196 protein-coding genes, 1 tRNA gene and 1 pseudogene (1 of these 198 cut by a window edge) are annotated in these 230,686 nt (G+C 66.6%); 74 read left to right on the top strand and 124 right to left on the bottom strand.

Going from position 1 to position 230,686, the window contains the following annotated elements:
* Positions 1–394: 394 nt before the first annotated feature.
* The 3 genes from AC5P8R_RS13770 to AC5P8R_RS13760 form a co-directional block, all read right to left on the bottom strand.
* Positions 395–1,177, bottom strand: coding sequence for a helix-turn-helix transcriptional regulator (locus tag AC5P8R_RS13770; RefSeq protein ID WP_021204557.1), 783 nt, complete (start codon positions 1,175–1,177; stop codon positions 395–397).
* 156 nt (positions 1,178–1,333) lie between these two features.
* A protein-coding gene (prfB, locus tag AC5P8R_RS13765) for a peptide chain release factor 2 (RefSeq protein WP_014037064.1) occupies positions 1,334–2,459 on the bottom strand; the annotation gives its coding sequence in 2 pieces (ribosomal slippage) (positions 1,334–2,383 and positions 2,385–2,459; 1,125 coding nt in all).
* 70 nt (positions 2,460–2,529) lie between these two features.
* On the bottom strand, positions 2,530–3,390 hold the full coding sequence (locus tag AC5P8R_RS13760; protein ID WP_046429953.1) for a LytTR family DNA-binding domain-containing protein: 861 nt from the start codon (positions 3,388–3,390) through the stop codon (positions 2,530–2,532).
* Positions 3,391–3,565: 175 nt separating this feature from the next.
* Here AC5P8R_RS13760 and AC5P8R_RS13755 point away from each other — a divergent pair, with 175 nt between their 5' ends.
* On the top strand, positions 3,566–4,765 hold the full coding sequence (locus AC5P8R_RS13755; RefSeq protein ID WP_495223545.1) for an acyltransferase family protein: 1,200 nt from the start codon (positions 3,566–3,568) through the stop codon (positions 4,763–4,765).
* 102 nt (positions 4,766–4,867) lie between these two features.
* On the opposite strand, the gene AC5P8R_RS13750 is transcribed toward AC5P8R_RS13755, so the two are convergent.
* Both AC5P8R_RS13750 and recJ read right to left on the bottom strand, forming a co-directional pair.
* Positions 4,868–7,780 (bottom strand): DUF2135 domain-containing protein, encoded by a 2,913-nt coding sequence (locus AC5P8R_RS13750; protein ID WP_495223544.1) that lies wholly within the window; start codon positions 7,778–7,780, stop codon positions 4,868–4,870.
* Positions 7,781–7,922: 142 nt separating this feature from the next.
* Positions 7,923–9,680, bottom strand: coding sequence for a single-stranded-DNA-specific exonuclease RecJ (gene recJ / locus AC5P8R_RS13745; RefSeq protein ID WP_495223543.1), 1,758 nt, complete (start codon positions 9,678–9,680; stop codon positions 7,923–7,925).
* Positions 9,681–9,826: 146 nt separating this feature from the next.
* On the opposite strand from recJ, the gene AC5P8R_RS13740 reads away from it, so the two are divergent.
* Entirely contained in the window at positions 9,827–10,867 is a 1,041-nt protein-coding gene (locus tag AC5P8R_RS13740) for a DUF1176 domain-containing protein (protein WP_495223542.1), read from the top strand.
* A gap of 310 nt (positions 10,868–11,177) precedes the next feature.
* On the opposite strand, the gene AC5P8R_RS13735 is transcribed toward AC5P8R_RS13740, so the two are convergent.
* The 5 genes from AC5P8R_RS13735 to dapB all read right to left on the bottom strand — a co-directional run bounded on the left by AC5P8R_RS13735 (position 11,178) and on the right by dapB (position 18,148).
* Entirely contained in the window at positions 11,178–12,095 is a 918-nt protein-coding gene (locus tag AC5P8R_RS13735) for a phosphoglycerate mutase (RefSeq protein WP_053494864.1), read from the bottom strand.
* A 4-nt stretch (positions 12,096–12,099) separates the two neighbouring features.
* On the bottom strand, positions 12,100–12,564 hold the full coding sequence (greA, locus tag AC5P8R_RS13730) for a transcription elongation factor GreA (RefSeq protein ID WP_026347191.1): 465 nt from the start codon (positions 12,562–12,564) through the stop codon (positions 12,100–12,102).
* An 8-nt stretch (positions 12,565–12,572) separates the two neighbouring features.
* On the bottom strand, positions 12,573–15,815 hold the full coding sequence (carB, locus tag AC5P8R_RS13725; protein ID WP_014646994.1) for a carbamoyl-phosphate synthase large subunit: 3,243 nt from the start codon (positions 15,813–15,815) through the stop codon (positions 12,573–12,575).
* 149 nt (positions 15,816–15,964) lie between these two features.
* Positions 15,965–17,092, bottom strand: coding sequence for a glutamine-hydrolyzing carbamoyl-phosphate synthase small subunit (carA, locus tag AC5P8R_RS13720; protein ID WP_495223541.1), 1,128 nt, complete (start codon positions 17,090–17,092; stop codon positions 15,965–15,967).
* A gap of 336 nt (positions 17,093–17,428) precedes the next feature.
* Positions 17,429–18,148: a 4-hydroxy-tetrahydrodipicolinate reductase gene (gene dapB, locus AC5P8R_RS13715; RefSeq protein WP_080052982.1), complete on the bottom strand. Its 720-nt coding sequence runs from the start codon at positions 18,146–18,148 to the stop codon at positions 17,429–17,431.
* 90 nt (positions 18,149–18,238) lie between these two features.
* On the opposite strand from dapB, the gene AC5P8R_RS13710 reads away from it, so the two are divergent.
* From AC5P8R_RS13710 to AC5P8R_RS13695, 4 genes are all read left to right on the top strand, one after another.
* Positions 18,239–19,000 carry a 3-oxoacyl-ACP reductase gene (locus AC5P8R_RS13710; RefSeq protein WP_495223540.1) on the top strand — a complete coding sequence of 254 codons (762 nt, stop codon included), beginning with the start codon at positions 18,239–18,241 and terminating at the stop codon, positions 18,998–19,000.
* A 4-nt stretch (positions 19,001–19,004) separates the two neighbouring features.
* Entirely contained in the window at positions 19,005–19,400 is a 396-nt protein-coding gene (locus AC5P8R_RS13705) for a MerR family transcriptional regulator (protein ID WP_014646990.1), read from the top strand.
* 55 nt (positions 19,401–19,455) lie between these two features.
* The gene (locus AC5P8R_RS13700) at positions 19,456–20,037 is read left to right on the top strand and encodes an NAD(P)H-dependent oxidoreductase (RefSeq protein ID WP_495223539.1); all 582 of its coding nucleotides are present in this window, start codon (positions 19,456–19,458) and stop codon (positions 20,035–20,037) included.
* A gap of 147 nt (positions 20,038–20,184) precedes the next feature.
* Positions 20,185–20,646: a DUF4304 domain-containing protein gene (locus AC5P8R_RS13695; protein ID WP_049408775.1), complete on the top strand. Its 462-nt coding sequence runs from the start codon at positions 20,185–20,187 to the stop codon at positions 20,644–20,646.
* A 127-nt stretch (positions 20,647–20,773) separates the two neighbouring features.
* On the opposite strand, the gene AC5P8R_RS13690 is transcribed toward AC5P8R_RS13695, so the two are convergent.
* Genes AC5P8R_RS13690 through AC5P8R_RS13680 form a run of 3 tightly spaced genes read right to left on the bottom strand, consistent with a single transcriptional unit; the run spans position 20,774 to position 23,135 of the window.
* Positions 20,774–21,019: a DUF6587 family protein gene (locus AC5P8R_RS13690; protein WP_180835322.1), complete on the bottom strand. Its 246-nt coding sequence runs from the start codon at positions 21,017–21,019 to the stop codon at positions 20,774–20,776.
* A complete protein-coding gene (gene feoB / locus AC5P8R_RS13685) occupies positions 21,019–22,884 on the bottom strand; it encodes a ferrous iron transporter B (protein WP_014646986.1) in 1,866 nt (621 codons plus the stop codon). The genes AC5P8R_RS13690 and feoB overlap by 1 nt, the downstream gene beginning before the upstream one ends.
* On the bottom strand, positions 22,881–23,135 hold the full coding sequence (locus AC5P8R_RS13680) for a FeoA family protein (RefSeq protein ID WP_005416370.1): 255 nt from the start codon (positions 23,133–23,135) through the stop codon (positions 22,881–22,883). Before AC5P8R_RS13680 ends, feoB begins: the two co-directional genes overlap by 4 nt.
* Before the next feature lie 119 nt (positions 23,136–23,254).
* On the opposite strand from AC5P8R_RS13680, the gene AC5P8R_RS13675 reads away from it, so the two are divergent.
* From AC5P8R_RS13675 to yeiP, 5 genes are all read left to right on the top strand, one after another.
* Entirely contained in the window at positions 23,255–24,043 is a 789-nt protein-coding gene (locus AC5P8R_RS13675) for an enoyl-CoA hydratase/isomerase family protein (RefSeq protein WP_100449967.1), read from the top strand.
* A 2-nt stretch (positions 24,044–24,045) separates the two neighbouring features.
* A complete protein-coding gene (locus AC5P8R_RS13670; protein WP_014646985.1) occupies positions 24,046–24,447 on the top strand; it encodes a VOC family protein in 402 nt (133 codons plus the stop codon).
* Entirely contained in the window at positions 24,444–25,340 is an 897-nt protein-coding gene (locus AC5P8R_RS13665; RefSeq protein ID WP_483286750.1) for a hydroxymethylglutaryl-CoA lyase, read from the top strand. Before AC5P8R_RS13670 ends, AC5P8R_RS13665 begins: the two co-directional genes overlap by 4 nt.
* Before the next feature lie 101 nt (positions 25,341–25,441).
* Positions 25,442–26,212 (top strand): SDR family oxidoreductase, encoded by a 771-nt coding sequence (locus AC5P8R_RS13660; protein ID WP_014646983.1) that lies wholly within the window; start codon positions 25,442–25,444, stop codon positions 26,210–26,212.
* 49 nt (positions 26,213–26,261) lie between these two features.
* Positions 26,262–26,828, top strand: coding sequence for an elongation factor P-like protein YeiP (gene yeiP, locus AC5P8R_RS13655; protein WP_005409468.1), 567 nt, complete (start codon positions 26,262–26,264; stop codon positions 26,826–26,828).
* Positions 26,829–26,947: 119 nt separating this feature from the next.
* On the opposite strand, the gene AC5P8R_RS13650 is transcribed toward yeiP, so the two are convergent.
* The 4 genes from AC5P8R_RS13650 to AC5P8R_RS13635 all read right to left on the bottom strand — a co-directional run bounded on the left by AC5P8R_RS13650 (position 26,948) and on the right by AC5P8R_RS13635 (position 32,440).
* A complete protein-coding gene (locus AC5P8R_RS13650; RefSeq protein ID WP_495223538.1) occupies positions 26,948–27,649 on the bottom strand; it encodes a COG3650 family protein in 702 nt (233 codons plus the stop codon).
* 83 nt (positions 27,650–27,732) lie between these two features.
* Positions 27,733–28,125: a nuclear transport factor 2 family protein gene (locus AC5P8R_RS13645; RefSeq protein WP_014646981.1), complete on the bottom strand. Its 393-nt coding sequence runs from the start codon at positions 28,123–28,125 to the stop codon at positions 27,733–27,735.
* The gene (locus AC5P8R_RS13640; RefSeq protein ID WP_495223537.1) at positions 28,106–31,255 is read right to left on the bottom strand and encodes a multidrug efflux RND transporter permease subunit; all 3,150 of its coding nucleotides are present in this window, start codon (positions 31,253–31,255) and stop codon (positions 28,106–28,108) included. The genes AC5P8R_RS13645 and AC5P8R_RS13640 overlap by 20 nt, the downstream gene beginning before the upstream one ends.
* A gap of 36 nt (positions 31,256–31,291) precedes the next feature.
* Positions 31,292–32,440, bottom strand: coding sequence for an efflux RND transporter periplasmic adaptor subunit (locus AC5P8R_RS13635; protein WP_495223536.1), 1,149 nt, complete (start codon positions 32,438–32,440; stop codon positions 31,292–31,294).
* A 128-nt stretch (positions 32,441–32,568) separates the two neighbouring features.
* Between AC5P8R_RS13635 and AC5P8R_RS13630 the strand changes: the two genes are divergently transcribed.
* Positions 32,569–33,285 carry a response regulator gene (locus tag AC5P8R_RS13630; protein ID WP_014646978.1) on the top strand — a complete coding sequence of 239 codons (717 nt, stop codon included), beginning with the start codon at positions 32,569–32,571 and terminating at the stop codon, positions 33,283–33,285.
* Positions 33,285–34,361, top strand: coding sequence for an ATP-binding protein (locus AC5P8R_RS13625; RefSeq protein WP_014646977.1), 1,077 nt, complete (start codon positions 33,285–33,287; stop codon positions 34,359–34,361). Before AC5P8R_RS13630 ends, AC5P8R_RS13625 begins: the two co-directional genes overlap by 1 nt.
* Here the strand turns inward: AC5P8R_RS13625 and AC5P8R_RS13620 are convergent.
* The 3 genes from AC5P8R_RS13620 to AC5P8R_RS13610 all read right to left on the bottom strand — a co-directional run bounded on the left by AC5P8R_RS13620 (position 34,339) and on the right by AC5P8R_RS13610 (position 37,995).
* Complete coding sequence (locus tag AC5P8R_RS13620) at positions 34,339–36,108, bottom strand: DUF7844 domain-containing protein (protein WP_169411787.1); 1,770 nt, start codon at positions 36,106–36,108, stop codon at positions 34,339–34,341. The two genes, AC5P8R_RS13625 and AC5P8R_RS13620, sit on opposite strands and share 23 nt — an antisense overlap.
* 136 nt (positions 36,109–36,244) lie before the next feature.
* Positions 36,245–36,544, bottom strand: a complete 300-nt coding sequence (locus AC5P8R_RS13615) for a DUF2388 domain-containing protein (protein WP_014646975.1) — start codon at positions 36,542–36,544, stop codon at positions 36,245–36,247.
* Between the two features lie 62 nt (positions 36,545–36,606).
* The gene (locus AC5P8R_RS13610) at positions 36,607–37,995 is read right to left on the bottom strand and encodes an FAD-linked oxidase C-terminal domain-containing protein (protein ID WP_197561294.1); all 1,389 of its coding nucleotides are present in this window, start codon (positions 37,993–37,995) and stop codon (positions 36,607–36,609) included.
* Between the two features lie 168 nt (positions 37,996–38,163).
* Here AC5P8R_RS13610 and serA point away from each other — a divergent pair, with 168 nt between their 5' ends.
* Positions 38,164–39,405 (top strand): phosphoglycerate dehydrogenase, encoded by a 1,242-nt coding sequence (gene serA, locus AC5P8R_RS13605; RefSeq protein ID WP_005416356.1) that lies wholly within the window; start codon positions 38,164–38,166, stop codon positions 39,403–39,405.
* A 94-nt stretch (positions 39,406–39,499) separates the two neighbouring features.
* On the opposite strand, the gene AC5P8R_RS13600 is transcribed toward serA, so the two are convergent.
* On the bottom strand, positions 39,500–40,114 hold the full coding sequence (locus AC5P8R_RS13600; protein WP_080469304.1) for an NUDIX hydrolase: 615 nt from the start codon (positions 40,112–40,114) through the stop codon (positions 39,500–39,502).
* Positions 40,115–40,245: 131 nt separating this feature from the next.
* Here AC5P8R_RS13600 and AC5P8R_RS13595 point away from each other — a divergent pair, with 131 nt between their 5' ends.
* The 5 genes from AC5P8R_RS13595 (at position 40,246) to mtnC (ending at position 45,776) form a co-directional block, all read left to right on the top strand.
* Positions 40,246–41,721: an amino acid permease gene (locus AC5P8R_RS13595; RefSeq protein ID WP_014646972.1), complete on the top strand. Its 1,476-nt coding sequence runs from the start codon at positions 40,246–40,248 to the stop codon at positions 41,719–41,721.
* Positions 41,722–41,802: 81 nt separating this feature from the next.
* The gene (locus tag AC5P8R_RS13590; RefSeq protein WP_014646971.1) at positions 41,803–43,230 is read left to right on the top strand and encodes an amino acid permease; all 1,428 of its coding nucleotides are present in this window, start codon (positions 41,803–41,805) and stop codon (positions 43,228–43,230) included.
* Positions 43,231–43,785: 555 nt separating this feature from the next.
* The gene (locus AC5P8R_RS13585; protein ID WP_041863375.1) at positions 43,786–44,427 is read left to right on the top strand and encodes a methylthioribulose 1-phosphate dehydratase; all 642 of its coding nucleotides are present in this window, start codon (positions 43,786–43,788) and stop codon (positions 44,425–44,427) included.
* A 92-nt stretch (positions 44,428–44,519) separates the two neighbouring features.
* Positions 44,520–45,077: a 1,2-dihydroxy-3-keto-5-methylthiopentene dioxygenase gene (locus AC5P8R_RS13580; RefSeq protein WP_005409451.1), complete on the top strand. Its 558-nt coding sequence runs from the start codon at positions 44,520–44,522 to the stop codon at positions 45,075–45,077.
* Between the two features lie 3 nt (positions 45,078–45,080).
* Entirely contained in the window at positions 45,081–45,776 is a 696-nt protein-coding gene (gene mtnC, locus AC5P8R_RS13575) for an acireductone synthase (protein WP_169412509.1), read from the top strand.
* Between the two features lie 86 nt (positions 45,777–45,862).
* Here the strand turns inward: mtnC and AC5P8R_RS13570 are convergent, their stop codons facing one another.
* From AC5P8R_RS13570 to AC5P8R_RS13545, 6 genes are all read right to left on the bottom strand, one after another.
* Positions 45,863–48,481: a beta-mannosidase gene (locus AC5P8R_RS13570; RefSeq protein WP_495223535.1), complete on the bottom strand. Its 2,619-nt coding sequence runs from the start codon at positions 48,479–48,481 to the stop codon at positions 45,863–45,865.
* Between the two features lie 77 nt (positions 48,482–48,558).
* Complete coding sequence (locus AC5P8R_RS13565) at positions 48,559–49,785, bottom strand: AGE family epimerase/isomerase (protein ID WP_169412505.1); 1,227 nt, start codon at positions 49,783–49,785, stop codon at positions 48,559–48,561.
* Positions 49,782–50,777, bottom strand: a complete 996-nt coding sequence (locus AC5P8R_RS13560) for a carbohydrate kinase family protein (RefSeq protein ID WP_329890185.1) — start codon at positions 50,775–50,777, stop codon at positions 49,782–49,784. Before AC5P8R_RS13560 ends, AC5P8R_RS13565 begins: the two co-directional genes overlap by 4 nt.
* Before the next feature lie 7 nt (positions 50,778–50,784).
* Positions 50,785–52,098, bottom strand: a complete 1,314-nt coding sequence (fucP, locus tag AC5P8R_RS13555; RefSeq protein WP_032957977.1) for an L-fucose:H+ symporter permease — start codon at positions 52,096–52,098, stop codon at positions 50,785–50,787.
* 60 nt (positions 52,099–52,158) lie between these two features.
* Positions 52,159–53,208: a LacI family DNA-binding transcriptional regulator gene (locus tag AC5P8R_RS13550; protein WP_014646964.1), complete on the bottom strand. Its 1,050-nt coding sequence runs from the start codon at positions 53,206–53,208 to the stop codon at positions 52,159–52,161.
* A 96-nt stretch (positions 53,209–53,304) separates the two neighbouring features.
* Entirely contained in the window at positions 53,305–55,770 is a 2,466-nt protein-coding gene (locus AC5P8R_RS13545) for a GH92 family glycosyl hydrolase (RefSeq protein ID WP_126412046.1), read from the bottom strand.
* Positions 55,771–56,840: 1,070 nt separating this feature from the next.
* On the opposite strand from AC5P8R_RS13545, the gene AC5P8R_RS13540 reads away from it, so the two are divergent.
* Both AC5P8R_RS13540 and AC5P8R_RS13535 read left to right on the top strand, forming a co-directional pair.
* Positions 56,841–59,915, top strand: a complete 3,075-nt coding sequence (locus AC5P8R_RS13540) for a TonB-dependent receptor (protein WP_142234656.1) — start codon at positions 56,841–56,843, stop codon at positions 59,913–59,915.
* Positions 59,916–60,118: 203 nt separating this feature from the next.
* Complete coding sequence (locus tag AC5P8R_RS13535; protein WP_008267227.1) at positions 60,119–60,313, top strand: heavy-metal-associated domain-containing protein; 195 nt, start codon at positions 60,119–60,121, stop codon at positions 60,311–60,313.
* A gap of 80 nt (positions 60,314–60,393) precedes the next feature.
* On the opposite strand, the gene cueR is transcribed toward AC5P8R_RS13535, so the two are convergent.
* From cueR to hisS, 19 genes are all read right to left on the bottom strand, one after another.
* Entirely contained in the window at positions 60,394–60,849 is a 456-nt protein-coding gene (cueR, locus tag AC5P8R_RS13530; protein ID WP_049404083.1) for a Cu(I)-responsive transcriptional regulator, read from the bottom strand.
* A 10-nt stretch (positions 60,850–60,859) separates the two neighbouring features.
* Positions 60,860–63,361, bottom strand: a complete 2,502-nt coding sequence (locus tag AC5P8R_RS13525) for a heavy metal translocating P-type ATPase (protein WP_495223534.1) — start codon at positions 63,359–63,361, stop codon at positions 60,860–60,862.
* 150 nt (positions 63,362–63,511) lie between these two features.
* Positions 63,512–66,469 carry a TonB-dependent receptor plug domain-containing protein gene (locus tag AC5P8R_RS13520; protein ID WP_495223533.1) on the bottom strand — a complete coding sequence of 986 codons (2,958 nt, stop codon included), beginning with the start codon at positions 66,467–66,469 and terminating at the stop codon, positions 63,512–63,514.
* A gap of 379 nt (positions 66,470–66,848) precedes the next feature.
* Positions 66,849–67,577 (bottom strand): copper homeostasis protein CutC, encoded by a 729-nt coding sequence (locus AC5P8R_RS13515; RefSeq protein WP_169412494.1) that lies wholly within the window; start codon positions 67,575–67,577, stop codon positions 66,849–66,851.
* Positions 67,574–68,572, bottom strand: a complete 999-nt coding sequence (locus AC5P8R_RS13510) for a glycosylasparaginase (RefSeq protein ID WP_197621598.1) — start codon at positions 68,570–68,572, stop codon at positions 67,574–67,576. Before AC5P8R_RS13510 ends, AC5P8R_RS13515 begins: the two co-directional genes overlap by 4 nt.
* 51 nt (positions 68,573–68,623) lie before the next feature.
* Positions 68,624–69,646, bottom strand: coding sequence for a glucokinase (locus AC5P8R_RS13505; RefSeq protein WP_032957988.1), 1,023 nt, complete (start codon positions 69,644–69,646; stop codon positions 68,624–68,626).
* A gap of 84 nt (positions 69,647–69,730) precedes the next feature.
* Positions 69,731–70,015 carry a hypothetical protein gene (locus tag AC5P8R_RS13500; protein ID WP_005409434.1) on the bottom strand — a complete coding sequence of 95 codons (285 nt, stop codon included), beginning with the start codon at positions 70,013–70,015 and terminating at the stop codon, positions 69,731–69,733.
* A gap of 36 nt (positions 70,016–70,051) precedes the next feature.
* A complete protein-coding gene (locus tag AC5P8R_RS13495) occupies positions 70,052–71,641 on the bottom strand; it encodes a calcineurin-like phosphoesterase C-terminal domain-containing protein (protein ID WP_032957989.1) in 1,590 nt (529 codons plus the stop codon).
* Between the two features lie 98 nt (positions 71,642–71,739).
* Positions 71,740–72,360 (bottom strand): bifunctional phosphoribosyl-AMP cyclohydrolase/phosphoribosyl-ATP diphosphatase HisIE, encoded by a 621-nt coding sequence (gene hisIE, locus AC5P8R_RS13490; RefSeq protein WP_014646954.1) that lies wholly within the window; start codon positions 72,358–72,360, stop codon positions 71,740–71,742.
* Entirely contained in the window at positions 72,350–73,126 is a 777-nt protein-coding gene (gene hisF, locus AC5P8R_RS13485) for an imidazole glycerol phosphate synthase subunit HisF (protein ID WP_014646953.1), read from the bottom strand. Before hisF ends, hisIE begins: the two co-directional genes overlap by 11 nt.
* Positions 73,120–73,854, bottom strand: coding sequence for a 1-(5-phosphoribosyl)-5-[(5-phosphoribosylamino)methylideneamino]imidazole-4-carboxamide isomerase (gene hisA, locus AC5P8R_RS13480; protein WP_014646952.1), 735 nt, complete (start codon positions 73,852–73,854; stop codon positions 73,120–73,122). The genes hisF and hisA overlap by 7 nt, the downstream gene beginning before the upstream one ends.
* On the bottom strand, positions 73,851–74,453 hold the full coding sequence (gene hisH / locus AC5P8R_RS13475) for an imidazole glycerol phosphate synthase subunit HisH (protein ID WP_032957991.1): 603 nt from the start codon (positions 74,451–74,453) through the stop codon (positions 73,851–73,853). The genes hisA and hisH overlap by 4 nt, the downstream gene beginning before the upstream one ends.
* Positions 74,450–75,523 carry a bifunctional histidinol-phosphatase/imidazoleglycerol-phosphate dehydratase HisB gene (gene hisB, locus AC5P8R_RS13470; protein WP_053494372.1) on the bottom strand — a complete coding sequence of 358 codons (1,074 nt, stop codon included), beginning with the start codon at positions 75,521–75,523 and terminating at the stop codon, positions 74,450–74,452. The genes hisH and hisB overlap by 4 nt, the downstream gene beginning before the upstream one ends.
* On the bottom strand, positions 75,520–76,614 hold the full coding sequence (hisC, locus tag AC5P8R_RS13465) for a histidinol-phosphate transaminase (protein WP_495223532.1): 1,095 nt from the start codon (positions 76,612–76,614) through the stop codon (positions 75,520–75,522). The genes hisB and hisC overlap by 4 nt, the downstream gene beginning before the upstream one ends.
* Positions 76,611–77,906, bottom strand: a complete 1,296-nt coding sequence (hisD, locus tag AC5P8R_RS13460) for a histidinol dehydrogenase (protein ID WP_046430361.1) — start codon at positions 77,904–77,906, stop codon at positions 76,611–76,613. Before hisD ends, hisC begins: the two co-directional genes overlap by 4 nt.
* Positions 77,903–78,814 (bottom strand): ATP phosphoribosyltransferase, encoded by a 912-nt coding sequence (hisG, locus tag AC5P8R_RS13455; RefSeq protein WP_014646947.1) that lies wholly within the window; start codon positions 78,812–78,814, stop codon positions 77,903–77,905. The genes hisD and hisG overlap by 4 nt, the downstream gene beginning before the upstream one ends.
* Before the next feature lie 34 nt (positions 78,815–78,848).
* The gene (locus AC5P8R_RS13450; protein WP_005416326.1) at positions 78,849–79,157 is read right to left on the bottom strand and encodes a YerC/YecD family TrpR-related protein; all 309 of its coding nucleotides are present in this window, start codon (positions 79,155–79,157) and stop codon (positions 78,849–78,851) included.
* Between the two features lie 199 nt (positions 79,158–79,356).
* A complete protein-coding gene (locus AC5P8R_RS13445) occupies positions 79,357–79,623 on the bottom strand; it encodes a hypothetical protein (RefSeq protein ID WP_229653757.1) in 267 nt (88 codons plus the stop codon).
* A gap of 26 nt (positions 79,624–79,649) precedes the next feature.
* Positions 79,650–81,047 (bottom strand): histidine--tRNA ligase, encoded by a 1,398-nt coding sequence (gene hisS, locus AC5P8R_RS13440; protein WP_014646945.1) that lies wholly within the window; start codon positions 81,045–81,047, stop codon positions 79,650–79,652.
* Positions 81,048–81,174: 127 nt separating this feature from the next.
* Here hisS and AC5P8R_RS13435 point away from each other — a divergent pair, with 127 nt between their 5' ends.
* Entirely contained in the window at positions 81,175–81,927 is a 753-nt protein-coding gene (locus AC5P8R_RS13435; RefSeq protein ID WP_495223531.1) for a Crp/Fnr family transcriptional regulator, read from the top strand.
* A gap of 102 nt (positions 81,928–82,029) precedes the next feature.
* Here AC5P8R_RS13435 and thrC read toward each other — a convergent pair whose 3' ends face one another.
* From thrC to thrA, 3 genes are read right to left on the bottom strand one after another with little or no spacing between them, the layout of a single operon-like run.
* A complete protein-coding gene (gene thrC / locus AC5P8R_RS13430) occupies positions 82,030–83,316 on the bottom strand; it encodes a threonine synthase (protein WP_495223530.1) in 1,287 nt (428 codons plus the stop codon).
* Between the two features lie 29 nt (positions 83,317–83,345).
* Positions 83,346–84,260 (bottom strand): homoserine kinase, encoded by a 915-nt coding sequence (locus AC5P8R_RS13425; protein WP_495223529.1) that lies wholly within the window; start codon positions 84,258–84,260, stop codon positions 83,346–83,348.
* Complete coding sequence (gene thrA / locus AC5P8R_RS13420) at positions 84,257–86,761, bottom strand: bifunctional aspartate kinase/homoserine dehydrogenase I (RefSeq protein WP_197620999.1); 2,505 nt, start codon at positions 86,759–86,761, stop codon at positions 84,257–84,259. Before thrA ends, AC5P8R_RS13425 begins: the two co-directional genes overlap by 4 nt.
* A 27-nt stretch (positions 86,762–86,788) precedes the next feature.
* Here thrA and AC5P8R_RS13415 point away from each other — a divergent pair, with 27 nt between their 5' ends.
* On the top strand, positions 86,789–87,109 hold the full coding sequence (locus tag AC5P8R_RS13415; RefSeq protein WP_495223528.1) for a hypothetical protein: 321 nt from the start codon (positions 86,789–86,791) through the stop codon (positions 87,107–87,109).
* A gap of 9 nt (positions 87,110–87,118) precedes the next feature.
* Here AC5P8R_RS13415 and AC5P8R_RS13410 read toward each other — a convergent pair whose 3' ends face one another.
* Together AC5P8R_RS13410 and AC5P8R_RS13405 are read right to left on the bottom strand one after the other, a co-directional pair.
* Positions 87,119–88,069: a DMT family transporter gene (locus AC5P8R_RS13410; protein WP_495223527.1), complete on the bottom strand. Its 951-nt coding sequence runs from the start codon at positions 88,067–88,069 to the stop codon at positions 87,119–87,121.
* A 168-nt stretch (positions 88,070–88,237) separates the two neighbouring features.
* Positions 88,238–88,933: a helix-turn-helix transcriptional regulator gene (locus AC5P8R_RS13405; protein ID WP_014646939.1), complete on the bottom strand. Its 696-nt coding sequence runs from the start codon at positions 88,931–88,933 to the stop codon at positions 88,238–88,240.
* Between the two features lie 103 nt (positions 88,934–89,036).
* Between AC5P8R_RS13405 and AC5P8R_RS13400 the strand changes: the two genes are divergently transcribed.
* Positions 89,037–89,843 carry a DUF6491 family protein gene (locus tag AC5P8R_RS13400; RefSeq protein ID WP_049406516.1) on the top strand — a complete coding sequence of 269 codons (807 nt, stop codon included), beginning with the start codon at positions 89,037–89,039 and terminating at the stop codon, positions 89,841–89,843.
* On the opposite strand, the gene AC5P8R_RS13395 is transcribed toward AC5P8R_RS13400, so the two are convergent.
* The 3 genes from AC5P8R_RS13395 to AC5P8R_RS13385 form a co-directional block, all read right to left on the bottom strand.
* Entirely contained in the window at positions 89,840–90,892 is a 1,053-nt protein-coding gene (locus AC5P8R_RS13395) for a linear amide C-N hydrolase (RefSeq protein WP_014646937.1), read from the bottom strand. The two genes, AC5P8R_RS13400 and AC5P8R_RS13395, sit on opposite strands and share 4 nt — an antisense overlap.
* A 67-nt stretch (positions 90,893–90,959) precedes the next feature.
* Positions 90,960–91,373: a DUF6691 family protein gene (locus AC5P8R_RS13390; RefSeq protein WP_014646936.1), complete on the bottom strand. Its 414-nt coding sequence runs from the start codon at positions 91,371–91,373 to the stop codon at positions 90,960–90,962.
* On the bottom strand, positions 91,370–91,807 hold the full coding sequence (locus AC5P8R_RS13385) for a YeeE/YedE family protein (protein WP_049440812.1): 438 nt from the start codon (positions 91,805–91,807) through the stop codon (positions 91,370–91,372). Before AC5P8R_RS13385 ends, AC5P8R_RS13390 begins: the two co-directional genes overlap by 4 nt.
* A gap of 86 nt (positions 91,808–91,893) precedes the next feature.
* On the opposite strand from AC5P8R_RS13385, the gene AC5P8R_RS13380 reads away from it, so the two are divergent.
* Positions 91,894–92,217: an ArsR/SmtB family transcription factor gene (locus AC5P8R_RS13380; protein WP_032957672.1), complete on the top strand. Its 324-nt coding sequence runs from the start codon at positions 91,894–91,896 to the stop codon at positions 92,215–92,217.
* Positions 92,218–92,220: 3 nt separating this feature from the next.
* Here the strand turns inward: AC5P8R_RS13380 and AC5P8R_RS13375 are convergent, their stop codons facing one another.
* The 5 genes from AC5P8R_RS13375 to AC5P8R_RS13355 form a co-directional block, all read right to left on the bottom strand.
* A complete protein-coding gene (locus tag AC5P8R_RS13375) occupies positions 92,221–92,649 on the bottom strand; it encodes a BLUF domain-containing protein (RefSeq protein ID WP_134966678.1) in 429 nt (142 codons plus the stop codon).
* An 83-nt stretch (positions 92,650–92,732) separates the two neighbouring features.
* A complete protein-coding gene (locus AC5P8R_RS13370; RefSeq protein ID WP_032957670.1) occupies positions 92,733–93,866 on the bottom strand; it encodes a hybrid sensor histidine kinase/response regulator in 1,134 nt (377 codons plus the stop codon).
* Positions 93,863–94,438 carry a chemotaxis protein CheB gene (locus tag AC5P8R_RS13365; RefSeq protein ID WP_046430340.1) on the bottom strand — a complete coding sequence of 192 codons (576 nt, stop codon included), beginning with the start codon at positions 94,436–94,438 and terminating at the stop codon, positions 93,863–93,865. The genes AC5P8R_RS13370 and AC5P8R_RS13365 overlap by 4 nt, the downstream gene beginning before the upstream one ends.
* On the bottom strand, positions 94,438–95,262 hold the full coding sequence (locus AC5P8R_RS13360; protein WP_075076806.1) for a CheR family methyltransferase: 825 nt from the start codon (positions 95,260–95,262) through the stop codon (positions 94,438–94,440). The genes AC5P8R_RS13365 and AC5P8R_RS13360 overlap by 1 nt, the downstream gene beginning before the upstream one ends.
* Positions 95,259–98,372 carry a response regulator gene (locus tag AC5P8R_RS13355; RefSeq protein WP_495223524.1) on the bottom strand — a complete coding sequence of 1,038 codons (3,114 nt, stop codon included), beginning with the start codon at positions 98,370–98,372 and terminating at the stop codon, positions 95,259–95,261. The genes AC5P8R_RS13360 and AC5P8R_RS13355 overlap by 4 nt, the downstream gene beginning before the upstream one ends.
* A 151-nt stretch (positions 98,373–98,523) precedes the next feature.
* Here AC5P8R_RS13355 and AC5P8R_RS13350 point away from each other — a divergent pair, with 151 nt between their 5' ends.
* Positions 98,524–99,687 (top strand): two-component system sensor histidine kinase NtrB, encoded by a 1,164-nt coding sequence (locus tag AC5P8R_RS13350; RefSeq protein WP_401730139.1) that lies wholly within the window; start codon positions 98,524–98,526, stop codon positions 99,685–99,687.
* Positions 99,677–100,036 carry a response regulator gene (locus AC5P8R_RS13345; RefSeq protein ID WP_014646927.1) on the top strand — a complete coding sequence of 120 codons (360 nt, stop codon included), beginning with the start codon at positions 99,677–99,679 and terminating at the stop codon, positions 100,034–100,036. Before AC5P8R_RS13350 ends, AC5P8R_RS13345 begins: the two co-directional genes overlap by 11 nt.
* An 85-nt stretch (positions 100,037–100,121) precedes the next feature.
* Here the strand turns inward: AC5P8R_RS13345 and AC5P8R_RS13340 are convergent, their stop codons facing one another.
* Entirely contained in the window at positions 100,122–101,015 is an 894-nt protein-coding gene (locus AC5P8R_RS13340) for a helix-turn-helix domain-containing protein (protein ID WP_014646926.1), read from the bottom strand.
* 146 nt (positions 101,016–101,161) lie between these two features.
* Here AC5P8R_RS13340 and AC5P8R_RS13335 point away from each other — a divergent pair, with 146 nt between their 5' ends.
* The gene (locus tag AC5P8R_RS13335) at positions 101,162–101,722 is read left to right on the top strand and encodes a GNAT family N-acetyltransferase (RefSeq protein WP_014646925.1); all 561 of its coding nucleotides are present in this window, start codon (positions 101,162–101,164) and stop codon (positions 101,720–101,722) included.
* A gap of 7 nt (positions 101,723–101,729) precedes the next feature.
* On the opposite strand, the gene AC5P8R_RS13330 is transcribed toward AC5P8R_RS13335, so the two are convergent.
* A complete protein-coding gene (locus AC5P8R_RS13330) occupies positions 101,730–102,194 on the bottom strand; it encodes a GNAT family N-acetyltransferase (RefSeq protein WP_041863362.1) in 465 nt (154 codons plus the stop codon).
* Positions 102,195–102,856: 662 nt separating this feature from the next.
* Here AC5P8R_RS13330 and AC5P8R_RS13325 point away from each other — a divergent pair.
* Complete coding sequence (locus tag AC5P8R_RS13325) at positions 102,857–103,756, top strand: hypothetical protein (RefSeq protein ID WP_495223523.1); 900 nt, start codon at positions 102,857–102,859, stop codon at positions 103,754–103,756.
* 550 nt (positions 103,757–104,306) lie between these two features.
* On the opposite strand, the gene AC5P8R_RS13320 is transcribed toward AC5P8R_RS13325, so the two are convergent.
* Positions 104,307–104,383: transfer RNA gene (locus tag AC5P8R_RS13320), tRNA-Arg, on the bottom strand.
* A 183-nt stretch (positions 104,384–104,566) separates the two neighbouring features.
* Between AC5P8R_RS13320 and amaB the strand changes: the two genes are divergently transcribed.
* The 7 genes from amaB (at position 104,567) to AC5P8R_RS13285 (ending at position 111,312) form a co-directional block, all read left to right on the top strand.
* On the top strand, positions 104,567–106,099 hold the full coding sequence (gene amaB, locus AC5P8R_RS13315; RefSeq protein ID WP_014646923.1) for an L-piperidine-6-carboxylate dehydrogenase: 1,533 nt from the start codon (positions 104,567–104,569) through the stop codon (positions 106,097–106,099).
* The gene (locus AC5P8R_RS13310; protein WP_495223521.1) at positions 106,099–106,938 is read left to right on the top strand and encodes an SDR family NAD(P)-dependent oxidoreductase; all 840 of its coding nucleotides are present in this window, start codon (positions 106,099–106,101) and stop codon (positions 106,936–106,938) included. Before amaB ends, AC5P8R_RS13310 begins: the two co-directional genes overlap by 1 nt.
* Before the next feature lie 260 nt (positions 106,939–107,198).
* Positions 107,199–107,483: a DUF4190 domain-containing protein gene (locus AC5P8R_RS13305; protein ID WP_014646921.1), complete on the top strand. Its 285-nt coding sequence runs from the start codon at positions 107,199–107,201 to the stop codon at positions 107,481–107,483.
* Between the two features lie 4 nt (positions 107,484–107,487).
* A complete protein-coding gene (locus AC5P8R_RS13300) occupies positions 107,488–108,258 on the top strand; it encodes a class I SAM-dependent methyltransferase (RefSeq protein WP_014646920.1) in 771 nt (256 codons plus the stop codon).
* An 8-nt stretch (positions 108,259–108,266) separates the two neighbouring features.
* Positions 108,267–109,322, top strand: a complete 1,056-nt coding sequence (locus tag AC5P8R_RS13295) for a quinone-dependent dihydroorotate dehydrogenase (RefSeq protein ID WP_032962331.1) — start codon at positions 108,267–108,269, stop codon at positions 109,320–109,322.
* A gap of 8 nt (positions 109,323–109,330) precedes the next feature.
* Positions 109,331–110,392, top strand: a complete 1,062-nt coding sequence (gene murB / locus AC5P8R_RS13290) for a UDP-N-acetylmuramate dehydrogenase (protein ID WP_014646918.1) — start codon at positions 109,331–109,333, stop codon at positions 110,390–110,392.
* 32 nt (positions 110,393–110,424) lie between these two features.
* Complete coding sequence (locus AC5P8R_RS13285; protein ID WP_049406338.1) at positions 110,425–111,312, top strand: DMT family transporter; 888 nt, start codon at positions 110,425–110,427, stop codon at positions 111,310–111,312.
* Positions 111,313–111,422: 110 nt separating this feature from the next.
* Here AC5P8R_RS13285 and AC5P8R_RS13280 read toward each other — a convergent pair whose 3' ends face one another.
* From AC5P8R_RS13280 to AC5P8R_RS13260, 5 genes are all read right to left on the bottom strand, one after another.
* Positions 111,423–112,427, bottom strand: a complete 1,005-nt coding sequence (locus tag AC5P8R_RS13280; RefSeq protein ID WP_032959991.1) for an aminoglycoside phosphotransferase family protein — start codon at positions 112,425–112,427, stop codon at positions 111,423–111,425.
* Between the two features lie 99 nt (positions 112,428–112,526).
* Complete coding sequence (locus AC5P8R_RS13275) at positions 112,527–113,561, bottom strand: DUF418 domain-containing protein (RefSeq protein WP_111206791.1); 1,035 nt, start codon at positions 113,559–113,561, stop codon at positions 112,527–112,529.
* A complete protein-coding gene (locus AC5P8R_RS13270; RefSeq protein ID WP_014646914.1) occupies positions 113,558–114,148 on the bottom strand; it encodes a TetR/AcrR family transcriptional regulator in 591 nt (196 codons plus the stop codon). Before AC5P8R_RS13270 ends, AC5P8R_RS13275 begins: the two co-directional genes overlap by 4 nt.
* Before the next feature lie 120 nt (positions 114,149–114,268).
* The gene (locus AC5P8R_RS13265; RefSeq protein ID WP_495223520.1) at positions 114,269–115,048 is read right to left on the bottom strand and encodes an APH(3')-II family aminoglycoside O-phosphotransferase; all 780 of its coding nucleotides are present in this window, start codon (positions 115,046–115,048) and stop codon (positions 114,269–114,271) included.
* A 41-nt stretch (positions 115,049–115,089) separates the two neighbouring features.
* Positions 115,090–115,596, bottom strand: coding sequence for a DUF2938 domain-containing protein (locus AC5P8R_RS13260; protein ID WP_049440782.1), 507 nt, complete (start codon positions 115,594–115,596; stop codon positions 115,090–115,092).
* Between the two features lie 55 nt (positions 115,597–115,651).
* Here AC5P8R_RS13260 and AC5P8R_RS13255 point away from each other — a divergent pair, with 55 nt between their 5' ends.
* The 4 genes from AC5P8R_RS13255 to AC5P8R_RS13240 all read left to right on the top strand — a co-directional run bounded on the left by AC5P8R_RS13255 (position 115,652) and on the right by AC5P8R_RS13240 (position 119,846).
* On the top strand, positions 115,652–116,317 hold the full coding sequence (locus tag AC5P8R_RS13255; protein ID WP_032959997.1) for an ArsR/SmtB family transcription factor: 666 nt from the start codon (positions 115,652–115,654) through the stop codon (positions 116,315–116,317).
* Positions 116,318–116,331: 14 nt separating this feature from the next.
* Positions 116,332–117,060 (top strand): GNAT family N-acetyltransferase, encoded by a 729-nt coding sequence (locus AC5P8R_RS13250; protein ID WP_046430294.1) that lies wholly within the window; start codon positions 116,332–116,334, stop codon positions 117,058–117,060.
* 28 nt (positions 117,061–117,088) lie between these two features.
* The gene (locus AC5P8R_RS13245) at positions 117,089–117,805 is read left to right on the top strand and encodes an SDR family NAD(P)-dependent oxidoreductase (protein WP_049406437.1); all 717 of its coding nucleotides are present in this window, start codon (positions 117,089–117,091) and stop codon (positions 117,803–117,805) included.
* A 94-nt stretch (positions 117,806–117,899) separates the two neighbouring features.
* A complete protein-coding gene (locus AC5P8R_RS13240; RefSeq protein WP_049440778.1) occupies positions 117,900–119,846 on the top strand; it encodes an EAL domain-containing protein in 1,947 nt (648 codons plus the stop codon).
* Here the strand turns inward: AC5P8R_RS13240 and AC5P8R_RS13235 are convergent.
* Positions 119,843–120,454 carry a TetR/AcrR family transcriptional regulator gene (locus AC5P8R_RS13235; protein WP_014646907.1) on the bottom strand — a complete coding sequence of 204 codons (612 nt, stop codon included), beginning with the start codon at positions 120,452–120,454 and terminating at the stop codon, positions 119,843–119,845. The genes AC5P8R_RS13240 and AC5P8R_RS13235 overlap by 4 nt on opposite strands.
* A 104-nt stretch (positions 120,455–120,558) precedes the next feature.
* On the opposite strand from AC5P8R_RS13235, the gene AC5P8R_RS13230 reads away from it, so the two are divergent.
* Positions 120,559–121,635: an MBL fold metallo-hydrolase gene (locus tag AC5P8R_RS13230; RefSeq protein WP_495223518.1), complete on the top strand. Its 1,077-nt coding sequence runs from the start codon at positions 120,559–120,561 to the stop codon at positions 121,633–121,635.
* A gap of 166 nt (positions 121,636–121,801) precedes the next feature.
* Entirely contained in the window at positions 121,802–124,921 is a 3,120-nt protein-coding gene (locus tag AC5P8R_RS13225) for a galactose-binding domain-containing protein (RefSeq protein ID WP_495223517.1), read from the top strand.
* Between the two features lie 59 nt (positions 124,922–124,980).
* Here the strand turns inward: AC5P8R_RS13225 and AC5P8R_RS13220 are convergent, their stop codons facing one another.
* From AC5P8R_RS13220 to AC5P8R_RS13180, 9 genes are all read right to left on the bottom strand, one after another.
* Positions 124,981–125,958 carry an ABC transporter substrate-binding protein gene (locus AC5P8R_RS13220; RefSeq protein WP_014646904.1) on the bottom strand — a complete coding sequence of 326 codons (978 nt, stop codon included), beginning with the start codon at positions 125,956–125,958 and terminating at the stop codon, positions 124,981–124,983.
* Between the two features lie 16 nt (positions 125,959–125,974).
* The gene (locus AC5P8R_RS13215; protein WP_481440546.1) at positions 125,975–127,720 is read right to left on the bottom strand and encodes an amino acid ABC transporter permease/ATP-binding protein; all 1,746 of its coding nucleotides are present in this window, start codon (positions 127,718–127,720) and stop codon (positions 125,975–125,977) included.
* The gene (locus AC5P8R_RS13210) at positions 127,717–128,268 is read right to left on the bottom strand and encodes a GNAT family N-acetyltransferase (RefSeq protein WP_014646902.1); all 552 of its coding nucleotides are present in this window, start codon (positions 128,266–128,268) and stop codon (positions 127,717–127,719) included. The genes AC5P8R_RS13215 and AC5P8R_RS13210 overlap by 4 nt, the downstream gene beginning before the upstream one ends.
* Positions 128,265–129,485 carry a M20 aminoacylase family protein gene (locus AC5P8R_RS13205; protein ID WP_495223516.1) on the bottom strand — a complete coding sequence of 407 codons (1,221 nt, stop codon included), beginning with the start codon at positions 129,483–129,485 and terminating at the stop codon, positions 128,265–128,267. The genes AC5P8R_RS13210 and AC5P8R_RS13205 overlap by 4 nt, the downstream gene beginning before the upstream one ends.
* A 4-nt stretch (positions 129,486–129,489) precedes the next feature.
* Complete coding sequence (locus AC5P8R_RS13200; RefSeq protein ID WP_014646900.1) at positions 129,490–130,833, bottom strand: LLM class flavin-dependent oxidoreductase; 1,344 nt, start codon at positions 130,831–130,833, stop codon at positions 129,490–129,492.
* An 18-nt stretch (positions 130,834–130,851) separates the two neighbouring features.
* Positions 130,852–131,829, bottom strand: a complete 978-nt coding sequence (locus tag AC5P8R_RS13195; protein WP_014646899.1) for an MsnO8 family LLM class oxidoreductase — start codon at positions 131,827–131,829, stop codon at positions 130,852–130,854.
* Positions 131,830–131,843: 14 nt separating this feature from the next.
* Positions 131,844–132,206 (bottom strand): DUF3088 family protein, encoded by a 363-nt coding sequence (locus AC5P8R_RS13190; RefSeq protein WP_197574368.1) that lies wholly within the window; start codon positions 132,204–132,206, stop codon positions 131,844–131,846.
* Between the two features lie 157 nt (positions 132,207–132,363).
* A complete protein-coding gene (gene msuE, locus AC5P8R_RS13185) occupies positions 132,364–132,945 on the bottom strand; it encodes an FMN reductase (RefSeq protein WP_014646897.1) in 582 nt (193 codons plus the stop codon).
* A 153-nt stretch (positions 132,946–133,098) separates the two neighbouring features.
* Complete coding sequence (locus tag AC5P8R_RS13180; protein WP_495223515.1) at positions 133,099–135,675, bottom strand: TonB-dependent receptor plug domain-containing protein; 2,577 nt, start codon at positions 135,673–135,675, stop codon at positions 133,099–133,101.
* Positions 135,676–136,003: 328 nt separating this feature from the next.
* Here AC5P8R_RS13180 and ftrA point away from each other — a divergent pair, with 328 nt between their 5' ends.
* The 3 genes from ftrA to AC5P8R_RS13165 all read left to right on the top strand — a co-directional run bounded on the left by ftrA (position 136,004) and on the right by AC5P8R_RS13165 (position 138,109).
* Positions 136,004–137,005, top strand: a complete 1,002-nt coding sequence (ftrA, locus tag AC5P8R_RS13175; protein ID WP_014646895.1) for a transcriptional regulator FtrA — start codon at positions 136,004–136,006, stop codon at positions 137,003–137,005.
* A gap of 94 nt (positions 137,006–137,099) precedes the next feature.
* Positions 137,100–137,534 carry a BLUF domain-containing protein gene (locus AC5P8R_RS13170; RefSeq protein ID WP_049440768.1) on the top strand — a complete coding sequence of 145 codons (435 nt, stop codon included), beginning with the start codon at positions 137,100–137,102 and terminating at the stop codon, positions 137,532–137,534.
* Between the two features lie 107 nt (positions 137,535–137,641).
* A complete protein-coding gene (locus AC5P8R_RS13165) occupies positions 137,642–138,109 on the top strand; it encodes a chemotaxis protein CheW (protein WP_481442703.1) in 468 nt (155 codons plus the stop codon).
* Between the two features lie 11 nt (positions 138,110–138,120).
* On the opposite strand, the gene AC5P8R_RS13160 is transcribed toward AC5P8R_RS13165, so the two are convergent.
* From AC5P8R_RS13160 to AC5P8R_RS13150, 3 genes are all read right to left on the bottom strand, one after another.
* On the bottom strand, positions 138,121–138,621 hold the full coding sequence (locus AC5P8R_RS13160; protein WP_057494058.1) for a hypothetical protein: 501 nt from the start codon (positions 138,619–138,621) through the stop codon (positions 138,121–138,123).
* 92 nt (positions 138,622–138,713) lie between these two features.
* Positions 138,714–139,301, bottom strand: coding sequence for a TetR/AcrR family transcriptional regulator (locus tag AC5P8R_RS13155; protein WP_401730907.1), 588 nt, complete (start codon positions 139,299–139,301; stop codon positions 138,714–138,716).
* Positions 139,302–139,424: 123 nt separating this feature from the next.
* Positions 139,425–140,369: an AraC family transcriptional regulator gene (locus AC5P8R_RS13150; RefSeq protein WP_495223513.1), complete on the bottom strand. Its 945-nt coding sequence runs from the start codon at positions 140,367–140,369 to the stop codon at positions 139,425–139,427.
* 108 nt (positions 140,370–140,477) lie between these two features.
* Between AC5P8R_RS13150 and AC5P8R_RS13145 the strand changes: the two genes are divergently transcribed.
* On the top strand, positions 140,478–141,317 hold the full coding sequence (locus tag AC5P8R_RS13145; RefSeq protein ID WP_134966714.1) for an oxidoreductase: 840 nt from the start codon (positions 140,478–140,480) through the stop codon (positions 141,315–141,317).
* Between the two features lie 47 nt (positions 141,318–141,364).
* On the opposite strand, the gene AC5P8R_RS13140 is transcribed toward AC5P8R_RS13145, so the two are convergent.
* From AC5P8R_RS13140 to AC5P8R_RS13130, 3 genes are all read right to left on the bottom strand, one after another.
* Complete coding sequence (locus AC5P8R_RS13140; protein ID WP_495223512.1) at positions 141,365–143,134, bottom strand: oleate hydratase; 1,770 nt, start codon at positions 143,132–143,134, stop codon at positions 141,365–141,367.
* Positions 143,135–143,275: 141 nt separating this feature from the next.
* Positions 143,276–143,800: a GNAT family N-acetyltransferase gene (locus AC5P8R_RS13135; RefSeq protein WP_495223511.1), complete on the bottom strand. Its 525-nt coding sequence runs from the start codon at positions 143,798–143,800 to the stop codon at positions 143,276–143,278.
* Positions 143,801–143,999: 199 nt separating this feature from the next.
* The gene (locus tag AC5P8R_RS13130; RefSeq protein WP_495223509.1) at positions 144,000–145,094 is read right to left on the bottom strand and encodes an FAD-dependent oxidoreductase; all 1,095 of its coding nucleotides are present in this window, start codon (positions 145,092–145,094) and stop codon (positions 144,000–144,002) included.
* A gap of 80 nt (positions 145,095–145,174) precedes the next feature.
* On the opposite strand from AC5P8R_RS13130, the gene AC5P8R_RS13125 reads away from it, so the two are divergent.
* The 8 genes from AC5P8R_RS13125 (at position 145,175) to AC5P8R_RS13090 (ending at position 149,722) form a co-directional block, all read left to right on the top strand.
* Positions 145,175–145,630, top strand: coding sequence for a MarR family winged helix-turn-helix transcriptional regulator (locus AC5P8R_RS13125; protein ID WP_014646885.1), 456 nt, complete (start codon positions 145,175–145,177; stop codon positions 145,628–145,630).
* Positions 145,631–145,813: 183 nt separating this feature from the next.
* Positions 145,814–146,269 carry an SRPBCC family protein gene (locus AC5P8R_RS13120; protein ID WP_046430242.1) on the top strand — a complete coding sequence of 152 codons (456 nt, stop codon included), beginning with the start codon at positions 145,814–145,816 and terminating at the stop codon, positions 146,267–146,269.
* Positions 146,270–146,279: 10 nt separating this feature from the next.
* Positions 146,280–146,612, top strand: coding sequence for an ArsR/SmtB family transcription factor (locus AC5P8R_RS13115; RefSeq protein ID WP_014646883.1), 333 nt, complete (start codon positions 146,280–146,282; stop codon positions 146,610–146,612).
* 2 nt (positions 146,613–146,614) lie between these two features.
* Positions 146,615–147,073: an SRPBCC family protein gene (locus AC5P8R_RS13110; protein WP_180835750.1), complete on the top strand. Its 459-nt coding sequence runs from the start codon at positions 146,615–146,617 to the stop codon at positions 147,071–147,073.
* Between the two features lie 134 nt (positions 147,074–147,207).
* Positions 147,208–147,627, top strand: coding sequence for a helix-turn-helix domain-containing protein (locus AC5P8R_RS13105; protein ID WP_014646881.1), 420 nt, complete (start codon positions 147,208–147,210; stop codon positions 147,625–147,627).
* On the top strand, positions 147,624–148,490 hold the full coding sequence (locus AC5P8R_RS13100; protein ID WP_495223508.1) for an alpha/beta fold hydrolase: 867 nt from the start codon (positions 147,624–147,626) through the stop codon (positions 148,488–148,490). The genes AC5P8R_RS13105 and AC5P8R_RS13100 overlap by 4 nt, the downstream gene beginning before the upstream one ends.
* The gene (locus AC5P8R_RS13095; protein ID WP_169412083.1) at positions 148,483–148,860 is read left to right on the top strand and encodes a DUF4180 domain-containing protein; all 378 of its coding nucleotides are present in this window, start codon (positions 148,483–148,485) and stop codon (positions 148,858–148,860) included. The genes AC5P8R_RS13100 and AC5P8R_RS13095 overlap by 8 nt, the downstream gene beginning before the upstream one ends.
* Positions 148,861–148,957: 97 nt before the next feature.
* Positions 148,958–149,722, top strand: a complete 765-nt coding sequence (locus AC5P8R_RS13090; protein WP_032958119.1) for a COG4705 family protein — start codon at positions 148,958–148,960, stop codon at positions 149,720–149,722.
* On the opposite strand, the gene AC5P8R_RS13085 is transcribed toward AC5P8R_RS13090, so the two are convergent.
* From AC5P8R_RS13085 to AC5P8R_RS13075, 3 genes and pseudogenes are all read right to left on the bottom strand, one after another.
* Positions 149,719–150,501: a 3-hydroxybutyrate dehydrogenase gene (locus AC5P8R_RS13085; RefSeq protein ID WP_075076776.1), complete on the bottom strand. Its 783-nt coding sequence runs from the start codon at positions 150,499–150,501 to the stop codon at positions 149,719–149,721. The two genes, AC5P8R_RS13090 and AC5P8R_RS13085, sit on opposite strands and share 4 nt — an antisense overlap.
* Before the next feature lie 83 nt (positions 150,502–150,584).
* Complete coding sequence (locus AC5P8R_RS13080; RefSeq protein WP_495223507.1) at positions 150,585–151,064, bottom strand: hypothetical protein; 480 nt, start codon at positions 151,062–151,064, stop codon at positions 150,585–150,587.
* A 74-nt stretch (positions 151,065–151,138) separates the two neighbouring features.
* Positions 151,139–151,856: pseudogene (locus AC5P8R_RS13075) on the bottom strand (hypothetical protein).
* Positions 151,857–152,556: 700 nt separating this feature from the next.
* On the opposite strand from AC5P8R_RS13075, the gene AC5P8R_RS13070 reads away from it, so the two are divergent.
* A complete protein-coding gene (locus AC5P8R_RS13070; RefSeq protein ID WP_495223506.1) occupies positions 152,557–153,132 on the top strand; it encodes a 5' nucleotidase, NT5C type in 576 nt (191 codons plus the stop codon).
* Positions 153,133–153,226: 94 nt separating this feature from the next.
* Here AC5P8R_RS13070 and AC5P8R_RS13065 read toward each other — a convergent pair whose 3' ends face one another.
* Positions 153,227–154,066, bottom strand: a complete 840-nt coding sequence (locus tag AC5P8R_RS13065; protein WP_495223505.1) for a type 1 glutamine amidotransferase domain-containing protein — start codon at positions 154,064–154,066, stop codon at positions 153,227–153,229.
* A 97-nt stretch (positions 154,067–154,163) separates the two neighbouring features.
* Here AC5P8R_RS13065 and AC5P8R_RS13060 point away from each other — a divergent pair, with 97 nt between their 5' ends.
* Both AC5P8R_RS13060 and AC5P8R_RS13055 read left to right on the top strand, forming a co-directional pair.
* The gene (locus tag AC5P8R_RS13060; RefSeq protein WP_495223504.1) at positions 154,164–155,081 is read left to right on the top strand and encodes a LysR family transcriptional regulator; all 918 of its coding nucleotides are present in this window, start codon (positions 154,164–154,166) and stop codon (positions 155,079–155,081) included.
* Between the two features lie 541 nt (positions 155,082–155,622).
* A complete protein-coding gene (locus AC5P8R_RS13055; RefSeq protein ID WP_164077644.1) occupies positions 155,623–155,979 on the top strand; it encodes a hypothetical protein in 357 nt (118 codons plus the stop codon).
* A 242-nt stretch (positions 155,980–156,221) separates the two neighbouring features.
* Here the strand turns inward: AC5P8R_RS13055 and AC5P8R_RS13050 are convergent, their stop codons facing one another.
* From AC5P8R_RS13050 to ndk, 19 genes are all read right to left on the bottom strand, one after another.
* Entirely contained in the window at positions 156,222–157,937 is a 1,716-nt protein-coding gene (locus tag AC5P8R_RS13050; protein ID WP_053494846.1) for a GmrSD restriction endonuclease domain-containing protein, read from the bottom strand.
* A gap of 13 nt (positions 157,938–157,950) precedes the next feature.
* Positions 157,951–158,718 carry an HNH endonuclease gene (locus tag AC5P8R_RS13045; RefSeq protein WP_164077645.1) on the bottom strand — a complete coding sequence of 256 codons (768 nt, stop codon included), beginning with the start codon at positions 158,716–158,718 and terminating at the stop codon, positions 157,951–157,953.
* A gap of 49 nt (positions 158,719–158,767) precedes the next feature.
* Positions 158,768–160,699 carry a chromosome segregation protein SMC gene (locus AC5P8R_RS13040; protein ID WP_239510520.1) on the bottom strand — a complete coding sequence of 644 codons (1,932 nt, stop codon included), beginning with the start codon at positions 160,697–160,699 and terminating at the stop codon, positions 158,768–158,770.
* A 1-nt stretch (position 160,700) separates the two neighbouring features.
* Entirely contained in the window at positions 160,701–165,689 is a 4,989-nt protein-coding gene (locus AC5P8R_RS13035; RefSeq protein WP_164077646.1) for an Eco57I restriction-modification methylase domain-containing protein, read from the bottom strand.
* A 24-nt stretch (positions 165,690–165,713) separates the two neighbouring features.
* Entirely contained in the window at positions 165,714–168,503 is a 2,790-nt protein-coding gene (locus AC5P8R_RS13030; protein WP_164077647.1) for a DUF8741 domain-containing protein, read from the bottom strand.
* A 6-nt stretch (positions 168,504–168,509) separates the two neighbouring features.
* Positions 168,510–173,780: a DEAD/DEAH box helicase gene (locus AC5P8R_RS13025; RefSeq protein ID WP_495223502.1), complete on the bottom strand. Its 5,271-nt coding sequence runs from the start codon at positions 173,778–173,780 to the stop codon at positions 168,510–168,512.
* A 403-nt stretch (positions 173,781–174,183) separates the two neighbouring features.
* On the bottom strand, positions 174,184–175,749 hold the full coding sequence (guaA, locus tag AC5P8R_RS13020) for a glutamine-hydrolyzing GMP synthase (RefSeq protein WP_164077649.1): 1,566 nt from the start codon (positions 175,747–175,749) through the stop codon (positions 174,184–174,186).
* Positions 175,746–176,225, bottom strand: coding sequence for a hypothetical protein (locus AC5P8R_RS13015; protein WP_164077652.1), 480 nt, complete (start codon positions 176,223–176,225; stop codon positions 175,746–175,748). The genes guaA and AC5P8R_RS13015 overlap by 4 nt, the downstream gene beginning before the upstream one ends.
* Before the next feature lie 107 nt (positions 176,226–176,332).
* A complete protein-coding gene (gene guaB, locus AC5P8R_RS13010) occupies positions 176,333–177,790 on the bottom strand; it encodes an IMP dehydrogenase (RefSeq protein ID WP_032958143.1) in 1,458 nt (485 codons plus the stop codon).
* Between the two features lie 292 nt (positions 177,791–178,082).
* Complete coding sequence (gene folD, locus AC5P8R_RS13005) at positions 178,083–178,961, bottom strand: bifunctional methylenetetrahydrofolate dehydrogenase/methenyltetrahydrofolate cyclohydrolase FolD (protein WP_005416247.1); 879 nt, start codon at positions 178,959–178,961, stop codon at positions 178,083–178,085.
* A 177-nt stretch (positions 178,962–179,138) separates the two neighbouring features.
* On the bottom strand, positions 179,139–180,971 hold the full coding sequence (locus AC5P8R_RS13000; protein ID WP_180835768.1) for a monovalent cation:proton antiporter-2 (CPA2) family protein: 1,833 nt from the start codon (positions 180,969–180,971) through the stop codon (positions 179,139–179,141).
* A gap of 343 nt (positions 180,972–181,314) precedes the next feature.
* Positions 181,315–182,451: a molybdopterin-synthase adenylyltransferase MoeB gene (gene moeB, locus AC5P8R_RS12995; protein WP_180835769.1), complete on the bottom strand. Its 1,137-nt coding sequence runs from the start codon at positions 182,449–182,451 to the stop codon at positions 181,315–181,317.
* 202 nt (positions 182,452–182,653) lie between these two features.
* Positions 182,654–184,051: a ribosome biogenesis GTPase Der gene (gene der, locus AC5P8R_RS12990; protein WP_495223501.1), complete on the bottom strand. Its 1,398-nt coding sequence runs from the start codon at positions 184,049–184,051 to the stop codon at positions 182,654–182,656.
* A gap of 17 nt (positions 184,052–184,068) precedes the next feature.
* Positions 184,069–185,277: an outer membrane protein assembly factor BamB gene (gene bamB, locus AC5P8R_RS12985; RefSeq protein ID WP_014036904.1), complete on the bottom strand. Its 1,209-nt coding sequence runs from the start codon at positions 185,275–185,277 to the stop codon at positions 184,069–184,071.
* The gene (locus AC5P8R_RS12980) at positions 185,277–185,915 is read right to left on the bottom strand and encodes a YfgM family protein (protein ID WP_032960761.1); all 639 of its coding nucleotides are present in this window, start codon (positions 185,913–185,915) and stop codon (positions 185,277–185,279) included. The genes bamB and AC5P8R_RS12980 overlap by 1 nt, the downstream gene beginning before the upstream one ends.
* 64 nt (positions 185,916–185,979) lie before the next feature.
* Entirely contained in the window at positions 185,980–186,852 is an 873-nt protein-coding gene (locus AC5P8R_RS12975; RefSeq protein WP_032960759.1) for a RodZ domain-containing protein, read from the bottom strand.
* Positions 186,853–186,870: 18 nt separating this feature from the next.
* The gene (gene pilW, locus AC5P8R_RS12970; RefSeq protein WP_495223500.1) at positions 186,871–187,656 is read right to left on the bottom strand and encodes a type IV pilus biogenesis/stability protein PilW; all 786 of its coding nucleotides are present in this window, start codon (positions 187,654–187,656) and stop codon (positions 186,871–186,873) included.
* Complete coding sequence (rlmN, locus tag AC5P8R_RS12965; RefSeq protein WP_005409296.1) at positions 187,643–188,848, bottom strand: dual-specificity RNA methyltransferase RlmN; 1,206 nt, start codon at positions 188,846–188,848, stop codon at positions 187,643–187,645. Before rlmN ends, pilW begins: the two co-directional genes overlap by 14 nt.
* Positions 188,849–188,858: 10 nt before the next feature.
* Positions 188,859–189,284, bottom strand: a complete 426-nt coding sequence (gene ndk / locus AC5P8R_RS12960; RefSeq protein ID WP_005409295.1) for a nucleoside-diphosphate kinase — start codon at positions 189,282–189,284, stop codon at positions 188,859–188,861.
* A gap of 364 nt (positions 189,285–189,648) precedes the next feature.
* Between ndk and AC5P8R_RS12955 the strand changes: the two genes are divergently transcribed.
* The 3 genes from AC5P8R_RS12955 to AC5P8R_RS12945 all read left to right on the top strand — a co-directional run bounded on the left by AC5P8R_RS12955 (position 189,649) and on the right by AC5P8R_RS12945 (position 193,997).
* Complete coding sequence (locus tag AC5P8R_RS12955; RefSeq protein ID WP_014646856.1) at positions 189,649–190,302, top strand: TetR/AcrR family transcriptional regulator; 654 nt, start codon at positions 189,649–189,651, stop codon at positions 190,300–190,302.
* 39 nt (positions 190,303–190,341) lie between these two features.
* A complete protein-coding gene (locus AC5P8R_RS12950) occupies positions 190,342–192,714 on the top strand; it encodes a 3-hydroxyacyl-CoA dehydrogenase/enoyl-CoA hydratase family protein (RefSeq protein ID WP_495223499.1) in 2,373 nt (790 codons plus the stop codon).
* A gap of 74 nt (positions 192,715–192,788) precedes the next feature.
* On the top strand, positions 192,789–193,997 hold the full coding sequence (locus tag AC5P8R_RS12945) for an acetyl-CoA C-acyltransferase (RefSeq protein ID WP_019661304.1): 1,209 nt from the start codon (positions 192,789–192,791) through the stop codon (positions 193,995–193,997).
* Positions 193,998–194,472: 475 nt separating this feature from the next.
* On the opposite strand, the gene galU is transcribed toward AC5P8R_RS12945, so the two are convergent.
* The 8 genes from galU to cmk all read right to left on the bottom strand — a co-directional run bounded on the left by galU (position 194,473) and on the right by cmk (position 202,759).
* On the bottom strand, positions 194,473–195,351 hold the full coding sequence (gene galU, locus AC5P8R_RS12940) for a UTP--glucose-1-phosphate uridylyltransferase GalU (protein WP_032960751.1): 879 nt from the start codon (positions 195,349–195,351) through the stop codon (positions 194,473–194,475).
* Positions 195,348–197,261: a polysaccharide biosynthesis protein gene (locus AC5P8R_RS12935; RefSeq protein ID WP_014646852.1), complete on the bottom strand. Its 1,914-nt coding sequence runs from the start codon at positions 197,259–197,261 to the stop codon at positions 195,348–195,350. The genes galU and AC5P8R_RS12935 overlap by 4 nt, the downstream gene beginning before the upstream one ends.
* 3 nt (positions 197,262–197,264) lie before the next feature.
* Positions 197,265–198,254 carry an MraY family glycosyltransferase gene (locus AC5P8R_RS12930; protein ID WP_134808768.1) on the bottom strand — a complete coding sequence of 330 codons (990 nt, stop codon included), beginning with the start codon at positions 198,252–198,254 and terminating at the stop codon, positions 197,265–197,267.
* Between the two features lie 3 nt (positions 198,255–198,257).
* Positions 198,258–199,436, bottom strand: coding sequence for a lipopolysaccharide assembly protein LapB (gene lapB / locus AC5P8R_RS12925; protein WP_014646850.1), 1,179 nt, complete (start codon positions 199,434–199,436; stop codon positions 198,258–198,260).
* A gap of 6 nt (positions 199,437–199,442) precedes the next feature.
* Positions 199,443–199,727, bottom strand: coding sequence for a LapA family protein (locus AC5P8R_RS12920; protein WP_014646849.1), 285 nt, complete (start codon positions 199,725–199,727; stop codon positions 199,443–199,445).
* Between the two features lie 77 nt (positions 199,728–199,804).
* Entirely contained in the window at positions 199,805–200,110 is a 306-nt protein-coding gene (locus tag AC5P8R_RS12915; RefSeq protein ID WP_005409286.1) for an integration host factor subunit beta, read from the bottom strand.
* Between the two features lie 87 nt (positions 200,111–200,197).
* On the bottom strand, positions 200,198–201,883 hold the full coding sequence (gene rpsA / locus AC5P8R_RS12910; RefSeq protein WP_005416230.1) for a 30S ribosomal protein S1: 1,686 nt from the start codon (positions 201,881–201,883) through the stop codon (positions 200,198–200,200).
* Positions 201,884–202,081: 198 nt separating this feature from the next.
* Positions 202,082–202,759, bottom strand: coding sequence for a (d)CMP kinase (gene cmk / locus AC5P8R_RS12905; protein WP_414605874.1), 678 nt, complete (start codon positions 202,757–202,759; stop codon positions 202,082–202,084).
* Between the two features lie 197 nt (positions 202,760–202,956).
* Here cmk and ykgO point away from each other — a divergent pair, with 197 nt between their 5' ends.
* The 6 genes from ykgO (at position 202,957) to AC5P8R_RS12875 (ending at position 207,452) form a co-directional block, all read left to right on the top strand.
* Positions 202,957–203,082: a type B 50S ribosomal protein L36 gene (gene ykgO, locus AC5P8R_RS12900; RefSeq protein WP_005409283.1), complete on the top strand. Its 126-nt coding sequence runs from the start codon at positions 202,957–202,959 to the stop codon at positions 203,080–203,082.
* A gap of 175 nt (positions 203,083–203,257) precedes the next feature.
* Positions 203,258–203,557: a hypothetical protein gene (locus tag AC5P8R_RS12895; RefSeq protein ID WP_227837998.1), complete on the top strand. Its 300-nt coding sequence runs from the start codon at positions 203,258–203,260 to the stop codon at positions 203,555–203,557.
* Positions 203,558–203,596: 39 nt separating this feature from the next.
* On the top strand, positions 203,597–204,634 hold the full coding sequence (locus AC5P8R_RS12890) for an agmatine deiminase family protein (protein ID WP_495223498.1): 1,038 nt from the start codon (positions 203,597–203,599) through the stop codon (positions 204,632–204,634).
* 160 nt (positions 204,635–204,794) lie between these two features.
* A complete protein-coding gene (locus AC5P8R_RS12885; protein WP_049419256.1) occupies positions 204,795–205,682 on the top strand; it encodes a carbon-nitrogen hydrolase in 888 nt (295 codons plus the stop codon).
* 14 nt (positions 205,683–205,696) lie between these two features.
* Complete coding sequence (locus AC5P8R_RS12880; RefSeq protein ID WP_014646846.1) at positions 205,697–206,227, top strand: GNAT family N-acetyltransferase; 531 nt, start codon at positions 205,697–205,699, stop codon at positions 206,225–206,227.
* A gap of 4 nt (positions 206,228–206,231) precedes the next feature.
* Complete coding sequence (locus AC5P8R_RS12875) at positions 206,232–207,452, top strand: TraB/GumN family protein (RefSeq protein ID WP_014646845.1); 1,221 nt, start codon at positions 206,232–206,234, stop codon at positions 207,450–207,452.
* Positions 207,453–207,588: 136 nt separating this feature from the next.
* Here the strand turns inward: AC5P8R_RS12875 and AC5P8R_RS12870 are convergent, their stop codons facing one another.
* The 3 genes from AC5P8R_RS12870 to AC5P8R_RS12860 are packed head-to-tail and all read right to left on the bottom strand — an operon-like array spanning position 207,589 to position 215,335.
* Complete coding sequence (locus tag AC5P8R_RS12870; RefSeq protein ID WP_495223497.1) at positions 207,589–210,675, bottom strand: efflux RND transporter permease subunit; 3,087 nt, start codon at positions 210,673–210,675, stop codon at positions 207,589–207,591.
* Entirely contained in the window at positions 210,672–214,193 is a 3,522-nt protein-coding gene (locus AC5P8R_RS12865) for an efflux RND transporter permease subunit (RefSeq protein ID WP_069117150.1), read from the bottom strand. The genes AC5P8R_RS12870 and AC5P8R_RS12865 overlap by 4 nt, the downstream gene beginning before the upstream one ends.
* Positions 214,190–215,335, bottom strand: coding sequence for an efflux RND transporter periplasmic adaptor subunit (locus AC5P8R_RS12860; RefSeq protein ID WP_014036886.1), 1,146 nt, complete (start codon positions 215,333–215,335; stop codon positions 214,190–214,192). The genes AC5P8R_RS12865 and AC5P8R_RS12860 overlap by 4 nt, the downstream gene beginning before the upstream one ends.
* 205 nt (positions 215,336–215,540) lie before the next feature.
* On the opposite strand from AC5P8R_RS12860, the gene AC5P8R_RS12855 reads away from it, so the two are divergent.
* Positions 215,541–215,930, top strand: coding sequence for a c-type cytochrome (locus AC5P8R_RS12855; protein WP_075076756.1), 390 nt, complete (start codon positions 215,541–215,543; stop codon positions 215,928–215,930).
* 9 nt (positions 215,931–215,939) lie between these two features.
* Complete coding sequence (locus tag AC5P8R_RS12850; RefSeq protein WP_005416218.1) at positions 215,940–216,401, top strand: c-type cytochrome; 462 nt, start codon at positions 215,940–215,942, stop codon at positions 216,399–216,401.
* 153 nt (positions 216,402–216,554) lie between these two features.
* Here AC5P8R_RS12850 and AC5P8R_RS12845 read toward each other — a convergent pair whose 3' ends face one another.
* Together AC5P8R_RS12845 and AC5P8R_RS12840 are read right to left on the bottom strand one after the other, a co-directional pair.
* Positions 216,555–218,438: an ATP-binding cassette domain-containing protein gene (locus tag AC5P8R_RS12845; protein ID WP_014646841.1), complete on the bottom strand. Its 1,884-nt coding sequence runs from the start codon at positions 218,436–218,438 to the stop codon at positions 216,555–216,557.
* Between the two features lie 356 nt (positions 218,439–218,794).
* The gene (locus AC5P8R_RS12840) at positions 218,795–219,670 is read right to left on the bottom strand and encodes a LysR substrate-binding domain-containing protein (RefSeq protein WP_014646840.1); all 876 of its coding nucleotides are present in this window, start codon (positions 219,668–219,670) and stop codon (positions 218,795–218,797) included.
* A gap of 101 nt (positions 219,671–219,771) precedes the next feature.
* On the opposite strand from AC5P8R_RS12840, the gene AC5P8R_RS12835 reads away from it, so the two are divergent.
* Together AC5P8R_RS12835 and dbpA are read left to right on the top strand one after the other, a co-directional pair.
* Positions 219,772–220,851 (top strand): YeiH family protein, encoded by a 1,080-nt coding sequence (locus AC5P8R_RS12835; RefSeq protein ID WP_495223496.1) that lies wholly within the window; start codon positions 219,772–219,774, stop codon positions 220,849–220,851.
* Positions 220,852–221,035: 184 nt separating this feature from the next.
* Positions 221,036–222,412: an ATP-dependent RNA helicase DbpA gene (gene dbpA / locus AC5P8R_RS12830; protein ID WP_014646838.1), complete on the top strand. Its 1,377-nt coding sequence runs from the start codon at positions 221,036–221,038 to the stop codon at positions 222,410–222,412.
* Positions 222,413–222,586: 174 nt separating this feature from the next.
* Here dbpA and AC5P8R_RS12825 read toward each other — a convergent pair whose 3' ends face one another.
* From AC5P8R_RS12825 to AC5P8R_RS12810, 4 genes are all read right to left on the bottom strand, one after another.
* A complete protein-coding gene (locus AC5P8R_RS12825) occupies positions 222,587–223,123 on the bottom strand; it encodes an adenine phosphoribosyltransferase (protein ID WP_014646837.1) in 537 nt (178 codons plus the stop codon).
* 590 nt (positions 223,124–223,713) lie between these two features.
* Positions 223,714–225,279, bottom strand: coding sequence for a protein adenylyltransferase SelO (locus AC5P8R_RS12820; RefSeq protein ID WP_014646836.1), 1,566 nt, complete (start codon positions 225,277–225,279; stop codon positions 223,714–223,716).
* 32 nt (positions 225,280–225,311) lie between these two features.
* Positions 225,312–226,001 carry a glutathione S-transferase family protein gene (locus AC5P8R_RS12815; protein ID WP_014646835.1) on the bottom strand — a complete coding sequence of 230 codons (690 nt, stop codon included), beginning with the start codon at positions 225,999–226,001 and terminating at the stop codon, positions 225,312–225,314.
* A 188-nt stretch (positions 226,002–226,189) separates the two neighbouring features.
* Entirely contained in the window at positions 226,190–226,399 is a 210-nt protein-coding gene (locus AC5P8R_RS12810) for a cold-shock protein (RefSeq protein WP_005416210.1), read from the bottom strand.
* 303 nt (positions 226,400–226,702) lie between these two features.
* On the opposite strand from AC5P8R_RS12810, the gene AC5P8R_RS12805 reads away from it, so the two are divergent.
* Positions 226,703–227,191 carry a YaiI/YqxD family protein gene (locus tag AC5P8R_RS12805; protein ID WP_014646834.1) on the top strand — a complete coding sequence of 163 codons (489 nt, stop codon included), beginning with the start codon at positions 226,703–226,705 and terminating at the stop codon, positions 227,189–227,191.
* Between the two features lie 13 nt (positions 227,192–227,204).
* Here AC5P8R_RS12805 and AC5P8R_RS12800 read toward each other — a convergent pair whose 3' ends face one another.
* Complete coding sequence (locus AC5P8R_RS12800; protein ID WP_169410866.1) at positions 227,205–228,074, bottom strand: pseudouridine synthase; 870 nt, start codon at positions 228,072–228,074, stop codon at positions 227,205–227,207.
* 124 nt (positions 228,075–228,198) lie between these two features.
* On the opposite strand from AC5P8R_RS12800, the gene AC5P8R_RS12795 reads away from it, so the two are divergent.
* The 3 genes from AC5P8R_RS12795 to AC5P8R_RS12785 all read left to right on the top strand — a co-directional run.
* The gene (locus tag AC5P8R_RS12795; RefSeq protein ID WP_014646832.1) at positions 228,199–228,747 is read left to right on the top strand and encodes a YaeQ family protein; all 549 of its coding nucleotides are present in this window, start codon (positions 228,199–228,201) and stop codon (positions 228,745–228,747) included.
* Positions 228,744–229,928, top strand: coding sequence for a BaiN/RdsA family NAD(P)/FAD-dependent oxidoreductase (locus AC5P8R_RS12790; protein WP_495223495.1), 1,185 nt, complete (start codon positions 228,744–228,746; stop codon positions 229,926–229,928). The genes AC5P8R_RS12795 and AC5P8R_RS12790 overlap by 4 nt, the downstream gene beginning before the upstream one ends.
* A 91-nt stretch (positions 229,929–230,019) precedes the next feature.
* Positions 230,020–230,686: the beginning of an EAL domain-containing response regulator gene (locus AC5P8R_RS12785; protein WP_495223494.1), read on the top strand. 1,403 nt of this gene lie beyond the right edge of the window; the window shows 667 of its 2,070 coding nt (coding positions 1–667); it begins with the start codon at positions 230,020–230,022; the stop codon falls past the right edge of the window.

The raw sequence follows: 230,686 nt of genomic DNA, 5'->3' as shown, positions 1-230,686 counted from the left end.
GGGCTTGGCCGCGGCATCCATGCCGCGGACACTCCCGCAACCGGACCCACCCCGCCTTCGACGGTTTTCCGCGATCTGTCGGAAATGCTCTTGGGGTCAGATCCGTTTTCCATAGGAAAACGGATCTGACCCCGGAATTTCTTTCGATATCTGACAGATGTGTCGACCAAGGTCGACACCTACCAACAGCCGCGTGAACCTTTCAAAGGTGGGGCGGTGTCGGAGTGCGGGGTGTCAGCCGCATGGATGCGGCTGCCAAGCCCCCAGGGACGGGTTTACGGCGTCCCCGCACTCCGACACCGCCCCGCCAACCCACGGAATCCAGCTCTAGCTCTAGCTCTGGCTTTGGCCGTTGCATTGAGCAGGTGCAGGGCTGCAAGCCCTGCCGACCAACCTACCTACGCGGCAGGTAAGTCACCAGGGAAAGGTCATGCCGGCTCTCCGGCACCAGCGCCACGTACTGCAGGTCCAGCAACCCGCGCGTGGGATGGTTCAGCTTCTTCGCCCCTTCATCGAACCGACGCACGTCGTGCTCCGGCCACCACTGGCGGAACTCCTCGCTATGCGCCGCGATGTCCTCCACCAGCGCCAGGAACGGCGCCTTGTCCGGCGCCTGCGCCATCGCCGCACGGAAGCCTGCCAGCAGGCCGCGGGTCATTTCTTCCCAGTTGAGGATCAGCGTGCGGTACGGCGGGTACAGGAACATCAGCCGCAGCGTGTTGCGCTCATGCGGCGCCAGTTGGCTGTAGTCCACGAACAGATCGGCGATGGCCGGGTTCCAGGCCAGGATGTCGAAGCGGGTGTTGCGCACATAGGCCGGGATCGGCTGCATCGCCTCCACCAGCTGGCGCAAGCCGTCGGTCACGCTCTCGTCCGGTGATTCCAGCGGCACGCCGTAGCCGGACAGCGCGAACGCGTAGGCGCGTTCGTCGTCGCTCATGCGCAGCACCTGCGCCAGGCGCTCCAGAACCTCGGGCGAGGCGCGCACTTCACGGCCCTGCTCGATCCAGGTGTACCAGCTGACGCTCACCCCGATCGCCAGCGCGACTTCCTCGCGCTTCAGGCCCGGGGTACGCCGGCGCCCGGCCGGCAGGCCGAGCGTGGCAGGATCGACACGGGCGCGGCAGGCCTTGAGAAAGCCGCCGAGTTCCTTGCGTTCACTTTCGCTGCGCATCATCGCTACCGCCGTACCCGTTGTAGCGTCGAGCCATGCTCGACGCATCTGCTACTGCGCCAACAGCAGCCGAGCATGGGCTCGGCCCCACATCGGAAGCGTGATCAGCCACCCTCGGCGTTGCGCACGAGGGTGACGATATCCGCGCAGGCGCGCCGATCAGGCATCGACGCGCTTGGAGCCCACGGCCAGGCCGGCCTTCAGGCTGGCCTCGACGAACTCGTCCAGGTCGCCGTCCAGCACCTTCTGCGTGTCCGACCGTTCGATGCCGGTGCGCAGGTCCTTGATGCGGCTCTGGTCCAGCACGTAGTTGCGGATCTGGCTGCCCCAGCCGATGTCGGACTTGGTGGCTTCCACCGCGTCCTTCTCGGCGTTGCGCTTCTGGATCTCCAGTTCATACAGCTTGGCGGCCAGCATCTTCATCGCGTTGTCGCGGTTCTGGTGCTGGCTGCGGCCGGTCTGGCAGGCCACGACGATGTTGGTCGGGATGTGGGTGATGCGCACCGCCGACTCGGTCTTGTTCACGTGCTGGCCACCGGCACCGGACGAACGGTACACGTCGGTACGCAGGTCGGCCGGGTTGATGGTGATGTCGATGTTGTCGTCGATTTCCGGCGACACGAACACCGAGGTGAAGCTGGTGTGGCGGCGGTTGTCCGAGTCGAACGGCGACTTGCGCACCAGGCGGTGCACGCCGGTCTCGGTCTTCAGCCAGCCATAGGCATAGTCGCCTTCCACGCGCAGCGTTGCCGACTTGATGCCGGCAACGTCGCCACCGGACACTTCCATCAGTTCGGTCTTCCAGCCGCGCGACTCGCACCAGCGCAGGTACATGCGCAGCAGGATCTCGGCCCAGTCCTGGGCTTCGGTGCCGCCGGCACCGGCCTGGATGTCGACGAACGCCGCCGCATTGTCCATCTCGCCGGAGAACATGCGCTGGAACTCCAGCTTCTCCACGTGGGCCTGGTGCTTGTCCAGGTCGGCGACCACGGCCAGGGCGGTGTCCTCGTCCTGCTCGGACTCGGCCAGCTCCAGCAGCTCGGTGGCGTCGTTCAGGCCATCGAGCACCGAGGCGATGCCGCCCACGGTCTTTTCCAGGCTGGAACGTTCGCGGCCCAGGTTCTGGGCGTACTCGGCGTTGTTCCAGACGTCGGGGCTTTCCAGCTCCCGCGTTACTTCTTCAAGACGCTCTTTCTTGGCGTCGTAGTCAAAGATACCCCCGAAGCGACAGCACGCGATCGGTCAGATCGGTGATGCGCTGGCGGACAGGATTCAGTTCGATCATGTCGGCGGTTATGCATTCAAAAGATGACTGGTAATGATACCGCAGGCTGCGGGTGCCCGGAATGAGGGCCTCACCCTGCCCCCAGCGCCTGCCGCAGCAGCGGCAGCTGGCGCCGGCTGCACGGCACTTTCGCCCCGTCGGCCATGTGCAGCAGGGCCTCGCCACCGTCCAGCGGCTCGATCGAGCGCAGCTGGCCCCGATGGATCAGCCAGCTGCGGTGCGGGCGCAGGAACTCGCCCGGGTCGAGCCGCTGCTCCAGCACCGCCATGGTGATCCGCAGCGGATAGTCGTGGCCGCGTACCCGCAGGTTCACATAGTTCCCCGCGGCCTGGGCATACTCCACGTCCGCCGTGGCGACCAGGAACTCCTTGCCCAGCTTGCGCACCAGGAAGTGCTGGGGGCGCTCGACCGGCTCCACCGGTGGGCCGACGTCCGGCTCGGCCAGCAGGCTCGCCTCGCCCTGCCTGCGCCGGCCGAACCAGCTGGCAAAGTGCTCCAGTGCCACGAACATCGCAAACGTGCGTACATCCTTCAGGTATTCGTAGGCAAAACGCTCCAGCCAGCCGGCATCATCCTGGTAGCGATGGCCCAGCGACCCGTAGGCCAGGTGCCGCAGCAGCACCATCCCCACCACGTGCAGCAGCGACCAGCCGACGCTGGCCAGCAGATACAGCGGCAATCGCCGCTTCCAGGTATCGGCATGCAGCGGCCAGCGCTCGCAGCCCCACCACAGCAGCGGCAGGGTCAACAGGACCAGGCCGAGGCTGCTGAACTCCCAGATCATCGGCTCCCACAGCCCGAGATCGGCGCCGCGGCGATTGGCGTCCATCACTTCCACCAGCGCATTGGTCACTGCCGAGGCCGACAGGATCGCCGCCCATACCAGCAGGCGGGTTGAAGTACGCCAGCGCGATGGTCGGCCCTGAGTCATTGCTGCATCCATGTCGTTGCGGTGCTCCAGCCTGCCTCAAGGGACAAAGGGTAGCGGCTCCATTGATCCCACCACCCCCGCCATTGGTCACTGCGTCGGTTCCAGCGGCCCCTTGCCAGTCGCCGCACGGACCGGGCGGCGTCACCTTGGCTCGACTCTCCGGCACACCACCACCATGACCCGACGCTACGACATCGACGCCCTGCGCGTGTTCGCCTTCGCCCTGCTGATCCTCTACCACACCGCCATGGCCTACGTGGACGACTGGGGCTTTCACCTCAAGAGCGTGCATACCGCCGAATGGCTGCAGTGGCCGATGCTGTTCGTCAACCGCTGGCGGATGTCGCTGCTGTTCCTGATCTCGGGTATCGCCATCGCGCTGATGCGGCCGGAAGGCAGGTTGCTGCGCTTCGCCGGCCTGCGCACCTGGCGGCTGCTGCTGCCGCTGCTGTTCGGCATGTTCGTGATCGTGCCGATCCAGCCCTATTGCGAAGGCGTGGCAAACGGCCACGTGGCACCCGGCTTCGGCCACTTCCTGCTGCGCTACTGGCAGGTGCGGCCGTGGCCGGAAGGCAGCTTCGCCGGCTGGCAGTACGGCATCACCTGGAACCACCTGTGGTACCTGGCCTATCTGTGGAACTACACGCTGGCCTTGGCCCTGTTGATGCCATTGCTGGGAACGGCGGTGGTTCGCCGCGCGATGGCGCTCTGCGCAGCATCGCCGATGCTGCTGATCGGCCTTCCGTCCGCCCTGCTGCTGGCCTGGGTGATCTGGCTGGAGCCGATCTACCCGTCCACCAATGCCCTGCTCGGCGACTGGTACCAGCACGCGAAGTACGCCACGGTGTTCCTGGCCGGCTACCTGCTGGGTCGTGAACCGGTGTTCTGGGAGCGCGTGGTCGCCCTGCGCCGCACCACGCTATGGCTGGCGCTGGCTGCCGTCGGCTGGTATCTGGGGTTGCGCATCCTCGGCCAGGTATTGCCCGCCGATTCCCCGCTGCGGCAATGGCCCGAACCGTTCTGGGACCTGCAGGGCCGGGCCAGCCAGTCGCTTTACGTATGGACCGCGCTGCTGGCCATCCTCGGCTGGGGAAAGGTCTTCCTCGATCGCCCGTTCCGCTGGCTGCCGTACTGCACCGAGGCGATCTATCCCTGGTACATGCTGCACCAGAGCCTGATCATCGTGCTGTTGTTCTGGCTCAAGCCACTTCAGTTGGGCCCGTGGATGGAACCGGCCCTGCTGCTGGCCGGTACTGTCGGCGGCTGCCTGCTGATCCATGAGTTGCTGATCCGTCGCGTGCGTTGGCTGCGGCCCCTGTTCGGCCTGCGTGCGAATCCGCCAGCGCCGCCAATGGCGCGCACCGCAGTAGTGTAGAGCCGAGCCCACGCTCGGCTGCTTCTGCCATGAGCCGAGCGCAGGCTCGGCTCTACATTGAGGCAGTCGAGCCAGCTCGACTCTACACGGGTGCCCGAGCGATCAACGCACCTCGAACTCGCCCACCAGCACGGTTTCGGCGCGATCCTTCAGCCGCATCGTCACCATCTGGTCCTTCTGCTGGGCCGTGCCCCAATGGGTGGTCAGGCGCAGCATCAGCGTCGTCGCACCGGTCACCAGCTGCTGGCGACTGCCGAAATAGTTCGCCTCGACCTTGTACTTGCCCGGCTTGGCGTTGCGCAGCGAGAACTGCTCGGGGCCATAGCCGCCGGTGAAGTCCTGCGACATCCGCCCGCCCTGGTAGGTCTGGCGGTTGCCGTAGTAGGCACGCTCGCCGTTCGGGTCGGTCACCCACAGGTCCATGTCGCTGTTGTCGGCATCCCAGGACAGCACCACGCGCAGGTCCAGCGGCATTGCCTGCAGCAGGCGCGGGTCGATGGCCGAGGTATCCAGCCGTGGCGTGCTGCGCGCCACCAGGTTGGTCAGCTCATCCAATGCGATCAGGGCGATGCCATCGAAGCGGCTGTCCCACGGCCGCACCACCACCTGGTACAGCGGCGCCAGCGCCTGCTGCGGCTTGCCGGCCGCTGCCAGCGCCAGGCCCAGGTCGCGGAAGCTCTGCGGTTCTTCCTGGCCCATCGCCAGCACCTGCTCGAACACCGGCACCGCCAGTGCCGGGGCATCAGCCTGCATCAGCCGGTAGCCGAGCACGCGCAGCAGATGCCGGTTGTCCAGATCCATCTCGGCCAGGTTCGACAGTACCCGCAGTGCCAGTTCGCGCTGGCCCTGCCCCCGCAGCAGGTCGGCCACATCGAGGAAGAACGCGCTGCTGTCGGCGTGGGCATCGCGCTCGGCCAGATAGCGGTCGTAGAGTTGCGACGGCGGGCCCTCGCGCAGGCGCCGGGCGATGGCCGAGTCCGGCTGCCAGGCCGCCAGCTGGATGCCGAGTTGGCCGTCGCTGGCAGCAGCGGGCGCAGCGACACGGCCACCAGTGACCGTGATTGAATCCAGGGCCTTGTTCGATGCAGGCGCTGAGCGACGCGCACGCGCGCTGCTGGCTTCCATGCGCTGCTCGGCGGCGGCGGCCATCGGTGCCGGGGCGGGTGGTGCCGCCGGGGCCGGCGCGGCGAGCATCGCCACCGGCGCTGATTCCATCGCGTAGTCCGCGGAGGCCACTTCGAGTGCCCCGCCCTTCGGCTGCGGCGGCACATCCTTCGGCCAGCTGCGGTTCCACCACTGCTGGCGCTCCTTCCAGCGAGCGGCCACTTCATCCAGGCGCTGGCGATCGGCTGCGGCGCGATCACTTACCTGCACTGCAAACCTGGCGTCGTACTCGGCGCGCAACGTGCCCGAAGGGCGGATCGCATAGCGCAGGTAGTCCTCCAGCGTCTCCAGCACGATCAACGAGGTATCCGGCCCGACCAGGCCGAACTGTTGTGACAGGCGCTGCATCGCCTCGCGGTTGCCACGGCGATCGGCGGCCAGCTGCTGCAGGCGCGCCTGCGCCCACAAGCCCGCCAGCAGTTCTCCGTCGTTGCTCTTCTGCGTGGCGGGCAGCGCCTGCCATTCGCCGCCACCCACGCGCACCCGCATCGGCACACCGTCGGCCGCCAGTCGTGCATTCAGCCACAACCAGCCCTGGGCTTCACTGCGACGATCGATCACCACGTCCTGCACGCCGCGCCCTGCATCGACCTGCACATCCATCGGCGACGACAGCAGCTCACGGGCGGCCAATTCGACATCCTTCCCCAGCGCTACGAAGCGACCACCATGCGCTTCGCTCCAGCCACGCAGTCGCACGGCATCGGTGCGCGCACCGGCGCTGCTGACCGCAAACAGGCGTTGGTCCGGCGCCATCGCCGGCAGCTGTTCCGGCCCATAGGTCAGCAGGCCATCGCTGACCAGCAGGTATTCCTTCACGCTCGATTGCGGCTGCCACTGCGCCAGTGCGCTGGCGCCGTCCGGACGCACGGCCTGCAGGGCTGCGCGCAGCTCGCTCCAGTTGCCGGCGCGGATACGGAATCGACGCACCGGCTCGGCGCGATCCCGCAGTACGGTCAACGCCACGCTGCCGTCACCCAGCGCAGCGAAATAGCGATCCAGCAGGGCGAACTCACGTGTGCGATCGCGCTGGCCCGCCGAGCCGGAACCGTCCCACAGCAGCCCGATCTCGCTGGGCAACGTGCGCGGCGTGCTGCTGGCCACCACCGGCAGCTGCGCCAACAGGTAATGGCCGTCCTGCCAGGGCGCCACCTGCACCTGTGCCTGTCGGGCTGCCGGCAGGCTCCACTGCAGCTGCTGCGGCAGCTGCGCGCCCCTGCCCTGCCACTGCAGCTGGCCCGCGCTGATGCGGAATGGCGCCGTACCCGCGGTGGCCGTGTCGGGGGCCTGCAGTTTCAGCTCAACCGAGGCTGCACCGGCGGCGAACTGCAGCGGCAGCGTCCACTGCCAGCCTTGGCCGGCGAAGGCCAACGGCTCGCGAATCACCAGCTCCACGCGCCGGCTACCGCCGGCCGGCAGCGGGTAGATGCGCAACCGGAACTGGTTGCCAGCGGTCTGTTCCAGCAGCCCCGGGTCGACGCCGCGGCGGGCGATCTCCTCGAACACCTGGCGGCCGCGATCCTTGGGCACCGGCACCGCGTCACGCATCTCGCCGTTGATATCCAGCGCGAAGCCGCTGACCTGCTGACCGTCGGCCAGCGGGAACTGCAGCTCGCCCTCCAGCACGCGCCGGTTCGGGTTGTGGAATTCCAGTGTGATCCGGGTCTGGGCGATGCCGGCCTGGACTTCGCCTTCGATGCGGGCGTGTCGTAATTGAACCGACTGCTCAGCCGCCGGCGCGATCAGCAGCGGCGTGGCGGCCTGCGGCCGGGAGATCGTCGGCGACTGTGCGCCAACGGGCCAGGCCGCAACGGCCAGCAGCAATACGGTGCAGCAACGGGCGAAGACCATGACCGGACTCCAGTGGGATCGTGAACCTTTGAACGCACCAGCAACCGTAATGGGGTTGGCGCCCCCAAAAAGGGGACGGAGGGGATTAAGTCGCAAGTGGCAAACGAGGCACAAGCGACTTAATCCCCTCCGTCCCCTTTTTCTATGCGGGCAGGCAGTGCTCCACGATCAGCTGGATGGCGCTGCCGCCGCGATAGTCGTCGCAGGCGAGGCGATAGGCGAGATGCACATGGCGACCGGGCGCGTTGCCGTGCCAGCCGCCGAAATGGATGGCGTTGATCGTACCGGGTACGCCGGGCAGGCGCAGTTCCAGCTTCAGGTGACGCTCCTTCAGCACGCGCCAGTTGGCCACTTCGAAGTGGCCGTCGAACAGTGGCTCGGGGAAACCCTGGCCCCACGGCCCGGCCAGGCGCAACGCATCGGCGTGGCGATGGTCCAGCTCGTCCGCCGCCAGTTCGCCATCACTGAGGACCTGCTGCTGCAGTGCCGCCGGGTCGAGCATTTCCAGCACCACGGCGACGAAGGCGGCCTTGAAGTCATCGACGTGGTCACGCCGCAGGCTGAGCCCGGCCGCCATGGCGTGGCCGCCGAAGCGTTCGATCAGGCCCGGATGGCGCGCGTCGACCAGCGCCAGGGCGTCACGGATGTGCAGGCCGGGAATCGAGCGCGCCGAGCCACGCAGGGTGTCGGCGCCCGGTTCGGCCGGGGCAAAGGCGATCACCGGGCGATGCAGGCGATCCTTCATCTTCGACGCGACCAGGCCGACCACGCCCGGATGCCAGTCGGCATCGAACAGGCAGGCCGCCACCGGTCGCTGACCGGCCATGTCCAGCACTACCCGGGTCAACGCCTGCTCGGCGTCATCGGTCATCGACTGCTGCACGGCGCGCCGTTCCGAATTGATCTGCTCCAGCGTCTGCGCGATCTCGCGCGCCTGGCGCGGGTCTTCGGTCAGCAGCAGCGCGATGCCCAGCGCCATGTCTTCCAGCCGGCCCGCGGCGTTCAGGCGCGGGCCGAGCGCGAAGCCGATGTCGGTGGCAGTGAGCCGCGCGGCATCACGGCCGCTGGCTTCGATCAGCGCACGCAGGCCGACACAGCCCTGCCCCGCGCGCAGACGGCGCAGGCCCGCGCTGACCAGTGCCCGGTTGTTCGGATCCAGCGCCACCAAGTCGGCGACGGTGCCGACCGCCACCAGGTCCAGCAGCGTGGTGAGGTCCGGCCCCTTGCCATCGGCGAAGACGCCGGCCTCGCGCATGTGCCGGCGCAGCGCCATCAGCACGTAGAAGATCACGCCGACGCCGGCCAGTGACTTGCTGGGGAAGGCATCACCGTCGAGATTGGGATCGACGATGACATCGGCCGGCGGAAGCTGCGGCCCGGGAAGGTGATGGTCGGTGACCAGCACCTGCCAGCCGCGCGCCTTGGCCGCGGTCACGCCCGCATGGCAGGCGATGCCGTGATCTACAGTCACCAGCAGGTCCGGCTGCAGCGCGGCCAGTTCCTCCACCAGCGACGGCGACAGGCCATAGCCATGCACCATGCGGTTCGGCACCGCGTGGAAGACGTGTTGCGCGCCGAGCATGCGCAGGCCGCGCACGCCGACCGCACAGGCGGTGGCGCCATCGCAATCGAAATCGCCGACCACCAGGATGCGCTTGTCATTGGCGATGGCCTCGATCAGCAGGCCCACCGCATCATCGATGCCGGTCAGCAACTCGGGGGCGTGCAGATTGCCCAGTTTCGGCTGCGCCAACTCCGGTGTACCCGCGCCCCGGTTGGCATAGAGACGCGCCAGCAGCGGCAGCGTGCCCTCTGGCCAGCTGCCGGGTACGACCGCATCGCGGCGGCGGATCATCGGCGTATCAGAGGACGGCTGCGCAGCATCGGCGGCAAGGGACATCGGCATCGCCGGGTTGCGGAAGACATCCCCATGATAGCGCGGGGTCGGATCTCTCTGCCCGCAGGAGGCTCCCCCCCTGATCGCGAGCATTTGGAATCTGCCAGCATATCTTCCATGCTTGTCGGCCCTGAAATGGACTTCAACGCATGCATCGCACGCTGCTTCCCGCGCTGCTGGGCCTCGCCCTGGCCCCGGCCGCCCACGCCGCCACACCCGAACCGAAGGCCGGCGTGCAGTTCCAGCACAACGACTGGTCGCTGGCCTGTGACAACACCCGCACCTGCCGCGCCGCCGGCTACAGCCCGGAAGAACCCGGCAATCTGCTCAGCCTGATGCTGGAACGCGCGGGCGGCCCGGGTACGAAGGTGCTCGCGCGGCTGCGCAATGGCGAGGATGGCGAAAGCCCGACGCCGACCGGGGCGCTGCGCCTGCGCCTGAACGGCAAGGACCTGGGCCCGGTGCACGACACCGGCGACGGGGACAACGTGTTGTTGCAGCAGGCACAGACCGATGCACTGGTCGCCGCACTGCCGCGCCAGGCACGCATCGAGATCATCGACGGCAAGGGCAAGGCGTGGCCGATCTCCGACAGCGGCGCAGCGGCCGTACTGCTGAAGATGGACGAGGCCCAGGGCCGGCTGGGCACGCCCGGTGCGCTGGTGCGGCGTGGCGACAAGCCCGAAGCGAGCGTGCCTGCGGCGTTGCCGGTGCCAGTGATCGTGCGCGGCACGCTGATGGCACCGCGCGCCTCGGACGCGGCGCTGGCCAAGGCACCGGGCCTGCGCAAGGCGCTGATCGCCAGCCTGCCGAAGCCGGATGAGTGCGGCCGCCTGAGCGATGGCGGGACAGATGAGATCGAGATCCAGCGACTGGACGCCCAGCATGTACTGGCAAGCACCAGTTGCTTCGTGGGTGCCTACAACTTCAGCAGCGGCTACTGGGTAGTACAGGACAAGGCGCCGTACCAGGCGAAGTTCGTGACCTCCAACGCGGAGGACTTTGATCGCGATGATGCGACGCTGCGCGGGCGCTTCCGTGGACGCGGCATCGGTGACTGCTTCTCCGGCCACGACTGGGCCTGGGATGGCGCGCGATTCGTGAAGAGCGGCGAGTTCACCACCGGGCAGTGCCGCGGCGTGGCGGGAGGGCATTGGCAGCTGCCGACCGTGGTCAGCACGGTGAGGTGATTGTTTGCAGGGCTGCGCCCTGCACCTGCCGAAGCAACATCCGAAGCAACAGCAACAGCGGGGAGTCCGTGGGTTGGCGGGGCGGTGTCGGATTGCGGGGACGCCGCAAGTACGTCCCTGTAGGCTTGGCAGCCGCATCCATGCGGCTGACACCCCGCAATCCGACACCGCCCCACCTTCGACAGGTTCACGCCGCTGCTGGTAGGTGTCGACCTTGGTCGACACATCTTTCAGATATCGATAGACAAAATGGGGTCAGAGCCGTTTTCCCTAGGAAAACGGATCCGACCCCGCACGGCAGAGGCCCCGATCAGTCGTGAAGCTGGCGCGGCTTCTTCCAGAACTGCCAGCGCTGGCCGCGGTCCAGCTGGAACTGCAGGCCGTCCTCGAAATCGAGCACCAGCCGCTGCAGCTCGCCACGCTTGAGCGCGGCCAGCAGCGGCCGGATTGCATCATTGCCGAGCTGCTGCAGCGAACGCAGCTGGCGCAGGTCGACCAGTGCATCCACCGCCTGGTCGCCATCCACGGCTACGCCAGCCGCCAGGGCCAGGCCCTGCAGCAGGGCATCGCGGCTGCGCACCTGTGCGTGCGGCGTGCTGACCGACACCGGCATCACGCCACCGCCCCAGAACCACAGCGAATTGATCGGCTGTTGTCCCTGAGCGGCGCGCTGCTGGTTCCAGGAATGGTTGTGCAGCAGTACCTGCGCTTCGGTCATCAGCGCCCGCCAGCGACGGCCGCCCTCGCCCTCCGGCAGATGCGAGAACAGGTCATCGCCCAGCACCTCGTCCGGACTATTGAAGTCCGGCAGCACCAGGTCGATTGGAAGCCGCAGGTACCAGCGCGACGGGTCCGGTGCGTCAAGCACGAACCCGGCATCGGCAAACAAGGGCTGCAGCACCGGCAGCAGGGCCAGGCTGTCGGCCAGCGTCGGCCGCAGCGTTTCGCCGTAGGCCATCATCCGCGCGCCATGCATGTCCGGCACCATGCAGGCCGGATCGGCACGCAGCCAGCTGGCGCCGGCGGCATCGCCGACGTCGCGCTGGCGGGTCAACGCGGCCACCGGCCAGTGCGGCGCGGCAACCGCAAAATGGCGCGTCAGCTGCGCGCGTTCGCCCGGCGCGACCTGCACGGTCGTGGCACGGCCGAGCGCACGTGCCACATCGTCCGGCAACGCAGCCGCGGCAAAGCGGCTGCGGGCCGGCAACAGCAGGGTCGCCGTTGCCACCGTGTCAGTCCACGTAGCTGACGCTGACGATCTCGTACTCGCGCTGGCCGGCCGGGGCGTCGATCACGATCGAATCGCCTTCCAGCTTGCCGATCATCGCGCGCGCCACCGGCGAGGAAATCGCGATCAGGCCCAGCTTGATGTCCGCTTCCAGGTCACCGACGATCTGGTACTTCTTCTCTTCGTCGGTTTCCACGTCGGCCAGCGTCACGCTGGCGCCGAACACCACCTTGGAGCCGGCATTGAGCTTGCTCACGTCGATGATCTCGGCGTGCGACAGCTCGCCTTCCAGCTGCTTGATGCGGCCTTCGATGAAGCCCTGTTCCTCGCGCGCGGCGTGGTACTCGGCGTTCTCCTTCAGGTCGCCATGCTCGCGCGCTTCGGCGATGGCGGCGATCACCTTCGGGCGCTTGACCGACTTCAGGTGATCCAGTTCGTCGCGCAGCTTCTGCGCGCCCTTCATGGTGATGGGGGCTCTCATGCATTCAACTCCTTGTGCAGCTCCTGCAGCGACCAGACGGGACCGGTGCCGCGGAATTCCAGTGAATCCACCAGCGCCTTGGCGCCGGCAATGGTGGTCGAGTAGGTGACGCGATGCTGCAGCGCCTCGCGACGGATCGAGAACGAGTCGTTGATCGCCGAACGACCTTCGGTCGTGTTGACGATGTAGACGATCTCGCCGTTCTTGATCGAGTCGACGATGTGCGGACGGCCTTCGACCACCTTGTTGATGATCTCGCAGTCCATGCCGTGCTGCTGCAGCCAGGCGGCGGTGCCACGGGTGGCGACCAGGCTGTAGCCACGCGCCAGCAGCGCCTTGGCCACCGGCAGCACGCGCTTCTTGTCCGGATCACGCACCGAGACGAAGGCCTTGCCAACCGGCGGGGCCTTGATGCCGCCGGCTTCCTGCGCCCGCGCGAAGGCGGCGTTGAAGGTGCGGCCCACGCCCATCACCTCACCGGTGGAGCGCATCTCCGGCCCGAGGATCGGGTCGACGCCCTGGAACTTGGCGAACGGGAAGATCGCTTCCTTCACCGAGTAGTAGTCCGGCACGATTTCCTTGGTCGCGCCCTGCTCGGCCAGCGTCTTGCCGGCCATGCAGCGGGCGGCGATCTTGGCCAGCGGCATGCCGGTGGCCTTGGACACGAACGGCACGGTGCGCGAGGCACGCGGGTTCACTTCCAGCAGGTAGATGGTGTCGGCACCCTCGTCGCTGGTCTGGATCGCGAACTGGGTGTTCATCAGGCCGACCACGTTCAGGGCCTTGGCCAGCTCCACCACCTGGCGGCGCAGCTCGGCCTGGGTTTCAGCCGACAGCGAGTACGGCGGCAGCGAGCACGAGGAATCGCCCGAGTGCACGCCGGCTTCTTCGATGTGCTCCATCACGCCACCGATCAGGACGTTGCCCTGGGCATCGGCGATGATGTCGACGTCGCACTCCACGGCGTTGTCGAGGAAGCGGTCCAGCAGCACCGGCGAATCGTTGGACACCTTCACCGCGTCGCGCACGTAGCGGGCCAGGTCGGCTTCGCCGTAGACGATTTCCATCGCACGGCCGCCCAGCACGTAGCTCGGGCGCACCACCAGCGGGTAGCCGATCTCGCGGGCCAGCAGCAGGGCTTCCTGGTCGTTGCGGGCGATGCGGTTCGGCGGCTGCTTCAGGCCCAGCGTGTCAACCAGCTGCTGGAAGCGCTCGCGGTCTTCGGCCAGGTCGATCGAGTCCGGGCTGGTGCCGATCACCGGCACGCCATTGGCTTCCAGCGCGCGCGCCAGCTTCAGCGGGGTCTGGCCGCCGTACTGCACGATCACGCCCTTCGGCTGTTCCAGTTCGACGATCTCCAGCACGTCTTCCAGGGTCAGCGGTTCGAAGTACAGGCGGTCGGAGGTGTCGTAGTCGGTCGACACGGTTTCCGGGTTGCAGTTGACCATGATGGTTTCATAGCCATCCTCGCGCAGCGCCAGTGCGGCGTGCACGCAGCAGTAGTCGAACTCGATGCCCTGGCCGATGCGGTTCGGGCCACCGCCCAGGATCATGATCTTGTCGCGGTTGCTCGGCGCGGCCTCGCACTCGTCCTCGTAGGTCGAGTACAGGTAGGCGGTGCCGGTGGAGAATTCACCGGCGCAGGAGTCCACGCGCTTGTAGACCGGGCGCACCTTGTGCGCACGACGCAGCGCGCGGATGGCGGCTTCATTGGTGCCGGTCAGCTGCGCCAGGCGCGCATCGGAGAAGCCAGCACGCTTCAGCTTGCGCAGGCGTGCGGCGTCCAGCGCGTCGATGCCACCGGCCGCGACTTCGCCTTCTGCAGCGATGATTTCCTCGATCTGGTCCAGGAACCAGTGGTCGATGAACGACAGTGCGTAGATCTCTTCCACGCTCATGCCGGCGCGGAACGCATCGGCGACGAAGAACAGGCGCTCCGGGCCCGGCGCCTTCAGCTCGCGACGCAGGGTCTGCAGGTCGTCTTCGTTGGCCAGGTCCAGGCCGGTCGGGTCGAAGCCGACCTTGCCGGTTTCCAGGCCACGCAGGGCCTTCTGCACCGACTCCTGGAAGGTGCGGCCCATCGCCATCACCTCACCCACCGACTTCATCTGGGTGGTCAGGCGGGCGTCGGCGGCCGGGAACTTCTCGAAGGCGAAGCGCGGGATCTTGGTGACGACGTAATCGATGGACGGCTCGAACGAGGCCGGGGTCAGGCCGCCGGTGATCTCGTTCTTCAGTTCGTCCAGGGTGTAACCCACGGCGAGCTTGGCGGCGACCTTGGCGATCGGGAAGCCGGTGGCCTTGGAGGCCAGCGCCGAGGAACGTGACACGCGCGGATTCATCTCGATGACGACCACGCGGCCGGTCTTCGGGTTGATGCCGAATTGCACGTTCGAGCCACCGGTATCGACGCCGATCTTGCGCAGCACGGCGATGGAGGCATCGCGCAGGCGCTGGTATTCCTTGTCGGTGAGGGTCTGTGCCGGCGCCACGGTGATCGAGTCACCGGTGTGCACGCCCATCGGGTCCAGGTTCTCGATCGAGCAGACGATGATGCAGTTGTCCGCGGTATCGCGGACCACTTCCATCTCGAATTCCTTCCAGCCCAGCACCGACTCCTCCACCAGCACCTCGGTGGTCGGCGACAGTTCCAGGCCGCGGCTGACGATCTCGACCAGCTCTTCGCGGTTGTAGGCGATGCCGCCACCGCTGCCGCCCAGAGTGAAGCTGGGGCGGATGATGGTCGGGTAGCCGACGCGGGTCTGGATCTCCAGCGCTTCGTCCAGGGTGTGGGCGACGGCGGCGGTCGGGCATTCCAGGCCGATCTCACCCATGGCCACGCGGAACAGCTCGCGGTCTTCGGCCATGCGGATCGCTTCGCGCTTGGCGCCGATCAGTTCGACGTTGTACTTCTCCAGCACGCCGTTGTCGGCCAGGTCCAGCGCGCAGTTCAGCGCGGTCTGGCCACCCATGGTCGGCAGCAGCGCATCGGGCTTTTCCTTGGCGATGATCTTCTCGACCGTCTGCCAGTTGATCGGCTCGATGTAGACGGCGTCGGCCATCTCCGGGTCGGTCATGATCGTGGCCGGGTTGCTGTTGACCAGCACCACGCGGTAACCCTCGTCACGCAGGGCCTTGCAGGCCTGGGCGCCGGAGTAGTCGAACTCGCAGGCCTGGCCGATGACGATCGGGCCAGCACCGATGATGAGGATGGTCTTGAGGTCAGTGCGCTTGGGCATTTTCTTCTCTAAGTCAGTACAGCGTGACAAGGGGGAGTGATCGCACGCTGTCGATCAGGAATCTTGATCCGCAGCGCCGCGCCGGGGGCAGCAGCGATGCGGGGTTTACGGTCCATCGCGACGCCACCGGGGGGCCGGCGGAGTACTGATCACGCCTTGGCCTGGTCCATCAGCACCACGAAGCGGTCGAACAGCGGACCGACATCGGTCGGGCCCGGCGACGCTTCCGGGTGGCCCTGGAACGAGAACGCCGGCACGTCGGTGCGGGCGACACCCTGGTTGGTGCCGTCGAACAGCGAGCGGTGGGTCACGCGCAGGGTCGGCGGCAGGGTCGCTTCATCGATCGCGAAGCCGTGGTTCTGCGAGGTGATCATCACCCGGCCGCTGTCCAGGTCCTGCACCGGGTGATTGGCACCGTGGTGGCCATGGCCCATCTTCATGGTCTGCGCGCCCGAGGCCAGGCCCAGCAGCTGGTGGCCCAGGCAGATGCCGAAGGTCGGGATCTTCACATCGATGAAGGTCTTGATCGCTTCGATGGCGTAGTCACACGGCTCCGGGTCACCCGGGCCGTTGGACAGGAACACGCCGTCCGGCTTCAGGGCCAGCACTTCGGCGGCCGGGGTCTGCGCCGGTACCACGGTCACTTCGCAGCCACGCTCGGCCAGCATGCGCAGGATGTTGGTCTTCACGCCGAAGTCGTAGGCCACGACCTTGAACCGGGCCGGCACGCTGACGAAAGCGTTGGCATCCAGGTCCAGCTGGCCCTCGGTCCAGGTGTAGGTCTTCTCGGTAGTGACGACCTTGGCCAGATCCATGCCCTTCAGCCCCGGGAACTTGCGGGCGGCTTCCAGTGCCTTTTCCACGTCGATGTCGCCGGCCATCAGCGCACCGTTCTGCGCGCCCTTCTCGCGCAGGATGCGGGTCAGCTTGCGGGTGTCGATGCCGGCGATGGCGACCACGCCACGCTGGATCAGCCAGTCCTGCAGCGACACCTGGCTGCGCCAGTTGCTGGGGCGGCGCGGAACGTCGCGCACGATCAGGCCGGCCGACCACACCTTGGACGCTTCGTTGTCCTGGTCGGTCATGCCGGTGTTACCGATATGCGGATAGGTCAGCGTGACCATCTGCCGGGCGTAGGACGGGTCGGTCAGCACTTCCTGATAGCCGGTCATGGCGGTGTTGAACACCACCTCACCGACGGACAGGCCGGGCGCGCCTACGGATTCGCCCTCGAATACGGTGCCGTCTTCGAGGACGAGGATTGCGGCTTGGGTCACGGGAATCTCACTTTGGCTACCGAGGGGGCTGCCGAAGTCACGCCTGCGCTTCACGGAAATCCGGTTGCAAAAAAGCGCGGACGTACGGTCTGGGACCGGTCCGGCTTTCGTGATTCGGCGAGTGCGAATTGTAGCGCTGCCGGGGCGCTCGCGCCAGCGGTTATCGCGCTTCATGAACAGGCGATTGCGCATTCATTTCAATCCGATGGCGTATGCGGGCCGGAGGCGGGGTCGGATCCATTTCCCGAATGGGAAAGGCTCTGACCCCAGGCGCCCTCGGATGGGGTCAGAGCCCTTTCCGCAGGAAAGGGATCCGACCCCAGGAATCAGCCCGCCCTACTGCAGCAGGTCCCGCACCCGGTAGCTGCCCGGCGCCCGCCCCTGCAGCTGGCGGGCGGCGAACAGGGCGCCGCGGGCGAAAATGTCGCGGTTGGTGGCCCGATGCACCAGCTCGATGCGCTCGCCCAGACCGGTGAACTGCACCAGGTGCTCGCCCACGATGTCACCGGCACGCAGGCTGGCGTAGTGCGGCTCCGCCCCGCCCCGTTGCGCGGCCGCGCCCAGGGTCAGCGCGGTGCCCGATGGCGCATCCTTCTTCTGGGTGTGGTGCGATTCGACGATGTCGCAGTCCCAGCCGGCCAGCGCCTGCGCCGCGCGCTCCACCAGCTCGTCCAGTACCGCCACGCCCAGGCTGAAGTTCGAGGCCCATACCAGCGGGATCTTCGCCGCCGCGGCCTCCAACGCTTGCCGCTGCGTGCTGGAGATACCGGTGGTGCCCGACACCAGCCCGGCACCCCGCTCCACGCACAGCGCCAGCATCGGGTCGAAGCCCTCCGGCAGGCTGAAGTCGATCGCCACATCGAACACCGGCGCGCCGGGCAGCTCACTGGCGCCGAAGAACGGCACGCCGTCGACCACGCGCTGTGCCGGCGCACGGCCGGTCACTGCGGCCACGATCTGCAGGGTTTCGGGATGTTCGGCGGCCAGCCGCAGCAGGGCTTGGCCCATGCGCCCGGAGGCACCGTGAATGAGCAATCGCAGAGGAGTCTGGTTCATGCCTGCAGGCTAGCGGCAGCACGCCCGCTCCGGCAAGCGCCATCGCTGCTACGCTGCATGCCCTTTCATGCAATGGATGGCAGCTCCCTCATGCAGATCAGCGAACAGCTGGTGCTGATCACCGGCGCCGGCCGCGGCCTTGGCCAGCACATCGCCCGCGCGTTCGCGGCGCAGGGTGCGCGCGTCATCGTCAACTACCACCGCAGCGAGGGCCCCGCACGGGCGCTGGCCGCCGAGCTGGGCGGACAGGCGATCGCGATGCCGGCCGACGTCACCGACCGCAGCCAGGTCGATGCAATGCTGCAGCACGCCCTGGCCCACTTCGGCCAGGGCGTCACCACCGTGGTCAACAATGCGCTCGCCGCGTTCTCGTTCAATGGTGATGCCCGCGACGGCGCCGCCGATATCGGCTGGCCGGCCTTCCAGGCGCAGTTCGAGGGCAGCGTGCGCGGCGCGCTGAACACCGTGCAGGCCGCCCTGCCCGGCATGCAGGCCCGACGCTTCGGCCGCATCATCAACATCGGCACCAACCTGTTCCAGAACCCGGTCGTGCCCTACCACGACTACACCGCCGCCAAGGCCGCGCTACTGTCCCTCACGCGCACGCTGGCCGGCGACCTCGGCCCGCATGGCATCACCGTGAACATGCTGTCCGGCGGCCTGCTGCGCACCACCGATGCCAGCGCTGCCACGCCGGAGGCAGTGTTCGACTACATCGCCGCCAACACGCCACTGCGCAGCGTTACCACGCCAGCAGAATTCGCCGATGCCGCGCTGTTCTTCGCCAGCCCCTGGTCGCGCGCGGTGACCGGGCAGAACCTGGTGGTCGATGGCGGGCTGGTGCGGGACTGAGCCAATGCGCATTTCCGAGGTCAGCCGCCTGACCGGCGCCAGCGCCAAGGCCATCCGCCTGTACGAGGCGCGCGGACTACTGCCGCCGGTGCCGCGGCTGAACCGCTATCGCGACTACAGCGAACAGGATGTGGCCTGGGTGCAGCTGATCCGCCAGGCGTTGGCGCTGGGCATCACCCTGGCCGCGATCTCCCGCCTGCAGGGCCGCGACGGACGGCTCGACTGGCCCGCGGTGCTGGCCCTGCTCGAGCAACAACGCAGCCGCATCGCCAGCGAGCGGGCACGGCTGGCGCAGGTCGAGCTCGACCTGCAGCAGGTCAGCGACGAACTGCGGCAGTGGCTGCACTCCGGCAGCGGTGACTGCATCCTGGAACCCAGCGGCTGCGCCGCTGGTGGTTGACTCTGCCCCAAGGGCATAGCCCAACCTCGCGCACTTTCCATTGCCCGAGGTTGCCGTGTCCCGTTCCATCCTGATCCTGCTCGGCCATCCCGACCGCGACAGCCTGTGCGGTGCCCTCGCCCAGCGCTACGCCACCGCCGCCGAGAATGCTGGCCATCGGGTGCGCCTGATCGCACTGGGCGAACTCGAGTTCGATCCGGTGCTGCGCCATGGCTACCGCCAGATCCAGCCGCTGGAAGCCGACCTGCAGGACACTGCGGATGCGATCGAGGCCTGCGACCATCTGGTGCTGGTCTATCCCACCTGGTGGGGCGCGATGCCGGCGCTGCTGAAGGGCTTCTTCGATCGCGTGCTGCTGCCGGGGTACGCCTTCCGCTACCGGCGCGATTCAGTCTGGTGGGACCGGCTGCTGGCCGGTCGCAGCGCACGGGTGATCACCACGCTGGATACGCCGCCCTGGTATTACCGCTGGATCTACCGCGACCCGGGCATCACCCAGATCCGCGCCACTATTCTGGAATTCTGCCGCATCCGCCCGGTGCGGGTCAGCCGACTCGGTGCGGTGCGCAGCAGCTCGCCGGAGCAACGCAACCGGTGGCTGGCGTTGGCAGCGGAGCTGGGCTCACGGGCCAACTAGCTGGAAGAGCGTGCGAACCAAGGTTCGCACCCACCTGGAGCGTTCGCACCCACCTGCGGCACTCGTTGCGGGTGTCGCGTTTGCCAATTGACCCTCAGGCACTGCGCCTCAAGGCTGTGGGCCCTTGTTACGGCCCAGGCAAAGCCCATGAAATCCTCGACTGTCTTCAGCAAGTGCGCCAGGAAGACCGGCTTTGCCGGGACGTCGACGACCCGCTACCGCTTGCTGGACGCCGCGCTGCTTGTCGTGAATCACCAGCGCGCCAGCGAAAGCCGGGGCTTCTATGTGAATGCTGGACTCTACTTTCCGGAGCTGCTCGCGTATCCCCTCGCGCCTGACGATCTTGAAACGGCTTTCCGGTACCGCTCCAGCATCCCCACGCCCCATGTCGACTGGCGGATCGAAGAAACGCCGGGCCTGCGCCGGACCTTCATCCAGCAGGATCTTGAAGATCTGCTGGAGGCCGGTAACCGCGACGCGTTGAAGGCCCTGCTGCTCGATGCCCTGGCCGACGTGGCAGGTTTCGCGGCAGCCCATGGGAACAGGGAATCGGTGCGGCGATTGAACCGGGACGGGAACTTCCGGGCGATCATCCGCAGAGAGGTCTGAATCCCGAGAGCGTGCGAACCAAGGTTCGCACCCACAGGGCGAAGGTTTGCACCCACAGGGCGAAGGCCCGCACCACCGGCCGAAGGTTCGCACCCACCGGCCGGCCGCCGTCGAGCATGGCTCGACGCTACTTCTTGGTCGGCCCGCAGCTGTCGCAACCGCCACAGGCACCACCACCGCCCGTTGCCGGCGGCGCGACCTTCCGCCCCAGCGCCTGCAGCCAGGCGGCGCGGCCCGGCTTCAACAGGGCCAACGCCAACGCACCGCGCAGCGTGCGCACGGTGCCCGGGAACTGCTTCTTCAGCACCACCCAGGCACTGACCAGCACAGCCACCGCGATGATCAGGTACTGGATCAGCAGGCCGGTATCCATCAGCCGCCTCCCAGCGCCCTGGTCACCTGGTAGGTGATCAGTGCGGCCACATAAGCCGCTGCGAACAGGTAGAACGCGGCAAAGCCCATCTGCTTCCACGAATTGGTCTCGCGCTTGATGGTGGCCAGCGTCGAGATGCACATCGGGGCGTAGATGTACCAGACCAGCAGCGACAGCGCGGTCGCCAGCGACCAGCCATCGCTGATCAGCGGGGTCAGCGCCTGGCTGGCGGCATCGTCATCGGCGGCCGACAGCGCATACACGGTGGCCAGCGAAGACACCGCCACCTCGCGCGCGGCCAGGCCCGGGATCAGCGCGATGCAGATCTGCCAGTTGAAGCCCAGCGGCGCGAAGAACACCGCCATCGCATGGCCGATCTGGCCGGCGTAGCTGTAGTCGATGGCTGGCATCGTGGCGTCGGCCGGTGCCGCCGGGAACGACAGCAGCACCCACAGCAGGATGGTCAGCGCCAGGATGATGCCGCCGACGCGCTTGAGGAAGATCGTGCCGCGCTCGTACAGCCCCACCGCCAGGTCGCGCACATGCGGCAGGCGGTACGACGGCAGCTCCAGCATCAGCGGGTGCTCGCTCTTGTCGCGACGCCACTTCTTCATGATCCACGACATCGCCAGCGCGCTGAGAATGCCCGCCGCATACAGGCCGAACAGCACCAGGCCCTGCTGGTTGAACACGCCCCACACCGTCTTCTGCGGAATGAACGCACCGATCAGCAGCGCGTACACCGGCAGGCGCGCCGAGCAGGTCATCAGCGGCGCCACCAGGATCGTGGCCAGGCGGTCACGCGGGTCCTGGATGCTGCGCGTGGACATGATGCCCGGCACCGCGCAGGCGAAGCTGGACAGCAGCGGGATGAACGAGCGGCCGGACAGGCCGGCGGCCGCCATCATGCGGTCGAGCAGGAACGCCGCACGCGGCAGGTAGCCGGACTCCTCCAGCACCAGGATGAAGAAGAACAGGATCAGGATCTGCGGCAGGAACACCACCACGCCGCCGACGCCTGCGATGATGCCGTCGGTCAGCAGGCTGGCCAGCGGGCCTTCCGGCAGCACGCTGCCAACAAAGGTGCCGAGCCAGGCGAAGCCAGCCTCGATGCCGTCCATCAGCGGCGTCGCCCAGGCGTACACCGCCTGGAAGATCAGGAACATCACCACCGCCAGGCTGACCAGGCCGAACACCGGGTGCAGCAGCCAGCGGTCCAGCGCGTCGTCGATCTTCGCGGTCCGTGCCGGCATCCGCACGGCGACCGACAGGATCCCGCGCACCTTGGCGTGGTAGTCGATGCCACCTTCCGGGCCCGGCACCGGTGCATCCAGGTGCGGCACCATCGCGTCCAGGCGCTCGACCAGGGCCTTGGCGCCCTGCTTGCGCACCGCCACAGTCTCCACCACCGGCACACCCAGCTCGCGCTCCAGCGCGGCCACATCCACCTGGATGCCGCGGCGCTGGGCCGCGTCGACCATGTTCAGGGCCACCACCATCGGCTTGCCCAGCTCGCGCAGTTCCAGCGCGAAGCGCAGGTGCAGGCGCAGGTTGGTGGCGTCGATCACGCACAGCAGCACGTCCGGCGCGGCCTCGCCCGGGTAGAAGCCCCGGCACAGGTCACGAGTGATCGCCTCGTCCAGGCTGGCCGGATGCAGGCTGTAGGCACCCGGCAGGTCAAGCACGGCGAATTCACGGCCGGACGGCGCACGCAGGCGGCCCTCCTTGCGCTCGACGGTGACGCCGGTGTAGTTGGCGACCTTCTGCCGGCTGCCGGTCAGCTGGTTGAACAGCGCGGTCTTGCCGCTGTTGGGGTTACCGACCAGCGCGATGCGCAGGGGGGCGGTGGCGGCGATTGCGGTCATGCACGTCGTTCCTGGCTGGCGGCGTCGACCACGACCCGCTTGGCTTCACTGATCCGCAGCGCGAACCGGGTGAACCCGACCTGCACCAGCAGCGGCTCGCCGCCCACCGGGCCCTTGGCCACCAGGCGCACTTCCTCGCCGTTCACGAAACCCAGCTCGCGCAGGCGCCGGGCAATGGCATCGTTGGCATGCAGGTCCTGCACGGACTCGACCACGGCCGAGGTGTGCAGCGGCAGTTCGGACAGCGTCATCTAGCGTGTTCTCTGCTGGATGTAAATGGTTCTCGATTCTAACATTCCCGCGTCGCGTCATGGCCCATGACCAATGGCCCGCTATGATCCATACAGGTATGGAGTGACCCTGGAATCCCATGAACGATGCTTTGCAGATCGAGCGCCGTGGCGCCGTCCTCACCCTCTGGCTGAACCGGCCGGAGCTGCACAACGCCTTTGACGCCAGCCTGATCGCCCGGCTGACCGCCGCGCTGGAAGCCGCCGGCCGCGATGATTCGGTCCGGGCCGTGGTGGTCGCCGGCCACGGCGCCTCCTTCTCGGCCGGTGCCGACATGCAGTGGATGCGCGGCATGGCGGCGGCCAGCGAGGCCGACAACCGCGAGGACTCGCTGGCACTGGCACGGCTGATGCGCACCCTGGACGAGCTGCCCAAACCGACCCTGGCCCGGGTCCACGGCGCGGCCTTCGGTGGCGGCGTCGGCCTGGTTGCCTGCTGCGACATTGCCATCGCCAGCACCTCGGCCCGCTTCGGCCTGACCGAAAGCCGCCTTGGCCTGCTGCCGGCGGTGATCTCGCCCTATGTGATCGAGGCCATCGGCCCGCGCCAGGCGCGGCGCTGGTTCGCCACCGGCGAGCACTTCGACGCCGATACCGCACTGCGCATCGGCCTGGTCCACCAGCTGGTCGAGCCCGAGCGCCTGGATGAGGCGCTGGAGCGCCAGCTGGCCCTGCTCGACAAGGCCGGCCCGATCGCCTCGTCCACCGCCAAGCAGCTGGTCCGGCAGGTCCGCGACAGCGATGACCGCGATGCGCTGGATCGGGATAATGCCGCCCTGATCGCGCGCCTGCGGGTGTCCGCCGAGGGCCAGGAAGGCCTGGGTGCCTTCCTCGACAAGCGCGCCCCCCATTGGGTCACGGAAGCCTGAACATGCTCGATCATCTTGGTTTGACCAGCGCCGACCTGGCGCGCAGCAAGACCTTCTTCCTGCAGGCGCTGGCGCCGCTGCAGATCGGCGTGGTGATGGAAGTGAGCGCCGAACAGACCGGCGACCACGACCACATCGGCTTCGGCAGCGACGGCAAGCCGTTCTTCTGGCTCGGCAATGGCGGCACCGCCAGCCACGGCGTGCACGTGGCCTTCGCCTGCGCCAGCCGCGCGCAGGTGGACGCCTTCCACGCCGCCGCCCTCGCCGCCGGTGGCCGCGACAACGGCGCGCCGGGCCTGCGCCCGTGGTACCACCCGGATTACTACGCCGCCTTCGTGCTCGACCCGGACGGCAACAACATCGAAGCGGTCTGCCATCGCCCCATCGGTGAGGTGGCTGCATGAGCGACTACGTCCGCATCGTCGAGGTCGGCCCGCGTGACGGCCTTCAGAACGAAAAGCAGTCGGTGTCCACCGCCGACAAGATCGAACTGATCAACCGCTTGTCGGCCACCGGCCTGCGCAGCATCGAGGCGACCAGTTTCGTCAGCCCGAAGTGGATTCCGCAGCTGGCCGATGCCGCCGAGGTCTACGCCGGCATCCAGCGCCGCCCCGGCATCCACTACCCGGTACTGGTGCCGAACGAACAGGGCTACGACCGCGCCCGTGCGGTGGGCGTGGAGGAAGTAGCGGTGTTCACCGCCGCGTCCGAGGCCTTCAACCGCACCAACACCAATGCCGGCATCGACGAATCGCTGGCCCGGTTCGAGCCGATCCTGCACCGCGCCGCCGCCGATGGCGTGCGCGTGCGCGGCTACGTCTCCACCGTGCTCGGCTGCCCCTACCAGGGCGAGGTGCCGCTGGCCGACGTGGTGCGGGTGGCGCGCGCGCTGCACCAGATGGGCTGTTACGAAATCTCGCTGGGCGACACCATCGGCGTCGGCACCCCACGCAAGGCACGGGCGATGCTGCAGGCGGTCGCTGCCGAGATCCCGATGGACGCCTTGGCCGTGCACTTCCACGACACCTACGGCCAGGCCATCGCCAACATCGCCACCTGCCTGGAAGCAGGCGTGCGCGTGGTCGACAGTGCAGTCTCGGGCGCCGGTGGCTGCCCGTACGCGAAGGGGGCCAGCGGCAACGTCGCCAGCGAGGACGTGGTCTACCTGCTGCAGGGCCTGGGCCTGGACAGCGGCGTGGACCTGCCGGCACTGGCCGAGACCGGCCGCTGGCTGGCCGGCCTGCTCGGCCGCGCCACCGCCAGCCGCACCGGCCAGGCGCTCGCAGCGGCCGGCTGAGCACCCCGCTGCGCCGCTCCCGCTCGGGCGGCGCAGCGCACAACGGCGACGGTCGCCGCTTCCGTTAGAATCGGCGGTTCTCGAACCTGCAGGACCGTGCAATGCAGCTGTCTTCCGTACGTGCCGTGATCACTGGCGGCGTCTCCGGCCTCGGCCTGGCCGTGGCCCAGCACCTCGTCGCCCAGGGCGGCAAGGTGGCTCTGTTCGACCTCAACGACGACAAGGGTGCAGCTGCCGTTGCCGGGCTGGGTGCCGACAAGGCCCGCTATTTCAATGTCAATGTCAGCGATGAGGCGGCCGTGGCTGCAGCCATCGACCAGGCCCACGATTTCCTCGGCGGCCTGAACGTGGCGATGAACTGCGCCGGCATCCTCGGCGCCGGTCGCGTGCTCGGCAAGGAAGGCCCGATGCCGCTGGCCGGCTTCCAGGGCACGGTGATGGTCAACCTGGTCGGCAGCTTCAACGTGGCCAAGGCCGCGGCCAACCGCATGCAGCACAACGACGCCGGCGAAGACGGCGAGCGCGGCGTGATCATCAACACCGCCAGCATCGCTGCCTATGAAGGACAGATCGGCCAGGCCGCGTATGCCGCCAGCAAGGGCGGCGTGGTGTCGATGACGCTGCCGATGGCGCGCGAACTGTCGCGCTTCGGCATCCGCGTCAATACGATTGCTCCTGGCGTGTTCTGGACGCCGATGGTCGATGGCATGCCCGAAGCCGTGCAGCAGTCGCTGGCCGCCTCGATCCCGTTCCCGTCGCGCCTGGGCAAGCCGGAAGACTTCGCCAGCCTGGTCGGCTTCATCCTCGGCAACACCTACCTCAACGGCGAGACCATCCGCCTGGACGGCGCTACCCGCCTCGCTCCGAAGTGATTCCCCCCGGGCGCCGGGACGGCGCCCTCCCCCAACGACCTAGATCACCATGAAAGCCAACGACATCAAGAAGGGCAACGTCGTCGAGTACAACAACGGCGTGTACCAGATCCGCGACATCGAGCGCAGCTCGCCGCAGGGTCGCGGCGGCAACGTCCGCTTCCGCTTCATCATGTACAGCGTGCCGGGCGGCAACAAGCTCGACGCCAGCTTCGATGCCGACGACAACCTGGTCGAGGTCGAACTGCTGCGCCGCCAGTCCACCTATTCGTACAAGGACGGCGATGCCTTCGTGTTCCTCGATGACGAGGACTACACCCCCTACACCCTGGACGCGGACGTGATCGGCGATGACGCTGGCTACATCACCGACGGCCTGACCGGCATCTACGTGCAGGTGATCGACGAGCAGCCGGTGGCGATCCAGCTGCCGGCCTCGGTGGTGCTGGAAGTGATCGAGACCCCGCCGGAACTGAAGGGCGGCACTGCCACCAAGCGCCCGAAGCCGGCCAAGCTCAACACCGGCATCGAGATCATGGTGCCGGAATACATCGTCAACGGCGAACGCGTGCTGGTGAACACCGCCACCGGCGAATTCGCTGGCCGCGCCGACTAAGCGCCTTGCGCTGATCGGCTGCCTGTCCCTGCTTGCGGCGTGCTCGCCGCAGGCAGCGGGCAGCGCATCGCATGTAGCGATCGTGTAGAGCCGAGCGTGGGCTCGGCTCTACAGAAGGCTTACGGCTGCTTCGCGCCGAAGTTGCCGCAGCCGTGGTACTGGCGGGTGCCGATGGTCAGGTTCACCTTGGCATCGAACGCCTCGCCGCTCATGTCGTCCTGGCAGGTGGTGCGCTGGAAGCTGAGCTTGACGTCGGTACCGTCGGACGCCTTGCCACTCCAACCGTCAGCACCTTCGGTGGGCGTGGCGACGTCGAAGCGACGCTCGCCATAGTCAACTTCCACCCGCAGGCCCGGCGCGTCGCCATCGACGACCGCCAACCAGCCCGGCTCGTTGCCCGTGGCGCGGAACGCGGCCGTGCCCGCGCTGCCATCGCCTTCGGTCGCTTCGACCGCATGGCACTCGCGGTCCGCCTCGCCCTTCAGGCTCAACAGGCCGTCATCGCTGCCCTTGGTCCAGAAGCTGTTGCCCTGGCCATCACCGTACTTGGCACCCGACGCCGCACGTTCGGAGGTCATGGCGAAGGTACGTTCGCCGATCACCACCGTGGCCGCATCCTCGCCATTGAAGGCCGCGCGCACGCTCAGATCACCACACCGGTACGTGGTCTCGCTGCCGGTACCGGCGCTGGTGCTGGCAGCCGGTTCGGGCGCCGCCGGCGGCGCGGCATCGGTGCCGCCCGCAGCGGGTGCCTGGGCCGGCTGGCACGCGGCCAGCACCAACCCGAGCGAGGCTGCCAACAGACTGGGAACTACACGCATGGCTCGACTCCTTGTCGACACTACAGAGACCTTCGACCCTACCACCTGCCGGTGAGCGCGGCCTGAAAGCGGCCTGACCGTACTCACGCGGCCAGTACCGCCATCGACAACAGCTGCGCACCGCTGCCGCCGGAACTGCAGGCCCAGACCCGCAGCAGGCGCAGCTTCACTTCACGCTCCCGGCCCTGCCGCCACACGGACAACCGCACGTCGCTGGACAGCAACGCCAGGCGGCCACACAGCAGCGTCTCCACCGCGTGCAGCTGCAGGCTTCGCACCTGCACGCTGCCGGCCAGCCAATCGCCCAGCCATGGCAGATCGAGCATGCGGCCGCCGTGGCCTTCCATCATGAACAAGGCCGGCGATACCAGCGCGTTCAACGCATCGTGGTCATTTTCCAGCAGCGCAGCGCACAGGCGCTGCTCCAGCGCCATCAACTGTTGCTCATGCAGATCTTCAACGATGTTCCGTTCCATCCACGGTTCCTCCCGGCATCGGCCGGCGCCTGCGCAGGCGCTGCGCGATCCACTGCCGCGCGCCCTGCACCACTACATAGAAGACCGGCACGAAGAACACCGCCAGCACGGTCGCACTGACCATGCCGCCGAACACACCGGTTCCAATCGCCTGCTGGGTTTCCTTCGACGCGCCCTGCGCCAGCATCAGCGGCACCACGCCCAGCGCGAATGCCAGCGAGGTCATCACGATCGGGCGCAGGCGCAGCCTGGCTGCCTCCAATGCCGCCTCGACCAGGCCGCGCCCCTGCTGCTGCAGCTGCCGCGCGAACTCGACAATGAGGATTGCGTTCTTCGCAGACAGCCCGATCACGGTGATCATGCCGACCTTGAAGAACACATCGTTGGGCATACCACGCAACAGCACCGCGGCGACCGCACCGAGCAGGCCGAGTGGCACCACCAGCATCACCGCCAGCGGAATCGACCAGCTCTCGTACAGCGCCGCCAGCACCAGGAACACCACCAGCATCGACAACAACAGCAGCCACGGCGCCTGCGCCCCCGATTCACGCTCCTGCAGCGACTGGCTGGTCCACTGCAGGGCAAAACCGGACGGCAGCTTCCCGGCCAACCGCTCCATCTCCGCCATGGCCTGGCCGGTCGACACGCCGGGGGCCGGTGCGCCGGACAGATTCAACGCCGGGAAGCCGAGGTAGCGCTGCAGCTGCAGCGGCGCCTCGGTCCAGTTCGGGGTCACCAGTTCCGACAACGCCACCATGCCGCCCTCGCTGTTGCGCACGTACAGTTTCAGAACGTCCTCCAGTTCCATGCGATGCGGCGCGTCGGCCTGCAGGATCACCTGCTGCAACCGGCCCTTGTTGGGGAAATCATTGACGTACTGCGAGCCCATCGCCGCTGACAACGTGCTGCTGATGTGCTCGAAGCCCACGCCCATCGCCTCGGCCTTGGCGCGATCAATGTCCAGCCGCACGCTGGTACCTGCCGGCAGGCCATCGGCATGCACCTCCGACAGCAGCGGACTGGCCTCGGCCAGCTTCAGCAGCTGCTGCAGGGCCGCGCGCAGCTCGGCCTGGCTCTGCCCGGTACGCGCCTGCAGGGCCAGCGAGAACCCGGACGAACGGCCCAGGCTGTCGATCGCCGGCGGCATCACGCTCATCACCTCGCCCTCGGCAACCGTGGCCATCGCCTGCTGCGCGGCCTCCACCTCGCCGGCCGCGGTGGCGCCAGCACGCTCACCCCAGTCCTTCAGCATGGTGTAGGTCAGCGCCGCGCTCGGGCCGGAACCGGAGAAGCTGTAACCGAGGATCGACTGGTTGGAGCCGATGCCCGGGCGCGAGGCCACGTGCCGTTCGTAGGCTTCGACCACCGCCAGCGTGCGTTCGGCGGTGGCTTCGGCCGGCAGCTGGATCGAGGTCATGAAATAGCCCTGGTCCTCTTCCGGCAGGAACGCGCCCGGCAGCCAGTGCAGGCCCAGCAGCAGCGCCGCCACCAGCGCGGCGAACACGCCCATCACCCGGCCGCTTCGCTGCAGCACGGAGGCCACGCCACGCTGGTAGCGCCCGGTCAACGCCTCGAAGCCACGATTGAAGGCGCCGAACAGCCCGCCACGACCATGATGGCCGTGGGTGTTCGGGCGCAGCAGGGTCCCGCACAGCGCCGGTGTCAGGCTCAGTGCCAGCAGCGCCGAGAACAGGATCGACACCGCCATCGCCACGGTGAACTGGCGGTAGATCGCGCCCACCGAGCCGCTGGCCAAGGCCATCGGAATGAACACCGCGGTCAGCACCAGGGTGATGCCGATCACCGCGCCGGTCAGCTCGCGCATCGCCTTGATGGTCGCCTCGCGCGGCGGCAGGCCCTCCTCGGCCATGATCCGCTCCACGCCCTCGACCACCACGATCGCGTCGTCGACGATGATGCCGATCGCCAGCACCATGCCGAACATGGTCAGCACGTTGATCGAGAAGCCCAGTGCCAGCATCACCGCGAAGGTACCGAGCAGCGCGATCGGTGCAACCAGCGCCGGAATCAGCGTGTAGCGCCAGTTCTGCAGGAACAGGTACATCACCGCGAACACCAGCAGCATCGCCTCCAGCAGCGTCTGCACCACCTTCTGGATCGAGATCTTGACGAACGGCGCGGTGTCGAACGGGATGCTCGCCTCCACGCCGCGCGGCAACAGCGGCGCCAGCTCGGCCATGCGCTCACGGACCGCCGACGCCGTGCGCACCGCATTCGCGCCCGGCCGCAGCTGCACCCCGGCGGCGGTGGCCGGATGGCCGTCCTCGCGGGTGCCCCAGGCATAGCTCTGCGCGCCCAGTTCGACGCGGGCGACATCACCCAGCACCACCCGTGAACCGTCGGCCCCGGCGCGCAGTACGATCGCCGCGAACTGTTCCGGCGTGGACAACTGGCCGTCGGCGCTGAGCGGCACGGTGATGCGCTGGCCCGGAACACCCGGCGAATCACCGATGCGCCCCGGCGAGATCTCCAGGTTCTGCTGCTCGATGGCAGTGGCCACATCGCCCATGGTCAGGCCGTAGCCGGTCAACCGGGTCGGATCCAGCCACACGCGCATCGCCTGCTCGGCGCCGAACAACTGCACGCGACCGACGCCATCGATGCGGCGCAGCTCTTCGATGATGTTGCGCGCCATGAAATCGCCCAGCGCGGCCTCGCTGACGCTGGCATCCGGCGAACGCAGGCCGACCAGCATCAGGAAGCCGGAATCGGCGGCCTCCACGAACAGGCCGTTCTGCCGCACGCTGCGCGGAAGGCGCGGCTCGATCGCCTTGATCCGGTTCTGCACGTCCACCTGCGCCAGTTCCGGATTGGTGCCGGGCTTGAAGGTGGCGGTGATCGAGGCTTCGCCGGAGGTGTCCACCGACGATTCGAAGTAAAGCAGATGCTTGACGCTGGACAGCTCGCGCTCGATCAGGCCGACCACCGCATCGTTCAACGTCTGCGGGCTCGCACCCGGGTAGCTGGCATAGATGCTGACGCTGGGCGGCGCGACCGCCGGATAGCGCTCCACGGCCAGGCGCGGAATCGCCAGCGCGCCGGCCAGGATGATGAAGATCGCCAGCACCCAGGCGAACACCGGGCGATCAATGAAGAAACGTGCCATGTTGGATTTTCCTGGAGGGGCTGTCCCGGGAAAGGCTCAGCCCTTGCTGCCGGCCTGCACCGCACCGGCGCTGGCGACCGGCTTCTGCCAGTCGCGCGCATCGACCACCACGCCTTCCTGCAGGCGCTCCTGGCCCTCGACCACCACTTTCTCGCCGGCCTTCAGGCCCGCGCGCACCAGCCACTGGCGATCGACGCTGCCGTCCACCTCCAGCGTGCGGATCACCGCCCTGCCGTCGGCGCCTATCACCCAGGCATAGGCCTGGCCACCGGCGCTGCGCAGCACGGCCTGCTGTGGCACGGTCAACGCGCTGGCCGGGGCACCCCGCGGCACCCTCGCGCGCACATACATGCCGGGCAGCAGCTGCCGCCGCGGGTTGTCCACCAGGATGCGCAGGATCACATCACCCGTCCGTGCATCGACATTGATACCGGAGAACAGCAGCTGGCCACGCTCGGGCAGCGGCTTGCCGGCGGCACCGATGATGGTCACCGGCAGCTTGTCGCCGCCGGCCGCACCGCGCTGCAGCGACTCCAGCTGCGCCGCCGGCTGGCGCACATCCACGTAGACCTGGTCGATCTGCTGTACCACGGCCATCGGCTCGGCATCGGCCACGCCGACCAGCGCACCTTCGGTCACCAATGCCTGATCGATACGACCGGCAATCGGTGCGCTGACCGTGGCATAGCGCAGGTCGAGCTGGCGACGGGACAGGATCGCGCGCGCTTCATTCACTGCCGCGCGTGCCTGCTCGTACTCGGCGCTGGCGTCGTCCCGATGCTGCTGGCTGACCGCCTGCGCGGCAGCCAGGGCGTGCAGGCGCTGCGACTGCACGCGACTGCGGCCCAACGCCGCCTCACTGCGCTGCAGTGCGGCCAGCGCCGAATCGACGTCGGCCCGGAACGCTGCCGGGTCAATCTGGAACAAGGCCTGGCCTGCACTGACTTCCGCCCCCTGGTCGAACAGGCGCCGCTGCACGATGCCGCCCACCTGTGCGCGGATCTGCGCGGTGCGCACCGCCGCGACGCGGCCTGGCAGTTCGTCGTCACGTTGCACCACCTGCGGGCCGACGCTGATCACGCTGACGCGCGGCGCCGCCTCGGGGGTGGCTTCGGGAGTGGAGCAGGCCGTCATGGCCAAGGCGAGGGCCGCGATCAACGCGACCGGAGTCCTGAAGGTTCTCATTGCTGTGCACAATGCCGCGCAGGCGGCGGATAGGTTCTGAAGCGCGCAGTCTGCGTGGCGATGATGGGGTTTCGATGGAGGAACTGTGGAGATACGATGGAGGCAAGCACCTTACGGCCCGCCCCTGCATGCATGCCTCCCCTGCCCTCGCCGCCCTCGTCCTGATCGTCGAGGATGAGGCCGAGATCGCTGACATTCTCTGCGCCTACCTGGAACGCGAAGGACTGCGCACGCTGCGCGCCGCCGATGGCCACAGCGCACTGGACCTGCACCGCAGCGCCCGGCCCGACCTGGTCCTGCTCGATGTGCAGCTGCCGCGCCTGGACGGCTGGAGCGTGCTGACCCAGCTGCGCCAGCGCGGCGAGACGCCGGTGATCATGCTGACCGCACTGGACCAGGACCTGGACAAGCTGACCGCGCTGCGGATGGGCGCTGATGACTACGTGGTCAAGCCCTTCAACCCGGCCGAGGTGGCCGCGCGCGTGCGCGCCGTGCTGCGGCGCACGCTGCGCGCCGCGCGCGTGGACGCACCCACCGCGTTGCGCGTCGGCCCGCTGCTGATCGACTCGGCCACCCACGCGGTGCACGTGGAGGGCGAAGGCTACAGCCACGAAGTGCTGCTCACCCTCACCGAGTTCAAGCTGCTGCACTGCATGGCGCTGGCGCCGACGCGCATCTTCAGCCGCAGCGAGCTGATGCACGAATGCCTGCCGGAAAGCGAAGCACTGGAGCGCACCGTCGACAGCCATGTCAGCAAGCTGCGCCGCAAGCTGGATGAAGTGGGCATGGTCAACGTCCCAGCCAGCGTGCGTGGCGTCGGCTACCGGCTGATGGCCGATCGCTGATGCCCTCCCTGCGCCGCTCCGGGCTGAGCCGCCACATCATCGTTTCGATGTCGCTGATGGTGATCGGCGTCATCGTGATGATGATCCTGTCATCGTGGCTGCTGTACGCGGTGCTGGTCGAGTTCTTCCCCGGCAGTGCCGAGGAGCCGGAAAGCTGGCTGCCGACCGGCCCGGAACTGGCATGGATGGTGGGCGTGATCCTGACCGGGCTGGCGCTGGCCATCGCCGCCTCGTTCCGCCTCGCCCACCGCATCCTGTCGCCGCTGAATTCGCTGGTGGACAGCGTGCGTGCGCTCGCGGGCGGCGACCTGGGTGCACGCGCCAGCGTCGAGGAAAATTCGCCGGGCGAAGTGGCGACCCTGGTCGAGGACTTCAATGCGATGGCGCGCCGCCTGCAGCACATGGAGAGCGAGCGCGCGATGTGGCACGCGGCCATCGCCCATGAGCTGCGCACGCCGGTGACGATCCTGCGTGGCCGCCTGCAGGGGCTGGCAGAGGGTGTGTTCCAGCCAGACGAGTCGCAGTTCCGCAGCCTGCTGGCCCAGGTCGAAGGGCTGTCACGGCTGATCGAGGACCTGCGCGTGCTGAGCCTGTCCGACAACGCGCGGCTGGACGTGCGTCGCGCGCGCACCGACGTGGTGGCCGAGGTGCATTCGGTGATGACCCTGGTCGATCCACAGTTCCGCGCCGCCGGCTTCGTGCTGGAGCTGGAAACCAGCCGCGAGGAACACAACGCGCACTGCGACCCGACCCGCCTGCGCCAGGCATTGCTGGCGCTGCTGGAGAACGCGCGGCGCTATGCCAGCCCGGGCAAGGTGCGGATTGCAGTGCATGACACGCCCGGCCACGTGCAGGTGGCGATCGAAGACGAGGGCCCGGGCATCGACCCGGAACTGCACGCGGATATCTTCACCCCGTTCATGCGTGGCGACGGTTCGCGTTCGCGACAGGGCGGCGGCAGCGGGCTCGGCCTGGCGGTGGTCAAGGCCATCGCCGACGCGCACGGTGGCCGCGTCTACTGCATCCCGGGCAGCGCCGGCGGCAGCCGCTTCGTCATCGAACTGCCGCGCCAGTAGCCGGGCGGGCTGCCTGCGTACGCAGGTGTGCACCGAGTGCGGCCAGATTGGCGTCGATCGCATCCATTTCCTCGCGCTGGCGGATCGGCAGCTGCTGGCGCAGCTGGCCGCGCAATGCCTGCCACGCCGGGACCGCCTGCGCACTGGCAGTGGCCACGGCCGCGGACAGCAGCGCCTGCTCGTCGCCCAGCGGCAATCCATAGCCGTCATCCTGCAGCAGCGTCCCCGGGCGCAGCCACTGCCCGCTCTGCTCCAGCAACCCGCGCAGGCTGCGCGTTTCAGCGCTGTCCGGTGCGGCCAGCAGCTGCCGCTTGAGCACATCGCGTGCGCGCAGCTCGGCGCGCCGCTGCGCGGCCTGTTCCAGCAGCAACAGGCCGGCGCTGGCACGCAGGTCACCCTGCAGCAGCCACGGTGCGCGTTGCTGTGCAGGCAGCTTCAACCAGCCGCGCACATCACGAGCGGGCAAGGCCAGCTGGGCCGCGGCCACTGCGAACAACTGCTGGTAATGGTCGCGCGCCGAGGCGAAGTAGTAGCCCTGCGCCTGCGCTGCAGTGCGGTCCGCCAGTACCCTCTCGTCGAGCACGTCCAGCCGCACCAGTCGCCGCTTCAGGCCGCGCGGGCTCAGTTGGGCCAGGCCCGCCTCGCCAAGGCGCGGCACCCCGGCCTGCAGCAGCTTGGCGGTTTCCACCGCGCAGTTGTTGCTGACGAAGTAATAGCGCCCGTCATAGCTCCAGTGCACCTGCGCGGTGCGCTCGAGCAGGCTGGCGATTTCGCTGCGGCCCAGCTGCAGCGGCAGCGACTGCAGCCCGCGCAGCTCGACCTTGGTGTACTCGTCCACCACCTGCTGCAGGGGCAGCACGAACAGCCGCGACGGATAGCCGCCGGTCAGGCCACGCCAGTTGGATATCTGCACGTCGCCCACGAACGCGCGGAACGACAGCACGCGGTGGTACTCCAGGTCCAGGCGGCAGTCCGGCCCAGGTACGCGGCCCGGCTTGCAGACCACCAGCCGCAGCATGCTGTGGCCCCAGCGACTCATCGGCTGCGCACTGCCTTCGGCGAACAGGTAGTCCACCGCGTAGACGCGCGCCGGGTCGAGCTGCAGCAGCGATGCAGCGCCCTCCTCCGATTCGGCCTGCAGCAGGGGCAGCGTCGTGGCGCACCGCGGCTGTGGCAGCGACGGTGGCGTTCCGAAATGCGCCTGGTACCACTGCGCCAATGCGGGCCGCCGGCAGGCGAACTCGCCGTCGAGGACGAAATGCTCGGCATTCACGGCCAGGTACTCGGCCGGGTTCGTCAGTTCATAGACATCCGGGCTGCGATCACGGAAATCGTTGTCGCCCCGGCCGAGGTGCCAAGGCCTGCGCTGCCAGCCCGCAAGGTCACGCCATCGCACGCTCTGCGACCAGTTCGCACCGCCACGGTCGGCGACGTGGGTCAGTTCATGCACCAGCGCACTGCGGCGCGCACGGCGGTTGCCGAGCATGCCGCTATCCAGCAGGGTGCGGCGCAATGTGATGCGGCCGGCGAAAGCGCGCCCGTGCACCTCGGCGGGAAGGTCATCACTCCAGCGCACCTGCACCTGAGCCGGCAAAGCGCGCAGCAGGCCTTCCGGCAGCAGGGACTGCACGTCGGCCAGGGTCTGGCTGGCGAGCTGCTGCTGCGCCGGATCGAGACCGGAGGGATCGAGCTGCAGCCGATCAGCCGCATGGGCGGAAGGGCTGAGCAGCCATGCCAATGCGGCCATCCACCCGCACCGCCCGCTGTGCTTCTGTAGAGCCGAGCCATGCTCGGCTGCTGTTGCGATCCGGGTGCGCCGGGCATCCAGCCGGGCATGGCTCGGCTCTGCAGAAAGCGATGACGCCGAGGTCATGCAGCCCGCATCAACGCGCCAGCAGCGCGCGGGCCAGTTCCAGGTCGCTCTGTTGCTGTGCGGCAGCGCTCTGCTCACGCAGGTGGACCAGCGCGGCCTGCAGGCGGGCGCCACGGATCTGGCCGTCGCTGGCGACGAACGCAGCGGCATCGTCGCGCGCGGCCCGCACCACCTTGTCGTCGCCCGAGCTGCTGCCCGAGGAACCGGAGGAGGCACCGGTCGCCGAACCGGCCGAGGTGCCAGCGAAGCTGGAAGCGAAGCCGGCCAGCGGCAGGGACAGCAGGGCGAGCAGCAGAAGCGGACGGGTCATCGGTTCGAAGCCGGTTGTGAAGGTGCGTGGAGCGTAACGGGTACGTGAAGGATTTGCCCGGCTCAGGCGTCGAACAGCTTGCCGGGATTCAGCCGCGCTTGGGGATCGAACGCGCGTTTGACCGCCTTCATGAGCGCGATCTCGGCGGGGCCGCGGGTGCTGTCCAGGTAGCCCTTCTTGACCAGTCCGATGCCGTGCTCGGCCGAGATGCTGCCATCGAAGCGGGCCAGCACCTGCGCCAGCAGCTTCGTCACGTGCTCGCACTGCGCCACGAAGTCGGCGTCGCTGGTGTCGTCCGGCTTGAGCACGTTGATGTGCAGGTTGCCATCGCCGATATGGCCGAACCAGACCACGTCGAAGTGCGGGTAGGCCTGCCCGATCAGTGCCTGGGTCTCGGCCAGGAACGCCGGCATCGCCGAGATCCGCACCGAGACGTCATTCTTGTAGGGCTTGTAGCGCGCCAGCGATTCGGTGATGCCTTCGCGCAGGCGCCACAGCTGGGCGGCCTGGGCATCGCTGGCACTGATCACACCGTCGCTGACCCAGCCGTTGCCCATGCAGTCCTCGAAGGCCGCCATCGCCGCGGCTTCCTGTGCCTCGTCGTTGGCCGCGAACTCGGTGACGACGTAGTACGGATGCACCTCGTCGAACGGTGCCTGCGCGCCATGCGCCAGCACGTGCTCCAGCGCCCGGTCGGTGAAGAATTCGAAGGCCTGCAGCTGCAGGCGCGCGCGGAACGCGGCGAACACCTGCATCAGCACCTCGAAGCTGGGCACGGCCAGCAGCATCACGTTGCTGGCTGGCGGCGGATCGGTGAGTTTCACTGTCGCCTCGACGATCACGCCCAACGTGCCTTCCGAACCGATCAGCAGCTGGCGGAAGTCATAGCCGCTGGAGTTCTTGATCAGGCCCTTGTTGAGTTCCAGCAGTTCGCCGCTGGCGGTAACCACCTTCAGCCCGGCGATCCACTCGCGGGTATTGCCATAGCGGATCACGCGGATGCCGCCGGCATTGGTGGCGATGTTGCCGCCGATCGTGCACGACCCGCGCGCAGCGAAGTCCACCGGGTAGATCAGGCCGTGGTCCAGCGCGGCGTTGTGCACGGCCTCCAGCGGCATGCCGGCCTGCACCACCAGGGTGCGATCGACCGCGTCGTAGGCCAGTGCCTTGTTCATCCGTTCCAGGCTGAGCACCAGCTCGCCGTTGGCGGCCACGGCGCCACCGGAAAGGCCGGTACGTCCGCCGGACGGCACCACGGCCACGCCCTCGCCCGCACTCCAGCGCATCACCGCCTGTACTTCCTCGACCGTGGCCGGCAGTGCGATCGCCAGCGGCGCTGGCGTCCAGCGCCGGGTCCAGTCGCGCCCGTAATGCTCCAGGTCGGCCGGGTCGGTCTTCAGCTTCAGGCCGGGACAGGCCTGCTGCAGCGAGGCAATGCGGGAATCGGTCATGACGGTCCAACGCGGTGCGTGAAGACGGGCAAGCGTGCCAGCGGTACGCGCCAGCGTCCAGCCCCGCAGCGATACAGATAGCTACGGATGCAACCAATTGCGCACTGCACCATGGGCGCTTCGATCTGGCATAGTGGTCAGCCCCTGTCCCACTGGCCGTGTTGCCCCATGTCGCCGAAGAAGACCTCGTTCCCGAAGCAGGATATCCGCGTGCTGTTGCTGGAGGGGGTCAGCCAGACCGCCGTGGAGGTGTTCAGCGCCGCCGGCTACAGCCAGATCGAGGCGCACACCAAGGCGCTGCCCGAGGACGAACTGAAGGCGCGCATCGCCGAGGCGCACATCGTCGGCATCCGCTCGCGCACCCAGCTCAGCGCCGAGGTGCTGGCCGAGGCCAAGCGCCTGATCGCGGTGGGCTGCTTCTGCATCGGCACCAACCAGGTCGACCTGGACGCGGCCGAGCTGGCCGGCATCCCGGTGTTCAACGCGCCCTACTCCAACACCCGCAGCGTGGCCGAGCTGGTGATCGCCGAGGCGATCATGCTGACCCGCGGCATTCCGCAGAAGAACGCCGAATGCCATCGCGGCGGCTGGTCGAAGTCGGCCAGCGGCAGCCATGAAGTGCGCGGCAAGACGCTGGGCATCATCGGTTACGGCCACATCGGCACCCAGGTCGGCGTGCTGGCCGAATCGCTGGGCATGCAGGTGATCTTCCACGACGTGGAAACCAAGCTGGCGCTGGGCAATGCCCGTGCCGCGGCGAGCCTGGACGATCTGCTGGCCCGCGCCGACATCGTCACCCTGCACGTGCCGGAGACCCCGGCCACGCAGTGGATGATCGGCAGCACCGAGCTGGCGAAGATGCGCAAGGGCGCGCACCTGATCAATGCCGCGCGCGGCACCGTGGTCGACATCGACGCGCTGGACGCAGCGCTAGCCAGCGGCCACGTCGGCGGTGCCGCGCTGGACGTATTCCCGGTCGAACCGAAGGGCAACGGCGATATCTTCGAGTCGCCGCTGACCCGCCACGACAACGTGATCCTGACCCCGCACGTGGGCGGCAGCACGCTGGAAGCGCAGGACAACATCGGCGTGGAAGTGGCGGCCAAGCTGGTGCGCTACAGCGACAACGGCAGCACGCTGTCGGCGGTCAACTTCCCGGAAGTGACCCTGCCCGAACACGAGGACAGCCTGCGCCTGCTGCACATCCACCAGAACGTGCCGGGCGTGCTGTCCAGGGTCAACGAGATCTTCTCGCGCCACAACGTCAACATCGACGGCCAGTTCCTGCGCACCGACCCGAAGGTGGGTTACGTGGTGATTGACATCACCGCCAGCGAGGCGCAGGCCGCCGCCGTCCGCGACGAACTGGCCGCGATTCCAGGCACGCTGCGGACGCGCATCCTGTACTGACGCGCGTTCCGCCTTGCACTTGTAGAACCGAGCCCATGCTCGGCTGCACTTCTGGCCGACATTGAGCCGAGCATTGGCTCGGCTCTACATATGGCTAGCGCGCCAGCCAGCGGTGTGCCATGCGCTGCATGGATTCATCCGATTCCGGATCGGCCGCGACCTCGGTCACCGGCCGCCAGGCCAGGTCGAGCGATTCCTCGCTGAGCACGAAGGCCTCGCCCCCCAGCGCCCGTATCACGAAACGCACGTCGTAGTGCCAGTGTCCCGGCACGTCCTTGCGCTCCGGAATCCAGTGCTTGTCCAGATCGAAGATGGCCGGGTCTTCCAGCACCAGGCCGCTCAGGCCCGACTCCTCCTCGGCTTCCTTCAGCGCCACCCGGGCCAGGTCACGGTCGCCGTCGGCGTGGCCGCCCAGCTGCAGCCAGCGCTGCAGCTTGCGGTGGTGGGTGAGCAGCAGGCGCTGGCCATCGGCGCTGACCAGCCAGCAGCTGGCGGTGAAGTGGCCGGCCAGGCGCTCGCGGCGGAACGGATCTTCCGGATCATCCAGCAATGTGCCGAATTCGGCAGCCAGGGCGTCGTGGGCGGGTTCGCGGCGCGCGTAGTCCCGGAGCAGGCCGCGCAGGCGATCGTCAAGCGCGGCAAGGGTTTCGGCGGTCTGGCTCATGAATGGGGGCGGTTCGGAAAAATACTGCTCATTATCGCCGTTCATTGTTGCGATTGCGCTTGTGCGTTGGCTTCAGCTTTGGCTAAGGTACAGCGGGCCGTTCGCACGGCCTTCACCATCAAGGCAGCCGGCAACGTATCGGCCGCCCACCCCATCCGATCACTAGGAAGTACTGCATGCTGAAAGCTCTGTTGAGGGTCAAGCCGGTCGAGCCGGCCGGGCACGTCGATGCCGGCGAACCCATCGAAGGCAGCCTGGACGGCGAAGCCACGTTGAAACGGACCCTCACGGCTAAACACCTCATCCTGCTGGGCGTGGGTGCGGTGATCGGCGCAGGCATCTTCGTGCTGACCGGCCAGGCCGCAGCCAACCACGCGGGCCCGGCGGTGATGCTGTCGTTCGTGCTGGCCGGTTTCGCCTGTGCGCTGGCAGGCCTGTGCTATGCCGAGTTCGCGGCGATGATGCCGGTCTCCGGCAGTGCCTACTCCTATTCCTACGCCACCCTCGGCGAAGGCATGGCCTGGTTCATCGGCTGGTGCCTGGTGCTGGAGTACCTGTTCGCCTCGGCCTCGGTCGCGGTGGGCTGGTCGGCCTACCTGATCAGCTTCATCACCACCACGCTGCACATGCCCTTCCCGGACATGCTCAGCGCCGCGCCCATCGCCTGGACCGGCAGCGAGTTCGTCTCCTCCGGCAAGCTGTTCAACCTGCCGGCGGTGCTGATCGTGGCGGCGGTATCCGGCCTGCTGTACGTGGGCGTGACCCAGTCGGCGTTCGTCAACGCGATCATCGTGGCGATCAAGGTCACCGTCATCTGCCTGTTCATCGGCATCGGCGCGGCCCACATCGACCCGGCCAACTGGCACCCGTTCATTCCGGAAAACACCGGCGTGCCGGGTGAGTTCGGCTGGAGCGGTATCTTCCGCGCCGCCACCATCGTGTTCTTCGCGTACATCGGCTTCGATGCGGTCTCCACCGCTGCCGGTGAGACCAAGGACCCGCAACGCAACATGCCGATCGGCCTGCTCGGCTCGCTGGCCGTGTGCACGATCGTCTACATCATCGTCTGTGCGGTGCTGACCGGCATGATGCCGTACCACCTGCTGGGCACCGACAAGCCGGTGGCGACCGCGCTGGAGCCCTACCCGACCCTGTCCTGGCTGAAGACGTTCGTGGAAGTCGGCGCCATCGCCGGCCTGTCCTCGGTGGTGCTGGTGATGATGATGGGCCAGACCCGCATCGCCTACACCATCTCCCGCGACGGCCTGCTGCCGAAGTTCTTCGGCAAGGTCCACGCCCGCTTCCGCACCCCGTACGTCGCCACCATCGTGGTCGGCGTGATCGCCGCCGCGCTGGCCGGCCTGGTGCCGCTGAACGTGCTGGGCGAGCTGGTCTCGATGGGCACCCTGCTGGCCTTCGCCACGGTCTGCATCGGCGTGCTGGTGCTGCGCTATTCCAAGCCGGACCTGCACCGCCCGTTCCGCGTGCCGATGGTCTGGATCATCTGCCCGCTCGGCGCGGCCACCTGCCTGTTTCTGTTCTGGCAGGCGTTCGTGGTGCATTGGCACCTGTTCGTTGGCTGGACGCTGCTCGGCCTGCTGATTTACCTGGGCTACGGCATCCGCAACAGCAAGCTCGCCAAGTCGCCCTGATCCGCCTTCGGGCCGGCCTCGCGCCGGCCCGTCCGTTTTCCCGCGCGCCGCCCATGGCGCGCTTCGACAAGACCACCACACATGTTCAAGCAACTGTGGGCCACCAAGCATCCGCATGCCGCCCATGAAGACGCCAACGGCCTGAGCCTGCGTCGCCACCTTGGCCCCTGGGGGCTGACCGCCCTGGGCATCGGCGCGGTGATCGGCGGCGGCATCTTCGTCATCACCGGCCAGGCCGCCGCCAACCACGCCGGCCCGGCGATCATGCTGTCCTTCGTGCTGGCCGCCATCTGCTGCGCCTTCTGCGCGCTGGCCTATGCCGAATTCGCCTCGATGGTGCCGGTCTCCGGCAGCGCCTACACCTACACCTACGCCACCTTCGGCGAGCTCTCGGCCTGGTTCATCGGCTGGATGCTGGTGCTCGAGTACGGCGTCTCCGCCTCGGCGGTGGCAGTCAGCTGGACCGGTTATTTCCTCAGCCTGCTCAGCCAGTTCGACATCCATCTACCGGCGGCACTGGTCAGCGCGCCACTGGACGCGCAGCTGCGCCCCACCGGCGCGATCGCCAACCTGCCCGCCGCCGCACTGGTGCTGCTGCTGACCTGGCTGTGCTACGTCGGCATCAGCAAGTCCTCGGCGATGAACATGGCGATGGTCGTGCTCAAGACCGGCCTGATCGTGCTGGTCATCGTGGTCGGCTGGAAATACGTGGACACCAGCAACTGGACCCCGTTCATTCCGGCCAATGAAGGCCCGGGCAAGTACGGCATGGAAGGCGTGCTGCGTGGCGCGGCGATGGTGTTCTTCGCCTACATCGGTTTCGAGGCGGTATCGGTGGCGGCGCAGGAATCGAAGAACCCGCAGCGTGACATGCCGATCGGCATGATGCTGTCGCTGGTGATCTGCACCGTGTTGTATATCGCAATGGCCGCAGTGATGACTGGCCTGGTGCCGTTCCAGCTGCTGGGCACCGACGAGCCGGTGGTGACTGCCGTGGCCGCGCACCCACAGCTGGGCTGGCTGCGCTGGGTGGTCGAGGTCGGTGCGCTGGTCGGCCTGTCTTCGGTGGTGCTGGTGATGATCATCGGCCAGCCGCGCATCTTCATGATCATGGGGCGCGACGGCCTGCTGCCACCGGTGTTCACCCGGATCCACCCGAAGTACCGCACGCCGCACATCAACACCGTGATCACCGGCATCGGCATCGCGCTGCTGGCAGCGCTGTTCCCGCTGGACATCCTCGGCGAGCTGACCTCGATGGGCACGCTGATCGCGTTCGCCGCAGTCTGCGCCGGCGTGCTGATCCTGCGCCGCACCCAGCCGGACCTGCCGCGCCCGTTCCGCATGCCGATGGCGTGGCTGATCTGCAGCCTGGGCGTGCTGAGCTGCCTGGCGCTGCTGTCGGCGATGACGATGCACAACTGGATGCTGATGGGGGTATGGACGTTCGTCGGCTTCGTGATCTATTTCTGCTACGGGTTCCGGCACAGCCGCCTGCGGGGTCAGTAAGGGGTTTTTGTATTGCAGGGCCTGCGGCCCTGCACCCGCCTTTGAAGCCGGAGCGACGGCAAGAGCTGGGCTGAGGGTTTGGCGGGGAGGGGGGAGATTGCGGGGGACGCTGCAAGTACATCCCTGTAAGCTCGGTCGCCGCATCCATACGGCTCACGCCCCCGCAACCTCCCCCCTCCCCGCCTCCGACAGTCTCCTGGCACGTCCGGTAGATCCACGCCATGCGTGGATGAATTGCGTCTGAGAGATGAATTCTCTCCGGTCGATGAATCCCCTGTAGAGCCGAGCCATGCTCGGCTCCGAGCAAGCCCAGCGCCGCGACCCGCTTTTCGCTTTTCCTTCTTCACTCCGTGGCTGGCCGCACGCCGGAACCTGTCCGAGGCGGGTGGGTGGGCCGTGCAGGGGCGTTGGCGCCATGTATGGCGCCATCGAGCTTACAGGGACGTACTTGCAGCGTCCCCTGCACGGCCCACCCGCCCCGCCCGCCCATGAACCGCTCTACACGACCCGCCACGAGGGGCTCAGCCGTTGGCCGAATCCAGTAAAATCGCCGGTATGAACGCCCCCACCTTCCCGTACGACACCGCGCGCCTGAGCGAACTGGCCCAGCTGCTGATCGACAACGTCCGCGAACTGGCGCACGCCGGCTGGACCCCGGCCACCAGCAGCAATTTCTCCCACCGCCTGGATGACCGCCACGCCGCGATCACCGTGTCCGGCAAGGACAAGGGCCGGCTGATCGAGGACGACATCATGGTGGTGGACTTCGACGGCCTGGCCGTCGGTCGCCCGCTGCGCCCGTCCGCCGAGACCCTGCTGCACACCCAGCTGTACCGCCGCTTCCCGGAAATCGGCTGTGTGCTGCATACGCATTCGCCGGTGCAGACCATCGCTTCGCGCCTGTACGCGCCGCAGGGCCATATCCGCCTGGAAGGCTACGAGCTGCTGAAGGCCTTCGCCGGCAACAGCACCCATGAAATGGCCATCGACGTGCCGGTGTTCGCCAACACCCAGGACATGAACGTGCTCTCGGCGCAGGTCGACGACCTGCTCGACCGGCAGAACCTGTGGGGTTACCTGATCGACGGCCACGGCCTGTATGCCTGGGGCCGTGACATGGCCGAGGCGCGCCGGCACCTGGAAGCCTTCGAATTCCTGTTCCACTGCGAGCTCGAGCTGCGCAAGCTGCGCGGCTGAGCCCGCGCGCAGGTGCAGATGCCGATCCGGAATCTGCGCCTCGCCCCCACCCTGCTACCCTGTCTTCCCCCCGAGACGTTCAAGCTGCCGCCATGAGCCGACTGCGCATCTACGACGACACCCGCCCCGAATCGCCGCTGCTGGACACCCAGGACGGCGCGGTCATCGCTGCCGAGCTGCAGAAGATCGGCGTCACCTTCGAGCGCTGGCAGGCCACCGCGCCAGTCGCGCCGGGCGCCAGCCAGGAGGAAGTGTTCGCCGCCTACCGTGCGGACATCGACCGCCTGGTCGCCGAGCGCGGCTTCAAGAGCGTGGACGTGGCCTCGATCGCCCCGGACAACCCGAACCGCGCCGAGCTGCGCAAGAAGTTCCTCGACGAGCACTTCCACAAGGAAGACGAGGTGCGCTTCTTCGTCGCAGGCTCGGGCCTGTTCACCCTGCACGTGGGTGACAAGGTCTATGAGATCGAGTGCGTGAAGGACGACCTGATCGCCGTGCCCGATGGCACCACCCACTGGTTCGACATGGGCGATGAACCGAGCTTCGTGGCGATCCGCTTCTTCACCGAGCCGGACGGCTGGGTGGGTCATTTCACCGGCACCGACATCGCGCAGAAGTTCCCCCGTTACGTACCTACCCAGGCGTCCTGATCCATGCAGCCCCGCGTCATCCTGACCGACATCGAAGGCACCACCAGCAGCATCTCGTTCGTCAAGAACGTGCTGTTCCCCTATGCCCGCAAGGCCTTGCCCGCGTTCGTCGCCGAACATGGCCAGCAGCCGGAGGTCCGCCGCTGGCTGGACGCGGTGGCTACCGAGATCGGCGGCGCCTGCCAGGACAGCCTGGTGGCCGAGACGCTGCAGGGCTGGATTGACCAGGACCGCAAGCACACCGCACTGAAGGCGCTGCAGGGCCTGATCTGGGATGAGGGCTACCGTCGCGGCGACTACACCGCGCACTTCTACCCGGAAGTGGCACCGGTGCTGAAGGGCTGGCATGCCTCCGGCCTGCCGCTGTACGTGTACTCCTCCGGCTCGGTGCCGGCACAGAAGCTGTTCTTCGGCTTCAGCGATGCCGGTGACCTCGGCCCGCTGGTGTCGGGCTGGTTCGATACCGAGATGGGTGGCAAGCGTGAGGCCGACAGCTACCGCCGCATCGTGCAGTCGATCGGCGTGCCCGCCGGCGAGATCCTGTTCCTGTCCGATGTGGTGGAAGAGCTGGATGCCGCCCGTGAAGCCGGCCTGCAGACCCGGCTGATCGACCGCCTGGATGACTACCCGATGCCACGTACCGGCCAGGCCGCCAACGGCCACGAGCGGGTCGAGAACTTCCAGCAGATCCAGCTGTAAGCAGGAAAAAGGGGACGGAGGGGATTAAGTCGTTTGTGGCCCATGTGTGCCACAAACGACTTAATCCCCTCCGTCCCCTTTTTTGCTCAACGGTCGTTGAGGGTCTTCACCCTCAGCGCCTCGCGCAGGGTAACCAGATCCACCGGGCCACGCACCGCGATATCGCGGATTTCACCCGGCAGCAGATCCAGCAGGTTTTCTTCGACCTGCACGTCCAGCGCACCGAAGTCGATCCACGTCGCGCGCACATACGCCGCGCTTTCCAGCCGCAGTCGATAGTGGTCGCCTTCGATGGACAAGGTGGCCTTGAGCTTCTGCCGCGGCAATACCTGGTCCTTGGCTTCGACGAATCCGACCACCTGCCGTGCGCTCACCGCCCCGTTCTGCAGCAGCTCAAACACCGCCACCGTGCGCTTCGGATCGGCACCGGCCAGCAACTCGGCATCGCGAAAATCACCGATCAAGGTGACGCCCGACGCCGCCAGCGTCACCGCATCCTCGCGACGGCGCAGCACCTTCCCTTCCACGTCCATCACCCGCAGCCGCCAACGTGCATCCAGCGCCACACCGTCATTGATCAGGCGTACCCGCGTGCTGCCCTCATCGCGCAGCGCGGCTACCGTGACCGGCGCGAAGAAGCGCCGCGCGGCGAAGTGCAGCGCCTTCCAGCGGCCGAAATAATCCACGCTGGACCACGAGGCGCCCGGCCAGACATCGTTGAGCTGCCAGTACAGCGAACCCATCGTGTATGGCCGGGAGGCGCGATGATGCAGCGCCGCCAGTGCGATGCCATCGGCCTGCATGACCTGGCTGAGGTAGACGAAGTCCTCGAAGTCCTTTGGCGTGCCATAGCCCTGTTCGATGTAGTGCAACAGGCGGCTGTTGCCCTCGCCGGCCATGAACTTCTGGTGTGCACGGATCACCGGGCTGTCGATGCGCTGCTCGGCGCGGGTGGCGATCTGGTCCACCGTCGCCACCGACGGCCACGCCTGCAGCCCGTACTCGGACATGAAGCGCGGCGTCTCACGCAGGTAGGCCTGCACCGGCAGCGCCGGATTGCCCCAGACCTGCCAGTAGTGCTTGTCGCCGCGGGTGGAATCGTTGGCCTTCTCGTCCAGATCGTTGCTGGGCGAACTGGACCAGTACGGTACGCCCAGTCCTTCCTCGCCCACCACCTGGCGCAGGTCGTTGCCAAACAGGTCGACATAGCCCTGCCAGACCTTCGCCGCAAATGCCGGGGCGGCCGCCTTCAGGTCGCGGCCGTGACCCCAGTCCTTCCAGGCGGTTTCTTCCTCGTTGTTGCCACACCACAGCACGATGCTGGGGTGATGGCGCAGCCGGCGCACGTTGTCGCGCGCCTCGGCCACCACGCTGGCACGGAAGGCCGGATCATAGCCCGGCTGCATGCCGCCGCCGAACATGAAGTCCTGCCAGACCAGCAGGCCCAGCTCATCGGCGATGTCGAAGAACGCGTCGTCCTCGTAGTAGCCACCGCCCCAGTTGCGCAGCATGTTCATGTTGGCGTCGCGCGCGGCGGTCAGCACCTGGCGCAGGCGTGCTGCGTCGACGCGGGCGGGGAAGGCATCGAACGGAATGACGTTGGCGCCCTTGGCGAAGATCGGCACGCCGTTGATGACGAAGGCGAAGCCCTGCCCGCCCTTGCCGTCCTCTTCGCGGCGCAGTTCGACCGTGCGTAGGCCGATGCGCTGCTCGCGCACCAGCGTTGCGTCGGCACCGCCATCCAGGCGCGCCTGCACGGTATAGCGATCCTGCGCACCATGGCCGACCGGCCACCACCGCTTCGGTTCCGCCAGTTCAATCGGTAGTTCAACACTGTTCTGCCCGGGCTTCAGCAGTACGGTGCGCTGCTGCTGGGCCACGCTGCGATCCTGCGGATCGCGGACTTCCACATTGACGACCGCAGAACCGGTGGCGCTGCCCTGCTCCACCTGCAGCAGCACCGCCAGCTTCGCCTGCTCCGCGCTCAATGCATCGGTGCGCACGGCAAGACTGGTCAGGCGGTGCGTATCCCAGGCCTGCAGGTCGACCCCGCGCCAGACCCCGGCGGTGACATAACGCGGGCCCCAGTCCCAGCCGAAGTGGTAGGCCGGCTTGCGCGCGAAGTTTCCGACCATCGCGTCCTTCGGCTCATCCCCATAGGGCGAAGGATAGTTGCCAGCGATCCTGTGTGGCATCGCCTGTACGCCCGGAAGCAGCGTGCGGATCGGTGAGCGGAACACGATCTGCAGTTCATTGTCCCTGGCGCGCAGATGCCCTTCCACGCGCGCGCGCCAGGTCCGGTGCGCGTTGTCCGCGCGCAGCAGCGGCTTGCCGTTGAGGCTTACTTCGGCATAAGTGTCCAGCCCGTCGAAGCGCAGTTCGGCATGGGGCTTGGCCAGCATCGCCGCGTCCACGTCGAAGCGCGCGCGGTACTCCCAGGCCGCCAGGCCGATCCATTGCAGCTCCGCTTCGGGCGCACCCACGTACGGGTCGCGGATCAGCGCATGCGCCAGCAGGTCGGTGTGCACGCTGCCCGGCACCGTTGCCGCACGCCATTGCTGCAGGCCTGGGTGGGCGGCGCCCTGCGCGTCGCCGGGCAGCATGCGGAACTCCCACTGTGCCTGCAGAGGCGCTGCAATTGCCGGGAAGGCCGACGTTGCGACCAGCAGCAGGAGCAGACGGACAACGAGGGAAAGACGATGCACGCGGAGCTCCTGTTTTTCCGCCGGGCGTGGCCCGGCGCTACTGATTCCGATTCATCATGCGTATGGCGACACGCGCCTCAACGCACCACGTTCAACACTTCGTAGCACGCGCCCATGGTGTGGTAATCCACCTTGCCGGCCGGGCTCTTCTCGTCGCTGTACTTGCGGTTGTCGGCATCGAGGATGCGGAACCAGGCGCCGAACTGATGGTCGACGAAGTGCTCCCACGCGTACGCCCAGATGCGCTCGTACCACTGCCAGTAGCGCTCATCACCGGTGCGCTTGGCCATCAGCGCGGCAGTAGCCAGCGTTTCGGCCTGCACCCAGAAGTACTTGTCGTCGTCGCAGACGAAGCTGTCGCCGCCGATCGGCGCGCCATCCATGCCCGGCTGCCGGCGCGATTCCGGTGCGAAGCCGTAGTACAGGCCGCCTCGCGCTTCGTCCCAGCTGCGCGCCACGGCCACGTCGAACAGGTGCTGCGCGGTCGGCACCAGCCAGTCGGCCTGCACGTGGCGATCGAGGATCAGCAGCAGCTTGGCCCACTCGGTCTGGTGCCCCGGTTGGAAGCCCCACGGGCGGAACAGGTGCTTGGGGTCGTCCAGGTTGTAGTCCCAGTCGATCTCCCAGTTCTCATCGTAGTGTTCCCAGACCAGCCCGCCGGCCTTGGCCGCCTGGCGGCGGGTCATGTTGTCGGCCAGCTGCAGCGCGCGCTCCACATAGCGCTGCTCGCCACTCGCCTCGAACGCGGCCAGCATCGCCTCGCACATGTGCATGTTGGCGTTCTGTCCACGGTAGCCGGTGAAGTTCCACTGGCCGTCCGCTTCATCCTTGTAGAGCCCGTGCTGCGGCTCCCAGAAGCGCGCTTCCAGCAGCTGCCAGGTCTCGTCCATCCACGCGCGCGCCTGCTCGATACCTGCCTTCAGCGCGCAGCTGTAGGCCAGCAGCACGAAGGCCACGCCGTAGCAGTGGTTCATGTCGTCCTCGACCTTGCCATCACGCAGGGTCCAGGCGTAGCCGCCGGTGGCGGGGTTGCGGTGCACCTCGCGCAGGTAGCGCACGCCGTGCTCGACCGCGTCGCGGTACTCGGCATTGCCGAACTCGCGGTAGGCCATCGCGTAGTTGAAGACGAAACGGGTGCTGCTCACCAGGTGGCGATGGCTGGCATCGTAGATGCTGCCGTCATCACGGAAGTAGTGGAAAAAGCCACCATTGGGATCGATGCAGCGCGGGTGGTAGAACGCCATGGTGTCGGCGATGTGCGCGCGCAGGAACGCGGGCGAACGGAAATCGGGCGAGGTGCTCATGCGGTAATGTCCTGTGCCTGCAGCAGCTGCTGCACTTCATCGAGCGAGGGCATCGCGGCGAACGCGCCCTTGCGGGTAACAGCCAGCGCGCCGACCGCAGCGCCGAAGCGCAGCGTGGCGGTGATCGCCTCGGGGTCCTGGCAGAAGGCGGTAAAACCGGCACCGGCCCCGCCGCGCTCCAGCAGGCCGACCAGCACGCCGCCGACGAAGGCATCACCGGCCGCCGTGGTGTCGACCGTGGCCACGCGGAAGCTGGTGACCGTGCCGTGGTTGTCGCGGGTGTACCAGTGCAGCGTGGCTGCACCATCGGTGACGATCACCCAGCGCGCCCGCGCGGCCAGCAGGCGCCGCAGCACCGCCGCCTCGCCATCGGCGCCCAGCGGCGCGGCCAGGTAGTCCAGCTCCTCGCGCGACAGCTTGACCAGGTCGGCGCGTTCCAGCGCCTGCCACAGGCGCGGCGCCGGGTCCTCGTTCGCCGGCCACAGGGCAGGACGCAGGTTGAGGTCCAGGCTGACCACCGCACCGGCAGCGCGGGCACGGTCCATGCCGGCAAAGGTCGCCTCGGCGATGGCCGGCTCGGTCAGGCTGTTGGAACAGACGTGGAAGCATTGCGCGCTGTCGAGGCACGCCGCCCGGAAGTCGCTGTCACGGAACAGCAGGTCAGCCGCCGGCGGGCGGTAGAAACTGAAGCTGCGCTCGCCATTGGCATCCAGGGCCACGAAGGCCAGTGCGGTCTTGGCCGCGTCGGTGCGCACGATGTAATCGGTACCCACGCCGTGCTCGACCAGGCTGTCGGCCAGGAAGTCGCCGAACATGTCGCGGCCCAGCATGCCTACGAACTGGGTCTTCGCACCCAGCCGCGCAGCCGCCACCGCGACGTTGGCCGGCGCCCCACCGGCGTACTGCAGGAACGCACGCGGGGTGTCGGCCGAGGCCGGCGGCTGTGCTAGTAGATCGATCAAAATTTCGCCGAAGCAAACGATGGCACCCATTCCGGACTCAGCCTCCCTGCGTTGCGGAGGCCGGCGTACGCGCGCCGACCAGTCCGTAGAAAATGATGTAGCCGTAGCACAGCAGCGGCAGGATGAAGCTGGCCTGCACACCGATGTGGTCGGCCAGCACGCCCTGCAGGTACGGCACCACGGCACCGCCGACGATGGCCATGATCAGCAGGCTGGACCCCTTGTTGGTCAGCGGGCCGAGGCGCTCGATGCTCAGCGCGAAGATGGTCGGGAACATGATCGAGTTGAACAGGCCGATGGCCACCACCGAGTACAGCGCGACGTTGCCGGAGCTCAGCATGGTGGTGACCAGCAGCGCCACGTTGACCAGCGCGAAGATCGCCAGCAGACGGCTGGGCGAGAAGCGCGCCAGTAGCGCCGAACCGGCGAAGCGGCCGATCATCGCCATCGTCCAGTAGGCAGACACGTAATGCGTGGCCTGCTGCTCGCTGAAGCCACCGATGTTCGGCATCGACAGGTAGTTGACCAGGAAGCTGCCAATCGACACTTCAGCACCGACGTAGAAGAAGATGCCCAGCACGCCCAGCAGCAGGTGGCGCTTGCGCAGCGCATCCAGGTAGCTGTGGTGGTGGCCCTGGTCGGCCTGCTCGGTGGCGTCGCTCAGCGCCGGCAGGCGGAACAGGAATACGAACAGCGCCAGCAGCACCAGCGCCACCGCCAGGCCCACGTACGGACCCTGCACAGCCTGCGCCTCGGCGGCACGGTAGGCCAGCTGCTCGGCGGCCGGCAGCGCCGCGATGTCGTCAGCGCTCTTGACCGTGTTGGACAGGATCAGCATGCCGCCGAAGATCGGGGCGATGGCCGTGCCCAGCGAGTTCAGCGCCTGCGCCAGGGTCAGGCGGCTGGAGCTGGTCTGTTCCGGGCCCAGCAGCGCGACGTAGGGGTTGGCGGCCACCTGCAGCACGGTAATGCCGGTGGCCAGCACGAACAGTGCGCCGAGGAAGGCGCCATAGACGCGCAGTTCGGCCGCCGGCCAGAAGCCCAGCGCGCCGATGCCGGCGATCACCAGGCCGGCGACGATGCCCTTCTTGTAGCCCAGCGCCGCCACCAGCCGCCCCGCCGGCAGCGACATCAGGAAATAGGTGCCGAAGAAGGTGAACTGCACCAGCATCGCCTTGGCGTAGTTCAGCTCGAACACCGCCTTCAGGTGCGGGATCAGGATGTCATTGAGGCAGGTCAGGAAGCCCCACATGAAGAAGATCGTGGTGACGACAGCCAACGCCTTGCCGTTGGTGACGGCGGGTGCGTTGCCCGAGGAACCCGATGGACGGGGCGTTGCGGAGATCGGCATGCGGTACGCGCCTCGATGCGCGGAAGGTCGTTGTTGCGTGGAAGGGGTGTATGAAAGGAATCAGTTCGGTCGCGCAGCACTGCTTTCGCGGATGCGCAGCTGCACCGGCGCGACCGTGCGCCGTGGCGGCGCATCCGGTTCGTCCAGCCGTTGCAGCAGCAGCGCGGCCGCTTGCCGGCCACGCTCGCGCGGGTCGGCAGTGAGCGTGGTCAACGGTGGCACCGCCACCGCAGCCTCGGAAATGTCGTCGAAACCAGTAACGGCAAAGTCGCCACCGGGACGGATGCCACGCGAGTTCAAGCCCAGCATCAGGCCCAGCGCGACGGTGTCGTTGTAGCAGACCGCCGCACTCGGACGATGGCCATCGGCAAACAGTTCATCGGTGCGCGCTGCTGCTTCCAGGCGGTTCGGCGCCGACTCGATCATCCAACCCGGCGGCAGCGACAGCCCGGCCTCGGCCAGCGCCTGCTGGAAACCGGCGCGGCGCTGGTGGCAGGAACTGGATGCGGCGTGGCCGCCGAAGAAGGCGATCTGGCGATGGCCGCGCTCGATCAGGTGGCGCGTGGCCAGATAGGCGCCGTGCTGGTTGTCCAGGGTCAGGAAGTCCCAGTCAGCCCCGGCCAGTTCGCGGTTGAACAGCAGCACGTTGGCATTGGCGCCCAGCGCCTGCCGCAACTGCGCGGTGTCGCTGCCCTCGGCCGGCGACAGGATCAGGCCGGCCGGGGTGTGCTCCATCAGCGTGGACAGCACGGCCTGCTGGCGCTCTGGCGATTCCCCGGTGCTGCCCAGCAACGTCACGTAACCGCGCCCGCCCAGCGCCTCGTCCACGCCTGACGCGAATTCGGCGAAGAACGGGTTGGACAGGTCGTTGATCACCAGCGCGATGCTCGACGAGGTGCGCCGGCGCAGGTTGGCCGCCGCGCGGTTGTAGACATAGCGCTGGCGGCGCAGCTCGGCCTCGACCTTGGCGCGGGTATCGACATTGACCAGCGGGCTGCCGCGCAGCACCAGCGACACGGTTGCCCGTGACACGCCGATCGCACGCGCGATGTCGGTCACCGTCACCGCCTTGCCGGCGCGCTTGCTGGGACTGCTGCCGTTGTCGTTCATCGTCTTCCCGGACTCCGCTGGAAGCTCAAGCCTAATGGATCAGGGCCGTGTCGTGCCGTGCCGTTCGCTGGGTCACCGCGAACGGCACAGTCCGGCTCAGCGCAGCTGGCTGCCCGGTGCCGCGCACCAGGATACCGGCAGATCCTTCACCGCCGTGCCCCAGCCCTGCTCCGGCACCTTCGCATCCAGCGCAAAGCGCACGCGCGGGCCCTGCTGCAGGCGGTTCCAGTCCAGCCACACCGGTGCATGCGCCTGGCCATCGACCTGCACGCCCTGCACATACTGCAGGCGGCGGCCATCGGCGCCCGGCGCGTCGATGCGCAGGGTGCGGCCATTGCCCATGTCCACTTCCACCTTGCTGAAGCGCGGGGTGTGCAGCAGGAACTGGCCGCTGCCCGGCACCGCCGGGTACACGCCGATGGCACTGAACAGGTACCAGGCCGACATCGTGCCGAGGTCATCGTTGCCGGTCACACCGTTGGGGGCATTGGTGAACAGCTGCTGCGCCGCACGCACCACGGCCGCGGTCTTCCACGGCTGGCCGATCAGCGTGTACAGCCACGGCGAGTGCAGGTCCGGCTCGTTGTTCGGGTTGTAGCGGAACTGGTTGTAGTAGCTGTACGGCCCGACCACCCACGCCTTGCGGGCGGCATTGAGCGGGTCGGCCTGCAGCGCGTCCATCGCGAAGAACGCATCGAGGCGGCGGCCCGCCTGCTCGCGGCCGTCCATCGCTTCGACCAGGCCCGGCACGTCCTGCTGCGCCAGCCACTGGTACTGCCACGCCGTGCCCTCGTGGAAACCGTGGTGCGAACGCGGGCTGTAATGGCCGTCGGACGGGGTGTACCACTGGCCGTCCTCGGTACGCGGGCGCGGGAACCCGGTGAAGCCGGTCTCGGCGTCGCGCACCTGCGGGTCCCACACCTTGCGCCAGTTGCGGCCGCGCTCGCGCAGCGTCGCCGCATCCTGGGCATGGCCCAGGCCGTCGGCCATCTGCGAGAGCGCGCAGTCGGCCAGCGCGTACTCCAGCGTGGCCGAACCACCGTGGTGCGGATCGACGTCCATGCCCTTGGACGGGAATGCACGGTCATAGGCCACGTAGCCCTTGTCCAGGTAAGTCGGGTTGCCGGAGCGGCCGGCCATGCGCGAGTTCAGCGGCGGCGTGCCGAAGGCATTGCGGCGCAGCGCATCCCACGCCTGCGATTCACGGCCCTTGAGTGCACCGAACCGCCACAGGTCGACCATGAACGGGGTGACCGGATCGCCGGTCATGATGTTGGTTTCGAAGTTGGCATAGCCCCAGCGCGGCAGCCAACCGCCCTGCTCATCGATCGCCAGCAGGGTGCGGCCGATGTCGCGCGCCACGTCCGGGCGGGTCAGTGCCAGCCACTGGTTCTGCGCGCGGTAGGTATCCCACAGCGAGAAGTACTCGTAATAGGTCCAGCCTTCGGCACGGTGGATGCCATCGTCATAGCCGCGGTAGCGGCCATCGGCATCGTTGCCGGTCATCGGCTGCAGCAGCGCGTGGTAGACCGCGCTGTAGAACACGGTGCGGTCATCGGCGGTGCCGCCCTGCACGCGTACACGGCCAAGCTGCTCACGCCAGGCCTGCTGCGACAGCGCGCGCATGCGGTCGAAACCGAGCAGCGACCCACCCTGCATGCCCTCGGCACGCAGGTTGGTGCGCGCGCCTTCGGCATCCACGTGCGAGATCGCGCTGACCGCCGTCACCGACCGGCCCTTGGCCAGGTCGAAGCTGAGCCAGGCACCGTTCGGCTTCTGCTCGCCTTCCATGCTGTGGCGCGCGCCCGGCAGGCCGCCGCCCTCACCCCAGGTGCCATGCGCCTTGAACGGACGGTCGAACTCGATGCGGAACCAGGTGGTGTACTGATGGCCGCCGCAGAAACTCTTGGTGACCAGCTTGCCCTCGACCACGCGGTCGCCGACCACATCGACCACGCTGCCGATCACCGAATGGCGCTCGTTGGCCTGGCCGACATTGACCAGCACGTGGCCATCGCCACTGCGCTGGCTGAAGGTGTAGCGCTCGGCCGCGGCACGGGTACGCGCGGTCGCCTCGGCATCGATGCCGCCGTAGCTGGTCAGCCGCACCTTGTAGTAGCCGGCCTGGCCGACCTCGCCATCGTGGGTGTAGGACGCGGCGTAGGCCTTGTGGTCGAACTGCTTGGCGTTGCCGGTATCGAAATCGCCGCCCGGACCGATCGAGCCCGTGACCGGCAGCACCGACACCTGGCCGCCCTGTTCCCAGCAGCCGGCACCGGAGATGAAGGAGTGGCCGAAGCCACGGATCTTCTCGTCGTCATAGCGCCAACCCGAATAGTGGCTGCCGATCGGGCTGACCTGGATCAGGCCGAACGGCGCCGACGCGCCCGGGAACGTGTTGCCGTCGTCCTTGCTGCCGATGAAGGTATTGACCTCGCGCTCCAGCGCTGCCGGCGCGGCCTGCAGCAGCATCGGCGCCGCCGACAGCGCAATCAGGCAGGCCAGGCGCACCAGCGGGCGCGAGGATGATGGGACGGCGGGAGCGGACGGCACTGGACGCATGTCGGGTTCCTGTAGTCGATGACGCAGAGACAGACGGCCCGGGCCTTCCGGCACCGTTCCGCTGAGCTCTGCCTGGACCGGCAGAAGGCTCCCCCTGGAATGACGCCCGACCCACGTGACCGTGGATTTAGATCGATTCAAGTAGAGCATGCAGGTTCAGCCGAATGCATTCTGCGGCGCAGCATGAGGGGGTTCGGCAGGGCTGCGCCCTGCACCCGCGGTAGTGCCGGCCGCTGGCCGGCAACCTCAGAAGCAACAGCCGAAGCAACAGCAAAAGCCGGCGATCCGTGGAATGGCGGGGTGGGTCCGGTTGCGAGGGACGCCGTAAACCCATCCCTGGGGGCTTGGCCGCGGCATCCATGCCGCGGACACCCCCGCAACCGGACCCACCCCGCCTTCGACAGATTTCCGCGATCTGTGGATGGATCCACGCCATGCGTGGATGAATCTCTGTCAGACAACGAAATCGATTGGGGTCAGATCCGTTTTCCAAAGGAAAACGGATCTGACCCCAGGACCCCATGTCGTTCCAGGATCAGTCCAACCGTCACCGGGAAACTGTCAAAGGTGGGGCGGTGTGGGCTGGCAGGACCGTTGGCGCCATGGATGGCGCCATCGAGCCCCCATGGAAGGGTTTACGGCGTGTCCTGCCAGTCCACACCGCACCGCCAAACCCAGACAACCCAGAGCCGCTTTGGCTTTGGCTCTTGCCGGCCAGCGGCCGGCACTACCCGCAGGTGCAGGGCGCAGCCCTGCCGCCCCCCTCCCTGCGCACGAAAACGATTTCACTGATTTCAGCAAACCGTCATCCCTACGCCACGCCAGTACCATATTGCGGAGCAGCATGCGCCCAAGGGCGACCCATGCTAAAAATCGCCCGCCCATCGCTTAGATCGATCCAAGCCGACGCTGCGATGGCCGGGAGTTGGGGGAGCAGCAACAGGACGTACACCAGGCCACGCGTGCGGTGCTACTGCCACTGCATGGCGACAGCGACAAATTCACTTCAAATTAGATCGATTCAAGTTGTCCGTGCCACGTCACCGGATCAATCCAGGAGAGAGGGAGAGATGGGAATGAAGCATTCAACACGTACGCACGGCCAGGACGCATTGTCGCTGGCCATCGCGCTGGCCCTGGCTGCCGCCGTCATTCCGGCAGGCGCCGCCGCGCAGCAGGCCACGACCACCGGCTCGCAGGACGCCACGACTCTGGACAGCGTCCAGGTCACCGGCTACCGCTATGCCATTGAAAAGAGCCTTGAGCAGAAGCGCGATGCCAACGCCGTGGTCGAAGTGATCACCGCCGAAGACGTCGGCAAGTTCCCCGACAAGAACGTAGCCGACGCACTGCAGCGCGTGCCCGGCGTGGTCATCACCCGCAGCGGTGGCGAAGGCAAGAGCGTCAGCGTGCGCGGCCTTGCACCGGACCTGACCCTGACCCAGTTGAACGGCAACTTCGTCGCCTCCTCGGAAACCAACAACGAAGCCACCCGTTCCTTCAACTACACCCTGCTGCCGTCGAACATGCTGTCCAGCGCCGAGCTGTTCAAGTCGCCGGAAGCACGCATCGACGAAGGCGGCATCGGCGGCACGGTCATCCTGCATACCCGCCGTCCGCTCGACATGGAATCCAACTCCGGCTACGTGAACCTGGAGGGCACCACCTCCGACACCAGCCACGACGTCGACCCGCAGGTGTCGGCGCTGTATTCCTGGCACAGCAAGGACGACCGCTTCGGCGTGCTGGTCGGCGTGACCCAGCAGAAACGCACTACCCGCACCATGGAGGCCAGCACCGAGGACTACCAGTGGTACGGCAACGGCACCACCGCCCGCGATGCCAACGGCAACCTGCTGGAGCAGGATGGCATCCACTACTGGTGGGGCGAGTCCGGTTTCAACAACCAGACCGGCAAGAACTACAGTGAGTTCTTCATGCCGACCTCGGTGAACTTCGCGGTGAAGGAAGAGAAGCGCGAACGCAAGGGCGGGCAGCTGACCTTCCAGTTCAAGCCGGTCGACAACGTCACGATGACGGCCAACTACTTCCGCTTCGAGCTGCAGGGTGACTACACCCAGAACATGCTGAAGGTGCCGGAGTGGAACCTGGCCCGCTACAACCAGGACGGCAACTGGGCCGGCGGCCGCCTGCTCAATGGCCTGGACTTCGATCCGAGCGGCAGCATCGTCACCGGCGCGCAGTACCAGAAGCTGGCCGGTAAGACCTACTACTGCAGCGAGGATGAAGCGGCTGCCGCCGGCCTCAAGCCCGGTGGCTGGGGCCCGGACGACTGCACCATCCCCACCCCGCAGCTCACCGGCGGCTACAGCAAGGAAAAGGCACTGTCGCAGACCGCGGACCTGACCATTGACTGGGACATCAGCCCCCTCTGGAAAGCCTCGTTCACCGGCGGCCGCACCTGGTCCGAAGGTGGTCCGTCGATGAACTTCCGCATGTCGGCCAAGCCGCGCCGCAAGGTGGGCAACCAGTGGCAGTCCGGCAACCAGTACACCGCGTGGGACCTCACCGGCACGCCGTCGGTGCAGTTCTCTCCCGACCTGCAGCAGCAGCTGATGGCCGGCGTCGCCGAAGTCGATACCGGTTCCACCGACTCGTCGTGGATGCAGACCGAAGTCAAGCAGAACTACTTCCAGGCAGACGTCACCAAGCTGTTCGAGGCCGGCTGGCTGGACTCGATCCAGTTCGGTGCCAAGTACCGCGACGGCAAGGTCCACCGCAACACCGGCAACACCTACTGGGTGTGCCCGGGCCTGGACCCGTCCGACTATGACAACAACCGTTACCAGGCCGGTTGCGATCCGACCGCTGGCAACGCGCAGCCGGGCTTCTTCCTGTCCAACCCGATCAGCAACATCACCGGCGCCTTCAACGCCAATGTGTTCCCGGGCATCAACTACCCGGCCTACATCGATTACCTGAACAAGACCTACGGCGGCTCGCACAACCGCACCGAAGAAGACTTCGTCTACGACGTCAACGAGAAGATCTACTCCGGCTACTTCCAGGCCAACTTCCGCACCGAGCGCGTGCGCGGCAACGTCGGCGTGCGCGTGGTGCGCACCAAGCAGTTCGCCCAGTCCAGCGACTCGGTCGAGCGCTTCAACGACTACTTCGTCGACAACGCCAGCGGCGCGCCGATGAGCTGCGATGATCCGGCCGCCGATCCGAACCTGCGCTGCCAGGGTGGCTTCGTCCGCCTGCCCGACGCCCAGGTGCGCGACAAGGTGTACGCCCTGTCGTCGCTGGAGAAGACCTATACCGACGTGCTGCCGAGCTTCAACATTGCCTGGGACATCACCGACAACCTGGTGCTGCGCGGTGCGGCGTCGAAGGTGGTCGCGCGCCCGAGCTACACCAGCATCGCCTATCCCGGTGGCCTGCGTTACATCAGCGAGGAGTACGCCAACGATCGCCGTGTCACCGGCGGCACCGACACGCCCGGCTGGTACGGCTCGGGCAGCAACAAGGCGCTGGAGCCGTTCAAGGCGGTCCAGTTCGACCTGGGCCTGGAGTGGTACTTCCAGCCGGGCGCGGTCGCAGGTGTTTCGCTGTTCCGCAAGAACGTGGACAACTTCACCGTGCCGGTGGTGCGCGACCAGCAGATGAACGTCGGCGGGCAGTCGGTCACCGTGCAGAAGTACGAGACCCAGGCCAACGGCCGCGATGGCGTTTCGCAGGGCGTGGAGCTGTATGGCCAGTACACCTTCGACTTCGGTCTGGGCGTGCAGGCCAACTACACCTACAACGACACCAACCTGGCCTCGATCGTGCTGGACGGCGAGGAAATCGGCTCATCGCCGCTGGTCGGCAGCGCCAAGAACCAGGCCAACGTCACCGTGTTCTACGAGAACGACAAGTTCCTGGCGCGTGCCTCGTACAACCGTCGCGGTGAAGTGGTCGGCGGGCTGAACAATGGCATGACCACCTACACCAAGCCGTACAGCCAGCTTGACCTGAACGTGGCCTACAACCTGACCCCGGACTGGACGGTGACGGCTGCCGTGCTGAACGCCACCAAGTCCGAGCTGCGCAGCTACATCGGCAACGACAGCCAGGCCCGCCTGCTGTCCAACCTGTACGCCGGTCGCCAGTTGTACTTCGGCGTGAACTGGAAGTTCTAAGCCCGCACCGGGTTGGCCGGGCACGTCCCGGCGCAACCCATGCCCTGCCCTGGCGGGGACGTTCCTCCACGGCAGCCGCGCTGGTACAGGTGGCTGCCGTTTTTTTTGTCCGCGCCTTGTTCGTCGTTCAGCCCGACGCTTGACCCTGCCATCGTTGGAAGGTGCACACTGGTCCCATCCCAAGAGCAGCGAAGGAGCTACAGATGGAATTCCATGTCGACGGCATGACCTGCGGCGGCTGTGCGCGCAGCGTGACCCGTGCGATCCAGCAGATCGATCCGAACGCCAGCGTGGTGGCCGATCCGCCGACCGGGCTGGTCAAGGTGCAGACCACCGCGTCGCAGGAACAGGTGTTCGCCGCGGTGAACGATGCCGGCTTCCCGCCGCGTACTGCCTGATCCCCTGCCCCCGTCTCACACAGAAAAGCCCGCCCGGTGCTGCTGCACCCGGCGGGCTTTTTCATGCACGCGATATCGATTCAATGCTTCTGTGCGCGTCGCCGCACCGCGCCGGTCTTGGCGGCGACGACCGGCACCGGGGCATCATGGTCTTCGCCCAACCGCTCCAGGATCGGGCATTCCGGGCGCTCGTCACCCGCGCAGCAGCTGATCAGCGACTTCAACGTGTCGGCCATCTGCCGCATGTGCTCGATGCGCTGTTCCAGGTCGGCAATGTGCTGTTCGGCCAGGTGCTTGACGTCGGCGCTGTGCCGCGAGGTGTCGTTCCACAGGCCCAGCAGGTCGCCGATCTCGGCCACCTGGAAGCCGAGGTCGCGCGCGCGGCGGATGAAGCGCAGGCGGTGGATATCCGCCTGCGAATACGCCCGGTAGCCCGACTCGGTTCTATCAGCGGCGGGAATCAGGCCGATCTGTTCGTAGTAGCGGATCATCTTCGCCGACACGCTGGAGGCCTTGGCGGCTTCACCGATGTTCATGGCATCCCCCTCACTGAGTGACGGCGGGGGCGTCCGCCATCGGCGGCTGGAAGCGGCGCAGGCGCAGCGCGTTGCCCAGCACGAACACGCTGGACAGTGCCATCGCACCGGCCGCGAACACCGGCGAGAGCAGCACGCCCCAGGTCGGATACAGCACGCCGGCCGCCACCGGAATCAATGCGGTGTTGTAAGCGAAGGCCCAGAACAGGTTCTGGCGGATGTTGCCCAGCGTCGCCTTCGATAGTGCAATGGCATTCGGCACGCCCTGCAGGTTGCCCGACATCAGCACGACATCGGCCGACTCGACCGCGATATCGGTGCCGGTGCCGATGGCCAGGCCGACATCGGCCTCGGCCAGCGCCGGCGCATCGTTGATGCCGTCGCCGACGAAGGCGACATGGCCATGTGTGGCCTTCAAGCGGCGCACCGCCTCGACCTTGCCTTCCGGCAGCACCTCGGCCACCACGTCGTCGATGCCGAGCTGGCGCGCGATCGCCTGCGCGGTACCAGCGTTGTCACCGGTGATCATCGCCACCTTGAGGCCAAGCTGATGCAGTGCCGCGATTGCGGCCGGCGTGCTCGGCTTGATCGGATCGGATACCGCGATGATTGCGGCCAGGCGGCCGTCGATGGCGGCATACAGCGGCGACTTGCCCTGGATGCCCAGCTCTGCCGCCAGCGTCGCAAACAAAGTGATGTCCACGCCCAGGTCGCGCATGAAGCGATCGGCACCGACCTCCACGCGTGCACCCTCGACACTGGCCCGCACGCCCATGCCGGTGACCGATTCGAAGTCGACCATGCCCGGCAACGCGATGCCCTGGCCGGTCGCGGCATCAACAATCGCGCGGGCGATGGGATGCTCCGAGCGCGACTCCGTTGCGGCAACTGCCGCCAGCACCGTGTTGTGATCGAAGCCGGCAGCAATCTCCAGATCGGTCAGGCGCGGGCGCCCTTCGGTCAGCGTGCCGGTCTTGTCCACCGCCACCACCTGTGCATCCTTCAACAACTGGAGCGCTTCACCCTTGCGGAACAGCACACCCATCTCGGCGCCACGGCCGGTACCGACCATGATCGAGGTCGGCGTGGCCAGTCCCATCGCGCATGGGCAGGCAATGATCAGCACCGCCACCGCATTGACCAGCGCGAAGCTCAGCGCTGGCGAGGGCCCGAAGATCAGCCAGACTGCGAAGGTCGCCAGCGCGGCCAGCATCACCGCCGGCACGAACCACAGGGTGACCTTGTCGACCACCGCCTGGATCGGCAGCTTCGAGCCCTGCGCCTGTTCGACCATGCGGATGATCTGCGCCAGCATGGTCTGCGCGCCCACCGCCGTGGCACGTACCGTCAGTGCGCCCTTCTGGTTGACCGTACCGCCCACCACGCTGCTGCCCGGCTGCTTCTCGACCGGGATCGGCTCGCCGCTGATCATCGACTCGTCGATGTAGCTGCGGCCCTCGACCACCTCGCCGTCGACCGGCACGCGCTCGCCCGGGCGCACTTCCACCACGTCGCCGCTCAGCACTTCATTGACCGGGACATCCACCGTCCGGCCGTCACGGACCACGTGGGCAACCTTCGCCTGCAGATTGACCAGTCGCTTGATCGCCTCGGAGGTGCGGCCCTTGGCCCGGGCCTCAAGGAAGCGGCCGAGCAGGATCAGCGCAACGATCACCGCCGCTGCTTCGTAGTAGACGTTCACCGTGCCCGCCGGCAACAGCGTCGGCAGGAACGTGGCCACCACCGAGTAGCCAAACGCTGCGGCAGTGCCCACCGCCACCAGCGAATTCATGTCCGGCGCCAGCCGCAGCAGCGCGGGGATGCCCTTCTGGTAGAAGCGGCGGCCCGGGATGGCGAGCACCAGCGCGGTCAGCACGAACTGCAGGTACCAGCTGGCCTGCATGCCGATGGTGGACATCACCCATTCGTGCATGCCGGGGATCAGGTGCGCCCCCATCTCCAGCACGAACACCGGCAGCGCCAGCGCGGACGCCACGATCAGGTCGCGCTTCAGTTCGGCGCGCTCGGCATCCTTCTTTTCCGCGGCCTCGTCATCGGACTGCACGCCGGCTTCAATCACGCGTGCGTCATAGCCGGCCTTGTCGATCGCGGCGACCAGCGCTGCAACTTCCGCCACGCCACGCACCGTGGCGCGCTCCGTGGCCAGGTTCACGCTGGCCTGGCTGACGCCGGGCACGGCCAACAGCGCACGTTCGACTCGGCCCACGCAGGACGCACAGGTCATGCCCTCGACCGACAGCTCGGTGGTGGCAGCGGGCACGTCGTAGCCCACCCGCTCCACCGCCTGGATCAACGCGGCCCGATCGACCGGACCGGACGGGCGGATATCCGCGCGCTCGGTGGCCAGATTGACCGAAACACTGCCCACGCCTTCGACCCTGGACAGCGCCGCCTCGACCCGGCCGACACAGCTGGCACAGGTCATGCCCTCGATGGGCAGGCTGATGGTGGCAGGGCTTGCGGGGGCTGCAGTGGCGCGGGGCGTGCTCATGATCGGATTCCCGGGGCTCCTTCTGGATGCGGACAGGCTAAACCTTGCCATCGTGGGAAGGTCAAATCCAGCCTGTCCGCAGTTCCTGAATGGGCACCCGGGTGTCCATATCGACGCATAGCGTGGACCTACCGGCGGAGGCAGGTCACCTCAGAAGGTGAACACATACTCCAACGCGAACTCGCGGCCGACCGCGCCCAGCAGGCGGGTCGGAGCGAAGTCGTAATCCAGCTTGTACGGGTCCTTGTGGTTCCAGCTGGCGGCGTTGAAGGCGTTGTTGACGTACACGTTTACCTTCGCGTGTTCGGTCACCTGGTAGCCCACGTTGAAGTTCCAGGTGATGAACGGCCCCACTCGACCGTAGTAGCGCGCCGTCTGCTGCCCGGCGTTGGGGTTCGGGTTCACCGAACCATCCGGCAGCCGTGCCGGCTCCAGGCAGTTCAGCGACGGGCTGTCACTGGGCACGTAGCCATCGGCGAACGGCAGGCAGCCACCAGGGTTGTCCAGGCGGTCGGTACCCCAGTGGTAGCGCACGCCCGGCACCGAACCGATGCGGTCGGCATAGACATTGGCGTTCCAGTTGCCGCGCTGCCAGGCCAGGCTCGCGCGCAGCTTGCTGCGCAGGTCGCGATCGCGGCGTTCCGGATTCGGGTCGGCGGCGTAGCGTTGCTCCTTGGTCGAGATCTGGTTGGTGTAGTTCACGCCCAGCTGGAAGCTGCCCCACTGCGCGGTTTCCAGTCGATAGCGCGCGGTCAGGTCGATGCCGCGCACCTCGCGGCTGGCCAGGTTGAACGGGCCGCGCTCGATCGATACCAGGCGACCGTTGCTGTCACGGTTCACGCGGGCCAGGATGCCGGCGCAGTACTCGCCACCGGCCGGGTTGGCCCATGGCGTACCGTCCATGTTCTTGCCGGTCAGGCAGCCGGCCTCGCTGGCCAGCACCTCATCGGCGCCGACGTCGACGATCATGTCTTCCAGCTTGATCGCCCAGTAGTCGGCACTGACCGACAGGTTCGGCAGCACGTCCCAGACGAAGCCGACCGTCCACGAATCACCGGTCTCCGAGCGCAGCAGCGGCGTCCCACGCCGGTTCACGTCGAACGTGTACCAGACGTCGGTGTTGCCCACGCCACAGTTGTTGACCAGGTACGCGCCGCTCTGGATGCAGCGCAGGCGGTCATAGGTCTGCACTTCCGAACTGCTCGGCTGGCCCAGCAGGTAATGCATGTCCGGCGCATGGAAGCTGGTGGCGTACGAGCCACGCACCAGCAGCGATTCGACCGGGCGCCATTCCAGGCCGACGTTCCAGGTGGTTTCCTTCTGGCTGCCGATGTCCAGCGCTTCGCTGCTGTCATCGGCCTTGTAGTTGCCATAGCGGTCGTAGCGCGCGGCCGCAGTGGCGGTCACGCTGTCCAGCAGCGGGATCTTGAACTCGACGCCGGCCGAGTAGCGGGTACGCTCACCGCCGCCGCGATCGACATTCTGCAGGTCGAAGTCGATGCCAGCGCGCGGGTCCGGACTGAGGTGATAGCCCTGCTGCGCGACTTCAGCCACCACCGCAAACGAAATCGGGCCGGCCCAGCCCTGGAACAGCTCGCCGGTGATATCCGCCGACGCCTGGTTGATCCATGACGCCGCGCGGTTCTTCGCCACGGTCCCCATCTGCCAGTACTGGTCCGGCGTCAGCGGGTTCCACCAGCGCGATTCGTTCAACGCATAGATCGCCTCGCCATCGGCGGTGGTGCCCAGGCGCGGGCCAAGGAAGTAGTCATACGACTTCTGCTTGTCGACCACGTTCTGCCGTTCTTCCACGCGGTAATAGGAACGCCCCACCGTGGCACTCCAGTCAAAACGGTCGGCCAGGCGCCCGCGCAGGCCCGCGCTCCAGTCCCAGGACAGCTCGCGGTTGGTGTTGCGCAGCGTATCCAGGCCCCCGACTTCGTTCGGGGTGAACTGGCGCACGCCCAGGATCGGCCGGTTGCGGTTGGCATCCCAGTAATAGCCGTTGTCATCGTCGATCAGCGACACGCCGGGCGGATTGGTGCCCCAGATCGCTTCGGAGCGATACACCGCCAGGTTGGTCCAGGCCTGCAGGTCATTGCTGAAATCGAAGGTGGCGTACAGGTTTCCGGACACGTTCTCGGCGCCGCCGGTAAGCAGCCAGTTGGCGTAGTCGGCGCTCATGCCGCACAGGCGGCCGGTGTTGGTGATGCGGTTGGCGGCGTAGTTGTAGACCAATCGATCGGCGGTGTAATACTCGCCGTCGAATTTTTCGCAGGTGCCGGTGGGCGGCGCCAAGCGCTGGCCCGTGGTCGGATCGATCAGCGCCAGACCGGCGGTGGGACGGAAGCCGACCTTGCGTTGTTCCATGTTCCAGGACGGGTACGGCGCATCGTCGGCATCGTCCATCTGCGGGCGATCACGCCCGAACAGCGGGTCGCGCTTGGTGTACTGCAGCGCGTAGGTCACGCTCCAGTTTTCGCCGGTCTTGCCACCGGCCCAGGACAGATCCCAGGTATCACGTCCGCCTTCGCTGGAAGTGCCGCCGCGCACGCGCACTTCGTCGCCGTCGTAGTTGGTTTTGAGGATGACGTTGACCACGCCGGCGATCGCATCCGAACCGTAGATGGCCGAGGCGCCACCGGTCAGCACTTCAATGCGCTCCACCGCCGCGGCCGGAATGTTGCCGTAGTTGGAGAAGTTGGTTTCGCCACCGTAGGGCAGCGGGTAATCCGCTACACGACGGCCATTGACCAGCAGCAGCGAGCGGTTCGGGCCCATCCCGCGCAGGTTCAGGCCGCTGGCATTGGGCGTATGCGAGCCCCATTGCGATGCGGCTTCAACGGTGCCTGTGGCCTCGGTGAGGGTCTTCAGCGCGTCGTACACACTGACAAAGCCTTCCTTCTGGATCTGCGCGGCGGTGATCACGTTGACCGGCGCCGGGCCCTCGACGCTGGCGCGCTTGATGCGCGAGCCGGTGACGGTGACCGCGTCCAGATCCTTGGTGGACGAACTGGCAGCTTCCTGCGCGCTGGCTGCCAGCGGCAACAGGGCCAGGATCAGGGCCTGGGACAGCAGGTGGCGACGCTTGTGGACGATCTGAGCCATGGGTGGTTGCTCTTCGAAGATGTGGACGCACGGGCGGACGGTGGCGCGGCACTACGACGGATCCAGGCGCTTGGATCGGTTCACGACCGATATGGCACCTCCCCTGTGGATCGATCCAAACTAAAGCACAGCTGAACCACGCCCGGCATGCGGCAACGCAGCAACAGCCCGGCGAGATGCCGCTATCGGCTGCCGGTGTCAAGAACAATCAAAGAGTTGCGACGCGTTGCTGACAGAACGGCGCACGAAGTAGTGACATGATCACGACAATCGCGCGCGGAACGGTTTTGTCCGTCGCGTGCCTGCGGCCGGGGTTGCGACAGGGGTCAGATCCCTTCGCAGAAGGGATCTGACCCCGGGCCATGCCCGACGGATTCGATCAGTCCAGCGCCTGCCGCAGCGCGGCCACGGTAGCGGCGGCGGTCTGGCTCCAGTCCGGGTCCAGACCGCGCAGCGCCGGGTTCTGGAACTGCATCGCCGAGCGGCGCAGGCCTTTTGCGGAGGCGTGCAGTTCGGTACAGCCGGTCTGCCGCGCGACGGTTGCGATGTTGCCCGGGGCCAATCCGGCGCCAGCCATCACCGTGATGCGCCCCGCCGCCTGGGTGACCAGGCCCGCCAGCACATCGGCACCGGCCTCGGCGCTGGCCTGCCCGCCCGAGGTCAGCACGCGCTGGCAGCCCAGCCCGATCAGCTGCTCCAGCGCCGCCGGCAGATCGCGGGCGGCGTCGAAGGCGCGATGGAAAGTCACCTGCAACGGCCCGGCGGCCTGCACCAGTTCCCGGCACAGCGCCAGGTCGATGCCGCCCTGCACGTCCAGCGCGCCGATCACCACGCCATCGCAACCCAGCGCGCGGCACTGCGCGATGTCACGCAGCATCAGTTCGGTTTCCAGCGCGTCGTAGTGGAAGTCGCCCGGGCGTGGCCGCACCAGCACGAACAGCGGAATCGACAGGCGCTCGCGGGCCATCGCGATGCTGGCGAACGACGGCGTGGTGCCGCCCTCGGCCAGGTTGTCGAACAGTTCGATGCGGTCGGCGCCGCCAGCCTGCGCGGCCAGCGCCGAGGCCAGCGAGTTGCTGGCGATCTCCAGGGTCAGCCGCGTACTCACGCCTGGGTGCTCGTGTAGATCGACGGCGAGTCACGCAGGTCATCCTGGCGCTGCGCATCGCACACCGCATAGACGAAGCCACGATGCAGCGCATAGGCGCCGACCTCGCCCTGCTTGTTCATGGCCAGGAAGCACACCTGCAACGTTCTGCTCGCTTCCGGGCGCTTGCGCACCACGCGGTCGATGGCTTCACGGCAGGCCTGCGCCGGTGAACGCCCCTGGCGCATCAGCTCGACCACCAGGAACGAAGCCGCGTTGCGGATCATCTCTTCACCCACCCCCGAAGCAGTGGCCGCGCCGACGTCGTTGTCGACGTACAGGCCGGCGCCGATGATCGGACTGTCGCCAACGCGACCGTGCGGTTTCCACGCCATGCCGCTGGTGGTGCAGGCACCGGCCAGCTGGCCCTTGGCATCCAGTGCCAGCATGCCGATGGTGTCGTGGTTGTCGCTGTTGCCGGGAATGCCACGGCGCTCGGCATTGATCTGCGGCTGGTACTTCTCGGTCTTCAGCCACTCGCGCCAGGCCGCTTCGGCCTGCGGCGTCAGCAGATGCTTGCGCTCGAACCCCTGCTGCACCGCGAACTGCTGCGCGCCCTCGCCGACCAGCAGCACATGCGGGCTGTTCTCCATCACTTTGCGGGCCACCGACACCGGATGCAGGATGTCCACCAGCGCGGCCACTGCACCACAACGGCCATCGCCGTCCATGATGCTCGCATCCAGGCTCAGCACGCCGTCGCGATCCGGATTGCCGCAATGGCCAACGGTAGGGTTGCACAGCTCGCTCTCGGCCCAGCGTGCGCCCGCCTCCACCGCATCCAGCGCGCTGCCACCCTGCGCCAGCACCCTCCACGCGGCCTGGTTGGCCGGTACGCCAAAGTCCCAGGTGGAGACCACCCGGGCCCCACCCTGCGTGCGCGCCTGCACGCCCGGCAATGCCGCCATGCCTGCGGCCAGTGCACCGGCCTGCAGGAACTGCCTGCGATCCACCATTTTCCCCTCCCAGTCTGCAATGCACGGCCGGCCCGATGCCAACCCTGCCGATCAGTCGTGCGTGGGCTGCCGTGCGGCGTGCCAGACCGCTGCGCCGAGCACGCCCAGCTGGCCATGCTCCACGCGCCACACCGGCACCTGGCGCAGCACCTCGGTCAGCACGCCCTTGTTGAGGAAGCGCTCACGGAAGCGGCCATCGGCCAGGAAATCCTGCACATGCGCGGAAATGCCACCGGCCAGGTACACCGAGCGCGCGCCGACGGCGATCGCCGCGTCGCCGGCCAGGCTGCCAAGCCACGCACAGAAGACCTGCAACGTTTCCACCGCCAGTGCATCCTCACCGCCACGCGCGGCGCCGATCAGCGCCTCCGTACTGTTCCACACCGGGGTGACGCCGCGCAGTTCGCACAGGCACGGATACAGGTTCATCAGGCCGCTGCCGGACAGCACGCGTTCGTTGTCCACGTGCGGCCAACGCTGCAGCAGGCGGCCCAGCACCTGCAGTTCCAGCGCGTTGCCGGCGCCCAGCGCGGCATGACCGATCTCGCTGGCCAGCACCGGACGCTCGCCATCAGCGAAACGCAGCGCGGCGCCCAGCCCGGTACCCGCGCCCAGCACCAGCGCCGGGAAGGCCTGCGCCGGATCGGCGTCACCGTTCAGTGGCACCAGGGTTTCCGGCTGCAGGTAGGGGATGGCCAACGCCACCGCTTCGAAATCATTGATCAGCTGCAGTTCGTGCAGCCCGGACTGCGCGCGGGTGGCCGACAGCGAGACCGTCCACGGCAGGTTCGAGTTGATCAGCACATCGCCATCCAGCAGGCCAGCGATGGCGACCACCGCGGTCTGCACCGGTTGGCCGAGGCCGGCGGTGAAATCGGCCAGGATCGCGGCCAGGCTGGAATGCTCGGCACAGGCATAGGTACGGTGGCTGCCCAGCAGCGGCGTCTGGCCGGGTCGGGTTTCTGCCAGCGCGAGCCGGGCAAAGGTGCCGCCGACATCGGCGACGACCAGACGGCGCGGAAGACCGCCGCGGGCGGAGTCGGAGGAAACCGTTGACGCTGCTGCGATGGTCACGCTGGCCTGCTTGGATCGATTGAATCGCCCCGATTCTCAGGCATCGGGACGGCTTTGCCTAGCGCGCCGGTGGTTCAGGTGAACCTACATGCCTTCCTGTTCGGCCACCTGCACCCCATCCACCAGCACGCGCAGGCGCTGTGGGCGGAAGCCGGCGAACAACAGCGGCCGGGTGCGCTCGACCAGCACTTCGTGGCCGGCGATGTGGCGCAGCCACGACTGTACCAGCGAGAACGAGAAGTGGGTGCCCGGATGCAGCGGGTGCTGCACCCAGACCTTCTCGGTGGCGCTCTGCAGCAGCATCGCGCCGGTGAACCAGTGGCGGCTGAGGGTCACCGGTGTGGTGCCGGCCATGAAGCGGATATCCATGCGGGGTCCTTTCGCTGGAGCGCTGGTGCGCGGGAGTCAGGGCTGGGCAGTCTGCAGGCTGTAGCTGGTGGTGGCGGTGAACACTGCGCCATCAGGCTGGGTGGAGCGTACCTCGACCTTATGGCTGCCCACTGCAAGATCGGTCGGCAGCGCGCCACGCCACAGGTGCGGCGACGCAGTGGCCTCCGGCGAACGGTCGTAGCCGCGCAGGCTGCTGGCCAGATCATCGGCCACGTTCTCCACCATCAGGCGCGGGTCGGGCTGGCTGACCTGCTTCATCGGCTGCCAGGCGCCGCCATCGACACGGTACTCGACCACGCTCCGATCCTCGCCCATGTAGACGTTGGCGTAGACACCCCACGCCGGGTAGGCCCCCTGGCGCAGCACCTTCGGCGCGTGCAGGCCGATCTGCTCGCTGGCCGGCCTGCCGGCCACGCGGTACTGCAGGCGATAGCTGCCGTTGCCGGCCACGTCGAGCAATGCATAGCCCTTCGGCGTGCCGTCGCTCATGGTGCTGTCCGGCACGCCAGCGGCATTCTTCACGCCCGACCAGAACGCACCGCAGTTGGCACCGACGTTGTATTCGTGCAGTGGCTTGTCGCCGTTCCAGCCCTCGGCCTTGCCGTGGTAGACGTGCTGCTGGGTGTGGCTGTGGCCGCTGAGCACCAGTACGTTGCGGAAGTCCTTCAGCAGGTCGAACAGGCGCTGGCGGTCAGCATGGCGGAAGGTCTCGCGCCCCGGCGCCGCGTCGAACAGCGGGATGTGCATGCCCAGCACCAGCAGGCGGTCCTTGTGCAGGCCCTTCAGGTAGCTGGCGAGGAAGGCGAACTGGTCTTCGCGCAGGCCGCCGATGTACTTCGGCCTGGCCTTGGGGTCGTACACCACGTCGTCCAGGAACACGAAACTGGCGCCGCCCTCTTCCACCGCGTAGGTGTCCGGGCCGTAGATGTTGCGCCAGCTGTCCAGTGAGTGTTCGTCGCTGGCCGCATCGAAGTCGAGGTCATGGTTGCCCGGCACGTGGAACCACGGCACGCCGAGTTCGGTGGTGACCTTGTTGATCGCCGGGTACAGGGTCAGGTCGTCGTTGACGATGTCGCCCAGGGTGGTGCCCATGCGTGCCCTGGTCTGGCCGACCAGTGGCGCCACGATCGACTGCTGGTAGTAGCCGATGTCCTTCAGGCTGGCGGTCTGCGAATCGGTGAATACCAGCATCTGGAAACCACGACGGCTGTCATGCCGATCCGACTGCAGGGCGAAGTCCCAGTTGCGGGTGACGTCGCTGGTCGCCGCGATGCCGCCGTACTTCAGCGCCGGCGAGCCGTTCGGGCGGTAGTGGCGCCAGAACGAAGGCAGGCCGTCCGCCGCCTTCGGGAAGGCGTAGGCATCGGGCTTGATCACGAATACGGTCTGGCCGTCGCGCACCGGCAGGCTGTAGCTGCCGTCAGCGGCAGTCTTGACGATGGTCTCGCCGTTGGAAACCTGCACCCCGGCCAGGCCCGGATCGGTCGCACCGCGGCCGGGCTTGCCGTCACGCTCCAGATAGACCTTGCCGCTGACCACGGTGTCCGCGGCCCAGGCCGGCGAGGTCAGCAACAGGCAGCACAGCCAGGCGGCAGGCAGTTTCATGGGCGGTCCGGGAAAGAAGAAGACCACCTATTGTAGAGCCGAGCCATGCTCGGCTGCATTGCAGAGGTGGGTGCGGACCGTTGGTCCGTACGCCTTCCTCAACGATGGCGTTTTTCCAGCACCGCGCGCGCATCATCCAGCGACAGCCCGCGCGCGCGCAGCAGCACCAGCAGGTGGTACAGCAGGTCCGACGCCTCGCCCAGCAATGCCTCATCATCCTGCGCCACGGCGGCCAATGCGGTCTCCACGCCCTCCTCACCCACCTTCTGCGCGATGCGGCGGATGCCGCCTTCAAACAGGCTGGTGGTGTAGCTGCCGGGAGGGCGCTGCGCGTCACGCATGGCCACCAGCTGGCCCAGCCCACCCAGGAAATCCTTCGGCGCCTGGTCGAAACAGCTCTCGGCACCGGTGTGGCAGGTCGGCCCGGCCGGGCGCGCCATCACCAGCAGCGTATCGGCGTCGCAGTCGACACGGATCGACTGCACCACCAGCACGTTGCCGGACTGCTCGCCCTTGGTCCACAACCGCTGCTTGCTGCGGCTGAAGAAGGTCATGTGGCCGATGGCCAGCGTGGCCGCCAGCGATTCGGCGCTGACATAGCCCAGCATCAGCACCTGCAGGGTATCGGCATCCTGCACCACGGCCGGCAGCAGGCCGTCGCCCTTGCCCCAGTCCAGCGCCTGCAGCGCATCCAGCGATGGCCTCACTTCAATAGACATCCCGCACCTCGATCTGCTGTCCGCGCAGGTAGCGCTTCAATTCTGGAATGGCGATGGCGCCGCTGTGGAACACACTGGCCGCCAACGCACCGTCGACGTCGGCCTGGTCGAAGGCGTCGGCGAAGTGCTCCATCGCTCCGGCACCACCGGAGGCAATCAGCGGCACCTGGCACAGCGCCCGCGCCTGCTGCAGCTGCACGACATCGTAGCCACGGCGCACACCGTCGCTGTCCATGCAGTTCAGCACGATCTCACCGGCTCCACGCCGTTGCGCTTCGACGATCCAGTCGAGCGTGCGCAGCGGCACCGCCTGGGTCTTGTCCGGATCGCCGCTGAAACGACGCACCCGCCATTGCCCGTCGGCCTCGCGCACCGAATCGACCCCCACCACAACGCACTGCACGCCGAACTCGTCCGCCAGCTCGGTGATCAGCTCCGGCCGGCCCAGCGCCGGCGAATTGATCGACACCTTGTCGGCACCGGCGAACAGCACGCGGCGCGCGGTTTCCACGCTGTCGATGCCACCGGCCACACAGAACGGAATGTCGATCAGGCGCGCGATGCGCTCGATCCAGGCGACGTCAACCGACCGTGCCTCGGGACTGGCGCCGATGTCATAGAACACCAGCTCGTCCGCGCCCTGGTCGCGATAGCGCTGTGCCAACTCGGCGATGTCGCCCATGTCGACGTGATCGCGGAAGCGCACGCCCTTGACCACGCGGCCATCACGCACGTCCAGGCACGGAATGATGCGGCGGCTCAACATGCCAACGCCTCGCTCAGGTCCATGCGCTGCTCCAGCAGTGCCTTGCCGAGGATGGCACCTCCGCAGCCGGCGGCACGCGCCTCGGCCACATCGGCCACGTCACGGATGCCACCGGACGCCTGCACCGCCACACCCGGCAACAGCGCCGACAGGTGCTGGTAGAGGCTGATGTTGGGCCCGGCCAGCATGCCGTCGCGGGCGATGTCGGTGCACAGCAGATGGCGCATGCCGGCGCGCGCGTAGCGCCGGGCCAGGTCATCCAGGGTCACCCCGGCGTTCTCGGTCCATCCGTGCACCGGCAGCTGCCACTGCCCCTGTGCGTCCTGGCGCGCGTCCAGCGCAATCGTGATGCGATCGGCGCCGAATTCCTCCAGCCAGCCGACCACTTCATCGGGACGACGCACCGCCAGCGAACCCACCACCACGCGGCCGGCGCCAGCGTCGAGGATGCGCGCCACATCGTCGCGGCCGCGCACGCCACCGCCGGTCTGCACCTGCAGCGGGGTCTGCGCACGAATGGATGCCAACAGCGGCGCCAGCGTGTAGCCACCGGCCCGTGCGGCATCCAGGTCGACCAGATGCATCCACTGCGCGCCCTGCGCGGCGAAGGCCTGCGCGCGCGGCAGAGGGTCATCCCCATAGGAGGTTTCCTGCGCGTAGTCGCCCTGGCGCAGCCGCACCACGCGGCCGTCGCGGATATCCAGCGCGGGGTAGACGATGAAACTCATGCAGCAGTGCCCTCGAGGAAGTTGCGCAGCATCAGCGAGCCGGTCTCGCCGGAGCGCTCGGGATGGAACTGTGCGCCGTAGTAGCGCCCCTGCTCCACCACGGCGGTGAACAGGCCACCGTGGTCGCAGGCAGCGACGGTGTGGGTATTGAGCGGCGCCGCATAGCTGTGCACGAAGTAGGCGCTGGCGCGTTCCGGCACGCCCTGCAGCAACAGCGATTCGCGCAGCGGCAGCAGGCGGTTCCAGCCCATGTGCGGCACGCGGATGCCACAGGCCGGCACCAGCTTGCGTACCACGCCCGGAATCAGTCCCAGTGTCTCTACGCCCGCTTCCTCGGAGCGTTCGAACAGCAGCTGCATGCCCAGGCAGATGCCCATCAACGGCACCTCCAGTCGCTGCAGCGGTTCCACCAGGCCCTGAGCGTGCAGGCGCTGCATGCCGGGACCGGCGGCGCCGACGCCGGGCAGGATCACCCGCCGCGCACCAACCAGGCCGTCCGCATCGCGCACCAGCCGCACCGTCGCGCCCAGGCGCTCCAGTGCGTAGCGCACCGAGCCCAGGTTGGCGCCACCGGCATCGATCAGCGCAACATCGCTCACAACGCCCCCTTGGTACTCGGCAGTGCCGTGCCCTGCCGGGCCAGCGCCGGACGCAGCGCGCGCGCCAGCGCCTTGAAGCAGGCCTCCACCTTGTGGTGATCATTGTCGCCGCGCACCTGCAGGTTGAGGTTCAAACCGCTGGCATCGCACAGCGAACGGAAGAAGTGCGGCACCAGCTCGGTCGGCATATCGCCCACGCGCTCGCGCTTGAACTCGCCCTCGAACACGAAATAGGGACGGCCGCTGAAGTCCAGCGCAGCGCTGGCCAGGGTCTCGTCCATGGGCAGGGTGAAGCCGTAACGGCCAATGCCGCGCTTGTCGCCCAACGCCTCGCGCAGGGCCTGGCCCAGGGCCAGCCCGGTGTCCTCGATGGTGTGGTGCTCGTCGATGTGCAGGTCACCCTCGGCCTGGATGTCCAGCGCGAAGCCGCCGTGCTTGCCGATCTGCTCCAGCATGTGGTCGAAGAACGGCAGGCCGGTGGCAATGCGTGCATCGCCCGCGCGGTCCAGGTCCAGCTCAACGCGGATCTTCGTTTCTTTGGTGTTGCGCTGGACAACGGCGGTGCGCGGCGCGTCGGCCAGCGCATGGGCGATTCCCGGCCAGTCCCACTGCCCACCAAACTGCGCGGTGCGCAGCTGGAAACCACGGATGTTGAGGTTGGCGGCAAACTGCAGGTCGGTGATCCGGTCACCGACCATGCCCGAGCGTGCCCAGTCGATGCTGCGGTCCTGCAGGTAGGCGGTCATCAGGCCGATGCCCGGCTTGCGGGTCGGCGCATTGTCCTGCGGCCAGCTGGAATCGATCAGCACGTCACGGAAGGTGATGCCCTGGCTCTCGAAGATCTGCAGCATCAGGTCGTTGGGGCCATCGAAGCTGGCGCGCGGGTAGCTGTCGCTGCCGAGGCCGTCCTGGTTGGTGACGATCACGAACTGGTAGCCGGCATCACGCAGCTTCAGCAGCGCCGGGATCACCTGCGGCACGAAGCGCAGCTTTTCGTAGGCGTCGATCTGGAAGTCGGACGGCTCCTCGATGAGGGTACCGTCGCGGTCAATGAACAGGATCGGGGTCATGCTGCGGCCCTCCGCGCCGACAGGGCCGCAAGCACGCGGTCATTCTCTTCGGGGCTGCCGATGCTGATGCGCAGCGCATCACCCAGCTGCGGCGCAGCGCGCTGGTCGCGCACCACCACGCCCGCAGCCAGCAGCGTATCGAACGCGGACTGGGGATCGGCGAAGCGGACCAGCAGGTAGTTGCCGGCCGAGGCATACACCCGGCACACGCCGGGCAGGCCGACCAGGGCTGCTCGCAGGCGCTCGCGCTCGGCGATCACCGTGGTCACGCGCTCGGCGGTGCGCGCCAGCGCGGCCGGCTGCAGTGCCTGCACGGCCAGTTCCGCGCACGGCGTCGGCACCGGGTACGGCGCCTGGCAGCGACGCAGCAGGGCAATCAGCTCCGGGGCAGCGATCAGCGTGCCAACGCGGGCGGCCGCGAGCGCGTGCGCCTTCGACAGCGTGCGCAGCACCGCCAGATTGGCGTGCGCGGCCAGCAACGTGGTCGCCGACGGCCGTTGTGCATACTCGACATAGGCCTCGTCCACCACGACCAGCGCCTGCCCGCGCAGCGCAACCGCCACGCGCTCGACCTCATCCAGGGCGATGTCACTGCCGGCCGGGTTCGACGGCGCACACAGGAACACCAGCTTGGCACCCTGCGCCTTGGCCGCGTCGATCACCGCATCCAGATCGGTGCGCAGTCCATCCTCGCTGTCCACCAGCGGCACTTCAATCAAGGCGGCACCCTGCAGGCGTGCGCAGACGGCGTACATGCCAAACACCGGCGGCGTGACCAGCACGCCATCGCGACCCGGCACGCACAGCGCGCGCACCAGCAGATCAATGGCTTCGTCGCTGCCGCGACCGATCAGCAGCTGCTGTGGCATCACGCCGTACAGCGCCGCCAGTACCTCGCGCAGCGCGAGCGGCTGCGGCTCCGGATAGCGCCGGCTGCTGCCTGCGGGATCGGCCGCATTGGCCCAGGCCGACTCATTGGCATTCAACCAGACCTCGCCCTGCACCGCCGCGCTGCGTGCCGAGCTGTAGCCGGCGAAGGCCTGCAGGTCCGGGCGCACCAGTGCCAGCACCTCATCGATCGCCGCGCTCATGCCGCCACCTCCATGCGCAACGCAACGGCACGCTCGTGCGCATCCAGGCCTTCGGCACGGGCGATGATGCGCGCGCAGCCGCCGATCGCGGCCAGGCCGGCGGCGCTGGCGCTCTGCACGCTGATCAGGTTCTGGAAGCTGGCAACGCTCACGCCGCTGTAGGCACGCGCGGCACCGGCGGTGGGCAATACGTGGTTGGTGCCGCTGCAGTAGTCACCCAGTGCTTCGGGGGTGTAATCGCCCAGGAACACCGAGCCGGCCGCCTGCACCTTGTCCAGCCATGCGCGCGGATCACGCAGGGCCAGGATCAGGTGCTCTGGTGCATAGCGGTTGCTGATCGCGAACGCCTCGTCCAACGAATCAACCTGCACCAGCCGCGATGCCGACAGTGCCTGGCGCGCGATCTGCTGGCGCGGCAGCAGGGCCACCTGGCGCTCAACCTCGGCTTCGACCGCCGCCAGCATCACGGCGTCGTCGGTCAGCAGCAGCACCTGCGAATCCGGACCGTGCTCGGCCTGCGACAGCAGGTCGGCGGCGACGAACGCCGGATTGGCGCCAGCATCGGCAATCACCAGCACCTCCGAAGGACCGGCAGGCATGTCGATGGCGGCGGCGCCGTCCTGTGCGACCTGCTGCTTGGCTTCGGTAACGAAGCTGTTGCCCGGCCCGAACAGCTTGTCGCAGGCCGGAATGCTGGCCGTGCCATAGGCCATCGCCGCGATCGCCTGCGCGCCGCCCAGCTTGAACACGCGCTGCACGCCGGTCAGGCGGGCGGCTACCAGCACTGCCGGATCGGCACTGCCGTCGGCGCGCGGCGGGGTGCACAGCACCACCTGCGGGCAACCGGCCAGCTGCGCCGGAACGCCCAGCATCAACGCGGTGGACGGCAACGGCGCGCTGCCAGCCGGTACGTACAGGCCCACCCGGCCGATCGGCCGCAGCATGCGTTCGCAGACCACGCCCGGCGCGGTTTCAACTGCATAGCCTTTGCCCATGCCAGCGGCGTGGAAGCGCGCAATGCGTTCGGCGGCGTCCACCATCGCCTGCCGCAGTTCGGCGGGCACGGCGGCTTCGGCAGCGGCGAATTCGGCTTCGGAAACTTCAAACGAGGCCAGCTCGACGCCATCGAAACGCGCCGTAATCGCACGCAGCGCATCGTCGCCCTGTGCACGCACCTGCGCGATCAGGGCCGCTACGGCATCGCGGGTCTGCTGCGCCACGGCCTGCACCGGGCGGGTCAATGCCGCGCTGCGCGCGGCCTCATCAAGTCGGGACCAGATCAGACGGTTCATGCCAGCGATCGCTCCACGCTCAGTACCATCAGGCCCTGCGCGCCCGCGCGCTCGAGTTCTTCCATGCGCTGCCAGCTCAGCGGGCCGGGGCACATGGTCTGCAGGCGCAGCGCGCCACCATCGGCCGGCAGCCGCACCAGCGGCTCGGCATCGGCCAGCAGCTGCGCCAGCGCGTCGACGCGATCTTCGCTGGCACGGAACATCAGCAGCTTGCGGTCCTGGCGCTGCACCACGCCGTCGAGGCGGCGCAGCAGCATCGCGCGCAGCGATGCACGTGCGTCATCCGGCACGCGCATCGCACCAGCCAGCACCGCCTCGCTGTCGAGCAGGTTGTGTACCGGGGTCAACTGGTTGGCACGCAGCGTGGCGCCGCTGGAGACCAGATCGCAGATCAGGTCGGCGGTACCCAGGCGCGGGGCGATTTCCACCGACCCGGACAGCTCGACCACCTGCGCGTCCACGCCCTGCTCCGCCAGCCACTGCTTGAGGATGGCCGGGTAGCTGGTGGCGATGCGGGTGCCGGCCAGCTGCGCCGGACCCTGCCACTGCCATTCCTCGGGCACCGCCAGCATCAGCCGGCACTGGCCGAAGCCCAGCCCGCGCAGCGTCTGGTAGGCGTCCGGCAGGCCGATCTGGCGGCGTGCCGCGGCCTGCTCGTCCAGTTCATTGCGACCGACGATGCCGAGGTCGCAGACGCCATCGGCGATCAGGCCGGGGATGTCGTCGTCGCGCACCAGCAACAGGTCCACCGGCAGCGATTCGCCGTAGCAGAACAGCTTGTCGCGGCTTTCGCGCCAGCTCAGACCACAGGCGCTGAGCAGGTTGCGGGCGGGCTCGGCCAGCCGGCCACTCTTCTGGATGGCGATACGCAGCCGGTCTCGTGCCGGCGCTGCCTGGGTTGCACTCATGGGGGAGGTCTCGAAGTTCGGAACGGGGCGCGGATCAGCGCGAAGCAAGGCGGTCGATGGCGGCGGCATAGCCTCGATGGCCATGCTCGAGCGTGCGTGCCACCCGTCCGGTGGTGGTCACGCTGACGCCCGTGCGCTCGTGGATCTCGCGGTACGGCACGCCCTGCTGCAGCAGCGGCACCACCTTCCAGCGGTCGGCCATGGCCTCCAGCTCGGCCGGGGTGCACAGGTCGCGCAGGAATGCCTCGACCTGCTCCGGCTCGCGCAGCGCGGCAAAGGCCCGGGCCAGAGCTTCCAGGTCGGCCTTCGGGTCTTTGGCGGCAATCTCGGGGCGGGCTTTCACGGGGTCGGGTCCATGCATCAATGTAATAGCGCGTTAGTACATTAGCGCATTCTTGCGCAGTGCGTCAAATCGGAGCCTCATGGGGGTCAGATCCGTTTTCCAAAGGAAAACGGATCTGACCCCTGGACCGGATGCCGGAAATGCAGAACGCCCACCAAAGGGCGGGCGTTCTGCTTTCAAATCAACAACCTGGCTCGACTCAGGGCAGGCAACGCACCTCCGCCTGCAGCGTCCCGCGCCGCGGGCACTCCCCGAACAGGCTGCCCTGCCGGCTCGGCAGGGACTGGATGTTCTGCAACGCCCCTGCACCCGCCGGGCACTTCCGCGAGGCCAGGGCCCGCAGGTCGCCCTCAAGCTGCGCGCGGTCGATCACGTGACAGCGATCAACCTGCAGCCGGTACTGCGCCGGGCCCAGCCGATCACTGCGCAGCACCGGGTCACTCTGGCAGCCCGCCAACAGGAGCACGGTGAGTACCCCTGCGACGGCCGGCTTCACACCATCGCCCTGGACTGCTCCAGCTCCACCAGCAGGGTGCTGGCCAGCTCGTCGCGCGACACTTCGAACTGCTGTTCACGCAGCAGGTCCTTCACCGCCACCACGCCGCGCGCGAGCTCGTCTTCACCCGCCAGCACCACGAAGCGGATGCCGGCCTTGGCCGCGTACTGAAACTGCTTGCCGATCTTCTTCGGCTCCATCTGCACTTCGGTATTGATGCCACCGGCGCGCAGGCGGCGCGCGATGTCCAGCGACTGCGGCATGCCCTGCTCGTCCATCAGCGCCACCAGCGCCTGCACGCTGCTGGCTTCGATGCCGTCGATCAGGCCCGCCTCGCGCAGCTGCCAGAACAGGCGCGACAGGCCGATGGAGATACCCACGCCCGGCAGCTTCGACTTGCTGTAGTGGCTGGCCAGGTCTTCGTAACGGCCGCCCGAACAGATCGAGCCGATCTGCGGGTGGTCGGTCAGCGTGGTCTCGTAGACGGTGCCGGTGTAATAGTCCAGGCCGCGCGCAATGGAGAAGTTCAGGCAGTACGCGGTTTCCGGCACGCCCAGCGCCTGCACCAGCTGCAGCACTTCGCGCAGTTCGGCGACGCCGCTACGCAGGATCTCCGAAGAACCGGCGTCGGCTTCCAGCGTGGCCAGCTGCGCCAGCGCATCGGCATGGCCCTGCGAACGCACAGCGACGAAGGCCAGGATCTTCTCGACCTGTTCTGCCGGGATGTTGAAGCCCTCGCCCACCAGCGTCTCGCGAACGTAATCGGCGCCACGCTTGTCCAGCTTGTCCACTTCGCGCAGCACCGCCAGCTGGCGCTCGCCTTCAGCCACGCCCAGGCTCTCGAAGAAGCCGCGCATCAGCTTGCGGTTGTTCAGCTGGATGCTGAAGTCACCGATGCGCAGTTCCGAGAACACCGCATGGATGACCGCCAGCACTTCAGCGTCGTACCGCACGCTCAGGCTGTCCTTGCCGATCACGTCGATATCGCACTGGTAGAACTCGCGGAAACGACCGCGCTGGGCACGCTCGCCGCGGTACACGCGCTGCATCTGGTAACGGCGGAACGGGAAGGTCAGTTCGTGTTCGTGCTCGGCCACGTAGCGTGCCAGCGGCACGGTCAGGTCGAAGCGCAGCGCCATTTCCGGCAGCGAACGGTCGCCCGACTCGGCCGCGTTGGCCAGCGCGCCGGTGGACTGCACGAAATACACCTGGCGCTCGGTCTCACCACCGGACTTGGTCAGCAGCACGTCGGACAGCTCGAACACCGGCGTCTCCACCGGCAGGAACCCGAAGCGCTCGTAGTTGCGGCGGATGACGTCCAGCATGCGCTGGAACGCAATCTGCTCGCGCGGCAGCAGCTCAAGGGTGCCGGGCGGGGTACGGGGCTTGATCACGGGCGGAACTCCTGCTGGAACGGGACGTGGGAGGGGGCAACATTCTAGCGCCCCCGCCTCCGGCAGGGTCGAACGGCCGCTTGAAGTATCATAAGGCCCTCCCCGCCCGCGATACGCCCCCCGCAACATGTCACGGCCTTCCGGCGCTCCGCCCGCCACCAACGATCCCGCCTCGCCGTCCTGCACCACGCTGGACTGCCTGCACTGCTCGGTTCGGCACCTTGCGGTGTGCTCGGCGCTGTCGCCAGACGAAGTGCAGGCGCTGGAAAAGGTCACCGTCTCGCAGCAGGTCAGCATGGGCAGCACGCTGGCACGCACCGGCGAAGAGCGCGACCATGTCTATACATTGACCGCCGGCGCACTGCGTCTGGTGCGCACCCTGGCCGACGGCCGGCGCCAGATCAACGGTTTCGTGCTGCCCGGCGACTACCTGGGCCTGAGCGGCAGCGACCACCATCGCTACGACATCGAGGCCATCGCCGACAGCCGCGTGTGCCGTGTCGCGCTGCCACAGATGAAGGCCCTGCGCAGCCGCTTCCCGCACCTGGAGCGCAAGCTGCTGCAGCGCGCCTGCCAGGAACTGGATGCCGCACAGGATGCTGCGCTGGCGCTGGCACGCCTGCAGCCGGCCGAGAAGCTGGCCGATTTCCTGCTGCGCCTGGCCGCGCGCGAGGCCAAGCTGGGGGGCGACGGCCTGCGCGTGTCGCTGCCGATGGGCCGCGGCGATATCGCCGACCATCTGGGCCTGACCATGGAAACGGTCAGCCGCACCTTCACCAAGCTGCGCCAGCAGGGGCTGATCGCCCTGCCCCACCTGAACGTGGTGGAGATCCTCGACGAGGATGGGCTGCGCACGCTGGCCGGTGAAGGGTTGATCTGACCGTATCGCGGTTGGTTGGGTTGCCGGCCAGCGGCCGGCACTACCGGAAGGATGCAACACGGGTAGTGCCGGCCGCTGGCCGGCAACCGCCTCCATCTGCGATCAACGCAGCAACACCTCGCGCAAGGCCGCGTAATCTGCCGCCAATGGTTCGGCGTGCGCCGGTCGCTGCAGCAAGGCATCCAGCGCAGGTGGCACCGCCACCGTTTCGCCGATCAGCGGCTCGACCACAGCCTCGAACTTGGCTGGATGCGCCGTAGCCACCGCCGCCCAGTCGCCCTTGGCACCGCGCGCGCGCAGATCCTGCAGCACCTTCACCGCCGTCGCCGTGTGCGGGCAGAACAGCTCGCCGCGGCTGGCATGCGCTGCGGCAATCGTCGCGCGGATGGTCACGTCATCCACCGCGAACGCGCGGAAAGCTGCACGCAGCTCTGCGTCGTCGCCGTGGTAGAGCCAGCGCAGTCGCTCGAAGTTGCTCGGCGCACCCACGTCCATTGCATTGGCCACCGTCGCCACACTGGCCTGCGGCTGGTAGTCGCCACCATTGAAGTACGCCGGCAGCACGGCATTGGCATTGGTGGCCAGCACGACCTGGCCGATCGGCACGCCCAGCGCGCGCGCCAGCACGGCCGCCATCGCGTTGCCCAGATTGCCGGTCGGCACCACCAGGTTGAGCCGGCGACGATGCGCGGCGTAGTGGGTCAACGCTGCATGCGCGTAGTAGCTCATCTGCGGCAGCAGTCGGCCCAGGCTGATGCTGTTGGCCGAGCTCACCGGCACCTGCGCCTGCAGTTCGCGGTCGGCCAGCGCCTGCTTGACCATCGCCTGGCAATCGTCGAATGCGCCCGTCACGCGCAGGGCCTGGATGTTGTCGCCGAAACAACCGAGCTGATGCGCCTGGCGCGGAGACACGCGACCCTCCGGATACAGCACCACCACGCGCACGCCCGGCTGGCGATGGAAGGCCGCCGCAACGGCGGCACCCGTATCGCCGGACGTGGCGACGACGATCGTCAGATCGCGATCCTCGCCGCCCTGCAGGCGCGACAGCGTACCGGCCAGGAAGCGCGCGCCGATATCCTTGAATGCCGCCGTCGGCCCATGGAACAGCTCCAGCACGTGGTCACCCTCGCCGAGTGCACGCAGCGGCACCGGGAAGTCGAACGCTCCGCGGCAGATCGCCGGAAGCGCAGTCTCGAGTGCATCGCCCGCAAAGAACGGTGCCAGCAGATCGGCGGCGGAATCGGCCAGGGTCGCCCCGGCCTGCAGCTCGCGCGCGGCCGGCAGATGCGCGGGAACATACAGCCCGCCATCGGGCGCCAATCCGGCGGCGATCGCCGCGCTGAGGCCAACGGCGGGCGACTGGCCGCGGGTCGAAACAAATTGCATGGGATCGGTTTCCAGAGAAGGGGAAGGATTCAGCACAGCCGGGCTCCCGGCGCATCCAGCGGCGATACCCAGGCGTCACTGTCGAAGCCGGCCGCAGCGAACGCTGCCTGCACCGGCGCCACGGCGGCACGGGCCTGGTCGGCATCCTCGAACCAGGCGAACACACTGGGTCCGGCACCGGAGATGCCCGCGCCCATTGCATGGGCCGACAGCGCTGCATCACGGGCGGCCTCGAAGCCGGCAATCAATCCGGCCCGTCGCGGTTCGACCAGCACGTCGCGCAGTCCCGCGCGTACCAGCGTCGCATCACTGAGATGGCAACCACTGAGCACCAGCGCGAGGTTCGCGCTCTGGGCCACGAACTCGCCCAGCGCATAGCTGCCCTGCAGGGCCTGGCGGGCACGGCGCGTTTCCAGCACCGCGTGCGGATGCACCAGCAGGCTGTGCCAGCTGGCAGGCACCGGGACCGGCAACAGGCGATCGGCCGTGCACAGCGCCAGGCCACCCAGCAGCAGCGGGCCGACGTTGTCACCGTGACGGCCACCACTGGCCACCGCCTCACCGTCCAGCGCGTAGGGGTACAGCGCTTCGCGCGGCAACGGGGCCTGCAGCAGCGCATTGGCGGCGACCAGCGCCGCGACACTCGACGCTGCCGAACCGCCCATGCCGGAACCGAACGGGATGCCCTTGTCGATCTCGACCGCGAAACCGAAATCCAGGCCCAGGCCTTCGCGCAGCGACATCAGCGCAGCCCCGGCGGTGTTGCCGGCGGCGTCCAGTGGCAGCGCGACGGCACTGCCACGGATCGCATCGATCCGCACCACCGGCTCGTCGATGCGGCGCACGCTCACGGTATCGCCGATACCGGCAATGGCATGGCCGAGAATGTCAAAGCCCACTGCCACGTTGGCCACCGAGGCAGGCGCGAACGCACGTGCGATCACAGCCGCGCTCCTTCACCGGCGGCGACCCGCAGCAGGTCCGCGAACACACCCGCTGCCGTCACCTCCGGACCCGCACCCGGCCCCTGCACCACCAACGGGTTGTCGCAGTAGCGACGGGTGCGGAACTGCACCACGTTGTCGGTCAGCCGCAGGTTGGCGAAGGCATGATCGGCCGGCAGTTCCTGCAGCCCCACCGAGGCGCCGTCGGCACCCAGCTGTGCCACATAGCGCAGCACCGCACCACGCGCCCGCGCATCCTGCAGGCGTTGCAGCAGGCTGGCGTCGGACTCGCCCAGCCGCGCCATGAAGTCATCCACGCTGCCCTCGCGCAGCAGCGCCGGCACCAGGCTTTCCACTTCCACCTGCTCAAGACTGAGCGCGTGGCCGGCTTCGCGGGCCAGGATCACCAGCTTGCGCGCCACGTCCACGCCCGAAAGATCGTCACGCGGGTCCGGCTCGGTGTAGCCCATCGACCGCGCCTGCGCGACCAGCTGCGAGAACGGCTGGCTGCCATCGAAGCGGTTGAACAGCCAGGCCAGCGTGCCGGAGAAGATGCCTTCGATGGCCAGCACCTCGTCACCGGTATCGACCAGGTCACGCAGCGTGGTGATCACCGGCAGGCCCGCGCCCACCGTGGCCTCGTAGCGGAAACGCGCACCACTGGCCGCCGCCGCGGCGCGGATGCGCTGGTAGCGCGGCAGCGGCCCGGCGCCGGCCTGTTTGTTCGGGGTGACCACGTGGATGCCGGCTGCCAGCCAGCCCTCATAGCGCTCGGCCACCTCGGCACTGCCACTGCAGTCGATCACCACCGCATGCGGCAGGTGCGCGGCCAGCAGGTGTTCGGTGAAGCGATCCAGATCGCTGGGCTCACCCGCCTGCTGAAGGGCTTCGCGCCAGTCGGCATGCAGCCCATCCGCATCCAGCCGCATGCGCGAACGCGAGGCCAGTGCGCGCAGGCGCAGGTCGACATTGGCCTTGGCCAGCAACTGCGGGCGCGCGGCCAGCAGCTGGTCCAGCAGCGCGGCACCGACGTTGCCAGGCCCGATCACACCCACCGCGAAGGTCTGCGGCGACAGCCAGAAGCCGGCATGCGCGGCGCGCAGGGCGCGGGTGGCATTGGCACTGTCCACCGCCACCGAAATGTTGCGCTCGGACGAGCCCTGCGCGATTGCCAGGATGTTCACCTGCGCGCGGCCCAGCGCCTCGAACAGGCGCGCCGCCACGCCAGGTTGACCGGCCATGCCGTCGCCCACCGCCGCCAGAACGCTGACGCCCTCGCTGACCTGCACGCGCTGCACCTGGCCCACCGACAGCTCATGCGCAAACGCATGCAGCAGCGCCTCGCGGCCACGTGCAGCTTCGGCGGCGCGCACCACGCAGCAGATCGAATGTTCCGACGAACCCTGCGAGATCATCACCACCGACACCTGCGCCTGGCGCAGGGCAGCGAATACGCGCTCTGCAGTGCCTGGCACGCCGATCAGGCCGGTGCCTTCCAGGTTCAACAGGGCCAGGCCCGGGCTCAGGGTCAGGCCCTTTACCGGCCCACGCGGCGAGCGCTCGGCACTGATGCGCGTACCCGGATGCGCCGGTTGGAACGTATTGCGGATGAAGATCGGCAGGCCCAGGCGGATCGCCGGCGACATCGTCTGCGGGTGCACCACTTTGGCGCCGAAGTAAGCCAGTTCGCAGGCCTCGTCGTAGCTGAGCGATTCGAGCTGCACGGCTTCGGGTACCAGCCGCGGGTCGGCTGACAGCACGCCGTCGACGTCGGTCCAGATGTGCAGTTCATCGGCATTGAACAGCGCGGCGAAGATCGCGCCGGAGTAGTCACTGCCGTTGCGGCCCAGGGTGGTGATGCGGTCATCACGGTCACGCGCGACGAAACCGGTGGCGACCAGGCGCGGCTGCGGATGCTGCAGGCGCCATTGCGCGAGGCGGTCGGCGCTGGCTTCCCAGTCGACATCGACGCCCAGCTCGCCATGCCCGACCACCAGCACATCGCGCGCATCGAGCACCGCACAGTCTTCGCCCAAGGCACGCAGGTGGGTGCCGAGCAGCTGCGCGGAGAACACTTCGCCCAGGCCCTGCACGCGGTCCAGCACCTCGCGCGGCAGCTCGCCGATCACCGCCAGCGCCGCCAGCACTTCGGCCAGCTGATCGAAGCGGGCGTCGATCCATTCGACCGTCTCGCCGACCTGCTCGCCCAGCAGCGCCACGGCGGCGCCACGGTGGCGCGCGCGCAGGGCATGCCAGGCCTCGCGCCAACCCTGGTCACCCTTTGCCGCCAGCTGCGCCAGATCGATCAGCGCGTCGGTGACCCCCTTCATCGCCGAGACGACAGTGACCTGCAGCGACTCAGGACGGGCCAGCAGCAGGCCGGCAACATGGCGATAGCGTTCGGCATCGGCCACCGAGGTGCCGCCGAACTTGTGCACGACAGTGGACGGTGCAGCCAGATCGGCCGGGGCAACGGGATGGGCGGGGGCGTGGGAAGACATGCAGACCTCGGTAGGAGGCCCCGTCGCATGCAGGTGTCGAGTTTCCCCGCCACCTGGATGGTGCGGGGCCGTGGTTTTCGGGAGTTACACGAAGACGACGGACCGCACCAGGGCAGTGGTGACGGTGGTGGTGGTAATGGTGGTGGTGGCGACCGGCGCAGTCGGACGGCCCGCAATGGCGGGGGCGATCAGGCTGGCGTGGGCGGCATCAAGGACCATGACGCACAGAAAACACTGTGCGCCGGTCCGCTGTCAAGTGCTGCGATGCAAAAAATCATTGCGGCGATCATCGGCCAACGTGCCGGCATTTGGTTGCATCTGAGACCAAGCCGGCATCAGCGCGCTTGACGCCCACATTCAGCCTGCATGTTCGGCGATCGCCCGTGGCGAGCGATGGGCATGCGCGCACAGCATCACGCCGGCCAACAGGAACACGATCGCCAGCGCCTCCAGCAGCGAGGGCCAGCGCTGCTGCCAGGCGAAGGCATACGCCAGCGCGAACAGCGTCTCGAACACAATCATCTGCCCGGTCAGGGTCAATGGCAGCAGGCGGCTGGCACGGTTCCAGAACGCGTTGCCGAGGATCGAGGCCACCACTGCCACGCCGGCGCTGATCGCCCAGAAGCCACTCCACTGCGCCGCGGTGCGGGTACCGCTGTGGCCGATGAAGGCCATCGGCACCAGCAGCAGGGCCAGGCCGCCAGTGGTGACGCCGGTCAGCAACGACCAGTCGTGGCTGGACAGGTCCGGCAGGCGCGCCAGCCAACGACTGTTGCCGATCGAGTACAGCGCCCACGAGAACAGCGCGCCGAACGCACAGAGCAGGCCGATCAGGCGCTGCCGCCACGGTGTTGCGAGGTGTTCGGACATCAATGCTTCCCAGCCCACCAGCGCCACGCCGAGCACGCACAGGCCCAGCGCCGGCAGCAGCTGCTTCAACGGCACCGCGCCCTGCTCGCGCACGCCAACCACAGTGACCACCACCGGAATCAGGCCGACAATCAATGACGCCGCCGCGCCACCGGCCCACTGCACCGCCGTGGCCAGCAGCAGGAAGTACACCAGGTTGCCGGCCAGGCTCAGCCACAGCAGCCCGAACCATTCGGCGCGGCCCAGCCGCGGTGCCAGCCGCTTCCAGCGCGGCAGCAGCAGAGCGATGGCAATCAGGCCATAGACCAGGTAGCGACCGGCGGACAGTTGCAGGGCATTGAACGACTGCAGCACGGCGGGGGCGAGAAAGACCACGCCCCACAGCGCGCCAGCGGCAACGCCATTGGCGATGCCCAGGGCCATCGGGTTGTTGCGCATTCGGGTTCTTCGGGGGAAGAGAACGGGCCGCGCAGTGTAAGCGCTCACCAGTGGCGCCCTCTTGACCGAGGCTATTGCCTTGTCATCTCTGTAGAGCCGAGCCAATGCTCGGCTGCGATTGGCCGCTGTGCAGATAAGGGCAGCCGAGCGTGGGCTCGGCTCTACAGGTCAGATGGCGCCCCTGCGCCAGGCGGCCGGCGTCTGCCCGCACTCACGACGCAGCGCACGGGTCAGTGCACTCTGCTCGGAATAGCCTGCCGCCAGCGCGATATCGCTGATCGGCGCCGCACTGGTACGCAGTTGGTGCTTGGCCCAACGCAACCGGCTTGCACTGAGCCAGGCCTGCGGGCTCAGCCCGAACTCCCGCTGGAACAGCGCATGCAACCGGCTTTCGCTGACACCGACGAAGGCGGCCATGCGTGCTACCGGCCACGCCTGGCCCGGATCAACCTGCACCGCCGCGCACAGGCCCTGCAGGCGCGCACCACTGCCCGCCGGTGCGAACACCTGGAGCAGCTGCGGCAACAGGGCCGGCAGTGCCTGGCCCTCACACACCTGCGCCAGGCGCTGTCGCAGCGCCAGTGGCAGATGCAGCCAGCGCTGGCGGCACAGGTGTTCCTGGGTACCGTCATCGAGCACACCCGGGGGGCAGTCGACGATCACGAAAGCATTCGGGCCATCGGCCATCTGGTCGTGTGCTTCGCCAGCCGCGACGAAGGCCCCCTGCAGCAGGTCCAAGCGACCACCGCGGCCTTGCATCTCGAACTGCAGTTCGCCCTGCAGCGGCAGCACCCACTGCGCGTAGTCATGACGGTCCAGGCCGGTGGCCTGGCCGTAGTGCCGCAGGTGGAAGATCGCGCCCATATGACGAGTGTGCGCGTGCTGGCATTTCCCTGCAACGCGGCCCCGGCACCGGCCATGCTATGTTCCAGCCAGTTACAGACGCAGGGATGGCAGGATGAACAGCATGATCCGATTGCTTCCGCTGGCACTGGCCAGCGCCTTACCCCTGGCCGCCCTGGCCCAGGCGCCATCCGCGCCATCGGCCGCCGAGCGCATCGCACCTGCACCGCACTGCCTGGACGCACGTGACGTACGCCAGGTCGAGCAGGAGACACCGACCGCCATCGCGGTCCGTGATGGCAGGGGCCAGGCCTTCCGCATCGACTTCAGCGCAGCCTGCCCGGGTGTCAACGAAGCCAGCGCACTGCGGCTGGAGGCGCCTTCGGGCTGGGCCTGCGGCCGCCCCAGTGAACAGGTGATGGTGGATGGCCGCCGCTGCGGCGTCGGCAGTGTCACCCCCATCGACAACCGGGAGTTCGCCAGCACCGCTCGCCAGAGCAGCCGCCTGTACGCGGCCACCCTGCCGCCGGTGAACGTGACCGCCACAGGCAAGCCCAGCCGTGGCGGCAGCAGCCCGCGCCATACCTTCCAGGCCTCGCCAGCGTTCTGCTTCGCCACCCGCCATGTGCGCAGCTGGAACGAGGATCCGCAAGGCGTGGTGGTGGAGACCAATCCGCGCCGCAATGGCGGCAATCGCTACTACCGCGTCGAACTGGCCGGCAGCTGCTCGATCCTGGCCGGGGCGACCTCGGTGGAATTCCAGTCCGGTTTCCAGAACGGCCTGATCTGTGGCAATCCGGGCGATCGCATCGTGGAGACGCCGTCCGGAATCCCCGGCGACATGCGCGCCAGCACGCCGCGCTTCGCCCGCCCGGGCTGCAGCGTGCTGGCGGTCTATCCGAAGGACGCGCCGGACCAGGCCTCGCGCTAGCCGTCCACGCCGAGGAAGGCGAACGGTGCACTGGGTACGAAGTGACCCAATGCATCGCCGGCGAACGTGTTGCGCTGGTCCTTGCCAAGGTCGAGCTTGAGCACCTGGCCGCCGAAATCGACCTTGTTCAGATCGATCCAGAAGGTGTTGGGGGTCAGCGCCGATTCGAAGAAGTACAACCGCCGCTTGTGGTCGGCCACCGTGCGCCAGCGCGTCGATGAGATGTTCGGCTCGCCCGGCGTGGTGATGCCATACGGCACCGACGCATTGCGGATCACGCTGAACACGCTGGCCAGCGCTTCCACCGGGTCCTCGGCCTTGGGAATGGCATTGATGTAGAACGACGCACGCGCGAAGCGGTCGGACGAGCGGTTGGTACCTGGCAGCATCACCGTGCCACCGATCTGCTGCCAGTAGCTGTTGAGTGCCAGCTGCTGCTCGAAGATCGGCGAGTTGGTCATCACCTGGTAGCGCCGGTCATGGTGGATCACCTGGCGCCCCCCGATGTACTCGACGATGGCACTGTCGCCGCTCGCGTCGGACAGCGACAGATGCAGCGTTGCCTGGCGGTCCTCGCCCGGCACCTTGTCGGTGACGATCGAGTACGGCTCACGCTTCAGCGCCGCCACCGCCTCGTCCACGGTCGCGAAATTGTCCAGCACATACTGCGCCCACAGCGAAATCGCCAGTCCCGGCTTGTTGCCGCGCTGCTGCGGATACTCCGATTCGACCAGCCACAGCAGGTTGGCCACCAGGCCCTTCTCGTTCATGCCATCGGTGGTCGACACGTCGTAGCCGGTGGCCACCACCGAACCATAGCGCGCTGTCCAGGCCAGCGACTTCGGTCCGGCCTGGCCGGTGCGCGCGATGCCGCGCGGTAGCACGTAGAGATTGGTGGCCACGTCGACCTTCCAGTCCATCGAGCGTGCGGTGATCACATCACCGTTGTCACCCAGGTACACCGCGCGCGTGCAGGCCAGCGCCGGTGCCACCGCAGCGGCCAGTGCGACCGCCAGCATTGCCCTGCCCGTCCACTTCATCCGTACCATGTCGTTGTGCTCCTTTCCCCGTGAACCCCGGATCTGACCGCACGCAGGGTGACACAGGGGTGAAGCCTCAGCGTACGACCCGATCGTGCAGCCAGAAACCTGCAAGCATCGCAGGCACGAACCACAGCGCTTCACGCGATGCGACTGCCAGCCCGGCGATGGCCGGTCCCGGGCAATAGCCAGCCCATCCCCAGCCGATACCGAACAGTGCGGCGCCCAGCAGCAGGCGCGCATCGACATCACGCGCACTGGGCAACTGGAAGCGCACCGCGAACCACGGCTGCGCGCGGCGCAGCACCCAGCGCTGGCCGACCGCACTGACCAGCAGCGCCGAGCCCAGCACCCACACCAGGGTGGGATCGAAATCACCCGCAATGTCGAGGAAGCCGAGCACACGGCGCGCGTCGGTCATCCCCGAAAGCGCCAGCCCCGCACCGAACAGCGCACCCGCCGCTGCCGCGGCCCCTGTCGCGCGGCTCATGCCAGGCCTCCGCCGTGGCGGATGAGGAACGTCGTCAGCATCGCGCAGGCCATGAACACCAGCACCGCCAGCAGCGAGCGCTTCGAGCCGCGAGCCATGCCACAGACGCCGTGACCACTGGTACAGCCACTGCCCAAGCGGGTGCCGAAGCCCACCAGCAGGCCGGCGCCGATCAACTGCCAGGCAGGCAAGGCATCGCGCAACTGTACCCGCGGCAACGCTTCGGGCAGCGACTGCCACCACAGCACCAGCCCGGCCGCCGCGAGCAGGCCAGACAGGAACGCCCAGCGCCATCCGCGCTCGCCTTCCGCTGCGCGCAGGCTGCCTGCGGCGATCCCGCTGATACCGGCCACACGCCCGAGGGTGGCGAGCAACAGCACTGCGGCGGCGCCGATCAACCCACCGCCGGCCACCGCAGTCCACGGCAGGTTCATGCCCTGCCCTCATTCACGCCCTTCATGGGATTGCCCTTTTATTTAGATTTGTCTAAATTAGACACGTCTAAACAAAAAGGTCAACCATGCCCAGCACCCCGCTCGACAGTGCCGCGATGGCCAAGCACGCCGCGCAGGCCGCTGCCCTGCTCAAGCGCCTGGCCCATCCTGCCCGCTTGCGCGTGCTGTGCCGCCTGGTCGAAGGCGAAGCGCCGGTACCGGAGCTGCAGGCGCTGACCGGATTGAGTGCGTCCGCGCTGTCGCAGCACCTGGCTGTGCTGCGCGATATGGACATCGTGGCGACCCGGCGCGAAGCACAGGCCATCCACTACCGCATGCAGGAAGGGCCCGCATTGGGCGTGCTGCAGGCGCTGCATGCCGCCTATTGCGGCGGCGGCACCTCGGGCTGACGCTCAGCCGGCGTGTAGTGCTGGCTGCACAACCTTGTCGAGCAGGTCCACCGGCGTCGGCGCGGAGCGATCACCCTGCAGCGTACGGGTAAAGCCCGACCAGTCACTGGATGACAGCTGGCGCAACAGCGCCTCCTCCACCGGCAGCGCGCGCATCGACCAGTACGGAAACTGGCGCTGGCCCAGGCGGCCGCGCGCCAGTTCAATGATGTCGATATGGCTGCCGGCCTGCAGGATGCGTTCGTAGACCGAACCGATGCCATCCGGCGGCCCTTCGATGTACTGCAGGAAACGCCCGCCGTCGTGCAGCAGCACGCCGGTCACGCCGGCCATCTTGTTGAAGCGGGCCGCATCGTCGACCAGCGCCTGCAGCCGTCGAGCGGAGAGATCCGGCAGCGCCCGGCTGACATAGGCGATCGCACGCAGTGGCATGGTGCTTCCTTGGCAATATCTGCCGCCACGGTAGCAGTTGCGGACGAGCCCGTCTCAGATCCAGGCGTCGCTTGCTGAAGGATTCAGCTGGCCGCCGTTGCCGGGCTTTCAGAGCGCCGTGGCAGCGTCGCCTCGAACACCACCTGCCCCGCCTCGTTGCGCGCGCCGATGTGGCCGCCGTGCGCGCGGACGAACTGATCAACGATGTACAGGCCCAGCCCCAGGCCATTGCTGGGGTGGAAACTGGCCTTGAACGGCTCGAACAATCGCGGCAGCAGCGCGTCGTCGATCCGCCCGGCGTTGCTTACCCGCAGCAGCACGCTGCGCGGATCGCGGCCGTCCACCTCCACCCTCGCCTCGCTGCCATGGGTAAGCGCGTTGCCGACCAGGTTCGCGGCGACCTGGCCAAGCCGATCCAGATCACCCTGCAGGCGGGTATCGCCCTGCATGTCGAGATGCACCCGTGCGTGGCCGTGGGCGCTGCCCGCTTCGGCCACCACGGCACGCGTCACTTCCGCAAGATCGCAGGCACTTGCCTGCAGGCGCAGGCCGCCGCTGCGGATCCGCGAAAAGTCCAGCAGCTGCTCGACCATCCGCGCCATGCGCAGGGTGCTGGCTTCCAGGTGCTTCAGGGTCTGCTGCGCACCGGCATTGTCCTCTGGAAGCTCCAGCGCCAGCTTGTCGGCACACAGCAGGATCGCCGACAGCGGCGTGCGCAGGTCATGGGTGAGCACGGCCGCCATCGTCTCGTTGAGCTTGAGCGAACGTTCCAGCGCCTCGTTGCGCGCCTTCAGCAGCTGGCGCTGCTGGTAGAGCTCGATGAAGACGTTGACCTTGCTCAGGATCACCTGCGGTGCGACCGGCTTGTGCAGGAAATCGACCGCACCGGTTTCGTAGCCCTTGAAGGCACGCACCGGGTCATCCGGCGAGGCGGTCAGGAAGATGATCGGCACATCGCGGCTGCGGTGCGAACCGCGCATCAGCTCGGCCAGGGTGAAACCATCGATCTCCGGCATGTGCACATCCAGCAATGCCAGCGCCACCTCGTGCTCCAGCAGCAGCTCCAGCGCCTGCGCACCCGAGCCCGCAAGCAGCAGGTTCACGCCCTCGCGCTGCAGCAGCGCCTGCATGGCTACCAGGTTCTGCGGCACGTCATCGACGATCAGCAGGTTGACCGGGGTCTGCGACTGCGCAGGGTCCGGTGGCAACAGGTTCATGCAAACAACTCCTTCAGGCGACGGCACATCAGTTCAAGGGGCAGCACGGCATCGGCGCCAGCGTGCTGCAGGGCGGAGGCCGGCATCATCGATGCCTCGGCCTCCTCGGGACATTGCAGCCAGGCGCGGCCACCAGCGGCGCGCACGGCGGCCACGCCTTCGCTGCCATCACTGCTGGCACCGGTCAGCAGCAGGGCCAGCACCTGCGCGCCGAACACCGCTGCCGCCGACTCGAACAGCGGATCGATGGCCGGGCGAGAAAACAGCACCGGGGCGTCCACCGACAGCGCCAGCGAACCGGCGTCTTCCACCAGCAGGTGATAGTCCGGTGGCGCAAAGGTCACCGTGCCAGGCTGCAGCGGCTGCTTGTCTTCGGCCTCGCGCACCGGCAGCGCGCAGTACGGCGCCAGCACTTCGGCGATGCGGCTGCTGCGATCGCGTGGCAGGTGCAGCACTGCCAGCACCGGCGCCGGCAGTGCCGCAGGCAGCGCGCCAAGCACCGTCTGCAGCGCTGCGACCCCACCCGCAGAGGCCCCGATCACCAGCACGGCCGGTCGTATCGGCAGGCTCATCAGGCGACTTTCCGGTACAGGCGATGCTCGCGCGAACAGACCTCGAACGCACCGTGGTGGCGCCCGAACTGCAGCGACTCCTTGCTGCCCAGGCCAAGGAAGCCGCGATGCACCAGCGCATCACGGAACAGGCCCACCGCGCGATCCTGCAGGTCGCGGTTGAAATAGATCAGCACGTTGCGGCACGACACCAGGTGCACTTCGGAGAACACGGTGTCGGTGGCCAGGCTGTGGTCGGCGAACACCACGTTGCGGCGCAGCTGGCGGTTGAACACCGCGCCATCGTAGGCCGTGGCGTAGTAGTCGGAGAGCGAAGCGGTGCCGCCGGCCGCCAGGTAGTTGCGGCTGAACTGGGCCATGCGGTCGATGCCATAGGCGCCGGCTTCGGCGGTGGCCAGCGCTGCCGGATTGATGTCGGTGGCGTAAACGATGCTGCGCTCGAGCAGGTCTTCCTCGTGCAGCAGGATCGCCAGTGACCACACTTCCTCGCCCGTACTGCAGCCAGCCACCCACAGCTTCACCGAGGGATAGGTGCGCAGCACCGGCACCACCTGCTCGCGCAGCTCACGGAAATAGGCCGGGTCACGGAACATCTCCGACACCTGCACTGTGAAGAACTGCATCGCCTGCGCGAACAGGTCCGGCTCGTGCAGCAGGCGGTGCTGCAGGTCGGCCAGCCGCTCGCACTCGTAGCGCTGCATGGCCTGGCGGATGCGCCGCCGCAGCGACGATACCGCGTAGCTGCGGAAGTCGTAGTGGTAGCGCTGGTACAGCGCTTCCAGCAGCACCTTCAGTTCCAGGTCGAACAGCGCCTGCTCGTTCATTGCCGCGAGCACCAGACACGGCACAGCGAGACCAGCTTGTCGACATCGATGGGCTTGGCGATGTAATCGTTGGCACCGGCCTGCAGGCATCGCTCACGGTCGTCCGGCATGGCCTTGGCGGTCAGCGCGATGATCGGCAGGTCCTGCAGGTGGCGCTGTGCGCGGATCTCGCGCATCGCGGCCAGCCCATCCTTCTCCGGCATCATGATGTCCATCAGCACCAGATCGACCTCGCGCTCGGCCAGGCGATCCACCGCTTCCTGGCCATTGCGCGCGATCTCCAGCGTGACGCCGAGCGGTTCGAGCACGCTGGACAGCGCGAAGATGTTGCGGACATCGTCTTCGGCCAGCAGCACGGTACGGCCATCGAGCACGGTGTCGCGACGGCGCGCTTCGCGCAGCAGGCGCTGCTGGTCGGTCGGCAGGCTGGCCTCGACGCTGTGCAGGAACAGGGTCACTTCATCCAGCAGGCGTTCCGGCGAACGCGCACCCTTGATGATGATGCTCTTGGAATAGCGGCGCAGGCGCTGCTCTTCCTCGCGGCTGAGCGCGCGGCCGGTGTAGACGATCACCGGCGGGAAACCGACCTCATCGTTGCCGGCCATGTGTTCAAGCAGGTCGTAGCCGCTGCCGTCGGGCAGCGACAGGTCCATCACCATGCAGTCGAACGTGACCGTGCTGAGCTGTTCCAGTGCATCGGCCAGGGTGCCCACCGCGACGATCTGCAGCTGGTCGCGGCCCAGCAGCAGTTCCAGGTTGCTGCGCAGCTCGCTGTCGTCCTCGACGATCAGCAGGCGCCGCACGTCGCGCTGGCTGGTCTGTTCCAGCTGCTCGATGGCCGTCACCAGCCGCTCGCGCGTGGTCGGCTTGATCGCGAAGCCGATCGCGCCCAGCTCGCGCGCCACCTGGCTGCGGTCCGTTGCCGAGACCACATGCACCGGGATGTGGCGGGTTTCGGGGTTGCGCTTCAGGCGCTCCAGCACGCTCAGGCCCGACACGTCCGGCAGGCCGATATCAAGCAGGATGCCGTTTGGACGCAGCTCACTGGCAAGTGTCAGCGCTTCTTCCGCCGTACCCGCCACCACGCAGTCGAAGTCCAGTTCATGGGCCAGGGCCACCAGTGCTTCGGCGAACGTGGCATCGTCCTCGACCGCCAGGATCAGGCGCCCGGCGCGCTGGCGGCGGCCGCGGTCGTCGGCCACGCCGGCCGACGCAGTGGCCGGCGCCGACGCAGTGGCAGCGCGCACCGGCGCCGGCGGCAGCACGGCCGGTGTCCGTGCCGGCGCCGGCACTGCCACGGGGGCCTCGGCAGCCTCGGCTGCGCTCGCCGCGGGGGCGCCCTGCAATGGCAGCTCCAGGATGAAGCAGCTGCCGCGCCCGGGCTCGCTGTCGACCTGGATGCGGCCGCCCATGCGCTCGGCCAGATCGCGCGAGATCGACAGGCCCAGGCCGGTACCGCCGTAGCGACGGCGGGTGCTGCCGTCGGCCTGGCGGAAGGCTTCAAAGATGACGTCCAGCTGCTCGCGGGCGATGCCGATGCCGGTGTCGCAGACCTCGAACCGGATGCGGCCATTGCCGGCCGCACGCACGTGGAGGCTGACCTTTCCGTGCTCGGTGAACTTCACCGCGTTGGCCAGCAGGTTCTTCAGGATCTGCTGCAGCCGCTGGCTGTCGACCACCAGCTGGCTCGGTGCCAGCGCATCGGCTTCGATCTGCAGGGCCAGGCCCTTCTGCCGCGCCATCGGCTCGAAGGTCTCGCGCAGGCGCTGCAGCGCGCTGTCGACCACCACCACTTCATCGGACAGTTCGACATGGCCGGCCTCGATGCGCGACAGGTCGAGGATGTCGTTGATCAGTGCCAACAGATCGTTGTTGGACGAGAGGATCGCACGGGCGTACTTCACCTGTTCTTCGGTGAGCGTGCCGTCCTTGTTGTCGGCCAGCAGCTTGGCCAGGATCAGCGAGCTGTTCAGCGGCGTGCGCAGTTCGTGCGACATGTTGGCCAGGAACTCGGACTTGTAGCGCGACGTCGCGGCCAGTTCGTTGCTGTTGCGCACCAGCTGGCTCTGCGCGACCAGCAGCGCCTGCTTCTGCGCCTCCAGCTCGTGGGTGCGCTCTTCCAGCTGCACGTTGCTCTGTTCCAGCTCGGCCTGCTGTTCTTCCAGGTGGCTCTGCGACTGCAGCAGGCTGCGGCTCTGCTCTTCCAGCTCCTCGTTGGCCACGCGCAGCTCTTCCTGCTGGGCCTGCAGCTCCTCGCCCTGGCGCTGCGACTCTTCCAGCAGCACCACCAGTTGCGCACGCAACAGCGATGCGCGCAGCGCCAGGCCGATGGTCTCGGCACAGCGCTCCAGCAGCTCGCGATCCAGATCACGCTGTTCACCGACCCGGGCGCGGCCCAGTTCGATGATGCCGACCACGGCACCATCGCTGCTGAGCGGCGCCAGGATGCGCTCGCGCACCGGCAGCCGGCCCAGGCTGGTCTGCAGTTCAAGCACGGCGGCATCGTCGCCATGCAGGTGGCGGATCCGTTCATCACGAGCGACCTGCCCGGCCAGCCCTTCGTGCAGGGCCAGCGAGGCCGGCGCGCCCGAAGGCAGCGCCATGCCACCGGTCAGCTGCAGCCGTCCGCCTTCCAGCCGATAGACCGCACCGACCTCCGCGTCCAGCTGCCCGGCCAGGCTCGTCGCAGCCGCCTCGGCGATCTGCTCCGGCCCCAGGTCACCGCGCAGGCTCGACGCCACCGCGTTCTCGGCCTCCTGCAGCCAGAGCGCGCGCATGGCCTGGCGGCGGGCCTGGATGGCGCGCGAGACGATCAGCGCGATCATCAGGAAGGCGCAGCCACCGATGGTGCGGTTGACGAACGAGAACGACGAGTTGTTGCTGGCGGGCGCCACGTTGAAGCCGATCACCAGCAGGACACAGGCGATCATCGCGACCACGAACGGCGCGCGCGCACTGCGCTGGAACACCGTGACGCCCACGGCCAGGAAATAGGCCAGCCAGACCGCGTATCCCAGCGGTACCACCAGTTCCAGCGCGATGGTCGCCGCCAGCAATACGGCAGAGGTCATCCAGATCCAGCGGTCACGCGTAGTCGCACCAGGACGCATGCAGGTCGGTTCCAGAAGGCAAAGGGTGGAAGATGGTACTCCGTGTCGCATTCAGCCGCACAGGACAAATGGCACGTGTCAGGTGTGCACGCATCCTTCACACTTGAATGCCTAGCTTCACGTCCCTCACAGGGGTAACACTTATCTACACGTGGACGCAGCTGCCTCTACGACGTCCGTGCTGACGGACCCTTCCCGACAACTGCGATTGCTGATCGACAGCGTGCGCGACCATGCGCTGTACCTGCTTGATCCTGAAGGCATCGTCTGCAGCTGGAACCCGGGCGCCGAGCGCATCAAGGGCTATTCAGCCGATGAAGTGGTGGGTACGCACTTCGGTCGATTCTACCTGGCCACCGAGCGCGAGGCCGGCGAACCGCAGCGCCTGCTCCGCCTCGCGGCGCAGCAGGGCCATGTTGCCAGCGAGGGCTGGCGGGTACGCCGCGACGGCTCCTCGTTCCGCGCCAGCGTGGTCATCGAGCCGGTCGTTGAAGCGGGCGAACTGCTTGGCTTCGTCAAGATCACCCGCGACATCACCGAGCAATGGCAGGCACAGCGACTGCTGCGCGATGCCCAGCGTGCGCTGCGCAACACCCAGCAGTTCGAGACGGTCGGCCGGCTCAGCCGCGGCCTGTCGCACGAGTTCAACAACCTGCTGACCACCATCGGCAACGCACTGGACCTGCTGTCGCTACGCGTCCGCGGTGACGATGCACGCGCCGCCGAGCTGCTGGACGCTGCGCAGGCGGCCACCGACCGCGGCGCCCTGCTGACCCGCCAGCTGCTGGCCTTCAGCACGGGCCAGACCTTGATCCGCGAACCGCTGGACATCAACACGCTGGTACAGCAATGGCTGCCGGGCCTGCAGCGCGCCTGCCCACCCACGGTGACGCTGGACGCCTGCCTCACGCCGGGCCTGCCGCAGGTGTGCACCGACGCGATGCAGCTGCAGGCTGCCCTGGCCAACCTGGTGGCAAATGCCGTGGAGGCCACCATCGATGGCGGGCGCATCCTGATCGGCACCGCGCTGGAACATCGGCTCGACCCGGATGCGGACACTACGCTGCAACGCGGCTATGTCACCCTCAGCGTCTGTGACGAAGGCCATGGCATGGCGGCCGACATCGCCGAGCGCGCCAGCGAGCCCTTCTTCACCACCAAGGACATCGGCAAGGGCAGCGGCCTGGGCCTGAGCCAGGTGTTCGGATTCACTACCCAGAGCGGCGGCTTCGTCGATGTGTCCACCACGCCCGGTGTCGGCACGACGGTAAGCCTGCTGTTACCCGCATCAGAGGAAGCAACCCATGACCGATGAACCGATCCGCGTACTGATGGTGGAGGACCAGAACGATCTGCGCGAGATGATCGGCCTGGCCCTGCGCGATTTCGGCATCGAGGTCGCCACCACCGCCGATGGCCACGAGGCGGCGGAGCTGCTCAAGGGCGAGGCGCGTTTTGACGTGGTGTTCAGCGATGTCAGCATGCCCAACGGCATGTCCGGCATCGAACTGAGCGAGCACGTCGCCCGCGAACAGCCGCAGGCACGCATGATCCTGTCCTCCGGCTATGCGCGCTCGCAGCTGCCGCCGCTGCCGGAGCAGGTGGAGTTCCTGCCCAAGCCCTATCGCCTGCGCCAGCTGGTCGAGCTGTTGAAGCAGGATTGACCTTTCGCCAGGCCTGGCGAAGCCGATCTACGGGTGCCGGGGCCCTACCGCCGCGACTGCGTGGTCGAACGCATGCTCGGCGGGGTTACCGAGGATCTGCTGTCCGAAGTGCCGGCACCGCTGTTCGTATCCCACCAGCGCCACCCTGCCCCGCACGGCGGTAGCCGGTCAGCGACTGCCCGGTGTGCCGCCGGAAGTAGCGGCACAGGTAGGACGCATCCTCGAAGCACAATCGCTCGGCGATGCGCCCGATCGGCAGCTCGCTGTAGCTCAGCAGCGCCTTGATCTCCAGCACCACCTGGCGGTCGATCAACGCCTTGGGTGTTTCACCGAAGCACTCGCGGGTCAGCTGTGAAAGATAGAACGGCGTGATGCACAACGCATCGGCATAAGACTGCACGTCGCGCTGGCGGGTACTGCGCTGGCCGACCAGTTCCCAGAAATTCCAGGCCAGGCGCTCGCGCCGGCTGACCGACGCTGCGGCCCCCTTCTGTGCCGGCAACAGCGTGGCGAATTTCAGGAAAAAGGTCTGCAGTAGATTGCGCAGCATCACGTGCCGATAGCGGCCCCCAGTATGTTGCGCGTCCATCAGCTGCTGCAGCCAGCCCTGCAGGAGCGGCACCTCCAGCGGCGACGGCACGCAATGGGGATGCTCATGCAGGAACTTGAACAGCGCGTTGGGCAGTACGTAGGCCACCTCCGACGCCAGCGCCTTCGGCATCAGGCAGACCACCGCCAGGAAGCCACGCGATCGCTTCCGCAGCAGCGCCAGCGTGTCCTCGGCCAGCACCAGCACGTCGTGCCGCTGCACCGCCACCTCACGGAAGTTCAGTGCGAAGCGCGCACGCCCGGACACGCACACCAGTACCGCCAGATACGCGTGCCCGAACGACAGCGGAACCCCCTGCCCCTCCGCCAGCGTACTGACCTCCAGGCGCATCGATTCGTCCTGATCCAGAAGCTGGGGTATGCGGTCCATTGGCCGATCCGGCTGCATTCCGCGGCACAGCATACCGGGCAACGCCGGGGAGTTGTGAAAAGTACCGAAACCATCAAGGTCCCGCCCTGTGCCCTCCGCCCGACGCGGCCTAGCCTGTGCGCTCTCTCCCTGCCCCTGGAACGGCCATGCCGCTGCATACCGAACGCTTGATCCTGCGCCCCTGGCGCGACACCGACGCCGCCGACCTGTACGAATACGCCCGCGACCTGCGCGTCGGGCCCATCGCCGGATGGCCAGCCCACACCAGCGTCGAGGAAAGTACCGGGATCATCCGCACCGTGTTCAACCGGCCGGAGGTCTATGCCCTGCAGAGCCGCGAAGATGGCCGCGCCATCGGCTGCGTCGGCATCCTGATCGGTGCCGACAGCAACTTCGAGATCGGCGAGCGCGAAGGCGAGATCGCCTACTGGATCGGCGTACCGTACTGGGGGCGCGGCCTGGTGCCCGAAGCAGTGCGCGAAGTGATGCGGCACGCCTTCCTCGGCCTGCGCCTGGACGCACTGTGGTGCGGCTACTTCGCCGACAACCTGCAGTCCCTGAGCGTACAGAGCAAATGCGGTTTCCAGCATCACCATACCGAAGTGAACAAGTTCAACAGCTTCCTCGGCGACTACCGCACCGAACACATCAGCCGCATCACCCGCGAGCAATGGCAGGCGCAACAGGCTTCCGTGCTGCGCGCGTGATCACCACTCAGCCGGCACGGTGCTGCATGAACAGCAGTTCCGGCGTCGAAGCGTCTTCCATCGGCTGAAAGCCCAGGTCGCGGTACAGGGTCACCGCCGCGACGTTGTCACGATAGACACGCAGGGTCAGCCGCTCCGCCCCGGGCGACTGCAACGCCTGCGCCATCAGCGCCTGCATCAGTACACGTCCCAGTCCACGCCCGCGTGCCCGCGGCGAAACGATGATGCGGCCCAGGTGCAGCGTGCCGGAGGTCGTTGGCCAGTACTGGCCGAAACCAAGGCAGTGGCCATGCGCATCCAGCAGCACCCAGCCCGGGCGCTGCTGCAGTTGCAGTGCGTGCGCGAATGCGTCCGGCACGAGCGGATACGCCACGCCGGGACCGGCCCAGCGCCGGGTTGCGCTGGCCGAATCCAGCCACGCGCCGATGGCGGCGAAGTGCGGAGGCTGCACGGGGCGAAGGTACTCACTCATGGCGTGCGCGCAAGGAAGGATGGCCGCCATGGTGCGCGATCCCGGCGGCCGGATCACGTTGCACGGCAGCGCTTGAATTTTGTACCAGGGCAATAAGCAATGCCGATCGTCCACCGCCGCCACACCTGACAACCCCTCTTTTCCTTCTGCCCTCGGGATCCGGCGGCGCCGCTCTGGGCGCTGTACAACCGCTTCGGCGGCGTCCGCGTCATGGCATGCGCGGCGGCACTGATGGGCCTGTGCAGTTACGACTGCCTGCCGCAGCCGCTGCTTGGGTTGCGAGGCGAAGAGCAGGCGCACGTGGCGGAGGTGCTGCGAGGCCTGGAGTTGCTCTGTAGCCTGCGCGAAGGGGCATCACGCGCGGTGCATGCAATAGCGCCCCCGGCCCGATTCGAACAAGTGCCCTCTATCGTCAAAGATCCACCCCAGCGAAGGTGGGGCTCGGCCTGAACCAGGATTAGGCGTGTCCAGGCTTCCACTCAGCGTCCAGTACATAAACAAATACTGAACTAGACCTATGGCCTGATGGGGGGAGCGTCGCCCCATCCCGTTTTGTAGGCATGGGACCTGCCAAAGTGCGCGGCGGTCGGAGCCCAGCCCCTGATTGGGCACCGTGACAATCCCTGCACGCGTACCGCGCTGATCGGTCATGAAGGAACGCCATGTCTCCACGAGTCAAAGTCCTGAGCTTCTCTGCATTGATACTGATCGTCTTGGCGGGAGTCAGTTTTTGGTATGTCCCAACCAAAGCGGACACACAACAGCGCAAACCTGATTCTCAAACCAATCAGCCAAACTCCAAGGATCAGGCCAACTCTAGCCATACCGCCTCATCCCTCACAGGTCCTGAGTTGAGTTCCAACACACAGGATGCAGCAGCCGGATTTCTTGAACTTCGTTCACGTGCAGAAGCCGGGGACGTAGCAGCACAGCGCAAGCTGGGGCAGATTTATCAGCATTGCTCCGTTTTCAGCATTTCCCATTCGAACATGTATGCGACGTTGGACGCATACGCGCGCCTCAGCGGGAAAACGCAAGGCGCATACGATGACATCAAGAAGCGCTTCGCAGCGACCTGCTCGGTCGTTGACGGCGGCGACGTGATACTCGAAGAGCACTATACAAAATGGTTTGAACGCGCGGCAGATCACGGCGATCCTTACGCCAGGATTTACATGGCATCCAGCAAGTGGACCAGCCTCAAACCTGGTGACTATCAGCTACTGGCACGCGATGCGGTCAATTCTGCAGACCCGGAGGCAATTTTTGCACTGGGAGATCTGCTAGCGCTCGCGCCAGAGGGAACCGATCTCGGTGCCTTCAATGCAAGCGCTACGGGTTCATACGCCAACTATGCCTGGGGAATCGTCGCCTGCCGAATGGGGGCAGATTGCGGAGCCGGCTCATTCCGCATGGATTCACTATGTGTCAATTCGGGCGTGTGCGGATCAGAGAATTTTGAAGACGCCATCAGGAGCAGGGTGGTTCCTGCTGGACAGCAAGAGTCGCTTGATAGAGCAATAGGAGAAGTAAACAGAGCAGTTGGGAAGAAGCCATCTTGAAAAGGACGCCGCAGTGAATCGAATCTCCGGAAGAACGAAGTGGAGTATCGCCGGGCTGGTTTTCACGGCCTTTGCCGCCGTTGCTGCAACAGTATCGATCAACGCCAGTTCGTATCCGTATAACCAGGTTGCAGTTGCGCAGAATTTGTCCGCCTACGAAATGGTGGAGCTGCGACGCGCCGGCCTTGTCGGTTTGGCGGGCATGTACCGAATCACGCATGGCATTGCGTCTTTGCCTGTCGGCAGCAGGATCAAGGTGACCTGGGGTGACGGGTCCGTCGAAGAAGCCGCTGTTACTTGCCTCACTGGAAGCCCTTGCGTCCAGCCCCTGCCGGGAACTCAGCAGCCGCCCAGCCGTGGCGGTGGAGGTGCCGGCGGTGGCAGCGGCGGAGGTGCTGGTGGAACCGGCGGATTTAACCCTGGCGGAGGCTGCTATGGAAGCTGCGGAGGAGGTGGCAGCGGGGTTGTCACGGTGAAACCCATCATCCCGGTCCGTCCGAAGTAGACCCATTCAAGCCCGACGACGCCGCTCGCCCTGTTCCATTGATTCTGGTGACCCCGGCCCGATTCGAACGGGCGACCTTCCCCTTAGGAGGGGGACGCTCTATCCAGCTGAGCTACGGGGCCATGCAGCCGGGAAGTTTACAGGCAACGTGCCCTGCCCTCCAAGCATTCATGTTCGGCCAGGCCTGGCTGGCGCGTTGCACCATGGCCGGCCGGGGCGCTCTGCTACCATCGGCGATTCAGTTCATCGCGTCCCCCACCTGCCCGCGATGGCACCAAACAACGTAACGAAATACAGGAGTCTGCATGTCTTCCGAGCTGCTCAAGTCCCTTGGCCTGGACGCGATCAACGCTGGCACGTACCTGGGCAACGGGGAGTGGTCGAGCGCGACCAGCGGTGAGCTGATCACCCCGGTCAATCCGACCACCGGCGAGCCGATCGCGCAGGTCCGCGCGACCACCGAGGCCGAGTACGAGACCGTCGTGGCCCGCGCCCAGGAAGCCTTCAAGGTCTGGCGCACCACGCCGGCCCCGCGCCGCGGTGAAGCCGTGCGCCTGTGCGGTGAAGCACTGCGCAGGCACAAGGACGCCCTGGGTTCGCTGGTTGCGCTGGAAATGGGCAAGAGCAAGCCGGAAGGCGATGGCGAAGTGCAGGAGATGATCGACATCGCCGATTTCGCCGTGGGCCAGAGCCGCATGCTGTACGGCTACACCATGCATTCCGAGCGCCCCGGCCACCGCATGTACGAGCAGTACCACCCGCTGGGCCTGGTCGGCATCATCTCGGCCTTCAACTTCCCGGTCGCGGTGTGGAGCTGGAACTCGTTCCTGGCCGCCATCTGTGGCGACGTATGCATCTGGAAGCCGTCCAACAAGACACCGCTGACCGCCATCGCCTCGCTGAAGATCTGCAACGACGCCCTGCGCGAAGCCGGCTTCCCGGACATCTTCTTCCTGATCAACGATGCCGGCACCGCGCTGTCGGAAAAGATGGTCGATGACCGCCGCGTGCCGCTGATCAGCTTCACCGGCTCGACCCAGGTCGGTCGCACCGTCAACGAGAAGGTCGCGCGCCGCCTCGGCCGCTGCCTGCTGGAACTCGGCGGCAACAACGCCATCATCCTGGACGAAACCGCCGACCTGAAGCTGGCCGTGCCGGGCATCGTGTTCGGCGCCGTCGGCACCGCCGGCCAGCGCTGCACCACCACCCGCCGCCTGATCGTGCACCGCTCGATCTACGCCGACGTGCTGGCCACCCTGGTCAAGGCCTACAAGCAGGTGGAAGGCAAGATCGGCGACCCGACCGATGCGGCCAACCTGATGGGCCCGCTGAACAGCGAAGGCGCCGTGCAGCAGTTCCTCGATGCGATCGCCCAGGCCAAGGCGGCCGGCGGCACCATCGAAACCGGTGGCAGCCGCATCGACCGCCCGGGCAACTTCGTGTTGCCGGCCATCGTCTCCGGCCTGAAGAACAGCGACGCCGTGGTCCAGCACGAGACCTTCGCGCCGATCCTGTACGTGATGCCGTACGACACCCTCGATGAAGCCATCGACATGCAGAACGGCGTGCCGCAGGGCCTGTCGTCCTCGATCTTCACCCAGAACCTGAAGACTGCCGAGAAGTTCCTGTCGGCCGCCGGCAGCGACTGCGGCATCGCCAACATCAACATCGGCACGTCCGGTGCGGAGATCGGCGGCGCCTTCGGTGGCGAGAAGGACACCGGCGGTGGCCGTGAGTCCGGTTCGGATGCGTGGAAGGTCTACATGCGCCGCCAGACCAACACCATCAACTATTCGGATTCGCTGCCGCTGGCCCAGGGCATCAAGTTCGACCTGTGATGGCAAACGACGCGGACACGTCCGTGGGCCAGAGCCCCTCCGGGGATCTGGCCCCAGCGAGGGGTCGGATCCCCGCAGGGGCTCCGACCCTCGATTTCAGCGGCCGCCGCGTGCTCATCGCCGGCGGCAGCAAGGGCATTGGCCGTGAAATGGCGCTGGCCTTTGCCGGCGCCGGCGCACAGGTCTCGGTCTGCGCCCGCGGCCAGGCCGGCCTGGATGCCCTGCGTGCCGATGCACGGGCGCAGGGCATCGAACTGCACGCGTTTTCCACCGATCTGGCCGATCCCGGCCAGATCCAGGCCTGGCTGCAGGCCGCCGCCGATGCCCTCGGCGGTATCGATGTACTGGTCAACAATGCCACCGGCTACGGCATGGCCGACGACGAGGACGGCTGGGCCGCCAGCCTGCAGATCGACCTGATGGCGGCCGTGCGTGCCTCGCGCCTGGCACTGCCATGGCTGCGTGCCTCCAGCGACGCCTGCATCCTCAATCTGTCGTCGATTGCCGCGCAGCAGCCGCGCCCCGGTGGCGCGCCCTACGCCGCGGCCAAAGCGGCACTTTCGCACTACACCACGTCACAGGCGCTGGCGCTGGCCAAGGACCGGATCCGGGTCAATGCCATCGCCCCAGGCTCGATCGAGTTCGATGACGGCCTCTGGGACCGTCGTCGCGTCGAGGACCCCGCGCTGTACCACGGCACCCTGGCGAAGATTCCGTTCGGCCGCTTCGGCCACCCGCGCGAGATCGCCGACGCCGCCCTGTTCCTGTGCTCGCCGCTGGCGCGCTGGGTCACCGGTAGCGTGCTCAATGTGGATGGCGGCCAGGTGTTGATGGGCTGATACCGGCACTTCGGTAGCCGCCAACCTTGGTTGGCATGCCTTTCGTCGACCAAGGTCGACGCCTACCAGGGCCGAAATCCCTTCGTCGACCAAGCTCGACGCCTGCCAAGGCCGAAATCCCTTTCGTCGACCAAGGTCGACGCCTACCAGGGCTGAAATCCCTTTCGCCGGCCAGGGTCGACGCCTGCCATCGCATCCGCCGGGCATGGGATTGCCGGGGCAGAGGCACTATCATGTGCACACTGCCAAGGAGGACCCCGATGAGCGTGGCACCCCGACAGACAAGCGCCCTGGCCGTGGTCAGCCTGGTCATGGGCATCGCCAGCTGGACCGTCCTGCCCTTCGTGGCCAGCATCGTCGCCATCATCACCGGCCACATGGCCCGCGCCGAAATCCGCCGCCGCCCGCACGAACTGGAAGGCGATGGCCTGGCCGTCACCGGCCTGGTGCTGGGCTGGGTCATGGTCGGCGCGGCACTTGCCGCCATCGTGGTCTTCATCCTGTTCTTCGGCGGCCTGGCGTGGCTGGCGGCGGTGTCGAACTGACGCCATGACCGCCTCCGACAGCACTGAACGCTTCAGCAGCCGCGTCGCCGACTACGTCCGCTACCGGCCCGACTACCCACCCGCGCTGCTGGAGTGGCTGCATGGCCCGATGGGTGTCAGCCAGCAGGCGCGTGTGGCTGACATCGGCGCCGGTACCGGCATTTCCAGCCGCCTGTTCCTGGCCAGCGGCCATCCTGTTGTCGCGGTTGAGCCCAATGCGGCCATGCGGGGCGCGGCGGAAGAATGGCTGGCACCGCAGTACCCGCAGTTCCGTGCGGTGGACGGCCGCGCCGAGGCCACCGCGCTGGACGATGCCAGCATCGATCTGGTCAGCGTCGCGCAGGCCTTCCATTGGTTCGACACCGTGGCGGTACGCGCCGAGTGGCAGCGCATCCTGCGCCCCGGCGGCCAGGCCCTCATCTACTGGAATTCTCGCCTGCTCGATGCGAGCCCGTTCCTGATCGGGTACGAACAGCTGCTGCTGGACTACGGCACCGACTACACCGCCGTGGCCGAGCGCTACCAGGACGACGCCACCATGCAGGCCTGGTTCGGCGCTGGCCTGCGCGGCAGGGTGGAGCTGCCGAACGTGCAGCACCTGGACTTCGACGCCCTGCGCGGGCGCCTGCTCTCCTCCTCCTACGCCCCTCAACCCGGTCATCCGCGCCACGCACCGATGATCGACGCTCTGCAGCACCTGTTCGCCGCCCACGCGGTCGACGGCCAGGTTGCTTTTGAATATCGAACCCGAGCCTTCCTCGGCACGCTGGACTGAACCGACGCATGTATTCGCTTGCCCGCCCCTTCCTGTTCTCGCTCGACGCCGAGCGCGCCCACGGCCTCGGCCTGTCCGCACTGGACCTGGCCTATCGCACCGGCACCACGCCGCTGCTGGCCGCACGCATCGCGCCGATGCCCAGCACGGTGTTCGGGCTGACGTTCCCCAACCCGGTCGGCCTGGCCGCCGGCCTGGACAAGAACGGGGAGCACATCGATGCATTGTTCGCGCTCGGCTTCGGCTTCGTCGAAATCGGCACGATCACCCCGCGCCCGCAGGCCGGCAATCCGCAGCCGCGCCTGTTCCGCCTGCCGGAACACAACGCGATCATCAACCGCATGGGCTTCAACAATGCAGGCGTGGACGCACTGGTGCGCAACGTCGAGCGCGCGCGCAACCGCCGCGGCCTGCTCGGCATCAACATCGGCAAGAACAAGGACACCCCCAACGAACAGGCCGTGGACGATTACATCGCCTGCCTGGACAAGGTGTACGCGCTGGCCGACTACATCACTGTCAACATTTCCTCGCCCAACACCGCCGGCCTGCGTGAACTGCAGGAAGAAACCGCGCTGCGCCAGCTGGTCAGCCAGCTGCGTGACCGCCAGGAAGAGCTCGCGGCCCGCCACGGCCGCCGCGTACCGATGCTGGTGAAGGTGGCGCCGGACCTCAGCGAGCGCGACATCGATGCCGCCGCCCGCGTGCTGGGCGAGCTGCAGGTGGACGGCGTGATCGCCACCAACACCACCATCGACCACAGCAAGGTGGCCGGCGATCCGCTGGCCAACGAGGCCGGTGGCCTGTCCGGTGCGCCGGTGCTGGAGCAGTCCACGCTGGTGCTGCGCCGCCTGCGCTCGCGCCTGCCCGAGTCGGTGCCCTTGGTCGGCGTCGGCGGCATCCTGTCCGGTGCCGATGCCGTGGCCAAGATGGCGGCCGGTGCCGCGCTGGTGCAGTGCTACAGCGGCCTGATCTTCCGTGGACCGGCGCTGGTTTCCGAATGCGTGGAGGCGATCCGTCGCCGCCGCGAAGCGCCCAGCCGCGGCGCGGTGGCCCCACTGTGAGCGCGCCCATGGACACCATCGACGGCAACGCCCCGCTGCGCTGGACGCTCACCCAAAATGCGCCGCTGCAGGGACTGAACACCTTCCACGTGCAGGCCAATGCGGAACAGCTGCTGGAACTGCACGATGCCGCGCTGCTGCCGGAGGTGCTGGCACTGCCCGAGGTGGCCAACGGCCCACTGCTGGTGCTGGGTGCCGGCAGCAACGTCCTGATCGCCGAGGACCTGCCCGGTACCGTGCTGGTGTTCGGCAACCGCGACATCAGTTTCCTTGAACACCGCGCCGACCATGCCGTGATCCGCGCCGGCGCCGGCGTGCCCTGGCATGGCCTGGTGATGTGGTCGCTGCAGGAAGGCCTGTCCGGCCTGGAAAACCTGGCGCTGATTCCCGGCACCGCCGGTGCCGCACCGATCCAGAACATCGGCGCCTATGGCGCGCAGGTCGGCGAGTTCATCCAGGCGGTCGAAGCCTGGGACTGCCAGGAACAGGCCTGGGTGCGCCTGGATAACGAACAGTGTGGTTTCGCCTACCGCGACAGCGTGTTCAAGCAACAGCCCGATCGCTACCTGATCACCGCCATCGAACTGAAACTGCCACTGCTGCACGATCTGCGCATGGACTACGCCGGCATCCGCGAAGAGCTGCAGGCGCAGGGCGTGGTGCTGCCGGGCGCGGTGGACGTGGCCAATGCGGTGATCGCGATCCGCCGCCGCAAGCTGCCCGACCCGGAGGTACTCGGCAATGCCGGCAGCTTCTTCAAGAACCCGGTGCTGCCGCTGGAGCAGGTCGACGTGCTGCTGCAGCATTTCCCCGACCTGCCGGTGTTCCCGGCCGAGCAGGACGACAAGCGCAAGGTCTCGGCGGCCTGGATGATCGAATCCTGCGGCTGGAAGGGCTTCCGCGACGGCGATGCCGGCGTGGCTCCCAGCCACGCGCTGGTGCTGGTCAACCACGGCAATGCCAGCGGCGCTGAACTGCTGGCGCTGGCGCGCCGCATCTCGGCCTCGGTGCTGGAGAAGTTCGGCGTGCCGATCGAACCGGAGCCCCGCCTGCTCGGCGCACAGTGGTGAACACTCTCGCCCTCTCCCCCGGCGCCACTCCGATGCGGGCGGCGCTGTTGATGCTCGGCAGTACGATGGCGTTCGGCCTGATGGCGGTAGCGATCCGCTATGCCACACGCTACGTTCCGACCCAGGAAGTGGCGTTCTTCCGCAATGCCTTCGGCCTGCTGGCGTTGCTGCCGATGCTGCTGCGGCCGGGCCGTGCGCCGCTGAAGACGCAGCAGCTGCCGCGCTATTTCGTGCGTAGTGCGATTGGCCTGGGCTCGATGCTGTGCGCGTTCTGGGCACTGGGCCACCTGCCGTTGGCGCAGGCGGTGTCGCTGTCGTACTCCACGCCGCTGTTCGTCACGATTGCCGCCGTGCTGTGGCTGGGTGAAACCGTGCGCGTGCGCCGCTGGGCCGCGGTCGTGGTCGGCTTCATCGGCGTGCTGGTGATCGTGCGTCCCGGCACCGCCGGCTTCACCGCCGGCAGCTTGGTCGCGGTGGGTGCGGCGGTACTCAGCTCGCTGGTGGCGATCCAGATCAAGCAGCTGACCCGCGTCGACAGTGCCGATACCGTGGTGCTCTATACCTACGTGTTCTGGGTGCCGCTGTCGCTGGTGCCGGCGCTGTTCGTCTGGGCCTGGCCAACCGGGTCGGCCTGGCTGTGGCTGCTGGCCACCGGCGTGCTCGGCACCGTCGGCCAGCTGTTGTGGACCCGCGCGCTACGGCTGGGCGAAGTCTCCGCCCTGACCCCGATCAGCTTCCTGCAGCTGCCCCTGGTAACGCTGTTCGGCTGGCTGCTGTTCAACGAAACGGTGGACCGCTGGACGATCATCGGTGCCGGCATCATCCTCGCCGCCAACGCCTACATCGCCCACCGCGAAGCCGTGCTGTCACGCCGCGCTGCAAGCGCGGCGGCCTCTGCAGCGGCCAAGCCCGCAGAGTAGATCCACACCCCGCGCAGACACCGCGGCCCCCTGTAGAGCCGAGCCATGCTCGACTCATCGCGCAGCGTGAGGGTTCATCGTAGAAAATGCCATGCACGCATGGCGTGGATCTACAGCGCGCGATACACCCGCTCTGCCGCGTCGAATACATTGCCCGGTGCGAACTGTTCGCTGAGGAAATGCAGCGACTGCCGGCGCAGCTGCGGCGAACGGTCCTCTCCATCACTGCCCAGCAGGACCTGCTGGAACTCGATCAGGTCCTGCAGGATGCGCCAGTGCCGGTACCAGGCGATCCAGCGTGGATCGCCGCGGTCACTGCCATAGCCTTCCTCGAATCCCAACGGGTTCTCGCGCCCCCAGCGCCCACCGACCGCGCCACCGATGAACATCAGGTCGCGCTCGCGCGGGGCCAGCGACAGGCCATCCCAATCGATCAGGTGCAGGCTGCCGTCATTGCCCATCAGCAGATTGCCGGCATGCAGGTCGGTGTGGCACAGGTGCAGCCGCACCGGGACATCCTGCAACGCCGCGTGCAGCTGCAGTGCCTGCGCATGCAGCGCCGCGATGCGCGCATGCTGCTGGTCCCAGACGGATACGAAGGCGCGGCCCAGCCCATCCCTGGCGGCCGCCAGGCCCTCGCCGGCCAGCCATTGCCCGACCGTATCAAGCGCCGCGGTTTCCATCCGCAGGCTCGGCAGCGCCTCCTGCAGCGCCGGTGGCGGGCACGCCTCGTGCAGGCGCCGCAGCACCTCGCCCAATCGTTGCCACTGCGTGCGGCTCAACGCCGCCTCGAAGCCGGACTGGCCTTCCACATACGGGAACAGGGTGAACTGCAGGCCCCAGCGCTGCACTGACGCTCCACCGGTCAGGGCCGGCCAGGGCGCGACGATTTCCTCGATGCCCAGCGTGCCGCGCAGCCAATGCAGGGTGTCCCAGACGGCAGGGGCAACCTGGTAACTGCGGCACTTCAACCACCATTGCCCGCGCCGTGCATCGATGCGATACACACTGGCGTTGGCATCGGCGCCAACCGGGCGTGGCACCACGGCATTGGCGGTGATGCCATAGGACTGCTGAAGGACTTCGCCGAGATGCTGCGCCGAAGCGAATGACATGGATGCAAGCGGAGAGTATTACCTGCCGCCACTATCGCAGATGCGCGGGCCGCGACACAGACATGTCCGTCACAACATCGTGCCTGCGCGACCAAAGTGCTAGCCGGCGACGCGTCGCATCACCGCTTCCAATGGGCCCCGCGCGAACCGCCAGGACCACAGCCACGCTGCGCTCGTGGCCAGCATCAGGAACAACAATGCCCACAGCAGCACCGACGCGAGCGACGCGCTGCCATCAAGCAGGCCCAGGCCTTCCAGCGTGCCCATGCCCAGCAGGATATGGCCGACGTACAGGGTCAGGGTCATGCGCCCGGCCGCGGTGAACGGTTCCAGCCAGTCACCCGGTCGTACACGCGTCAGCCACAGGCAGGCTGCAATGACACTGCAGGCCGCGCCCGCGCCTGTGAGTACGTAGGCCGGTCCCGGTGGCATCGGCTGCGTTCCCAGCCACGCCTGCCAGGGCGTCCCCTGCGCAAGCTGCTGCACGCCATGTCCAGCCACGATCAGCATCAGGCCCAGCACCAGCAGCGCGCGCTGGACCCGCGGTTGCGACAGTTGCAGCCGCGCCAGCAGCATGCCCAGCAGGAAGAAGCACAGCCACGGCAGCAGCGGATGGAACCCATTGAACAGCAGGTTGCGGGCCGCGCCCGGCCATTGCCACAGACCGGCGTATTCCAGCGTCTGCCAGTTCCATCCCTGGCTGTAGTCCCAGTGCAGCAACGCCCAGAACGAACAGGCCGCGATCCCCACGATGCTGGCCAGCAACACCCGCGGCGAGGCCCGCAGCCACAGCACGGCCAGCGCGAAATACACCGCGTAGTAATGCAGGATATCGGCCGGGAACAGCGTCAGGTTGAGCAGGCCCAGCACCAGCAGGAACAGTGCGCGCCGCCAGGTCTGCACACTGGCCGGCCACCAACCCTGCCGATGCGTGCCCAGTACCAGGCCCAACCCGGCCAGCGTAACGAACGTCGCCGAAGCCTTGCCTTCCAGAAAGTGGAAGACGCCTGCCAACCATCCGGCGCCCTCTGCCGGCACGGCCATCGCCAGGCGGAAGTTGACCAGCACCATGCCGGCCAAGGCCAGGTAACGCGCCAGATCAACGCCGTGCAGTCGCCGGTCGACGGCGCTCATGCGCGTGCGCCCAGCAGCAGCGCAAGCAGGCCGAGATCCAGCGATGCCTCATCGGTGCCCCCGGCTTCGCCCAGCCCTCGGCGCAGGGCATCGCTTTCGATGGCATCCAGCAGCACCTGTGCCTGCAGTGCCGGGGCCAGCACGGGGCGCCGACGTTCGCGCCGTGCCACCTGCTGCAGGGCTTCGGCCAGCGTCGCCTGCAATTGCCTGCGATTGGCCGCAAATGCCTCGGCCACGGCCGGATTGCGTGCGCTCTCGGCCAGCACTTCGACGGCGAGCGTTGCCCACTCCGGTTGCCGGCACAGTGCGTGGAAGTCCTGAAGGAAAACCAGCACCCGTGCGCGCTCGCCATCGGACGCGGCCAGTCGCTGCAGCAACGGTGCCAGTTCCTCGCCTTCGGCCACGGCCACCGCAAGGATGATCGCCTCCTTGCCCGGGAAGTGGTTGTAGAGATTGCCGAGGCTGACGCCGGCCGCCTGCGCGATGTCACGCATGCTGGTCTGGTGGAAGCCCTTCACGAGAAAGCACTGCAGGGCGGCCTGCAGGATCTGCGCGATGCGTTGCTCGTTGCGGTCGGCTCGGTTCATGCCACAAATAGTGAACGAACGTTCGTCCACTTTTAAGGGCGCCCGGATCCGCCGGCAGGGCACCGTTCAGCCCTGCCTACGCTGCCCTCCGAGGTTTCAGAAGAACTCGTCGAGAAGACGCTAGAACGCCAGCCGCCGTTCGTCGGGCACAACGCCATAGCGCCGGAACAGCGGCGCGACCCAGCGCGTGTCGCCGAAGTTGTGGACCAGGCTGCGCGCGGCGAGCGCCAGATCCTGGTAGCGATCGGCCACACCCAGCCGGCCACAGTCGATGAAACCGCTGAAACGGCCTTCGGCCGCCAAAAGGTTCGGCAGGCAGGCGTCGCCGTGGCTGACCACCAGATCCTCGTGATCGGGCCGGGTAGCGCGCAGTTCGGCGAACACCTGCTGTGCGCTCTGCCCCAGGCGCTCGTCATCGAAGTCATCGGCGTCGACCAGGCCCGCCTCGACCCGTTCCTGCGCGGCCTGCAGGCGCGAGGCCAGCCGCTGGTCGAACGGACAGGCCGCCACCGGTATGGCATGCAGGCCCCGCAGCGCATCGGCCAGCAGTTCCACCAGGCGCTGGGGCGGAAGCTCAGGCGACGAGGCCAAGTCGCGGCCGGGCAGCGCGCTCATCAGCAACCAGCGCCGGCCCGCTTCTTCGGCGGTGGCAATTACCGTTGGTGCCGGCTGGCCCTGCGCCTGCAGCCAGCGCAGGCGCGCGATCTCATCGCCCAGCTCACTGAAGGCATCGATCACTTCCGATTTCAGGAAGGCATCAGCCTGTCCCGGGCGATGCACACGGGCGACGTCTGCGCGCGATACGCCGATCGACTGTCGCTCGATGCGCGCATCGGCCAATGTTTCCCGCCACGCCCACGGCAGCGGCATGCCATCAGTGAAAGGATCGGGTACTTCCATGCGGGGATGTTCCTGTTGCCGGTGACCCCACGGATTCTCGCTCATCCTGCACGGACCCCGGCCAATAGCAGCGCGGAAAGGTACATGCCTGCGCCGAACACGCTGTGTGCCACCAGGCTGCGCAGCCGCGCCTTGCCAGGCGCCGGGGTCTTCGAAGCGGCAATGCCGGCGCCCATGCCCGGCTGCAGGATGAAGAACGGCGCGGCAACGCTGAGAACGCCGAAGGCCAGCGCCGGCCACAGGGTCGGTGCCTGCACCCAACCGTTCCCGACCACGGCCAGCAACAACACGGCGAAGACCACACCGATCACGTAATGCGCGGTCCAGCCCAGCGCGCGCTCGCCGGCCACCGGCAGCGAACGACCAATGCCCTCATGGCGCAAGCGCCCACGCCGCAGGTGGCCGAGCCAGCGGCCGACCATCGCAAAATCCAGCGACGGAATGCCGAGCAGCCTGCGCTGCAGCAACGCCCACAGATCCATCAGCGCGGTCGCGCCGACGCCGATCACTACCGCATCGATCACCAATGTCGTCGCCCAGCCACTCATCCCGCCAACCTTCAATTATTTGCTTGAATGATAGAGCGATGCTAGCGTGCCCGGCATGAACGCTGCAACCGAGCTGCCGCCGTCCCCGCTGGAAGCGCTGGCCGAGATCGCCCGCACCCTGGGCCACCCGCACCGCCTGGCCCTGCTGGAGCACATCGCCCAAGGCGAGCGTGCGGTCGAGCGCCTGGCCGAACTGAGCGGCCTGTCGGTGGCCAATACGTCCCAGCACCTGCAGCAGCTGCGTCGTGCCGGCCTGGTGCAGACCCGCCGTGACGGCAAGCGCATCCTCTACCGCAGCGCTGACGGCCCACTGGCCAACCTGCTGGCCGCGCTGCGCGACTATGCCGACCACCAGCGCAGCGAAATGCAGGGCGTCCTCACCGACAGCCTGCAGCGCCGCGATGCACTGGAAGGGCTGACCGTCGAGCAGCTGCTGGAGCAACGCGACAGCGTGGTACTGCTGGACGTGCGGCCGCGCGAGGAATTCGATCTGGGCCACCTGCCCGGCGCGCTGAACATTCCCGCTACGGAACTGCACGCGCGGATGGACGAACTGCCGCGCGCCGTCCACATTGTCGCGTACTGCCGCGGGCCCTACTGCGTGCTGTCCAACGATGCAGTGATGATGCTGCGCGAAGCCGGCCTCAGCGCGCAGCGACTGGCCGCCGGCTATCCCGAATGGAAGGCCGCAGGCCTGCAGGTTGAACTGCCCCGACACTGAGCGAACCGTTTGTCATGGATGATGCGATTTCCCCGTTGATCGATGCTGCCTGGCAGCGCGTGTTCGCCGGCCAGCGCACGTTGCAGCAGGGGCCGCAGCTGCACCTGGCGTGCAGCGATGATGTCGATGAGGGTGAGGACGGCATGCTGTTACAGCCGGTCGCGGGCCCCGCCCGAGCGCTGTTGCGTCCTGCCCTGGCCGCTCGCCTGCAACTGCGTGCGCAACCGCACTGGACACTGGCGCAGCTGCAACAGCGCTTGCAGCAGCTCGGCCAGCATACGCACGGCGCGGATCGTGTCTTCTACTTCCCCACCGCAACACTCGCCGCCCTCGCCGAACACCCTGCCCCACCACATATCCGCCGCCTCGGCGCGACCGACGCGGCAGCGTTCAACGCGTTCCAGGCCACCGCCAGCGAGGACGATCTCGATGCCGCATGGGTCGAGCTGGATCACTGGCAGGTGTTCGGTGCCTTCGACGGCGAGCGCCTGGTCGCTGCGGGAAGCATGTACCCCTGGAGCCTGGATCCAGCCTTCGCCGATATGGGCGTACTGACCCTGCCCGAGGCCCGCGGTCGCGGTCACGCGCGACAGCTGGTACACGCCATGGCCGTGTCCGCGCGGGCGTCCGGGCTGCAGCCGCAATACCGTTGCCAGCTCGACAACACCGCCTCGATCATCACCGCCGGACGCAGCGGCCTGCGCGCGTTCGCCGATTGGGACACCATTCTGGCGGCCGACTGAGGCCGCCGCAGCACAACAAGGAAGCCACATGAAATTGATGGTCATCGGCGCCAGCAGGGGCCTCGGTCGAGCGTTCGTCGAAGGCCTGTGCAGTGCGGGCGACACCGTCATCGGCGTTTCGCGCAGCCGCCCGCACGACCTCGAATGCCCCGAGGGCGTCACCCTGCAGTGGATCGAAGCGGATCTGTCCCAGCCCACCCTTGCTGCCAATCACATCGCAGCGCAGGCGCCGGCCGATCTGGATGTGCTCATCCACAACCTGGGCATCTGGGAAGAGACGGCCTTCAGCGACGAGTACGCCTTCCTCGACGAAAGCGATGCCGCGCTTGCCCAGCTGGTCGACGTCAACATCACCGCCACCCTGGTGCTGCTGCGGCGCCTGCTGCCGAGGGTACTGGGCGCAGCACGTCCACAGCTGGTGCTGACCGGCTCGACCTCGGCGCTGCCGCGCAGCGGCCGCCCGGAAGTGGCGTTCGGCGCATCCAAGTTCGCGCTCAACGGCATCGCCGATGCGCTGCGCGAAGGCTTCCGGGATCGGCGCCTGGCGGTAACCAGTCTGCAGCTGGGCTACCTCAACACCGACGATGCACTGTCAGTGCCGGTAGCGGACGCCGCAGCGCGCGGCGACGGCGCACTGGTGCCGGTCCATGATGTCGTGGCGATGGTACGCGCCCTGCTGCAGCTGTCACCGTCCTCCTTCGTGCGCGAACTGGTGCTGCCCGCCATCGCCGACCCGCGCTACTGACCGCAGGGACCTTGGCCTGCCCCTTGGTGGCCGCACAGGCGCCTGTGGTTTACCCTGCTCGTCACTGGCCGTCGGTCACAGGCGGGAACCTGCTATGGATGCGCTTTCACGGGTCTCGGCCCAGGTCCTGGACAGCGCCCTGCCCAGCCTGCCGCTGTACCTGCTGCAGGCCACGGCGGTGATCGGCATGATCGGCGTGCTGCTGATCGCCACCCGTCGCGCCGGGCACGCCATTGAAGGACGGCGCCTGTATGTCGGCATAGCGCTGGGCCTGATCTACCTGTTCAATTCCTGGTTCGTGGCCCGTTACACCCAGGGTGTGGTCAAGCTGCACCTCGGCTTCGACATCCTGCTGGTCAGTGGCCTGCTCGGTGGCTGGCGCGGCGGCTTGGCCTGCCTGGCCGCCGCCCTGCTCGCCCGCTACCAGTTCGTCGGCACCCAGTTCTTCCTGCCTGCCAGCCTCGAGGCCGTGTTGCAGATGGTGGCCGGCGTCTGGCTGCGCAGGCGCCTGCACCCGCGCATGCTCAACGAACTCTCACCACGCATGATCCTGCAGGCGTGGTCCGTGCGTATCGGGATGACCGCTCTGGGCCTGGCGCTGGGTGTGGCGATCATTGGGGCCGATCAACTACCGGTGGCCGAACTGGCGATCCAGCGCGTGCTGGCACTGCCGGTCTCGCTGCTGGTACTCGGCGCAGTGTTCGCGCTGGTCTACAACGATGCCCAGATCGATGCGCAGCGCCAGCGCGAACAGGCGTGGCTGCGCATCGATCCGATCAGCGGCCTGCCCAACATGCGTGCGCTCGGTGAACGCCTGCAGCGGTACTGGCGCGACAACGACGGCATCGGCAAGGCCTGCCTGATCGTGGCCGAGATGGGCAACCTGCGCGATCTGCGCCTGCGCTACGGGCCATTGCAGGACAACGGCCTGTGGCAGCGCGATACACCGGCCGACGTCCACCGGTTGCTGCCATCGCTGGCGGTGGACGACGTGGAGGTCTACCAGTTCGGTGATGCCGCGCTGGCGATCCTGGTGCGCGGCATGACCTTGTCCGAACTGCGCATACAACCGCAGATCACCGAGCTGGCCAGCAACCTGGCCGATCGGGTCGGCCGCGATTGGCCTGGCTTCCGGCCACTGTTCCGTTGTGCGGTGGTTGAATTGAAGCCCCCCGTTGATGCCGACGAAGGACATCTTCCGTTCCGCGCGATCACTGTGGCACTGAGCGCGATCGAATCCGGCGTCGTGTTCTTCGACGACCCGATCCAGCGCGACGGCGAGATCGACGCCCTGATCGAATTCGCCCTCGAACGCTGGCTGCAGCAGGGCGACGCACCGCTGTGCTACCAGCCCAAGCATCGCCTGCAGGACCGCCAGCTGGTCGGCGCCGAAGCGCTGCTGCGCATGCGCGATGGCGAAGGCCGGCCGATCGCACCGATGCGGGTGATCTCGCTGCTGCGCCGGCAGGGCCGGCTGGCAGACCTGGAATGGGCCACGCTGCAGTCGGCGGTGCACTTCCTGCAGCACTGCCGGCAGGACGGCGCGGCGCTGACCATCGCAGTCAATGTGTCAGCCGAATCCCTGCGCCTGCCCGACTTCGGCCTGCGCCTGCAGGAACTGCTGCAGCTGCGCGACATCCCCGGCGCGATGCTGCGCCTGGAAATCGTCGAGTGGACCGAAATCGTCGAGCGCGATGTGGTCGATGCCAACATCGCACAGCTGATGGCCGCCGGAGTCACCCTGTCGCTGGATGATTTCGGCGCGGGCTATTCGACCCTGATCCTGCTTTCGCAGCTGGCCATCGCCGAGGTCAAGATCGAGCAGGCGTTGATCGCCACGCTGTCCGACGCCAAGTCGCAGTCGATCGTTCGCTTCATCGTCGAAGTCGCGCACCGCTGCGGCGCGATCGTGGTGGCCGAGGGTACCGAGACCCTGGCCCAGGAACAGAAGCTGCGCGCACTCGGGGTGGATGTCGGCCAGGGCTACCTGTACTCGGCGGCGCTGCCGGCCGACGAGTTCCGTCGCTTCGCCGCCAGCTAGACCGCGTAGAAACCCAGGAACATGGCCACCGCCGATTCGGCGACGCGTGCGCGTTCCTGCGCGGTCAATGGTGGCTGCCCCATCGTCACCTGCGGCCAGAACGCGAAGCTCTTCACCAGCCCATGCAGCTGGTGGCCGGCGAATTCCGGATCAACCTCTCGCAACCGGCCATCGGCGATCGCTGCGCGGATCCACGCACTCTCCCCACTTTCCTTCTCGCCCATGCGGCAGACGATGGCCTGCGCCCGCTCCGGTGAGTGGATGACCTCGGCCATCGCCACCCGTGCCAGGTCGATGAAGTTGGCATCGCTGAGCAGTTCCAGCTTCTGGCCCAGCAACTGCAGCAGCTGCGCCTGCAACGGCTGGTCCGCGCGATACGGCAGTGCGTCGCTGGCCACGCTGCGTTCCCACAGCTCCTCCAGGATCATAGAAAACAGCGCTTCCTTGCTCGGGAAGTGGTTGTAGACGGTGCGCTTGGAGACCCCGGCCACCTCGGCGATGCGGTCCATGCTGGTCGCCTCGTAGCCCGATGCACGGAACTCCTCCACCGCCGCGCGCACGATGGCCTCGCGTTTGCGGTCGGTCAGGCGTTGTGGGGCACGGGGCATGGCGGAGACCGGATAGCTGAACGGACGCCACCATTTTACACCCAGTAGTGTACTTTTGAAAAATGCGAAACTACACTGTGCAGTGTACCCAGCGGACGTCACCCATGAAGCGCCTGCTCCTTGTCCTCCTGCTTGGAATCCTCGCCGTGACCGCCTACACCTTCTGCAAGTCCTGGTCCCTCCCCGACTTCCCCGATTCGCCGCAGTACCGCGACGGCAAGTTCCGCAATGCCCTGCCCCGTCCGGCGATGGGCCTGCGCGACGGTGCGGAGATCTGGTGGACGTTCCTGTTCAACAAGCCCAAGGGCACCGTGCCAGCCCACCCGATTCCGGTGCAGCCGCTGGACCGCGCCTCCCTGGATGCTGCGCCGGATCGCAGCCTGTTCCGGCTTGGGCACTCCACGATCCTGCTGAAGCTGCGTGGCCAGTACTGGCTGACCGACCCGGTGTTCTCCGAGCGCGCCTCACCAGTGCAGTGGATGGGGCCGGCGCGCTTCCACGCACCGCCGATCAGCATCGACGAACTGCCGCCCATCGCCGGCGTGATCCTCTCGCACAACCACTATGACCATCTCGACCATGCCGCGGTAATGCAGCTGGCCGGCAAGACCGCGCGCTTCATCGCACCGCTCGGCGTCGGCGACCAGCTGATTGCATGGGGTGTGGACGCCAGCAAGGTGGAACAGCTGGACTGGTGGCAGTCGACTGAAGCCAGTGGCCTGCGCTTGACCGCGACCCCGGGCCAGCACTTCTCCGGCCGCGGGCTGGGTGACAGCGACCGCAACCTGTGGGCGTCATGGGTGATCCAGGACGGCGACTTCCGCATCTTCTTCAGCGGCGACACCGGCTACTTCGATGGCTTCAAGGCCATCGGCGAGAAGTACGGACCGTTCGACCTGACCATGATCGAGACCGGCGCCTACGATCCGCGCTGGGCGTTCGTGCACATGCAGCCGGAACAGACCCTGCAGGCGCACCTGGACCTGCGCGGCAAGTGGCTGCTGCCGATCCACAACGGCACCTTCGACCTGGCCCTGCACGCATGGCAGCAGCCGTTCGAGCGCATCACGGCATTGGCGGCCGCAAAGAATGTGCCGGTGGCCACGCCGATGATGGGCGAAGCACTGGACATGCAGGCGCCGCAGGCGGGTACGCGATGGTGGGAGACGGTGGAGCTTTAACGGGGGATGCCGTTTGACCTGCCGGAAGCCATGTAGAGCCGAGCCATGCTCGGCTGCGTCAACCACGGAAGCGGCCTGCGGCGCTGCAGTGCGTCATGTAACCGATTACATCCCTTGCTAGCGTAGCGCTCGCCCGATTCCGGTCGAACCTGCGAGGCAGTCCGTAATGACGTTGCGCGCCGAACGCTCCAAGGTCTCCCGCTCAGCTATCCCATGGCGATCTGCCGCCGCCCTGCTGTTGGCCGCCCTGGCCTCCAGCGCACAGGCACAGACCCTCCCCCCGCGCAGCCAATGGCAGGCCAGCAGTTCCTCGCAGCAGGTACCGGCGATGGCGATCGGCCACCTGATCGACGGCGACCCGAAGACCGTGACCGGCGGCGCCTTCAGCCCCGGCCACTGGTTCCAGATCGATCTGGGCGCGCCCACCCTGCTGGCCGGTGCGCGCCTTACCTGGGATGTCTCCAACCCGGAAGGCTATTCACTGCAGACCTCGCTGGACGGCACGCAGTGGCAGACCGCGTACACGATGGCCGATTCGCTGGGCGACGTGGAAACGCTGTACTTCGCGCCGCGGCAGGCACGCTACCTGCGGCTGGCCAGCCCGCAGCGCACCTCCGATTGGGGCGTGTCGATCTTCGAGATGGAGCCACTGGACAGCACGCTCAGCGCACGCATCAGCGGTATCGATGCAACGCAGGCAGCGGCGCTCTGGCAAGGCGGCGGCACCGTCGCGATGCCGGCCGGGGCAAATGGATCCCATACGTTCGAGATCACGCTGCCGCGGGCCCAATCAACGGCTGGCCTGGTCGTCGACTGGGCCGATGGCGCGCGCGGCGCCGCGCGACTGCAGGTGCAGGATGCACAGGGCCGTTGGCAGGACCTCGCACACGATGCACAAGCGGCCAATCATCGGCAAAGCTGGCTGGCCGCCACTGCAGCACAACCCTTACGTACATTCCGCCTGAGCGTGGACGGCGCTGCACCGCAGATCGCGCGCCTGCGCCTGCTCGGCCCGAAAGCCGTGATGACGCCGATGAAGCGCTACCAGATCGCTGCCAGCGGCGCGCAGCGTGCGCTGTTCCCGGCGTCGCTGCAGATGCAGCAGACTTATTGGACGGCCGTCGGTGTGCACGCAGGACGACAGAAATCGATCTTCGACGAATACGGCAATCTGGAAGCCTTCAAGGGCGCGCCGTTGGTGCAGCCGATCTGGCGCAATGCCGATGGCCAAACCGCCGGCGCCGCCGCGCAGGCCATGCAGCATGCCCTGCGCGACGGCTGGAAGCCGATGCCCTCCGCTACGTGGTCACCGCAGCCCGGGCTGGAGTTGCGCAGCGAGGTATTCGCCATCGAGCGCAACGGCCAGCCGGTAACGTTCCTGCGTCATCGCCTGCACAACACCGGAAAAACCCGGATCGACGGCACGCTCAGCCTGGTCGTGCGCCCGATGCAGATGAACCCGCCATGGCAGAACGGCGGGCTGTCGCCGATCCGCGATGTGGCCATCGACAGGCAATCCGTGCGCATCAATGGCCGCACGCTGCTGCAGTCGCTCACGCCAGTGGCTGCGTCCGGCGCGGCGCCGTTCGGCAGGGATGGCGCCACGGAAATCACCGCGGACATCGCTGCCGGCCAACGGCCTTCCGCGCAACAGGCGCATGATGACCAGGGTCTTGCCTCGGCTGCGTTGGACTACCGCGTCTCGTTGGCGCCGGGAACCAGCGATGCCATCGTGGTCGCGTTCCCGTTGGGCACCGCCGCCGCGGATGCCAATGGCGTGCTGCCCGAAGCGCCTGCGCTGGATCTGGCCACGCTTCCCCGCGATGCCAATGCGGCGTTCGATTCACTGGCCACGCAGGCGTCCGCGGACTGGCAGGCACGGCTGGGCCAGGTCGGCCTGCGCCTGCCCGACCCATCACTGGTGGACATGCTGCGCGCGCAGGCCGCCTACATGCTGATCAACCAGACCGGCCCGGCGATGCAGCCCGGCCCGCGCAACTACAACCGCTCCTTCATCCGCGACGGCATGGCCACCTCGGCCGTGCTGCTGCGCATGGGCGAGGCCAAGGTCGCGCGCGACTACCTGGCCTGGTACAGCGAACACGGCGTACATGCCAACGGCCTGGTCTCGCCGATCCTCAATGACGATGGCAGCGTCAACACCGGCTTCGGTTCGGACATCGAGTACGACAGCCAGGGCCAGTACGTGGCGCTGGTCGCCGACGTTGCACGGCTGGATGGCGGACCCGAGTCGGTGCGTGACTACCTGCCGAAGGTGAAGGCCGCGCTGCACTTCCTGCAGGAACTGCGCGAGCGCACGCTGGTGCCCGGTTACAAGGCTGACCAGCCTGCCCCGGAACGCTTTGCGGGCATCCTTGCACCATCGATCAGCCATGAGGGCTATCCATCACCCACCCACAGCTACTGGGATGACTATTGGGGCCTGAAGGGGTGGCACGACGGCGCGTGGCTGGCCGAGGCGCTGGGCGACCACGAAACCGCCCGTTGGGCGCGCGAGCAGTACAAAGCGCTGTACGACGCATTGCGTGCCTCGATCCGCGCAACGATGGCGTGGAAGGGCATCGACTTCATTCCGTCATCGGCCGATCTTGGCGATGGTGACCCCACGGGCGTGTCGATCGCCCTGGACCCGACCGGCGCGCAGAGCGTGTTGCCGGCAGATGCGTTGCGGACCACCTTCGCCCGCTACCTGGAAGACGTGCGCAAGCGCAGCCAGCCCGGTGCGCTGTATGCCTACACGCCGTACGAGATCCGCAACGTGCTGAGCTATGTGCACCTGGGCCAGCCAGACGTGGCTGACGAGCTGCTGCAGGGCCTGCTTCATGACCGGCGCCCGCTTGAATGGCAGGTACTGGCCGAAGTAGTGCATTCACGGCTGCGCTTCCCGCGCTACCTCGGCGACATGCCGCATACCTGGATCGGCGCCGAATACGGCCGCACCCTGTTCGGCATGCTGATGCGCGAAGACGATGATGCGCTCTCGCTGCTGCCGGGCACACCGCCCTCGTGGGTGGCGGGGGATGGATTGACGGTGGAACGCCTGCCGACAGCGTATGGCACATTGCAGATGCAGGCGCTGCAGCGCGACGGGGTGCTGACGGTGGGGCTTGGCAAAGGGCTGCGCGGCGGAACGGCGGTGAAGGTCTGGTGGCCGGCGCGCACGATGCCGAAGACGGTGCGTGTGGACGGACGCAGCGTTTCCGACTTCGACGCCGAGGGCGTGCGCCTGGCGAAACCGTTCAGAACGCTGGAGGCGCGTTGGTAAAGCAGCCGAGCATCGCTCGGCTCTACAGAAGCGAAGGTCGCGCCGGGCCACGCCCGGTGTCATTGCAACGTCGGCAATCCCGGCGGGTTGGTCTGCGACTGCGGCACGGCTTCCTCGGCCACGTTCCACCGTTTCAGCGCCTGCGCGTAGGTGCCACTGGCGATCTGGGTGTTCAGCGCCTGCGTCACTGCATCAGCCAGGCCGCTGCCCTTGCGCGTGGTCACCGAGATCGCCGCAGCGTTCGGCCAGCCACCGGGGAACAGGCCGACGCGCCGCACCTTACCGTCGCGTGCGGAATAGGCGCCGGTGGCGTTGGGCTCGAACGACACATCGGCACGGCCGGTGATCACCGCCAGCCGCCCGACCACGGCGTCATCGAAGTACTGGTACTCCACCGGTTTCAATCCCGCCGCGATGTTCTGCTGGTCCCACTGCCGCAGGATCTGGTCCTGGTTGGTGCTGGCACCCACCACCACCTTCAGCCCGGCCACATCGGCCGGCTTCTCGATCTTCTGGATCGGCCCGTCTGCGCGCGTGTAGATGCCCAGCAGGTCGAAACGGTAGCTGGAGAAATCGAACTTCTTCTTGCGCTCTTCGGTAACCGTCACGTTGGACAGCACCGCATCGTACTTGCCTGATTCCAGACCCAGCGGCCAGTCGGCCCAGGCCACCGGCACGATCACCAGCTTCAGGCCCAGCGCATCGGCGATCAGGCGCGCGATGTCGGGCTCGATGCCCACAACGTCCTTGCTGTCGGCCCCGTAGTCGGCCAGCGGCAGCTGCCCTGGATGGGTGGCCACGGTGAAGGACCCGGGCGTGACGAAGCGATACCCCTTGGGGATCAATGACTGCGCCTCTGGATCGAACGTGCCTTTCAACACCGCCGTGTTCGCACCGGCCAGGCTGGTCGCGGCCACGGTGCCGGCATCCGGTGCCTGCCGCACGCGCGAATAGACGATACCGGTGATGCCGATGACCAGCACGCCCACGATCAACAGGGTGCTGCGTGAGGGACGACGCGGTGCTGCAGGGCTCATGGTGTTCCTTTCTCGGTTACAGGGTCTTGGCCAGGAAATCGGCGGTGCGCTGCTGGCGCGGGCGTTCGAACAGCACCTCGGGCGTGCCCTGCTCGATCACCCGGCCCTGGTCCATCATCACCACGTGGTCGGCTACGCGGCGGGCGAAGCTCAGCTCATGGGTGACGATCACCAGCGTGGTGCCGGAGCGGGCCAGCTCCTCGATCACGCTCAGCACCTCGGCTACCAGCTCCGGGTCCAGCGCCGAGGTCGGTTCATCGAACAACAGCACCTTCGGCTGCAGGGCCAGCGCGCGGGCAATTGCGATGCGCTGCTGCTGGCCACCGGACAGCTGGCGCGGGAAGGCATCGGCCTTGTCGGCCAGGCCGACCCGTTCCAGCAGCGTGCGCGCCTGCTGCTCGGCCTGCGCGCGCGGCACGCCACGCACCGCGATCGGTGCCTCGATGATGTTCTCCAGCGCGGTCAGGTGCGGGAACAGGTTGAAGCCCTGGAACACCATGCCCACTTCCGCACGGCGGCGTCGGATCTCGCGCTCGGGCAGCTCGTACAGGGTGTCGCCCTCGCGGCGGTAGCCGATCAGCTGGCCGCCGACAGTCACGTAACCGCCGTCGGCGCGTTCCAGGTGGTTGATCAGCCGCAGCAGCGTGGACTTGCCGGCGCCCGAAGGGCCGATCAGCACGGTCACGCTGCCGGCGCGCAGGTCCAGGTTCACGTCTTCCAGCACCGGCTGGTCGCCAAACACCTTGCCTACGCCATGCAGCGACACCGCCGCGCCCTCGCCCGCTTCAACCTGGGTGGCGATACGCGGGCGGCTTGCTACGCGCGGTGCGGCTTCGCTCTGCACACGCGGGGGCGATGACACCCGCGACACCGAGCGCTCGCGCTGCAGCTGGCCGCGCGCGAAGCGTTGCTCCACGCGCCGCTGCAACAGCGACAGCACGGTAAGTATCACCAGGTACCAGACCGTGGCCACCATCAGCAGCGGCACCACTTCCAGATTGCGGCGGTAGATCACCTGCACGGTGTAGAACAGCTCCGGCAGCGCCAGCACGTAGACCACCGAGGTGCTCTTGGCCAGGCCGATCACATCGTTGAACGCGGCCGGCAGGATCGAACGCATCGCCTGCGGCAGGATGATGCGGCGCACCTGGCGGCTACGCGGCAGGCCAAGTGCCGCTGCCGCCTCGTACTGGCCATGGTCGACCGAGAGGATGCCACCGCGGATCACTTCGGCCGAGAACGCGGCCTGATTCAAGGTGAGGCCCAGCACTGCGGCGGTGAACACGCCGATCAGCTGCGTGGTCGGGTACGAGAACAGGCTGATGCCGGTGAACGGCACGCCCAGTTCGATGGTGCTGTACAGGTAGCCCAGGTTGTTCAGCAGCAGCAACAGCACCAGCAGCGGGATCGAGCGGAACAGCCATACATAGCCCCAGGACACCGCCGACAGCAGCGGCGAGCCGGACACGCGGGCCAGCGCCAGCAAGGTACCCAGCGCGAAGCCGAGGCCGGTACCGAGCGCGGTCAGCAGCAGCGTGCGACCCAGGCCTTCCAGTACAGGCCGTGCGAAGAACCACTCGGCGAACGTGCCCCAGCCCCAGCGCGGATTGCCCAGCACGGATTGCAGCCCGATCAGGATCAGCGCCAGTGCCAGCACCGTGCCGAAGACCTGCAGCGGATGCCGGGCCGGCACGATCTTCAGCGCCGGTGCTGGCGCGGGGGGTGCGGCAATGCCATCCAGCGCAGTCGAAGGCGTGCTCATGCGTGGGCTCCGTGCAACACGGTCTGCGACGGCGAAAGCACTGGCGCCGGCGCACGTAGATGCTTCTCGAACGGCAGATGCGCGATGGTTTCCGGGTCGGCCTGCAGGTCGAACAGCGCGGTATAGCCGTGGCTGAGGTACAGGCCGACGGCTTCAGGCTGGCGGAAGCCGGTGGTCAGGAACACCCGACGGTACCCTTGCCGCGCCGCCTGGTCTTCCAGTTCCTGAAGCACGCGACGCGCGATGCCCTGCCTGCGCAGCCCGGGCAGCGTCCAGATGCGTTTGAATTCGGCGGTGTCCGGATCGCGGTGCGGCATGAAGGCGCCGCCGGAGATCGCCACACCATCGCGCAGCAGCAGCACGAACGCGCCTACCGGCGCCGCGAAGGCCTGCGCCGGATAGCGTTGCAGCTCCTCGCGGGCGCTGCCGCCGATGCGTCGGCGCACGTCGGCGTAACGGCTGTCGTACTCCTGCTCCAGGCCATCGAACAGCGGCCGCGCCAATGGATCATCCACCGAGGTATAGAGGAAGCGTTCGTTGCTGCTCATGCCACGTCCTTCACCAGATAGTCTTCGGCCAGTCGCGCCCACAGGCTGGCGGCCGGTGCGATGGCCGCGTCGTTGAACACATAGCGCGGGCTGTGCAACGGCGCGCTGTCGCCGTTGCCGACGAACACGAAACTCCCGGGCCGCGCCTGCAACAGGAAAGCGAAGTCCTCGCTGGCGGTGCGCGGCGCGAACTCCGGCACCACCTGTTCGTGGCCGAAGCCCTGTATGGTCACGTCGCGGATGTAGGCGGTCTGCTGCGGGTGGTTGATCACGCTGGGGAAGCCACGCGGGAACTCGATTTCGGCGCGTGCCCCGAAAGCGGCAGCGGTCTGCTCGGCAATTCCGGTCACCCGGCGGCGCAGCGTGTCGCGCACCTCGGGCAGGTAGGCGCGCACGGTCAGCTTCAGCTCGACCACGTCCGGAATCACATTGGCGGCCTGCCCACCATGGATCGAACCGACGGTGACCACGCCCATCTGCCGCGGGTCGACATTGCGCGACACCACACTCTGCAATGCAGTGATGATGTGCGCGGCGACCAGGATCGGGTCCACGCTGCCCTGCGGCTCGGCACCGTGGCCGCCCTTGCCGATCACCTTCAGCCGCGCCCAGTCGACCGACGCCATCGCCGGGCCGTCGACGAAGCCGAAGTGGCCCACCGGCACGCCCGGCCAGTTGTGCAGCCCATAGATCGCATCCACCGGGAAGCGCTCGAACAGGCCATCGGCGATCATCTTCGATGCACCCGAGCCGGTTTCCTCGGCTGGCTGGAACACCAGCTGCAAGGTGCCGTCGATAGTGCCGTGATGGGCCAGGTAATGCGCGGCGGACAACAGGATGGCGGTGTGACCATCATGGCCGCAGGCATGCATCAGGCCGTCGGTCTGGCTGGCGTAGGCCAGCCCCGAATCTTCGTGGATCGGCAAGGCATCGATGTCCGCACGCAGCCCCAGCCGACGGCCCCCCTGCCCACGCTGCAACGTGCCGACCACGCCGGTGCCGCCGAGACCGGTGGTCACCTCATAGCCCCACTGCTGCAGCAACTCGGCCACACGGGCGCTGGTGCGGTGCTCCTCGAAGGCCAGCTCCGGGTGGCGGTGCAGGTCATGGCGGATCGCGATGGTGGCCTCGGCGCGTGCCGCGATCTCGGGCAATACGCCCGTCGTTTGGGAATCCCGCCGGGCATGGCCCGTTGCTGCCGCAGTGTCTCCGCTCATTGCCCTACCCCGCCTTCCGCGCCGGCTCGGCATCGGTCGAATGGCGGCTGGCCTTGTACGGCAGGCCCAGATGCTCGCGCAGGGTCTGCCCTTCCAGCTCGCGCTGGTGGTAGCCGCGCGCCTGCAGGATCGGCAGCACCTGGGTCACGAAATCGTCCAGGCCTTCGCGCTGTGCCGCAAAACCGAGGATGAAGCCGTCGCTGGCACCGGCATCGAACCAGCGGATCAGCTCATCGGCCACGCGCTCCGGCGTACCGATGAAGTTCGGTCGTGGGCTCACTGCTTCCAATGCCACCTGGCGCAGGCTCAGCCCCTTCTCCCGCGCATCCTGCTTGATGCGGTCGGTGGTGGAACGGAACGAGTTGCTGCCGATCTCACCCAGGTCCGGGAACGGCGCGTCCGGATCGTACTGGCTGAAATCGTGGTGGTCGAAGAAGCGTCCCAGGTAGGCCAGTGCATCCTCCAGCGTGGCCAGTGCGGCGATCGCCTGGTACTTGGCTTCAGCCTCCCCTGCGGTACGACCAACGATGGGGCCGATGCCCGGGAAGATCTTCACGTCGTTGCCGCTGCGGCCATGCGCGATCGCCGAGTTCTTCACCTTCTGGGTGAACGCGCGGGTTTCTTCCAGCGATGGCGAATGGGTGAACACCGCATCGGCGTACTTGCCGGCCAGCGCGATGCCATCGTCGGATGAACCGGCCTGGAAGATCACCGGCTGGCCCTGTGGCGAACGCTGGATGTTGAGCGGGCCTTCCACCTGGAAGAAGCGGCCCTTGTGGTCGAGGCGGCGGAACTTTTCCGGCGCGAAGAACGTACCGCTGTCGCGCTCGCGCACGAAGGCATCGTCATCCCAGGAATCCCACAGCCCCTGCACCACCTCCAGGTACTCGTCGGCGATCTGGTAGCGCAGTGCATGCTCGGGATGTGGGCGGCCATAATTGCGACCCGAGCCCTCCAACGGCGACGTCACCACGTTCCAGCCGGCGCGGCCGCCGCTGAGCAGATCCAGCGAGGCGAACTGGCGGGCGACGGTGAATGGGTCGCTGTAGGACGTCGACAGCGTGCCGGCCAGGCCGATCTTCTTCGTGGCCGTGGCCAGCGCCGACAGCAGCGAGATCGGCTCGAAGCGGTTGAGGAAATGCGGGATCGACTTCTCGTTGATGTACAGGCCGTCGGCCACGAAGCCGAAGGCGATGCCATTGTCTTCGGCGGTGCGCGCGATGTCGATGTAGAACTGCAGGTTGACGCTGGCATCGGCCGGGTTGGACGGGTGCTTCCAGGCATGCATGTGGCTGCCGGGGCCCTGCAGCATGATGCCGAACGGAATGTGGCGCGGGGTCGTGCTCATGGGAAACGCTCCTGCAGGTCAGGCCACCGCCGCGCGCGGCGCGGGCGACAGCAGTTCAAGGGATGTCAGGCGTGCGTCGAGGTCGGCCACCGGCGCATCGAGGATGAACTCGCCCACGCCGAAACGCCGGTGCAGCGCATCCAGTTCGTCACGCACGTGCTGCGCATCACCGGACAGCACGCTGGGGCGCGTTTCCTCGATGCGGAAGTCGGCCACCCCCACCTGGCGCGCGTACTCGGCAGCTGCCTCGGCGCTGGGCAGGTTCACCGCCTGCCCGGGACCGAGGTGCAGCTTGTAGACGCGCAGCGCACCGATATGACGCGAAGCGGCTTCCGCAGTCGGTGCGGCGAAGGCCACCGTGGCCAGCAGCGGTGGCTGCGAGGCGACGCTGCGATAGGCGTCGAACGCGGCCTCGATGTGCTTCGGGTCACCATCGAAGTGCGCGGCGTAGACGAAGCGCCAGCCCAGTTCGGCCGCCTGCTTTGCGCTCTGTGGACTTGCGCCGAGCAGGAAACGCTCCGCCGCCTGCTGCGGAACCGGCCGCGCCAGCGCCTCGCTTTCGGCGCCGGCCAGATAACCCTCCAGGTCGCGCAGTTGCTGGTCGAAGTCGGCGAACGGCGGACGCCCGGCTGCCAGCGCGGCAGTCGAGGCCGGCAGGCCGCCGGGGGCCTTGCCCACGCCCAGATCGACGCGCCCCGGCGCCAGCGCCGCCAGCAGGTTGAAGTTCTCCGCCACCTTGTACGGCGCGTAGTGGCGCAGCATCACCCCGCCACTGCCGATGCGGATGCGCCGGGTCTGCGCCAGCACCCAGGCCGCCAGCACTTCCGGTGCAGGGCTGGCCAACGTCGGTGCGGCATGGTGCTCGGCAAACCAGTAGCGGTGATAGCCCAGCTGTTCGGCGCGCTGCGCCAGCTGCAGGCTGTTGCGCAGCGCCTGCTCCGGCGAAGCGCCCTCGGCTACCGGGCTCTTGTCCAGCACGCTGATCTGATAGCTCACGGTCGCGTCCTCGCTCAGGGGTGGGCCACGGGAATGCCGAGCAATCCGTTCAGTGCGGCCAGGATCGGTTCGGCACCGGAGATGTACTGCCGGTCCTGGTGCGCGCCACTGGCCAGGTCGCTGCGTACGCCCTGCGGCAGCACCAGCTTGGGCAACGACTGGTCCTGCTCGCCGATCTCGGCGATCACCTCGCGGCGCGGCCGCGCGAAGCCGATGCGACGTACGTCCAGCTGCGCATCAAGGCCGTCGATGCTCGACAGTGCACCTTCCAGCAACAGGCTGTGCCGGCAGAAGAAGCGCTGGCCGGGAATCTGGCCGTCCTCGAACTCGCGATCGAGCAGGAACAGGATGGGTTTGCTTGCTGCGTCGAGCTTCACTGGGGGGGTCCTCATCTGGGCCGGCAATGCGATGCCGCTTCGATATCGATGCTAGAGATGCCGGCGGCTGCGGCAGCGACGCCTGGCGACAATCGGCGGTCAGATCCGGCCATGCAGATGCAGCGTGGCCATAAGCAAAGCGCCGCCGGTTATGGCGTCAGGCGATGCGTCGCAGCGGCGCCGCTACCGCCAGCGCCTGCGTCGCCAGGTGGCCGGCCGCACGCTCGGCTGCCAGCGCGATGCGTGCCTGCAAGGCAGCACTGTTGATGTGCTCGCCGTCGAAGTCGGCAGGCGTGGCATACACCCCGATCGGCAGCGTGTGCGCCTGCAGGAAACTGAACAACGGCCGCAACTGGTGGTCGATCACCAGCGCATGGCGCTCGCTGCCACCGGTCGCCGCCAGCAGCACCGGCGTATCCACCAGCGCCTCCAGCCCGACGAAGTCGACCAGGTGCTTGAACAACCCGGGATACGAGCCGCGATAGACCGGCGCGGCCACCACCAGCAGCTCTGCGGCCTCGATGCTCTGCAGCGCCTGCTCCACCTCCGGCCCCGCCTCATCGCGCGACAACGACTGGCCCAGCGAGCGCGCGATCGGCGCCAGCTCCACCAGCTCCACGCTGGCATGCACGCGTTGCTGCAGCGACGCCAGCAGATGCCGCACCAGCAGCAACGTGCGCGATGTCGCCGAACTGATCGGCGACCCCACCAATGCAACCACCTTCAATGCAGAAGACATGAACTGCTCCTCGATAATGCCGAACTACCTCCGGCCGCCCTTCGTCTTTTGTAGAGCCGAGCCATGCTCGGCTGCTTCCCGCCTTTGTAGAGCCGAGCCATGCTCGGCTGCTTCCCGCCTTTGTAGAGCCGAGCCATGCTCGGCTGCCCCAGATCAGAACCGGTAACTGATCCGCCCATACCAATACGCCCCGACGTTGCCCAACGCGTCGCCGCTGTCCCACGTCGTCTCGATGCTCGCCACATCGGTGGCACTGCGCGCATACGCGGGCACCTCGCGCGTGCGCTTGTCGAACACATTGTTGATCCCCAGCGCCGCGCTCCAGCCCGCCCCCAGCTCCACGCCGCCGGACAGGTTGGTCACCAGCACCGGCGGCTGCTTGTACTCCACGCCGTTGTTCAGGCGCTTGATCGGGCCGTAGTAGGTGAAATCGACGTTCGAGCGCCAGCGCCCGTTCTGCCAGCCCAGCCCGGCTACCTGGGTGTAGCTGGGCGTGCGGAAGCGCAGCGCGTATTCGCTGCTCTTGGTCAGCAGGTTGATGTTCGGCAGCCCCTGCAGCGCCGCCGGAATGTCGCTCACCTTCTGGATGGTGGTACGGCCGACGTTGGCCGCGTAGCTCCAGCGCAGCTTGCCCCACGCAGTGTCCTGGTTGGCTTCCAGGGTCAGCTCGACACCGCGCGTGCGCGTATTGCCCACATTGGTGAAATAGCTGGCGTAGAACGCATCACCCGGCAGGATGCTGATGCCGGCGGAACCCAGCAGCGCATCGATGGTGTTCTTCTGCGCCGCGCTCAGCACCGTACCGCTGTTGTCGGTGATGCGCGCCGGATCCTGCGCGTTGTAGCCGATCTGGCTGGACTGGCCCAGCTGGCCACGGATGTCGATCTGGTACGCATCCACGGCCAGATGGAATGCAGGGCTCGGGTCCCAGGTCACGCCCAGGCTGTAGTTGGTGGCTTTCTCGGGCTTCAGCGGCGTAGCACCCAGCGCAACCGCCGCCGGTGAAGACGCCTGCGCCACCAGCGTGGTCCCGCACGGGCAGCTGCCCGTGGCCTGGTAGAACTGTGCGCCCAGGCTGGGCGCATGGAAGCCGTTGCTGACCGTCGCGCGTACACCCAACGCGTCGGTGAAGTCGAAGCGCGTGGTCAGGCGGCCAGTGGAGACACTGCCGAAGTCGGAATGATCTTCCCAGCGCGCCGCGGCATCCAGATACCAGCGCGAGGTGATGTTGCTGGCCGCGCCCACATAGACCGCCTTGCTGTTGCGCGTCGCCTTCACCGCATCGGCGGTGGAGTAGCCCACGAACGCGGCTGCACCGAAGCCGGTGTACGACTCCCACTGCCCGGCCCCGCGTTCGTACTGTTCGTGCTGGTACTCGGCGCCTGCGCTCACTTCCAGCGGCGACGCAAAGGCCGCCACCTCGAAGCCACGGCGCAGGTCGAGGTTGGCGATCCCCTGCTGATAGTCCAGCTTGCCGTCATAGAAGTCAGTGGGCGAACCGGGATACGGCAGCGAGTAGTTAACCGAATTGCGGGTATAGGTGCGCACCGTGCTGCGGTTGCCGGTCAGGCTGGCGTCGTAATCCCAGCCCGCGATCTGCCCCTTCACGCCCGCAGTGCCGGTGTACTGCTTTTCCTTGGTCTCCAGCACCGGCAGGAAGCCATCGGGAAACACGCTCAGCACGCCGGGTGCCTTGTAGGTGGTGAAGATGGTCGCCGGCAGGCGGAAGTTCTGGATCGCCTGCGCGGTGCGGTCACTGGCCGTGGCGTTGGCGTAGAACTGCGCGCTCTCGCCCAGGCCATGGCCTGCATTCACTGCGAAAGCCTTCAACGCGTACGACGGCGAACTGAGGATGGTGTTGGCCTCGGCATCGCGGTTGGCCTCGGCCGGGTTCGGCGATGCACCCGTCGGCAAGCGGTTGTTCGGGCGCAGTGCGACCCGGTTGCCGTTGGCATCTACTGCCGGATAGCTCAGGTAGCCATCGATGTAGCGCCGGGTGCGGATCGCGTGGTGCTGCCGCGTGTTCTCGCCGGACAGGTTGACGAAGCCATCCTGGCCCCACGGCAGGCCGACATTGGCGCGCACGCTGGTACGCGAACCATCACCATCGATGCTCTGCCCGCTCTCCACCGACACATCGCCACCGTGCGCCTGCGATTTCAGGATCACGTTGACCACGCCGGTGATCGCGTCCGAGCCATAGATGGCCGACGCACCATCGCGCAGCACTTCCACGTGGTCGATGGCCGAGACCGGAATCAACGCCAGGTCGGCCCAGGCGTGGCCCGGAAAGCCACCACCGTTTGCGCCACTCACGTAAGCGCTGGCATTGCGGCGCTTGCCGTTCACCAGCACCAGCGTGTAGCCCGGCGACAGGTTGCGCAGCTGGTAGCCACGGATCAGGCTCTCCTGGTCGCTCTGGTAGCCGCCGATCTGGCTCAGCGACGGCAGGCTGCGCTGCAGCGCTTCCAGCAGGTTGCCCTGCCCGGTCGCGGCGAGGTCCTCTGCAGAGATCACATCGATGGGCGTGGAACTGTTCTTCACCGTGCGCGTGCTGGTGCGTGAGCCGGTGACCACCACCGCATCCAGCGTGGACGCTGCCACGTTGGCTGTCGCGGCGGTGGCAGCAGGATCTGCGTCTGCTTCAGCCGCATGGCTGGGCGAGGCGGCAAGGATGGCTGTGATCAGAACAGCGAGAGTGCTCAGGACAGGGGCGTGGGCGGCAGGCATGGGGGCTCGTGGGGGGGCCGGAAACACGCTTCCATTCAAGGGCCTGTTCACCTGGTGCGACAGGCGCGATCGCGTCACCCAGCCGTAACATCCGGCCACCCACATGACCGCTGGTAATGACGTTAGGCGGCGCACACGCACAGGGTCCCCCACGGAGTCGGATCCCTTTCCATAGGAAAGGGCTCTGACCCCACGCACGCCTCCCCACCACGGGGTCAGAGCCCTTCCTGCGGAAGGGATCCGACCCCGGTTCCCATATGCCCGCCCGGCATCACCTCATGCCCGCGCATCACGCAACGCCACGCACCGCCACCCGTAGCATCAAGCCATGCCCAGCCCACCCGCCGATCCCACCGCGCCGCTCGTTGCCATCGTCGCCTGCCACGGCCAGGGGCTGTTCGAGTTCGGCTGCGCGGTCGGCCTGTTCGCGCCGGTGCGGCCGGAACTCGGCGTGGCCTGGTACCGCACCCAGCTGTGCGCGGGCGAACCCGGTGCGCTGCGCATGCTCGGCAATGCGCAGGTGCAGCTTCCCTACGATCTCAGCGCGGTTGATGACGCCGACATCATCGTCATTCCCGGTTGGCGCGAACCCAGCGAGCGCCCACCGCAGGCACTGCTCGATGCACTGATCCGTGCCCACGCACGTGGCGCGCGCATCGCCTCGATCTGCTCCGGTGCCTTCGTGCTGGCCTGGGCCGGGCTGCTCGATGGCCGCCAGGCCACCACCCACTGGCGCCTCACCGAAGCGCTGGCACGCGAGTTCCCACGCATCGATGTGCGCGAGGATGCGCTGTACGTGGATACCGGCAGCATCATCACTTCGGCCGGCTCGGCCACCGGCATGGACATGATGCTGCACATGGTGCGCAAGGATTACGGCGCGCGCGTGGCCAACCTGGTGGCCGAACGGCTGGTCCTGGCACCGTGGCGTGATGCCGGGCGCAGCCAGCGCGTCAGCCGCGCCATTCCCCACGGCGAGCCCACCCGCTTGGCAAAGCTGATGGAATGGATGCGCCGCAACCTGCGCGAGCCCCACTCGCTGGGCAGCCTCGCCGAGCAGGCCGCGCTCAGCCAACGCACGCTGCAGCGGCAGTTCCTGGACGCCACCGGCCTGTCGCCGATCGACTGGCTGATCCGCGAGCGCGTGGCTTTCGCGCGCGAGCTGCTGGAAACCACTGACCGGCCGCTGCAGTGGATTGCAGAACAGGCCGGCTTTGGTTCGCAGGAATCGTTCCGTCGGCACTTCCGCGGTCAGGTCGACGCGAGCCCTACCGAGTACCGCAGCCAGCATCGCGGCGGTCTCGGTGCCGACCGGTTGGTGGGCTGTTGATCCAGTGCGCGGAGCCAATCGCGGCGTGAGCAAAGCCTCACGACGGTCCGGGCTTGCGTGCGTATAGTGACGTGCGTCACAAGAAGCCCCTTCCATGCTCCATGCATTTGCTTACTCCAGCCGCATGTCGGCTGAGCTGTCCAATCAAGCCCTCCACCAGATCGTCTCGCAATCTGCCACGTTCAATCGCCGGGTGGACGTTACCGGTGCGCTGATCGTCGACGGGCAGCGGTTTTTCCAGTACATCGAAGGCCCGCCCGACGCCTTGGAAGCAGTCAAGCGCCGCATCCATGACAGCCGCTCGCATTCTGCCGTCGTGCCGGTACTGGACATGGCCATCAGCGCGCGTGCCGTTCCGTACTGGGCAATGACCCACATCGAGACCGGGCAGATCGTGGTGTCCGGCCTGGTGAATGCGCGCTGGGACGAGTTCGGCCACTCCATTCCGGGCATGGACCAGCTCGTCGGCCTGCTGCGTCCGCATTTTCCACGCGTCGGCACCGTCGGCGCGCCACGCGCAGCCGCCTGATAGACACTGAACCATCGCCTTGCACGCGCACGCCGACGCGGCCGCGCGTTGCGTCCAGGCGTCATCATCCAGATCTCCTTTCCCATCGTCTTCGCCACGCCCATCGCATGCCCGTACCCGCCCACCCTGTAACGGAAACACGCGCATCGCCTGCCGACCTGTTCGAGATCGTCGTCGTGCGTGCAGGCACCGTCCTGTTCGCCATCGACATCCAGGCGGCGGTCGAAATCCGCGGTCCGGAGGCATTCGGCCCTGCAGACCGCAACGGCAGGCCGACCCTGGAGGTCCGTGGGCAGCCATTACCCGTCGTCGACCTGCGCCGCATGAGCGGCCAACCGGCATTCGAGGGTGGCAGCCCGGCCATGCTGCTGATCAACGCCGGCACCGCAACCCTGGCGCTGGCCGTGGACGAAGTGCTGGAGATCGAGACGCCGGACGCGAGCGCGAACACCCCCGAGCCTGCAGCGGGCCAATCGTTCTGCTTCTGCAGCCGGCACATTCAACTCGATCCGGCGCGCTCGGCTGCACTGATCGAACCGGCGGCACTGCTGGGCGCACTTGCCGCGCAGGGGTGACCGGCGGCGTCTCAGGATCGTCCTGCCAAGGCACGGTTTCGCAGCCTCCAGCACTGCGCGGCAAAGCCGATCACGAACACCACCAGGCAGGCCAGCAGCGTGTGCAGCACCACCGGGGCCATCGGTGCCGCCGCAATCGGATGCGCTGCCGGCAGGCGGGTCAGCGTTTCGTTGACGCCGGGCACCAACGAGAGCAGGAAGCTGAACGACAGTGCGAAGGTCGACAGGTAACGCGCGGCGCGCCCCAGCCAGCGCAGCCGCGCGGCCAGCACGCCGCCGAATGCCACCAGCAGCACGATCACCCCGAATGCGTGGCCGGGGTTGATCCCGCCCGTGCTGGACACGGTGAACGAGGTGGCCACCGACAGCACCAGCCCCACCAGGTACAGTTTGCCCGCGCGCGTGGCGGGATCGATTGCGCGATGGCGAATGAAGGCATACAGGCCACTCAACACCGGGATCAGGCTGACAGCGGTATGGATCACGCCAAGTGTGGACAGAGGGTGGGACATGGGACATCTCCAGGGACAGAATTAACCTACTAGTAGGTAGGCACTGGGTTCAAAAAGAAGGCCCGCGTCGCCGCAGGCCCACCACACATTTCTCAGGACGCCGCGCTCACCCGCGCGATCGCCAACCGCGCCAGGGCCGCGAAGGTCGCCGCATCACCGAAACCGCGCGCGGCCAGCATCGCGCCGTGCACCGATGACATGAACGCCTTGGCCTCATCGGCCGCCGAGCCCTGCAACTGCAGTTGGCCCATCGAAGCGCCCTTCTCCAGCGTCACTGCCAGCCAGCCGCTCAGGTCCTCGAAATGGCCGCGCACTTCCTCAGCGATCTCTGCCGGAATCATCGGCGCTTCGGCGGCCAGCATCGCGCAGATGCAGAACGAGGACGTACCCCCTGCAATGCAGCTGGACCAGTAATCCACATAGGCGTTGAGCTCCTGCAGCGGGTCGGCCAACTGCCGGTCCAGCAACGCCAGGCCTTCGCGCGCCTCGGCCCGGTACAGCTCGACCACCGTGCGCACCAGCTCCGCCTTGCTGGGGAAGTGGTGATGGATGCTGGCCTTGCTGATGTTCACCCGCGCCGACACGTCGGCGTAGCTGAAGCCGTTGTAGCCGCCGGCTTCCAGCAGCGCACGGGCATGGGCCAGGATTTCCTGGGCCTTGGGTGAGAGCGACTCTTTCATGGCAATAAACCTACTAGTAGGTAGACATCCTGTCAACCCCCTGTCTGCTGCACCCGCCAGGCGTCATTCCCGGTAGAGCCGGCCGCTGGCCGGCTTGCTGGCAACGTGACCTTCGATTGCCCCTCAATGCGAAGACACGTATACCGCATCGGCTGGCGGAGGTGGCAGCGCGAAACTGCGCCGCATCCGCGCGACCTCGGCCGCCGGCGGCAACGCGAACAGGCGCTTGAACTCACGGTTGAACTGCGACGGGCTGGCATACCCCACCGCCAGCGATGCCGCTTCGGCAGTCATCCCCTGCCGCAGCATCAGCAACCGTGCCTGGTGCAGGCGGGTCGACTTCACGTACTGCATCGGCGACGTGCCGGTAATCGCGCGGAAGTGGTCGTGGAAGGTCGCCACACTCATGCCCGCTTCGGTGGCCAGTTGCCCCACGTCCAGGGTGGTGGCATATCCGGCATGGATCGTCCGCAGCACTCTGCCGATGCTGCCGAAGCGCCCGCGCATGGCCAGCGCCTCGCGCATTGCGCCGCCCTGTGCACCCGTCAGCACGCGGAAGTACACCTCACGCACCAACGCAGGGCCGAGCACGGCAGCCTCCAACGGTTCAGCCAGTGCCTCCAGCAGGCGCAGCACCGTGGCCTGCATCGGCGCCTGCATCGGGCTGGACATCATGCTCTGCGCCGGTGTCGCCGAGGTGCCCTCCTGTTCACCCAGTTCGATCAGCAGATCCGCCGCCAGCTGCAGATCCAGGTGCAGGTAGATCGCCAGCAGCGGCGCCTGGGCCGACGCATCGGTTTCCATCGTGAACGGCACCGGCACCGACACTGCCAGGTAGTGCTGGGCGTCGTACTGGTAGACCTGCCCGCCCAGATAGCCACGCTTCACGCCCTGGCAGACGATCACGATGCCGGGGTCGTACAACACCGGCGTGCGCGCCAGTGGCCGGTCCGATCGCAGCAACCGCACCCCCGGCAGGCGCGTGAGCGTATAGCCCTCCTCCACCGCCAGCGTCTTCAGCAGGCCGACCATGCGCGCCTGCACCTGCCGTTGCAGGGAATCGACCACAGGCACAGGCACTCCAGAGGAATAGGCAAGAATGGCCGAATCCTAGGCCTGTGACCCCGGTCGTTCAAGAACTAACGTGCAAGCCCTGCCCACCACGAACGCCCCCTCATGCCCCCTTCCCGCTTTCTCCTCATCACCGGTGTCAGCAGTGGATTCGGCCGCGCCCTTGCCCAGCAGGCCCTGCTGGCCGGCCACCGCGTGGTCGGCACCGTGCGCAACGAAACCGACCGCCAGGTACTCGAAGCGCTCGCTCCCGGCCGCGCATTCGGTCGCCTGCTGGACGTAACCGATACCGCCGCCATCAATGCGCTCGTCGCCGATATCGAAACCAACATCGGAAGCATCGACGTGCTGGTCAACAACGCTGGCTACGGCCACGAAGGCATCCTCGAAGAATCCACGCTCGCCGAGCTGCGGCAACAATTCGAGGTGAACGTGTTCGCTCCGGCCGCGCTGATCAAGGCCGTGCTGCCGCACATGCGCGCCCGGCGCCGCGGCCATATCCTCAACATCACCTCCATGGGCGGTTTCATCACGATGCCGGGCATCGCGTGGTACTGCGGCAGCAAGTTCGCGCTGGAGGGCATCAGTGAAGTGCTTGGCAAGGAAGTCGCGCCGTTTGGTATCCACGTCACGGCCGTCGCGCCGGGTTCCTTCCGCACCGACTGGGCAGGCCGCTCGATGGTGCGGGCACCGCGCAGCATTGACGACTACGACGCATTGTTCGATCCCATCCGCAACGCGCGTGAGGCGAAGAGTGGCCACCAGCCCGGTGATCCAGTGAAGGCTGCGCAGGCCATGCTGCAGGTCATCGACAGCGACGCTCCTCCCCGCCACTTGCTGCTGGGCAGTGATGCACTGCAGCTGGTGAGGGCAAAGCTGGCATCGATGGCCGGTAGCATCGACGCGTGGGAACAGCTGAGCCGTTCGACCGACGGCGTAGCGTGAGATCTTGAGGCCGCCGATGCCCTCACCGGCGGCCTCCCCCTGCCCGCTCAGTCTTCCTGCACCAGCTTGAACTCGCGCAGCAGGCCACCGATCTGGGTCTTGTCCAGCTTGTTCATCAGCAGATTGCGCAGGAACGCAGGCCCGGGAATATCCAGTTCCTTGCCATCGCGCAGGCGACCGGTGGCGGCCAGCAGCGAGCGCACGTCATACGTGGAATTGAACACCTCCGGCACGCCGCGCTCGATCCCCAGCAGGGTGTACACCGCTTCCATCGGCGTGCGCACCGAATATTCGGTGGTGAAGATGCAGTCGCGCTGCTTCGATTCGGCAAACTGGCCGATGAAGGCGAAGTTCACCGCACCGTCCGGCACCACGTCCGGGCGGTCACCGGCCTGGCGTGGCATGAAGAACGCCGTGATGTACGGCATCATCACCGGCACCGTCTTCGCACCGGTCGCGGCCAGCGCATCAATCTCTTCCACCGGCACGCCCAGGTGGTACAGCCACTCGCGGGTGATCTCCTCGCCGGTGCACTCCTGCATCGGCTTTTTCACATAGTCGCCCGGCGTATCCACAAACAGCGAGTACACCCAGACCACGATCTGGTCCTTGGGCTGGTTCTTGAAATGCGGCTGGCGGTTCACCGTCCAGCTCATCAGCCAGCGCGAGTCGCGCACGCTGACGATGCCGCCGGTCACTACCTTGCCACTGAACGGGTCGCGCTTGGCGATCTTCTGGATGTAAGCCGGAATGCGCGCATCCAGCGTCGTCACTGTCGCCGATTCCCACTTGGTCTGCGGGATATGCGCGCCGAACACATCCGGGCGCCCGAACGCCGCATCCTTCGCGGCGATGCGGCGCCACAGGTCCCAGGCCGGCGCCGGTCCTTCGTTCAAACGCGCCGCGGTGTGGTGATCGCCATTATCCGAGTTTTCGGTCAACGAACCGATCGTCATGAAAACAAGGTCATCCACCCCCAGGTCCACGCCGCCGGCCACGCCTTCGCGCGTCCAGTGGATGCGGGTGGCCTGCTTGCGGCCGACCGACAGATCGAAGTCGACGTCGGTCACCTCGGTGCCGTACTGGAACACCACACCCTGCTCCTGCAACCACTTCACCAGCGGCAACACCAGCGATTCATACTGGTTGTACCGGGTGAACTTCAACGCCGAGAAATCCGGCAGGCCGCCAATGTGGTGGATGAAGCGATGCAGGTACAGCTTCATCTCCAGCGCTGAGTGCCACTCCTCGAACGCGAACATGGTGCGCCAGTACAGCCAGAAGTTGCTGTCCAGGAAGTCGCGGCCCAGCACCTCGTCGATGCGCTTGTTCTCCATCTCCTTCCGGGTGGCCAGGAACAGCGCGATGATGTCCTTCTGGGCCTGCTCGGTCAGCGTGAACAGGCCATCGGTGTGCGCATCTTCGCCGCGATTGATGGTGGCACGCTGCAGCGAATAGTTCGGGTCGTCCTTGTTCAACCAGTAGAACTCGTCCAGCACGCTGGCATCTTCAATCTCCAGCGACGGAATTGAGCGGAACAGATCCCACAGGCACTCGAAGTGGTCTTCCATCTCGCGGCCGCCGCGGATCACGAAGCCCTTCTCCGGCACCTTCAGGCCATCCAGCGCGCCGCCAGGAATCTGCTGCTGTTCAAGGATGGTGATGCGTTCACCGGCCATGCGCCCGTCGCGCACCAGGAATGCGGCGCCGGCCAGCGAGGCCAGGCCCGAGCCCACAAACCAGGCGCGCTTGCCATCCACACCGGCCGGCTTGCGCGGGCGCGCGAAAGCTTCGTAGTTGCCACTGCTGTAATACATGCGTTGCACCTTCCTGGAGGGGGTCATCAGGAACCGGCAGCGGAATGACACAGCCATCCGATGCAGGTCATGACCCTACTCTAGCGCCGAACCGGTCTATCGTTTCCTGCACGCAGGCTGCGACGGAATGACGCAGCCGCGTCAGAGCGTCCTTCCCAGCAGCATGCCTGGCCAGCCGTCCACGTTGAACGGCGCGATGCGCGTATACCCGCAGGATTCATAGAAGCGCACCAGGTCGCCGCTGCCTCCGGCGTAGCAGTCCACACGCAGATGGTCGACACCGGCAGCGCGCGCCTGCTCGTCGGCAAACGCCATCAGGCGGCGGCCGATGCCACGCACGCGCACATCACGCGAGGCCACCAGAACCCGCACATACAGCTCCGGCCCGGTGGGGGCCGGCACATAGGGCATCGACTCGCCCAGTGCCAGGAACGCCCGCACGTTGCCCTGCTCGTTCTGCGCCACCCATGCGCCTGGCAGCGCGCACGCCTCGGTGACCTGGGCAATCCGGCGCGGCATCGTCGACCACGGTTCGCTGCCCCATTGCTGCACATTGCCGATCGACACGAACCACTCGATCACCTCGTCAAAGAGCCCCAACACTGCGGGGGCATCGGCCGCGCTGGCGCGGCGGATGTTCAAGGCGTCCTTTCCAATTTCAGTCATGCGTTCCGCTCCTGTCATACCACGCTCCCCAACCCTGGAAAACAGGGGAGCGTCGGCTGGTTCAACCAGTCTAGCGCGTGCCCCAGCGTGGCTACCTGTACCGGACCAAAGCAGTCGGAAGTCCATGTGACTTCCAGCGCGCCGCCAGGAATCTGCTGCTGTTCCCAGTGTCGCAGGTGCGTACAGACTCGATGCTTCATCAACCGCGTGGAGCATCCCCTCCGGTAGTGAACCAGCGCTGGAACCCCTCGATCGCATCCGGCATCAGGGCGCGGGCGCGTTCACGCACCAACACTTCGGCGTCGCGCATCGCGCTGATCGCATCCGGCCGCGCGCACAACGCCATCGCCACATCCGACGCGTCCAGCATCGCCAGGTTCACGCCCACGCCCACCGGCGGCATCAGATGCGCCGCATCGCCGATCAAGGTCACGCCATCGCGCGGGGCCCAGCAAAAATTCGCTGGCAGGCTGTAGATCGGCCGCCGCACGAAGTCCGTGCAGGCCTCCAGCAGGCGCCGAAGGTTCGTGGCCCACCCGGTATAGCAGCCTGTCACCAGCGTCCGTATGCCGTGCTGCGCGATCTGTGCATCAAGCCATTCGGAAGAGCGCTTCAGCGCCGCATACACGCAGAGCCGATCGCGGCTGTTGCGTTGCACGAACAGGGCCTCCTCGCCGCCAAAGCAGAACAGGCTGCCCTGCCCGACCATCGCTGCGATGTCCGCAGCAGGCTGTGCGATCCAACCTTCGAAGAAGGTAATGCCGGTGGGCAGCGGCTGGCACGTACTCAAGGCCGCGCGCACTTTCGACCACGCACCATCGGCACCAATCACGATGTCCGCCTCGCGCTGCACGCCGTTGGCGAATCGCAGGCCGTGGCCGTTCGCCTGTGCAGATACCAGCGCGGTCAGGCTGTGGCCCCACTGCACCGTGTCCGCCGGCAGCGCGTCCAGCAGCAGCTGGCGCAGGTCGCCGCGGTCGATCTCCGGCTTGTCCTTGCTCCCTTCCGGCCCGAACCCGCCGGTGGTGATCTCCCCGGACCACGGGTCGCCCATCCGCGCCTCCTGCCCCTCATGCCGCGCCACCGCACGGAAGGCCTCCAGCAGGCCCGCGCGCTGCAGCGCCACCTGCCCGGAATCGTCGTGCAGATCCAGCGTGCCGCCCTGTGTGCGCTGCTGCCCGGATGCTTCGCCCTCGTACACGCTCACGGGGTGACCGCCCCGATGCAGGATGAGCGCAGCGGTGAGGCCAGCGGGGCCTGCGCCGATGACGGCAATACGGGGAGGGTGCTGCATGGCGCGATCCACGTTAGTTGATACGTCAACCGTATGCCGCGAGGGTTGACATGTCAACCATTGCCCGGCAACGTTCGGCCATGACCTCCCCCAGCATCACACCCGACGAATGGGCCACCTGGCGCGGCTTCCGGCGCATGGCAGAAATCACCTCCGGCCGCATCGTCCAGGACATCACCCGCAGCACCGGGCTCTCAAGGGCCGACTTCATCGTGCTGATGGAGCTGAACCAGTCCAAGGATCGCTGCCGCCGCCAGCGCGAACTGCTGGACTACCTGGAATGGGACAAGACGCGCCTCTCCCACCAGCTGACCCGCATGGCGGGCCGTGGCCTGATCGAACGCGATACCGACAGCGAAAACGTCGTAGTGATCCGCATGACCACAGAAGGGCACGCGCAGCTGCGCGCGGCACGGCCGGTACACGCCGCCGGTGTCCGCCGGTATTTTCTCGACCATCTCTCCGCGGATGATCGTGCCGCACTGCAGCGGATCACCGACAAACTGCATGCCGCCCTTCAGGACGCGGAGAACTGAGCCATCGCCCCGGTAGTGCCGGCCGCTGGCCGGCAACTGCACGCACCCAACGCCACCGGGATGCCGGCCAGCGGCCGGCACTACCACGCCCGGGCGTTCGTGGCGGGGCTTGACATGCAGGCATTTACCTGCATATAGTCCACTCAAGGGCGGCGCCTGCCGGCCCATCGCGAGGAACCTGCAATGGTGGATATCGCACACAGGGTCGGCATCAAGGCCCCCGCAAGCCAGGTGTACCAGGCGCTGGCCACCCCCGAAGGCGTGGCCGCCTGGTGGGCCGAAGACGCGCACGGCGACCGCGAAGCCGGCGGCACGGTCAAGGTCCGTTTCACCAACAACGGCCAGGAAATCGGCGCCATGGAGATGAAGCTTGAGCAGCTTGTTCCAGGCGAGCTCGTGCTGTGGCGGTTCCTCGCCGGCCCCGCCGAATGGATCGGCACCCACGCGCGCTTCGCGCTGAAGCAGGAAGGCGACTACTGCATCGTCCTGTTCACCCATGAAGGCTGGAAAGAGCGCGTCGAGTTCACCTCCCACTGCAGCACCAAGTGGGCGGTGTTCCTGATGAGCCTGAAGGCACTGCTGGAAACCGGCAAGGGCCAGCCCAACCCACACGACGTCAGGATCGACAATTGGAATTGAAGACCTCCCCATGGCGGTAGACCACCTGCGCGACGCAGACAAGGTGTTCAAGGCACTGGCCGATCCCACGCGCCGGACGCTGCTGGATCTGCTCTGCAAGGACAACGGGCAGACGCTGGGCCAGCTGTGCGAACACCTGGACATGGCCCGGCAATCGGTCACCCAGCACCTGGGCCTGCTGGAAGACGCCAACCTGATCAGTACCGTGCGCCGTGGCCGCGAGAAGCTGCACTTCATCAACCCGGTGCCCCTGCATGAAGTCTACGAACGCTGGGTACGCAAGTTCGAGCAGCAGCGCCTGAGCCTGCTGCATGACCTGAAACGCGAACTGGAAGGAGAATGACGATGTCTGCAGAGTCAACCCGCTTCATCCACGTGATCTACATCGCGTCCACGCCACAGAAGGTGTTCGAGGCCATCACCCGCCCCGAGATCGCCAGTCGCTACTGGGGTCACGAGAACGTCTCGGACTGGAAACCGGGCTCGCGCTGGCAGCACGTGCGCGCCAACGAAACGCGCTCGGTCGAGCTGGTCGGCGAAGTGGTGGAAAGCACCCCGCCCTCGCGCCTGGTCATCACCTGGGCAGCCGCCTCGCAGGCCGACAATCCCGCTGCCTACAGCCGCGTCACCTTCGACATCGTGCCCTACCAGGACATGGTGCGGCTGACGGTTACCCATGAGGAGCTGGAACCGGGCAGCGGCATGGATACCGGCATCCGCCAGGGCTGGCCGATCGTGCTGTCCAGCCTGAAGTCGCTGCTGGAAACCGGCAAGGGGCTGGATGTGTTCGCCAAGCCAGCGTAGCCGTCGGGAGGGTTGGCCCGCGCGAGCGGCACCGGGCAGATGGCCCGCTGTCGCCGTCGCCGCGCAATCCCCAATCGCTCCCGAAAATTGCATTTTATGGAACAATAGGGAGCGCATGGTTCTCGAGTTCCGTTATGTCCCCCGCGTTGCTAACCGTCGATCAGGCTGCCCAGCAGCTCAGCCTGCACCCCAAAACCGTCCTGCGGCATATCCGTAGCGGCCAACTGCGCGCGACCCGCATCGGCAAGTCCTATCGCATCACCGCCGAAGACCTCGACGTGTTCACCGGCACCGTGCGTCAGCCCTCCGCTGCGCGCCCACAGCTGACCACGGTGGTGGATATTCCCGGATGCGGTGCGGCACGTGCCGCCGACCTGGTGCGTGCCCTGCATGCGCGCGTCACCGGCCGCGAGGCCGACGATGAGCCGCTGCGCATGGAGACGATCTATTCGCCTGAGCACGATGTGCTCAAGCTGATCGTGATCGGTGGCCTGGCAGGTTCCACGGCGCTGCTGGTCAGCCTGCAGCGTCTGCTGCAGGACCGCAGCGAATGAAGCGGCAGCGCCCCGGCATTCCCACGCAGCACGTACTTGCCGCCTATCGCCAGGTGCTTTCGGACTGGCCGGTACCACACGAATCGCATCATCTCGCCACCCGCGCCGGTTCGACATTTGTGGGCAGCTGCGGCCCGGAACACGGCCCTGCCCTGGTGCTGCTGCATGGCACCCTCAGCAATGCCGCCAGCTGGATGTTCGATGCCGAATGCTGGAGCGAGTACTACCGCGTGCATGCCGTCGACATCATTGGCGAACCGGGCCTCAGCGAAGGCACGCAACCTGCGCTGGACAGCGACGCGCATGCGCAATGGCTGGATGATGTCCTCGACGCACTTGGCGTGGAAAGCGCAGCATTCGTGGGCCTGTCGTTCGGCGGCTTCCTGGCACTGGACTACGCGCTGCGAAGGCCTGCCCGGGTCAACGCACTGGTCCTGGTCAGCCCCTCGGGTATCGGGCGCCAGCGTGCATTCCTGCTCAAGGCGCTGCCACTGTTGCTGCTTGGCCGATGGGGACGCGAGCGCCTGCGTCGCGCGGTCATGGGTCCCGCGCCACTGCATGCACCTGCACGTGCGCAGCCGCTGCTCGACCTGCTGGCATTGATCCGTGCCGAGGTTCGGCCACGTCCGCTACGCATTCCCCGCATCAGCGACGAGCGCCTGGCTACGTTGCATCCGCCGGCAGCCCTTGTCATGGGCGCGCGTGATGCCCTCATCGACACCCCTGCCGCCGCCGAACGCATGAAGCGGCTCGTCCCGACGGCGGACGTCACCCTGCTCGCAGACGCCTATCACTACATCCCCGGCCTGCGCGAAGACATCCTCGCCCGGCTGCGTCAACTGCAGAACCTCCAGCATGAATGATTCCATTGAACACTTCGGCACCACTCGCCTCCTGCGCATCGCGCCGCAGGGCCCCGCACTCGATGCCAACGGCCTGCGCGACCTGGTCGGCGATGCCCTTGGGCACCAGGCCGAGTGGATCGCCGTTCCGGTGCAGCGCCTTTCGGCAGACTTCTTCGAGCTGCGCTCCGGCATGGCCGGGCAATGGCTGCAGATGCTGGTGAACTACCGCCTGCACTTCGCCGTCCTGGGCGATGTCAGCGGCTACCGCGCACGGAGCGAATCGCTGGACGCGTGGATCACCGAATGCAACCGCGGCCGCGACGGCTGCTTCGTGGCCGACTGGGGCGCCCTGCTGGCGCGCCTTTCGGCCCCCGCCAGCGCCGGCTGAACGCCGCCCCCACGCTCACCCTCGCCAAACCTGGTTCCGACTGCACTCCGACGCCGCCCGCCACAGCATCACCCGCGGGCTCCCCAGGCGACGTTCGATGCGCGCTTCAGACGCAGATTCCCTGCACAGCAAAGTGGCGGCGGTCACCCTCGGCTTCTGGGTGATGAAGATCGCCGCCACCACCCTCGGCGAGACTGCGGGCGATCTGCTGTCGATGACGCTCAATCTGGGCTACGTGGCCAGCTCGGCCATCCTGCTGGCGATCTTTGCCGGCCTGCTGGGCATGCAGTTGTCGGCGCGGCGCTTCCACCCGGTGCTGTTCTGGTCGGTGGTGCTGGCGACCAGCACCGCTGGCACCACCCTGTCCGACCTGATCGACCGCACGCTCGGCCTGGGCTACGCCACCGGCGCCAGTCTGCTGGCCGGCTGCCTGGCGCTGGTGCTGCTGGCTTGGCGGGTGTCGGAAAAGTCGATCTCGGTCAGCAACATCGCATCGCGCCGTGCCGAAGGCTTCTACTGGACCGCCGTGCTGTTCTCCAACACGCTCGGCACCGCGCTGGGTGATTTCCTCGCCGACGATTCCGGGCTGGGCTTCACCGGCGGCGCCCTGCTGATCGGCAGCCTCATCGCGCTTACCGCGCTGGCCAGCCGCATCAAGGGCATCAACCGGGTCATCCTGTTCTGGATCGCCTTCGTGCTCACCCGCCCGTTCGGCGCCACCTTCGGCGACCTGCTCACCAAACCGCTGGAAAAAGGCGGCCTGGGCTTCGGCACAGTCGGCTCGTCGCTGGTGCTGTTCACCCTCCTCGCCACGCTGGTGGCACTGCCGATGCTGCAGCGCAAGGCGCAGCCAGCCAGCTAGCGCGCCGTCCAGCCCCCATCCACCGGCAGCGCCGTTCCGGTGATCTGCGCCGCAGCGTCCGAGGCCAGGAACACCACCGTCTCACCCAGCTGATCGGGCGTCACGAACTGCAACGACGGCTGCTTCTCAGCCAGCAGCTCACGCGCGGCGGTCTCCTGATCCGTGCCTTCGCGCTCGGCCAACGCGGTGATCTGCTGCTCGACCAGCGCCGTCCGCACCCAGCCCGGGCAGATCGCATTGGCGGTAATGCCGGTCCCCGCATTCTCCAGCGCGGTCACCTTGGTGAAGCCCACCACTCCATGCTTGGCCGCCACGTAGGCCGACTTGTTCACCGAGCCCACCAACCCGTGCACCGACGCAATGTTGATGATGCGGCCGGCGCCCTGCTGCTTCATGTGCGGCAAGGCCGCCGCCGTTGCATGGAACACCGCCGAGAGATTCAGCGCCAGAATCGCATCCCACTTTTCGACCGGGAATTCCTCGATCGACGCGGTGTGCTGGATGCCCGCGTTGTTTACCAGGATGTCGATGCGCCCCATCGTCGCAACGGCGCGATCGATCATCCCGCGCACCGCCTCGCCATGGGAAAGGTCGGCGCCGTCATGCGCCACGCGCACGCCGAACTCGGCTTCCAGTTTGGAACGAATCCGCTCGATCTCCGCCGCATCGCCGAAGCCGTTCAGCACGATGTCCGCGCCTTGCCGGGCCAGCGCGGTCGCAATGCCAAGACCGATACCGCTGGTGGAGCCGGTGACCACCGCGACCTTTCCACTGAGCATGGGCGAGCTTCCATTGGGGGTGGGCTGCCAGTGTAGCGTTACCGGCTCGCCGCTTTAACTGACACCCTCAAGTCGGCCCACAGCTAGAAGCGGATGCCTGCCCGATCAACGGTCGCCAACGGATTGGCCTTCCGCACCGCCTCCAGGAACAGCAGGAAATCGCGATTGAACAGCGTCAGGTTGTTGGTGAACGTCACGCACTTTCTGCCCGATGCTTTGCTGAAGCACACCTGCCAGACATAGCGCCCGTAGATCTTGTCGGACGTTCGTGTGACTGAGGTGATCTGCGAAAGCGAAACCGCCGTAGGCACCGGCCCACGCCGCAGGTAAAAGGACGCCGCATCAAAGAAGTAGTGCTCCCGATCCTCTTTCCCATCCACCATCGCCAAGGTCATGGATGTACCGGAGATCCGGCGAGGGGGATCCAAACGCAGCCCCGATTTCACGGACGAGCGAGCAGTTGCTGACATTCGCCGAAGGATGAACCAAAGGATCACCAACGGAAGCGCCGCAACGACAATGAAGCCTGCAGTCTTCAAAACAGTTTCCAGCGTGCTTGGCACACAGATCTCCAGGATGAACTTTCAGGCGATGCCCAATCCACGCCATGCGTGGATGACTCTCCCCCAACGCCTTTTCACTTCCAATGATCCGGCCCCAGGAACGGCAGGCTTAGCACAAACACCGGCACGGCCACAGGGATCAGCGCCGCGCCGAGCACCTTGCTCGCCGCCGAACCCGCACCCGGCTTGTCCTCCCTCTCCGGCAGGATCCGCTGCGCCCGCGCATTGATCGGCTGTACCAGCTTCCCCTTCTCTGCCAGCGCCGCAGCATCCGACAACTTCACCCGCTCGCCCTCGCCCTCGAACAGCGCGCTGTAGTAGATGCCGCCCTTCTTTGATAGATTGCAGGCGCGGTCAAACGCCAGCGCGTAGCGGGTCCGGTCCATCGGCAGGTAGTAGCGCGACCGCTCCTCCACGGCCTTGGCCTCACGTGGGAGCACCTCAATCCGCTCCGGCCTGCTCTGCCGTTACCTGCTCCGGCCGCAGCAGCAGCGCATAGCTGCCATGCACCTTGGCCTTGTTGGCCGGGTCGCGCCAGTCTTCATGGAAGTACATCTGCGCGCAGGCCACCGCCTCGCGCAGCGGGCTGTCCATCAGCGCGCGGTACTCGCGGAACGGCGCGGCATTGAAGCGCATCGGCTCGTCATAGTGCGGCAACAGGTACAGCTGGCCGTCGTCGGCCACGAACGCACTGGTGATCTCGCGGCTTGAGGCGTGCTCCTCCGGGCCACTGGCACAGCCGGACAGCAGGCCAAGGCACAGGGCGGAGAGAATGAAGAAGGGCGTTCGCATATCGTGTTCGAGGGCTTGCTTGGGAAAACGGCCCCGCCCGGAGGGACGAGGCAAGCCCGTCATGGTGCCATGCCGGCCTTGCCCTGCCCAATCAAACTGCTGGAGATCGAGCGGGTTCAAGCCGCTGGCGCTGGTCGGCGTGATACATTGAGTGCGCCTGGACATGCATGTTCAGTGACGTTCCTGGATCAGTCTGGAACGAGCGCCACAGGCATATCCCCGTTCGGCCTTTCCGTAGCGCGTTGGGATTATCCAATCACCAGCGCGCCAGATTGCTCCTTGGTTGGCGAAATGAGCCAGTGGCTGGGGCCATGCGTCTTGGGCAACGGCCAGAGCAGCCACTCGGCACGCCTTTGAAGAATCGCCGCGATATATACCGCATTTCAAGCGTGCCGATTACGGCATCTGCCGGGCGGCATCGCCGTGAGGCGATGCCCATCTCAGTTTCAATTCTGGTTGGTGGTGCCCGTATTGTGTTGTTACGGCGCGGTGCACCGTCCCGCTGCAGCAGCGCCTGATGGACTCAAGAGGCACTCTGGCGTTCCGCATTGGTGCGGTTGCAGGCCATCACTCTTTCGCCCTGGACCGACGCCAGCGGCATCGCGATTGCTGCCATGTCTGTCGCAATCGCCAAACACTTTGCCCCGCTACTGGGGAACCGATGAAAAAGAAAGCCCACTCTTGAGAGGAGAGCGCGTAAATGAACGCTGATGATGTGAAGTCAATACCGATGATGGACCCGCTCGCCAACCGGCACACAGGTGGATCGAGTGCATCCAGACGCACCATCTACGTAGATCTTGATGGCGTAATGGCCGACTTCGACGCGGCATTCCCCGCCCTGTTTGGCCTGGACCACCGCGTGCTTGCCGACGATGAAATGTGGGGGCACATCAACAACCACCCGTCGTTCTTCCGCGACCTACCGCCGATGCACGGTGCAGTGGAGTTCTTCCACAGCATCCACCACTTGAACCCGGTGATTCTCACTGCCTGCCCGAAATCGAACTATCCGCTCGCCGCGATGCAGAAGCGACAGTGGGTCCGCGAACACCTGTCAGCAACCTGCCTGGTGTTGCCGGTACTCGGCGGCAGGCACAAGCCTCTCTTCATGCACCAGCCGGGCGATGTTCTGATCGACGATTTCGAAGCGAACTGTGATGCCTGGACAGCGGCCGGAGGCGTGGCGATCAGGCACGCCGGCGATTGGACCGCGACGCGTCACGCGCTTTCCCAGATTGAAGATCTGTCAGGAATAGCGCTCGCGAAGGGCTGATGCCCTCTCTGCCGACCACGGTGGCACTTCCATAGACAGGCCGAGGCGCTGGCCCCTCGGCCCCAAGGCTGGCAACCTGCTGTGCAGCCCCGCCCTACTTCAACCGCTCCACTAACCGCTGCCCGACCTCCAGCCCCGAGGCCGGGTTCTGCCCGGTAATCAGCTCGCGGTCCACCACCACATGCCCGGTCCACGGCGTGGTGTTGCTGCTGAACTTCGCCCCCGCCCGCTGCAGCGCGGTCTGCGGGTAGAACTTCATCTCACCGCCGCCCAGCAGCGGCTTGGCCTGCTCTTCTTCCTGGTTGCTGATCACCGTCATCTGGTAGCCGCTGTAGATCCACTTCGGCGTAGCCGGCATCGCACCCGCTTCCAGCTTCGCCACGAAACCCGCCGCATCCGGCAGCGTGGACAGCAGTGCGATCGGCCCATGGCAGACCAGCGCGGTGGTCTTGTTGCGCTGGTGGAAGTCGGCCAGCAGCCGGCCCAGCGCCGGGCTCTTCAGCAGGTCCTGCATCGGCGCGTGGCCACCGGGAATGTAGACCGCATCGAAACGCGCGTAGCCCTGCTGCTCGATGCGTGCCAGGCTGACCACCGGCGAGGCCGTCGGCGAGGTCAGCGCCAGTTTCTCCAGCAGCTCCTTGTGCAGCGTCAGCTGCGCGGCATCGTTACCGAAGTACGCCGGCGTCACCGAGGACGCATCCACCGTCGGCGCCCGCCCCTGCGGCGTGGCGAAGGTCACCTCGTGGCCGGCGTCCAGCAGCAGCTTGACCGGCTGCATCAACTCGTTGAGATAGAAGCCGGTGGACAGCACCTTGCCGTCCTTCAGGTCCAGGTGGTTTTCGTCGGACAGCACCACCAGCACGTTGGCGGCATGCGCGCCGCTGGCAGCCAGGGTCAGGGCCAGCGCTGCGGCCAGCCGGGTCATCAGGTTCATGGGATAGCTCCTATCGGGGAATGGCCGCCACTTTATTCATCGCCGCTGCGGCGATAAATTGGCCTCCTTGCAAAGGATCTGTTCCCCGGAGAGCCAAATGAGCCGCAAGTTCGACTACCTGGGCGATGTGGAGGTGTTCCTTGCGGTGGTCGAGCACGGCTCGTTCACCGCCGGCGCGGTGGCGCTGTCCACCACGCCCTCGGTGCTGAGCCGCGCGGTCACCCGCCTGGAAGCGCGGCTGGGCCGGCAGCTGCTGCAGCGGACCACGCGCCGCGTGGGCCTGACCGATGCCGGGCGGCTCTATCGGGAACAGGTGCGCACCGCCTTCGGCCTGTTGGACGACGCCGAGCGCGACGTACTGGCCCAGGACGGTGCGCTGGCCGGCCGCGTGCGCCTGAGCGTGCCCACCACCTATGGCCACTACCGGCTGCCGCCCGTGCTGGCGCGCTTTGCGCAGCAGTACCCGCAGGTGCAGGTGGAACTGAACATCACCAACCGCAACGTGGACCTGGTGGCCGAAGGCTTCGACCTGGCCATCCGCCTGGGCCAGCTGCCGGATAGCGGCCTGGTGGCGCGCAAGCTGGAAGACGCGCCGCTGCTGCTGGTAGCCGCGCCGGACTACCTGCAGCGCCGTGGCACGCCGCAGACGCTGGACGACCTGCAGCAGCACCTGTGCCTGCCCTTCGTGATGCCGCGTACGGGGCGGCTGGCGCCATGGGTCTTCCGCGACGGTGGGCGCGACGTGGACTGGCTGCCGCGCTCGTCCATCGAGACCTCTGACGATGTGCTGGGCGTGGTGTCGCTGGCCGAACAGGGCATCGGCATCTGCCAGAGCTATGAGTTCATCGTGCGCGAGCGGTTGCAGCGTGGGCAGCTGATGGAGGTGCTGCCGCAGCTGCGGGGGCGGTCAAGGCCGTTCTCGGTGATCTATGCGCCGCACCGGCGGCAATCGGCTGCGGCGCGGGCGATGATTGAGTTGTTGGTGGGGAATGCGGCTGAGGATGGGGTGGGTTGAGGCTGCGAGGCTCGCTGGCGTTGTCGGGTTTGAACCGCTTTTCAGGGTATGCGGTTGATTCGGCGCCATTGCCATCCGGCTCGGACTAAGAACTGTTGCAAAGCAGGCCGTCGCGCTATTCGCTTGTGCCGTGGGCGATTGCGCCAGTTTGATTCGCCATCAGCAGAGCAGCTGCGCAAATGCGTCTGCTGGCGTCGCGTGCTGCGCGAAAGGTGCGTGCAACAATAGTTCTTCGCTCTCGGATTCCGCGATTCCTTCGCGAATTTCTATTGGCATTCGAAGCGGCCACGTAACCAACATGACGCGCCACCGACAACGGGTGGCCGGGCCTGCAAACCCGAACTGTTAGTTGTTTACGCTTACCCGCCGGCACCGTCCTTAACCGGTGCCGGCGGGTAATCCGTCGGCCTTTCTGGCGGGCGGTGCGTGGGGGTCTTCGGACCCGCCGGGTACTGACAACTATCGTCCGGTTTGCAGCCACGCATCGTCCGCCACCCTCTTCGCGGTGGCGCTGTTAAGCACAGCCACGGAAGCCGACGCCATGAACGAATCCGACACCTTCTCCTCGTACACCGTTGTTGAGCCCATCAACGACGACCCTCCCCTGCCCGACCTAAACTCCCTGCTCGGCATCCTCAAGCGCATGCGCGGCTGCGAGGGCGCTGATGGCCACCCTTGGCCAGAAACCGATGTGTCGCCCGGGCGTCGCGTGAGCCTGGCTAGAAGTGAGCGCGCGATGGTTGGCGCATTGACGGTGCTGGAGTTGCTACACGCGGCAGACCGCTGCCGGGTGGCAGCGGAGCCGGAACGGCATTTGGATGAGGGGGTGGTTGATGGGTTGTTCTTGGCTTGCCGAGGGTTGGTTGAGTGGGCGTGCCACGAGGTTAGGTCGGAGTGACTGCGCTCACATTTGACAAGGTCAACGCCATTCGTTGCATCAACGTCCGTTTCCGACAGAAGCGGACTTCCAGGAAGGATCTCCTGCCGTCGCCGAACGCCAGTTGCATGCATCCTCAACGCGTGCCGTCACTTTCTCCCAGGCCTCCGGCCAGCGGCAGGCGCTACCTACGGAGTTGATCAGAGCATCCCTAGGTCAGGCGGTATGAGACACGTGCCATACACACACAGCCGCCTACCCGCTCACTCTGCAGGCCCAACAAACGTATTCAGCGCCATTGCAATCCTCTTGCGTCGCTCAAGCAAGAAAGCCTTGTAGCTTTCCACTTCCAGCAGCGATGCCTCAACCGGGATGCACTGTGCTGCGAACGCTAGCTCGCCAAGCTGGTCCACCAGCGGGGGCAGGTAAACCGCCGGGGCCTTGTCGCTGATCGCGCGATTCGTCTTGCCGCCGATGAATCCCAGATTGGCGATGTCATCCGCCTCGCGGGCAGTGAAGCTGGTCTTCAATACGGCTTTGGGGAAAATGTGATGGAACTGCAAGCGATGCTGGGCGCCCGAATGATCCAGAGCAATGGTCAATTGGCTGAACCAATCTTTCGCACCGGCAGCGCGGAAAGCCAGGAACATCGTCTTGAACAGCGCACTACGCTGGTTGCGCCCTTCCAGCTCCTCTGCGGTAATGTCCAGACGGCCGAACTGCAGCCGCAGCCGGTCGATCAGCTCGCGCACCGCTCCGCCCTGACGAATATTTGCCAAATCCTGATCCAGAATGGTTTCGCTGGAGCCTCGGGAGAAGCGGCCTTTGGCATTGGCCATCAGCGCCCAGTAGCGCAGTTGGCGGGCCTCATCGTTGCTCAGCGCATAGTTGCGGCTATGCCCGAAATACGCCAGCACCACCAGCAGGAAAGGCGACGACAACAGTGCCGGGCTATCGATGCCAAGATTGCTGCGCAGGAAGTTGAGCGCGAATTCCATGCCATTGCAGGCTTCTTTCCATGCCTTCTGCAGCTTCTCCACATTCAGGCTACCCACGATCTGAAAACGTGATTGGCCGGTGGCAAACGCCATCAAATTCTTCAAGTGCAAACCGAGATCAAGGTCAAAGCCCGTCTTGGCGCATGCCTTCTGGAAATCCTGAAACGTCTGTAGCGAGTGCCGCCACTTGGCAGTGATCTGCGCCAGAGCCAAGTCGGAACTGCGCAGCTTGGCTCCCAGTGAATTGACCCGGACGAAGATTTCCGTGACCTCATCATAGGAAAGCGTGCGTTCCAGCACGTCCATCCGATAAACGTACTTGCGGATGCCACGCAGCCGGGCGAGGCGCTGGCTGTACTTCTCGTACCGCGGATCGTCAAAACCACTAATGCCAGCGCGTTTGAGGAAAGGCGCATCGCTGTCGGTCTTGAACACTTCTGACACTTTTACCCAATGCGGCAACTGCTCCAGCTTCCTCGTGGCCACCACGAACGTCATCTTGTTGAAGCGCTTGAGCAGTTCATCCTCGGTCGAGTCCGCCTCATCGCCAATCAGTTCGCTATCGTCATCAGCATCGTTCTCGTCGTCGCCGTTCTCTTCCACTTCGGTCACCACCGCCAACTGGTCGGGATGTTCCAAGTTGAACAGCAAGTCGATAGGCCGGCGGCGACCGCGCACCGATACTGGCTCGCCGCGAATGACGGCAGAGAGCGATGTCAGACGCTGCTGACCATCCAGCAGAAGCCGCGTGCTCTGGTAAGGATTCGTGCTTTGGCTGACCGCGAAATCCTGCAGCGGAACAGCCTCGTCGGTTTCCCAAAGCAGGATTGCGCCCGAAGGGTAGCCGCGATACAGCGAATCCAGCAGATCGCGCACTCGCGTGGAGCGCCACACATACTGGCGCTGCATCTCTGGCAAGCGCAGTTCGCCCCGCTCGATCATTGATACCAGTTCTTCAACGCTTGCTTCGGCCTTGGCCATGTTTTTCCTTCGATCAGGCACCGAGCAGGAAGCGCTCGCGGTGCCACTGTAAATAATGCCGGTGCTCGCTGGCCAGCCAGCGCAACGTCATTCCCGAATGAATGCCAAGCCCAGGCAGATCGCTTTGAGACAGGCGGGTGCTGGTCAGCAGATGCCCGGCATCGTCGAAGCTGATCAGAAAGCGATCGAACAGCGCATCGAGATTGGCCACCAGCAGAAAGCCGTTGAAGGCATCCAACCGCTCGGCATCGTCGGCACATTCGGCCCAGGGTTTGGCATGGCTAGCACGCAGGGCTTCAGGCACCGCGACGCCAGTCACTGCGCAGGAACCGCCCCAGTAGATCAGCAAGGCATCGCGGTAACGCGCCTGCCCCACGCGCTGACGCACCAGGCGTTCGACTTCCGTGCCGCGGGCTTCGGCAGACATCGTCTCGACAACTTGCGCCACGGCCGCGTGGTAGTCACGCACTGCCTGATTCGGCAACGCCTGCGACAGGCTGGCCGTGCGGCGCAGAAGAGCCGCCAAATCGGGCAGAGTCGGCACACAAAACACGTCATCGGCTCCGGCCCAGGGTTGGAAACTGCGCAACAGTTCCGGCAGCAGCGCGGGCGTAGCCGGTTGAAGGCGCAAGCCGAAGCCATCGGCCGATGCCGTCACTACCGCCTGGCTGCGATGGCGAGCCGAAGCCAGTATCACCGCATCGCCAGCGGATGACAGCACGTGCTCGAAGCCGTTGTCGTGGCCGGTTTTTTCGATGAGGGCGCGTTGTAGAGGATTCATTCAACCAACTCTGGGCGCAGTCTTCGGAAACTCATTCCTGCCTCTCCTTTTACAAATCTCTTTTTAAGAGACGATCGGAAGCTGGCGAACCGCGAAGCTGCAAAGCGAGCCAAGGTTCTTGGGCATACTCTTTCGGAGGCGGGGTAGTAGTCGTCACGATGTACTGAAACAAGGGGGCCGATCCACGTCCTTCCAGTTCATGCACAAGATGAAATAAACCGTGGTACAAAGCGAGCCCAAGGTCGGCTTCACGTGGGCTGTCATGGATCAGGAAAGCCGGAAGCCTCGTGTCACCATCGATACTCATGCACAGGGTCGCGAGATCGAAAACCACGACTTTCAGCGAATCGATCGCAGATGTCGAACGATCCCCGCCCATCTGGACAACCAGGCTCAGTCCGTTTCCGGTCAATCGGATTTCGCCATTGGCTTCAGGTCCGACTAAGCGTCGGATGATTGGGTCGAACTTCTGGGCAAGCTTCGAGAAAACAGTCGCATTCTGGTTTTGCAGCGTCGCGATCCGCTCCCGCACTTGCTCTATCTCAGTTTGATGCCTAGCCAGGCGGGTTTCGGTAGTTTGCTGCTGTTCGAGCAGCGAGGCCAGGCGCTCGACATCGTCCACGGCCTTGCGTGCGGTATACCACGCCCCATCGCGCTGTTCGCGAAGCTTCAGCAGGTTCTGGTAATGCTCTTCCCTGCGCGTTGCATCCTGTTTCGCCAACGCCAGCTCAGGTCGTAACTGCTTCAGTAGCGATTGGGCTGACTCCAGACGCTCCTGTTCATCCTTGAGCGCTTTTTTGCCGCTCTCCAACCTAGCCTTGCAGGCCTCCAGATCTGGAACCTTGTGTGACAACCCGCATTGGCTCGCCAGCACGCGGTCAATGGGCACCTCGCAGATGGGACAAGGATAATTTTCTGCTTCCTTGAGCGAGTAGGCTAATGTTGGATATTCTCCCTTGATCGCGGATATCGCCCGCTCGATGGCTGGTATCACAGCCTCTTGCCTTCCGATATCGGCCTGGATCCTTGCCACCTCCGCTTGGGCATTTTCGTGCGCCTGCCGCACGGAGTCGGTATCCGGAGTCGCGCCCGCACCATTGGACTGGGCTTCCACTGCCAACCGCTCCTGCGCCGCCCTACGCAGGATTTCGACACCCAGAGTGCCCTGCGCAAGTTCATCGTCCGTAACGCCAAGCCCTTCCAGAAGCTGCTTTCTCAACTTGCGGATTTCCCAGGCGCGATGGCCTATTTCCTGCTCTTGGCTACGGCTCGACTCGCTCATTGCGGCGATGTCGACGCGGAGTGTCTGTTCGGAGGGGTCGATGGCGTTCAACAGGGCTCGCAGTGCCTCCAGCCGCTCAGTTCGATTCAATCCCCTCGCCGGCGACTCCGAGTCGGATAGTGAGGATCGCCATTCAAGAACATGGTCGAATCTGCATTCCTGATCCCTGCTCAACAGCGCCAAGGCAATCTGCCAGGCCTGATGCCCTTGTTTCTTGCCAGCGATCAGATCTCTGACGCCCGGAGTCAGCAGATTCTCTTCGATGGCGTTGAGCAGCGGAGACAGACTCGTGGCCGGCATTTCGCTGAGAACAAGCTCATCAAGATTGCCATCCAGTACCGCGAAATGCCGCCGCCGTATGCCCAAGGGTCGAAGAACAGCCCAACATGCGCCATCCAACACGACTTCCATGCCAACCCATCCGTTAGGAAACGCCGAGCCAATTCCGTCGCGCTGATCTTCGGGAGCAAACTTATCCTCGCCCAAGCAATAGCGCAACAGCCTGCAGAACAAGGTCTTTCCTCCGCCATGGCCGATGCCATTGTCGTCCGGCGTCCACACGATATTCAGGCCTGGACGTAATGAAACATCCCGCAAGGGCAACTCCCCTGGCTTTTCCCATATCACCAGCCGCTTGATCCATAAACGTGGTTCGCGCATCTGTGCCGGCGGAGTAAGGCATAGCTGTTGCTGGAACATGTCAGGCTGCGGCTTCAATCCATCCCCCTATCTCGTCAGGCAATTCGCGAATGACACGATCGAAGTCTTGCCCTCGCGCTTGCAGGAAAACAAGAATCATCTGGGCACGTCCTTCCGCCCATTCGGCAGCAGGTACATCTAGTTCGCCACCTTTGGCCCAAGTCCCCGCTCCAAGATCTTCAATCAGGTAGCCACTGCTTCGGAGGAAGCGCACAGCCCCGCCCCAAGCCTGATTTGCGCGCGGTATGAAGCTCAACACCGCCCCGGGCAGCGGCCTAGCTTCTTCTCCTACCAGGCGTTGCCAATCCAGAGCATCCTGCGCATCCAGCAAAGGCGTCATCAGCCTGGGCTCAAGCGCCAAGACGGCGGCGAGACGTACATGGCGCACTGGCCATGGGGCCTGCGCAGCCTTGAGCAAGGCGGCCAAGGCCACCCCCGTCTCCGCACCTTCATTCTGTTGTGGTCGTGCCCAGATTCCATCAGGCAGGGACGCTCGATCGACGACCTGCCGAGCCGTGGCTTCAGCCTGAACAGGCAATGCGTCTTCTATCTTGAAGCCTCGCTTGAAAGCTTCCAACACCAGATGCTGGGTGCGGTACTGCACGTGATCGCGACGGGTTTCGCCATCGACACTGGCCAATCGAAGGGGCGTGACTGACGTCTCTCTGTACGCTCCGAAATCCCGCAGCTCATTGTTTCGGAGCACGCGGAAGGTTTCGCTGGGGTAGTCGGCCCCCATTACGTCGGCGGGGTCGAGGATATAGCGCAGTTCTTCCTCGGTGAGGCCGTAGAGTTTGGCGTAATAGGCGTCGAGTTCGGCGCGCAGGGTGGCGCGGCGGTCGAGGTCGAAGGTGAAAGGCTGGCCTTCGTAGCCCAAATCTCTGGCCCAAGCGGCAAGGTCGTGGGTGGTGTAGGTCAGTTCCAGTACGCGCGGCACGATGAAAGCGAGGTCGGCCTCGGTGTAGCGGTCTGGCGGCAATACGGGAAGCTGTTTGTAGATGAAGTAATTCATGTGCGTGCCACCTGTCTTGTGCCGCGCCACAAAGTCAAATACCAGCGCAGACAGGTTGGCGAGAAGCGCAGCGAATCGTGCACGGTTTCCCCCGTCGGGGAATAGCATCAATGGCATCTGATTGCCAACGCCAGCCAACGGAACCACCGACGCGATGACCGTCCGCTCATTAGTCGCATTGGTGATATCCCGCCAACCCATCAACCACTGCGGGCAGGCAACCTGCAGCCAGTGTTCGGCTAGGGCGAGCACGGCGTGCTCGTCCGCCAAGGGCGTCTCCGATGCAGGCAGATGGCCGTAGTCGGCGGCGAGCGCCAGCAGAGCGCTCTCGGCTTCATGATCAATGGTGTACCAGGCCGTAGTGTTGCTGGAGCCATGCGTGTAGAGCTGCGCCTTGGCTTCGCATTCGGCGGGCAGGCAATCGTCATTCAAGGGTTGCAGGCTTTCCGAGCTGTTGCTCACGAGGCCCAGCGATGTGGGTGCGATTGTCTGCGCATAGGGCTGGCGGGCTACAAAGGCTCTCCAGGCGGGGTACGCACCCATGCTTGGATTGACGCTGCGCTGTTCCATGAGGTGCGAACCGAACAACAAATGGGTCACGCTGAGCACGGTCTCCTGTGCATTGCCGTCCTTAAGGGCTTTCAGCAATCCTTCGGGCAAACGGGCAACACGCAGCCAGACTTCGCGGGACTCAACCCAGTAGCGTGGGGTGACAGAGAATGCCGGGTCGGCCTTCTCGACCGGCGAGACGTCGCGGCTGTTGCCGTCTAACGAGTAGGTGGCCCAGCGGTGGTCGAACTGGTGGATGAGCTTTGCTTCGTACAGTGGCAATCGATCCGGACCGGGCTCTGCCTTGAACAAATGACTGGCGCTGGTCATGTTGAAGAGGCCTTGCGAGAAGGTAATGCCCCACGGGTTCTGCGCGGGCTCCACCACCCTGGCGTACTTGCCCTCACCTTCAACCACGGCATCGCGCATCAGCACCGGAGCGGCTCCGTAGAGCTTTTTGGTCAGTTCCGCATCGCGTTCGCTGCGGAAAACCGGGCAGGTGAGCGTGTTGGGGTTGATGAGGCGGAACTCGTCGGGCGTGAGGGTGAAGCGACGGCGCGGGTCGGCCAGTTGGCTGACTTGGGTGGCGAAGCAGACGAACTCGGCCTGCTCCGCGGCCCCCAAGGTGAGCAGGCAGAACTTCATGCGGCTGTCGACAGCTAGGAACAGCTTTTCGCGGTTCTCGATGTCGTACAGGCTGATCAGCCGCCGGTTCTGCGTGATATGGCCAAAGTATGCCTTGGTGCTGTCGTCTGTGGCGATGCCGGTGGGCACGATAAAACCCGCTCGACCGCTGTCGGCATGGATCTGCAGGATTGTTTCGGCAAACAAGGGATAGGTGTTGAGCTTGCCAACGGCCGTCAGCGGAAAGCGTCCCGACTCCCGGTAGAAATTGTTTGCAGCTGCGATCCGCTGGCTTTCCTTGACAAACTCATCCCACAGACGCGGATCGGTTTCAGGCAGCGCAGCAATGGCTTGCTTGCGTGCATCGCCCGCCAGTTTCGCGATGTGCTGAGCACGCGTGGCGAAGAACTCTTCTTCGCCCATCTGCGACACCTCCCAAGGCGGATTGCCCAGCACGCAGTCGAAGCCACCTTGCGCGAACACCTGCGGGAAGGCCAGCGGCCAATGGAACACGCGGGCTTGTTCGCAGGCCGTGCGTGCGGCGGCGATGGGGGCGGCGTGCTCGGTCTGGGTGCGTTGCGGGTCGGTCAGCAGCGCATGCAGGGTGATGCTAGTGGGCACGGTGTCGGCGGTGTCCTCCGCCTTGGGCAGCAGGTAGGCGCCCACAAGCACATCGGCGGCGCGGGCTAACGGGCTGCGGGCGGATTCTTCCAGAAAGCCCCGCCAGGCATTTTCCTTGGCCACCACTTGTTCAGGCCTGTCGGCGGGCAGGGATTCTATGGCGCGTAAGGCTTCGAGACCGCTGCCGTTGTCCTCGCCCAGCAGCATCTGCCTGCCTTGCAGATCCTTGGAAATCTGCTTGAGGCCGGCGGCGTTGACCTTAGCCAGTTCTTTACACACATCCTTGTCGTCGCCACTCAAAGGCTTGAAGGCTTCCTTCGCGATGCCTTGTTCCAGAACGTTCAGGTCGGTCAGGCCCAGAAGGGCGTCGCCCACTTGCAGGTGGTGGTCGAGAAAACCCAGCGGCCGGCCTTCCTCGTAGCCTTCCAACCACAGTGCCATGCGCGCCAGTTCGATGGCCATGGGGTTGCGATCCACCCCATATATGCAGCGGGCCACCACTTCGCGCAGGGCGTGGCGGTAGTCGAGTGGCTGGATGGCACCTTCCTGTCCGCCTTCGAGGCTGCGCAACTGAGCCAGCTTTTCCGCCAAGCGGCGGGCGGCGGCCAGCAAGAAGTGGCCGCTGCCGCAAGCCGGATCAACGACGCGGATGGCCAGCAGTGCCTCGGTGGGATTGGCCGGACGGGCCGCCAGGCGCTCTTCGATGACAGGATCGAGTGCACTCCTAATCAGTTCCTGCACCAGGCTGTCGGGAGTGTAGTAGCTGCCGGTGAGCTTGCGGGCGTTGCCTGCGGTGCTGCCCTCCTCGGTGCGGCCGACGAAGCCAAACGTGCGCGCCGGTAGGTCGATGGCGGGCACCAGTTCCAGCAGGCTTTCATAGACGCTGCCCAGTTCTTCCGGCCCCATGTTGCGGTAGTCCACCGGGGTGAGACTGCCACCCTTGCCTTGCCCGACGACGGCCCAGCGCAGGTGCTGCATGGCGGTGAGCAGATGGGAGTTGTCCAAGCTGGCGTTATCCAGAGCAGGGCATTGCTCCGGTGCGAATAGGCCACCCAGCGCGGGCAGCGCCAGGCGGGGCTCACCTCGCGCCAGGCCACGAAACACGATGCGGATGGTTTGCCATTGGTCGTCATGACGCGTGCGGGCGCGACGCTTGAGGCAGAGTTCGCGCAGGCGGGCCAGTGAGTAGCCTTCGGCATAGTCGAGGCGGGCAGTCTGTGCTTCGTCGCTGTCTGCCTGGGGGTGCAGCACGCCGCGTTCCTCGACCGTGAAGACAAAGATAAGGCGGTAGATCAGGCGCAGCAGTTGCTGAAAGAAGTCGTCCTTGCTGAGCGAACCGTCGTTCAGAGCGTTGCGCAGGGCTTGGTTGGCGGAGTGTTGCAGAAAGCCTTGGCCGAGTGTCAGCAGAGCTTGTTCGACACCATTGCGCAGACCATCGCGCACGCGGGTGCCTTCCTCCTGGCCCTCGTTGCGCCATTGTTCCCAGATGCACACCGCAGCGTCTCGGCCGAGGCAGGATGCGCGGCTGGCGTGCAGCAGACGCCAGACATTGGCGAATTCGGCATAACGCTGCCCACCAAGCAGGTCGGCCAGATCCACTTCGAGAAAGCTGGGACGGGTGAGCGAGGCAGCGTCGCGCAGCAGGCGCAGTTGTTTGCCGTTGCTGACGATGCCCCATTGCAGCGGTTCACTGGCGTTGAGCAATTCCTGCATGGCCTGGAACGGGGCCTTCTTACTGTTGCCGCCGCCCTGCACGGCAAAGCATGCGTCGGCCTCGTCCAGCCCCAGAGTGTGCGGGGCTACCAGTACGGGCAGGCTGCCAGCCATTAGGCTGATGGGATAGCGCAGTTCGCCCACTTGCTGTGTTGCCGTAGCTTGCAAGGTCGCGTAGCCAAACGAATCGCGCAGAAGTTCGCGGATGAAGGCGGTGGTGAGCTGCGCAGCATCGATGTCGGCGCGCCCAATCTGCGCGGCGAAATGCCGCCATTGAGCGCAGGCAATCTGGAAGGCGCGGCTGTATTCGTCCTTGAGCTTGACGCCCTTGGGGGTGCCGTAGTCGGCCTCTAGTTGTGCGTTAGCGCGGCCCTGAGCGGCTTTTTCCAGCTGATCGGGCAGGAACAGCCCACCTTCAAGCTTGAGGGTGGGCAGGTTCAGCGTGGCCTGGGCCTTGCGGATGCGTTTCACGGTTGTTCTTCTCCAGGCCGAAGCTTATAGCGAGTCAGGCAGCAGCACGTACACACCCATCACATCCACAGGTAGGCAGGGGCTGACGCTGTACTGGCCCACGTCACGGGTGGCCTCGCGCACGCGCTGGTGGTCGGCCAGCAGGGCATCAGCCCGCTCTTGGGCTACCGCTTGTAGCTGCTGCGGATGCGCGGCGAGGAAGTCGAGCGCGGTGCGAATCTCGCGCTTTGCCGCCTCCGGCGGCAGATTTCCGCTCGGCGCGCATTCGAGCAGGCGACTCACGCCATCGTCGACCAGCCATTGGGGAGCATTGCGGCCCTGCACAGCCAGAGCAACGGTTTCCTCCGCCATCATCTGGAAGGGCTCGCGACGGCGTACGTAGCTGAGCTGGTGGCGCAGACGCAGTAGATAAAGGGTGGTGACGACCTCTACGTCGTTGGTAAGAGTGGCAGCACAACGGGCGGCCAGCGGACGTTCACCTCCAAGTGCGTCTTCCAGCAGGTACTGAGCCAGCAGCCCAACCAACGGGTGACTGCGATGCAGTCCGTTGAGTTCGATGAGCTGGGGTTCGTCGATACCGTCGTCGGTCAAGCGTTGGCGCAGGATTTCGGGGAGGTGCTGCGGTAAGAAGCGTGCAGACTGCTTGCGGCCGATCTCCAGCGGTGACCCCAGCCGCACGCAAGCGCTCTGCAGAAAGCGCGACACGTCAGCATGGGTGCCCAAAGCCTTCTGCTGTTTGTGCCATTCGGGTAGCACCTCGTCTGGCTTGATGCGACGCTGGGCGAACACGGTGCGATTGGCCTTGGCTTTTTCCAGCGCGTCGCGCCATTGGGCCTGTAGAGGAGCGAGCATCTGCTCCGACTCACCAAAGTCGAATGCGACCTGCGGCGATGCGGCACGACCGTCGCTGCGCTTTATCAATGCCGACCTGACCAAGGCCTGATTGATGCGGGCTTCGTCCTCGGGCATGGGAACGAGCACGCCGAGCTCCTTCTGAATGGCCTCGGCCTTCTTGAGGATGACGTTAAGCACGAAGCCATCCACCGGGTTGTCTTGCCCGTAGAGCATGGTGCAGCGCACTTCATCGGCATGCTGCCCGAAACGATCGACGCGGCCTTCGCGTTGTTCGTGGCGAGTGGGGTTCCAGGCCAGATCGTAGTGGACGACAGCAGTGAACAGATGTTGCAGGTTGATGCCTTCGGAGAGGCAGTCGGTCGCAACTAGGATGCGTTGCTCAGCATCCTCCAGCTCATCCACACGCTCTCGGCGCTCTTCGGGAGTGAGTTCGCCGGTGACGGCATCGACGGTAGCTTTGGGGAAAGCGGCCTTGAGGTGTTCGGCCACGTAGTGCGCGGTGGCGATGTAGCGGCAGAACACCACCGGGTGATAGTCATCCTTCACTAGGAGGTCAATATGCCGGATGAGCGCAGCCAGCTTTGGATCACCGGCCTTGCCAGAAAGACGTTGCGCGTCCGCGATCAAGGCCTGCAGACGCGGCGCAGCGTCCTGCACCTGGGCAGGCGGCTCCAGGTCACTGGCGGAGAGGTCGTCGGCTTCGCCATCGTGCAGGCGCTCGTCGCTGAGAAGCGCCTCATCCGGCACAGTGCCTTCCAGCCGTGTGGTCAACGCCTTGACGGCAGCTGCGGGCGACGATGCCACGCAGCGCAGCAATGCCAGAGTGGCGTACCAAATGAGGCGCGCGCTGCCTTGTTGTTCTTGCTGCTCAACGGTTTCAGCCAGTTCGCGGCAGTAGTCCTGCACTGCGTCGAAGAACGCGCCCCATTCGCCGCTGAGTTGATAGGTAAGCTCGGTTTTCATGCGGCGGGGAAAACCTCGTCCGTCATGGGTCTCCGCCTGCCATTCAACGATGTCTTTGCGGCGGCGCTGGACGAAGTGGCGGGCCAGTTCCTGACGCAGTGGGTCGGAGGCCGTCATTCGGCCTTGCAAGGCCGCAAAGCGCGGATCGAGCAGCGACAGCAAGTTGTAGAAGGCGGTCTCGTCACCAGAGTGAGGGGTCGCGGTCAGCAGAATCAGGTGTCGCTGCGTGTCACGGGCAAGGCGTTGCAGCAACTCGAAGCGCAATTGCTTGCCTGCACCGCTGCTGGCGCAGGTGTGGGCCTCGTCAACGATGATGCATTCGGGGGCGGTAGCGAGAAACTGTTCGCGGTGGCGTTCGCTCTTGATGTAGTCCAGGCTGACGACCACCACGGAATGATGGTCGAACAGGCTCACTCCATGCGGAAGATCACGTTCGATGCGGGAGGCCGAAGACGAAGTCAACGCCACGGCCTGAAGGTTGAAGCGGGTTTCCAACTCACTTTGCCACTGCTCGACAAGGTGCGGCGGGCAGAGAATGGCCAGGCGGGCGATTTCGCCACGATCCATGAGCTCTCGTACGATCAGGCCGGCTTCGACGGTCTTGCCGATGCCCACGTCATCAGCGATCAGCAGGCGCACAGTGGACAGGCGCAGTGCCATCAGCAACGGTACAAGTTGGTAGCCGCGAGGCTCCACCGCGATATTGCCAAAGGATCGGAACGGGCCCGCGCCTGCGCGCAGGGTCAGGCGCAAGGCATCGCGTAGCAACAGCGCGGCGGCATGGTTGCCGGCGCGTGCAGGATCGGGCCAGTCGAAGGTGGCGGGTTCGACGGGATGCAGTTCCAACTCGGGGATCAAGGCGATGCTTTCGTCATCGGCGCCGCTCAATGGGCGCAGACGCAGCCAGTCGCGGCGGGAGCCGCTCTGCACTACCCATTCGCGGCCTCGGGCGCGCACCAGGTTGCCGGGCAGAAAGTCGTGTTCGAGGATCGTCATGCGCCTTTATTCCTTGGAACCGAACACATCGGCGTGCGCGGCGAATTGTTGTGGCCAGCGTGAAGCGTCCGAAAAATCGAGCACCTGCCAGCCTTTGTCCTGCAATACGCTGGTGGTCTGATCATCCACAGCGGACAGAAACACCAAAGCACGAGATGCCTTGTACTGGGCCGCCGCAGTGGCTACGCCATTGTTGACGGACACGTTGACCGCATCAGGTTGCGCGCCCCCGGCCTGGCGGAGTGCGGACAGCCAGGCGTCGAGGGGCTCGTTTGCTGTTGTTGAGGTAACGGTAGTCGGGCTGCTCGTTACGGGCTGCACCTGGGCATTGGCCAGCGCAACCAACAGCTTCAGCGCATCCGCATTGCGGCGGTTGATGTGTTCGTGATCCGGCTGGTTGAAGTAGGACAGCAAGCACTGATAGCAGCCGGCTTCACACTGATGATTGCCAAGTGCATCGGTCTGTTCCAGCGACGGCAGATCTTCCAGCGTCCAAATGCCGCTCTGCGGTTTGCGATAGTGAATCAGTTGCAGGGCATTGCTGGCTACGAGAGCAAGGTCGTCGCGATTGTTTGCCAGGCGAGTGAGCACACCTGCACCGCCTTCCGCAGCTTCGTAGAACAGCAAGGCGCGGCGCTCGTCGGACTTCGGCAGTGGCTCGACCACCAGTTCGGATTCCTCGATCTGGAAGGTCATTTCGATGCCGCGCTTGAGCGCGGCCTGCAAAGTGGCCATGGCCTCCAGAGGCAAGGCATGTACGGGAGCGAAGATCAGCAGATTGCGATGATCTTCCACAAAGGGAACGATGCGTTGGTTGGGCAACTTCTCCAGCAAAGCATCGTCACTGCCCTTGTCGTCCTCCGCATCCGGTGCATCCTGCTTGCTCCAGGTGCCCGTGATAGGGTTGATGTAGAAGCCCAGTTGCTCCTTGTCCTTGCGCCTGCGCCAGCCGCGATTGATGCGCCAGATTTGCGCAGCGGGCGCGTAGGTGAGCTCGCCTAGCACGTCCTCGCCTTGCTGGATCGTAGCCTTCTGCTGCTGGATACGGCCATCGGGGCCGGGCAGGAAGCGGTAGGTGGTTTGCAGCTCGAAGCCCTGACGCTGGCGTTCCTCGTCGTTGATGGAAATGCGCTCGGTGGCCACGGTCTCCACGGTTTCGATGCGGTAGAGCTCGCGCACCCAATCGTGCTCGGTGAGCAAGGCGTCGCAGTTCTCGCAGCGATTGACCAGCGGCTGTTCGCCGCCCGGCTCGCCGAGATGACCGTAGCCGCATTGGCTGCACACCAACGAGGCAATGGTGGCCAACTGGCTGTTGCCGGAAATGTGGTCTGTATTGCCTACGTTGAGTTTGGCACGCACCACGCGGTACATGCGACCCTGGTGATAAATGAGGCTGCGGGGGCCGAATTCGGACAGGGCCAGGAAGCGCGGCCGGCTGACCATGCTGCCTTCGTCATCCTTGCCATTGACGGCCTGGCCGCCACGGGCGGGAATCCAGGCCATCAGCGGCAGGCGCGGGAAGTTGTAGCCTGGCAAAAAGCCTTGGCTGGCCAAGTAGCGATAGGTGTAGAAATCATTGTTCTGGCCGTTGCCGGACTTGAGCAATACGGCGTACTGGCGCGCGGCGTCGCCGTAGCGGCGCTGGGCATTTTGGCGCTCCATGTGCGAGGCGGTATGGCTCTTGACGATGCGATCGGCCATATCCATTTGCTGGCGGGTGGCATCGAACAGCACGCGCCAGCGCTCCAGCGCCCCAGAGAACGCCTGCGCCGCGTTGTCGATGACCTGACGCACATAGTCAGGCGTGAACCAGGCGCTGCCTTCAAGCTCGCCCTCAAGCTGGTTGATGACCCGGTCGGCACTGGCCAAGGCCCGCTGCTGGACAGCCTGCGCCCGCAGTGCTTCGTGCAAGGGCTGTTTCAGTGGTTTACCGGGCTGGTCGAGATCCAGCATCGGCGCAATGCTGTCGTCCAGCGGCACCTGGGTACTGGCAAGCCAGACCGCTTGCAGGTGGCTGTCGATGAGATCACGGTTGCTCAGATCGAGGGTTGGCGCGCGCACGACGCCATGCACCATTTGCTCAGCATTGTGGAAGAACCACTGGTCATGCGGACTGAGCGCCGCGCAATAGGTGATGACCAGCGCCTGCTGACCCGAGCGACCGGCACGGCCGCTGCGCTGGGCGTAGTTGGCGGGGGTCGGCGGCACATTACGCAAGTACACGGTGTTGAGCGCGGAGATATCCACGCCCAGCTCCATCGTGGGGGAGCAGAACATCACCGGCAGCCGCTCCAACGGCGCTTCGTGGGCCGGGTTCTGCGCCCAATCCTGCCTGTCTTTTTCGGTGTAACGAAAGCGCTGCTCCAGCAGTTGCCGGCGTGGCGCATCCACCTGGGCCGTGTGTTCCTGGGCCTCGAAGTCGAACAGCGGATGCGAGGGCTGGCGCAGCAGGTCGGCAATGCCGAGATACAGGGTGCGGAAATACTGATTGATTCGATTGCTATCAGTTTGCGGCTGATCGGCAATCAGGCACCAGTCCAGAGCAGCCGCGTTCAAGCGCCAGCCTGCGAGCTGGGCGTCGATAGGTTGGCGCTGCACATAGCCATAGTCCTTGGCGGACTCCAGCAGCGCTTCGATCAGCTTAGTCCACTCGACATCTTTCCATTGCGCGACCTCGCTGGCGCAGGCGCTGTTGCGCCAGAAGGCGGCCGTCTTTATTTGCCGTAGCAGACGGGAGCGTGGACCACCTGTCACCAAGTCGGTGCGCGGCTTGCCCTTGTATTCCGGGCGCTTGCCGAGGATGAGATAGCGGCCGGTATCGAGTTTCTCGTCGGGAGCGAAGGCCCAACGCTCATTCAAGTAGGTGTGGGCACTGGTGCGTGCCTTGTCCTGCTCGACCGGGTCGAGGTAACGACTTTCCAGGCACAGATGGCGGCGCAAGGCGTCGAACAGTAGTTCGAACAAAACTGTCCGCTGCACTGCCGTCAATTTGGTCAAGGTGCTGTTTGCAGCAAAGATGCTGGCGTCAGCGCAAAAGGCATCTAGGTCTCGATACCGAATCTGCAATAGGCCGAGTTGATCCAGATTCGGATTATTGAAGCGCCAGCCACGCCGCAGATCACGCAGTAGCCGGTAAGCGATGATGAAGCGCAATGTGCGTTGCGCTTCTTGTCGGGCCAGTCCCATGAGCTTGGGGGTGCGCAGATACTCCACCAAGGTCGCTTCATCGACCCCTTGAAAGCCGAGGGCCTTGAATACGCTTTCGGCCAAGTGTTCTTCATCGAGTTGGCCGCCGCTGCCTTGCAGTGCGCCGATCAAGCCGGCACGCAGCGTCAGCAGGAAAATGAAGTCGTTGAAATGTCCCGCCTGCAGAGCGGCATCCTGGCGGTTGTCGGTAAACCCAAGCAACTTGCGTGGGTCAGGCTGCCCTGGCGCAGGTTCGGAAAGTGCAAACAATTGCTGCAAGGCCGCCAGGGCAATCATGGTCGTGGCCGAAGAGCGGCCTTCGCCGGACAGGCTGGAGAGGCGGTTGGCATCCTTGCCGTGGGCTTCGTGTGTCGTGCCGCAGTTCAGGCAGAAGCGGAACTTTCCCGGAATGAACCAGAACTCCGTCCCCGAGCCCGATTGCCCTTTGGCATCGACCGTGACCATATAAGGAACGGCATTCTTGTAGGCTGGCTTGATTTTGGGTTCGTTACGGCTGAGGTCGATCCAGGTTTCCGGCAGGTCTTCGAGCAGGCCGCCGTATTGCTGCCCGGGCACCAGAGGACACAGAAAGCCATAGCTGGCGTCGTCTTCTGCCGCGATATCGTCGATCTCACGTGAGCTGAAGCTGAGCGGTTGCTGTGCGTGCCAGACAGGTAGGTACTCCTGGCCGCAATCGCGGCAGAAGTGCGTCGGGTAAAGCAGCACATTCTCTTGCTGTCGCCCCGGCGCGAAACGCTGAGCATCGAGCGTGACATGGCGCTTACCTCGCGCCTCCAGCGTGGTGAGCACCTTGCCGGGACCGCTGATGAACTGGTGCAGCTTGAACGCGAAAGGCGGCCTGCCCTGGGGCGTGCGCACATCATGGGCAGCCACTAGAAAGCGCTGCAGGGCGGTGCGAGCGGCTTCCGGCTGGCAACCCGCGTCTTCGGCGAGACGGCGGCTGGCCTCTTCCAACATCATGGGTCTCGCCCGCCTGGGAGGCTCGTCGGCAGGTAGTTCGATACCCAGGTTCAATTCCACCCAGATGGATAACGGGTCATTGCGAAAGGCGTCGAAGTCAGCCCAGATATCCTGCTTTCGCGTAACGGCCGCCGGTAGTTCTGTACGGATGGCGTTGACGTCCTTGAGCGGGTTGGTGACGCGCTCCAAGGTCTCGCCGATGACGTCATGCTCGCTGATCTGGGTGCCAAAAAGTTTGCTAGCCACATCGGCCACCACGCGGTTGCGGTCGGCTTGGCTACCTGTGCTGGACATGGTGGCCGAGGTACCGATGCAGACCAGTTGCTCGGCTTTCAAGCGCTCTCGCAGGCGCCGCACTAGCAAGGCAACGTCCGCCCCTTGACGGCCACGATAGGTATGCAACTCATCCAGCACCAGGAACTCAAGTCCCTCGCAGTGTTCCACCACACGCCGATCCACTTCGTCGAAGCGCGTGAGGATGTACTCCAGCATCATGAAGTTAGTGAGCAGGATATCGGGCGGGTCATCCGCGATGGCGCTGCGTTCCGCCTTGCTTTCCTGGCCGGTGTAGCGCTTGAGGGTGAAGGGACGACGCTCTGGCGCATAGCCATGCAGAAACTTGTCGAGTTCTTCCAGCTGGCTGTTGGCCAGAGCATTCATCGGATAGATGACAATGGCCCTGGTACGTGCTTTGCCATCGGATTGTTTGGCCTTGAGAATGCGGTCGATGATCGGGATGAAAAAGGACAGGGACTTCCCCGACCCCGTTCCGGTCGTGACCACATAGCTTTGGCGTTCCTGGCCTTTGGCCAAGGCTTCCATCTGGTGCTTGTAAAGATGCAGGGGTTCTGGCGAACCTTCAGACTTCCCGACCTGGAAGATCTCTGCGCAAGCAGCATGCAAAATCCCCTGTGCCGCCAGGTTCTGCACCGTGCCTTGGCGTTGGTAATTCGGGTTGATCTGCACCAGCGGCTCAGGCCAATAGCGACCTTGCGCATATTGATGTTCGACCTCGGCTTGGATATCAGGCGCAGCGATGCGAACGAAACTGCGGGAAAAGCTGCCGTATCGTTCGATAAGCTGGTCGCGGAACTGGAAAACGTTATCCATGGAGAGTCCTCACTGATCCATCTTGTGGCCAACCGCCAGAACCACTGCACTGACGGAAGTGCCTGCTGCGATGCGCTTCCTCTTCGTACGCCGCACCCCGTCCCTACCCTTCAGCCGGCCAGATGACTCTATGCATACCAATGCCGCGCTATGGCACGGACCTATAAGGGCTTCGGCTGACCGCGCAGTGTAAATGCGGTAATCATAGCCATTAAATGCGGCATTTCCCACGCAAATGCCCCATTAGCGGCGTCGTCTGCCCCCCCACTCTGAACCTTGGCCCGGTCGCAGGTGGCCAGCATGACTGACTGGGGATGATCGGCGGCAATCAGCTCAAGCGTGCGCCATGCAGGAGCACTTGACAAACAACAAGGGCGCCTCTCGGCGCCCTCGTTCTTTCAACTCATTCCCACTCAATAGTAGCCGGCGGCTTCCCCGAGATGTCATAGACCACCCGCGACACCCCCCGCAACTCATTGATGATCCGGTTGCTCACCGTCCCCAGGAACTCATACGGCAGATGCGCCCAGTGCGCCGTCATGAAGTCAATCGTCTCCACGGCCCGCAGCGCAATCACCCACTCATAAGCCCGCGCGTCACCCACCACGCCCACCGACTTCACCGGCAGAAACACGGCAAACGCCTGGCTGGTCTTGTCGTACAGGTCGGCCTTGCGCAGCTCGTCGATGAAGATGGCATCGGCCTTGGCAAGCAGCTCGGCGTATTCGCGCTTCACTTCGCCCAGGATACGCACGCCCAGGCCCGGGCCCGGGAACGGATGGCGGTAGACCATGGTGCGCGGCAGGCCCAGCTCGACGCCCAGGCGGCGTACTTCGTCCTTGAACAGCTCGCGCAGCGGCTCCACCAGGCCCAGCTTCATGTGCTCCGGCAGGCCGCCCACGTTGTGGTGGCTCTTGATCACATGCGCCTTGCCGGTCTTGCTGCCGGCCGACTCGATCACGTCCGGGTAGATGGTGCCCTGCGCCAGCCACTTGGCGTTCTTCAGCTTGTTCGATTCTTCGTCGAAGATCTCAACGAACAGGTTGCCGATGATCTTGCGCTTGGCTTCCGGGTCGCTCACGCCTTCCAGCGCGCTGAAGTAACGGTGGGCGGCATTCACGCGCACAACCTTCACGCCCATGTGCTCGGCGAACATCGCCATCACCTGGTCGCCTTCCTGCCAGCGCAGCAGGCCGGTATCCACGAACACGCAGGTCAGCTTGTCGCCGATGGCCTTGTGCAGCAGCGCCGCCACGACGGACGAATCGACGCCGCCGGACAGGCCCAGGATCACTTCGTCATCGCCCACCTGTTCGCGCACGCGGGCGATCTGGTCGTCGATGATGTTGGCGGCGGTCCACAGGGTCTGGCAGCCGCACACATCCACCACGAAGCGGCGCAGCAGCGCCTGGCCCTGCAGGGTGTGGGTCACTTCCGGGTGGAACTGCACGCCGTACCAGCGCTTTTCCTCGTTGGCCATGGCGGCCACCGGAATGCGGTCGGTGGTGGCGGTGATGGTGAAGCCCGGCGGCGCAACGGAGACGTGGTCGCCGTGGCTCATCCAGACATTCAGCTTCGGCTCGCCGCCGTGGTCGCTCAGGCCCTTGAACAGTGCATCGGGGTTGATCACGTTCACTTCGGCGTGGCCGAACTCGCGCTGGTCTGCGGCTTCGGTGGCACCGCCCAGCTGCGCGGCCAGGGTCTGCATGCCGTAGCAGATGCCGAAGATCGGCAGGCCGCTGTCGAACACTTCCTGCGGCGCGGCCGGGGCGCCCGGCAGCGTGGTCGATTCCGGGCCACCGGACAGGATGATGCCCTTGGCGCCGAACGCAGCGATCTCGGCCGGATTGTGGTCCCACGCCCAGATTTCGCAGTAGACGCCCAGCTCGCGGATGCGGCGGGCGATCAGCTGCGTGTACTGCGCGCCGAAATCGAGGATGAGGATCTTGTCGTTATGGATATTGGTCATGGTGCCGTTCCAGTGGTGTTTTTCGCAGCGCCTGGCGCTTCAAGGCTCTGCGTCAGCGTGGCGATGAACGCCTCGCGTTGTTGAATATGTGAGGGGTCTTCCTCGTCCCAGCGCAGCATCAGCAGGCCGTGCGGTGCGTTAGGGTTGGCGCGGTCGGCGCGCGGCAGTTCGGCGATTTCCTGCACTTCGGTGCCGGGCACGATGCGCCGTTGAAAGGCGTGCATCGGGTAGCCGGAATCCACGGCGTTGCCCCAGAACGCGGACTGTACGCTCATCCGTTTCGGCTCCAGCGGCCCCAGCTCGGCGGTGACCACAGGATCTTCAAGCCTGTCACCCAGATCGGTAACGCACCGCAGGATGACCTGCAGCGGGCGCTCGCCAGTGCCTTTCAGCAGCCAGCGCTGCTCGCCAGCGGCCTGCACCTGCCAGCCCTTCGGCAGCGAGAACGCGTTCTGGCACGCCTGTACGTCCTGCAATTGCGAAACCGCCGCGCCCGGAGACCCGGAGCGCGGCGGCGGTTCGGACAACGAACAGCCTGCCATCAGCAGGCTACCCGTAATCGCAAGAGCAGTTCGCAAGCGCATCAGGCGCGGTAGTTCGGCGGCTCTTTGGTGATGGTCACGTCGTGGACGTGGCTCTCACGCTGGCCGGCGCCGCTGATCTTCACGAACTTGGGCTTGCTGCGCATCTCGTCGATGGTGGCGCAGCCCACGTAGCCCATGGTGGCGCGCAGGCCGCCCATCAGCTGGTGGATGATGCCGCCCACCGGGCCGCGGTACGGCACGCGGCCTTCGATGCCTTCCGGCACCAGCTTGTCGGCGGTGGCGGCGTCCTGGAAGTAGCGGTCCTTCGACCCCTTCTCCATGGCAGCCAGCGAACCCATGCCGCGGTAGCTCTTGTACGAACGACCCTGGTACAGCTCGGTCTCGCCCGGCGATTCCTCGGTACCGGCCAGCAGGCCACCGACCATGATGGTCGAGGCACCGGCGGCCAGCGCCTTGCCGATGTCGCCCGAGTAGCGGATGCCACCGTCGGCGATCAGCGGGATACGGTCCTGCAGGGCTTCGGCCACCAGGTCGATGGCGGTGACCTGCGGCACGCCGACGCCGGCGACGACGCGGGTGGTGCAGATCGAGCCCGGGCCGATGCCGACCTTGACTGCGTCCGCGCCGCTGTCCAGCAGCGCCAGTGCGGCTTCGCCGGTGCAGATGTTGCCACCGATGACCTGCACGTTCGGGAAGTTCTTCTTGACCCAGCTGACGCGGTCCAGCACGCCCTGCGAGTGGCCGTGCGCGGTATCGACCACGATCACGTCCACGCCGGCGGCGACCAGCGCTTCCACGCGGCGATCAGTATCGCCACCCACGCCGACGGCAGCGCCGACCAGCAGGCGGGTTGACAGATCCTTGGCAGCGTTGGGGAAGTCGGTGTTCTTCTGGATGTCCTTGACGGTAATCAGGCCACGCAGTTCGAACGAGTCATTGACCACCAGCACCTTTTCGATGCGGTTGCGGTGCAGCAGCTGCAGCACTTCATCAGACGCGGCGCCTTCCTTGACCGTGATCAGGCGATCCTTCTTGGTCATGATGTGGCGGACCGGGTCGTCCAGCTCGGTCTCGAAGCGCATGTCGCGGTGAGTCACGATGCCGGCCAGCTGGCCGTCGCTGCCCACCACCGGCACGCCGGAGATGTTGTGCGCCTGGGTCAGGGCCAGCACGTCGCGGATGGTGGTTTCCGGGCCGACGGTGATCGGGTCGCGGATGACACCTGCCTCGAACTTCTTGACCTTGGCCACTTCCGCGGCCTGCTGTTCCAGGCTGAGATTCTTGTGGATGATGCCCATGCCGCCGAGCTGGGCCATGGCGATGGCCAGGCGGGCTTCGGTGACGGTATCCATCGCGGCGGACAGGATCGGAAGCTTCAGCTTCAGGTCGCGAGTCAACCGCGTTTCGAGGTTGACGTCCTTGGGCAGGATGGTCGAGTGGGCGGGGACGAGCGAGACGTCGTCGTAAGTGAGTGCTTCAGCCTGGATGCGCAGCATCGGCATACCCGAGATGTGGGGAAGCGCGACATTTTACCCTGTTTTCGCGCCGCGTGGCAGGGGGTAGATGCGACGCAGTGTCGCGCGGGCGGCGATTGGTTCAGGGCGACGGACCGGGGCCACGCGCCGCTTGGGAACCCCCACGGAACCGCCTTTGGTAGGTGCCAACCTTGGTTGGCACGATCCGTCCGGCACCGGCACCCCAGATGGGCCGATGGCCCCGATGGATGTGTGCCAACCAAGGTTGGCACCTACCAGGAGCGGGTCAACGGTCGGCACCCACCCAAAATGGTCAGCTCAGCGCTTCCGCCGCTTCCAGGGTGTTCTGCATCAACGTGGCCACGGTCATCGGGCCCACGCCACCCGGCACCGGGGTGATCCAGCTCGCCCGCTGGGCGGCGGCCTCAAACCCGACGTCGCCCACCAGGCGGCCGTCGTCCAACCGGTTGATGCCGACGTCGATCACCACCGCGCCCGGCTTCACCCACTCGCCCGGCACGATGCCCGGGCGGCCCACCGCCACCACCAGGATGTCGGCGTTGCGCACGGCCTGTTCCAGCACGTCCTTGGGGGTGAACTTGTGGCAGCTGGTCACGGTGCAGCCGGCGATCAGCAGCTCCAGGCCCATCGGGCGGCCGACATGGTTGCTCACGCCCACGATGGTGGCGTTGCGGCCGCGTACCGGCTGGTCGGTGTGGCCCAGCAGCGTGGTGATGCCACGCGGGGTGCACGGGCGCAGGCCGAACTCGCGCAGGGCCAGGTGGCCGACGTTTTCCGGGTGGAAGCCGTCCACGTCCTTGCGCGGGTCGATGCGCTGGATCAGCCGGCGCGCATCGGGGATGCCCGGCAGGGGCAGCTGGATCAGGATGCCGTTGATCTTCGGATCGGCGTTGAGCTGGTCGATCAGGTCGAGCAGCTCGGCCTCGGTGGTACCGGCCGGCAGGTCGTAGTCATGCGCTTCGATGCCGACCTTCTCGGCGGCACGGCGCTTGTTGCGCACGTACACGGTCGAGGCCGGGTCGCCACCGACCAGCACCACGGCCAGGCCCGGGCGGCTGCCACCGGCGGCCACGCGGGCGTCGACGCGCACCTTCAGGCTGTCGAGCAGGTCCTCGGCGATGCGGCGGCCATCAAGGATGCGGGCAGGATGCGGGGCGGCGGAATCAGTCATCGGGGGCAGGCGTGGGGCGGCGGGGACGCTATTGTCCCTGATTCAGGCCCCCTCGCCCACCGCAGGATGGGGTCCTGACGGGGTCGGATCCCTTTGCCACAGGCAAAGGGCTCTGACCCCAGCACGACGTAGCGGGTCAGAGCCCTTTCCGCTGGAAAGGGATCCGACCCGCAAACGTTATTCTTCCTCTTCCGGCACGTCCTGCGGGTTCAACGTCTTGCTTGCCCGCTTCGGCGCGGTGAACGGCGTCGGCGTCGGCACGCCCTGGGCTGAATTGCCGAACACCATCTTGGCGCCGGCATTCAAGCCACCACCGGCAATCTCCAGCTCGAAACGCTCGGCATCGCGGCGACGGATCTGCTCGGCAATCTCCACCGCGTCGTCTTCATCCGCACCCAGTTCCACCAGCGCGGCCTGGCCGAACAACACCGCCGATTCAAACGTCTCGCGGATCTGGAAATCGACGCCGGCATGGATCAGCCGCAGCGAATGTTCGCGGTCGAACGAGCGCACCATCAGCTTGGCCTGCGGGAACTCGTGCGACACCAGTTCGACGATGCGGTCGGCGGCCTCGGCCTTGTCCACGCACACCGCAATCGCACGCGCGGTGGCCGCGCCCGAGGCATGAAGCACGTCCAGTCGCGTACCGTCGCCGTAGTAGATCTTGAAACCGAAGCGCGCGGCGCTCTGGATCATCTCCACGTCGTTGTCGATGATGGTCACGTCCACGTCGCGCGCCAGCAGCGACTGGCTGGCGACCTGGCCGAAGCGGCCGAAGCCGATCAGCAGCACACTGCCGGACAGACCCTCGGCCTCGTCCACGCCGTCCATGTTCACCGTCGGCTTCGGCGCGATGCGCTTGTAGACCAGCACCACCAGCGGGGTCAGCGCCATCGACAACACCACCACGGCGGTGAAGTTGGCATTGATCTCCAGGTTGATCACACCGGCCGATGCCGCGGCAGAGAACAGCACGAAGGCGAACTCGCCGCCCTGCGCCATCAGCACGCCGCGGTCCAGCGCCTGCGCGTGGTCGCTACCCATGATGCGCGCCACCACGTAGATGCACAGCGCCTTGGCGACCATCAACGCCAGCACCAGGCCGAGGATCAGCTGCCAGTTGCCAGCCACCACGCCCAGGTCCAGCGCCATGCCCACGCTGAGGAAGAACAGGCCCAGCAGGATGCCGCGGAACGGCTCGATATCCGCTTCGATCTGGTGGCGGAAGGTCGACTCGCTCAGCAGCACGCCGGCCAGGAACGCGCCCATCGCCATCGACAGGCCGGACAGCTGCATCAGCAGCGCAGCGCCAAGCACCACCAGCAGCGCGGCGGCGGTCATCACCTCGCGCGCCTTCGATTCGGCCAACACGCGGAACAGCGGATTGAGCAGGAAACGGCCGACCAGCACCAGGCCGACGATGGCGCCGACGCCGATCGCTACCGACAGCCAGCGCGAGCCCTCGCCGTCGGCACTGCCCGCGCTCGGGCCCATCCAGGCCACCAGCGCCAGCAACGGCACGATCAGCAGGTCTTCGAACAGCAGGATCGAAACGATCTTCTGCCCCGACGGCAGTGCGATGTCGCCACGCTCGGCCAGCAACTGCATCACCACCGCGGTGGAGGTCAGCACAAAGCCGGTGGCGCCGATGAAGGCCACCTGCCACGGCAGGCCGAACAGCTTGGCGATGCTGGTCAGCACCACCGCACAGGTGACGATCTGCAGCGTGCCCAGCCCAAAGATCTCCTTGCGCAGGCTCCACAGGTGGGAGGGCCGCATCTCCAGGCCGATCACGAACAGGAACATCACCACGCCGAGTTCGGCGGTATGCAGGATGGCCTGCGGGTCGGAGAACCAGCCCAGCCCGAACGGCCCGATCGCCAGGCCAGCGGCGAAGTAGCCCAGCACCGAGCCCAGGCCGGCCCGACGGAACAAAGGCACCATCACCACCGCCGCGCCCAACAGGGCGACGACCTTGACCAGCTCGCTGGTCGCTGCTTCTACCGCCATGCGGTGTGTTCCCCAAGATCCAGAATCGGGTTCAACAATAGAGCAATGCCGATGACGGCAATAGCACGCATGTTGCGCCGGATTGTCTTGGAGATGGAACGATACCGGGAGTGACCCCCAGCATCATCCCGAAACCATGCATCCGCGTCGGTGGGTGCCAACCTTGGTTGGCACAACCACAACCTGTAGAGCCGAGCCCACGCTCGGCTGCTCTTCGTGCCGAGGCCAGAAGCAGCCGAGCATGGGCTCGGCTCTACAGTAGATCCACGCCATGCGTGGATGAATCCCCGGCCAGGTTCCCCGCCGTGGATCCACGCCATGCGTGGATGACGCCCGGCCGGGTTCACCCACCCCGGCAGAACGCGGCGTAATCGATATATCCCGGGAACGGCACGCCCGGCGCGCACACCGGGCACTGCGGGTCCGGCCGGATGCCGGTCTCACGAAATCGCATGCCCAGCGCGTCGAAGCGCAGCAGGCGGCCAACCAGCGGCTCACCGATGCCCAGCAGCAGCTTCAGCACCTCGGTGGCCTGCAGCACACCCGCCAGGCCGGGCAGCACACCCAGCACACCGGCCTCGGAACAGTTCGGCGCGAATTCCGGCGGCGGCGGCTCGGGGAACAGGCAGCGGTAGCACGGCGCCACGCCACGCTGGCGGCCAGCGTCAAACACGCTTACCTGGCCGTCAAAGCGCTCGATGGCGGCATACACCAGCGGCGTGGCGTGCTTGATGCAGGCGTCGTTGAGCAGGTAGCGCAGCGGGAAGTTGTCCGAGCCATCCAGCACCACGTCCACGCCCTCCAGCAGCGCATCCACGTTCTCGGAAGTGACCCGCTCAGGCACCGCCTCGACGTCGATCGACGGGTTCAACGCCAGCAGCCGCTCGCGCGCCGAATCGACCTTGAACTGGCCGACGCTGGCTTCGGTATGCACGATCTGGCGGTGCAGGTTGCTGCGCTCCACGCGGTCGTGGTCGGCGAAGCGCAGGTGCCCTACCCCGGCGGCGGCCAGGTAGAACCCAGCCGGTGCGCCCAGCCCACCCGCGCCCAGCACCAGCACGCGCGACTGCTGCAGCCGGCGCTGGCCGGCCTCGCCCACCTGCGGCAGCAGCAGGTGGCGCGAATAGCGATCAAAGAAGTCACGGTCGGCAGCACTGGCCAGCGGCTGCACCAGCGGCAGCGACTGCTCGCGCCAGGCCACGGTGCCGCCCGTCACGGAAGCGACGCGGGTGTAGCCGGCCTCCAGCAGGGACTGCGCGGCATCGGCCGAGCGCTTGCCACTCTGGCAGATCAGCAGGATTTCCTGGTCGTGCCGCGGCAGGTGTGCGACCGGGTCGGCCTGCAGCTCGCCCTTGGCCACGCCGCGCGCGCCCTCGGCCATGCCGCCGGCCCGTTCGTGTGCCTCGCGCACATCGATCAGCACCGCGCCATGGGCCAGGCGCTCGCGTGCCTGCGCGGGGGAAAGCTCTTGGATGCTCATGGCCGCATTATCGCGCACGTGGCGGCAGGCCGCCTTGACCAGCATCTGTAGAGCCGAGCCTATGCTCGGCTCTACGGGTCCACCGCAGGCCTGCGGTAGCGCCCGCCCTGCACCCGGGGTCAGATCCCTTTTCCGGAGGAAATGGGATCTGACCCCATTCTCCGCAACGAAAAAGGCGGCCCTGCGGCCGCCTTCTCGTGAATCACTTGCCCTTGACGTGCTTCATCAAGCGCCGCTTGGCCTTGACCTGCCGCTCGGTGAGGACGTTCTTCTTGCCCTCGTACGGGTTGGCACCCTCGCGGAAGATGAAGCTCACCGGCGTGCCTATCAGCTTGAAGCGCTTGCGGAAGAAGTTCTCCAGGTAGCGCTTGTACGACTCCTGCAGTTCCTTCAGGCGGGTGCCGTGCACGATGAAGGTCGGCGGGTTGGAACCGGCCGGATGCACGTAACGCAGCTTGGAGACATGGCCGCGGATGGTCGGCGGCGGATTGGTCTCGTAGGCCACTTCCAGCGCCTTGTTCACTTCGCTGGTGGTGAAGGTCTTGTTCGCCGATTCGTGCGCGCGGTGCACCGCGCGGAACAGCTCACGCAGGCCCGAACCATGCTTGGCCGAGATGCGCACCGACTCGGCCCACGGCACGAAGCCCAGCTTCAGCGACAGCATGGTTTCGGCCTGCTCACGCTGGTACTCGGTCAGGCCATCCCACTTGTTGATGGCGATCACCAGTGCGCGGCCGGCGTCGAGCACGGCACCGAGCACGGTGGCGTCCTGGTCGGTCACGCCTTCGGTGGCGTCGAGCATCAGCACGGCCACCTGGCACTGCTCGATCGACTGCATGGTCTTGACCACCGAGAACTTCTCGACGACCTCGTCCACGCGCGACCGACGGCGCAGGCCGGCGGTATCGATCAGGCGGTACTCGCGGCCATCACGCTCCAGGTCCACCGCGATCGAGTCGCGGGTGGTGCCCGGCACGTCGGAGGCGATCATGCGCTCCTCGCCGAGGATGCGGTTGACCAGGGTCGACTTGCCCACGTTCGGGCGGCCGACGAAGGCGATGCGGATGCGGTTCGGATCGTTGTCCAGCTCTTCGCCGCTGCCTTCTTCCGGCAGGCGCTGGATCACTTCGTCCAGCAGGTCGTCCAGGCCCTGGCGATGCGCGGCCGACACGGTCAGCATCTCGCCGAAGCCGTAACGGGCGAACTCCGAACGCACGGTGTCCTCGTCGGTGCCGTCGATCTTGTTGATCAGCAGCAGCGTCGGGCGCGACAGCTTGCGCAGCCAGGCCAGGATCTCGTCGTCCATCGCCGAGGTACCCTCACGGGCGTCGACCACGAACAGGATCAGGTCGGCTTCCGCCGCAGCGGCGCGGGCCTGGCGGGTGGTAGCCCCTGCCAGACCCTCTTCCTCTTCCGCGATACCGCCGGTGTCGACGACGAGGAAATGATTGTCCTCGTCCAGCCGGCAGACACCGTAGTTGCGGTCGCGGGTGACGCCGGGCTGGTCATGGACCAGCGCGTCACGGGTGCGGGTAAGCGCATTGAAAATAGTCGACTTGCCGACATTCGGCCGTCCAACCAGGGCGACCAAAGGCAGCATCGCGATTACTCCAATTTTTAATTTGCCAACCGGAAGGCGGTCAGCTTGCCATCAACGTTCTGCACCAGCAGCACCCCGTCTGCGACGACCGGCTGGGCCAGCAGGGCGTCGCCGCCACTTTTTGCCCGTGCCGCCATCGCACCATCGGACGCCTGCAACCAGTGCACGTATCCCTTGTAGTCGCCGACCACCACGTAGTCGCCGTGCAGCGCCGGGCCGGTCAGCGAACGACGGGCCAGCGCGGTCTGCGACCACATGGCCGCGCCGCTGGCCTTGTCCAGGCCGAACACGCCGCCCTTGTTGTCGGTGACGAACACATTGCCCGACGACACCGCCACGCCACCGGCACCGCCATGGTCGCGCGCCCACAGCGGGCGACCGGTCGGGCCTTCGATGGCCATGGTCTGGTTCTTGAAGCTGCTCACGTAGAGGGTGTTGCCCTCCAGCACCGGAGCGCCGTCGACGTCGGCCATACGCTCCAGCTCGGTGCGGCCTTCGCCGTTGCCGAGGTTCTGTTCCCACAGCGTGCGGCCATCCTGCTGGGCCAGGGCCGCAACCGCGCCCTCGTCCTTGCCGATGAACAGCACGCCCGGGCCGGTCACCACCGGCGCGTTGCCACGCACGGTCAGCGCCGGCAGCTCGCTCGGGTTGAACCACTTCTGGGTGCCGTTGCCGGCATCGAAGCCGGTAACGCGGCCGTCGTTGCTGCGCACGTAGACCATGCCCTGGGCAACGGCCGGCGCGGCGATGACTTCACCCGGAACACGGGCGCGCCACTTCTCGCTGCCATCGTTGATATCCAGCGCGATGACCTGGCCATCCAGCGTGCCGATCACGACCAGGTTCTCACCGACACCCGGGCCGCCGGACAGGCGCAGCTTGGCCTTCTTCTTTTCCTTCTTCGGCTCCCAGGTCCAGACCTTCTTGCCGGTCTGCAGGTCGATGGCGTGCACGCCACCGGTGATCGCCGCAGCGAACACGTGGCCGTTGGCCACTGCCGGGCCCTGGCGCACGCCGATGCGGCGCTCGCCCTTGCCGAGGTTGACCGACCAGGCCTTGCTGACCTTCAGGGTCGGCTCGAACTTGACCAGCTCAGCCGGTTCCTGTGCCTTCTTCGCGGCCGCGTCCTTGCCGGCGAACCAGCCCTTCATGGTGCTGCAGCCGGTCAGGGCCATGCCCATCAGGAGCACGGTGGCGACGCGGGTGATCATGACCTTCTGACTCATCAAACCGACTCCGCAGGGGCGGCGACGGTGCCGCCGGCGTCCATAACCTTGGTTTCCAGCAGGCGCCGCTGCGGCGCTGCCACGTCCAGCGTCTTCAGCGCCTTCTCGTACTGTGCACGGGCGTCATCGCGCTTGCCCTGCGCCATCAGCGCATCGCCATGGATTTCCAGGCTGCTGCTGTCGGTGGCGCTGCCCAGCAGCTTGATGGCCTCGTCGCTCTTGCCGGTGGCCACCAGCAGGCGGGCCACACGCTGGTCGACCACGCGCTGCAGGTCACCTTCGACCTTCACATTGCGCAGGGTTGCCAGTGCCTCTTCATTCTTGCCGGCGTCGACCTGGGCCTTGGCCAGCTGCAGCGCCGCGAGGTCGCCGTAGATGCTGGACGGGCCGGCTTCGAGCGCCTTGACCGCCTTGGCGGCGTCGTCAAGCTTGTTCTGCTGCAGGCCCTGCAGGGCCTTCTGGTACTCGACATTGGCCGAGGCCAGCTTGCCGCCCTGATCCTTCTGGTACCACTGCCAGCCGGCAATGGCACCGATGGCGATGACTACGCCACCGAGGATGCTGGCGCCATTCTTCCGCAGCCAGCTGCGGACGCGTTCACTTTGTTCGTGCTCGTCGAGCAGATCGTCGATCGCCATGCGTACTCTCGCCCCGCCCGTCGGGAGGGACCATTGGGATTATCGAAGGTGGTGAAACCGCGCCTCAGTGCGAAACCGGGACAACGGAGCCTTCAGAGGATACCTGAAAGCGTGCCACGTTGGCTCGCTGGTAGGGGGTCAGATCGACGATAGCGCCGTTCTGCTGAACCTGGACCGCCGAGGCGTTGCCCAGGGTCACCCGGGTCACCTGGCCCGGCGTGAAGCTGCGGGTCTCGCCGGACCTGATCAGCGCCTTCTCGACGGTGCTGCCGTCCGGGCCGCCGATGTCGACCCAGCTGTCGCCGCTGAACTGCATTTCCAGCGCGTTGCCGGCAGCCGCCGGAGCCGGCGCCGGGCGCGGCACCGGGGCCAGCGAGGCCACGTACGGGGTGGCCGCGGGCTTGCTGGCCGGGGCAGTGGCCGCTTCGGCCGGCGCGACAGCCTCGGCACCGGCCGTGGACGGGGTGACCGGCACGGCGGCCGGGATCACATCCAGCGAGGCGGTGCTCGGCGACGGGGTCGCGCTGCCGTCGAAGTGGCCACGGGTGGCGAACCACACCGGCACCGCCAGCACGGCGGTGATGCCGACATACAGCACGCGCCGGCCGAGGTTCTCGGCGATGCGGCGCGCACGCGGGGTATGGGTATGGCTGACCAGGGTGGGCGGAACCACCGGGCCGACCTGGGCCTGTTCCAGCAGCTGGCCGACATCCACGTCGAGCAGGCGCGCATAGCTGCGCAGCTGGCCACGCACGAACACCGGCGCCCCCAGCTTCTGCCATTGTTCCTCTTCCAGCGACTTGACCACCTGGACCGGCATGCGCAGGCGCGAGCCGACATCTTCGAGGGTCAGTCCGGCCGCTTCGCGGGCCTGGCGCAGGCGGGTGCCGCAGCCGGCCGCAGTCTCGAGAGCGCTCACAGTCTGGTCATCAATCACAATGCATCAACCCTGGAGTTAGGAGCCCGCGTCCTGCGGAAATTCCTGTCGAATCCGCTGCAGATAACGATCAGATGCCGCCCGATCGCCCAGCTTCACTTCGATTTGAGACGCAAGTTGTAACACGGAACGCGTTGCGGGTGCAGCCGCAATCCTACGTTCGGCGAAGGCCCGGGCCTCCATGTAGCGGCCCTGGCGGTAGCTCAGCTGGGCCATCGACTCCAGCGCGACCGGGTTGGCCGGGGCCGCCACGAGCGCCGCACGCAGGTCACGTTCGGCACGTTCAAGCTGGCCCGCATCCAGTGCGCAGCTGCCGGCATTGGCCTGGGCTTCGCCCGGGGTGGCATAGCCCGGCGCCTGCAACGCGCGGTCGAACCAGACCAGCGATTCGGCCGGCTGGCCCTGCTGGCACAGCCAGGCACCGTAGTTGTTGAGCACGTCGCCGCGCTGCGGCGCCAGTTCGGCGGCCTGGCGGAAGTTCTCACCGGCCTGGCGGGTGCGGCCACGACGGTCATCGATGCCGGCCTGGAGCACCAGCGCATCGGGCGCCTCGGGCGCCAGCTTCAGTGCTTCGCGCACCTTGCGCTCGGCGGCATCGAGATTGCCGACCTGCATGTCGCGGGTCGCCAGCGTCAACAGGTCGCGCCAGCGCACTTCGCGCCGCACGCTTTCCGGGTCACCCACCGAATAGACCGGCGCCTGGCTCGGACCGAGCTTGGCCTTGGGATGGGATTTGCAGCCGCCGACCGCAACGGCCAGCACGCCTGCGAGAAGCGCCAGCCAGAGGCGGTCAGGCCGCGGCATCGCTCCCCTTCCCCGCCTGCAGCGTCTTGTTGAACTCCGCCTGGCGGCGGGTGCGGTCCATCACCTGGCCCTTGAGCTGGCCACAGGCGGCGTCGATGTCGTCGCCACGGGTGCGGCGGACCATGGTCAGCACGTTGCTGTCGAGCAGGATCTTCTGGAAGGCGCGGATGTGCGCTTCTTCCGAACGCTCGTATCGGGTGCCCGGGAACGGATTGAAGGGAATCAGGTTGACCTTGCCCGAATCCTTGGCCTGCACCGCGTTGTCGAACTGGCGCATCAGGCGGGCCAATTCGCGGGCATGCTCGGGCTTGTCGTTGATGCCCTTCATCAGGGTGTATTCGAAGGTGACCGATTCGCGGCGCTTGTTGGCGCGCAGGTAGCGTGCGCACGAGGCCATCAGCTCGGCGATCGGGTACTTCTTGTTGAGCGGCACCAGGGTTTCGCGCAGCGCATCGTTCGGCGCATGCAGCGACACTGCCAGCGACACGTCGCTCTCGGCGGACAAGCGGTCGATCTGCGGCACCAGGCCGGAGGTCGACAGGGTCACGCGCTTGTTGGCCAGGCCGTAGCCCAGGTCGTCGCGCATCACGCTCATGGCGCGCACGACGTTGTCGAAATTCATCAGCGGCTCGCCCATACCCATCATCACCACATTGGTGAGGCGGCGCATCTGGTGCGGCACGTTGCCCAGGTGGCGCGCGGCAACCCACACCTGGCCGATGATCTCGGCGGTGGTCAGGTTGCGGTTGAAGCCCTGGGTGGCGGTGGAGCAGAACGTGCAGTTCAGGCCGCAACCGACCTGCGAGGACACGCACAGCGTGCCGCGGGTCTTGTCCGGGATGTACACGGTCTCGATGGCGTTCTTGCCATCCACGCCCATCGCCAGCAGCCACTTGTGGGTGCCGTCGGCGGAGGGCTTGTCGAACACGATGTTCGGAACCAGCACCTCGGCATGGGCCTGCAGCTTGGCGCGCAGGACCTTGCCGAGGTCGGTCATTTCATCGAAATCGGTGACGTAGCGATGGTGGATCCACTTCATCACCTGATGGGCACGGAACTTCTTCTCGCCGAGAACCTCGACGAAGAACTTCTCCAGGCCCGCGCGATCGAGGTCGAGCAGGTTCTGCTTGCCAGCCGTGGGTGCCGACTTCGGCAGCGGCTGGATGGCGGGGGACTGTACGACCTCGTTCACGGCATTACTCTCAGCGCGAAACGACTTCGGTGGCGGCGAAGAAGTAGGCGATTTCAATCGCGGCATTCTCGACCGAGTCCGAGCCGTGGGCGGCGTTGGCATCGATGGATTCGGCGAAGTCGGCGCGGATGGTGCCCGGCGCGGCTTCCTTCGGGTTGGTGGCGCCCAGCAGGTCGCGGTGGGCCAGGACGGCGTTCTCGCCTTCCAGGGCCTGGATCATCACCGGGCCGGAGATCATGAATTCGACCAGCGCGTTGAAGAACGGACGCTCGCGGTGCACGGCGTAGAAGCCTTCGGCTTCACGGCGCGACAGCTGCTTGTACTTGGCGGCCACGACCTTCAGGCCGGCCTTCTCGAAGCGGGCGTAGATTTCGCCGATGACGTTCTTGGCAACGGCGTCCGGCTTGATGATCGAAAGGGTGCGCTCCAGCGCCATGGGATGTCTCCAATGGAATCGGGCCGCTGATGGCCCGAAGGGTAACATGAAAAAAACCCGCGTCGGGACGCGGGCTTAGCCTGATAAACGTAGGCGAATTGTAAAAGATAAAGCGGCGGCATGGTAGTGCCGACCGCCGGCCGGCAAACCCTCATGGCAGGCAGGGGTCAGATCTCCACAGGGGCTCTGACCCCATTCCGGTCCAGTGTCGGGGTCGGAGCCCCTGCGGGGATCCGACCCCTACCCCATTCACCCAGCTGAGTGGATTCTGACCGTCCGGGCCATTTTTGCTGCACTGCAAAATGCCATACGCTACCGTCTGGTCCTAGTATCAAACAATCGTTTGATTAAGGTCCGCCCGCCGATGGCCAAACCCGCCCACTTCTCGACCAAGGACCGCATTCTCGGCGCGGCCGAGGAGCTGTTCGCACAGCACGGCTTCGCCGGCACTTCGCTGCGCCAGGTGACCAGCCAGGCCGACGTCAACATCGCAGCGGTCAACTACCACTTCGGCTCCAAGGAAAACCTGGTCAACGAGGTGTTCCGCCGCCGCATGGACGAGATGACCGGCGCCCGCCTGTCGCAGCTCGAACGCGCCCGCAGCGAACACCCCGGGCAGCTGCGCCCGGTGCTGGCCGCCTTCGTCGAGCCGGCATTGGCGCTGGCCCAGGACCGCCAGAACGGCGGTGCCTTCGTGCGCGTGATCGCCCGCGCCTACGCCGAGAAGAACGACAACCTGCGCAAGTTCCTGTCCGACCACTACGGCCACGTGCTGCGTGCGTTCGGCAAGGCCATCGGCGAGTGCGTACCCGACCTGAGCAAGGAAGAGCTGTACTGGCGCCTGGATTTCCTGGCCGGCTCGCTCACCTATGCCATGGCCGACTTCGGGCTGATCAAGCGTCCCGCCGGTGTCACTGAAGCGGCGCATCGTGCCCATGCCGCCCACGAACTGATCCATTTCGCCGAAGCCGGGTTCCGCGCCGCCGCTCGCGCCAGCGCCCTGCCCGCTTCCCTTTGATTCCACCCAGTAACTGCTGACCAACAAAGGCCCTACACCATGTCCAATTCCCTGCTAGTCCGCCGCGCCGCCGTGCTGGGTGCCGGCGTCATGGGTGCCCAGATCGCTGCCCACCTCACCAACGCTGGCGTCGACACCGTGCTGTTCGACCTGCCCGCCAAGGAGGGTCCGGCCGACGGCATCGTGCTGAAGGCAATCGCCAACCTGGGCAAGCTGAGCCCGGCACCGCTGGCCAGCAAGTCGCTGGCCGAAGCCATCACTCCGGCCAACTACGAGTCCGGCCTGGAGCAGCTGAAGGACTGCGACCTGATCATCGAGGCCATCGCCGAGCGCATGGACTGGAAGCAGGACCTGTACAAGAAGATCGCGCCGTTCGTGGCCGACCACGCGGTGCTGGCCTCCAACACCTCGGGCCTGGGCATCAACAAGCTGGCCGACGTGCTGCCCGAGCAGCTGCGCCACCGCTTCTGCGGCGTGCACTTCTTCAACCCGCCGCGCTACATGCACCTGGCCGAGCTGATCCCGGCCACCACCACCGACGCCGCCGTGCTGGAAGGCCTGGAAGAGTTCCTGGTCACCACCCTGGGCAAGGGCGTGGTGTACGCCAAGGACACCCCGAACTTCATCGGCAACCGCATCGGCGTGTTCTCGATCCTGTCCACCATCCACCACACCCAGCAGTTCGGCCTGGGCTTCGATGAAGTGGACGGCCTGACCGGTCCGCTGGTCGGCCGCCCGAAGTCGGCCACCTACCGCACCTCCGACGTGGTCGGCCTGGACACCATGGCCCACGTCATCAAGACCATGGGCGACACCCTGCCGAATGACCCGTGGCATGAATTCTTCAAGTCGCCGAAGTGGCTGGACGCGCTGATTTCCAAGGGCGCGCTGGGCCAGAAGACCGGTGCCGGCATCTTCCGCAAGGTCGGCAAGGACATCGTGGTGCTGGACCTGGAGAAGCAGGACTACCGTCCGGCCGATCGCGCTGCCGCGCCGGAAGTGGTCGAGATCCTGAAGATCAGGAACCCGGCCGAGAAGTTCGCCAAGCTGCGCGAGAGCCAGCACCCGCAGGCGCAGTTCCTGTGGGCGACCTTCCGCGACCTGTTCCACTACAGCGCCTACCACCTGGCCGACATCGCCGAGACCGCGCGCGACGTCGACCTGGCCATCCGCTGGGGCTACGGCTGGTCGCTGGGCCCGTTCGAGACCTGGCAGGCTGCCGGCTGGAAGCAGGTCGCACAGTGGATCGCCGATGACATCGTGGCCGGCAAGAGCATGAGCAGCGCGCCGCTGCCGGACTGGGTGTTCGATGGCCGCGATGGCGTGCACGCCGCCGAGGGCAGCTACAGCCCGTCGCGCAACGCCAAGCTGCCGCGCTCGTCGCTGCCGGTGTACCAGCGCCAGCGTTTCCCGGATCCGCTGCTGGGCGAAACGTTCGCGCCGGGCGAGACCGTGTTCGAGAACGACGGCCTGCGCATGTGGCACGACGGTGATGGCATCGCCGTGGTCAGCTTCAAGACCAAGATGAACACCGTGTCCGACCAGGTGCTGGACGGCCTGCAGGAATGCGTGAGCCGCGCCGAGAAGGACTTCCAGGGCCTGGTGATCTGGCAGCAGAAGGAACCCTTCTCCGCCGGTGCCGACCTGGCCGGCGCGCTGGGCCTGCTGCAGGCCGGCAGGGTCGACCAGTTCGAAGAAATGGTTGCCAACTTCCAGCGCACCAGCCAGCGCATCAAGTACTCGCTGGTGCCAGTGGTGGCTGCCGTGCGCGGCCTGGCCCTGGGTGGCGGCTGCGAGTTCCAGATGCACAGCGCCAAGACCGTGGCCTTCCTGGAAAGCTACATCGGCCTGGTCGAGGCCGGCGTCGGCCTGCTGCCGGCCGGTGGTGGCCTGAAGGAACTGGCCGTGCGCGCCTCGCAGGCCGCGGGCCCGGGCGGCGACGTGTTCGCCGAACTGAAGAAGACCTTCGAGACCGTGGCGATGGCGAAGGTGTCCAACTCGGCGGTCAACGCCAAGGAACTGGGCCTGCTGCGCAGCACCGACAAGGTGGTGTTCAACAGCTACGAGGCCCTGCACATCGCCAAGGCCGAAGCACGCGCCCTGGCCGAAGCGGGTTACCGCCCGCCGCTGCCGGCACGCCGCATCCAGGTGGCCGGTGACGTGGGTATCGCCACCTTCAAGATGATGCTGGTCAACATGCTGGAAGGCCGCTTCATCAGCCCGTACGACTACGAGATCGCCGAGCGCATCGCTACCGTGCTGTGCGGTGGCAAGGTCGACCGCGGCACCCTGGTCGACGAAGAGTGGCTGCTGACCCTGGAGCGCAAGCACTTCGTCGAACTGGCCCAGCAGGAAAAGACCCAGGCCCGCATCGCGCACATGCTGAAGACCGGCAAGCCGCTGCGTAACTGATCGCCCATCCCTGCTTCCGGTGGGTGCCGACCGTTGGTCGGCACTCCGGCTAAAAAATTCAAGAGATCACTGCAATGACCAAGCAAATCCAGGACGCCTACATCGTCGCCGCCACCCGTACCCCGGTTGGCAAGGCGCCCAAGGGCATGTTCCGCAACACCCGCCCCGACGACATGCTTGCGCACGTGCTGCGCAGCGTCGTCGCCCAGGCCCCGGGCGTGGACGTCAACCGCATCGATGACGCCATCATCGGTTGCGCCATGCCGGAAGCCGAGCAGGGCATGAACGTGGCCCGCATCGGCGTGCTGCTGGCCGGCCTGCCGAACACCATCGCCGCACAGACCGTGAACCGCTTCTGCTCCTCCGGCCTGCAGGCCGTGGCGCAGGCCGCCGACGCGATCCGCCTGGGCAACGCCGACCTGATGCTGGCCGGCGGCACCGAGTCGATGTCGATGGTGCCGATGATGGGCAACAAGATCGCCATGGCGCCGAGCGTGTTCGACAACGACCACGTTGCCATCGCCTACGGCATGGGCATCACCGCCGAGAAGGTCGCCGAAGAGTGGAAGGTCTCGCGCGAAGACCAGGATGCCTTTGCCCTGGCCTCGCACCAGAAGGCCATGGCCGCGATCCAGAACGGCGAGTTCAAGGACGAGATCAGCCCGTACGAGATCGTCTCGCACCTGCCGGACCTGGCCGACGGCCAGCGAATCATCACCCGCAACAAGATCGCCGACACCGACGAAGGCCCCCGCCCGGATTCCTCGGCCGAAGGCCTGGCCAAGCTGCGCCCGGTGTTCCGCAACGGCCAGTTCGGCGGCACCGTCACCGCCGGCAACTCGTCGCAGATGAGCGACGGCGCCGGCGCCGTGCTGCTGGCCTCGGAGCAGGCGATCAAGGATTACGGCCTGACCCCGCTGGCCCGTTTCGTCAGCTTCTCGGTGGCCGGCGTGCGCCCGGAAGTGATGGGCATCGGCCCGATCGCCGCGATCCCGAAGGCACTGAAGCAGGCCGGCCTGACCCAGGACCAGCTGGACTGGATCGAGCTCAACGAAGCCTTCGCCGCGCAGTCGCTGGCGGTGATCCGTGACTGCGGCCTGGACCCGGCCAAGGTCAACCCGCTGGGCGGCGCGATTGCCCTGGGCCACCCGCTGGGTGCGACCGGCGCGATCCGTACCGCAACCCTGCTGCACGGCCTGCGTCGTCGCCAGCAGAAGTACGGCATGGTGACGATGTGCATCGGCACCGGCATGGGTGCGGCGGGTATTTTCGAGGCGCTGTAAGGTTCAAGGCGTTGCCTCGTTGGGCTTCATGGCGTGGGTCGGGTTGGCAGGGCTGCCCGGGACACGCCGTGAACCCTTCCATGGGGGCTCGATGGCGCCATCCATGGCGCCAACGGTCCCGGGCAGCCCTGCCAACCCGGCCCTTCCAGCCTCCCCGCGGCGGAGGGATGAGCAAAGGCAGGGTCAAAGGCTGGGGTCAGATCCCTTTGCTGCGCAAAGGGATCTGACCCCAACCCACGAAAAAAGGCAGCCAGTGGCTGCCTTTTTGCTTTTGCTTCTGCCTTTGATTCCGCCCTTCCCGTCCGCGCCACACGGAAACTGTCGAGAGGGGGCGGATGGCCCTCTCCAAAACCGTTGGCGCCATGGATGGCGCCATCGAGCACCATGGAAGGGCTTTGGCGTGTTTTGGAGAGGGCCACCCGCCCCCTCCCCCACGTATCAATCAAGGCGCCGCACGGAGCGCTTGATAAAACCCTTATTCCGCCAGCATCGCCGCCAGCTTCTCCCGCGCCGGGCCAGCCAGCTTCGGGTTGTCCAGCGCGAAGCGGATCGTCGCCTCCACCAGACCCAGGTGCGTGCCGCAGTCGAAGCGGGTGCCCTCGAAACGATAGGCATCGACTTCTTCGGTCTTCAGCAGCTCGGCAATCGCATCGGTCAGCTGGATCTCGCCGCCGGCACCGGTCTGGGTCTGTTCCAGCAGCTCGAAGATCTTCGGGCTGAGCACGTAACGGCCCACCACCGCCAAGTCGCTCGGCGCGTCCTCCGGCTTCGGCTTCTCGACGATCTGCGAAATACGGCCCTTGCGGCCATCGAACGCGTCGGTGGCGACGATGCCGTAACTGGCGGTCTTATCGTGCGGCACGTCTTCGACCGCGATCACGCTGGCGCCACTGGCTTCGTTGAGGTCGGCCATCTGCTTCAGCGCGCCCGCACCGCGGTTCCAGATCAGGTCGTCGGGCAGCAGTACGGCAAACGGCTCGTCACCGATCACCGACCTGGCACACAGCACCGCGTGCCCGAGGCCCAGCGCCTCGGCCTGGGTCACGAAGATCGCGCGCACACCATTGGGGAGCACGTGCCGGATCAGTTCCAGCTGCTCCTGCTTGCCAGCGCGCTCAAGCTTCTGCTCCAGCTCGTACGCCTTGTCGAAATAGTCGGCAACGGCGTGCTTGTAGCGGTTGGTGATGAACACCAGCGTGTCACAGCCGGCTTCGATCGCCTCATCCACCGCGTACTGGATCAGCGGCCGATCAATGATCGGCAGCATCTCCTTCGGCACAGTCTTGGTTGCTGGCAAAAAACGCGTCCCCAATCCTGCCACCGGGAAAACTGCTTTGCGAATTCGCTTGCTCATTGGTGCCTGTTGGCCTCACGTGCCGGAAAAGGCACGACTTTAGCGGATGAAATGTAAGCATCCTGTTCGATTGGCGAGAATTCCGGCATCGTCGCAAACAGGATTTCCTGGATGCGGGCGGTGTCGTAGCTGGCAATCGCCTCGCGCAGGCGCGGAACGTTGCCCAGCACCAGGTCGCGCGAGAACGTACGCACGCCGGCTTCAAGAATCTTCGGGTGCGCGGTGGAGCGGTAATCTTCGTCCGAATAGAACAGCGTCTCGTGCAGCTTCTCGCCCGGACGCAGGCCGGTATAGATGATCTGGATGTCCTTGTACGGCTGCTTGCCGGTCAGGCGGATCATCTGTTCGGCGAGCACGCGGATCGGCACCGGCTCGCCCATGTCGAGGGTATAGATCGCACCATGCGACGCCGATGCGGCCGCCTGCAGGATCAGCTGGCAGGCCTCGGGAATGGTCATGAAGTAGCGGCTGACTTCCGGGTCGGTGACCGTGACCGGGCCACCGCGCAGGATCTGCTCGCGGAACAGCGGCACCACGCTGCCGGCCGACGCCAGCACGTTGCCGAAGCGCACCGTGACGAAACGGGTATGCGTGGACTTCTGGTCCAGGCTCTGGCAGATCATCTCGGCGTAGCGCTTGCTTGCGCCCAGCGCATTGACCGGGTCGACCGCCTTGTCGGTGGAGATGAACACGAAATGCTCCACGCGGGCTTCCAGGCAGGCGCGCGCGACGTTCTCGGTCGCCAGGATGTTGTTGCGCACTGCTTCACGCAGCTGGCGTTCCAGCACCGGTACATGCTTGTAGGCGGCCGCATGGAAAGCGGTATCGACGGGGTGCAGCGACAGCGCGTGGCGGATCACCGCCGGGTCACCGCAGTCGCCCAGCACCGCCTCGATCTCGACATCGGGGAAGCTGCGACGCAGCTCGCCCTCGATGGTCAGCAGCAGCAGCTCGCTGATCTCCAGCAGGATGATGCGACCGGCACCATGCCGCGCGCACTGGCGGCACAGCTCCGAGCCGATCGAACCACCGGCGCCGGTAACCATCACGGTGCGCCCACCCAACCAGCCGCGGATCAGGTTCCAGTCCGGCATGATCGGCTTGCGCCCCAGCAGGTCCTCGATCGCCACTTCCTTCAGCTGGCCCGGCAGCGACTGGCCCTGCAGGATGTCACTGAGCTTGGGCACGGTACGGAACGGCACGCCGGTGCTTTCGCAGATCGCGACGACGCGCTGCATGCCTGCGGCGTCCAGCGACGGCATGGCAATGACCAGCAGCTTGGCAGCGGTCTCGCGGACCACCGTCGGCGCGTCATCCAGCGTGCCCAGGATCGGCAGGCCCTGCAGCTTGGCGCCACGCAGGTGCGGTGCATCGTCGAGCAGGCCGACCGGCTCGAAGTTGCCGGAGCGGCGCAGGTCGCGCACCAGGGTCTCGGCCGCCTGGCCGGCGCCGAGGATCAGCACGCGGCGGGCGCTGGAATCGGACTGCAGTGCCTGGTAGTCCTTCCAGGCGCGGTACAGCAGGCGCGGCGCGCCGAGCAGTGCCGACAGCGCGAACGGGTAGATCACCAGCACCGACATGGGTACGCCGTCGAAGCGCTTCCACATCAGCACCAGGATGATGGCCACCATGCCGATGAAGCTGGCCTTGAAGATGTTCAGCAGGTCGCTGACGCTGGCAAACCGCCACAGGCCGCGGTACAGGCCCACGCGCCAGAACACCAGGCCCTGCAGCAGCAGGACCAGGGTGGTATCGACGTTCCACAGGGGCAGCGCCGGGGCGTTGGGCAGGATCGAGTAACGCCCTGCATGGAGCAGCTGCCAGCATGCCCAGACCATGAAGAGGTCGTGGCAGACGATGGCCGAACGCGGCATCAGGCCGAGGATTCTGTCCCGCCAGGGTGAAGCCATAATTCAGGTAATTCCTTGTCGGTGGCGCATTCCATTGCGCAGGAGGAGCCAGAGGACGCTCAGCGCGATGAACCACGCGATCGCCACGACAGCCTCCCACCTCGGCTGCAAATTGGAGCAGACATTGAACACTGTAATACTGAACAGACCCAAAGCAAAGTACATCCCTGTCACCTGCGGGTGACTGGCTCCTGCCTGCACCGCGCGCTGGTAGACATGCTGGGTATGGGGTTCCATCCAGCGTTGTCCGGAAATGATGCGCGCCAGCAGTGTGAAGCCCGCGTCCACGAGGAACGGCGAAACCGGTACCAGCAGCAGGATCCAGTTGATATCGGTACGCACGCTGGCGATCGCCAGCACCACTGCGACCGCATACCCCAGCGCACCGCTTCCGACATCGCCCATGAAGATCCGGGCGCGAGGGAAGTTGAACGGCAGGAATCCAAGGCAGGCCAGGCCCAGCGCCACGGCGGCCAGTGAATAGGGCCACGGCAGCACCGGCGCCAGCCCCAGCATCGCCACGACGGCCTGGCTGGCGGCGATGCCATTGATGCCGTCCATGAAGTTCCAGATGTTGATCAGCGACGCGGTGAACAGCAGCACCAGCACCGACAACAGCCAGCTGCCACCATTCACCTTGACCAAGCCGGCCAACAGCGCTGCGGCGATGAAATGCACCAGCAGGCGACGCATCGCCGGCAGGGGCTTGTGGTCGTCCCACCAGCCGATACCGGCCACCAGCACCAGCCCAAGGCTGGCCACCAGCACCGTCGGCGTGCTTTCGGGCCAGGCCCAGATGGCCACGCCGGCGGTCACCAGCAGGCTGATGACGATGGCGATGCCGCCACCGCGCGGGGTGGCAACGCTATGGCTGCGACGCTCGCCCGGCTGGTCCATCAACTGCTGGCGCAGTGCATAGCCCCGCGCAGCCCAGGTCAGCAACGCACTGAGCAGGGCGAGCCCCAGCAGCGCGCCCATCACAAGCCAGGGCATGGATCAGAGCACCGCGTAGTTCAGCAGCGGCTTGACCGTCCCCCACTCCTTGCAGCTCGGGCACTGCCAGTGGTGGGTACGCGCACCGAAGCCGCAGCGCGTGCAGCGATAGGCCGGGTTGCGCACCAGCAGCTGGTCGGTGATGTGCTTGAGGTCATGCAGGGTGGCGGTGGAATCGGCTCCCTCGGCGAGGGTCAGATCGATCAGCGCGGATTCGCCACGTACCGACGGGCGATCCTTGAGCTGGCGACCGAGGTAGGCACGGGCCGGCGCCACGCCTTCCTGCTCTTCCATCAACCGGGTCAGCGCCAGTACCGGGGCGATGCCGCGGTAGTGCTCGGTCATCTCCGACAGGAACGCGCGTGCACCTGCCAGATCGCCGACCCTGCGATAGTTCTGCATCAGTGCCGGCAGCAGTTCCGGCAGGTATTCGGGGTCGTTGCGCGCGGCGCGCTCGAAGGCGCGCACGGCGGCCTCTGGATTGCCCGCGTCGGTTTCCAGCCGGCCCTCGATGATGCCGGCGCGCACCGACATCGCGTCGGCCTGGTAGGCGCGGGCGATCGCTGCCCTCGCCTCTTCCAGCTTGCCGGCGCCACGGAAACGTTCGGCCAGTTCGCATTCGAACTGTCCGATCAGCTTGCCCATCGGCTCGCCGGTGACGTCCTCGAAACGGGTCGCGTTGTCGATCGCCTTTTCCCAGTCGCGCTCGGCCTGGTAGATGCCGATCAGGTGCTTGAGTGCCTGCGGTGCACGCTGATCCAGCTGCGCCAGCTCGGTGAACACGGTCTCGGCACGGTCCAGCAGGCCGGACTTCATGTAGTCCTCGCCCAGCGCCAGCAGGGCCTGCACGCGCTGTGCATCACTGAGGTCGTGGCGGTTGACCAGGCCCTGGTGCAGGCGGATGGCGCGGTCGACTTCGCCGCGGCGGCGGAACAGGTGGCCCAGCGCGACCTGGGTCTCGAAGGTTTCCTTGTCCAGCTCGGCGATGTGCAGGAACAGCTCGATGGCCTTGTCCGGCTGCTCGTTGAGCAGGTAGTTCAGGCCACGGAAATAGGTGCTCGACAGGCGGCTGACCTGGCTGTCACCGTGGCGTTGACCACCGCGCCGCCCGATCACCCACCCAGCCAGGGCGGCCAGCGGAACGAACAGGAAGAACCAGAACCACTCGGTGACGAAATCCATCTTCGATCAGCGTCCATCAAAAGATTGAGGGGAAGCAACCGGTGCCGGCGTGGCGGCAGCGGACTTGTTGGCGCGGCGCAGCTGGCTGTAGAGCGGAATGACCACGCTCACCAGCACCAGGCCAGCGCCAACGATGACGCCGATCAGCAACGCGGCAATGATGGCCACGCCGACCGAGGTCTTAAGCTGGGTGAACAGCAGGTTGATGGTCATCTCGTCCATGTTCATGGCACCGATGATCAACCCAAGAATGAGTACCGCCAGCAGGACCAGCAGACGAAAAACCTTCATGCGACAGCTCCAGTGGCAGGAGTCCGTAGCTTATCCGACTCGCGGCTGGATTCGCACGCGGTGGCGCGACGGAAGGCTCAGGCCGGATCGGCGTCCAGCGGCAGCACACTGCTGACCCGCTCGCGCAGTTCCTTGCCCGGCTTGAAATGGGGGACATGCTTGCCCGGCAGGGCAACCGATTCGCCGGTCTTCGGGTTGCGACCCAGGCGCGGCGGACGATAGTGCAGCGAGAAGCTGCCAAATCCACGGATTTCGATGCGATCCCCGGCGGACAGCGATCCGCCCATCATTTCCAGCAACGACTTCACCGCCAGATCGACATCATCGGCCTTCAGGTGCGCCTGGCGGCGCGCAAGGATTTCGATCAGTTCGGATTTGGTCATTACCGGCTCACATCAGGGGCATCTCAGCCTGAAACGGCCCGGGCAATGCCCGGGCCGTCCAGGAAACAACGAACAGCGTAAGGCCGATTACTCGGACTTGTTGCCGTTCAGCTGTGCACGCAGCAGCGCGCCCAGCTGGGTGGTGCCGCTGGAAGCCGAAGAGGACTGGTATTCCTCCAGCACTTCGCGCATTTCCGCGTCGTCCTTGGCCTTGATCGACAGCTGCAGGGTACGGCCCTTGCGGTCCATGCCCACGAACTTGGCTTCGACCTTGTCGCCGACCTTCAGGTGCTGGGTGGCGTCGTCAACGCGCTCGTTGGCGATGTCGCGGGCCGAGACGTAACCTTCGATGCCGTCAGCCAGCTCGATGATCGCGCCCTTGGCGTCGACTTCCTTCACCACGCCTTCAACCTTGGAGCCCTTCGGATTGGCAGCCATGTACTGGCCGAACGGATCCTGCTCCAGCTGCTTCACGCCCAGGGAGATGCGCTCGCGCTCCGGATCGACAGCCAGGACGACGGCGTCCAGGGTATCGCCCTTCTTGAAGTTGCGAACGACGTCTTCGCCGGTGGTGTTCCAGCTGATGTCGGACAGGTGGACCAGGCCGTCGATGCCGCCGTCCAGGCCGATGAAGATGCCGAAGTCGGTGATCGACTTGATCTGGCCCGACACCTTGTCACCCTTCTTGTGGGTGGCAGCGAAGGTTTCCCACGGATTGGCGGCAACCTGCTTCATGCCCAGCGAGATACGGCGACGCTCTTCATCGACGTCCAGCACCATCACTTCGACTTCATCACCAACCTGGACAACCTTGGACGGGTTGACGTTCTTGTTGGTCCAATCCATCTCCGAGACGTGCACCAGGCCTTCGACGCCCGGCTCGATCTCAACGAACGCACCGTAATCGGTGACGTTGGAGACCTTGCCGAAGACGCGGCTGTTGGCCGGGTAACGACGGCCGATGTTGTCCCACGGATCCTCGCCCAGCTGCTTCAGGCCCAGCGAAACGCGGTTGCGCTCGCGGTCGAACTTCAGCACGCGGACGTCCAGCTCGTCGCCGACGTTCACGACTTCCGACGGGTGACGCACGCGCTTCCACGCCATGTCGGTGATGTGCAGCAGGCCGTCGATACCGCCCAGGTCCACGAACGCGCCGTAATCGGTCAGGTTCTTGACGACACCCTTCAGGATCGCGCCTTCCTGCAGCTTGTCCATCAGCTGCTCGCGCTCTTCCGAGTGCTCGCTTTCGACGACAGCGCGGCGCGAGACCACGACGTTGTTACGCTTGCGGTCCAGCTTGATGAGCTTGAACTCGAGTTCCTTGCCTTCCAGGTAGGCCGGATCGCGCACCGGGCGCACATCGACCAGGGAACCCGGCAGGAAGGCGCGGACATCCTTGATGTCCACGGTGAAACCACCCTTGACCTTGCCGCTGATGCGGCCGGTGATGGTTTCGTTCTTTTCCAACGCTTCTTCCAGCTCGTCCCACACCATCGCGCGCTTGGCCTTCTCGCGCGACAGGACGGTTTCGCCGAAGCCGTTCTCGATCGAGTCGAGGGCGACCTTGACGATGTCGCCTTCGGCGACGTCGATTTCGCCAGCGTCGTTACGGAACTGTTCGATCGGCACGATGCCTTCGGACTTCAGGCCAGCGTTGATCACCACGACGTCGCCGCGGACTTCAACAACGGTACCGCTGACGATGGCGCCCGGCTTCAGCTTGGCCAGATTGGCCTGGCTGGCTTCAAACAGTTCGGCAAATGATTCGGTCATTAGATTTACTCTGTTGGACACATGGGTCGGTGGCGTCCCCTTCAGGGGAATGGCGACCGCCCGCCTGTTGGTCGACCCCGGAAACGCAGGTCGTGTGTAGTAGGAAAACCGCCACGCATCATTGCGCGACGGAGCTGGTACAGCACTGCTATGCGCGACCACCGCCGATGCTGCTGGCAGCGCTCCCGCGCGAACGGATCAGGCAGCCGGAACCGGAAGCAGATCCATCACTCTGGCAACGACATCATCGATGCCGATGCCTGTGGTGTCGATGAGGACAGCATCGTCTGCCGGCTTCAGGGGCGCCACGGTACGCTGGGCATCACGGGCGTCGCGGGCCATGATCTCGCGCAGGAGGTCATCAAAGTTAACAGAAACCCCCTTGTCTTTCAACTGCTTATGCCGGCGCTCGGCGCGCTCCTCGGCACTGGCGGTCAGGAAGACCTTGTAGGAGGCGTCCGGGAAGATCACCGTGCCCATGTCGCGGCCGTCGGCGACCAGGCCCGGCAGCTCCCTGAATGCGCGCTGGCGCTCCTTCAGGGCAGCGCGGACCTCGGGAATGGCGGCAATGGCCGAGGCCAGCGCACCGGTGGTCTCCAGGCGCAGCTCGTCGGTGGCATCGGTGCCGTTGACCATGACCCGCATGGCATCGCCCTGCTCGACAAACTGAACGCGGGTGTCGAAGGTGCAACGCACCAGCGCCGAGGCGTCGGAGGTATCGATGTCGGCCCAGCTTGCGGCCACGCCCACCGCCCGGTACAGCGCGCCCGAATCCAGGTAATGCCAGCCCATCCGGCGCGCGATGATGCGGCTGATGGTACCCTTGCCGGCCCCGGATGGGCCGTCGATGGTCAGGACGGGAGCGAGTGGATTCATGGGGGTCCCAGAGCGTGTGAAGAGGCCATTCTAGCCCCTGCCAGACGCCCCCAGCGGGATCTTTTGTGCAACCACTTGAAACCACGAGGAAAAGCCCGGTAGAATGGCGGGCTTGAACGAGCGTCAACTGCCGATTGTCTTTCGCATATCGCGGCCACGCTCCACCCGAACAACTACTGTTTACGCCGAGGTATGCCATGAAAGTCCTGTCCTCCCTGAAGTCGGCGAAGGCCCGTCACCGTGACTGCAAGGTCGTGCGTCGTCGTGGCAAGATCTTCGTCATCTGCAAGTCGAACCCGCGTTTCAAGGCGCGTCAGCGCTAAGCCTCACAGCCTTCCGGCTGCGGCTGGCCCTACGCGGGGCCGACCCCATGCAAGAAACCGCCTTCGGGCGGTTTTTTGTTTATGCGGCTTTTTCCTGCCGTTTTTGCTGTAATCGCCTTTCTTGACCACTGGGGAGTAGATCGAGATGAAGCGTTACCTGTCCGCCCTGGCCGTGATGGCCACCCTGGCCGCCGCCACACCGGCACTGGCCGATACCCTGCTTGTCGACCGTGCCCGCGAGAAGCCGGCCGGTGCCCTGCCCGTGCGCGGCCAGAGCATGCAGCAGGTGCAGGCGCAGTTCGGCGCGCCCAGCGAGCAGCTGCAGCCGCGTGGCGGGCAGAAGCGGCAATGGCCGACCATCAACCGCTGGGTGTACCCGCAGTTCACCGTCTACTTCGAGAAGCAGAAGGTGATCGACGTGGTGGCCAACCAGGCGGACCCGAACGAAATCGGCCCGAAACCGCCGATCCGTTGATCCCATTACCCGCCGTGGGCGGGCCTGTGTAGCGAGACCATGAACCAGACCCTTCGTTTTCCTGCCGAGTGGGAAGCCCAGAGCGGCGTCCTGATTGCCTGGCCCACCGCCGATACCGACTGGGCCGACCGCCTGGGCCAGGTGGAAGAGACCTACATCGCCCTGGTCGCGGCCATCACCCGCTTCCAGCCGGTGCTGGTCTGCGTGGCCGACGACGATGTGGAGACCTACGCCGAGATGCGGCTGCGCTCCAACCGCATCGATATGGACAAGGTCCACTTCACCACGGCGGCCTACGACGATACCTGGCTGCGCGACTCCGGCCCGATCACCCTGCGCCGTGCCGACGGCGGCTTCCAGCTGCTGGATTTCCGCTTCACCGGCTGGGGCGGCAAGTTCGACGCCACCCTGGATGACCAGCTGGTGGGCGTGCTCGACCAGGCCGGCGTATTCAACGATGCGCCGGTCCGCAGCATTCCGTTCGCGCTGGAAGGCGGCGGCATCGAGACCGACGGTGAAGGCACCCTGCTGACCACCTGGAAGTGCCTGCACGAGCGCCACCCGGACCGCGACCGCGCCAGCCTGAGCGCCGACCTGGCCGACTGGCTGCAGCAGGACCGCGTGCTGTGGCTGGACCACGGCTACCTGGAAGGCGACGACACCGACGCGCACATCGATACCCTCGCCCGCTTCGCCTCCGCTGACAGCATCGTCTACCAGGCCTGCGACGACGAGAGCGACTCGCATTACGCCGAACTGCAGGCGATGGGCAATGAGCTGGCCGCGCTACGCACCAAGGATGGCCAGCCGTACCGCCTGTTCCCGCTGCCGTGGGCCCGGCCGGTGATCGACGAAGGCCGTCGCCTGGCTGCCTCGTACGCCAACTACCTGATCGTCAATGGCGCGGTGCTGATGCCGGCCTATGGCGACCCGGCCGATGACCTGGCCCGCGACGTGCTGGCACAGGCGCACCCGGGCCGAGAGATCGTGCAGGTGCCCTGCCGCTCGCTGATCTGGCAGAACGGCAGCCTGCACTGCATCACCATGCAGCTGCCGGCTGGGCTGTTGGAGGCGTAACGGTCGTGCCGGTCGCTGGCCGGCAACCCTGCAATGCCTGATGGATCCGCGGGATTGCCGGCCAGCGGCCGGCACTACCCGCTGCGCCATTCAGCGCGCGACACGCCGTCGCCGCCCATCCGCGCTAACATGCTGGTTTTCCCCCGCAGGAACGCCCCGCATGAACTCGCGCAGCCCCCTTACCGTCGCCCTGATCCAGGAGCGCAACCACGGTGATGCCGCCGCCAACCTGGCGGTGATCGAAGCACGCGTGGCCGAGGCGGCTGCGCAGGGTGCCAAGCTGGTGCTGCTGCAGGAACTGCATAACGGTCCTTACTTCTGCCAGCACGAATCGGTGGACGAGTTCGACCTGGCCGAGCCGATTCCGGGCCCGAGCACCGAGCGCCTTGGCGCGCTGGCGAAGCAGCATGGCGTGGTGCTGGTCGGCTCGCTGTTCGAGCGCCGCGCTGCCGGGCTGTACCACAACACCGCCGTGGTGTTCGAGAAGGACGGTACGCTGCTCGGCAAATACCGCAAGATGCATATCCCGGACGACCCGGGCTTCTACGAGAAGTTCTACTTCACCCCGGGCGACATCGGCTTCACGCCGATCGATACCTCGGTGGGCCGCCTGGGCGTGCTGGTGTGCTGGGACCAGTGGTACCCGGAAGCGGCGCGCCTGATGGCGCTGGCCGGCGCCGAGCTGCTGCTGTATCCGACTGCGATCGGCTGGGATCCGGACGACGTGCAGGACGAGAAGACCCGCCAGCGCGACGCCTGGGTGCTGAGCCATCGCGGCCATGCGGTGGCCAACGGCCTGCCGGTGCTGAGCTGCAACCGCGTCGGCCACGAGGCCTCGCCGCTGGGCGCGTCGGGCATCCAGTTCTGGGGCAACAGCCACGTGCTGGGCCCGCAGGGCGAGTTCCTGGCCGAGGCCGGCACCGAGGCCACCGTGCTGCTGTGCGACGTCGACCTGCAGCGCAGCGAGCACGTGCGCCGCATCTGGCCGTTCCTGCGTGATCGCCGCATCGATGCCTACGGCGACCTGCTCAAGCGCTACATCGACTGAGCCGGAGCCCGCGCATGGCCGTCCTCATCCGTGATGCCGGCCCGGCCGACATCGACGCGATCACCGCGATCTATGCGGTGGAAGTGACCGACTTCGTCAACACTTACGAGTACGACATCCCGGACGCGTCCGAGATGCTGCGCCGCATGCGCGACATCATCGACCGCGGCTTCCCCTACCTGGTCGCCGAGATTGACGGCCAGGTGGCCGGCTATGCCTACGCCAACACCTACCGCACCCGCGTTGCCTACCAGTGGACCGTGGAAAACTCGGTCTACGTCGATGCCGCGTTCCAGGGCAAGGGCGTCGGCACCGGCCTGCTGCAGGCGTTGATCGACGCCTGCGTGGCGCGTGGCTACCGGCAGATGGTGGCGGTGATCGGCGAACCGACCAATACCGCTTCAATCAAGCTGCACGAACGCTTCGGCTTCGAGCTGGTCGGCGTGTTCCGTGGCCTCGGCCGCAAGCATGGCCGCTGGCTGGACACCGTGCAGATGCAGCGCGCGCTCGGCGATGGCGCCGACACCGCACCTTCCAATGAATGAACCCATGACCGAAACCCTTCCCGAGACCGGTGACGACCTGTTCGCCGGCCAGCCGGTGCGCGTCGTCGAACGCGACGGCGTGCGCTACACCCTGCTGGGCACCGCCCATGTCTCACGCGCCAGCGTCGAGGCGGTGGAGAAAGCCATCGACAGCGGTCGCTTCGACGCCGTGGCCGTTGAACTGGACCCGCAGCGCCTGCAGGCGCTGAGCGACCCGGACACGCTGGCCAAGCTCGACCTGGTCGAGGTGATCCGCAAGGGCCGCGTCGCCCTGTTCGCCGCCAACCTGGCCCTGTCCGCCTACCAGCGCCGCCTGGCCGAACAGCTCGACATCGAGCCGGGCGCGGAACTGAAACGCGCGGTGGAACTGGCGCGCGAACGCGACCTGCCGGTGCACCTGATCGACCGCGAGGTCGGCCTGACCTTCCGCCGGGCGTCGCAGCGGCTTGGGTTCTTCGGCAAGCTGAAGCTGGTTGCCGGGCTGGGCGCCGGCCTGTTCTCGTCCGAGGAAGTGGGCGAGAACGAGATCGAAAAGCTCAAGCAGGGCGACATGCTGGAATCGAGCTTCGGTGAGTTCGCCAGCGAGAGCCCGGCGCTGTACGAAACCATCATCGGCGAGCGCGACCGCTACATGGCCACGCGCCTGCGCGAGGAGCACACCCCGCAGCAGCGTGAAGTGCTGGCGGTGGTCGGTGCCGGTCACCTGGCCGGGCTGGCGCGCTACCTGGAAACCGATACCGAGGCACCGGCGCCGCTGCGCGCCGAGCTGGAGGCGGTGCCGAAGAAGCGCAACATCCCGTGGTTCACGCTCGGCATCCTGGCGATCGTGGCGACCGGCATCGGTGTGGGCTTCTACCGCGGCGGCCTGGGCGTGGGCACCGAGCTGCTGGCGACCTGGGCAATGTATACCGGCGGCCTGGCGGGCCTGGGCTGCCTGCTGGCAGGCGGTCACCCGCTGAGCATTCTCACCGCGATCGCGGTGGCCCCGTTCAAGCCGTTCCGCCTGAGCATCCCGACCGGCGCATTCTCGGCGCTGGTGGAAGCGCGCCTGCGCAAGCCGGCCTACGAGGACTTCCTGAAGCTGCGCGACGATGCGCAGAGCCTGAAGGGCTGGTACCGCAATCGCGTTACCCGCGTGGTGCTGACCTTCATGCTGACCAACATCGGCAGCATGCTCGGCCTGTGGCTGACCACCTTCAAGGTGTGGGGCAAGGTGGCGGGGTAAGCCTCTCAACCGGCCACAGAATCTGTAGCGCCCGAGCCCATGCTCGGGCGACGCCGCGACGCGGCGAGCAGAAAAAAAAGGGGGAGACCGCCCCACTACGACCGGCCTCCCCCACACCACAACACGTTGGCGCGCATTACGGCCGGGCAGCGCCCGGCTCCATCCTCTCCAGCCCGCGTGCACGGCGGATCAACCGCGTCACGGCATTGCGCAGGTCATCGAGCACCGCATAGATCGTCGGCAGGAACAGCAGGCTGACCACCGTCGAGAACGCCAGGCCGCCCGCAATCGCGCGCGCCATCGGCGAATACTCCGGGCCATTGCCGAACATCTGCGTATCGGTCAGCGAGATCGGGATCATCGCCAGGATCGCCGTGCCCATGGTCATCATGATCGGGCGCAGGCGTTCGCGTGAGCCTTCCACCAGCGCCTGGGTGCGGCCCATGCCGCTGCGCCGCAGGTTGTTGATGTGCTCGATCATCACGATGCCGTTGTTCACCACCACGCCCATCAGCACCAGGATGCCGATGAAGGACATGATCCCGAACGAGGTGCCGGTGATCCAGAACAGCCAGAACACGCCGAAGATCGAGAACAGCACTCCGCTCATGATCGCCGCCGGGAACAGCAGCGACTCGAACACCGCCGCCATCACCACGTAGATCATCACCAGTGCGATCAGCAGGTTGAACACCATCTGCTGCATGGCCTCGTCGTCGTTGCCGTAGTCGCCGCCGTCGAAGGTGAAGCCATAGCCGGCCGGGAAGTTCATCGGCTTGAGCACGGCTTCGATCGCCTTGCGCCCGTCCGGCGCGGTGACCTTCTCGGCCAGGTTGGCCTTGATGGTCAACGTGGTCTGGCGGTTGGTGCGGCCGATCTGGGTGGCCGACGAACCAACGTCCACGGTGACCAGGCTCAGCAGCGGCACGCTGCGGCCATCGCCGGTGCGCACGCTGAAACCGGCCAGGTCTTCCGGGCTGCTCTGCTCGGCGCCGGCAAAGCGCACCCACACCGGCACTTCGTTGTCACCGCGGCGGAACTCGCGCATCGGCGCGCCGCGCAGCGCCAGGCCGACGAAGCTGGCCACCTGCTCGGCATTGAAGCCGAACGCTGCGGCACGCTCGCGGTCGACGCGCACCTTCAGCTCTCCGCCCTTCTCGCCGTTGTCGATGCGCACGTCACGCAGCTCGGCACGCTGCGCCAGCAACGGCACCACTTCCTGGCCGATCTCCTGCAGCATCGAGCTGGAATCACCCACCAGCTGCACCTGCACGCCCTGGTTGCTGCCGCCACCGCCATCGCCGCCCTGGTTGCCGACGAAGTAATCGGTGCGTGCCGACTTCGGCAGGCCCTTGCGCAGTTCCTCCTGCAGCGACTTGATGTCCTTGGCGAACTTTTCGTCCAGGGTGACCACCGTGGAGCTGCCTTCCTGCTCGCTGTACCAGGAATACACCTGCTTCACGTGCAGGCGTTCGCGGTTCTGGTCGATCCAGTTCTCCACCCGCGCCACTTCCTCGGACATCTGGCGGTAGGTGTAGGCGCCCTTCCACATGTAGCCGATGAAGATGTCCTTGCCCCCCTCACCACCGAACATGTCGACCTTGGTCAGCTTCATCGGCACCAGGCTGACCAGCACCACGAGCAGGATGCCGAGCAGGCTCCAACCGCGGTGATGCAGTGACCAGTCCAGCAGCTGCGCATAGCGTCGCTGCAGGCGCGCGATCAGGCCGGTCTGCGAGTGCACCAGCTTGGGCGTGGCCATGCGCGCGGACAGCATCGGGATCAGGCTGACCGCCACCAGCCACGAGGCCAGCAGCGAGACCGAGATGGTGATCGCGATCTGCGCCATGAAGATGCTGATGTTGTTGGTCTCGCCGAACAGGTTCGGCACGAACACGATGCAGTGGCACAGCGTGCCGGCGCTGAGCGCGATGGCCACGTTGCGGGTGCCGATGATCGAGGCCAGCCGTGGCTGCCCCGGCATGCGCTCGCGCTCCTGGTAGATGCTCTCCACCACCACCACCGCGTTGTCGACCAGCATGCCGACGGCCAGCAGCAGGCCCATCATGGTCAGGATGTTGAGTGTCACCCCGACGAAGTACATGAAGCCGAGGGTGATGGTGAAGCAGATCGGAATGGCCAGGGTCACCATCAGCGTCGACGGCCAATGGCGCAGGAAGAAGAACAGCACGGTGACCGACAGGATCAGGCCGACCGCGCCGGCCTCGGCCAGTTCCAGCAGCGAGGACGTCACTGCCTTGCCCTGGTTGTCGATCACCTTGATCTGCACGTCGCGCATCGACGGCTGCGCGCGGATCGCCTCGACCTCGGCCAGTGCCGCACGCGAAACGTCCACCAGGTTGGCGCTGCGTTCCTTGAAGATGTCCAGGCCCACCGCCGGGTTGCCGTCCAGGCGGCGCCCGTAGTTCATCCGCGCCGGCTTCAGGCGCACGTCGGCGATGTCGCCCAGGCGCAGGCCCTTGGCGTTGATCACCAGGTCGCGCATTTCCTGAAGGTCGGTGATCTCGCCTACCGGCTGCACGCGCACGCGTTGGCCGTTGTCATCGATCTGCCCGGCCGAGATCGAGAAGTTCAGCGTGCGCAGGCGCTCGCTCAGCTCGTTGATGCTCAACCCATGCGCGTTGAGCCGGTTCGGATCGATGGCGATCTCCACCTCGTTCGGCGGCGCACCGGTGATATCGACGCGGGCCACACCGGGAATACGCTCGATGCGCCGCTTGAACTCACGATCGAGCATGTCATAGGCGGTGGTCAGGTCGGTGGTGCTGGCCAGCCGCACCTTCAGCACGGGCTGGTCGCTGCTGGACCACTTGAACACGTTGTAGCGCTGCAGGTCGTCGGGCAGGTCGCTGCGGATCGCGTCGATACGCTCGCGCGCGTCCGACGCGGCAATGGCGATGTCGCGGTCCCAGTCGCTGAACTCGATGTAGATCAGCGCCGCCTCGGAGGTGGCCGACGAGCGCATGCGCTTGATGCCGGTCATCGTCGCCAGCGATTCCTCGACCGGACGGATGATGGTCCGTTCCACTTCTTCCGGGGTCGAGCCGGTGTAGGGAATCTGCACGAACAGGAACGGCGCGGAGATGTCCGGCAGCGCCTCCAACGGCAGCCGGAACGAAGCGATCAGGCCGATCACCACCAGCGACACGAAACACATGATGGTGGTGACCGGACGGCGGATGGAGAACTCGGCAACACTCATGCCGGTTCCTCCACACCCGCTGTGCCGCCCTCGTCGCCATGCAGGCCCTCACCGGCGTGCTTGCGGCCGCGCTCACGGTAGTAGGCGTCGCCGCGACGATCCATCAGGTCGTACACCACCGGGATCACCAGCAGCGTCAGCAGCGTCGACACCAGCAGGCCACCGATCACGGTGATCGCCATCGGTGCACGCACTTCGGCGCCCTCGCCCATCGCCACCGCCAGCGGCAGGAAGCCGAACAGCGTGCACAGCGTGGTCATGATGATCGGGCGCAGGCGGGAACGCGCACCCTCCACCAGCGCCTCATGCTTGGCCACGCCGGCCTCGCGCAGCTGGTTGACCTTGTCGATCAGGATGATCGCATTCTTGGTGACCAGGCCGACCAGCAGGATCAGGCCGATGAACACCACCACCGAGATCGGCTTTCCGGTCAGCATCAGCGCCAGGATCGCGCCGACCAGCGCCAGCGGGATGGTGAACAGGATCACGAACGGGTGCAGCAGGGATTCGAACTGCGAGGCCATCACCAGGTAGACCAGGAAGATCGCCAGGCCGAAGGCGAAGATCAGCGACTTCGCCGCCTGCGCCAGTTCCTCGCCCTGGCCGCCGATGTGCAGGCCGACGCCCGCGCCCAGCGGCTGCTCGGCCACCATCTGCTGCACTTCGCGCATGGCGGCGCCCAGGTCGATGTCGCGCAGGTTGGCCGATACCACCGCGACCCGGGTCTGGTCGGCACGATGGATCTCGCTGGGGCCGGTGGTGGCGACCACGTCGGCCACCGCGTCCAGGGTCACCGGGCGGGTGCTGCCCGGATTGACGATCAGCCGGCGGATGCTCTCCACGCTGGCGCGGTCACCTTCCTGGGCGCGCACCAGCACGTCGATCTTGCGGTCACGGAAGCTGTAGCGGGTGGCGACGTCGCCACGCACCTTCTTCACCACCACGTCGGCGATCTGGCGGGTGGTCAGGCCCAGCGCACCGGCGCGCTCCTGGTCGAAGCGGATCTGGATTTCCGGGAAGCCCTCTTCCACCGTCGACTTCACGTCGGCGTAGTGGGCGTTGCCGCGCAGCATCGCCGCCAGGCGCTGGCCGGCCACTTCCAGGGTCGCCATGTCCTGCCCGCGCAGTTCGATTTCCAGCGGCGTGGAAAAGCTGAACAACGCCGGCCGCGCGAAGTCGACCTGGGCACCCGGGTGCTGGCTCATGGTGCCGCGCAGGCGCTCGGTGATCGCCGCTTCAGTGTGCGCATTGCCGCCACCTTCCATCACCACGGTCAGCTTGCCGATGTTCTCGCCACTTTCGGTCGGGCTGGCATCCAGCCGGGTGCCGCTGCCACTGACGCCATACAGCGAGGCCACGCCTTCGCCCTTGCCATGCGCCAGCTGCAGCTCGCGCACCAGCGCATCGGTCTGCTTCAGCGGCGTGCCGGCCGGCAGCTTCACCGTCATTTCGAAACGGTCCTGCGCCAGCTGCGGGATCAGGTCGGCGCCAAGCATCGGCACCAGCGCCATGGTCGCCACGAAAATGATGGCTGCCACGCCCAGCACCTTGCCGGGATGCGCCAGCGCACTCGGCAGCAGGCGCAGGTAGCCTCGCTCGGCGCCTGCATAGGGCTTCATCGCCAGGTCGCTGGCCTTGCGCATCACCGGGCCGACCACCGCCACCACGCCGCGCCACAGGCGCACCACGAGCCAGGCCAGCGCATAGAAGCTCCAGCGCACGCTGGCGAGCACGCCACGGCGGCCCAGTGCAACCGGCTTCTGCCAACGCTTCTGCGGCTGCCATGCTGCGTTCGGCGCCTCTTCCGGGAACGCCAGCGGCGGCCGCCCCTTCAGCGAGCTCAGCATCGGGATCAGGGTCATCGACACCAGCAGCGAGATCGCGATGGCGATCGCCACGGTCAGCGCCTGGTCGCGGAACAGCTGCCCGGCGATGCCATCGACGAACACCAGCGGCAGGAACACCGCGATGGTGGTCAGGGTCGAGGCGACCACGGCCATGCTCACTTCACGGGTGCCGGCGATCGCCGCCTGCAGGATGCCCAGGCCACGCTCACGGGCCTTGGCGATGCTCTCCAGCACCACGATCGAGTCATCCACCACCAGGCCGGTGGCCAATGCCAGGCCACCCAGCGACATCACGTTCAAGCTCAGGCCGAGCTGGCCCATGAAGAAGAACGTGGCGATGATCGAGACCGGCAACGACAGGCTGATCACGAACGTACTCCAGCCATCGCGCAGGAACAGGAAGATGATCAGGATCGCCAGCAGGCCGCCGATCACGGCATCCTTCTTGACGTCGGCGATGGCGTGCTCGATGAAGCGCGACTGGTCCTCGATGGTGGTCAGCTCGACATCGGACGGGAACGTGCCCTTGATCTGCTCCAGGCGCTTGCGCAGCGCTTCAGCGGTGGACACGGTGTTGGCGTCGCCTTCCTTGTAGATGGCCAGCTCGACCGACTCCTTGCCGCCCAGGCGGATGATCGCTTCGCGCTCCTTGTAGCCCTGGCGCACGGTGGCCACGTCCTTCAGGCGCACCGGCACGCCGTTGGCAACCACGCTGGAGCCACCGCCGGACGATGCGCTCTGTGCCGCCGACGCCGCCGCGATGGCGGCCGCCGAACCGGTCGACGCGGCGATGTTGAACATCTGCTGCAGCGCCGAGTCCGCCGCGCTGCCATTGGCGGCCTGGGTGGTCACCAGCAGGTTGCGGATCTCCTCCAGGTCGGCGAACTGGTTGACGGTACGCACCAGGAAGCGCTGCGAGCCCTCCTCCAGGCGGCCGCCGGAAATGTTGATGTTCTCGTCCTTCAGGCGCTTGATGACGGTGTCGATCGGCAGGTTCAGCTGGGCAAGCTTCTGCTGGTCGATGTCGACCTGGATCTCGTCCTCCAGGCCGCCGCCCACCTTCACTGCCGCCACACCGGTGACCGGCTCCAGCTTCTTCTTGAGGTCTTCATCGGCATAGCGGCGCAGGCCGGTCAGCTCGCGCACCGCATCGGCATCGCTGGTCGGCGCCGTCTTGTTCGACAGCACCAGGCGCATGATCGGCTCGGTTGACGGATTGAAGCGCAGCAGCACCGGGGCCTTGGCCTCCAGCGGCAGGTTCAGCGCTTCCATCTTGTCGCGCACCTCCAGGCTGGCCTGGTCCATGTTGGTGCCCCAGGCGAATTCCAGCACCACGTCGCTCTGGCCGGTGCGCGAGACCGACTTCAGCTTGCGCAGGTTCTTGACCACGCCGACCGCTTCTTCGACCGGCTGGGTGATCAGGGTTTCGATTTCAGTCGGCGCTGCACCGGTGTATTCGGTGCGCACGGTCAGCGTCGGGTAGCTCAGGTCGGGCAGCAGGTTGACCTTGAGATTGCCCAGCGCGATCAGGCCGAACAGCAGCAGCGTGACCGTGCACATGGCGATGGTCACGCGGCGGCGGGTGGCAAACTCCACCAGGCCGCCGCGCATGCCGGCGGCGGCGCCGTCGCTCGCCGGCGAGGCACCGTGGTCGTGGCCCGGGGCGGTCATTGCTTGCTCCCGGCCTTGTCTGCGGGCTTGGCGGCCGCAGCGACCGTCTTCGCCTTCGGATCGGCAATCACCTGCACCGTGGTGCCGTCGCGCAGGGCGACCTTGCCGGCGGTGACCACCTGATCACCGGCCGCCAGGCCATCACGGATCTCCACCCACGGGCCCTCGGCGTAACCCAGCTTGACCGGAACGCGTGCGACCTTGCCTTCGCGCACGCGGAACACCGCCGGCTCACCGTCGTCGAGCAACGCCAGGCGCGGTACGACCAGCGCATCGGCACGCTGGTCGTAGTCGATGCGGATGCGACCGAACATGCCGGGCTGCAGCGCGTGTGCGGCGCCGTCGAAGGCGCTGACCACGCGAAACGTGCCGCTGCCCGAATCCACCACCGGCGCGATGCGATCAACGGTGCCGGTGAAGCTCTGCCCCGGCAGCGCGTCGGCCGCCAGCGTCACCGGCTGGCCGGCGCGCAGGGTGGCCAGTTCACGCTCGGGCACGTTGAGGGTGGCTTCCAGCCGCGAGTTGTCGACGATGCGGAAGATCGGCGTGTTGATCTGCACGAAGTTGCCGGTCTTGATCGAGCGCGATGCGATCACGCCGGAGATCGGCGCCACCACCGTGGTGTAGGACAGCTCCAGCGTGGCCAGCCGGTACTGCGCGCGGACGTTTTCCAGGTCGTAGCGCAGCTGGTCGACATCGGCGGCGCTGACCATCTGCTGGCCGACCAGCTTCTGTGCGCGCTGGTAATTGTTTTCCAGCTTGCGCATCTGCGCTTCGCTCTGTGCAACGGCCAGCCGTGCACGATCCGGGTCCAGCCGCACCAGCGGTTGGCCGGCGGTGACCCGCTGCCCTTCCTCGACCAGCACCGCCAGCGCCACGCCGGAGGTCTTGGCGACCACCTGCGACTCGGCGCGTGGTTCCAGCGCGGCAGTGCCCGTGTAGCTGGCCGCGACGGCACGATGGCTGGCCACCGCCACTTCGACCGGGACTGCGTCGACCTTCTTCTCCTCCTTGGTCTCGGCAGCCTTGGCTTCGGAATTGGGCCCTGCGGCGCAACCGCCCAGCAGCAGGGAGGTGGAGATCAGCAGTGCGGCAGCGCAGATTCCGCTGCGACGGCCGGACAGGAAGGTTGGGTGCGACATCGTCGGGTCCCTGAAGGATGCGTGGACAGGTGTGGTAGCAAAGTAATGCACCACTTCACGGCAACACCATATCCCAAAGGTCATGGTGCCTTCACGCCGCCGGTCGGCCCGACCCCATTTCAGCTAGATGAAACCTGAGGCTATACTCGGGTCGTTCCGTACCCCACGCCGGAACGACCAGACCCGAATCCCCGGAAACGACACCATGCGCCCGCAGCCGCTCGCCGCTTGTCTCGCTCTGGCCGTCCTCCTGCCCCTTGGGGCCGCCGCACAGCCCGCTCCTGCTCCTGCCGCACCCGCCCCGGCCCCGGCTCCCGCCGTTGCGCCAGCGCCCGCCGCACCCACCGGCAACTTCGACAATGGCCGCGTCCTGGCCTACACCTGCCAGGGCTGCCACGGGATCACCGGCTACAAGAACGCCTACCCCAGTTACCGGGTGCCGAAGATCGGCGGCCAGACCCAGCAGTATCTGGCCCAGGCCCTGACCGAGTACCGCCAGGGCAAGCGCCGGCATCCGACGATGCAGGCGCAGTCGATGAGTTTCAGCGAACAGGAGATCGCCGATCTCTCTGTTTACCTGTCCACCGTCAAGTAAGGCCCGCCCATGTCGAAAGCCGCGCATCCGATGCGTCACGCCATCGCCCTGTCCGTTGCCCTGCTGCTGGCCGCCTGCTCACAGTCGCAGGTGGAAAACAGCGAAAAATCGGCCGCCGACCCGGGCCATGCCAGCGGCGAGCACGGTTCATCGTCCTCCGCCGGCCTGCCCGCTGGCCGCGAGGCCGCCGGTGAAGCCCGCGCCAAGGTGAAGGGCAAGGCCACCAACCAGAGCTGCATCGACTGCCATGGGGCCGACGGCAATGCGCCGATCGATCCGACCTACCCGAAGCTGGGTGGGCAGTACGGTGACTACCTGGCGCACGCGCTGCAGGCCTACCGCGCCGGTGACCGCCAGCATGCGCTGATGACGCCGCAGGCGAAGGACCTGAGTGATCAGGACATCGCCGATCTGGCGGCGTACTTCGGCAGCCGGCCGAGCCAGCTGCGGGATCTGCACGGGGTCAAATGACGGCCGCCCCCCCGGTCGGTGCGGACCGTCGCTTGGTAGGTGCGGACCGTTGGTCCGCACAGATTCCGGATATCCACGCATGGCGTGGATCTGCTGAGCCGAGCGTGGGCTCGGCTCTACATCAATCGGCGCGATCGTGGCGCCGGTCAACGCTCAGCCTTCCAGCTCTTCCCAGCGCGCGTAAGCGGCATCCAGTTCGGCCTGCACCTTGGCCAGCTGCTGGGTGTGCGCCGTCACTTCAGCACTGCTGCGGGTGTAGAACGATGGGTCGTTCATCGCCGAGGTCAGCCCTTCGACATCGCCTTCCAGCTTCTCGATGGTCTTTGGCAGCTGCTCCAGCTCGCGCGCTTCCTTGTACGCCAGCTTGCGCTTGGGGGCTGCGGGAGTCGCGGCCGCAGCAGCGGCCGGTGCAGCAGTCGCCGGCTTGGCAGCCGGGGCCGCGGCAGGCGCAGCCACGCTGGCCGCATAGCGCTGCCAGTCGCTGTAGCCACCGACGTACTCGCCGATCACGCCGTCGCCTTCCATCACCAGCGTGGAGGTCACCACGTTGTCGATGAAGTCACGGTCGTGGCTGACCAGCAGCAGCGTACCGGTGTACTCGCCCAGCAGCTCTTCCAGCAGCTCCAGGGTTTCCACGTCGAGGTCGTTGGTCGGTTCGTCCATCACCAGCAGGTTGGACGGCTGCGCGAACAGCTTGGCCAGCAGCAGGCGGTTGCGCTCGCCACCGGACAGGCGGGTGATCGGCGCACGCGCGCGCTCGGGGGTGAACATGAAGTCCTGCAGGTAGGCATGCACGTGCTTGCGCTTGCCGTTGAACTCGAGGAAATCGCGGCCTTCGGCCACGTTCTCGATCGCGCTCCAGTCTTCGCGCAGCACCGCGCGGTACTGGTCGAAATAGGCGATCTGCAGGTTGGTGCCCGCATTGACCTCGCCCTTGGCCGGCTGCAGTTCGCCCAGCAGCAGCTTCAGCAGCGTGGTCTTGCCGCTGCCGTTGGGGCCGATCAGGCCGATGCGGTCGCCACGCAGGATGGTGGTGGTGAAATCGCGGACCATGGTGCGCTCGCCGAAGGCGAACGAAATGTCCTTGACGTCGATGACCTTCTTGCCGGAGCTGACGCCCTGCGCGGCTTCCATCTTGACGTTACCGCTGAGGTCGCGGCGCTGCGAGCGTTCGGTGCGCATCGCCTTGAGGCGGCGCACGCGGCCCTCGTCGCGGGTACGACGGGCCTTGATGCCCTGGCGGATCCAGACTTCTTCCTGCGCCAGCAGCTTGTCGAAGCGGGCATTTTCCTGCGCCTGCGCGTTGAGGCGTTCCTCGCGGCGGCGCTCGTAGTTGGCCCAGTCGCCCGGCCAGCTGGTCACCTGGCCGCGGTCGATCTCGACGATGCGGGTGGCCAGCGCACGCAGGAAGCGGCGGTCATGGGTGACGAACACCACGCTGCCGCTCCAGCCCTTCAGGAACGCTTCGAGCCAGTCGATGGCTTCGATGTCCAGGTGGTTGGTCGGTTCGTCCAGCAGCAGCACGTCCGGGCTGGAGACCAGTGCACGGGCCAGCAGCACGCGGCGCTTCATGCCGCCGGACAGGCGGCCGAATTCGGCATCGCCGTCCAGGTCGAGCTTGGTCAGCGTTTCGCTGACGCGCTGGTCCAGGCCCCAGCCGTTGGCGGCGTCGATCTTGGCCTGCACATTGCCGAGGGCTTCACCATCGAAGACCTCGGCATGGCTGAGATGGTGGAACTCGGCCAGCCACTGGCCCAGTTCACCGAGACCATCGGCAACGACGTCGAACACCGAGCCGGCGGCGCCGTGTGGCACTTCCTGCTCCAGGCGGGTGACGCGCACGCCCTGCTGCACGCGGACTTCGCCGTCATCGGGCTTGTGGTCGCCCGACAGCAGCTTGAGCAGGGTGGATTTGCCGGCGCCGTTGCGGCCGATCAGGGCGATGCGTTCGCCCGGCTCGATCGACAGTTCGGCCTTTTCCAGCAACAACGGGCCGCCGACGCTGAAGTCGACGTTCTGCAGAGTAATCAGAGGCATCCGGATATTGTACGGGTTGGGGGCGTCGGCCGGGTTGCACCCGGCACCCGCGGTAGTGCCGGCCGCTGGCCGGCAACCTCAACGGCAACGTCAAAAGCTGGTTTCCTGTGGGATGGCGGGATGGGTCCGGTCGCGGGGGACGCCGTAAACCCGTCCCTGGGGGCTTGGCCGCGGCATCCATGCCGCGGACACCCCCGCCACCGGACCCATCCCGCCTTCGACAGATTCCTGCAATCTGTCGGAACTACATTCTGCTCTGGTGGGTGTCGACCTTGGTCGACACGGTAGATCCACGCCATGCGTGGATGAGCGCTACAAGAAGGGTCGATGGATGGAGTCGACTGGAAATCTGATGGCTACCCCACCTCCCCCAGCAACGCCTGCAACCCCGGCAGCCATTGCTTGCCGGGGTGGCGCACCAGCCACAGGGTGCGCTGCAGGGCCGGCAGCGGAGTCTCGAGCACGCGCAGGCGGCCCAGGGCCAGCGGCTCTTCCAGCGCGTGGCGCGACAGGCAGGCCAGGCCGAGGCCGGCGATGGCGGCCTGCTTGATCGCTTCGGTATTGCCCAGCTGCAGGGTCTGCGCGAAGCCACGCAGGTGCGGCAGCAGGGCCTGTTCCACGGCTTCGCGGGTGCCGGAGCCAGGCTCACGCAGCAGCCAGCGTGCGCGGCGCAGTTCATCCAGCGACCAGCGTGCGCGGGCATCGGCGGCAGCCACGATCACCAGTGGGTCCTGCTGCCACGCGGTCACCTGCAGGCCACGCTCATGGCACGGGCCTTCGATCAGGCCGGCGTCGACGTCCAGGCGCTGTACCGCGGCGACCACGCCGGCACTGTTGTCGATGCGCAGATCGACCTCGGCCTGCGGCGCCTGCCGCAGCAGTTCGGCGATGCGTGGCGGCAGCAGGTAGTTGCCGATGGTGGTACTGGCGGCCAGCACCAGCCGTAGCGGTGCGCCCTGCGACGGGTCGCCGCCGGCGGCCAGCTGCCGCTCCAGATCGGCGGCGTTGACCAGCAAGGTGCGCGCCGGCTCCAGCAGCGCGCGGCCGTGCCCGTTCAGGGCCAGGCGGCGGCCGATGCGGTCGAACAGCGGGGTGCCGAAGTGCGCCTCCAGCTCCTGCAGGGCGGCGCTGCTGGCCGACTGCGAGAGCGCGACGGCCTGGCCGGCGGCAGTGGTGGTGCCATGGTCGGCGATGGCGACGAAGACCTGCAGCTGGCGCAAGGTCAGGCGCATGGAATGTACCCGCTTTATAGGTAGATTTCACCCATATTATTCGTTTTACAGGTCAGTGACACAGGCGCACGCTTGGCCCATCACTCCAGTCCTGTCGCGCCATGAACGCCACCGCTCTCTCCTCCTGGTCCCTGCCCGCCCTGCGCCAACGCTGGCAGCCTCGCCTGCCCGGCCTGCTGCTGGTGGGCCTGATCGCGGCGGCGTCGCTGTACCTGGCCCAGCTTCCCTGGCTCCAGGCGCATGGCCTGAGCGCGCTGACCGTGGCCATCGTCGCCGGCATCGTGGTCGGCAACACCCTTTACCCGCGGCTGGCGCCGAGCAGCGCGGCCGGTGTCGGCTTCTCCAAGCACTGGCTGTTGCGCGCCGGCATCGTGCTGTACGGCCTGCGCCTGACCTTCCAGGACATCGGCCACGTCGGCGTGGCCGGCGTGCTGATGGACGTGCTGGTGGTCGCCAGCACCTTCGGGCTGGCCTGCTGGCTGGGCATGCGCGTGTTCAAGATGGAGCGCGAAGCGGCGATGCTGATCGGCGCCGGCAGCGCGATCTGCGGCGCGGCGGCGGTGATGGCCGCCGAGCCGGTGGTGCGCGGCCGCGCTGCGCAGGTCACCGTCGCGGTCTCTACGGTGGTGGTGTTCGGCACGCTGGCGATGTTCCTTTACCCGGCGTTGTATGCACTGGTGCAGTCGCACGGCTGGCTGGCAATGGACGCGCGGCAGTACGGCCTGTTCACCGGTGCGACGGTGCATGAAGTGGCACAGGTGGTGGCGGCAGGCCGCGCGGTCAACGAAGCAGCGGCCGACACGGCGGTGATCACCAAGATGGTGCGGGTGATGCTGCTGGCGCCGTTCCTGGTCGCGCTGTCGCTGTGGCTGGCGCGTGGCGGCAAGGCCAGCGCCGACGGCAAAAAGGCGCGCATCGTGGTGCCGTGGTTCGCTTTTGGGTTCGTGGCGGTGGCCGGGTTCAACTCGCTGCATCTGCTGCCGGCGGGCCTGCAGGCGGGGCTGGTGCAGCTGGATACCGTGCTGCTGGCGATGGCGATGGCCGCGCTGGGCCTGACCACCCACGTCTCGGCGCTGCGCCAGGCCGGGCTGAAGCCGCTGCTGCTGGCGCTGATCCTGTTCGCCTGGCTGCTGTTCGGTGGCCTGGCGATCCATCAGGGTGTACTGGCGGTGCTTGGCTGAGCAGGAGCGTGCCGACCCAGGTCGGCACCCACCCGTAGATCCACGCCATGCGTGGATGCCCCCCGGGTGTATTCACGCCCTGCGTGGATGACGACTCCGATGGGGTCGGAGCCCTTTCCTGCGGAAAGGGATCCGACCCCATCCGATCAGGCGGGACCGGCCGCGCAGGCAGGTACAATGCGCCATGACTGACTTCTCGACCCTGCCGCTGAGCCCGGCCCTGCAGCCCGGCCTGGATGCCCTCGGCTACACCACCCTCACCCCCGTGCAGGCGCAGAGCCTGCCGGCCATCCTCGATGGCCGTGATGTGATCGCACAGGCACCCACCGGCAGCGGCAAGACCGCCGCCTTCGGCCTGGGCCTGCTGCAGGCCATCGACCCCAGCCTGATCCGCGTGCAGGCGCTGGTGCTGTGCCCGACCCGCGAACTGGCCGACCAGGTCGGCAAGCAGATCCGCAAGCTGGCCACCGGCATCCCCAACCTGAAGCTGTTGCTGCTGGTGGGCGGCGTGCCGCTGGGCCCGCAGCTGGCCTCGCTTGAAGGCCACGATCCGCATGTGGTGGTCGGCACGCCCGGCCGCGTGCAGGAGCTGGCACGCAAGCGCGCGCTGAACCTGGGCGCGGTGCGCACGCTGGTGCTGGACGAGGCCGACCGCATGCTCGACATGGGCTTCGAGGAGCCGATCCGCGAGATCGCCGGCCGCACCCATAGGGACCGCCAGAGCCTGCTGTTCTCCGCCACCTTCCCCGACAGCATCCGCGCCATGGCGCGTGACCTGCTGCGCGACGCGGTGGAAGTGACCGTGGAAGGCGCCGACCAGGCACCGGCCATCCGCCACCTGTTCTGCGAGGTGGAACCGGCGCATCGCCAGAAGGCGCTGGCCGGCCTGCTGCTGAAGTACACGCCGGAATCGGCGGTCGTGTTCTGCAACACCCGCAAGGATGTTGACGAAGTGGCCAACTCGCTGCAGCAGTTCGGCTTCTCCGCACTGGCCCTGCATGGCGACATGGAACAGCGCGACCGCGAGGAAGTGCTGTTGCTGCTGGCCAACCGCAGCTGCAACGTGCTGGTCGCCAGCGACGTCGCCGCGCGCGGCCTGGACGTGGAAGAGCTGGCGGCGGTGATCAACTACGAACTGCCGACCGACGTGGAGAGCTACCAGCACCGCGTGGGCCGTACCGGGCGCGCCGGTGCCAGCGGCCTGGCGATCAGCCTGGTGGCCGGCCGCGAGAAGACCCGCGCCGACGCCATCGAAGCGCAGATGGGGCAGCCGCTGGACTGGCAGAAGACGCCGCTGGCAACCTCGCGCCCGGCCGAACTGCCGCAGGCCGCGATGCGCACGCTGCGCATCGACGGTGGCAAGACCGACAAGCTGCGCCCGGGCGACATCCTCGGTGCGCTGACCGGTGATGCCGGCCTGTCGAGCAAGTTCATCGGCAAGATCGCGATCTTCCCGACCCGCTCCTATGTGGCGATCGCGCGTGAGCAGGCCAACAAGGCCGTGGCCAAGCTGGAAGCCGGCAAGATCAAGGGCCGTCGTTTCCGCGTGCGGATGATGTGATTGAAGCAGCGTTGCCAACCACGGTTGGTAACGATCTGGCCTGGTAGCGGCCAACCTTGGTTGGCCCGTCCATGGCACCCGTCGCGAAAAGTGCTGCCAACCAAGGTTGGCAACTACCGGCTCCCGGCCATTCGCTCTGGTAGATGCCAACCCTGGTTGGCACCTGCCCTTCGATCAGAACACCAGTTCGGTGTGCAGCGGCAGGTCCGTTTCCCAGCGCGCACGGCCACCGAGGCCGTCCAGCTCGACCAGTACACCGGCGCCGACCACTTCAACGCCCAGGCGGCGCACCAGCGACAGCGCAGCGACCAGCGTGCCGCCGGTGGCCAGCACGTCGTCGATGATCACCACGCGGGCGCCGGCCGGCAGCGCATCGGCATGCACTTCGATGCAGTCGCTGCGGTATTCCAGCGTGTATTCCTCGCGCAGGACCTGGCCCGGCAGCTTGCCCGGCTTGCGCACCGGCACGAAGCCGACGCCCAGCTCCAGCGCCATCGCGGCACCGAGGATGAACCCACGCGATTCGATGCCGACCACTGCGTCCAGCTTCTGGTCGCGCCAACGGTCGGCCATCGCGGTGATCGCGCCGCGGAAATCCTCGCCATGGGCGAGCAGCGGCATGATGTCCTTGAACAGGATGCCGGGCTTGGGGAAGTCGGCGATGTCGCGCAGGCGGGAGGCCCACTGCGGAGCGACGATGGCGTCGGTCATGTCACATTGGCTATCTGATGGCGGCATAGGGTACCTGTTCCGGGCGCCGCCTGCCTGCTGGTGGTGTCCGGCCGGGCTGCGCCCGGCACCTGCGGTAGTGCCGGCCGCTGGCCGGCAACCTCAACAGCAACGGCAACAGCCTGCATCCCGGGGGATGGCGGGGCGGGCCCGGTTGCGGGGGACGCCGTAGATACGTCCGCGTAGGCTCGGTCGCGCCATCCATGGCGTTCACGCCCCCGCCACCGGACCCACCCTGCCTTCGACAGTTTCCTGCGACCTGTCGGAATTGCTCATGGGGTCAGATCCGTTTTACGAAGGAAAACGGATCTGACCCCGGAATTTCATTCGATATCTGACAGATGTGTCGACCAAGGTCGACACCTACCCACAGCCGCGGGAATCTGTCGGAGGTGGGGCGGTGTCGGAGTGCGGGGTGTCAGCCGCATGGATGCGGCTGCCAAGCTTACAGGGACGTACTTGCAGCGTCCCCGCACTCCGACACCGCCCCGCCAAACCACGGAATCCGCTTTTGCTCTGGCTGTTGATCTGGCCTCTGCAGGTGCAGGGCTCAGCCCTGCCGAAACCCACCCTCAGGAACTGCAGGACAGCATCGAGCAACCGGCGCGATTGTCGGCCCACGCCGGGCGCTTGCCAGCGAAGTGTTCCAGGCCGGCACGCTCGGTGTACGGGTCGCGCAGCACGTCCTGCAGTGCATGGACGCCGCCGAGATCCCCCTGCTCTGCGCGGTCGATCGCTTCCTGGGCCAGCCAGTTGCGCAGCACGTACAGCGGGTTGGCCGCTGCCATCTTCGCCTGGCGTTCGCTGGCCGCCAGCGGATCGCGGCGCAGGCGCGCTGCGTAGTCCTGCAGCCAGTGCCGCAGCGGTGCCTGCACTGCCTGTCGCCGCGCCTCGTCGTAGTACACCGCGTCCAGAACCGTCGCATCTGCTGCCGCCGGGTCGATGCGCATCAGTGCGCGCCAAGCCAGGGTCATGTCCATTGCGCCCTCCTGCATCAGCTGTTGCCAGCGCTGGTAGAGCTGCAGGTCATCATCGTCGGCAGCAGCCAGCCCCAGCTTCGCTGCAGCATCGCGACGCGTGCAGGCCACGAACGTGGACTGGTAAGCCGCCAGGCCTGCCTGCAGCGGTGCGACATCGGCGAACAGCGGCGACAGCGCCTGCGCCAATCGGCTCAGGTTCCAGTACGCCACCTGCGGCTGGGTGCCGAAGCGGTAGCGGCGTCCCTGGGCGTCGGTGGTGTTCGGCGTCCAGTCCGGATCGAAGTCCTCGACCCAGCCATAGGGGCCGTAATCCAGCGTCACACCGAGCACGGACAGGTTGTCGGTGTTCATCACGCCGTGCACGAAGCCGACACGCATCCAGTGCGCGATCATCTCGGCGGTGCGCACGGCGATCTGCGCGAACCAGTCGCCGTACAGCGCCTCGCCCTGCCCTTGCAGTGCGGGGAAGTCGCGGGCGATGCAGGCATCCACCAGCTGCTGCAGCAGGGCGGTTTCACCGCGCGAGGCCGGCAGTTCGAACGAACCGAAGCGCAGGAACGACGGCGAGACCCGGCATACGATGGCGCCTGGCTCGGCACGCGGATGGCCGTCATAGAACATGTCGCGCACCACGTCCTCACCGGTGCCGACCAGTGACAACGCGCGCGTAGTCGGCACGCCAAGGTGATGCATCGCCTCGCTGCACAGGAATTCGCGGATCGATGAGCGCAGCACTGCCCGTCCATCGGCCCCCCGCGAGTACGGCGTTGGCCCGGCCCCCTTCAACTGCAGCTCCCAGTGCTGGCCATCCGGCGCAACCAGCTCACCCAGCGAAATCGCACGCCCGTCGCCGAGCTGGCCGGCCCAGTGGCCAAACTGATGGCCACCGTAGTTGGCTGCCCACGGTTGCATGCCGGCGTACAGCGCATTGCCGCCGAATACCTGCGCGAAACCTTCGCTTTCGACTTCAGCGGTATCGAAGCCAAGCATTTCGGCGACGTCCGGCGCCCAGGCCAACAGCGTGGGCGCCGTCACCGGGGTCGGCATCACGGGCGACCAGGCGGCGCCCAGCACTTCGCGCCTGCGCGGGCCGGATTCGGGGTCGCCCGGCAGGGTGTGCAGCAGGCGGTTGTCGAAACGGGGAGTGTCGGTATCCATGGTGCTGGAGATGAGGGCGACGGCCGCCCTCCTCAATTGCCGCCGAGCGCCTGCAGGTGGCCGCCGTGGGCCTCGGCACGCTGGTAGGCCGGGCGTTCACCGATACGCTTGAGGAAGCCACGCAGTGCCGGTTTGTCGTCCAGGCCACCACCGCGCGCGGCAGCGGCCTGGATCGGGAAGCTCATCTGGATGTCGGCCGCACTGAAACGCTCGCCGGCAAACCACGGGCTTTCGGCCAGGCGGCGCTCCATCCAGTCCAGGTGCAGGCGCCGCTGCGGGCCGATGAAGCCGCGCTCGGCCTTGTCGGCAATGCTGCGTGCGATCGGGCGCGCGAAGAACGGCATTGGCGCGTTGCGTATGCGGCCCATCACCAGGGTCAGCAGCAACGGTGGCATCGCCGAGCCTTCGGCGTAGTGCAGCCAGTAGCGGTAAGCGATGCGTTCGGCCCCGTCGGCCGGCATTGGTGACGGCGACAGCTGGCGTTGCGTGTCGTAACGGTCAGCGAGGTAGTCGAGGATCGCGCCGGACTCGGCCAGTACCAGCTCACCATCCTGCAGTACCGGCGACTTGCCGAGCGGATGCACGTTGCGCAGTTCCGGCGGCGCCAGCAGCGTCTTCGGATCGCGCGGATAGCGGCGCAGTTCGTAGTCCAATCCCAGCTCCTCCAGCATCCACAGCACGCGCAGCGAACGGGAGTTTTCCAGGTGGTGGACGATGCGCATGGGGGTGATCCCTTGGGGAGACGCGCATCGTACCGCGCCGGCTGCATGTCCTTTGTAGAGTTGAGCCATGCTCGACTGTCTTTGGGCGCAGTCCAGCATGGCTCGACTCTACAAAAAAACGGCGGGCAATAAAAAACGCCGGAAGCTTTCGCTTCCGGCGTTCTGGCTACCCAACGGTAGCAGACGGATTAGACCGCCTGCACCTGGTCAGCCTGCATGCCCTTCTGACCCTGGACGGCGATGAAGGTAACCTTCTGGCCTTCCTGCAGGGTCTTGAAGCCGGTGCCCTGGATCGCGCGGAAGTGCACGAACAGGTCCGGGCCGCTTTCCGGGGTGATGAAGCCGAAGCCCTTGGCGTCGTTGAACCACTTGACGGTACCGGTCTGACGTTCAGACATTTTTACTAACTCCTGAAACACATGTTGAAAAAAATCGCAGCCACCGGGTATCGGGGCCGAGACTGAGTTGCAGGCGTTGGTAAAGCGGATCGATGAGCGGATCGTGAGATCAACTGCACCAGGCCACGATTCACGGTGACCCTAGCAAACACAGTGGGTCGCACGATACGCGTGTTTTCTGCAAAAAGCGATAGCCCCGACGTTCATGGGAATACGTCACCCGCTAGGCGTGACAAGGGTTGGCAGCCTCTCGCGGCTAACTCCGAGTCCCCATTCAGGTTTTTCCTACCCTACACTGGGTAAATGACTGAAGCTGAAACCCCCGCTGAACACGCCTCTCCCCGCATCTGGGTGGATGCGGACGCCTGTCCCACCGTCATCCGCGACATCCTGTTCCGTGCGGCTGAACGGGTCGGGATCGAACTGACCTTGGTCGCCAACCAGTGGATCCGCACCCCGCCCTCGCGCTGGCTGCGCTCGATCCAGGTGCCGCAGGGGCTGGACGTGGCCGACAGCGCCATCGTCGAGCGGGTCGCCGCGGGGGACCTGGTGGTCACCCAGGACATCCCGCTGGCCGCGCTGGTGCTGGAGAAGCAGGCCGTCGCGCTGAACCCGCGCGGCCAGTTGTACACACCGAACAACATGGCCGAGCGACTGTCGATGCGCAATTTCATGGAGGAACTGCGCGGCGCCGGGGTCCAGACCGGCGGACCGCCGCCCCTGGGCCCCCGCGACCGGCAGCTGTTCGCCGCCGAGCTGGACCGCTGGCTGGCGCGACGCCCGGCCCGCTGAGCGCCTGGCCGCCCTAAGCCGGAAGGCTCAGGCTGCGGCCGCTGCTGAACATCCGTCGTGCACCACTCAACGGGTCATCGAAAGCCAGGGCCCGCGCCAGCAGCTGCAGCGGCGCCTCGGCTACGTCCGGTGCCCGTTGCCGAAGCTGCGGGTACAGGTCGTCACCCATGATCGGCGCCCCCAGCATGGCCATGTGCACGCGCAGCTGATGCTTGCGGCCGGTTTCCGGCAGCAGCCGGTAGCGCCAGATCGGCCCTTCGGCCTCGATCAGCTCGATCCGGCTGCGCGCATTGGCCTCGCCGGGCACTTCGGCCATGCGGAAGAACGGCTCGCCCGGCACCAGGCGGCTGTACCGCTGCAGCGGAAACTCCCGCCCCGGCAGCGCCGGTGCCAAGGCCTCATAGGTCTTTTCGATGCGCCGCTCACGGAACAGGCGCTGGTAAGCATCGCGCGACGCACGCTGGGTCGAGAACAGCACCAACCCGGCCGTCAGCCGATCCAGCCGGTGCAGCGGCACCAGATCGGCATTGCCGGTGCGGGCGACCAGCCGCGCCAGCAGCGTCTCGCGTACATGCCCGCCCGCCGGTGTCACCGGCAGGAAATGCGGCTTGTCGGCCACCAGCAGGTGCGCATCCAGATGGACGATGGTTTCGGTGAAGGGGATCACCGGTTCGTCGGCCACCTCGCGGAAGTACTGGATGTCCAGCCCGACCTGCCAGGGCATGTCCGCAGTGAGCGCCCTGCCCTGTGCGTCCAGCACGCGGCCGCGCGCGAAGCGATCCTGCCATTGCGCGCGCGCGATGCGCGGAAAACGTGCACACAGGCCATCCAGCAGGGTGGCCCAGGGGCCGGGCGGCAGCTGCAACCGGCAGGGCAAGCTCATGGCGTCCACTCCGGCCACGGGAAAGAGCGCAAGAGTGCCACCGTTGACGGTGCGCAGACAGTCCGGCCACGGACACCCCCGGAGCAAACCTCTATCATTGTCCTCTTTAGTCCACGGATCCCCCATGGCTCTTACCGCCACCATCCGCAAGGCCGAACTGCAGATCAGCGACATGGATCGCGGCTACTACGCGACCCACAACCTGACCCTGGCCCAGCATCCGTCCGAGACCGACGAGCGCCTGATGGTGCGCCTGCTCGCCTTCGCGCTGAACGCCGGCGATCGCCTGGAGTTCGGCCGCGGCCTGAGTACCGATGACGAGCCCGATCTGTGGGAACACGACTACACCGGCGACATCCTGCAGTGGATCGACCTGGGCCATCCGGACGAATCGCGCATCCGCAAGGCCAGCAATCGCAGCCGCCAGGTGCAGGTGGTCAACTACGGCGGCAACGCCTCGGAGATCTGGTGGAGCAAGCAGGGCAAGGGCCTGGCGCGCTTCGACAATCTTTCGGTGGTCGCTCTGGACGGCGAATTCGTCGAGCGCTGGGGCCAGCAGATCCAGCGTGCCATGCGTTGGAGCGTGCTGATCCAGGACGGCGAAGTGCAGCTGCTCAACGACCAGATCCAGCTCGACGTGATCCCGGACTGGCGCAAGCGCGCCAAGGCATGAGCACCATCCGTTGCGATGTGGTGGTCATCGGTGCCGGCGCAGCCGGGCTGATGACCGCGATCACTGCCGGCCAGCGCGGCCGCCAGGTGCAGGTGATCGACCATGCCAACAAGGTCGGCAAGAAGATCCTGATGTCCGGCGGTGGCCGCTGCAACTTCACCAACACCGGCACCACCCCGGCCAACTTCCTGTCGGCCAACCCGCACTTCTGCAAGTCGGCGCTGGCCCGCTACACGCCCTGGCATTTCATCGAGCTGGTGCACAAGCACGGCATCGCCTATCACGAAAAGGAACTGGGGCAGCTGTTCTGCGATATCTCGTCCAAGCAGATCGTGAAGATGCTGGTGGACGAGTGCCAGGCGGCCGGCGTACAGATCCGTACCGACTGCAGCGTGCAGCGCATCGAGCACGGCAGCGATGGTTTCCGCGTGCACACCACCCAGGGCCTGTTCCATTGCACCTCGCTGGTGGTTGCCACCGGTGGCCTGTCGATTCCCAGCATGGGGGCCAGCGGTTTTGGCTATGAGGTGGCCCGCCAGTTCGGCCACCAGGTACTGCCGACCCGCGCCGGGCTGGTGCCGCTGACCCTCAGCGGCAAGCACCAGGAGCGGCTGGCCGACCTCAGCGGCGTCGCACTGCCGATCGAGGCGCGCTGCAACGGAAAGAGTTTCCAGAACTTCATGCTGCTGACCCACCGTGGCGTGAGCGGCCCGGCCATCCTGCAGATTTCGTCGTTCTGGCAGCCCGGCGATGCGCTGGAGCTGGACCTGTTGCCGGGCCAGGATGCCGGCGAGTGGTTGCGCCAGATGAAGCGCGACCGCCCGGCCGCCGAGCTGCGCACGGTGCTGGGCGAGGTACTGCCGAAGCGGCTGGCGCAACGCCTGTGCGAGCACTGGCTGCCCGACCGGCCCGTGCGCCAGCTGGACGAGCCGGTGCTGCGCCAGGCCGCGCAGCTGCTGGGCGCATTCCCGCTGGTGGCCAGCGGCACCGAAGGCTACCGCACCGCCGAGGTCACCCTGGGCGGCGTGGACACCGCCGAAGTGTCATCCTCGACGATGGAATCCAAGCGCGTGCCCGGCCTGCACTTCGTTGGCGAGGTGCTGGACGTGACCGGCTGGCTGGGCGGCTACAACTTCCAATGGGCCTGGGCCAGCGGCCACGCAGCGGGCGGCGTGGTGTGAACCACTTCGCCGTTCGACGCGCGCCAGGGGTGCGCGCATGGACGGTTCGCCGCGCATCGTGTATCTAGATTCGCAGATTGGGGAGCAGTGCATGCAGAACGCGAACGACATCACCATCCGCCTGCTGATCGTCGATGACAGCGGCGAGAATGCCGAAGCCATCGTCAGCACCCTGCGCAACAGCGGCATCGCGGTACGCCCGTGGCGCCCGCAGGATGCGGCCGAGCTGGCCCAGGTGCTGGCCAGCCAGGCCATCGACCTGGTGCTGGCCTCGCCTTCGCAGGGCATCCCGCTGCAGCTGGCGGCCCAGCACATCGCCGCCAGCGGCAAGGACATCCCGCTGGTGCTGCTGGCCGAGCGCATCGACGAGGACGAACTGGTGCAGGCCAGCAGCCATGGCATCCGCGCCCTCGCCCTGCGCCAGCGCCCCGAGCATCTGCTCGCCGTGGTCCGCGACCAGTGGGTCGACCTGCAGGCGCGTCGCGGCCTGCGCCGGATCGAGGCGCAGATGCGCGAGACCGAGCGCCGCTGCGACGCGCTGATCGCCTCCTCGCGCGACCCCATCGCCTATGTGCATGAAGGCATGCACATCCGCGCCAACGACGCCTATCTGGAGATGTTCGGCTACGAGCATTTCGAGGACATCGAAGGCATTTCGCTGCTGGACATGGTCGCCGCCCAGCACGTGGAGGGCTTCAAACAGCTGCTCAAGCGCCTCAGCCGTGGCGAGGCGCCGCCGCCGCAATACCAGCTCGACG

It is taken from the genome of Stenotrophomonas sp. YJH_SMC_73, assembly GCF_059370155.1.
This window is presented reverse-complemented; position numbering and strand designations above follow the sequence as displayed.

Coding starts and splice junctions, on each gene's coding strand:
- AC5P8R_RS13245 (WP_049406437.1), top strand. CDS start 117,089: ATGAAATTGATGGTCATCGGCGCCAGCAGGGGCCTCGGTCGAGCGTTC.
- AC5P8R_RS13535 (WP_008267227.1), top strand. CDS start 60,119: ATGGAATTCCATGTCGACGGCATGACCTGCGGCGGCTGTGCGCGCAGC.
- AC5P8R_RS13330 (WP_041863362.1), bottom strand. CDS start 102,194: ATGAGTGAGTACCTTCGCCCCGTGCAGCCTCCGCACTTCGCCGCCATC.
- AC5P8R_RS13050 (WP_053494846.1), bottom strand. CDS start 157,937: ATGGCCAAGGCCGAAGCAAGCGTTGAAGAACTGGTATCAATGATCGAG.
- AC5P8R_RS13340 (WP_014646926.1), bottom strand. CDS start 101,015: ATGGACCGCATACCCCAGCTTCTGGATCAGGACGAATCGATGCGCCTG.
- AC5P8R_RS13405 (WP_014646939.1), bottom strand. CDS start 88,933: ATGGGCGCGATCTTCCACCTGCGGCACTACGGCCAGGCCACCGGCCTG.
- AC5P8R_RS12790 (WP_495223495.1), top strand. CDS start 228,744: ATGAGCACCATCCGTTGCGATGTGGTGGTCATCGGTGCCGGCGCAGCC.
- AC5P8R_RS13335 (WP_014646925.1), top strand. CDS start 101,162: ATGCCGCTGCATACCGAACGCTTGATCCTGCGCCCCTGGCGCGACACC.
- AC5P8R_RS12950 (WP_495223499.1), top strand. CDS start 190,342: ATGTCCAATTCCCTGCTAGTCCGCCGCGCCGCCGTGCTGGGTGCCGGC.
- AC5P8R_RS13495 (WP_032957989.1), bottom strand. CDS start 71,641: ATGAAACTGCCTGCCGCCTGGCTGTGCTGCCTGTTGCTGACCTCGCCG.
- ndk (WP_005409295.1), bottom strand. CDS start 189,284: ATGGCGCTGGAGCGCACCCTTTCGATCATCAAGCCGGACGCCGTTGCC.
- AC5P8R_RS13435 (WP_495223531.1), top strand. CDS start 81,175: ATGTCACGGCCTTCCGGCGCTCCGCCCGCCACCAACGATCCCGCCTCG.
- AC5P8R_RS13090 (WP_032958119.1), top strand. CDS start 148,958: ATGCGCGCTTCAGACGCAGATTCCCTGCACAGCAAAGTGGCGGCGGTC.
- hisG (WP_014646947.1), bottom strand. CDS start 78,814: ATGAGTGCAACCCAGGCAGCGCCGGCACGAGACCGGCTGCGTATCGCC.
- AC5P8R_RS13645 (WP_014646981.1), bottom strand. CDS start 28,125: ATGGAACGGAACATCGTTGAAGATCTGCATGAGCAACAGTTGATGGCG.
- AC5P8R_RS13375 (WP_134966678.1), bottom strand. CDS start 92,649: ATGCCACTGCGTGCGATCGCCTATGTCAGCCGGGCGCTGCCGGATCTC.
- AC5P8R_RS12795 (WP_014646832.1), top strand. CDS start 228,199: ATGGCTCTTACCGCCACCATCCGCAAGGCCGAACTGCAGATCAGCGAC.
- AC5P8R_RS13400 (WP_049406516.1), top strand. CDS start 89,037: ATGATCCGATTGCTTCCGCTGGCACTGGCCAGCGCCTTACCCCTGGCC.
- AC5P8R_RS13205 (WP_495223516.1), bottom strand. CDS start 129,485: ATGAGCGGAGACACTGCGGCAGCAACGGGCCATGCCCGGCGGGATTCC.
- AC5P8R_RS13025 (WP_495223502.1), bottom strand. CDS start 173,780: ATGGATAACGTTTTCCAGTTCCGCGACCAGCTTATCGAACGATACGGC.
- AC5P8R_RS13300 (WP_014646920.1), top strand. CDS start 107,488: ATGACCGCCTCCGACAGCACTGAACGCTTCAGCAGCCGCGTCGCCGAC.
- AC5P8R_RS13500 (WP_005409434.1), bottom strand. CDS start 70,015: ATGGATATCCGCTTCATGGCCGGCACCACACCGGTGACCCTCAGCCGC.
- AC5P8R_RS12955 (WP_014646856.1), top strand. CDS start 189,649: ATGGCCAAACCCGCCCACTTCTCGACCAAGGACCGCATTCTCGGCGCG.
- AC5P8R_RS13045 (WP_164077645.1), bottom strand. CDS start 158,718: ATGAATCCTCTACAACGCGCCCTCATCGAAAAAACCGGCCACGACAAC.
- AC5P8R_RS13560 (WP_329890185.1), bottom strand. CDS start 50,777: ATGGGTGCCATCGTTTGCTTCGGCGAAATTTTGATCGATCTACTAGCA.
- AC5P8R_RS12840 (WP_014646840.1), bottom strand. CDS start 219,670: ATGCGCCTGACCTTGCGCCAGCTGCAGGTCTTCGTCGCCATCGCCGAC.
- AC5P8R_RS13215 (WP_481440546.1), bottom strand. CDS start 127,720: ATGAGCACGCCTTCGACTGCGCTGGATGGCATTGCCGCACCCCCCGCG.
- AC5P8R_RS13040 (WP_239510520.1), bottom strand. CDS start 160,699: ATGTTCCAGCAACAGCTATGCCTTACTCCGCCGGCACAGATGCGCGAA.
- AC5P8R_RS13635 (WP_495223536.1), bottom strand. CDS start 32,440: ATGAGAACCTTCAGGACTCCGGTCGCGTTGATCGCGGCCCTCGCCTTG.
- AC5P8R_RS13070 (WP_495223506.1), top strand. CDS start 152,557: ATGAACGCTGATGATGTGAAGTCAATACCGATGATGGACCCGCTCGCC.
- carB (WP_014646994.1), bottom strand. CDS start 15,815: ATGCCCAAGCGCACTGACCTCAAGACCATCCTCATCATCGGTGCTGGC.
- AC5P8R_RS13390 (WP_014646936.1), bottom strand. CDS start 91,373: ATGAGCCGCGCGACAGGGGCCGCGGCAGCGGCGGGTGCGCTGTTCGGT.
- AC5P8R_RS13610 (WP_197561294.1), bottom strand. CDS start 37,995: ATGACCGATTCCCGCATTGCCTCGCTGCAGCAGGCCTGTCCCGGCCTG.
- AC5P8R_RS13060 (WP_495223504.1), top strand. CDS start 154,164: ATGAGCCGCAAGTTCGACTACCTGGGCGATGTGGAGGTGTTCCTTGCG.
- AC5P8R_RS13170 (WP_049440768.1), top strand. CDS start 137,100: ATGCTCCATGCATTTGCTTACTCCAGCCGCATGTCGGCTGAGCTGTCC.
- AC5P8R_RS13760 (WP_046429953.1), bottom strand. CDS start 3,390: ATGACTCAGGGCCGACCATCGCGCTGGCGTACTTCAACCCGCCTGCTG.
- AC5P8R_RS12890 (WP_495223498.1), top strand. CDS start 203,597: ATGAACCAGACCCTTCGTTTTCCTGCCGAGTGGGAAGCCCAGAGCGGC.
- AC5P8R_RS12825 (WP_014646837.1), bottom strand. CDS start 223,123: ATGACCGACGCCATCGTCGCTCCGCAGTGGGCCTCCCGCCTGCGCGAC.
- yeiP (WP_005409468.1), top strand. CDS start 26,262: ATGAAAGCCAACGACATCAAGAAGGGCAACGTCGTCGAGTACAACAAC.
- lapB (WP_014646850.1), bottom strand. CDS start 199,436: ATGGATTTCGTCACCGAGTGGTTCTGGTTCTTCCTGTTCGTTCCGCTG.
- AC5P8R_RS12980 (WP_032960761.1), bottom strand. CDS start 185,915: ATGGCGATCGACGATCTGCTCGACGAGCACGAACAAAGTGAACGCGTC.
- AC5P8R_RS13625 (WP_014646977.1), top strand. CDS start 33,285: ATGCCCTCCCTGCGCCGCTCCGGGCTGAGCCGCCACATCATCGTTTCG.
- AC5P8R_RS13380 (WP_032957672.1), top strand. CDS start 91,894: ATGCCCAGCACCCCGCTCGACAGTGCCGCGATGGCCAAGCACGCCGCG.
- AC5P8R_RS13740 (WP_495223542.1), top strand. CDS start 9,827: ATGCATCGCACGCTGCTTCCCGCGCTGCTGGGCCTCGCCCTGGCCCCG.
- AC5P8R_RS13710 (WP_495223540.1), top strand. CDS start 18,239: ATGCAGATCAGCGAACAGCTGGTGCTGATCACCGGCGCCGGCCGCGGC.
- AC5P8R_RS13660 (WP_014646983.1), top strand. CDS start 25,442: ATGCAGCTGTCTTCCGTACGTGCCGTGATCACTGGCGGCGTCTCCGGC.
- AC5P8R_RS13675 (WP_100449967.1), top strand. CDS start 23,255: ATGAACGATGCTTTGCAGATCGAGCGCCGTGGCGCCGTCCTCACCCTC.
- AC5P8R_RS13345 (WP_014646927.1), top strand. CDS start 99,677: ATGACCGATGAACCGATCCGCGTACTGATGGTGGAGGACCAGAACGAT.
- AC5P8R_RS13355 (WP_495223524.1), bottom strand. CDS start 98,372: ATGCGTCCTGGTGCGACTACGCGTGACCGCTGGATCTGGATGACCTCT.
- AC5P8R_RS13130 (WP_495223509.1), bottom strand. CDS start 145,094: ATGCAGCACCCTCCCCGTATTGCCGTCATCGGCGCAGGCCCCGCTGGC.
- serA (WP_005416356.1), top strand. CDS start 38,164: ATGTCGCCGAAGAAGACCTCGTTCCCGAAGCAGGATATCCGCGTGCTG.
- AC5P8R_RS13220 (WP_014646904.1), bottom strand. CDS start 125,958: ATGAGCCCTGCAGCACCGCGTCGTCCCTCACGCAGCACCCTGTTGATC.
- AC5P8R_RS13280 (WP_032959991.1), bottom strand. CDS start 112,427: ATGTCATTCGCTTCGGCGCAGCATCTCGGCGAAGTCCTTCAGCAGTCC.
- AC5P8R_RS13705 (WP_014646990.1), top strand. CDS start 19,005: ATGCGCATTTCCGAGGTCAGCCGCCTGACCGGCGCCAGCGCCAAGGCC.
- galU (WP_032960751.1), bottom strand. CDS start 195,351: ATGAGCAAGCGAATTCGCAAAGCAGTTTTCCCGGTGGCAGGATTGGGG.
- AC5P8R_RS13000 (WP_180835768.1), bottom strand. CDS start 180,971: ATGGCGGTAGAAGCAGCGACCAGCGAGCTGGTCAAGGTCGTCGCCCTG.
- AC5P8R_RS13295 (WP_032962331.1), top strand. CDS start 108,267: ATGTATTCGCTTGCCCGCCCCTTCCTGTTCTCGCTCGACGCCGAGCGC.
- AC5P8R_RS13510 (WP_197621598.1), bottom strand. CDS start 68,572: ATGGTGGATCGCAGGCAGTTCCTGCAGGCCGGTGCACTGGCCGCAGGC.
- AC5P8R_RS13680 (WP_005416370.1), bottom strand. CDS start 23,135: ATGACGCTGTCCGAACTGCCGCTGCACACCTCGGCCGTGGTCGAGTCC.
- AC5P8R_RS13370 (WP_032957670.1), bottom strand. CDS start 93,866: ATGAACCTGTTGCCACCGGACCCTGCGCAGTCGCAGACCCCGGTCAAC.
- AC5P8R_RS13030 (WP_164077647.1), bottom strand. CDS start 168,503: ATGACGATCCTCGAACACGACTTTCTGCCCGGCAACCTGGTGCGCGCC.
- AC5P8R_RS12930 (WP_134808768.1), bottom strand. CDS start 198,254: ATGCCCTGGCTTGTGATGGGCGCGCTGCTGGGGCTCGCCCTGCTCAGT.
- AC5P8R_RS13120 (WP_046430242.1), top strand. CDS start 145,814: ATGGTGGATATCGCACACAGGGTCGGCATCAAGGCCCCCGCAAGCCAG.
- AC5P8R_RS13580 (WP_005409451.1), top strand. CDS start 44,520: ATGAGCCGACTGCGCATCTACGACGACACCCGCCCCGAATCGCCGCTG.
- rpsA (WP_005416230.1), bottom strand. CDS start 201,883: ATGACCGAATCATTTGCCGAACTGTTTGAAGCCAGCCAGGCCAATCTG.
- moeB (WP_180835769.1), bottom strand. CDS start 182,451: ATGAGCATCCAAGAGCTTTCCCCCGCGCAGGCACGCGAGCGCCTGGCC.
- dbpA (WP_014646838.1), top strand. CDS start 221,036: ATGACTGACTTCTCGACCCTGCCGCTGAGCCCGGCCCTGCAGCCCGGC.
- AC5P8R_RS13305 (WP_014646921.1), top strand. CDS start 107,199: ATGAGCGTGGCACCCCGACAGACAAGCGCCCTGGCCGTGGTCAGCCTG.
- AC5P8R_RS13250 (WP_046430294.1), top strand. CDS start 116,332: ATGGATGATGCGATTTCCCCGTTGATCGATGCTGCCTGGCAGCGCGTG.
- AC5P8R_RS13110 (WP_180835750.1), top strand. CDS start 146,615: ATGTCTGCAGAGTCAACCCGCTTCATCCACGTGATCTACATCGCGTCC.
- mtnC (WP_169412509.1), top strand. CDS start 45,081: ATGCAGCCCCGCGTCATCCTGACCGACATCGAAGGCACCACCAGCAGC.
- AC5P8R_RS13665 (WP_483286750.1), top strand. CDS start 24,444: ATGAGCGACTACGTCCGCATCGTCGAGGTCGGCCCGCGTGACGGCCTT.
- bamB (WP_014036904.1), bottom strand. CDS start 185,277: ATGAGTCAGAAGGTCATGATCACCCGCGTCGCCACCGTGCTCCTGATG.
- AC5P8R_RS13140 (WP_495223512.1), bottom strand. CDS start 143,134: ATGTATTACAGCAGTGGCAACTACGAAGCTTTCGCGCGCCCGCGCAAG.
- thrA (WP_197620999.1), bottom strand. CDS start 86,761: ATGTCTTCCCACGCCCCCGCCCATCCCGTTGCCCCGGCCGATCTGGCT.
- der (WP_495223501.1), bottom strand. CDS start 184,051: ATGCTGCCTTTGGTCGCCCTGGTTGGACGGCCGAATGTCGGCAAGTCG.
- AC5P8R_RS13385 (WP_049440812.1), bottom strand. CDS start 91,807: ATGAACCTGCCGTGGACTGCGGTGGCCGGCGGTGGGTTGATCGGCGCC.
- AC5P8R_RS12875 (WP_014646845.1), top strand. CDS start 206,232: ATGACCGAAACCCTTCCCGAGACCGGTGACGACCTGTTCGCCGGCCAG.
- murB (WP_014646918.1), top strand. CDS start 109,331: ATGGACACCATCGACGGCAACGCCCCGCTGCGCTGGACGCTCACCCAA.
- AC5P8R_RS12860 (WP_014036886.1), bottom strand. CDS start 215,335: ATGTCGCACCCAACCTTCCTGTCCGGCCGTCGCAGCGGAATCTGCGCT.
- AC5P8R_RS12915 (WP_005409286.1), bottom strand. CDS start 200,110: ATGACCAAATCCGAACTGATCGAAATCCTTGCGCGCCGCCAGGCGCAC.
- AC5P8R_RS13265 (WP_495223520.1), bottom strand. CDS start 115,048: ATGGAAGTACCCGATCCTTTCACTGATGGCATGCCGCTGCCGTGGGCG.
- AC5P8R_RS13125 (WP_014646885.1), top strand. CDS start 145,175: ATGACCTCCCCCAGCATCACACCCGACGAATGGGCCACCTGGCGCGGC.
- AC5P8R_RS13165 (WP_481442703.1), top strand. CDS start 137,642: ATGCCCGTACCCGCCCACCCTGTAACGGAAACACGCGCATCGCCTGCC.
- AC5P8R_RS13145 (WP_134966714.1), top strand. CDS start 140,478: ATGCCCCCTTCCCGCTTTCTCCTCATCACCGGTGTCAGCAGTGGATTC.
- AC5P8R_RS13225 (WP_495223517.1), top strand. CDS start 121,802: ATGACGTTGCGCGCCGAACGCTCCAAGGTCTCCCGCTCAGCTATCCCA.
- AC5P8R_RS13230 (WP_495223518.1), top strand. CDS start 120,559: ATGAAGCGCCTGCTCCTTGTCCTCCTGCTTGGAATCCTCGCCGTGACC.
- AC5P8R_RS13600 (WP_080469304.1), bottom strand. CDS start 40,114: ATGAACGGCGATAATGAGCAGTATTTTTCCGAACCGCCCCCATTCATG.
- AC5P8R_RS13620 (WP_169411787.1), bottom strand. CDS start 36,108: ATGGCCGCATTGGCATGGCTGCTCAGCCCTTCCGCCCATGCGGCTGAT.
- AC5P8R_RS13770 (WP_021204557.1), bottom strand. CDS start 1,177: ATGATGCGCAGCGAAAGTGAACGCAAGGAACTCGGCGGCTTTCTCAAG.
- hisD (WP_046430361.1), bottom strand. CDS start 77,906: ATGAACCGTCTGATCTGGTCCCGACTTGATGAGGCCGCGCGCAGCGCG.
- AC5P8R_RS13360 (WP_075076806.1), bottom strand. CDS start 95,262: ATGAACGAGCAGGCGCTGTTCGACCTGGAACTGAAGGTGCTGCTGGAA.
- AC5P8R_RS12805 (WP_014646834.1), top strand. CDS start 226,703: ATGACTGAAGCTGAAACCCCCGCTGAACACGCCTCTCCCCGCATCTGG.
- AC5P8R_RS13160 (WP_057494058.1), bottom strand. CDS start 138,621: ATGTCCCACCCTCTGTCCACACTTGGCGTGATCCATACCGCTGTCAGC.
- guaB (WP_032958143.1), bottom strand. CDS start 177,790: ATGCTGCGCATCCAGGCTGAAGCACTCACTTACGACGACGTCTCGCTC.
- AC5P8R_RS13670 (WP_014646985.1), top strand. CDS start 24,046: ATGCTCGATCATCTTGGTTTGACCAGCGCCGACCTGGCGCGCAGCAAG.
- AC5P8R_RS13410 (WP_495223527.1), bottom strand. CDS start 88,069: ATGCGCAACAACCCGATGGCCCTGGGCATCGCCAATGGCGTTGCCGCT.
- feoB (WP_014646986.1), bottom strand. CDS start 22,884: ATGACCGCAATCGCCGCCACCGCCCCCCTGCGCATCGCGCTGGTCGGT.
- AC5P8R_RS13630 (WP_014646978.1), top strand. CDS start 32,569: ATGCATGCCTCCCCTGCCCTCGCCGCCCTCGTCCTGATCGTCGAGGAT.
- AC5P8R_RS12800 (WP_169410866.1), bottom strand. CDS start 228,074: ATGAGCTTGCCCTGCCGGTTGCAGCTGCCGCCCGGCCCCTGGGCCACC.
- AC5P8R_RS12880 (WP_014646846.1), top strand. CDS start 205,697: ATGGCCGTCCTCATCCGTGATGCCGGCCCGGCCGACATCGACGCGATC.
- guaA (WP_164077649.1), bottom strand. CDS start 175,749: ATGACCAATATCCATAACGACAAGATCCTCATCCTCGATTTCGGCGCG.
- AC5P8R_RS13565 (WP_169412505.1), bottom strand. CDS start 49,785: ATGAGCACCTCGCCCGATTTCCGTTCGCCCGCGTTCCTGCGCGCGCAC.
- AC5P8R_RS13105 (WP_014646881.1), top strand. CDS start 147,208: ATGTCCCCCGCGTTGCTAACCGTCGATCAGGCTGCCCAGCAGCTCAGC.
- ftrA (WP_014646895.1), top strand. CDS start 136,004: ATGCCCAGCCCACCCGCCGATCCCACCGCGCCGCTCGTTGCCATCGTC.
- AC5P8R_RS12810 (WP_005416210.1), bottom strand. CDS start 226,399: ATGTCTGAACGTCAGACCGGTACCGTCAAGTGGTTCAACGACGCCAAG.
- AC5P8R_RS13255 (WP_032959997.1), top strand. CDS start 115,652: ATGAACGCTGCAACCGAGCTGCCGCCGTCCCCGCTGGAAGCGCTGGCC.
- AC5P8R_RS12920 (WP_014646849.1), bottom strand. CDS start 199,727: ATGAAGGTTTTTCGTCTGCTGGTCCTGCTGGCGGTACTCATTCTTGGG.
- AC5P8R_RS12885 (WP_049419256.1), top strand. CDS start 204,795: ATGAACTCGCGCAGCCCCCTTACCGTCGCCCTGATCCAGGAGCGCAAC.
- AC5P8R_RS13200 (WP_014646900.1), bottom strand. CDS start 130,833: ATGAGCACGACCCCGCGCCACATTCCGTTCGGCATCATGCTGCAGGGC.
- AC5P8R_RS13325 (WP_495223523.1), top strand. CDS start 102,857: ATGTCTCCACGAGTCAAAGTCCTGAGCTTCTCTGCATTGATACTGATC.
- hisF (WP_014646953.1), bottom strand. CDS start 73,126: ATGTTGAGCCGCCGCATCATTCCGTGCCTGGACGTGCGTGATGGCCGC.
- AC5P8R_RS13260 (WP_049440782.1), bottom strand. CDS start 115,596: ATGAGTGGCTGGGCGACGACATTGGTGATCGATGCGGTAGTGATCGGC.
- recJ (WP_495223543.1), bottom strand. CDS start 9,680: ATGTCCCTTGCCGCCGATGCTGCGCAGCCGTCCTCTGATACGCCGATG.
- pilW (WP_495223500.1), bottom strand. CDS start 187,656: ATGCCGCGGCCTGACCGCCTCTGGCTGGCGCTTCTCGCAGGCGTGCTG.
- thrC (WP_495223530.1), bottom strand. CDS start 83,316: ATGCAATTTGTTTCGACCCGCGGCCAGTCGCCCGCCGTTGGCCTCAGC.
- AC5P8R_RS13395 (WP_014646937.1), bottom strand. CDS start 90,892: ATGGTACGGATGAAGTGGACGGGCAGGGCAATGCTGGCGGTCGCACTG.
- AC5P8R_RS13155 (WP_401730907.1), bottom strand. CDS start 139,301: ATGAAAGAGTCGCTCTCACCCAAGGCCCAGGAAATCCTGGCCCATGCC.
- AC5P8R_RS13180 (WP_495223515.1), bottom strand. CDS start 135,675: ATGCCTGCCGCCCACGCCCCTGTCCTGAGCACTCTCGCTGTTCTGATC.
- AC5P8R_RS13640 (WP_495223537.1), bottom strand. CDS start 31,255: ATGGCACGTTTCTTCATTGATCGCCCGGTGTTCGCCTGGGTGCTGGCG.
- AC5P8R_RS12845 (WP_014646841.1), bottom strand. CDS start 218,438: ATGCCTCTGATTACTCTGCAGAACGTCGACTTCAGCGTCGGCGGCCCG.
- AC5P8R_RS12935 (WP_014646852.1), bottom strand. CDS start 197,261: ATGGCTTCACCCTGGCGGGACAGAATCCTCGGCCTGATGCCGCGTTCG.
- AC5P8R_RS13755 (WP_495223545.1), top strand. CDS start 3,566: ATGACCCGACGCTACGACATCGACGCCCTGCGCGTGTTCGCCTTCGCC.
- AC5P8R_RS13415 (WP_495223528.1), top strand. CDS start 86,789: ATGCAGGTGTCGAGTTTCCCCGCCACCTGGATGGTGCGGGGCCGTGGT.
- fucP (WP_032957977.1), bottom strand. CDS start 52,098: ATGCCGATCTCCGCAACGCCCCGTCCATCGGGTTCCTCGGGCAACGCA.
- AC5P8R_RS13750 (WP_495223544.1), bottom strand. CDS start 7,780: ATGGTCTTCGCCCGTTGCTGCACCGTATTGCTGCTGGCCGTTGCGGCC.
- AC5P8R_RS12945 (WP_019661304.1), top strand. CDS start 192,789: ATGACCAAGCAAATCCAGGACGCCTACATCGTCGCCGCCACCCGTACC.
- ykgO (WP_005409283.1), top strand. CDS start 202,957: ATGAAAGTCCTGTCCTCCCTGAAGTCGGCGAAGGCCCGTCACCGTGAC.
- cueR (WP_049404083.1), bottom strand. CDS start 60,849: ATGAACATCGGTGAAGCCGCCAAGGCCTCCAGCGTGTCGGCGAAGATG.
- AC5P8R_RS13065 (WP_495223505.1), bottom strand. CDS start 154,066: ATGAACCTGATGACCCGGCTGGCCGCAGCGCTGGCCCTGACCCTGGCT.
- AC5P8R_RS13540 (WP_142234656.1), top strand. CDS start 56,841: ATGGGAATGAAGCATTCAACACGTACGCACGGCCAGGACGCATTGTCG.
- dapB (WP_080052982.1), bottom strand. CDS start 18,148: ATGAACCAGACTCCTCTGCGATTGCTCATTCACGGTGCCTCCGGGCGC.
- hisC (WP_495223532.1), bottom strand. CDS start 76,614: ATGAGCGCGGCGATCGATGAGGTGCTGGCACTGGTGCGCCCGGACCTG.
- AC5P8R_RS13365 (WP_046430340.1), bottom strand. CDS start 94,438: ATGAGCCTGCCGATACGACCGGCCGTGCTGGTGATCGGGGCCTCTGCG.
- AC5P8R_RS12815 (WP_014646835.1), bottom strand. CDS start 226,001: ATGCGCATCGTCCACCACCTGGAAAACTCCCGTTCGCTGCGCGTGCTG.
- hisB (WP_053494372.1), bottom strand. CDS start 75,523: ATGACCCCGATCCTGTTCATTGACCGCGACGGTACCCTCATCGAGGAG.
- AC5P8R_RS13310 (WP_495223521.1), top strand. CDS start 106,099: ATGGCAAACGACGCGGACACGTCCGTGGGCCAGAGCCCCTCCGGGGAT.
- AC5P8R_RS13095 (WP_169412083.1), top strand. CDS start 148,483: ATGAATGATTCCATTGAACACTTCGGCACCACTCGCCTCCTGCGCATC.
- AC5P8R_RS12895 (WP_227837998.1), top strand. CDS start 203,258: ATGGCCACCCTGGCCGCCGCCACACCGGCACTGGCCGATACCCTGCTT.
- AC5P8R_RS13275 (WP_111206791.1), bottom strand. CDS start 113,561: ATGAGCGCCGTCGACCGGCGACTGCACGGCGTTGATCTGGCGCGTTAC.
- AC5P8R_RS13115 (WP_014646883.1), top strand. CDS start 146,280: ATGGCGGTAGACCACCTGCGCGACGCAGACAAGGTGTTCAAGGCACTG.
- AC5P8R_RS12855 (WP_075076756.1), top strand. CDS start 215,541: ATGCGCCCGCAGCCGCTCGCCGCTTGTCTCGCTCTGGCCGTCCTCCTG.
- AC5P8R_RS13590 (WP_014646971.1), top strand. CDS start 41,803: ATGTTCAAGCAACTGTGGGCCACCAAGCATCCGCATGCCGCCCATGAA.
- AC5P8R_RS13595 (WP_014646972.1), top strand. CDS start 40,246: ATGCTGAAAGCTCTGTTGAGGGTCAAGCCGGTCGAGCCGGCCGGGCAC.
- AC5P8R_RS12820 (WP_014646836.1), bottom strand. CDS start 225,279: ATGGATACCGACACTCCCCGTTTCGACAACCGCCTGCTGCACACCCTG.
- AC5P8R_RS13270 (WP_014646914.1), bottom strand. CDS start 114,148: ATGAACCGAGCCGACCGCAACGAGCAACGCATCGCGCAGATCCTGCAG.
- AC5P8R_RS13585 (WP_041863375.1), top strand. CDS start 43,786: ATGAACGCCCCCACCTTCCCGTACGACACCGCGCGCCTGAGCGAACTG.
- AC5P8R_RS13235 (WP_014646907.1), bottom strand. CDS start 120,454: ATGCCCCGTGCCCCACAACGCCTGACCGACCGCAAACGCGAGGCCATC.
- AC5P8R_RS13615 (WP_014646975.1), bottom strand. CDS start 36,544: ATGACCCGTCCGCTTCTGCTGCTCGCCCTGCTGTCCCTGCCGCTGGCC.
- AC5P8R_RS13545 (WP_126412046.1), bottom strand. CDS start 55,770: ATGCGTCCAGTGCCGTCCGCTCCCGCCGTCCCATCATCCTCGCGCCCG.
- AC5P8R_RS13695 (WP_049408775.1), top strand. CDS start 20,185: ATGAAATCCTCGACTGTCTTCAGCAAGTGCGCCAGGAAGACCGGCTTT.
- AC5P8R_RS12835 (WP_495223496.1), top strand. CDS start 219,772: ATGAACGCCACCGCTCTCTCCTCCTGGTCCCTGCCCGCCCTGCGCCAA.
- AC5P8R_RS13240 (WP_049440778.1), top strand. CDS start 117,900: ATGGATGCGCTTTCACGGGTCTCGGCCCAGGTCCTGGACAGCGCCCTG.
- AC5P8R_RS12850 (WP_005416218.1), top strand. CDS start 215,940: ATGTCGAAAGCCGCGCATCCGATGCGTCACGCCATCGCCCTGTCCGTT.
- AC5P8R_RS13285 (WP_049406338.1), top strand. CDS start 110,425: ATGCGGGCGGCGCTGTTGATGCTCGGCAGTACGATGGCGTTCGGCCTG.
- AC5P8R_RS13100 (WP_495223508.1), top strand. CDS start 147,624: ATGAAGCGGCAGCGCCCCGGCATTCCCACGCAGCACGTACTTGCCGCC.
- amaB (WP_014646923.1), top strand. CDS start 104,567: ATGTCTTCCGAGCTGCTCAAGTCCCTTGGCCTGGACGCGATCAACGCT.
- hisIE (WP_014646954.1), bottom strand. CDS start 72,360: ATGTCTATTGAAGTGAGGCCATCGCTGGATGCGCTGCAGGCGCTGGAC.
- AC5P8R_RS13525 (WP_495223534.1), bottom strand. CDS start 63,361: ATGAGCACGCCCCGCGCCACTGCAGCCCCCGCAAGCCCTGCCACCATC.
- cmk (WP_414605874.1), bottom strand. CDS start 202,759: ATGAATCCACTCGCTCCCGTCCTGACCATCGACGGCCCATCCGGGGCC.
- folD (WP_005416247.1), bottom strand. CDS start 178,961: ATGACTGATTCCGCCGCCCCGCATCCTGCCCGCATCCTTGATGGCCGC.
- AC5P8R_RS13210 (WP_014646902.1), bottom strand. CDS start 128,268: ATGAGCAGCAACGAACGCTTCCTCTATACCTCGGTGGATGATCCATTG.
- msuE (WP_014646897.1), bottom strand. CDS start 132,945: ATGTCTTCTGCATTGAAGGTGGTTGCATTGGTGGGGTCGCCGATCAGT.
- hisA (WP_014646952.1), bottom strand. CDS start 73,854: ATGAGTTTCATCGTCTACCCCGCGCTGGATATCCGCGACGGCCGCGTG.
- AC5P8R_RS13650 (WP_495223538.1), bottom strand. CDS start 27,649: ATGCGTGTAGTTCCCAGTCTGTTGGCAGCCTCGCTCGGGTTGGTGCTG.
- AC5P8R_RS13690 (WP_180835322.1), bottom strand. CDS start 21,019: ATGGATACCGGCCTGCTGATCCAGTACCTGATCATCGCGGTGGCTGTG.
- AC5P8R_RS13550 (WP_014646964.1), bottom strand. CDS start 53,208: ATGAACGACAACGGCAGCAGTCCCAGCAAGCGCGCCGGCAAGGCGGTG.
- AC5P8R_RS13520 (WP_495223533.1), bottom strand. CDS start 66,469: ATGGCTCAGATCGTCCACAAGCGTCGCCACCTGCTGTCCCAGGCCCTG.
- AC5P8R_RS13085 (WP_075076776.1), bottom strand. CDS start 150,501: ATGCTCAGTGGAAAGGTCGCGGTGGTCACCGGCTCCACCAGCGGTATC.
- AC5P8R_RS13135 (WP_495223511.1), bottom strand. CDS start 143,800: ATGACTGAAATTGGAAAGGACGCCTTGAACATCCGCCGCGCCAGCGCG.
- AC5P8R_RS12870 (WP_495223497.1), bottom strand. CDS start 210,675: ATGAGTGTTGCCGAGTTCTCCATCCGCCGTCCGGTCACCACCATCATG.
- AC5P8R_RS12865 (WP_069117150.1), bottom strand. CDS start 214,193: ATGACCGCCCCGGGCCACGACCACGGTGCCTCGCCGGCGAGCGACGGC.
- AC5P8R_RS13055 (WP_164077644.1), top strand. CDS start 155,623: ATGAACGAATCCGACACCTTCTCCTCGTACACCGTTGTTGAGCCCATC.